199 protein-coding genes, 2 pseudogenes and 1 riboswitch (1 of these 202 only partly in view) are annotated in these 226,374 nt (G+C 72.0%); of the genes and pseudogenes, 114 read left to right on the top strand and 87 right to left on the bottom strand.

The window, feature by feature from the left end:
• Positions 1 to 154, top strand: the 3' end of a protein-coding gene (locus tag MQP27_RS29440) for a hypothetical protein (RefSeq protein WP_242769404.1). Its footprint begins 362 nt before the window's first position; only the last 154 of its 516 coding nucleotides appear in the window; the start codon falls outside the window, past its left edge; it ends in the stop codon at positions 152 to 154.
• Between the two features lie 9 nt (positions 155 to 163).
• Positions 164 to 853, top strand: a complete 690-nt coding sequence (locus MQP27_RS29435) for an HAD family hydrolase (protein ID WP_242768985.1) — start codon at positions 164 to 166, stop codon at positions 851 to 853.
• 14 nt (positions 854 to 867) lie between these two features.
• On the opposite strand, the gene MQP27_RS29430 is transcribed toward MQP27_RS29435, so the two are convergent.
• The gene (locus tag MQP27_RS29430; RefSeq protein ID WP_242768984.1) at positions 868 to 1,116 is read right to left on the bottom strand and encodes a DUF2630 family protein; all 249 of its coding nucleotides are present in this window, start codon (positions 1,114 to 1,116) and stop codon (positions 868 to 870) included.
• Between the two features lie 255 nt (positions 1,117 to 1,371).
• Between MQP27_RS29430 and MQP27_RS29425 the strand changes: the two genes are divergently transcribed.
• Positions 1,372 to 2,097: a TetR/AcrR family transcriptional regulator gene (locus MQP27_RS29425; RefSeq protein ID WP_242768983.1), complete on the top strand. Its 726-nt coding sequence runs from the start codon at positions 1,372 to 1,374 to the stop codon at positions 2,095 to 2,097.
• Here MQP27_RS29425 and MQP27_RS29420 read toward each other — a convergent pair.
• Positions 2,085 to 3,587, bottom strand: a complete 1,503-nt coding sequence (locus MQP27_RS29420) for an LVIVD repeat-containing protein (protein ID WP_242768982.1) — start codon at positions 3,585 to 3,587, stop codon at positions 2,085 to 2,087. The genes MQP27_RS29425 and MQP27_RS29420 overlap by 13 nt on opposite strands.
• A 97-nt stretch (positions 3,588 to 3,684) precedes the next feature.
• On the opposite strand from MQP27_RS29420, the gene MQP27_RS29415 reads away from it, so the two are divergent.
• Positions 3,685 to 4,338 carry a DUF305 domain-containing protein gene (locus MQP27_RS29415; RefSeq protein ID WP_242769402.1) on the top strand — a complete coding sequence of 218 codons (654 nt, stop codon included), beginning with the start codon at positions 3,685 to 3,687 and terminating at the stop codon, positions 4,336 to 4,338.
• A gap of 24 nt (positions 4,339 to 4,362) precedes the next feature.
• On the opposite strand, the gene MQP27_RS29410 is transcribed toward MQP27_RS29415, so the two are convergent.
• Positions 4,363 to 4,836 carry a DUF6214 family protein gene (locus MQP27_RS29410; protein ID WP_242768981.1) on the bottom strand — a complete coding sequence of 158 codons (474 nt, stop codon included), beginning with the start codon at positions 4,834 to 4,836 and terminating at the stop codon, positions 4,363 to 4,365.
• A 190-nt stretch (positions 4,837 to 5,026) separates the two neighbouring features.
• Between MQP27_RS29410 and MQP27_RS29405 the strand changes: the two genes are divergently transcribed.
• Together MQP27_RS29405 and MQP27_RS29400 are read left to right on the top strand one after the other, a co-directional pair.
• Complete coding sequence (locus MQP27_RS29405; RefSeq protein WP_242768980.1) at positions 5,027 to 6,370, top strand: FAD-dependent oxidoreductase; 1,344 nt, start codon at positions 5,027 to 5,029, stop codon at positions 6,368 to 6,370.
• A gap of 127 nt (positions 6,371 to 6,497) precedes the next feature.
• Complete coding sequence (locus tag MQP27_RS29400) at positions 6,498 to 7,886, top strand: nucleobase:cation symporter-2 family protein (RefSeq protein WP_242768979.1); 1,389 nt, start codon at positions 6,498 to 6,500, stop codon at positions 7,884 to 7,886.
• Here the strand turns inward: MQP27_RS29400 and MQP27_RS29395 are convergent.
• Positions 7,806 to 8,162 carry an ArsR/SmtB family transcription factor gene (locus MQP27_RS29395; RefSeq protein ID WP_242768978.1) on the bottom strand — a complete coding sequence of 119 codons (357 nt, stop codon included), beginning with the start codon at positions 8,160 to 8,162 and terminating at the stop codon, positions 7,806 to 7,808. The two genes, MQP27_RS29400 and MQP27_RS29395, sit on opposite strands and share 81 nt — an antisense overlap.
• A 100-nt stretch (positions 8,163 to 8,262) precedes the next feature.
• On the opposite strand from MQP27_RS29395, the gene MQP27_RS29390 reads away from it, so the two are divergent.
• On the top strand, positions 8,263 to 9,342 hold the full coding sequence (locus MQP27_RS29390; protein WP_242768977.1) for an NADH:flavin oxidoreductase/NADH oxidase: 1,080 nt from the start codon (positions 8,263 to 8,265) through the stop codon (positions 9,340 to 9,342).
• On the opposite strand, the gene MQP27_RS29385 is transcribed toward MQP27_RS29390, so the two are convergent.
• The 5 genes from MQP27_RS29385 to MQP27_RS29365 all read right to left on the bottom strand — a co-directional run bounded on the left by MQP27_RS29385 (position 9,339) and on the right by MQP27_RS29365 (position 16,454).
• Complete coding sequence (locus MQP27_RS29385) at positions 9,339 to 9,509, bottom strand: hypothetical protein (protein ID WP_242768976.1); 171 nt, start codon at positions 9,507 to 9,509, stop codon at positions 9,339 to 9,341. The two genes, MQP27_RS29390 and MQP27_RS29385, sit on opposite strands and share 4 nt — an antisense overlap.
• Positions 9,506 to 9,832: a hypothetical protein gene (locus MQP27_RS29380; RefSeq protein WP_242768975.1), complete on the bottom strand. Its 327-nt coding sequence runs from the start codon at positions 9,830 to 9,832 to the stop codon at positions 9,506 to 9,508. Before MQP27_RS29380 ends, MQP27_RS29385 begins: the two co-directional genes overlap by 4 nt.
• A gap of 106 nt (positions 9,833 to 9,938) precedes the next feature.
• Positions 9,939 to 14,270, bottom strand: coding sequence for a cation-translocating P-type ATPase (locus MQP27_RS29375; RefSeq protein ID WP_242768974.1), 4,332 nt, complete (start codon positions 14,268 to 14,270; stop codon positions 9,939 to 9,941).
• A gap of 7 nt (positions 14,271 to 14,277) precedes the next feature.
• Positions 14,278 to 15,006: a hypothetical protein gene (locus MQP27_RS51740; protein ID WP_372511342.1), complete on the bottom strand. Its 729-nt coding sequence runs from the start codon at positions 15,004 to 15,006 to the stop codon at positions 14,278 to 14,280.
• Positions 15,007 to 15,137: 131 nt separating this feature from the next.
• Positions 15,138 to 16,454: an extracellular catalytic domain type 1 short-chain-length polyhydroxyalkanoate depolymerase gene (locus MQP27_RS29365; protein WP_372511341.1), complete on the bottom strand. Its 1,317-nt coding sequence runs from the start codon at positions 16,452 to 16,454 to the stop codon at positions 15,138 to 15,140.
• 372 nt (positions 16,455 to 16,826) lie between these two features.
• On the opposite strand from MQP27_RS29365, the gene MQP27_RS29360 reads away from it, so the two are divergent.
• Both MQP27_RS29360 and MQP27_RS29355 read left to right on the top strand, forming a co-directional pair.
• The gene (locus tag MQP27_RS29360; protein ID WP_242768973.1) at positions 16,827 to 17,804 is read left to right on the top strand and encodes a pectate lyase family protein; all 978 of its coding nucleotides are present in this window, start codon (positions 16,827 to 16,829) and stop codon (positions 17,802 to 17,804) included.
• A 29-nt stretch (positions 17,805 to 17,833) separates the two neighbouring features.
• On the top strand, positions 17,834 to 18,631 hold the full coding sequence (locus MQP27_RS29355) for a pectate lyase (protein ID WP_242768972.1): 798 nt from the start codon (positions 17,834 to 17,836) through the stop codon (positions 18,629 to 18,631).
• A gap of 78 nt (positions 18,632 to 18,709) precedes the next feature.
• Here MQP27_RS29355 and MQP27_RS29350 read toward each other — a convergent pair whose 3' ends face one another.
• Positions 18,710 to 19,453 carry a PaaX family transcriptional regulator C-terminal domain-containing protein gene (locus MQP27_RS29350; RefSeq protein ID WP_242768971.1) on the bottom strand — a complete coding sequence of 248 codons (744 nt, stop codon included), beginning with the start codon at positions 19,451 to 19,453 and terminating at the stop codon, positions 18,710 to 18,712.
• A gap of 71 nt (positions 19,454 to 19,524) precedes the next feature.
• Between MQP27_RS29350 and MQP27_RS29345 the strand changes: the two genes are divergently transcribed.
• Both MQP27_RS29345 and MQP27_RS29340 read left to right on the top strand, forming a co-directional pair.
• On the top strand, positions 19,525 to 21,204 hold the full coding sequence (locus MQP27_RS29345) for an acyl-CoA dehydrogenase family protein (protein ID WP_242768970.1): 1,680 nt from the start codon (positions 19,525 to 19,527) through the stop codon (positions 21,202 to 21,204).
• Positions 21,205 to 21,307: 103 nt separating this feature from the next.
• The gene (locus MQP27_RS29340) at positions 21,308 to 23,308 is read left to right on the top strand and encodes a HEAT repeat domain-containing protein (protein WP_242768969.1); all 2,001 of its coding nucleotides are present in this window, start codon (positions 21,308 to 21,310) and stop codon (positions 23,306 to 23,308) included.
• An 81-nt stretch (positions 23,309 to 23,389) separates the two neighbouring features.
• On the opposite strand, the gene MQP27_RS29335 is transcribed toward MQP27_RS29340, so the two are convergent.
• Positions 23,390 to 23,974: an Rv1733c family protein gene (locus tag MQP27_RS29335; protein ID WP_242768968.1), complete on the bottom strand. Its 585-nt coding sequence runs from the start codon at positions 23,972 to 23,974 to the stop codon at positions 23,390 to 23,392.
• 214 nt (positions 23,975 to 24,188) lie between these two features.
• Between MQP27_RS29335 and MQP27_RS29330 the strand changes: the two genes are divergently transcribed.
• From MQP27_RS29330 to MQP27_RS29315, 4 genes are all read left to right on the top strand, one after another.
• Positions 24,189 to 25,340, top strand: a complete 1,152-nt coding sequence (locus MQP27_RS29330; protein WP_372511339.1) for a WD40/YVTN/BNR-like repeat-containing protein — start codon at positions 24,189 to 24,191, stop codon at positions 25,338 to 25,340.
• Between the two features lie 72 nt (positions 25,341 to 25,412).
• Positions 25,413 to 26,090, top strand: a complete 678-nt coding sequence (locus tag MQP27_RS29325) for a uracil-DNA glycosylase (protein ID WP_242768966.1) — start codon at positions 25,413 to 25,415, stop codon at positions 26,088 to 26,090.
• 389 nt (positions 26,091 to 26,479) lie between these two features.
• A complete protein-coding gene (locus MQP27_RS29320; RefSeq protein ID WP_308290017.1) occupies positions 26,480 to 27,448 on the top strand; it encodes an N-acetylglucosamine kinase in 969 nt (322 codons plus the stop codon).
• Between the two features lie 119 nt (positions 27,449 to 27,567).
• Positions 27,568 to 28,491 carry a sirohydrochlorin chelatase gene (locus MQP27_RS29315; RefSeq protein WP_242768964.1) on the top strand — a complete coding sequence of 308 codons (924 nt, stop codon included), beginning with the start codon at positions 27,568 to 27,570 and terminating at the stop codon, positions 28,489 to 28,491.
• An 83-nt stretch (positions 28,492 to 28,574) separates the two neighbouring features.
• Here MQP27_RS29315 and MQP27_RS29310 read toward each other — a convergent pair whose 3' ends face one another.
• Both MQP27_RS29310 and MQP27_RS29305 read right to left on the bottom strand, forming a co-directional pair.
• Positions 28,575 to 29,609, bottom strand: a complete 1,035-nt coding sequence (locus MQP27_RS29310; protein ID WP_242768963.1) for a lactonase family protein — start codon at positions 29,607 to 29,609, stop codon at positions 28,575 to 28,577.
• A gap of 94 nt (positions 29,610 to 29,703) precedes the next feature.
• Complete coding sequence (locus tag MQP27_RS29305; RefSeq protein WP_242768962.1) at positions 29,704 to 31,200, bottom strand: FUSC family protein; 1,497 nt, start codon at positions 31,198 to 31,200, stop codon at positions 29,704 to 29,706.
• 194 nt (positions 31,201 to 31,394) lie between these two features.
• On the opposite strand from MQP27_RS29305, the gene MQP27_RS29300 reads away from it, so the two are divergent.
• Together MQP27_RS29300 and MQP27_RS29295 are read left to right on the top strand one after the other, a co-directional pair.
• Positions 31,395 to 31,871, top strand: coding sequence for an Lrp/AsnC family transcriptional regulator (locus tag MQP27_RS29300; protein ID WP_242768961.1), 477 nt, complete (start codon positions 31,395 to 31,397; stop codon positions 31,869 to 31,871).
• A 19-nt stretch (positions 31,872 to 31,890) separates the two neighbouring features.
• Complete coding sequence (locus MQP27_RS29295; protein ID WP_242768960.1) at positions 31,891 to 32,586, top strand: HAD family hydrolase; 696 nt, start codon at positions 31,891 to 31,893, stop codon at positions 32,584 to 32,586.
• Between the two features lie 43 nt (positions 32,587 to 32,629).
• Here MQP27_RS29295 and MQP27_RS29290 read toward each other — a convergent pair whose 3' ends face one another.
• The 3 genes from MQP27_RS29290 to MQP27_RS29280 form a co-directional block, all read right to left on the bottom strand.
• A complete protein-coding gene (locus MQP27_RS29290; protein ID WP_242768959.1) occupies positions 32,630 to 33,895 on the bottom strand; it encodes an NADH:flavin oxidoreductase/NADH oxidase family protein in 1,266 nt (421 codons plus the stop codon).
• 149 nt (positions 33,896 to 34,044) lie between these two features.
• On the bottom strand, positions 34,045 to 35,433 hold the full coding sequence (locus tag MQP27_RS29285; RefSeq protein ID WP_242768958.1) for an FAD-binding oxidoreductase: 1,389 nt from the start codon (positions 35,431 to 35,433) through the stop codon (positions 34,045 to 34,047).
• Between the two features lie 105 nt (positions 35,434 to 35,538).
• On the bottom strand, positions 35,539 to 38,139 hold the full coding sequence (locus MQP27_RS29280; protein WP_242768957.1) for an ATP-binding protein: 2,601 nt from the start codon (positions 38,137 to 38,139) through the stop codon (positions 35,539 to 35,541).
• A gap of 152 nt (positions 38,140 to 38,291) precedes the next feature.
• Here MQP27_RS29280 and glnA point away from each other — a divergent pair, with 152 nt between their 5' ends.
• Together glnA and MQP27_RS29270 are read left to right on the top strand one after the other, a co-directional pair.
• Positions 38,292 to 39,701: a type I glutamate--ammonia ligase gene (gene glnA / locus MQP27_RS29275; protein WP_242768956.1), complete on the top strand. Its 1,410-nt coding sequence runs from the start codon at positions 38,292 to 38,294 to the stop codon at positions 39,699 to 39,701.
• Between the two features lie 102 nt (positions 39,702 to 39,803).
• A complete protein-coding gene (locus MQP27_RS29270; protein ID WP_242768955.1) occupies positions 39,804 to 40,913 on the top strand; it encodes a pentapeptide repeat-containing protein in 1,110 nt (369 codons plus the stop codon).
• Positions 40,914 to 40,917: 4 nt separating this feature from the next.
• Here MQP27_RS29270 and MQP27_RS29265 read toward each other — a convergent pair whose 3' ends face one another.
• Entirely contained in the window at positions 40,918 to 42,042 is a 1,125-nt protein-coding gene (locus MQP27_RS29265; RefSeq protein ID WP_443735757.1) for an IS630 family transposase, read from the bottom strand.
• 189 nt (positions 42,043 to 42,231) lie between these two features.
• On the opposite strand from MQP27_RS29265, the gene MQP27_RS29260 reads away from it, so the two are divergent.
• On the top strand, positions 42,232 to 45,033 hold the full coding sequence (locus tag MQP27_RS29260; RefSeq protein ID WP_242768953.1) for a beta-L-arabinofuranosidase domain-containing protein: 2,802 nt from the start codon (positions 42,232 to 42,234) through the stop codon (positions 45,031 to 45,033).
• Between the two features lie 44 nt (positions 45,034 to 45,077).
• On the opposite strand, the gene MQP27_RS29255 is transcribed toward MQP27_RS29260, so the two are convergent.
• Positions 45,078 to 45,809: a flavodoxin family protein gene (locus MQP27_RS29255; RefSeq protein WP_242768952.1), complete on the bottom strand. Its 732-nt coding sequence runs from the start codon at positions 45,807 to 45,809 to the stop codon at positions 45,078 to 45,080.
• A gap of 297 nt (positions 45,810 to 46,106) precedes the next feature.
• Between MQP27_RS29255 and MQP27_RS29250 the strand changes: the two genes are divergently transcribed.
• Complete coding sequence (locus tag MQP27_RS29250) at positions 46,107 to 46,436, top strand: TfoX/Sxy family protein (RefSeq protein ID WP_242768951.1); 330 nt, start codon at positions 46,107 to 46,109, stop codon at positions 46,434 to 46,436.
• A gap of 371 nt (positions 46,437 to 46,807) precedes the next feature.
• Here the strand turns inward: MQP27_RS29250 and MQP27_RS29245 are convergent, their stop codons facing one another.
• Positions 46,808 to 47,572 (bottom strand): LysR family substrate-binding domain-containing protein, encoded by a 765-nt coding sequence (locus MQP27_RS29245; protein ID WP_242768950.1) that lies wholly within the window; start codon positions 47,570 to 47,572, stop codon positions 46,808 to 46,810.
• Between the two features lie 58 nt (positions 47,573 to 47,630).
• Between MQP27_RS29245 and MQP27_RS29240 the strand changes: the two genes are divergently transcribed.
• From MQP27_RS29240 to MQP27_RS29225, 4 genes are all read left to right on the top strand, one after another.
• Positions 47,631 to 48,032 carry a DUF5997 family protein gene (locus MQP27_RS29240; protein WP_242768949.1) on the top strand — a complete coding sequence of 134 codons (402 nt, stop codon included), beginning with the start codon at positions 47,631 to 47,633 and terminating at the stop codon, positions 48,030 to 48,032.
• Positions 48,033 to 48,247: 215 nt separating this feature from the next.
• Positions 48,248 to 48,420: riboswitch (cyclic di-AMP (ydaO/yuaA leader) on the top strand.
• Positions 48,421 to 48,428: 8 nt separating this feature from the next.
• Complete coding sequence (locus MQP27_RS51445) at positions 48,429 to 50,420, top strand: C40 family peptidase (RefSeq protein WP_308290009.1); 1,992 nt, start codon at positions 48,429 to 48,431, stop codon at positions 50,418 to 50,420.
• 377 nt (positions 50,421 to 50,797) lie between these two features.
• Complete coding sequence (locus tag MQP27_RS29230) at positions 50,798 to 51,223, top strand: VOC family protein (protein WP_242768948.1); 426 nt, start codon at positions 50,798 to 50,800, stop codon at positions 51,221 to 51,223.
• 51 nt (positions 51,224 to 51,274) lie between these two features.
• Complete coding sequence (locus MQP27_RS29225) at positions 51,275 to 51,874, top strand: DinB family protein (RefSeq protein WP_242768947.1); 600 nt, start codon at positions 51,275 to 51,277, stop codon at positions 51,872 to 51,874.
• Positions 51,875 to 51,909: 35 nt separating this feature from the next.
• Here the strand turns inward: MQP27_RS29225 and MQP27_RS29220 are convergent, their stop codons facing one another.
• The 3 genes from MQP27_RS29220 to MQP27_RS29210 form a co-directional block, all read right to left on the bottom strand.
• On the bottom strand, positions 51,910 to 53,463 hold the full coding sequence (locus MQP27_RS29220; protein WP_242768946.1) for an MFS transporter: 1,554 nt from the start codon (positions 53,461 to 53,463) through the stop codon (positions 51,910 to 51,912).
• 91 nt (positions 53,464 to 53,554) lie between these two features.
• The gene (locus MQP27_RS29215) at positions 53,555 to 54,484 is read right to left on the bottom strand and encodes a carbohydrate kinase family protein (protein ID WP_242768945.1); all 930 of its coding nucleotides are present in this window, start codon (positions 54,482 to 54,484) and stop codon (positions 53,555 to 53,557) included.
• Positions 54,481 to 55,167 (bottom strand): class II aldolase/adducin family protein, encoded by a 687-nt coding sequence (locus MQP27_RS29210; protein ID WP_242768944.1) that lies wholly within the window; start codon positions 55,165 to 55,167, stop codon positions 54,481 to 54,483. The genes MQP27_RS29215 and MQP27_RS29210 overlap by 4 nt, the downstream gene beginning before the upstream one ends.
• 57 nt (positions 55,168 to 55,224) lie before the next feature.
• Here MQP27_RS29210 and MQP27_RS29205 point away from each other — a divergent pair, with 57 nt between their 5' ends.
• Positions 55,225 to 55,872 carry a TetR/AcrR family transcriptional regulator gene (locus MQP27_RS29205; protein WP_242768943.1) on the top strand — a complete coding sequence of 216 codons (648 nt, stop codon included), beginning with the start codon at positions 55,225 to 55,227 and terminating at the stop codon, positions 55,870 to 55,872.
• A gap of 109 nt (positions 55,873 to 55,981) precedes the next feature.
• Here MQP27_RS29205 and MQP27_RS29200 read toward each other — a convergent pair whose 3' ends face one another.
• A complete protein-coding gene (locus MQP27_RS29200; RefSeq protein WP_242768942.1) occupies positions 55,982 to 57,019 on the bottom strand; it encodes an aldo/keto reductase in 1,038 nt (345 codons plus the stop codon).
• 117 nt (positions 57,020 to 57,136) lie between these two features.
• On the opposite strand from MQP27_RS29200, the gene MQP27_RS29195 reads away from it, so the two are divergent.
• The 3 genes from MQP27_RS29195 to MQP27_RS29185 all read left to right on the top strand — a co-directional run bounded on the left by MQP27_RS29195 (position 57,137) and on the right by MQP27_RS29185 (position 59,514).
• Positions 57,137 to 57,721, top strand: a complete 585-nt coding sequence (locus MQP27_RS29195) for a TetR/AcrR family transcriptional regulator (protein WP_242768941.1) — start codon at positions 57,137 to 57,139, stop codon at positions 57,719 to 57,721.
• Positions 57,722 to 57,927: 206 nt separating this feature from the next.
• Positions 57,928 to 58,893, top strand: a complete 966-nt coding sequence (locus MQP27_RS29190) for a DMT family transporter (RefSeq protein WP_242768940.1) — start codon at positions 57,928 to 57,930, stop codon at positions 58,891 to 58,893.
• A 96-nt stretch (positions 58,894 to 58,989) separates the two neighbouring features.
• A complete protein-coding gene (locus MQP27_RS29185; protein WP_242768939.1) occupies positions 58,990 to 59,514 on the top strand; it encodes a GtrA family protein in 525 nt (174 codons plus the stop codon).
• A 3-nt stretch (positions 59,515 to 59,517) separates the two neighbouring features.
• Here MQP27_RS29185 and MQP27_RS29180 read toward each other — a convergent pair whose 3' ends face one another.
• Positions 59,518 to 60,402 carry a LysR family transcriptional regulator gene (locus MQP27_RS29180; RefSeq protein WP_242768938.1) on the bottom strand — a complete coding sequence of 295 codons (885 nt, stop codon included), beginning with the start codon at positions 60,400 to 60,402 and terminating at the stop codon, positions 59,518 to 59,520.
• Positions 60,403 to 60,470: 68 nt separating this feature from the next.
• Between MQP27_RS29180 and MQP27_RS29175 the strand changes: the two genes are divergently transcribed.
• Complete coding sequence (locus MQP27_RS29175) at positions 60,471 to 61,361, top strand: EamA family transporter (protein ID WP_372511337.1); 891 nt, start codon at positions 60,471 to 60,473, stop codon at positions 61,359 to 61,361.
• Positions 61,362 to 61,601: 240 nt separating this feature from the next.
• Here MQP27_RS29175 and MQP27_RS29170 read toward each other — a convergent pair whose 3' ends face one another.
• On the bottom strand, positions 61,602 to 62,453 hold the full coding sequence (locus MQP27_RS29170; RefSeq protein ID WP_242768937.1) for a helix-turn-helix transcriptional regulator: 852 nt from the start codon (positions 62,451 to 62,453) through the stop codon (positions 61,602 to 61,604).
• 87 nt (positions 62,454 to 62,540) lie between these two features.
• Here MQP27_RS29170 and MQP27_RS29165 point away from each other — a divergent pair, with 87 nt between their 5' ends.
• On the top strand, positions 62,541 to 63,326 hold the full coding sequence (locus MQP27_RS29165) for an SDR family NAD(P)-dependent oxidoreductase (RefSeq protein ID WP_242768936.1): 786 nt from the start codon (positions 62,541 to 62,543) through the stop codon (positions 63,324 to 63,326).
• A gap of 170 nt (positions 63,327 to 63,496) precedes the next feature.
• On the opposite strand, the gene MQP27_RS29160 is transcribed toward MQP27_RS29165, so the two are convergent.
• A complete protein-coding gene (locus MQP27_RS29160; RefSeq protein ID WP_242768935.1) occupies positions 63,497 to 64,744 on the bottom strand; it encodes an MFS transporter in 1,248 nt (415 codons plus the stop codon).
• A gap of 157 nt (positions 64,745 to 64,901) precedes the next feature.
• Positions 64,902 to 65,861: a LysR family transcriptional regulator gene (locus MQP27_RS29155; RefSeq protein WP_242768934.1), complete on the bottom strand. Its 960-nt coding sequence runs from the start codon at positions 65,859 to 65,861 to the stop codon at positions 64,902 to 64,904.
• 159 nt (positions 65,862 to 66,020) lie between these two features.
• On the opposite strand from MQP27_RS29155, the gene MQP27_RS29150 reads away from it, so the two are divergent.
• The 12 genes from MQP27_RS29150 (at position 66,021) to MQP27_RS29095 (ending at position 79,334) form a co-directional block, all read left to right on the top strand.
• Positions 66,021 to 67,022 (top strand): fumarylacetoacetate hydrolase family protein, encoded by a 1,002-nt coding sequence (locus MQP27_RS29150; protein ID WP_242768933.1) that lies wholly within the window; start codon positions 66,021 to 66,023, stop codon positions 67,020 to 67,022.
• Positions 67,019 to 67,981, top strand: coding sequence for a cyclase family protein (locus MQP27_RS29145; RefSeq protein ID WP_242768932.1), 963 nt, complete (start codon positions 67,019 to 67,021; stop codon positions 67,979 to 67,981). Before MQP27_RS29150 ends, MQP27_RS29145 begins: the two co-directional genes overlap by 4 nt.
• Positions 67,982 to 68,004: 23 nt before the next feature.
• Positions 68,005 to 69,135 (top strand): FAD-dependent oxidoreductase, encoded by a 1,131-nt coding sequence (locus MQP27_RS29140; protein WP_242768931.1) that lies wholly within the window; start codon positions 68,005 to 68,007, stop codon positions 69,133 to 69,135.
• Entirely contained in the window at positions 69,132 to 70,130 is a 999-nt protein-coding gene (locus tag MQP27_RS29135) for an amidohydrolase family protein (protein WP_242768930.1), read from the top strand. Before MQP27_RS29140 ends, MQP27_RS29135 begins: the two co-directional genes overlap by 4 nt.
• Before the next feature lie 4 nt (positions 70,131 to 70,134).
• A complete protein-coding gene (locus MQP27_RS29130; RefSeq protein ID WP_242768929.1) occupies positions 70,135 to 71,067 on the top strand; it encodes a VOC family protein in 933 nt (310 codons plus the stop codon).
• Positions 71,068 to 71,077: 10 nt separating this feature from the next.
• The gene (locus MQP27_RS29125; protein WP_242768928.1) at positions 71,078 to 72,049 is read left to right on the top strand and encodes a fumarylacetoacetate hydrolase family protein; all 972 of its coding nucleotides are present in this window, start codon (positions 71,078 to 71,080) and stop codon (positions 72,047 to 72,049) included.
• Positions 72,046 to 72,783: an SDR family NAD(P)-dependent oxidoreductase gene (locus tag MQP27_RS29120; RefSeq protein WP_242768926.1), complete on the top strand. Its 738-nt coding sequence runs from the start codon at positions 72,046 to 72,048 to the stop codon at positions 72,781 to 72,783. The genes MQP27_RS29125 and MQP27_RS29120 overlap by 4 nt, the downstream gene beginning before the upstream one ends.
• Positions 72,784 to 72,902: 119 nt before the next feature.
• Positions 72,903 to 74,030, top strand: coding sequence for a Nickel transporter NicT (gene nicT / locus MQP27_RS29115; protein WP_242768924.1), 1,128 nt, complete (start codon positions 72,903 to 72,905; stop codon positions 74,028 to 74,030).
• Positions 74,031 to 74,167: 137 nt separating this feature from the next.
• Positions 74,168 to 75,160 carry a hypothetical protein gene (locus MQP27_RS29110; protein ID WP_242768923.1) on the top strand — a complete coding sequence of 331 codons (993 nt, stop codon included), beginning with the start codon at positions 74,168 to 74,170 and terminating at the stop codon, positions 75,158 to 75,160.
• Between the two features lie 135 nt (positions 75,161 to 75,295).
• On the top strand, positions 75,296 to 76,750 hold the full coding sequence (locus MQP27_RS29105; RefSeq protein ID WP_242768922.1) for an amino acid adenylation domain-containing protein: 1,455 nt from the start codon (positions 75,296 to 75,298) through the stop codon (positions 76,748 to 76,750).
• A 68-nt stretch (positions 76,751 to 76,818) separates the two neighbouring features.
• Entirely contained in the window at positions 76,819 to 78,084 is a 1,266-nt protein-coding gene (locus MQP27_RS29100; protein ID WP_242768920.1) for an AAA family ATPase, read from the top strand.
• Complete coding sequence (locus MQP27_RS29095) at positions 78,081 to 79,334, top strand: vWA domain-containing protein (RefSeq protein WP_242768919.1); 1,254 nt, start codon at positions 78,081 to 78,083, stop codon at positions 79,332 to 79,334. The genes MQP27_RS29100 and MQP27_RS29095 overlap by 4 nt, the downstream gene beginning before the upstream one ends.
• 18 nt (positions 79,335 to 79,352) lie before the next feature.
• On the opposite strand, the gene MQP27_RS29090 is transcribed toward MQP27_RS29095, so the two are convergent.
• A complete protein-coding gene (locus tag MQP27_RS29090; protein ID WP_242768918.1) occupies positions 79,353 to 82,529 on the bottom strand; it encodes an amidohydrolase family protein in 3,177 nt (1,058 codons plus the stop codon).
• A 196-nt stretch (positions 82,530 to 82,725) separates the two neighbouring features.
• Between MQP27_RS29090 and MQP27_RS29085 the strand changes: the two genes are divergently transcribed.
• The 8 genes from MQP27_RS29085 to MQP27_RS29050 all read left to right on the top strand — a co-directional run bounded on the left by MQP27_RS29085 (position 82,726) and on the right by MQP27_RS29050 (position 91,005).
• On the top strand, positions 82,726 to 84,024 hold the full coding sequence (locus MQP27_RS29085; protein ID WP_242768917.1) for an extracellular solute-binding protein: 1,299 nt from the start codon (positions 82,726 to 82,728) through the stop codon (positions 84,022 to 84,024).
• Positions 84,021 to 84,893, top strand: coding sequence for a carbohydrate ABC transporter permease (locus MQP27_RS29080; protein WP_242768916.1), 873 nt, complete (start codon positions 84,021 to 84,023; stop codon positions 84,891 to 84,893). Before MQP27_RS29085 ends, MQP27_RS29080 begins: the two co-directional genes overlap by 4 nt.
• The gene (locus MQP27_RS29075; RefSeq protein WP_242768914.1) at positions 84,890 to 85,774 is read left to right on the top strand and encodes a carbohydrate ABC transporter permease; all 885 of its coding nucleotides are present in this window, start codon (positions 84,890 to 84,892) and stop codon (positions 85,772 to 85,774) included. The genes MQP27_RS29080 and MQP27_RS29075 overlap by 4 nt, the downstream gene beginning before the upstream one ends.
• Positions 85,775 to 85,800: 26 nt before the next feature.
• Complete coding sequence (locus MQP27_RS29070; RefSeq protein WP_242769393.1) at positions 85,801 to 86,931, top strand: ROK family transcriptional regulator; 1,131 nt, start codon at positions 85,801 to 85,803, stop codon at positions 86,929 to 86,931.
• A gap of 46 nt (positions 86,932 to 86,977) precedes the next feature.
• Entirely contained in the window at positions 86,978 to 88,522 is a 1,545-nt protein-coding gene (locus MQP27_RS29065) for a GMC oxidoreductase (protein ID WP_242768913.1), read from the top strand.
• On the top strand, positions 88,519 to 89,127 hold the full coding sequence (locus MQP27_RS29060; RefSeq protein WP_242768912.1) for a nucleoside deaminase: 609 nt from the start codon (positions 88,519 to 88,521) through the stop codon (positions 89,125 to 89,127). The genes MQP27_RS29065 and MQP27_RS29060 overlap by 4 nt, the downstream gene beginning before the upstream one ends.
• Positions 89,124 to 90,104, top strand: coding sequence for a sugar phosphate isomerase/epimerase family protein (locus MQP27_RS29055; protein WP_242768911.1), 981 nt, complete (start codon positions 89,124 to 89,126; stop codon positions 90,102 to 90,104). The genes MQP27_RS29060 and MQP27_RS29055 overlap by 4 nt, the downstream gene beginning before the upstream one ends.
• Before the next feature lie 79 nt (positions 90,105 to 90,183).
• The gene (locus MQP27_RS29050; protein ID WP_242768910.1) at positions 90,184 to 91,005 is read left to right on the top strand and encodes a DUF1684 domain-containing protein; all 822 of its coding nucleotides are present in this window, start codon (positions 90,184 to 90,186) and stop codon (positions 91,003 to 91,005) included.
• Positions 91,006 to 91,008: 3 nt separating this feature from the next.
• On the opposite strand, the gene MQP27_RS29045 is transcribed toward MQP27_RS29050, so the two are convergent.
• The 3 genes from MQP27_RS29045 to MQP27_RS29035 are packed head-to-tail and all read right to left on the bottom strand — an operon-like array spanning position 91,009 to position 93,471.
• Positions 91,009 to 91,824, bottom strand: a complete 816-nt coding sequence (locus MQP27_RS29045) for a DUF427 domain-containing protein (RefSeq protein WP_242768909.1) — start codon at positions 91,822 to 91,824, stop codon at positions 91,009 to 91,011.
• 26 nt (positions 91,825 to 91,850) lie between these two features.
• Complete coding sequence (locus tag MQP27_RS29040) at positions 91,851 to 93,059, bottom strand: cysteine desulfurase-like protein (RefSeq protein ID WP_242768908.1); 1,209 nt, start codon at positions 93,057 to 93,059, stop codon at positions 91,851 to 91,853.
• A 34-nt stretch (positions 93,060 to 93,093) separates the two neighbouring features.
• Positions 93,094 to 93,471: a MerR family transcriptional regulator gene (locus tag MQP27_RS29035; RefSeq protein ID WP_242768907.1), complete on the bottom strand. Its 378-nt coding sequence runs from the start codon at positions 93,469 to 93,471 to the stop codon at positions 93,094 to 93,096.
• 114 nt (positions 93,472 to 93,585) lie between these two features.
• Between MQP27_RS29035 and MQP27_RS29030 the strand changes: the two genes are divergently transcribed.
• On the top strand, positions 93,586 to 94,659 hold the full coding sequence (locus MQP27_RS29030; protein WP_242768906.1) for an alkene reductase: 1,074 nt from the start codon (positions 93,586 to 93,588) through the stop codon (positions 94,657 to 94,659).
• Here the strand turns inward: MQP27_RS29030 and MQP27_RS29025 are convergent.
• The 5 genes from MQP27_RS29025 to MQP27_RS29005 form a co-directional block, all read right to left on the bottom strand.
• A complete protein-coding gene (locus tag MQP27_RS29025) occupies positions 94,628 to 95,497 on the bottom strand; it encodes an isocitrate lyase/PEP mutase family protein (RefSeq protein ID WP_242768905.1) in 870 nt (289 codons plus the stop codon). The genes MQP27_RS29030 and MQP27_RS29025 overlap by 32 nt on opposite strands.
• Positions 95,498 to 95,536: 39 nt before the next feature.
• A complete protein-coding gene (locus MQP27_RS29020) occupies positions 95,537 to 96,721 on the bottom strand; it encodes a cytochrome P450 (RefSeq protein WP_242768904.1) in 1,185 nt (394 codons plus the stop codon).
• A 57-nt stretch (positions 96,722 to 96,778) separates the two neighbouring features.
• Positions 96,779 to 97,330 (bottom strand): hypothetical protein, encoded by a 552-nt coding sequence (locus MQP27_RS29015; protein WP_242768903.1) that lies wholly within the window; start codon positions 97,328 to 97,330, stop codon positions 96,779 to 96,781.
• Positions 97,327 to 98,751, bottom strand: coding sequence for a sensor histidine kinase (locus MQP27_RS29010; RefSeq protein ID WP_242769390.1), 1,425 nt, complete (start codon positions 98,749 to 98,751; stop codon positions 97,327 to 97,329). The genes MQP27_RS29015 and MQP27_RS29010 overlap by 4 nt, the downstream gene beginning before the upstream one ends.
• Before the next feature lie 62 nt (positions 98,752 to 98,813).
• Positions 98,814 to 99,506 carry a response regulator gene (locus MQP27_RS29005; protein WP_242768902.1) on the bottom strand — a complete coding sequence of 231 codons (693 nt, stop codon included), beginning with the start codon at positions 99,504 to 99,506 and terminating at the stop codon, positions 98,814 to 98,816.
• Between the two features lie 98 nt (positions 99,507 to 99,604).
• Between MQP27_RS29005 and MQP27_RS29000 the strand changes: the two genes are divergently transcribed.
• Both MQP27_RS29000 and MQP27_RS28995 read left to right on the top strand, forming a co-directional pair.
• Positions 99,605 to 100,441: a DUF3152 domain-containing protein gene (locus MQP27_RS29000; RefSeq protein ID WP_308290008.1), complete on the top strand. Its 837-nt coding sequence runs from the start codon at positions 99,605 to 99,607 to the stop codon at positions 100,439 to 100,441.
• 191 nt (positions 100,442 to 100,632) lie between these two features.
• Entirely contained in the window at positions 100,633 to 100,824 is a 192-nt protein-coding gene (locus tag MQP27_RS28995; RefSeq protein ID WP_242768901.1) for a hypothetical protein, read from the top strand.
• Between the two features lie 289 nt (positions 100,825 to 101,113).
• Here MQP27_RS28995 and MQP27_RS28990 read toward each other — a convergent pair whose 3' ends face one another.
• The 6 genes from MQP27_RS28990 to MQP27_RS28965 all read right to left on the bottom strand — a co-directional run bounded on the left by MQP27_RS28990 (position 101,114) and on the right by MQP27_RS28965 (position 107,958).
• Entirely contained in the window at positions 101,114 to 102,376 is a 1,263-nt protein-coding gene (locus tag MQP27_RS28990) for an MFS transporter (RefSeq protein WP_242768900.1), read from the bottom strand.
• A gap of 337 nt (positions 102,377 to 102,713) precedes the next feature.
• Positions 102,714 to 103,892: an MFS transporter gene (locus MQP27_RS28985; RefSeq protein ID WP_242768899.1), complete on the bottom strand. Its 1,179-nt coding sequence runs from the start codon at positions 103,890 to 103,892 to the stop codon at positions 102,714 to 102,716.
• Positions 103,870 to 104,400, bottom strand: a complete 531-nt coding sequence (locus tag MQP27_RS28980) for a GNAT family N-acetyltransferase (protein ID WP_242768898.1) — start codon at positions 104,398 to 104,400, stop codon at positions 103,870 to 103,872. The genes MQP27_RS28985 and MQP27_RS28980 overlap by 23 nt, the downstream gene beginning before the upstream one ends.
• Positions 104,397 to 105,587, bottom strand: coding sequence for a type III PLP-dependent enzyme (locus MQP27_RS28975; protein WP_242768897.1), 1,191 nt, complete (start codon positions 105,585 to 105,587; stop codon positions 104,397 to 104,399). Before MQP27_RS28975 ends, MQP27_RS28980 begins: the two co-directional genes overlap by 4 nt.
• The gene (locus MQP27_RS28970) at positions 105,584 to 106,903 is read right to left on the bottom strand and encodes a DUF6271 family protein (protein WP_242768896.1); all 1,320 of its coding nucleotides are present in this window, start codon (positions 106,901 to 106,903) and stop codon (positions 105,584 to 105,586) included. Before MQP27_RS28970 ends, MQP27_RS28975 begins: the two co-directional genes overlap by 4 nt.
• Positions 106,885 to 107,958, bottom strand: coding sequence for a phytanoyl-CoA dioxygenase family protein (locus MQP27_RS28965; protein ID WP_242768895.1), 1,074 nt, complete (start codon positions 107,956 to 107,958; stop codon positions 106,885 to 106,887). The genes MQP27_RS28970 and MQP27_RS28965 overlap by 19 nt, the downstream gene beginning before the upstream one ends.
• A 301-nt stretch (positions 107,959 to 108,259) precedes the next feature.
• On the opposite strand from MQP27_RS28965, the gene MQP27_RS28960 reads away from it, so the two are divergent.
• Together MQP27_RS28960 and MQP27_RS28955 are read left to right on the top strand one after the other, a co-directional pair.
• The gene (locus MQP27_RS28960) at positions 108,260 to 109,768 is read left to right on the top strand and encodes a glycoside hydrolase family 3 protein (RefSeq protein ID WP_242768894.1); all 1,509 of its coding nucleotides are present in this window, start codon (positions 108,260 to 108,262) and stop codon (positions 109,766 to 109,768) included.
• Between the two features lie 99 nt (positions 109,769 to 109,867).
• Positions 109,868 to 111,352 (top strand): glycoside hydrolase family 76 protein, encoded by a 1,485-nt coding sequence (locus MQP27_RS28955; RefSeq protein ID WP_242768893.1) that lies wholly within the window; start codon positions 109,868 to 109,870, stop codon positions 111,350 to 111,352.
• Positions 111,353 to 111,372: 20 nt separating this feature from the next.
• Here MQP27_RS28955 and MQP27_RS28950 read toward each other — a convergent pair whose 3' ends face one another.
• On the bottom strand, positions 111,373 to 111,801 hold the full coding sequence (locus MQP27_RS28950) for a YjbQ family protein (RefSeq protein ID WP_242768892.1): 429 nt from the start codon (positions 111,799 to 111,801) through the stop codon (positions 111,373 to 111,375).
• Between the two features lie 122 nt (positions 111,802 to 111,923).
• Between MQP27_RS28950 and MQP27_RS51735 the strand changes: the two genes are divergently transcribed.
• The 5 genes from MQP27_RS51735 to MQP27_RS28930 all read left to right on the top strand — a co-directional run bounded on the left by MQP27_RS51735 (position 111,924) and on the right by MQP27_RS28930 (position 115,950).
• The gene (locus tag MQP27_RS51735) at positions 111,924 to 112,007 is read left to right on the top strand and encodes a putative leader peptide (RefSeq protein WP_343234701.1); all 84 of its coding nucleotides are present in this window, start codon (positions 111,924 to 111,926) and stop codon (positions 112,005 to 112,007) included.
• A gap of 130 nt (positions 112,008 to 112,137) precedes the next feature.
• A complete protein-coding gene (locus MQP27_RS28945; protein WP_242768891.1) occupies positions 112,138 to 113,025 on the top strand; it encodes an ABC transporter permease in 888 nt (295 codons plus the stop codon).
• Positions 112,998 to 113,753 (top strand): ABC transporter ATP-binding protein, encoded by a 756-nt coding sequence (locus MQP27_RS28940; protein WP_242768890.1) that lies wholly within the window; start codon positions 112,998 to 113,000, stop codon positions 113,751 to 113,753. The genes MQP27_RS28945 and MQP27_RS28940 overlap by 28 nt, the downstream gene beginning before the upstream one ends.
• A 41-nt stretch (positions 113,754 to 113,794) precedes the next feature.
• A complete protein-coding gene (locus tag MQP27_RS28935; RefSeq protein WP_242768889.1) occupies positions 113,795 to 114,817 on the top strand; it encodes an ABC transporter substrate-binding protein in 1,023 nt (340 codons plus the stop codon).
• Between the two features lie 47 nt (positions 114,818 to 114,864).
• A complete protein-coding gene (locus MQP27_RS28930) occupies positions 114,865 to 115,950 on the top strand; it encodes an NAD(P)-binding domain-containing protein (protein ID WP_242768888.1) in 1,086 nt (361 codons plus the stop codon).
• A 12-nt stretch (positions 115,951 to 115,962) separates the two neighbouring features.
• Here MQP27_RS28930 and mltG read toward each other — a convergent pair whose 3' ends face one another.
• Positions 115,963 to 116,805 (bottom strand): endolytic transglycosylase MltG, encoded by an 843-nt coding sequence (mltG, locus tag MQP27_RS28925; protein WP_242768887.1) that lies wholly within the window; start codon positions 116,803 to 116,805, stop codon positions 115,963 to 115,965.
• Between the two features lie 43 nt (positions 116,806 to 116,848).
• A complete protein-coding gene (locus MQP27_RS28920; protein WP_242768886.1) occupies positions 116,849 to 118,651 on the bottom strand; it encodes an ABC transporter ATP-binding protein in 1,803 nt (600 codons plus the stop codon).
• A 105-nt stretch (positions 118,652 to 118,756) separates the two neighbouring features.
• On the opposite strand from MQP27_RS28920, the gene MQP27_RS28915 reads away from it, so the two are divergent.
• Positions 118,757 to 119,212 carry a MarR family winged helix-turn-helix transcriptional regulator gene (locus MQP27_RS28915; RefSeq protein WP_242768885.1) on the top strand — a complete coding sequence of 152 codons (456 nt, stop codon included), beginning with the start codon at positions 118,757 to 118,759 and terminating at the stop codon, positions 119,210 to 119,212.
• A gap of 442 nt (positions 119,213 to 119,654) precedes the next feature.
• On the opposite strand, the gene MQP27_RS28910 is transcribed toward MQP27_RS28915, so the two are convergent.
• Together MQP27_RS28910 and MQP27_RS28905 are read right to left on the bottom strand one after the other, a co-directional pair.
• Positions 119,655 to 121,034, bottom strand: coding sequence for a cation:dicarboxylate symporter family transporter (locus MQP27_RS28910; protein ID WP_242768884.1), 1,380 nt, complete (start codon positions 121,032 to 121,034; stop codon positions 119,655 to 119,657).
• Between the two features lie 163 nt (positions 121,035 to 121,197).
• Positions 121,198 to 121,923 carry a L,D-transpeptidase family protein gene (locus MQP27_RS28905; protein ID WP_242768883.1) on the bottom strand — a complete coding sequence of 242 codons (726 nt, stop codon included), beginning with the start codon at positions 121,921 to 121,923 and terminating at the stop codon, positions 121,198 to 121,200.
• 134 nt (positions 121,924 to 122,057) lie between these two features.
• On the opposite strand from MQP27_RS28905, the gene MQP27_RS28900 reads away from it, so the two are divergent.
• Together MQP27_RS28900 and MQP27_RS28895 are read left to right on the top strand one after the other, a co-directional pair.
• Positions 122,058 to 123,899, top strand: coding sequence for an ABC transporter transmembrane domain-containing protein (locus MQP27_RS28900; RefSeq protein ID WP_242768882.1), 1,842 nt, complete (start codon positions 122,058 to 122,060; stop codon positions 123,897 to 123,899).
• A complete protein-coding gene (locus tag MQP27_RS28895; protein ID WP_242768881.1) occupies positions 123,896 to 125,677 on the top strand; it encodes an ABC transporter ATP-binding protein in 1,782 nt (593 codons plus the stop codon). The genes MQP27_RS28900 and MQP27_RS28895 overlap by 4 nt, the downstream gene beginning before the upstream one ends.
• A gap of 145 nt (positions 125,678 to 125,822) precedes the next feature.
• Here the strand turns inward: MQP27_RS28895 and MQP27_RS28890 are convergent, their stop codons facing one another.
• Positions 125,823 to 127,496 carry an FAD-dependent monooxygenase gene (locus MQP27_RS28890; protein ID WP_242768880.1) on the bottom strand — a complete coding sequence of 558 codons (1,674 nt, stop codon included), beginning with the start codon at positions 127,494 to 127,496 and terminating at the stop codon, positions 125,823 to 125,825.
• A gap of 37 nt (positions 127,497 to 127,533) precedes the next feature.
• Positions 127,534 to 128,052, bottom strand: a complete 519-nt coding sequence (locus MQP27_RS28885; protein ID WP_242768879.1) for a COG4315 family predicted lipoprotein — start codon at positions 128,050 to 128,052, stop codon at positions 127,534 to 127,536.
• Positions 128,053 to 128,188: 136 nt separating this feature from the next.
• On the opposite strand from MQP27_RS28885, the gene MQP27_RS28880 reads away from it, so the two are divergent.
• The 4 genes from MQP27_RS28880 (at position 128,189) to MQP27_RS28865 (ending at position 130,610) form a co-directional block, all read left to right on the top strand.
• Positions 128,189 to 128,797: an RNA polymerase sigma factor gene (locus MQP27_RS28880; RefSeq protein WP_242768878.1), complete on the top strand. Its 609-nt coding sequence runs from the start codon at positions 128,189 to 128,191 to the stop codon at positions 128,795 to 128,797.
• Complete coding sequence (locus tag MQP27_RS28875; RefSeq protein WP_242768877.1) at positions 128,781 to 129,617, top strand: cupin domain-containing protein; 837 nt, start codon at positions 128,781 to 128,783, stop codon at positions 129,615 to 129,617. Before MQP27_RS28880 ends, MQP27_RS28875 begins: the two co-directional genes overlap by 17 nt.
• Positions 129,618 to 129,833: 216 nt before the next feature.
• The gene (locus MQP27_RS28870) at positions 129,834 to 130,304 is read left to right on the top strand and encodes a DUF5709 domain-containing protein (protein WP_242768876.1); all 471 of its coding nucleotides are present in this window, start codon (positions 129,834 to 129,836) and stop codon (positions 130,302 to 130,304) included.
• Positions 130,305 to 130,337: 33 nt separating this feature from the next.
• Entirely contained in the window at positions 130,338 to 130,610 is a 273-nt protein-coding gene (locus MQP27_RS28865) for a type B 50S ribosomal protein L31 (RefSeq protein ID WP_242768875.1), read from the top strand.
• A gap of 50 nt (positions 130,611 to 130,660) precedes the next feature.
• On the opposite strand, the gene MQP27_RS28860 is transcribed toward MQP27_RS28865, so the two are convergent.
• Positions 130,661 to 131,455: a metal-dependent hydrolase gene (locus MQP27_RS28860; RefSeq protein WP_242768874.1), complete on the bottom strand. Its 795-nt coding sequence runs from the start codon at positions 131,453 to 131,455 to the stop codon at positions 130,661 to 130,663.
• A 145-nt stretch (positions 131,456 to 131,600) separates the two neighbouring features.
• On the opposite strand from MQP27_RS28860, the gene MQP27_RS28855 reads away from it, so the two are divergent.
• Both MQP27_RS28855 and MQP27_RS28850 read left to right on the top strand, forming a co-directional pair.
• The gene (locus MQP27_RS28855) at positions 131,601 to 134,114 is read left to right on the top strand and encodes a DEAD/DEAH box helicase (protein WP_242768873.1); all 2,514 of its coding nucleotides are present in this window, start codon (positions 131,601 to 131,603) and stop codon (positions 134,112 to 134,114) included.
• A 19-nt stretch (positions 134,115 to 134,133) separates the two neighbouring features.
• Positions 134,134 to 135,000, top strand: coding sequence for an acyl-CoA thioesterase (locus tag MQP27_RS28850; protein ID WP_242768872.1), 867 nt, complete (start codon positions 134,134 to 134,136; stop codon positions 134,998 to 135,000).
• Between the two features lies 1 nt (position 135,001).
• Here MQP27_RS28850 and MQP27_RS28845 read toward each other — a convergent pair whose 3' ends face one another.
• Both MQP27_RS28845 and MQP27_RS28840 read right to left on the bottom strand, forming a co-directional pair.
• On the bottom strand, positions 135,002 to 135,883 hold the full coding sequence (locus tag MQP27_RS28845; protein WP_242768871.1) for a DUF6397 family protein: 882 nt from the start codon (positions 135,881 to 135,883) through the stop codon (positions 135,002 to 135,004).
• A 127-nt stretch (positions 135,884 to 136,010) separates the two neighbouring features.
• Entirely contained in the window at positions 136,011 to 136,424 is a 414-nt protein-coding gene (locus tag MQP27_RS28840; protein ID WP_242768870.1) for a roadblock/LC7 domain-containing protein, read from the bottom strand.
• A 93-nt stretch (positions 136,425 to 136,517) separates the two neighbouring features.
• Between MQP27_RS28840 and MQP27_RS28835 the strand changes: the two genes are divergently transcribed.
• Positions 136,518 to 136,946 (top strand): PPOX class F420-dependent oxidoreductase, encoded by a 429-nt coding sequence (locus MQP27_RS28835; protein WP_242768869.1) that lies wholly within the window; start codon positions 136,518 to 136,520, stop codon positions 136,944 to 136,946.
• A gap of 13 nt (positions 136,947 to 136,959) precedes the next feature.
• On the opposite strand, the gene MQP27_RS28830 is transcribed toward MQP27_RS28835, so the two are convergent.
• The 5 genes from MQP27_RS28830 to MQP27_RS28810 form a co-directional block, all read right to left on the bottom strand.
• Complete coding sequence (locus tag MQP27_RS28830; protein WP_242768868.1) at positions 136,960 to 137,565, bottom strand: GTP-binding protein; 606 nt, start codon at positions 137,563 to 137,565, stop codon at positions 136,960 to 136,962.
• Positions 137,566 to 137,744: 179 nt separating this feature from the next.
• Positions 137,745 to 138,158, bottom strand: coding sequence for a DUF742 domain-containing protein (locus tag MQP27_RS28825; protein WP_242768867.1), 414 nt, complete (start codon positions 138,156 to 138,158; stop codon positions 137,745 to 137,747).
• 22 nt (positions 138,159 to 138,180) lie between these two features.
• On the bottom strand, positions 138,181 to 138,618 hold the full coding sequence (locus MQP27_RS28820) for a roadblock/LC7 domain-containing protein (RefSeq protein WP_242768866.1): 438 nt from the start codon (positions 138,616 to 138,618) through the stop codon (positions 138,181 to 138,183).
• A complete protein-coding gene (locus tag MQP27_RS28815; RefSeq protein WP_242768865.1) occupies positions 138,615 to 141,134 on the bottom strand; it encodes a sensor histidine kinase in 2,520 nt (839 codons plus the stop codon). Before MQP27_RS28815 ends, MQP27_RS28820 begins: the two co-directional genes overlap by 4 nt.
• A gap of 57 nt (positions 141,135 to 141,191) precedes the next feature.
• Positions 141,192 to 141,965: an MHYT domain-containing protein gene (locus MQP27_RS28810; protein ID WP_242768864.1), complete on the bottom strand. Its 774-nt coding sequence runs from the start codon at positions 141,963 to 141,965 to the stop codon at positions 141,192 to 141,194.
• A 152-nt stretch (positions 141,966 to 142,117) separates the two neighbouring features.
• On the opposite strand from MQP27_RS28810, the gene MQP27_RS28805 reads away from it, so the two are divergent.
• Positions 142,118 to 142,717, top strand: coding sequence for a class I SAM-dependent methyltransferase (locus tag MQP27_RS28805; RefSeq protein WP_242768863.1), 600 nt, complete (start codon positions 142,118 to 142,120; stop codon positions 142,715 to 142,717).
• Between the two features lie 4 nt (positions 142,718 to 142,721).
• Here MQP27_RS28805 and MQP27_RS28800 read toward each other — a convergent pair whose 3' ends face one another.
• A complete protein-coding gene (locus MQP27_RS28800; protein WP_242768862.1) occupies positions 142,722 to 143,477 on the bottom strand; it encodes an alpha/beta fold hydrolase in 756 nt (251 codons plus the stop codon).
• A gap of 124 nt (positions 143,478 to 143,601) precedes the next feature.
• Here MQP27_RS28800 and MQP27_RS28795 point away from each other — a divergent pair, with 124 nt between their 5' ends.
• The 4 genes from MQP27_RS28795 to MQP27_RS28780 all read left to right on the top strand — a co-directional run bounded on the left by MQP27_RS28795 (position 143,602) and on the right by MQP27_RS28780 (position 147,152).
• Positions 143,602 to 144,126, top strand: a complete 525-nt coding sequence (locus MQP27_RS28795) for a PadR family transcriptional regulator (RefSeq protein WP_242768861.1) — start codon at positions 143,602 to 143,604, stop codon at positions 144,124 to 144,126.
• Positions 144,127 to 144,235: 109 nt separating this feature from the next.
• On the top strand, positions 144,236 to 144,532 hold the full coding sequence (locus tag MQP27_RS28790; protein WP_242768860.1) for a hypothetical protein: 297 nt from the start codon (positions 144,236 to 144,238) through the stop codon (positions 144,530 to 144,532).
• Positions 144,533 to 144,668: 136 nt separating this feature from the next.
• Positions 144,669 to 145,544, top strand: a complete 876-nt coding sequence (locus MQP27_RS28785; RefSeq protein WP_242768859.1) for a hypothetical protein — start codon at positions 144,669 to 144,671, stop codon at positions 145,542 to 145,544.
• Between the two features lie 216 nt (positions 145,545 to 145,760).
• The gene (locus MQP27_RS28780) at positions 145,761 to 147,152 is read left to right on the top strand and encodes a tannase/feruloyl esterase family alpha/beta hydrolase (RefSeq protein WP_242768858.1); all 1,392 of its coding nucleotides are present in this window, start codon (positions 145,761 to 145,763) and stop codon (positions 147,150 to 147,152) included.
• 4 nt (positions 147,153 to 147,156) lie between these two features.
• Here the strand turns inward: MQP27_RS28780 and MQP27_RS28775 are convergent, their stop codons facing one another.
• Together MQP27_RS28775 and MQP27_RS28770 are read right to left on the bottom strand one after the other, a co-directional pair.
• Positions 147,157 to 147,339, bottom strand: a complete 183-nt coding sequence (locus tag MQP27_RS28775) for a tail-anchor membrane protein (protein ID WP_242768857.1) — start codon at positions 147,337 to 147,339, stop codon at positions 147,157 to 147,159.
• A gap of 126 nt (positions 147,340 to 147,465) precedes the next feature.
• Positions 147,466 to 148,527, bottom strand: coding sequence for an acyl-CoA desaturase (locus MQP27_RS28770; RefSeq protein ID WP_242768856.1), 1,062 nt, complete (start codon positions 148,525 to 148,527; stop codon positions 147,466 to 147,468).
• Between the two features lie 190 nt (positions 148,528 to 148,717).
• Between MQP27_RS28770 and MQP27_RS28765 the strand changes: the two genes are divergently transcribed.
• The 3 genes from MQP27_RS28765 to MQP27_RS28755 all read left to right on the top strand — a co-directional run bounded on the left by MQP27_RS28765 (position 148,718) and on the right by MQP27_RS28755 (position 154,368).
• On the top strand, positions 148,718 to 151,636 hold the full coding sequence (locus MQP27_RS28765; RefSeq protein WP_242768855.1) for an SCO1167/SCO6262 family helicase: 2,919 nt from the start codon (positions 148,718 to 148,720) through the stop codon (positions 151,634 to 151,636).
• Positions 151,633 to 152,901: an SWIM zinc finger family protein gene (locus MQP27_RS28760; protein ID WP_242768854.1), complete on the top strand. Its 1,269-nt coding sequence runs from the start codon at positions 151,633 to 151,635 to the stop codon at positions 152,899 to 152,901. The genes MQP27_RS28765 and MQP27_RS28760 overlap by 4 nt, the downstream gene beginning before the upstream one ends.
• Positions 152,902 to 153,033: 132 nt before the next feature.
• Positions 153,034 to 154,368 carry an esterase-like activity of phytase family protein gene (locus MQP27_RS28755; protein WP_242768853.1) on the top strand — a complete coding sequence of 445 codons (1,335 nt, stop codon included), beginning with the start codon at positions 153,034 to 153,036 and terminating at the stop codon, positions 154,366 to 154,368.
• Between the two features lie 17 nt (positions 154,369 to 154,385).
• On the opposite strand, the gene MQP27_RS28750 is transcribed toward MQP27_RS28755, so the two are convergent.
• Together MQP27_RS28750 and xylA are read right to left on the bottom strand one after the other, a co-directional pair.
• Positions 154,386 to 154,883, bottom strand: a complete 498-nt coding sequence (locus tag MQP27_RS28750) for a hypothetical protein (RefSeq protein ID WP_242768852.1) — start codon at positions 154,881 to 154,883, stop codon at positions 154,386 to 154,388.
• Positions 154,884 to 155,040: 157 nt separating this feature from the next.
• On the bottom strand, positions 155,041 to 156,207 hold the full coding sequence (gene xylA, locus MQP27_RS28745) for a xylose isomerase (RefSeq protein WP_242768851.1): 1,167 nt from the start codon (positions 156,205 to 156,207) through the stop codon (positions 155,041 to 155,043).
• Between the two features lie 190 nt (positions 156,208 to 156,397).
• Here xylA and xylB point away from each other — a divergent pair, with 190 nt between their 5' ends.
• Both xylB and MQP27_RS28735 read left to right on the top strand, forming a co-directional pair.
• Positions 156,398 to 157,843, top strand: coding sequence for a xylulokinase (gene xylB, locus MQP27_RS28740; RefSeq protein WP_242768850.1), 1,446 nt, complete (start codon positions 156,398 to 156,400; stop codon positions 157,841 to 157,843).
• Positions 157,844 to 157,853: 10 nt separating this feature from the next.
• On the top strand, positions 157,854 to 159,062 hold the full coding sequence (locus MQP27_RS28735) for an ROK family transcriptional regulator (protein WP_242768849.1): 1,209 nt from the start codon (positions 157,854 to 157,856) through the stop codon (positions 159,060 to 159,062).
• A gap of 24 nt (positions 159,063 to 159,086) precedes the next feature.
• On the opposite strand, the gene MQP27_RS28730 is transcribed toward MQP27_RS28735, so the two are convergent.
• Positions 159,087 to 159,632, bottom strand: coding sequence for a heme-binding beta-barrel domain-containing protein (locus MQP27_RS28730; RefSeq protein ID WP_242768848.1), 546 nt, complete (start codon positions 159,630 to 159,632; stop codon positions 159,087 to 159,089).
• A 319-nt stretch (positions 159,633 to 159,951) separates the two neighbouring features.
• Here MQP27_RS28730 and MQP27_RS28725 point away from each other — a divergent pair, with 319 nt between their 5' ends.
• The 5 genes from MQP27_RS28725 (at position 159,952) to adh (ending at position 166,056) form a co-directional block, all read left to right on the top strand.
• Entirely contained in the window at positions 159,952 to 161,436 is a 1,485-nt protein-coding gene (locus MQP27_RS28725) for an APC family permease (RefSeq protein WP_242768847.1), read from the top strand.
• The gene (locus MQP27_RS28720) at positions 161,433 to 162,446 is read left to right on the top strand and encodes an acetamidase/formamidase family protein (RefSeq protein ID WP_242768846.1); all 1,014 of its coding nucleotides are present in this window, start codon (positions 161,433 to 161,435) and stop codon (positions 162,444 to 162,446) included. Before MQP27_RS28725 ends, MQP27_RS28720 begins: the two co-directional genes overlap by 4 nt.
• A 25-nt stretch (positions 162,447 to 162,471) precedes the next feature.
• Positions 162,472 to 163,071: an N-acetylmuramoyl-L-alanine amidase gene (locus tag MQP27_RS28715; RefSeq protein ID WP_242768845.1), complete on the top strand. Its 600-nt coding sequence runs from the start codon at positions 162,472 to 162,474 to the stop codon at positions 163,069 to 163,071.
• A gap of 107 nt (positions 163,072 to 163,178) precedes the next feature.
• Positions 163,179 to 164,477, top strand: coding sequence for a GAF domain-containing protein (locus MQP27_RS28710; protein WP_242769383.1), 1,299 nt, complete (start codon positions 163,179 to 163,181; stop codon positions 164,475 to 164,477).
• A gap of 55 nt (positions 164,478 to 164,532) precedes the next feature.
• A complete protein-coding gene (gene adh / locus MQP27_RS28705; RefSeq protein WP_242768844.1) occupies positions 164,533 to 166,056 on the top strand; it encodes an aldehyde dehydrogenase in 1,524 nt (507 codons plus the stop codon).
• Between the two features lie 119 nt (positions 166,057 to 166,175).
• On the opposite strand, the gene MQP27_RS28700 is transcribed toward adh, so the two are convergent.
• Both MQP27_RS28700 and MQP27_RS28695 read right to left on the bottom strand, forming a co-directional pair.
• Positions 166,176 to 166,550, bottom strand: coding sequence for a site-specific integrase (locus tag MQP27_RS28700; protein ID WP_242768843.1), 375 nt, complete (start codon positions 166,548 to 166,550; stop codon positions 166,176 to 166,178).
• Between the two features lie 860 nt (positions 166,551 to 167,410).
• A pseudogene (locus tag MQP27_RS28695) lies at positions 167,411 to 167,749 on the bottom strand (methyltransferase, FxLD system); the annotation flags it as partial.
• A 155-nt stretch (positions 167,750 to 167,904) separates the two neighbouring features.
• Here MQP27_RS28695 and MQP27_RS28690 point away from each other — a divergent pair.
• Positions 167,905 to 168,192 carry a hypothetical protein gene (locus MQP27_RS28690; protein WP_242768842.1) on the top strand — a complete coding sequence of 96 codons (288 nt, stop codon included), beginning with the start codon at positions 167,905 to 167,907 and terminating at the stop codon, positions 168,190 to 168,192.
• Positions 168,193 to 168,350: 158 nt separating this feature from the next.
• On the opposite strand, the gene MQP27_RS28685 is transcribed toward MQP27_RS28690, so the two are convergent.
• Complete coding sequence (locus MQP27_RS28685; protein ID WP_242768841.1) at positions 168,351 to 169,838, bottom strand: FAD-dependent monooxygenase; 1,488 nt, start codon at positions 169,836 to 169,838, stop codon at positions 168,351 to 168,353.
• 439 nt (positions 169,839 to 170,277) lie between these two features.
• Between MQP27_RS28685 and MQP27_RS28680 the strand changes: the two genes are divergently transcribed.
• The 5 genes from MQP27_RS28680 to MQP27_RS28660 are packed head-to-tail and all read left to right on the top strand — an operon-like array spanning position 170,278 to position 175,441.
• Positions 170,278 to 171,891 carry an FAD-dependent monooxygenase gene (locus MQP27_RS28680; RefSeq protein ID WP_242768840.1) on the top strand — a complete coding sequence of 538 codons (1,614 nt, stop codon included), beginning with the start codon at positions 170,278 to 170,280 and terminating at the stop codon, positions 171,889 to 171,891.
• A 13-nt stretch (positions 171,892 to 171,904) separates the two neighbouring features.
• The gene (locus MQP27_RS28675; RefSeq protein ID WP_242768839.1) at positions 171,905 to 172,660 is read left to right on the top strand and encodes an SDR family NAD(P)-dependent oxidoreductase; all 756 of its coding nucleotides are present in this window, start codon (positions 171,905 to 171,907) and stop codon (positions 172,658 to 172,660) included.
• A gap of 50 nt (positions 172,661 to 172,710) precedes the next feature.
• Positions 172,711 to 173,643, top strand: a complete 933-nt coding sequence (locus tag MQP27_RS28670; protein WP_242768838.1) for an SRPBCC family protein — start codon at positions 172,711 to 172,713, stop codon at positions 173,641 to 173,643.
• Complete coding sequence (locus tag MQP27_RS28665) at positions 173,636 to 175,117, top strand: class I adenylate-forming enzyme family protein (RefSeq protein WP_242768837.1); 1,482 nt, start codon at positions 173,636 to 173,638, stop codon at positions 175,115 to 175,117. Before MQP27_RS28670 ends, MQP27_RS28665 begins: the two co-directional genes overlap by 8 nt.
• A 33-nt stretch (positions 175,118 to 175,150) precedes the next feature.
• Positions 175,151 to 175,441, top strand: coding sequence for an antibiotic biosynthesis monooxygenase family protein (locus tag MQP27_RS28660; protein WP_242768836.1), 291 nt, complete (start codon positions 175,151 to 175,153; stop codon positions 175,439 to 175,441).
• 134 nt (positions 175,442 to 175,575) lie between these two features.
• On the opposite strand, the gene MQP27_RS28655 is transcribed toward MQP27_RS28660, so the two are convergent.
• The 7 genes from MQP27_RS28655 to MQP27_RS28625 form a co-directional block, all read right to left on the bottom strand.
• Entirely contained in the window at positions 175,576 to 176,220 is a 645-nt protein-coding gene (locus tag MQP27_RS28655) for a thermostable hemolysin (RefSeq protein WP_242768835.1), read from the bottom strand.
• 163 nt (positions 176,221 to 176,383) lie between these two features.
• Positions 176,384 to 177,103, bottom strand: coding sequence for a TetR/AcrR family transcriptional regulator (locus MQP27_RS28650; RefSeq protein WP_242768834.1), 720 nt, complete (start codon positions 177,101 to 177,103; stop codon positions 176,384 to 176,386).
• A 113-nt stretch (positions 177,104 to 177,216) separates the two neighbouring features.
• Complete coding sequence (locus MQP27_RS28645) at positions 177,217 to 177,684, bottom strand: nuclear transport factor 2 family protein (RefSeq protein WP_242768833.1); 468 nt, start codon at positions 177,682 to 177,684, stop codon at positions 177,217 to 177,219.
• Between the two features lie 57 nt (positions 177,685 to 177,741).
• A complete protein-coding gene (locus MQP27_RS28640) occupies positions 177,742 to 178,815 on the bottom strand; it encodes a methyltransferase (RefSeq protein WP_242768832.1) in 1,074 nt (357 codons plus the stop codon).
• Positions 178,812 to 179,618: a cyclase family protein gene (locus MQP27_RS28635; protein WP_242768831.1), complete on the bottom strand. Its 807-nt coding sequence runs from the start codon at positions 179,616 to 179,618 to the stop codon at positions 178,812 to 178,814. The genes MQP27_RS28640 and MQP27_RS28635 overlap by 4 nt, the downstream gene beginning before the upstream one ends.
• Positions 179,619 to 179,624: 6 nt before the next feature.
• Positions 179,625 to 180,848 carry an FAD-dependent monooxygenase gene (locus tag MQP27_RS28630; protein ID WP_242768830.1) on the bottom strand — a complete coding sequence of 408 codons (1,224 nt, stop codon included), beginning with the start codon at positions 180,846 to 180,848 and terminating at the stop codon, positions 179,625 to 179,627.
• Positions 180,849 to 180,860: 12 nt separating this feature from the next.
• Entirely contained in the window at positions 180,861 to 181,628 is a 768-nt protein-coding gene (locus tag MQP27_RS28625; protein ID WP_242768829.1) for an SDR family oxidoreductase, read from the bottom strand.
• Positions 181,629 to 181,805: 177 nt separating this feature from the next.
• On the opposite strand from MQP27_RS28625, the gene MQP27_RS28620 reads away from it, so the two are divergent.
• The 5 genes from MQP27_RS28620 to MQP27_RS28600 all read left to right on the top strand — a co-directional run bounded on the left by MQP27_RS28620 (position 181,806) and on the right by MQP27_RS28600 (position 186,585).
• Positions 181,806 to 182,834: a methyltransferase gene (locus tag MQP27_RS28620; RefSeq protein WP_242768828.1), complete on the top strand. Its 1,029-nt coding sequence runs from the start codon at positions 181,806 to 181,808 to the stop codon at positions 182,832 to 182,834.
• A gap of 3 nt (positions 182,835 to 182,837) precedes the next feature.
• Positions 182,838 to 184,379 carry an AMP-binding protein gene (locus tag MQP27_RS28615; protein ID WP_242768827.1) on the top strand — a complete coding sequence of 514 codons (1,542 nt, stop codon included), beginning with the start codon at positions 182,838 to 182,840 and terminating at the stop codon, positions 184,377 to 184,379.
• Positions 184,376 to 185,269 (top strand): TauD/TfdA family dioxygenase, encoded by an 894-nt coding sequence (locus MQP27_RS28610; protein WP_242768826.1) that lies wholly within the window; start codon positions 184,376 to 184,378, stop codon positions 185,267 to 185,269. The genes MQP27_RS28615 and MQP27_RS28610 overlap by 4 nt, the downstream gene beginning before the upstream one ends.
• A gap of 4 nt (positions 185,270 to 185,273) precedes the next feature.
• Entirely contained in the window at positions 185,274 to 185,876 is a 603-nt protein-coding gene (locus tag MQP27_RS28605) for a methyltransferase family protein (RefSeq protein ID WP_242768825.1), read from the top strand.
• Between the two features lie 169 nt (positions 185,877 to 186,045).
• Positions 186,046 to 186,585 carry a cupin domain-containing protein gene (locus tag MQP27_RS28600; RefSeq protein WP_242768824.1) on the top strand — a complete coding sequence of 180 codons (540 nt, stop codon included), beginning with the start codon at positions 186,046 to 186,048 and terminating at the stop codon, positions 186,583 to 186,585.
• 35 nt (positions 186,586 to 186,620) lie between these two features.
• Here the strand turns inward: MQP27_RS28600 and MQP27_RS28595 are convergent, their stop codons facing one another.
• The 6 genes from MQP27_RS28595 to MQP27_RS28570 all read right to left on the bottom strand — a co-directional run bounded on the left by MQP27_RS28595 (position 186,621) and on the right by MQP27_RS28570 (position 192,525).
• Positions 186,621 to 187,370: an AfsR/SARP family transcriptional regulator gene (locus tag MQP27_RS28595; RefSeq protein ID WP_242768823.1), complete on the bottom strand. Its 750-nt coding sequence runs from the start codon at positions 187,368 to 187,370 to the stop codon at positions 186,621 to 186,623.
• Between the two features lie 249 nt (positions 187,371 to 187,619).
• On the bottom strand, positions 187,620 to 188,585 hold the full coding sequence (rfbB, locus tag MQP27_RS28590; RefSeq protein ID WP_242768822.1) for a dTDP-glucose 4,6-dehydratase: 966 nt from the start codon (positions 188,583 to 188,585) through the stop codon (positions 187,620 to 187,622).
• Positions 188,582 to 189,646 (bottom strand): glucose-1-phosphate thymidylyltransferase, encoded by a 1,065-nt coding sequence (locus MQP27_RS28585; protein WP_242768821.1) that lies wholly within the window; start codon positions 189,644 to 189,646, stop codon positions 188,582 to 188,584. Before MQP27_RS28585 ends, rfbB begins: the two co-directional genes overlap by 4 nt.
• A gap of 82 nt (positions 189,647 to 189,728) precedes the next feature.
• On the bottom strand, positions 189,729 to 189,998 hold the full coding sequence (locus MQP27_RS28580; protein ID WP_242768820.1) for an acyl carrier protein: 270 nt from the start codon (positions 189,996 to 189,998) through the stop codon (positions 189,729 to 189,731).
• Between the two features lie 41 nt (positions 189,999 to 190,039).
• The gene (locus tag MQP27_RS28575; RefSeq protein WP_278196678.1) at positions 190,040 to 191,260 is read right to left on the bottom strand and encodes a ketosynthase chain-length factor; all 1,221 of its coding nucleotides are present in this window, start codon (positions 191,258 to 191,260) and stop codon (positions 190,040 to 190,042) included.
• Complete coding sequence (locus tag MQP27_RS28570; protein ID WP_242768819.1) at positions 191,257 to 192,525, bottom strand: beta-ketoacyl-[acyl-carrier-protein] synthase family protein; 1,269 nt, start codon at positions 192,523 to 192,525, stop codon at positions 191,257 to 191,259. The genes MQP27_RS28575 and MQP27_RS28570 overlap by 4 nt, the downstream gene beginning before the upstream one ends.
• Positions 192,526 to 192,756: 231 nt before the next feature.
• On the opposite strand from MQP27_RS28570, the gene MQP27_RS28565 reads away from it, so the two are divergent.
• From MQP27_RS28565 to MQP27_RS28550, 4 genes are read left to right on the top strand one after another with little or no spacing between them, the layout of a single operon-like run.
• A complete protein-coding gene (locus MQP27_RS28565) occupies positions 192,757 to 194,193 on the top strand; it encodes an NDP-hexose 2,3-dehydratase family protein (RefSeq protein ID WP_242768818.1) in 1,437 nt (478 codons plus the stop codon).
• Positions 194,172 to 195,242 (top strand): Gfo/Idh/MocA family protein, encoded by a 1,071-nt coding sequence (locus MQP27_RS28560; protein ID WP_242768817.1) that lies wholly within the window; start codon positions 194,172 to 194,174, stop codon positions 195,240 to 195,242. The genes MQP27_RS28565 and MQP27_RS28560 overlap by 22 nt, the downstream gene beginning before the upstream one ends.
• Complete coding sequence (locus MQP27_RS28555) at positions 195,239 to 195,826, top strand: flavin reductase family protein (RefSeq protein ID WP_242768816.1); 588 nt, start codon at positions 195,239 to 195,241, stop codon at positions 195,824 to 195,826. The genes MQP27_RS28560 and MQP27_RS28555 overlap by 4 nt, the downstream gene beginning before the upstream one ends.
• Positions 195,762 to 196,910, top strand: a complete 1,149-nt coding sequence (locus tag MQP27_RS28550; protein ID WP_242768815.1) for an acyl-CoA dehydrogenase family protein — start codon at positions 195,762 to 195,764, stop codon at positions 196,908 to 196,910. Before MQP27_RS28555 ends, MQP27_RS28550 begins: the two co-directional genes overlap by 65 nt.
• Before the next feature lie 66 nt (positions 196,911 to 196,976).
• On the opposite strand, the gene rfbH is transcribed toward MQP27_RS28550, so the two are convergent.
• The 5 genes from rfbH to MQP27_RS28525 form a co-directional block, all read right to left on the bottom strand.
• Positions 196,977 to 198,281 carry a lipopolysaccharide biosynthesis protein RfbH gene (rfbH, locus tag MQP27_RS28545; RefSeq protein WP_242768814.1) on the bottom strand — a complete coding sequence of 435 codons (1,305 nt, stop codon included), beginning with the start codon at positions 198,279 to 198,281 and terminating at the stop codon, positions 196,977 to 196,979.
• A gap of 7 nt (positions 198,282 to 198,288) precedes the next feature.
• Positions 198,289 to 199,236 carry an NAD-dependent epimerase/dehydratase family protein gene (locus MQP27_RS28540; protein ID WP_242768813.1) on the bottom strand — a complete coding sequence of 316 codons (948 nt, stop codon included), beginning with the start codon at positions 199,234 to 199,236 and terminating at the stop codon, positions 198,289 to 198,291.
• 4 nt (positions 199,237 to 199,240) lie between these two features.
• Entirely contained in the window at positions 199,241 to 200,479 is a 1,239-nt protein-coding gene (locus MQP27_RS28535; protein WP_242768812.1) for a nucleotide disphospho-sugar-binding domain-containing protein, read from the bottom strand.
• Entirely contained in the window at positions 200,476 to 206,943 is a 6,468-nt protein-coding gene (locus MQP27_RS28530; protein ID WP_242768811.1) for a type I polyketide synthase, read from the bottom strand. Before MQP27_RS28530 ends, MQP27_RS28535 begins: the two co-directional genes overlap by 4 nt.
• A 109-nt stretch (positions 206,944 to 207,052) precedes the next feature.
• The gene (locus tag MQP27_RS28525; RefSeq protein WP_242768810.1) at positions 207,053 to 208,102 is read right to left on the bottom strand and encodes a ketoacyl-ACP synthase III family protein; all 1,050 of its coding nucleotides are present in this window, start codon (positions 208,100 to 208,102) and stop codon (positions 207,053 to 207,055) included.
• 223 nt (positions 208,103 to 208,325) lie between these two features.
• Here MQP27_RS28525 and MQP27_RS28520 point away from each other — a divergent pair, with 223 nt between their 5' ends.
• From MQP27_RS28520 to MQP27_RS28510, 3 genes are read left to right on the top strand one after another with little or no spacing between them, the layout of a single operon-like run.
• Positions 208,326 to 209,279, top strand: a complete 954-nt coding sequence (locus MQP27_RS28520) for an ATP-binding cassette domain-containing protein (protein ID WP_242768809.1) — start codon at positions 208,326 to 208,328, stop codon at positions 209,277 to 209,279.
• Complete coding sequence (locus tag MQP27_RS28515; protein WP_242768808.1) at positions 209,276 to 210,091, top strand: ABC transporter permease; 816 nt, start codon at positions 209,276 to 209,278, stop codon at positions 210,089 to 210,091. The genes MQP27_RS28520 and MQP27_RS28515 overlap by 4 nt, the downstream gene beginning before the upstream one ends.
• 1 nt (position 210,092) lies before the next feature.
• The gene (locus MQP27_RS28510) at positions 210,093 to 211,337 is read left to right on the top strand and encodes a nucleotide disphospho-sugar-binding domain-containing protein (RefSeq protein ID WP_242768807.1); all 1,245 of its coding nucleotides are present in this window, start codon (positions 210,093 to 210,095) and stop codon (positions 211,335 to 211,337) included.
• Here the strand turns inward: MQP27_RS28510 and MQP27_RS28505 are convergent.
• Positions 211,282 to 214,626: an AfsR/SARP family transcriptional regulator gene (locus MQP27_RS28505; protein ID WP_242768806.1), complete on the bottom strand. Its 3,345-nt coding sequence runs from the start codon at positions 214,624 to 214,626 to the stop codon at positions 211,282 to 211,284. The genes MQP27_RS28510 and MQP27_RS28505 overlap by 56 nt on opposite strands.
• Positions 214,627 to 215,739: 1,113 nt before the next feature.
• On the opposite strand from MQP27_RS28505, the gene MQP27_RS28500 reads away from it, so the two are divergent.
• The 7 genes from MQP27_RS28500 (at position 215,740) to MQP27_RS28470 (ending at position 221,708) form a co-directional block, all read left to right on the top strand.
• Complete coding sequence (locus MQP27_RS28500) at positions 215,740 to 216,327, top strand: hypothetical protein (protein ID WP_242768805.1); 588 nt, start codon at positions 215,740 to 215,742, stop codon at positions 216,325 to 216,327.
• A gap of 72 nt (positions 216,328 to 216,399) precedes the next feature.
• Positions 216,400 to 217,098 (top strand): alpha/beta fold hydrolase, encoded by a 699-nt coding sequence (locus tag MQP27_RS28495; RefSeq protein WP_242768804.1) that lies wholly within the window; start codon positions 216,400 to 216,402, stop codon positions 217,096 to 217,098.
• Positions 217,095 to 217,253, top strand: coding sequence for a hypothetical protein (locus MQP27_RS28490; RefSeq protein WP_242768803.1), 159 nt, complete (start codon positions 217,095 to 217,097; stop codon positions 217,251 to 217,253). Before MQP27_RS28495 ends, MQP27_RS28490 begins: the two co-directional genes overlap by 4 nt.
• Entirely contained in the window at positions 217,250 to 218,611 is a 1,362-nt protein-coding gene (locus tag MQP27_RS28485) for a carotenoid oxygenase family protein (RefSeq protein ID WP_242768802.1), read from the top strand. Before MQP27_RS28490 ends, MQP27_RS28485 begins: the two co-directional genes overlap by 4 nt.
• Positions 218,612 to 218,751: 140 nt before the next feature.
• Complete coding sequence (locus MQP27_RS28480; RefSeq protein WP_242768801.1) at positions 218,752 to 219,690, top strand: RNA polymerase sigma factor; 939 nt, start codon at positions 218,752 to 218,754, stop codon at positions 219,688 to 219,690.
• Entirely contained in the window at positions 219,687 to 220,703 is a 1,017-nt protein-coding gene (locus MQP27_RS28475) for an RNA polymerase sigma factor (protein ID WP_242768800.1), read from the top strand. The genes MQP27_RS28480 and MQP27_RS28475 overlap by 4 nt, the downstream gene beginning before the upstream one ends.
• 84 nt (positions 220,704 to 220,787) lie before the next feature.
• The gene (locus MQP27_RS28470; protein WP_242768799.1) at positions 220,788 to 221,708 is read left to right on the top strand and encodes an alpha/beta fold hydrolase; all 921 of its coding nucleotides are present in this window, start codon (positions 220,788 to 220,790) and stop codon (positions 221,706 to 221,708) included.
• Here the strand turns inward: MQP27_RS28470 and MQP27_RS28465 are convergent.
• Complete coding sequence (locus tag MQP27_RS28465) at positions 221,665 to 222,711, bottom strand: LacI family DNA-binding transcriptional regulator (protein ID WP_242769377.1); 1,047 nt, start codon at positions 222,709 to 222,711, stop codon at positions 221,665 to 221,667. The two genes, MQP27_RS28470 and MQP27_RS28465, sit on opposite strands and share 44 nt — an antisense overlap.
• Before the next feature lie 108 nt (positions 222,712 to 222,819).
• Here MQP27_RS28465 and MQP27_RS28460 point away from each other — a divergent pair, with 108 nt between their 5' ends.
• The 3 genes from MQP27_RS28460 (at position 222,820) to MQP27_RS28450 (ending at position 226,142) form a co-directional block, all read left to right on the top strand.
• The gene (locus MQP27_RS28460) at positions 222,820 to 223,998 is read left to right on the top strand and encodes a phytanoyl-CoA dioxygenase family protein (protein WP_242768798.1); all 1,179 of its coding nucleotides are present in this window, start codon (positions 222,820 to 222,822) and stop codon (positions 223,996 to 223,998) included.
• A 123-nt stretch (positions 223,999 to 224,121) separates the two neighbouring features.
• Entirely contained in the window at positions 224,122 to 225,123 is a 1,002-nt protein-coding gene (locus MQP27_RS28455) for a Gfo/Idh/MocA family protein (protein WP_242768797.1), read from the top strand.
• The gene (locus MQP27_RS28450; protein WP_242768796.1) at positions 225,120 to 226,142 is read left to right on the top strand and encodes a Gfo/Idh/MocA family protein; all 1,023 of its coding nucleotides are present in this window, start codon (positions 225,120 to 225,122) and stop codon (positions 226,140 to 226,142) included. Before MQP27_RS28455 ends, MQP27_RS28450 begins: the two co-directional genes overlap by 4 nt.
• Before the next feature lie 73 nt (positions 226,143 to 226,215).
• Here the strand turns inward: MQP27_RS28450 and MQP27_RS28445 are convergent.
• Positions 226,216 to 226,374: pseudogene (locus MQP27_RS28445) on the bottom strand (sugar ABC transporter ATP-binding protein); the annotation flags it as partial.

Raw genomic sequence — 226,374 nt, 5'->3', positions numbered from 1 at the left:
TCGCGCTGGTGTACGGCATCCGGGACGGTTCACGCACGAAGTGGTGTTCCGGCGCTGTGAGCGTTGCGTCGAGTGCAACATCGTGCGCGAGGGTGATTTCGTCTGTGTCTTCTGCGGTGCGGATCTTCCCCTTCGCTGGAATGTCGCCCCGTAAGATCCACCCATGCGCGCCGTTCTCTTCGACTTCTCCGGCACCCTCTTCCGTATCGAGTCCACCGAGGCCTGGTTGCGGGCCGTGCTCGATGACGCCGGGATCGTGCTGGCGGAGCCGGAGTTGGGGCAGGTCGCGAAGGCGTTGGAGGTGGTGGGGGCGCAGCCGGGTGGAGTGTTTCCGGAGCGGTTGCCCGAGGGGCTCGTCGAGTTGTGGCGGGTGCGGGACGAGAGTGCCGAGGCGCATCGGGCCGCCTACACCGGTCTGTCGCGTCAAGTGCCGCTTCCCCGCGCCGACTTGCACGACGCGCTGTACGCGCGGCACATGACCCCCGCCGCCTGGGCGCCGTATCCCGACGCCGCCGACGTGCTGCGCGGGCTCAGCGAACGCGGTCTCGGGATCGGCGTGGTCAGCAACATCGGCTGGGATCCGCGCCCCGTCTTCGAGGCGCACGGCCTGGGCCGCTTCGTCGACGCGTACGTGCTGTCGTACGAGCACGGCATCCAGAAGCCCGACCCCCGGCTGTTCGCGGCGGCCTGCGCGGCGCTGGAGGTCGAGCCGCGCGACACCCTGATGGTCGGTGACAGCGCGGAGGCGGACGGCGGCGCGGTGGCGCTCGGGTGCCGGTTCCATCTCGTACGGCATCTGCCCGTGCCGGAACGCCCGGACGCGCTGCGGCCGGTGCTGGACCTGGTCGGCTGACCCGCCGCCGGCCTCTACTCCAGATACCCCTCCACCTGCGAGGACGGCCGTACCTGCGCCTCGTCCGGGTTCTCTCCGAACTCCGTCTTCGCGCGCCGCTGCCGCAGCAGGTCCCAGCACTGGTCGAGTTCGCGTTCCAGTTCGCCGAGCCGCTGGTGTTCCGTCGTACTGTCGATGTCACCGGCCGCCAGGGACTCCCGCAGCTTGCGCTCGTCCTCGACCATCGCCGTGATCCTGGCCAGGATCTGCTGGTCCTGCTCCATGTCCGCACGCTCCTCGGCTCGGCACCGTAGCCGTAGCCGTAGCCACTCTAGGGACGCCCGCGGCGTGGTGCGACGTGAGTGCGGTGATCCGGCAGTAGTCGCCTGAGGACACCTTCGGGGCGGGAAGACCGCCCGCCTGAGACGATCCCCCGCGTCGCCCCAGACGGACGGCAGCCCTCACCAGGCCCTTCGGGGCCTTGGCGCGACCCCGCCGAGTATAGTTGGCTGGCAGCCAGTCAACGACGGAGTTACAGCATGTCCCCGCGCAGCGCCTCGGTCAATGAAGAGTTGCGGAGACGTTCCCGCGAGCGGCTCCTGCAGGCGGCCGTCGAGCTGGTGAGCGAGCGCGGGTACGAGGCGACGACACTCGCCGACATCGCGGACCGGGCGGGCTCGGCGCGCGGTCTGGTGTCGTACTACTTCCCCGGGAAACGCCAGCTCGTGCAGTCCGCGGTGCACCGGCTGATGCACCGCTCGCTGGAGGAGGCGCTGGAGAGCGAGCCGCCGACGCAGGACGGGCGGGAGCGGATGGCCCGCGCGATAGACGCGATCCTGGGGCTGGCCCGGGACCGGCCCGTGCTGATGCGCCAGCACATGGCGGGGCTGCTGCAGGCGGAGGGCTTCGTGCAGTGCCCGGAGCAGAAGCGGCTGGCCGAGCTGCTGCGGGACACCGTCGCCCGGCACGGTTCGCGGGACGTCGACGGGGACTACCCGATGCTGCGCTCGCTGCTGATGGGCGCCGTCTACGCGATGGTGCTGCCGAACGTGCCGATGCCGATCGGGACTCTGCGCGCCGAGCTGTTCAAGCGGTACCGGCTGGACCCGGAGTTGGGTGTCCCGCCGGGCGCCGTGTCGGCGGCCGACGGGACACCACGGACGGATCTGTCACGCTTCTTCGCGACCGGCGACGAATCGGAACCCGCCACCCAGGCCGCCCGGCCGGTCACTGAACCGGCCGTAGAGCCCGGTCAGTCGAAGTAGTCCGGCTGCGTCTGGACGTTGAGCTCGCCCAGCCGTACCCGCTTCGCCGGATCCGTGCGCCGGTCGGTGAGCTTCAGGACGTCGAAGCCCTTGGCGATGTCGTTCGAGTAGATGTAGCCGTTGTAGTAGTACGCCGACCAGGAACCGCCGACCTGAAGGGTGTCGGTGGACAGCGGGCCGCGCTCGAAGTAGGCGATCTCCCTCGGCTTCGAGGAGTCGGTGAACTCCCAGACGGAGACGCCCCCTTGGTACCAGGCCTGGACCATGATGTCCTTGCCCTCGACCGGGATCAGCGAGCCGTTGTGGGCGACGCAGTTCTCGGTGTCGGCCTGGTGGCGCGGGATCTTGTAGTAGCTGCGGAAGACGAGCTTGCGCTTGTCGCCCTTGCCGACGATGTCGTAGATGCCGTCGGCACCCCGGTCGGGGCCGATCGCCGCGTTGCAGGTGGCCGCCCCGCCGCCGCCGAGCTCGTCGGTGAACACGACCTTGTCGGCCCTCTGGTTGAAGGTCGCCGAGTGCCAGAACGCGAAGTTCACGTTGTCCTGGACCTGGTCGATGACCTTCGGATGCTCGGGGTCCTTGATGGAGAGCAGGACGCCGTCGCCCATGCAGGCCCCTGCGGCCAGGTCCTTGGAGGGCAGCACGGTGATGTCGTGGCAGCCGGTGGTCTTGGAGACGCCCGGGTTGGTGGGCGAGCCCGGGTTGCCGCCGCCGTCGGGGCCCTCGCCCGGGAAGAGCACGGGGAAGTTCACCACGGCCGCCTTCTCCGGGTGGCTGCGCGGCACCTTGATGACGGAGATGCCGTCGTGCGGCGGTTGGCAGTCCGGGTAGGTGGCGCTGGGCGAGTAGGAGGAGACGTAGATGTAGACGTCACGGCGCTCCGGCACCAGCGAGTGGGTGTGCGAGCCGCAGGCGGTCTCGACGGCGGCGACGTACTTGGGGTTCTTCTTGTCGCTGATGTCGAAGACCTTCATGCCCTCCCAGGAGGACTTCTCGGTCGCGGGCTGCGTGGTGCTGTTGCAACTGCTGTCGCTGCGCGAGGAGTCGGTGGACAGGAAGAGCAGGTTCCCGGAGACGGAGACGTCGTTCTGCGAGCCGGGGCACAGGACTTGGGCGACCGTCTTCGGGGCCCTGGGGTTGCTGATGTCGAAGACGCGGAAGCCGTCGTAGTTGCCGGCGAAGGCGTACCTGCCCTGGAAGGCGAGGTCCGAATTGGTGCCGGCGAGGGCGTCCTTGGGGATGTTGACCAGGGGTTCGATGTTGGCGGAGTGGACGATCTGGTCCTGGCCGGGTATCTCGCCGCTCGCGATGGCCTCGGCCGCTTCGGCCCGAGCGCTCTTCGACACCTCCTTGCCGGTGGCCGGGGAGTCCCCGGGGTCAGGGGTGGCGGCCGCCGGTCCGGCGGTCAGCAGTGCGGCCAGGAGCCCGGCCGCGGCGGCGGCAACTCCCAGGCGTCTGCGTCGCGTTCGGAGCTGGTTCAACAGGGTCACTGTTTCCTCCCTTGTTCCGTTCGTGGCGGAACGGTTCACGCATCACCGAAGTATCGTCTTCACCATGCACAGATCAACAGAGGGCAACGAACTCGCAATGAAGGTTTTCGGCCGGTCATGGAGAGCCCTCGCCGCGGCGGCGCTGGCCACCACGGCGTTGGTCGCGCTGACGGGTTGCGACGCGGAGGCCGAGGCCAAGTCACCTGCGGCGAGCGGGCCTTCGGTGATCGCGCCGGGCCGGCCGGGCGAGGAGAACCGGACACTTTCCGCCGCCGACGCCACCGAGCAGCGCGCCGAGGACGACTCCCCCAATTCGGCGGACGTCTCCTACGCCCGCATGATGATCGAGCACCACTCCCAGGCCCTGGAGATGACCGAACTTGCCCCGGAACGCGCCGAGTCGGCGCGGGTGAAGCGGCTGGCCGAGCGGATCGCCGCCGCCCAGGGCCCCGAGATCAAGGCCATGCGGGGCTGGTTGAAGACCAACGGCAAGAGCGAGAAGGCCGATGGTCACGATCACACGGGCATGCCCGGCATGGCGAGCGACGCCCAGCTGAAGAAGTTGCGGGCGGCCGAGGGGAAGGCCTTCGACCGGCTCTTCCTCACCCTGATGATCGCTCATCACGAGGGTGCGATCACCATGGCGACCGAGGTGAAGGCGCAGGGCAACAACATCCTGATCGAGGAGATGGCCGACGACGTGGTCGCCCAGCAGACGAGCGAGATCAGCCGGATGCGCGACCTGCTGTGACGTCGGCCGTCCCAACGCCCTTTGTCAGCGGCGTGCGTGACGTGGCGTCAGGAACCCCGCGTCACGCGCCTGCGAGATCAGCCTGAGCGACTTGCGGCGGCTGTGCCCGGTCGCGCACATCACCGCGAGGACCGGGTCGACGCCCTCCTCCTGTGCGGCCCGGTACTCCTGCGCGACGAGCCATCGGCCCTCGATGCCCCGCGGCCAGGCGGGACGGGCGCGCCGCGAGCCCGTCGCCCCGTCGGCCTCCTCGGAGGCGTCCTCGCCGAGGCCGCACGCCTCGAAGAGCGGGTCCTCGATCCACTCCGCGAGCAGTCCCAGGTCGTCCAGGGACAGTGCGGGCTGGGCCCGGACGTCCTCCAGGGAGACGCTCCCCTCGCCGACCACCGCAAGGGCGTCGACCCGGGCGCCGTCGGGGAACGCCAGCCGGACGGTGAACCAGGCCGTCGTGACCGCGCCCGCGCCCTCCTGCACTTCCCACGCGGGCCACACGGACACCGTGCCGTCCGTCGGACAACGATCAGAAAGATTAAGAAAGGATGCTTCTAGCACACACGCAACGTAACCGCATGATCACATTCCATACGAACGGACACGCACAGGTGCGGCGCGCCGACACCCTGTCGGGCCAGCACCCGCAGTGCGATATTGGTGCCGTCAGCGATCTCCTGCCGTAAGGGGTTCCGCCGTGCTGCGTGTCGCCGTCGTCGGCTCCGGGCCGAGCGGGGTCTACACCGCCCAGAACCTCGTCCAGCTGGATCCAGGGGTGCACGTCGACGTCCTGGACCGGCTGCCGTGCCCGTACGGCCTGGTGCGCTACGGGGTCGCGCCGGACCACGAGAAGATCAAGTCCCTGCAGAACAACCTGCGTACGGTCCTGGAGCACGAGCGGGTGCGCTTCCTCGGCGGCGTCCAGGTGGGCCCCGGCGGCCTGCCGGCCGATCGGCTGCGGGAGCTGTACCACGCGGTCGTGTACTGCGTGGGCGCGGCCACCGACCGGCACCTCGGGATCCCCGGCGAGGACCTGCCGGGCAGTTGGTCGGCGACCCAGTTCGTGTCCTGGTACAGCGCCCATCCGGACGCCGTCGACGACGGTTTCGTCCGCGGCACGCGCTCTGCCGTGGTGATCGGCGCCGGGAACGTCGCGGTGGACGTCACCCGGATGCTGGCCCGCGGCGCGGCCGAGCTGAGCCCCACCGACATGCCGCAGGCGGCGCTGAGCGCGCTGGCCGCGAGCCCGGTGACGGACATCCACATGGTGGCCCGCCGCGGCCCGTCCCAGGCCCGCTTCACCACGAAGGAGCTGCGCGAGCTGGGCGGGCTGCCGGACACCGAACTCGTCGTGGACCCCGACGAGTTGGCCATCGACCCGGCCTACGCCGACCCGTCCGCCCTGCCCGCGGTCCAGCGGCGCAACGTGGAGGTGCTGCGCGGCTGGGGCGGGGCGGGCTTGCGGGGTGCCGCCCGCTCCATCTGGCTGCGCTTCTTCCTGCGGCCGGTCGAACTGCTCGCCGAGGACGGGCGGGTGGGTGCGGTGCTCTTCGAGCGGACGGAGCCCGACGGGCGTGGCGGGGTGCGCGGGACCGGGCAGTACGAGACCGTCGAGGCCCAGTTGGTGCTGCGATCGGTGGGCTATCGCGGAGTCCCGCTGGAGGGACTGCCGTTCGACGAGGACACCGGAACCGTGCCGCACGTGCGGGGCCGCGTCCTGCACGGCTGCTTCACCGTTCCGGGCGAGTACGTGGCCGGCTGGATCAAGCGCGGCCCGACGGGTGTGATCGGCACCAACCGGCCGGACGCCAAGGAGACGGTGACCTCCCTGCTGGAGGACGCCTCCATGCTCGTACGGAAGGAACTGCCGGAGGATCCGGTCACGGCGCTGCGGGCGGCAGGGATCGAGCCGGTGCGGTGGGCCGGATGGCAGGCCATCGAGCGGGCCGAGGCGGCGCTCGGGGCGTCGCTCGGGCGGAGCGTGGTCAAGCTCGCCGACTGGGAGTCGCTGCTGGCCGCGGCGCGGGCGACGGCCTCGTAGCAGAGTCGTTCGTCGTCGAGTGGGCAGTACACACAGCGGCAACAACCCGGAAATCAACAAACTGTTCAAGGCCCTTACGGTCTCGTTCTGTTCGGATGTCACCCCCCGCCGCCGCTCTGGAGTCCCCATGGCCACACCCGCCCCCGTCCATCCCGTCGACGAGGTCCCACCCGTACGACAGTTGGCCGCTTTCGGTCTGCAGCATGTGCTCGCGATGTACGCGGGCGCGGTGGCCGTGCCGCTGATCGTGGGCGGTGCGATGAAGCTGTCGCCCGCGGACCTGGCGTATCTGATCACCGCCGATCTGCTGGTGTGCGGCATCGCCACGCTCATCCAGTGCGTGGGCTTCTGGCGGTTCGGCGTGCGGCTGCCGATCATGCAGGGCTGTACGTTCGCGGCGGTGTCGCCGATGGTGCTGATCGGGACGACGGGCGGCGGACTGCCCGCGATCTACGGCTCGGTGATCGTCGCGGGGCTCGCGATCGTGCTGCTGGCGCCGGTGTTCGGGAGGCTGCTGCGCTTCTTCCCGCCGCTGGTCACCGGCACGGTGATCCTGATCATCGGGGTCTCGCTGCTGCCGGTCGCGGGCAACTGGGCGGCGGGCGGCGCCGGTTCGAAGGACTTCGGGGAGCCGAAGAACCTCGCGCTGGCCGGTTTCGTGCTGCTGGTGGTGCTGGGTGTGCAGCGGTTCGCGCCCGCGTTCCTGAGCCGGATCGCGGTGCTGATCGGCATCGTGGTGGGCCTGGCGGTGGCGGTGCCCTTCGGGTTCACGGACTTCGACGGGGTCGGCGACGCCGACTGGCTGGGCATCAGCACGCCGTTCCACTTCGGGGCGCCCACCTTCCACGCCTCGGCGATCATCTCGATGCTGGTGGTGGCGCTGGTGACGATGACCGAGACGACCGGTGACCTGATCGCGGTGGGCGAGATGACCGGCCGCAGGGTCGAGCCGCGCTCGCTCGCGGACGGTCTGCGCGCCGACGGGCTGTCGACCGTACTGGGCGGCGTCTTCAACACCTTCCCGTACACGGCGTACGCGCAGAACGTGGGCCTGGTCGGCATGACCCGGGTGCGCAGCCGCTGGGTGGTGGCCACGGCGGGCGGGATCCTGGTCCTGCTCGGCCTGCTGCCCAAGCTGGGCGCGGTGGTGGCGGCGATACCGGCGCCGGTGCTGGGCGGCGCGGGCCTGGTGATGTTCGGGACGGTGGCCGCGAGCGGCCTGCGCACGCTCGCCCAGGTGGACTTCAAGGACAACCACAACCTCACGGTGGTGGCGGTGTCGGTGGCGGTCGGCATGCTGCCGGTCGGGGTGCCGACGGTCTACGAGAAGTTCCCGGACTGGTTCCAGACGGTGATGAACAGCGGCATCAGCGCCGGCTGCCTGACCGCGATCGTGCTGAACCTGCTCTTCAACCACCTTCCGTCGAAGGCCGGTTCAGCCCTCCCCGAGGCGGACGGCCTGCCGGTCGGCGGCGGCGAGAAGGGCGTCGAGCAGTCCCGGGAAGAGGTCGTCTAGCTCCTGCCGGCGCAGGCCGTTCATCTTGGCCGTGCCCCGGTAGCACTGCCGGATCACCCCCGCCTCGCGCAGCACCCGGAAGTGGTGCGTGCTGGTGGACTTGGTCACCGGCAGGGCGAACTGCGAACACGTGAGCTCGTCGCGGCCGACGGCGAGCTCACGCACGATCTGCAGCCGCATCGGATCGGAGAGCGCGTGCAGCACGGCTTCCAGCCGGATGTCCTCGCTCGCGGGGTGCCGCAGGTCGCGGCTGCTGGGGGCGGGGGCGGTACTCACAGGGCCATTGTACGAGAGCCATCGTAGTTTGACATTCGACGTACTACGATGGCTATCGTACGAAGCGCCCTACGGTCCCGCGAGAACGGAGCAGCTCCTGATGAGCGCCCTCTTCCAGCCCTTCACCCTGCGCGGTGCGATCATCCCGAACCGGGTCTGGATGGCCCCGATGTGCCAGTACTCGGCCGAGGCCGAGGGGCCCGGTACCGGCGCCGCGAACGACTGGCACTTCGCGCACCTCGCGGCCCGCGCGGCCGGCGGCACGGGCCTGATCCTGACCGAGGCCACGGCCGTGTCGCCCGAGGGCCGCATCTCCCCGTACGACCTCGGGATCTGGAACGACACGCAGGTCGAGGCGTTCCGCCGGATCACGCGGTTCCTCGTCTCGCAGGGCACGGTGCCCGGCATCCAGCTGGCGCACGCGGGGCGCAAGGCGTCGACCGACCAGCCCTGGAAGGGTGGCGCGCCGCTCGGTCCGGAGGCCGGCGGATGGCAGGGGGTCGCGCCGAGCGCGCTCGCCTTCGACGCCGGGCACCAGGTGCCCGCCGAGTTGACGGTCGATCAGATCCAGGAGATCGTCGGCCAGTTCGCCGATGCCGCCCGCCGCGCGCTCGCCGCGGGCTTGGAGGTCGCCGAGATCCACGGCGCCCACGGCTACCTGATCAACGAGTTCCTGTCGCCGCACTCCAACCACCGCAGCGACGCCTACGGCGGCTCGTACGAGAACCGCGTGCGCTTCGCCCTCGAGGTCGTGGACGCCGTGCGGGAGGTGTGGCCGGACGACAAGCCGCTGTTCTTCCGGATCTCGGCGACCGACTGGCTGGAGGAGGGCGGCTGGACGGCCGACGACACCGTCCGCTTCGCCGCCGAGCTCCAGGCCCATGGCATCGACCTGCTCGACGTCTCCACCGGCGGCAACGCGGCCGGCGTGCGCATCCCCACCGGGCCCGGCTACCAGGTGCCGTTCGCGGCCCGGGTGAAGGCCGAGACCTCGCTGCCGGTCGCGGCGGTGGGTCTGATCACCGACGTCGAACAGGCCGAGAAGATCCTGGCCAACGGCGACGCGGACGCGGTGCTGCTCGGCCGCGAGCTGCTGCGCAGCCCGTCGTGGGCGCGGGCGGCGGCGCGGGAGCTCGGCGCGGACGTGCACGTGCCGGACCAGTACCACCGGTCAGTCTAGTTCGCCGGCGGGCGCGCCTCCCGCTCGGCCCAGTGGTGGCCGTCGAGCGCCTGGCGCGCCTGGTGCTGGGCCTGCTCGGCGACCTCCCTGGCCTCCGTCACGACGTCACCGCGTTCCCGCACCAGGCTGTCGTACACCGGCAGATTCTCGTTCTCGCTGGAATTCATACTCGCCCGATCCGTGCAGCTGTTCCATGGCCGATCGCCAAATAAATCACGGCGGGCAGACCATAATTGAGGAGGACGCGGAGGCTTTCTGTGTCCATGGTGAAAATATCCTGTGCCCATCCGGCCAGCCAGCCGGCGACGGCGTGCACGAACTCGACGAAGACATTGCCCTCGTTCGCGCCGAGCAGGTCGAGAAGGATCCACAGGACCAGGAAACCGGCCGCGACATCGGCGATGGTCTGCACGGTCAGGGCGGCCCGTCGGGCGGTGTCGCGGGGCGGGCGGTAGGCGTGGGGGTTGGGGAGCGGGTCGGTATTGCTCACGGGAATCCAATCTGGCTGAGCGTTTTCGGAGACAGTTCCGTATTGCTCAGCGCAATGCGCCTGTCGTCGCGTTACAGGCGCATCGCGATGTCCCAAATATCGGCAGCTATTCTGCAACTTGCCCAAATGTGCGAGCCCGGGATTCCTTTTCGTGACGGGCGTCGGCCAGGTGTTGGACCGTCTCCTCCAGTCGGGGCAGCGTCCGCTGGCCCGCCACGGCGAGGGCGATCGCCACGGCGACACCGGCCCAGGCGACCGGGCCCAGCGGGGTGCAGCCGAACAGGCGGCTGACGCCCGGTGTCTGGACCAGGCCGAAGAGGACGGCTGCCGAGCCGATCGACGTGACCTGTACGAGGGGGCTGTCGCGCCGGTCGAGCAGGGTCTGGGCGAGCTGGGTGCCGACCACCCCGCACAGCGCCATGGTGCCGGAGCGGCGGGCGGTGCCCGGGGTGAACCGGCCCAGCAGCCAGGCGGTGACGGCTCCCAGGCTGGTCGTCAGGGCGCGGTGCCGGATCTGGGTGACGAGGCGCTCGCCGAGGACGTCAGCGGTGTCCTCGGGTGTTCCGGCGGCCGCGCGTGCCTCTTCCTCGTCCGGCGTCACCGCCACCGCCATCGCCGGGAAGAGGTCGGTGAACAGGTTGACCAGCAGCATCTGGCGGGTGGACAACGGCGCGGCGCCGGACAGCAGCGTGCCGAGGATGCCGAAGCCCACCTCGCCCGCGTTGCCGCCGATCAGGATGGCGATGGCGTCGGCGACGCTGTGCCACAGCGCCCGGCCCTCACGGACGGCCTCGATCAGCACCGACAGGTCGTCCTCGGTCAGCACGAGGTCGGCGGCGTTGCGGGCGGCCGCGGAGCCGCGCGCGCTGATGCCCACGCCGATGTCGGCCGCGCGGATCGCGGCCGCGTCGTTGGCGCCGTCGCCGACCATGGCGACCACCCGCCCGGCCTCCCGCAACGCCTCGATGACCTGCAGCTTCTGCTCGGGCGCGACCCGGGCCACGACACCCACGTCGGCCAGCATCCGGGCGCGGGCCGTGCGGTCGGCGGCGGTCAGTTCGTCGCCGGTGACCACGGCCGTGTCGGCGGGCCAGCCGAGCTCGGCGGCGATCGCCCGGGCCGTCTGCGGGTGGTCGCCGGTGAGCATGACCGGCCGTACGCCCGCCTCGCTCAGCCCGCGCACCAGGGCCGGGGAGGTCTCGCGCGGTGCGTCCGAGAGCGCGAGGAGTCCTGTGAACTCCAGCTCCTTCAGCGGCTGTTCGAGTACGTCGGTCTCCTTCTCCTCGTCGCTCAGGCGCCGTTGCGCGACGGCCAGGACCCGCAGTCCGTCGCGGGCGAGTTCGTGGGCCGTGTCGGAGGCGGCGGAGGGCAGGTCGGCGCAGGTGGGCAGGACGGTCTCCGGCGCGCCCTTGGTCACCAGGACGCGGGTGCCGTCCCCGTCCCGGCCGACGGCGGCGGCGTAGCCGCGACCCGCCTCGAAGGGCAGCCCTTCGAGCTGTGTCCAGTCGGGGTCGGGGCGGGCCGCCTCCAGCACGGCCTCGTCGGTGGCGTGCACGGGCCGGTCCGAGCCGCCGTTGAGCTGCGGGCAGGCGCGTGCCGCGGCCCGCAGCGTGTGCGCGCCGGCCGGGTCGTCCGTCGTGTGGACGGTGCCGTCGGCGTCGCAGACCCGCGTCAGGCGCAGCCGGTTCTCGGTGAGGGTGCCGGTCTTGTCGAAGCAGATGGTGTCCATGCGGCCCAGCGCCTCCAGGGTGCGCGGGGTGCGCACCAGGACACCGCGCCCGCTCAGCCGCCGGGCCGCCGCCATCTGCGCCACGGTGGCCACCAGCGGCAGTCCTTCGGGTACGGCCGCCACGGCGACCGCCACTCCCCCGCTGACCGCCTGCCGGATCGGGGTCCCCCGCAGCAGCGCCAGGCCGGTCACCGCGGCGCCGCCCGCCATGGTCAACGGCAGTGCCCGGCGCGTCAGTTCCTGCAGTCGCGCCTGCACCCCGGCGGCCGGGGGCGTCCGGGCGGCGAGGTGGACGGCGCGGGCGGCCTCGGTGCGGTCGCCGGTGTCGACGACGACGGCCTTGGCCTGTCCGGCGACGACCGTGGTGCCCTCGAAGGCCATGCAGCTGCGTTCGGCGACCGTGGCCTCCGGGGTGGCGTCGGTCTGCTTCTCGACCGGAAGGGACTCCCCGGTCAGCGCGGACTCGTCGACCTCCAGGCCCTCCTGCCACAGCAGCCGGGCGTCGGCGGGCACCACGTCGTCCGCCTGGAGCTCGATCACGTCGCCGGGCCGCAGTTCGGCGGCGTCCACAGTGCGCGGGGCGTCGGACGCGTCCTCGTCGGCGGGCGCCACGCGGGCCTTCTGCTTCTGCCCCGCGAGCAGCTTGGCCAGCGCCTGCTCGGCCCGCAGCCGCTGGATCCCGCCGACCAGCGCGTTCAGGTCGAGCGCGCCGACGACCAGCAGGGCGTCCATGGCGGAGCCGAGGATCGCCTCGGCGGCCGAGCCGACCGCCAGGACCGGGGTGAGGGGGTCGTCCAGCTCTTCGCGCATGGCCCGGGCGAGCTGCAGGGTCCAGCGCACGGGCGCGAGCAGGGGATGCCCGTCGGCCGGGTCCGCATCGCCCGTCTCCTGTTCCCGCGGCTGGGAGGGTGTTTCGTCCGCCGTGCGTTCCAGCCTGGTGCGGACGTCCTCGGGTTCCAGCTCGTGCCAGGCCACGCGGGGGCGCGGATGCGGGGCGGGGGCCGCCGCCACCTGCCAGGCCGCCCGGGCTCCAGAGAACAGGGCCGTCGCCGCGCTCGCGTCGACGGGTGTGTGCCGCAGCCCCGGCCACGGGGTCCGGCTGGGCCCGCGCGCCTCGCCGACGGCCACGAGCAGCCCCGACAGTGCCGCGCCGGACCGGGCCAGCACCTGTGACCTGCGGCCGACCGCGCGGGCGGCGGGGATCGCGGTGAGCAGCCGCCATACGTCGGCCAGGCCGTGCAGGGCCAGGATGTCCGCGCCCCACACGAGGGCGCCGTCGTGGTCGGCGAGGGCGAGGGCCACGTCTCCGCCGAGCAGTCCGGCGAGGACGTCCGTGTCGTCGGCCGACCGGGGCCGGGCGACCGTGACGACGGTGCCGCCTTCGTCGCGCAACTCGCGCACCACCTCGCCCAGGGGCCGGTCGGCGGGCACCACGCGGTCGGCGAGGCCCGTGATGTCGGACAGCTCGGGGTCGTCCACCAGGACGACGCCCAGTCCCGCGCGCCGTGCCGCGTCCAGCACGGGCTCGGCCCAGGCGTCCGCCTCCGCGCCGGGGACCCGCAGGGCGCTGGGGTGCAGGACGACCGTGCCGACCATCTCCAGTTCTCGCAGGCGTTCCGAGTCGCGGACGAGGACGCCGGCCTGGGACAGCTTGGTGCTCAGTACGGCGTGGAAGACGGCGGGGCCGTAGCGCGCGGCCTTGGGGGAGCCCGCGAGGACCGCTTCGGCCGCCTCGTTCCCGTCACGCTTGACCAGCAGGGTGGCGGCGGCGCCGAGCAGGCTGCCGGCCGAGGCGTGGCCGGCGTACTCCTGCGCCGGGGAGGTGCGCAGGGGCGGGCGCGGGCAGTGGTCGGCGGGCACGCCCGCGCGTTCGGGGGTGCAGATCTCGTCGTGCAAGGTGTCGAAGGCGTTGACGCGGGCCACCGTCTCGGCGAGCTGGACGGCACGCAGCGTGCCGTCCAGCGCCAGGGCGGTCGGGGTCCGGCCGACGCCGTGGGCGGCGGCGTTCACGGCCGCCAGCAGCAGGTCCATGCGGGTGTGTCCGAGCCGGGCCCGCAGCCAGGCCCGGACGGTGGGGTTCTCCCGCAGCAGCGTCACCAGCGCGGTCACCTGCCGGGGCGAGGGCGGCAGGCGCAGCAGGTATCCGGCCACCGCCAGTCCGATCCCGGCGCCGTCGGCGGCGAGCGCCAGGGTGGCCGCGCGTACGCCGGCCGGGTCGGCGGGGTGCGCGAAGTCCTCCACGTCGTCGTCCGCGCCGGTGAGCCCGTGCCGGGCGGCGAGTTCGGTCGCCGCCTCCACGACCCGGTCGCTCACGGTCTCGTCCACGGCGGCGACCACGAGCCTTTGCAGCCCGCCGTCCCAGTAGGCGTACGCCACGTCCGGCCGCTCGGCCAGCGCCCGGGCCAGACGCCGCACCCGGTGCTCCCGTCCGCCGTCCGCCGACGCCGGGTCCGGTTCCGCGGAGCGCAGCGCCAGATGCATCCGCGTACCGGACCGCCACGGGCCAGTACCGCTCGGCAGGGCACGGCCGACGGTCCGTACGAGCTGTACCGCTCCGTCGGCGCCACGCACCCCGGCCCGTGCGGTACCGGCCGCCGCCCCGGCGGCCGCACCCACCGCGGGCACGGCCCCGCGCACGAGCAGCCGGGGCCCGGCCGCCACCAGACCGATCGCCGCGGCGGCGGGCCGCGCCAGCATTCCCAGCACCATCACGCCCTCAGTCGCCGGTAGGTTCGGCCGACGACCCGCCCCGCTGCGCGGCATCCTCGTCCGGCCCGGGAGCCCCGGGTTCCGGCGCGGCGGGTCCAGGAGGCACAGCCGCCTCACCGGGGCCGGACGCGTCTCCTCCGGAGGTCAGCGGCTCCGCGCCGACGGCTGCGGGTCCTGAGCCGTGGTCCCCGGACCCCCCGCCGTGGGCCGCCGGTTCTCCTCCGGCAGCGGCCGTCTCCCCGCCGTCGGTCATCGGCGCCGATCCGTGGGGTGCCGAGTCCCCGTCGCGGTCCTCCGAAGCCCCGCCGGGTGCAACCGGCTCCGAGCCGTGCGGCGTGGGCTCTCCGCCCACCGTCGGGGGTTCGCCGCCGATGGTCGGCGGCACCGCGACGGTGGTCGTCGGGTCCGCGCCGACGGGCGTGCCCATTCCCGCGCCGGCCGGGATCCCGCCCTCCAGCTCCTGCGGGTGCTCGGGCCGCGGCTGGGTCAGCCATGCCACCGCCGCGCCGGTGACGGCGACCGGCCACTCGACGATGCCTGCGACGCCCAGGACGCCCGCCCCCGCGTACACCGCGAGTCGCCGGCCCCGCGGGGACACCGCTCCGACCTTGTCCAGGGCGCCCTCGGCGACCCTGCTCACCATTCCCGCGCCGGGCACCCTGTGCAACGCCGAGGCCGCGTTCCGCAGCGGCCCCGGAAAGGTGGTCGACGACGGCCGTTCCTCCTGCCGAGCCATGACTGTCCTCGTTCCGTATGACATCGCTTGCCGGAATCGCCGGGTTCCCGTTCCGCGCTTCGTCATCCGGGCAGGAGGAGGGCAATACGGGGGCGGCGCGACGAGGGAGGCCGACGCGCCGCCGGTGGACGTCAACTCGTGGTGCAGGCCGTCCCGTTGAGCGTGAAGGCGGCCGGAGCCGCGCTGTTGCCGGTGTGGTTCGCCTGGTAGCCGATGCTGACGCTCGCGTTCGGGGCGATCGTCGCGTCGTACGAGGCGTTCGTGGCCGTCACCGCCCCGGAGGCCGGCGCGTAGCTCGCGCCCCAGCCGTTGGTGATGGCCTGGCCCGCCGGGAGCGTGAAGCCGAGCTGCCAGCCGTTGACCGTGGTCGTGCCGGTGTTGGTGATGGTCACGGAGGCGGTCAGGCCGGTGTTCCAGGCGTTGGTGGTGACGGTCACCCTGCAGGCGCCGGGCTGCGGCTGGGGTGCGGGGCCGGAGCTGTCGAGGCCGAAGAAGGTGAGCGCGCGGGAGGCCATGCCGTAGGTGTAGAGGTTGTGGCCGACGCCCTGGAGGCTGATGGCCTCGACGGGAGCACGCTCACCGGTGGACCCGTACCGTGTGCGGGTCCAGCCGGAGGCGGGCGAGTCGGTGGCGGCCGGGGTCTGGCCGACGCCGAGGACGTCGGTCCACTGCTTGATCTCCTCGCCGAAGTTCGGGTAGCGCAGCGTCGCGTCCTCCGTGCCGTGCCACAGCTGCATCCGGGGACGCGGGCCGGTATAGCCGGGGTAGGCGCCGCGCACCAGGTCGCCCCACTCCTTCGGGGTGTGGGTGATCGTCCCGTTCGCGCAGGCGCTGTTCCACTCGGAGCCGTCGCTGGTGGCGAAGCAGCCGAAGGGGACGCCGGAGAAGGCGGCGCCGGCCGCGAAGACGTCCGGGTAGTCGCCGAGCAGGACGTTGGTCATCATCGCGCCGGACGAGATCCCGGTGGCGTAGATCCTCGCGGTGTCCGCGCCGTACGTGCGGGTCACCCAGTCGATCATCGACTTGATGCCGACCGGGTCGCTGCCGCCGCCGCGCTTGAGGGCCTGCGGCGAGGAGACGTCGAAGCACTTGCTGGCCCGGGTGACCGACGGGTAGATCACCACGAAGCCGTAGGTGTCGGCGAGTTGGGCCCACTCGGTGCCGTTGTACATGGCCGGCCCGGAGCCGGTGCAGTAGTGCACGGCCACGACGACCGCGGGGTGCGCGGTGACGCTGTCCGGTACGTAGAGGTACATCTGGAGGTTGCTGGGATTGGTGCCGAAGTCCGTGACCTCGGTGAGGGTCGCGGTGGGGACGGCGGCGCGCGCGGCGGCGGCCGGGGGTGCGGTGAGGGTGACCGCGGCGAGCAGCGGCACCAGTGCGCCGACCAGTGCCAGGAGCACCGTGCGCAGCGGTCTCCTCGGGGTCGTACGGGTGCGGGTGGACACGTCCTTGCCCCTTTCTCGGCGGGGTTGTCGGCTTGCTCGGACGGCTCGCCCCTTTCGGAAGTCGTCCGGAATCTCTCGGGAATCTCCCGGAAAAGGGAAGCGTCCAGCCCGCATGGTGGCATGGACACGACCGTCATGGAAGCGCTCCCACACCACCGCCCCGCATGGATTCGGACAGCCCTTGCCGCACACCTGGACGGACGAAAAGCGTTCTGCGCAAAGCGTTGACCAGAAAGCGCTTACCCTCTACGTTCCGTTCAGCACCGTGACCGACAGGGCCCGATCGGTCACCGTGCTCGCGCGCGGAGTTCAATCTGGCGTACGTCGTTCACGTACATGACCATGCAAGACCTCCCGAAGGGACGCACCCGCATGCGTACTCGCCCCCCACGTACACACACGCAAAGAACCGCGACGGTGGCGGCCGTCGCGGCGGCACTGGCGACGGCGACCGTCCTCGCCCTTCCCGGGTCCGCCGGCGCGGCCGACTCCTCGCCGGTCGGGTTCGGCGCCGGGACGACCGGCGGCGGCAGCGCCTCGGCGACCACCGTCTCGACGCTCGCGGCCTTCAAGACGGCGGTCACCGGCAGCACCGCCAAGGTCGTCAAGGTGAGCGGTCTGATCTCGCTGAGCGGCCAGGTGGACATCGGCTCCAACACGACCGTCCTGGGCGTCGGTTCGTCGTCCGGGTTCACCGGCGGCGGGCTGCGGCTGAAGAACGCGACCAATGTGATCGTCCGCAATCTCAACATCAGCAAGGCGGTCGGCACGGACGCCATCACGGTGCAGAAGTCGACGAAGGTCTGGCTCGACCACAACACCCTGTCGTCCGACCGCGACCACGACAAGGACTACTACGACGGCCTGGTCGACATCACGCATGCCTCGGACTACGTCACGGTGTCCTGGAACGTCTTCAAGGACCACTACAAGGGCTCCCTTGTCGGACACAGCGACAACAACGCGAGCGAGGACACCGGGCATCTGCGGGTGACGTACCACCACAACTGGTTCGACAACGTCAACTCCCGCATCCCCAGCCTGCGGTTCGGCACCGGGCACTTCTACGACAACTACGTCGTCGGCGCCGAGACGGCCGTGCACTCGCGCATGGGCGCGCAGATGTTCGTCGAGAACAACGTGTTCCGCGACACCGAGGTCGCCGTCACGACCAACCGCGATAGCGACGTGGACGGCTACGCCAACCTGTCCGGAAACGACCTCGGTGGAGCCGCCACCGAGATCTCGCAGGTGGGCACCTTCACCAGCCCGCCCTACGGCTACACCGCCGAGCCCGCCTCGTCCGTGGTCGCCTCGGTGACCGCCGGCGCCGGCACCGGCAAGCTCTGACACCCCCCACCGGAAGAAGGCATCGGGACATGACTTCACCAGCACGCACGCGTGCGCGCGCACTGGCCGGAGGCCTGGCCGCACTCGGACTCACTTCTGTCATGATCATGACAGAAGGAGCGTCCCCGGCGAGCGCCGCCACCTGGCCCACCGCGAACGGCAGCCAGGCCGTCACCGCCACCATCTCGGTCTCCGGCACCAAGGACTACGGGATGAAGCGCCTCTACGGCAGCGGCGACCTCGGCACCGGCGGCCAGAACGAGGACCAGGACCCGATCCTGGACCTGGCCCCCGGCGCGGTCCTCAAGAACGTCATCATCGGGGCGCCCGCCGCCGACGGCATCCACTGCGAGGGCAGCTGCACGCTGCAGAACGTGTGGTGGGAGGACGTCGGCGAGGACGCGGCGACCTTCCGGGGCTCCTCGTCGTCCAACGTCTACACCGTCTCCGGCGGTGGCGCGAAGGAAGCCAGCGACAAGGTGTTCCAGTTCAACGGCGCCGGCACCCTGAACGTCTCCGGCTTCGCGGTGCAGAACTTCGGCAAGCTGGTCCGCTCCTGCGGCAACTGCAGCACGCAGTACAAGCGGACCATCAACCTCAACACCATCGAGGCGACCTACAAGGGCAGCGCGCTCGTCGGCATCAACACCAACTACGGCGACAGCGCGACTCTGAAGAACATCACCATCGTCGGGGACAGCGGCAAGAAGATCGTGCCCTGCCAGAAGTACATCGGGAACAACACGGGCGCGGAGCCGCCCAAGAACGGCTCGGACGCCGACGGCACGTACTGCAAGTACTCGTCGTCCGACATCACCTACAAGTAGGCCCCCCACGGTGAACCAGGCCGTACGAAGCGCCCCCGCACGGCGCTTCGTACGGCCGCCGTCGCGTCCCGCCCGGCCTCACGCCCCGATGGAGCCGGCGATCTCCCGCTGGTACTCGGCGTACTCGGCCCGCAGCGCCGTGCCCGGCCAGTCGGCGGGGAGGAGTTCCGGGGGCAGGACGGGATCGGCCAGCAGGTGCCGTACGACGGCCGCGAAGGCGGTGAGGCGGTCGGCGGGGAGGTCGGCCGCGGCGATGTGGGCCAGCAGGGAGCGGGCGCCTTCCGCCCACGCGTCCAACGGCCACAGGGAGGCGGCGAGTTCGGGCGCGGAGAGGCCGGGGCGGGCGGTGTAGGCCTGGGAAACCGGGGCCAGGTCGTCCGGGAGGGGGCGCAGGAGGTTGGCGGGGCGCAGCCAGACGCCCTCGCGCAGTTCGGCGAGCCGCAGGGCGGTCAGCCGGGCGCGGAGGTCGGCGCGTTCGGCGGGGCCGCGGCCCGTCGCCGTGATGACGACCATCTCCCAGTCGCCGTCCCACGCGCGCGTGCGGGCCTCCACGGCGTCGTCCTGGCGGCGCTGGCGGGCCAGCAGCCGGTCGCTGAGCCGGTAGACGGCGTCCGTGCGCCGCAGGTCACCGGCGGCGACCATGCGGCTGAGCGCCGCACGCAGCGTGGAGCCGCCGACACCGAAGGGCTCCACCGCGCGCACCAGGTCCTTCACCGGGAGCTCCGGCGGGTGCACGCCCAGCAGCAGGCTCAGCACGACCGACCGCGCGGACAGCGGCCGCAGGTCGACCTCTCCGGGCTGCACTGACACGTTCATCGGCATGGTCACGTACTGTACGGGCGTCTTCTTGTTGCATCATTGCTACAGCCGCAGGAAGGGTGCAACATGGCGCTATGGCCACGACACCCGCGCCCGCGCAGCCGCAGCAGTACGCCACGCACTCCGTCACCAACCAGCCGCCTCCGCTGACGCCCTACGACGCCTCCGAGGACACCGCCCTGATGGAGGGGCTGCGCCGGGAGGGCGCCGAGTGGGCGGAGGAGGACATCCGGCGGCTCGGGCTGCGGGCGGGCAGTGCCGAGGCGCAGGAGTGGGCCGAGCTGGCCAACGCCCACGAGCCGGTGCTGCGGACCCACGACCGGTACGGCAACCGCGTCGACGAGGTCGACTTCCACCCCAGCTGGCACCACCTGATGCGGGCCGCGGTGGCGGCGGGGCTGGCGGCGACGCCCTGGGCGGAGGACCGGCCGGGCGCCCATGTGGCGCGTACCGCGGGCGGGTTGGTGTGGGGGCACACCGAGGCGGGGCACGGCTGTCCCACGTCGATGACGTACGCGGCGGTCCCCGCGCTGCGTGCGCAGCCCGACCTCGCGAAGGTGTACGAGCCTCTGCTGACCAGCCGGGAGTACGACCCCGGGCTGCGGGTGCCGGCCGAGAAGCGGGGTCTGCTCGCCGGCATGGGGATGACCGAGAAGCAGGGCGGCTCCGACGTCCGTACGAACACCACCACGGCGTGGCCGACCTCCGAGCCCGGCGTCTACCAGCTGCGCGGGCACAAGTGGTTCACCTCGGCGCCGATGTGCGACGTGTTCCTGGTGCTGGCGCAGGCGGCCCCGCACAGGGACAAAGGAGGGCTGTCGTGCTTCCTGGTGCCGCGGATCCTGCCCGACGGGACCCGCAACACCTTCCGCATCCAGCGGCTCAAGGACAAGCTGGGCAACCGGTCCAACGCCTCCTCGGAGCCGGAGTTCGACGGGACCGTGGCCTGGCTGGTCGGGCCCGAGGGGCGGGGCGTCAAGACGATCATCGAGATGGTCAACTGCACGCGGCTGGACTGCGTGATGATGTCGGCGACCCTGATGCGCAAGACGCTCGTCGAGGCGGGGCACCACGTACGTCATCGCAGCGCGTTCGGGGCGCGGCTGGTCGACCAGCCGCTGATGCGCAACGTCCTGGCCGACCTCGCGCTGGAGTCCGAGGCCGCCACCACGCTCACGCTGCGGCTGGCGGGCGCCGCGGACCGTGCGGTGCGCGGGGACGCCGGTGAGGCCGCGTTCCGGCGGATCGCGACCGCCTTCGGCAAGTACTGGGTGACCAAGCGGGGGCCCGCCTTCGCCGCGGAGGCCCTGGAGTGCCTTGGCGGCAACGGGTACGTCGAGGAGTCGGGCATGCCCCGGCACTACCGCGAGGCCCCGCTGCTGTCGATCTGGGAGGGCTCGGGGAACGTCAACGCCCTCGACGTGCTGCGGGCGCTCAGGCGCGAGCCCGGTACCGCACAGGCCCTGTTCGACGAACTCGCCCTGGCGCGGGGCGCGGACGCCCGGCTGGACGCCGCGATCGTGCGGCTGGAGGGCCTGCTGACGTCCGGTTCCGAGGCCGGTGCCCGACGCCTGGTGGAGCACATGGCCCTCACCCTGCAGGCTTCTCTGCTGGTCCGGCACGCCCCGCCCGCCGTCGCCGACGCGTTCTGCGCGACCCGGCTCGGCGGGGACTGGGGGCACGCCTTCGGCACGCTGCCGGACTCCGCCGGCGTCGACGCGATCCTGACCCGCGCGCTGCCCGGCGGAGATTAGGGCTTCTTCGGCGATTGGCGCAGAGTCACCTCCCGATTCCGCTTCGTTGTCAGTGGCGTGGTGCAGACTCACGATCAGTTGGCACTTCGCCTCGGGAGGACACGTGTTGACGGGGATCGACGAGGTCGACTGGGCTTCGCTGCGGCATGCGTACGGCAGCGCGAAGGACGTGCCCGGACTGCTGCGGGGGCTCGCCTCCGCGGACCCGGCCGAGCGGGAGGTCGCGCTCGACGGGATGTACGGCGCGGTGCACCACCAGGGAGACGTGTACGACTCGACGCTGGCCTGCATCCCGTTCCTGTTCGTGCTGGCGGAGTCCGCCGCGGTGGCCGACCGGGGCGGGGTGGTCGAACTGCTGGTCAGCATCGGGCAGGAGGGCGAGGGCCGGGACGACGACATCTGTGCGCGGGCGGGCGCCGCGGTGCGGGCCGGTGCCGAGGCGTTCGTCCGGCTGGCCGGGGATCCGGACGCCGGGGTGCGCCGGGCGGCGGCGGGAGCGGTCGTGCGGTTCGTCGACCGGCCGGAGCGGGTGCTGGGCCTGTTGCGGGAGCGGATCACCGTGGAGCGGGACGACCGGGTGCTGCTCGCCCTGGCCGAGGGCCTCGGGATCTTCGTCCGCCGCCATCCCGGGCGGGCCGCCGGGGCGGTGGACCTCCTGACGGCGCAGAGCGCGCCGCCGTTCGGCCCCGGGCTTCGCCTGGCCGCGCTCGGCCAGCTCGCGGGCTGTGCGCCCGACCGGCTGCCGGCCGACCTGGTGCCCACCGTCGTACGGCTGTTGCGCGACCGGTCCGAGACGCGGCCGTGCCGGCCGGGGCGGTCCGCGCGCCCCGACACCGACACGCTCGTCGGTCGGCTGCGGCGGCTGCGGCCCTCGGACGAGGAGGGCTCCCAGCTGCTGCGGACCCTGCACAGCGCGCTCGGCGACCGGGTGGCCGACCGGATCGCCCTGCTGACGGGCCAGTTGACCAGCCCGTCCGCGACCGACCGGTGCAACGCCGTGTGGATGTCGGCGGGGCTGCTGCGCGAGTGGCGGGCCGACTACCGCGAGCCCGTGGCGCTGATCGGCGCCCAACTGTCCGCGGAGGAGGACCGGTTGCGCGATGCCGCGGCCTCCGTCCTGGGCGACCTGTTCGACCTGGCCGCCCCGGCCGCGGACGCCCTCCACGCCCTCGTGCTCTCCCGTCCCGACCTGTGGGTACGGCAGTGGGAGCGCGGGGCGCCGACGCTGGGCGGCCCGCTCAAGGCGCTGGCCAGGACCGGCGATCCGCGGGCGGTGCCGGAGCTGGCGGCGGTGCTCGCCGGGCCGGTCGTCCCGGACGACCTGGGCCAGGTGATCGTCCACCTGGGACCGGCCGCGGCCCCGCTCGCGCCGGCGCTGCGCGAAAGGCTCGCTGGCGTCCCCCTCGACTCCCCCGAGCTCTTCGAGCGGGCCACGCCCCTGCTGGCGGCACTCACGGCGCTCAAGGACGCGGAGTCGGCGCCGGAGGTGCTGCGGCTGGCTCAGGGCATACCGGACGGGGTCCGGTTGCGGGAGTCGGTCGTTGAGTCGGCGGTGCGGGCTCTCACGGCCTTCGGGGAACGCACGGCGGTTCCGGTGCTGCGAGGCCTGCTGGACACCGGGCTCGCCGTGACAGCCGCGGGGGCGCTGTGGTCGCTGGAGGACGACACGGACGTCGTACTGCCCGTGCTGATACGGGAGTTGACGAGCGAGCGTCGCCACCGCCGACGGGAGGCCGCCGACACGCTGGCGCGCATGGGTGCGGCGGCCCGGCCCGCGCTGCCCCGACTGCGCCGCATGGCAGACTCGGACGACCTGTGGGAGCGGGCGTCGGCCGCGGGTGCCGTGTGGCGGATCGACGGGGACGCCGACCTGGCCGCCCCGATACTGCGGGCCGCCTGGACGGCCAACCCGCACACCCGCCGCCCGATCACCGCGAGCCTCGCGGCCCTGGGCGCCTCGGGCACACCCCTGCACGACCTCCTGCGCGCCGAACTCGCCGCTCCACGCCGCCATCAGGCCCCGACCGGCGGACACGGCAGCCACGACGTCCTGCACGACGAGGAGCTGCTGCGCGCGTGCCGGGAGGTGGTGGGCAACGGTTAGGCCGGAAGGCCCCGACACGAACAGGGCCGCGCCGGAAGGCCCCGACATCGATGCCGGAAGCCCACCAGGCCTCCCCCGCCGTCACCCCGTCTTGCGGCCCCACAGCGGGTCGAAGCGGGCCCACTCCGTGTCCCACTGGTCGATGCGGCGGCGCTCCATGCGCCCGCACAGCACACGGCCGCCGACGAAAGGCACGGCCGCGGCGCTCACGCCGACCAGGCAGCCGATCAGCGAGGCCCGAAGGTGGGCCTGGGAGACGGTGGCCGGCCGGGTCACCAGGCGGCCCTGCGGATCCGTCCAGACCGAGACGGCGGTGCCTGCCGCGCTGCCGGGGTGGACGCGGACCTGGCCGGTGTGGCTGGAGCCGTTCGGGGCGATCCAGCGGACCTTGCCCCACACCCGGTCACCGCTGGAGGTTGCGGACTGCTTGGAGGCCGTTCCGGGAGCCTTCTCGGTGAGCCGTGCCTCGACGCGGCGCCATTCGACGCGCTCGCGGGCCAGCCCGTGCTCGACGGACTGGGTGGCGGCCAGGCCGGCCAGCACCCCCGCGAGGACGGTGACCACCCAGGCACCCAGCACCACCCAGGCCTCCACCGCGTCGGCGCGACGTTTGAGCGGGTTGCGCCGCCAGCGCCACAGCCACACCTTCGGACCACGGAACGCCATCTACGGCATCCTCCTCATGAGCACAGGACCATCCCCGACCTCCATCCCATACGGGCGAAGGTCCCCGGATGCTCAGGCCAGTCCCCGGACTCGACGTTCGCACGAGTACCCCCGTCCGCGCAGGCGACTCCGCAAAACTGCCGGGCGCACCGCCCCGTCAAGCCGACGCCTCGGCTCTGACCTGCGAAGACGTCCACTGAGGAGGTGACTGTCAGTGGTGGGGTGCAGACTGGCCGATGGCTGGGACAGAGCCATGAGAAACACCGCGGAGGTGATCGGCATGACCGAGGTACTGCTCGCCGTGGGCACGCGCAAAGGCCTGTTCATCGGGCGTCGGCGCGGGGGCGGCTGGGAGTTCGACGAGAGCCCGTACTTCAACGCGCAGGCCATGTACTCGGTGGCCATCGACACCCGCGGCGACCGGCCGCGGCTGCTGGCCGGGGGCGACAGTTCCCACTGGGGCCCGTCCGTGTTCCACTCCGACGACCTGGGCCGGACGTGGACCGAACCGCAACAGCCGGCCGTCAAGTTCCCCAAGGACACGGGCGCTTCGCTGGAGCGGGTGTGGCAGCTGCACCCGGCGGCCGCGGAACCGGACGTGGTGTACGCGGGCACGGAACCGGCCGCGCTGTACCGCTCGGAGGACCGCGGGGAGACCTTCGAGTTGGTCCGCCCGCTGTGGGAGCACCCCACCCGCTCCAAGTGGGTGCCGGGTGGCGGCGGTGAGGGGCTGCACACCGTGGTCACCGACAAGCGCGACCCGCAGGCCGTGACGGTCGCCGTCTCGACGGCCGGGGTGTTCAGGACCACGGACGGCGGCGCGAGCTGGGCGCCCTCCAACTCCGGTGTCTCCGCGGTGTTCCTGCCGGATCCGAACCCGGAGTTCGGGCAGTGCGTGCACAAGGTCGTCCAGGACGCCGCGACCCCCGACCGGCTGTATCTGCAGAACCACTGGGGCGTGTACAGAAGTGACGACGCGGGCGCGCACTGGACCGACATCGGCGAAGGCCTGCCGTCCACCTTCGGCTTCGCGGCGGCCACGCACCCTCACCGCGGCGAAACGGCGTACCTGTTCCCGATCAACGCCGACGCGGACCGGGTGCCCGCGGACCACCGCTGCCGGGTCTTCCGCACGGCGGACGCGGGCAAGAGCTGGGAGCCCCTGTCGGCGGGCCTGCCCTCCGAGGACCACTACGGCACGGTGCTGCGCGACGCGATGTGCACGGACGACGCCGACCCGGCGGGCGTGTACTTCGGCAACCGCAACGGCGAGGTGTTCGCCTCGGCCGACGACGGCGACAGCTGGCAGCAGTTGGCGTCGCATCTGCCGGACGTGCTGTGCGTGCGGGCCGCGGTGGTGGGATGAGCGCGACGGGGGGAGCGGGCGGCCTTGGCCACCGGTTGATCTCCGCTGCCTGTACGGCAGTAGGGTGACGCCGTGGCACCACGACCGTTGCATGAAATCGTCGAGGCGGGCTGGGCCGAGGCCCTGGAACCCGTAGCCGGACGGATCGCCGAGATGGGGGACTTCCTGCGCGCGGAGATCGCCGCGGGGCGCACTTATCTCCCGGCCGGACCGAATGTCCTGAGGGCCTTTCAGCAGCCCTTCGACGACGTACGGGTCCTGATCGTCGGCCAGGACCCGTATCCGACACCGGGACATGCGGTGGGGCTGTCGTTCTCGGTGGCGCCGGACGTACGGCCGCTGCCCGGCAGCCTCGTCAACATCTACCGGGAGCTGAGCTCCGACCTGGGCCTGCCCCCGCCGTCCAACGGCGACCTCACGCCCTGGACGCGGCAGGGCGTGCTGTTGCTCAACAGGGCGCTCACGACGGCTCCACGCAAGCCGGGCGCCCACCGGGACAAGGGCTGGGAGGCGGTCACCGAACAGGCGATACGCGCGCTGGCCGCCCGCGGCAAGCCCCTGGTGTCCATCCTGTGGGGCCGCGACGCCCGCAACGCGCGCCCGCTCCTCGGCAACCTCCCGTCGGTGGAGTCGGCCCATCCCTCCCCCATGTCGGCCGACCGCGGCTTCTTCGGCTCCCGCCCCTTCAGCCGCGCCAACGACCTCCTGATCGGCCAGGGCGGCCAGCCGGTGGACTGGAGCCTGCCGTGACAGACGGACCGCCGAGCGGGCCCACCGGGGGCGCGCCCGGAGGTGCCGGCCCGGGTGCACCCGGGCAACCGGCGGGCACCGCGGCCGACGGACCGGGCGCAGGTGGGCAGGGTGGACCGGGCGCCGGCGGGGCGGCCGGAGGACCGAGCGCGGGCGGGCCGGGCGCCGGCGAATCAGCCGGAGAACGGAGCACGGGCGGGGCAGGCGGACCGGGCGGGCCGAGCAGGAGCGGACCGGGCGCCGGCGGGGCGGCCGGAGCACCGAGCGCGGGCGGGCCGGGCAGGCCGGGCGCCGGTGGACCGGGCGTCGGTGAGGGCGCCGGAGGACGGGGCGTGGGTGGGGCAGGCGGGTCCGGTGCGCACGGGGTTCCCGGTGGGCGCGGCGCCGGTGTGCCGGGAGTCCTCGCCGTCGATTCCGGTGGTTCCGGGATGCGTGTGGTCGTCGCCACCGATCGCCGTGCCACGCTGGCCCGGCGTGATTCGTCGGAGCCGGTGCGGACCGGGGCCCGGGGCATCGACGCCGGGCATCTGATGGAGCAACTGGTGCCCATGGTGCGGGTGTTGCTGGCCGAGAGCGGGGTGACGGAGTTGCGGGCGGCGGCCGTCGGGGCCGCCGGGCTGGCCACGCTGGGGGACGTCCTGCGTGCCGAGCTTCCGGGCGCCCTGAGACGGGAGTTCGGGGTCCCGGCGGTGGCTCTCGCCGCCGACGCCGTCACCGCGTACACCGGCGCGCTCGGCGCGCACCCCGGTGCCGTGGTCGCCGCCGGCACCGGGCTCATCGCCGTCGGCACCGATCTCACCCGGTGGCGTCGTGCCGACGGCTGGGGTCATCTGCTCGGCGACTGCGGAGGCGGCGCGTGGATCGGGCGGGCCGGGCTGGAGGCCGCGCTGCGCGCCTTCGACGGACGGCCCGGCGGTTCGGCCGCCCTGCTGGCCCGCGCCGAGGAGGAGTTCGGCCCCATGGCCGGGCTGCCCGGCCGCCTGTACCCGCGCCCGGACCGGCCCGCCGTCCTCGCCTCCTTCGCGCCCCGGGTCGCCGCCTGCGCCGAGGACGATCCGGTCGCCGCGGGCATCCTGCGCGAGGCGGCCCGGCACATGGCCGAGTCCGCCGCCGCGGTGTGCCCCACGGAGGGCGAGCCCCAGGTCGCCTTCACCGGCGGCCTGTTCAGGATGGGCGAGCCTCTCCTCGTACCGCTGGAGGCGGAGTTGGCGAGAGTGCTGCCCCATGCCCGGCGGGTGCCGGCCGCGGGGGATCCGCTCGCCGGTGCGCTGCGGATCGCGGCGGACCTCGCCGCGGGCACGCTCACCCTGCCGGGTGACGCGGTGATGCTGTCCGTGGTGACCCCAAAGGGGGACTGATGCCTTCCCTGCGATCACTTCCGATCTGTACGTAACTCATCAGACAAAAGCGGACGGATACCGCTCACCTGCACCCTCCCCGAACAGGGGAGCCCAGGAAGCCAGTAACATGCGCTGCCATGAGCTCCCCCACTGGGCCCGCGTCCGGCCTGCCAGTACGAATGCCGCGACCTCGCCAGCCCGGGCGGCACCGCCGACCCGAGCCCCTGGCGGCTCCCGAGGGCGCGCCCGCGCTCGTCCTCGCGGTGCCGGGCACTCCCGCCGCCGCCACGCGCAGCCTCGCCGAGGAGGTCGTGAGCATCGCCCGCTCCGAGCTCCCCGGCCTCGACGCGCGCATCGGGTACCTGGACGGGGACGACGCGGAGTTCCCCACGCTCCAAGCCGTGCTCGCCCACGCCGCCGAGGAGCGCACGGCCCGCTTCGAGCAGGCCAAGGCCGCCGGCCTCGACGTCAAGGAGCCGGACGGCCCCGTCGCGGTCGTCGTTCCGCTGCTCGCCGGCCCCGACAGCGCGCTGCTGCGCCGTATCCGCCAGGCGGTCATGGAGAGCCGGGTCGCGGCCGACCTGACCGATGTGCTGGGCCCGCACCCGCTGCTCGCCGAGGCGCTGCACGTGCGGCTGTCGGAGGCCGGTCTGGCCCGCGCCGACCGTGCCCGGCTGTTCACCGTGGCGACCGCCGCGGACGGCATCATCCTGGCCTCCGTGGGTGGCGACGAGGCGGTGCAGGCGGCCGGGATCACCGGCATGCTGCTCGCCGCGCGGCTGGCCGTGCCGGTGATGGCGGCGGCCCTGGACCAGGACGGCTCGATCGCGTCCGTGGCCGAGCAGCTGCGCTCCTCGGGCTCGCAGCAGCTGGCGCTGGCGCCGTACCTGATAGGGCCGGAGATCGACCCGGGCCTGGTCGAGGAGGCGGCCAAGGAGGCGGGCTGCTCCGCCGCCGAGGCGCTCGGCCCCTACCCGGCGATCGGCAAGCTCGCCCTCGCCAAGTACACGACGGCGCTGGGCATCGCCCCGCAGCAGCCGCAGGGCGCGCCGGTCCGCTGACGCACGCGGCACAGCCGTAGCACCGCCGAAGGGCCCGCTCCGACGAACTCCGGAGCCGGGCCCTTCGGCGTACGCGCCGCAGGTCAGTCGAAGACGATGCAGGAGGCCGCCGGGACCTCGATCACGCCCTCGTAGCGCGGCAGGCCCGTGACCGGGTCGACGGCGAACCAGGTGACCTCGCCGGAGCGCTCGTTGGCGACGTACAGGAAGCCGTCGGACTCGGCGATCGCCCGGGGCCAGTGGCCGCCGCAGGGGACGGTGCCGAGAAGGTGGAGTTCCTCGCCCTCGACGGCGAAGGTGGACAGTACGTCCTCGCCGCGGGTGGCGGTCCACACGAAGCGGCCGTCGGGCGAGGCGACGATGCCCGAGGGGTAGGCGTCGCCGGCCGGGGCGCCGGGCAGCACCTGGGTCTCGGCGAGCGGCCTGAGGGTGCCGCTGTCGGCGTCCCAGCGGCAGACGGTGACGGTCGGGGTGAGTTCGTTGACAATGTACGCGCGTGTGCCGTCCGGGTGGAAGGCCAGGTGGCGGGGTCCGGAGCCGGGGCGCAGGGCGGTCTCCCGGTGCACGGCGAGCCCGCCGTCGGTCAGGGTGCACACGCGCACCGAGTCCGTGCCGAGGTCGACGCTGACCGCCCACCGCCCGCTCGGGTCCGGCTGCACCTGGTGGGCGTGCGGGCCCTGCTGGCGGGGCGTGTGCGGGCCCGAGCCGGTGTGCCGCAGCACCGCGGAGGCGGCGTTCGCGAGGCCGCCGTCGGGGCGGACGGGGACGGCGCTGACGCTTCCGGAGCCGTAGTTGGCGGTCAGGACGTGACCGGCGAAGAGGCTGAGGTGGGTGGGCTCCTGGCCGCCGACCGGCACGGACGCCCCGGCCCGCTCCAGCCGCTCCCCCGTGGCCCGGTAGGCGGCCACCGCGCCCTCGGCCGTCTCGCTCACCGCGTAGAGGGTGCCGCCGTCCGGCGCGAGCGCCAGGTACGACGGGTCGGGTACGCCGTCCACGCTGCTCAGGACGGTCAGCGCACCGCTGCCGCCGGCCACCGCCGCCGTCACGATGCCGGGTCCGCCGGCCGCCGTGAACGACCCGATGAAGGCCCGCCGTCGCCGCTCCCCGTCGTCCGTCACCGCTGTCCCCTCTCGATCAGTGCCGTCCGGGGTGACGGTAGCAGTCGATCATCTGAGGTCTAGACCAGGAGCGGTGAATTCACCCCCACCGGCCTCAGGCGCCCACCAACGGCGAGCCCGAAGGCGTTCGCAGCGGCGTGGCCAGTTCCGCCAGGGCCCGTTCCAGGCCGTGCAGGTGCGCCAGGGCCGGGGCTGTCGCGGGCGGTTCGGCGGTTACGGCGGCCGGCTCGTCAGGGCCGTCGCCCGTCAGCGCCTCCACCGCCGCCTCTACACGCCAACAGGCCGCGGCGAGGCGGGCGTCGTGCGAGGCCTCCGGGTCGGCAGCGACGGCGACCAGGCCGCGGATCTCGCGGGCGCAGTCGTCGAGCAGGGCCAGCACCCGGCGGGCCCGGCGCTTGCGGCCGAGCATGGGGTTGAGCGGGTGGACGAGGGGTGCGACGGAGAGCCGTACGCGGCCCAGGAGTTGCTCCAGCTCGGCGACTCGCGCCGCCGGGTCGGCGTCCGCGGCACCGGCGAGCCTGGCCGCCGCCTCCGCCGTGCACGCGTGCACACAGCGCAGGGCGCGCTGGATCCAGGCGTCAGTGGTGGTGTGCGTGGTGACCGGCAGGACGAAGAGCACGGCGAGGGCCGCGCCGAGCGCGCCGACGCCGGTCTCCGCCAGGCGCAGGGCGAGCAGGCCGGGGGTGAGCACACCCAGCAGCCCGTAGAGGAGCTCGGCGAGCAGGGTCACGCACAGCATCATCCAGGTGTACGAGACGGCGGCCGTGTAGAAGATCCCGAAGACGCAGGCGGCGAGGAGTACGGCGGTGGGCAGCCCCGCGCCGTCGACCGGGACGGCGACGAGCAGGCCGAGGCCGATCCCGATCACCGTGCCGAGCACCCGGCGGAAGCCGCGGACCAGGGTCTCGCCGCGCGAGGCGGTGTTGACGAAGATCCACCAGGTGGCGCCGACGGCCCAGTACCAGCGGTGGCCGGAGACCAGCTGGCCCACGACGAGGGCGAATCCGGCGCCGGCGGTCGCCTGGACGGCCTGGCGGGTGGTCACGCGGGCCAGCCCGCGACCCGTCGGCGGGGCGGGTACGGCGGCGGGCGGGAGGTGGGCCTCGTAGCACCAGGCGCCGAAGCGGACGGCCGCCGCGGTGAGCAGGGAGAGGATCACGGCGGCGTACAGCTCGGGCAGCCGCTCGGTCGTGGCGTGCAGGAACTGCGCGACGAAGAAGGTCATGAACGCGAACACGCCGAGGCTGTGGCCGCGCGGTCCCCAGCGGCGCGCGTACACGCCCGCGCCGGTGATCGCGAGGAAGGCCAGGTCGCGGGCGACCGGGTGGTCGTGCAGCCCGGCCGCGACGGCCAGGACCGGGAGGCCGACGGCGGGCAGCAGGGCGGTGGTGACGGCCTGCCCGCGGACCGTGGCGTCCGTGACGGTGAACAGCGCGAGCAGCGCGGCCAGCCCGCCGGTGACGGCGCCGACGAGGGACAGCCCGGCCAGTGCGCAGACGGCGACCGCGAGCCCGATGCCGAGGACCGCCCGGGCGGCGAAGCGCAACCGCAGTCGCCCCGGGTCCGGAGCCACGAACACCCTCTTCAGCACTGCTACCCGCCCCCTTGGACACCGGCACGAAAAAGGCGCCGCGGGATCCGCAGCGCCATCGACACTCACATTGCAGCATCAAGGGCGACACCGGCTCAAGCGACACCGAATATGCTGGACCATTGGCACAGACATATCGGTCTGCGGTCGGCCATGACCGGACCAACGGACCATGTACGAGGAGGCCGCGCACCATGGCCGTCGACGAGCTCGACACCCGCATCCTGCGACTGCTGCTGGAACAGCCCCGCACCAGCGTGCGCGAGTACGCCCGGATCCTCGGCGTCGCCCGCGGCACCCTGCAGGCCCGTCTGGACCGCCTTGAGCGGGACGGCGTGATCACCGGCACGGGTCCGACGCTCTCTCCGGCCGCGCTCGGCCACCCGGTGCTCGCGTTCGTGCACATCGAGGTCACCCAGGGCCATCTGGACGAGGTGGGGGACGCGCTGGCCGCCGTACCGGAGATTGTCGAGGCGTTCTCGATCACGGGCGGCGGGGATCTGCTGACCCGGGTGGTGGCGCGGGACAACGCCCACCTGGAGGACGTGATCCAGAAGCTGATCAGCCTGCCCGGGGTGGTCCGCACCCGCACCGAGGTGGCCCTGCGCGAGCGGGTGCCGCAGCGGCTGCTGCCCCTGGTCGAGTCGATCGGCCGCGCGGCCCGGAAATGACCTTTGCCATGCTGGGGACATGAACAGGCTCGGCAGCATCTCGGTCATCTTCGATCTCGACGGAACGCTCGTGGACAGTGAGCCGAACTACTACGCGGCGGGCCGCCAGACCCTGGCCGAGCACGGGGTGCCCGGCTTCACCTGGGCCGAGCACGAGCGGTTCGTCGGCGTGAGCACGCTGGAGACGGCCGCCCTGTGGAAGCAGGAGTACGGCCTGGCCGCCTCCGTCGACGAGCTCCTCGCCGACACCAACCGCCGCTACCTGGAGCTGGCCCGCACCGCCACGCGCGCGTACCCGGAGATGCGGAGGTTCGTGGAGCTGCTCGCGGCCGAGGGTGTGCCGATGGCCGTGGCGTCCGGTTCGTCGCCGGAGGCCATCGAGGCGATCCTCGCGGGCACGGGTCTCGACGCGTATCTGCGCACGGTCGTGTCCGCCGACGAGGTCCCACGCGGCAAGCCCGCGCCGGACGTCTTCCTGGAGGCGGCCCGCCGACTCGGCGCCGACCCCGCCGACTGCGTGGTGCTGGAGGACGCGGCACCCGGCGCCGCCGCCGCGCATGCCGCCGGGATGCGCTGCATCGCGATCCCGTACGTCGCCGCGCAGGCAGGCGCTCCGGAGTTCGCGACGGCGGGCCTGCTGCTGCGGGGCGGCCAGGCGGAGTTCACGGCGCGCGGGGCCCATGAGTGGCTGGTGCGGTCGGGCGCGCGTTCCTGAGCCGGCTCCCGTACGACGGTTCCCGCGCCCTCGGCCTGGCTCCCTAGGCGGCGTCCGAGCGCGCCCCTTCCGCCGCCCTCCGCTCGTTCAGCCATGCCCGATAGCGCCTCAACGCGCGCACATGGGCCAGTTGGTCGGTGACGAGCGCGTAGGCCGGGTGGGTGCCCAGGGCCGGTTCGGATCCGCGGGCCAGGCGGTGCAGCTGGCGGCGGACCAGGGCCAGGCCGGCCGCCGAGGCGAGGAGCTTGTCGGACCAGGTCGCCATCCTCAACCGGCCGTCCGCTTCCCGGCCTTGGCGCCAGCGGTCGGGGAGGTCGGGCGTGGCCGCGAGGGCGGTGCCGAGGCCGACCAGGGCGACCCCGCCGGCGAGGGCCCGCTCGGCCGTCTCCCGCCGGGAGATGCCACCGGTCAGCATCAGCGGGAGGGGGCTGGTCTCCACGAGCTCCGTGGCCAGGTCCAGGAAGTACGCCTCGCGCGCCTCGGTGCGCTCGTCGGCCCAGCGCTCGGCCATCACCGGGCTCTCGAAGCTGCCCCCGGACAGCTCCACCAGGTCGACGCCGAGCGGTTCGAGCAGGGTGATCACGCGCCGTGCCTCGTCGGCGTCGAAGCCGCCGCGCTGGAAGTCGGCGGAGTTCAGCTTCACGGCCACGGCGAACGTCGGCGACACCACCGCACGTACCGCCCGCACGACGTCCAGCAGCAGCCGGGCGCGGTTCTCCAGCGGCCCGCCCCAGCGGTCCGTGCGCCGGTTGGCCAGGGGGGAGAGGAACTGGGAGAGCAGGTAGCCGTGGGCGGCATGGACTTCCACACCGTCGAATCCGGCCTCCTCCGCGCGTGTCGCCGTCGTGGCGAACCGCTCGACCGTGGCGCCGATCTGCTCCTGGGTCATCGCGACCGGCCGCCCGAACCGCTTGCTGTGCCGGCCCGCCTCGACGCCCACCGCGGAGGGTCCCCACACGACGCCGGGCATCTCCGCCTGCATCTGCCGGCCGGGGTGGTTGATCTGCATCCACACCGCCGCGCCCCCGGCCTTGCCGGCCTCGGCCCAGCGCGCGAACGGCTCCAGGGGTGAGGTCCTGTCGAGCACGACGACGCCCGGCGCGGTCAGCGCCTCGGCGTGCACCATCACGTTGCCGGTGATCAGCAGGCCGGCGCCGCCGCGACCCCAGCGCCGGTAGAGCGCCGGGAGCCGTTCGTCGGGCAGCTGCCCGCGGCCGGCCAGGCCCTCCTCCATGGCGGCCTTGGCGATCCGGTTGTCCAGTACCTGCCCAGAGCGCAACTCCAGGGGTGAGAACAGGTCGTCGGACATGTCTCGGCGCCCTCCTGCCGACAGTCGAATGTGAGCGCCGCTCACCTTAGGCAGGTGGTGCGAGCCGCCTCAACATCCGTGTGCGGGCAGGGAGATGGCGGTGCCCCGTCCCCCGCCCGGGGCACCGCCAGTTCACGAAGGCGGGTCCGTCAGCTCGGCCTGATGTTCTGGTTGAGGCGGAACACGTTGTCCGGGTCGAGGTCCGCCTTGATGCGGGCCAGCCGCTCGTAGTTGCCGCGGTAGCTGGCGCGGACGCGCTCCTGTCCCTCGTCCATCATCATGTTCACGTAGGCGCCGCCCGCCGAGTACGGGTGCAGGGCGTCGGAGTAGTCGACCGCCCAGCGCTTGATCAGCTCGGCGTTGGCCGGGTCGGGGTCGACGCCCGCGTACACGGTCGACCAGGTGGCGCCCCGGTAGCCCCAAGGGGTCTCGTCGGGGCCCACGTCGTGGGCGGCGCCGTCGATCGGGTAGAGGTGCATGGTCGAATGGACGGTCGGCACCTCGGCGCCGAACTTGGCGTGGAGCTGGACGGCTTCGTCGGAGATCTCGTCGACGAAGTCGGCGCGCCAGTACCACTGGTGGCCGGGCGGGTAGAGCCCGTCGAACATGGACTGCAGGTCCGGGTGCGGCATCGGCCCTGCGGCGTGCAGCATCGGTTCCGGCAGTGCGTCGAGCAGCGGGGCCATCTCGCGTGCGGCGGCCGCGCTGTCGTCGCCGGTGTAGCACCACACCACGCCGGCCGTCTTGCGCAGTTGGATCTCCTCGGGGAACGGCGGGGCCGGCGGGACGGTGCCGTACAGGAAGAAGGCGTTGAGTTCGCGGGGCGCGTTCGGGAGGAAGTCCCGGTAGGCGGTGAGGACTTCGGCGCTGACGTCGACGGGCCAGAAGGTCGGCCCGGCGACGACCGTGTCGATCTTGTGCAGCCGGAACAGGAACGAGGTGACGACGCCGAAGTTGCCGCCGCCTCCGCGCAGCGCCCAGAACAGGTCGGCGTTCTCGTCGGCGCTCGCACGCACTTGGCTCCCGTCGGCGAGGACGACGTCGGCTTCCAGGATGTTGTCGATGGTCAGTCCGCACTTGCGGGTGAGGTGGCCGAGCCCGCCGCCGGTGGCGATGCCGCCGACGCCGGTGGTGGAGACGATGCCGCTGGGCGTGGCGAGGCCGTAGGTGTTGGTGGCGCGGTCCACCTCGCCCCAGACGCAGCCGCCGCCGACGCGGACGGTGCGGGCCTCCGGGTCGACGCGGACCTCCTTCAGGGGCGAGAGGTCGGCGACCACTCCCCCGTCGACGGTGCCCAGGCCGGCCCCGTGGTGGCCGCCGCCGCGGATCGCGAGCGGCAGGTCGTGGGCGCGGGCGAAGCCGATCACGCGGGCGACGGCGTCCGCGTCGGCGCAGCGCGCGACGAGGGCGGGACGCCGGTCGATCATCGCGTTGTACACGGCGCGGGCCTGCTCGTAGCCGGAGTCCTCCGGGGAGATCAACTCCCCGGTGAAGTCCGTCAGTTCCCGTCGTGCCGCCTGAGCGATAGTGCTGGACATGCGGTATCCCCCGTTTGTTCGGAGTTCGGGCCGATCCGCACGTTCTACTCGTGTTGCGCGAGCGCGGGCATCCGTGCGCGTCACCTAGCTCGGGCCCTCGGGTACCTACGTTTCACGGCCGGGCAGCAGTCCGAGCTGCGCGGCGCGGACGGCGGCGTGGCGCCGGGTGGGCGCGCCGAGTTTGTCCAGGACCGCTCGTACGTGGTTGTCGACGGTACGGACGGACACCACGAGCCGGGCGGCGATCTCGGCATTGGTCAAGCCTTCGGCGAGCAGCCGCATGACCTCCAGCTGGCGTTCGGTGAGGCCGGCGGGGTTGCCGCGGGTCGCCGCGAGCGGGCCGCGCGGGATGCGCCGTACACCCAGCCGGCGCAGTTCGGTGCGGACGAGACGGGCCAGCGGTTCGGCGCCGAGGGCGTCGAGTTCGGCGAGAGCGGTGAGCTTGTCGGCCGGGTGCGGGCTCTCGGCGAAGGCGGCGGCGTGCTCGTAAGGGCAGCCGGCGTCCTGCCAGAGCGCGGCGGCCTCCCGCCAGCAACCGCGGGCCTGGAGGGCGTACGGATGACCGGAGTCCTCGATGGGGACGGGCTGCCCGGCCTTCGCGAGCCAGTAGCCGAGCTCGGCGCGGTAGGGCACGCCCGTCAGATGCCGCGCCTCGGCGTACACCGAGGCCACGGCCTCGATCACGGCCGCGTGGTCGCCGCGCAGCCAGGCCGCCTCCGCGAGTGCGGCGGCGACGGGCCCGGTGCGCTGGAGTTCCCTCGTGCGTACGGCGATCTCCTGGGCCTCGGCGAGGAGTTCACCGGCGCCGGGGCGGCCGCAGCGGGTGCGGACGCGGGCGAGGACTGTCAGGGCGGGGCAGCGGGCGGGCAGGAAGTCGTGGATGCCGAACTCGGCGTGCCGCTCGGCGTCCTCCCAGTCGGCGGCGGCGAGCCGGCGTATCGCCAGTTCGACGTGGAGGTAGGTGAGGAAGCCGAGGTGTTCGGCGCGGTCGGCGAGGTCCATGGCCGGGGGCAGATAGCGGTCGGCCTCGGCGTACTGGAGGTTGTCGAGGAGGGTCCAGATGAGGTTGGCGTAGGCGCGGCAGGCGTGTTCGACCTCGCCGGCGCCGAGGGCGACGTCGAGGCTCTCCTCCAGCTGCTTGCGCCCGCTGGGGTCGCCGCCCCGCCAGCGGGCGTTGCCCTGGTTGTTGAGGGCGTGCGAGAGGATCGCCGCGTCCTCGGTCTTGCGGGCCAGCGCGATGGCTCGCTCGGCGTGTTCGACGGCCTCGGGGTAGCGGTCGGACAGCATGCGCAGCTGGGCGATGTTGCTGACGGCGAGGGCCAGCAGCCGGTCGTCGCCCGCGTGTTCAAGGACGGTGACGGCCTCGCGGGCGGCGTCCTGGGCCTCGTCGGCGTCGCCGGCCCACCAGTGGATGCGGGACAGCCAGCGCAGGTCGGCGCCGAGCGCGAGGGTGTCGCCGAGCGAGCGGCGCAGCGCGACCGCCTCGCGCTGGGCGGCGACGGCGGCGGCCGAGTCGGCGATGGTGTAGCTCTCCACGGCGTAGCGTTCGAGCAGGTCGGCGAGGTCGGGCGGCCCGTAGCGGTCCCGTTGCCGCAGGACGAGCCGCAGTTGGGCGGCGGCCTCGCGGTGGGCGCCGGCGGATGCGGCGTCCCGGGCGGCGTCGGGGCCGTAGCGGGCGATGGCGTCCTGGTCGCCGGCCTGGGCGGCGTGGTGGACGATGCGGGCGGCGTCGGAGCCGGGGCGGGCGACGAGTGCCGCGAGGACGTTGCGGTCGAGGTCGATGCGCCGGGCGGCGGGCACGGAGTCGGCGACGGCCCGGCGGATCAGCTCGTGCCGGAACGCCACCCGCTCCGGGGTCACCGTCAGCAGTCCGCGCTGCTCGGCCTCGACCAGCGGGGCGACACACCCCTTGAGCAGCTCGTCGACCAGCGGGCGCTCGACGGCCGAGGGGACGACGGCGAGTTGCTCCAGCGCGTCGACGGTGACGGGTTCGAGGCCGCGCAGCCGCGCGAGTACGGCGTCCACCACCGTCGGCGGCACGCCGCCGGTGCCGCCCGCGGCCAGCACTTCGGCGACGAAGAAGGGGTTGCCGGACGTCACCTCGTACACCTGCGCCGGGTCGAGCCGGCCGGCCCCGCTCAGTGTGCGTACCGCGTCCAGGGAGAGCCGGGCCAGGGGCATCCGGTGCACGCGGGGCGCGCGGGACACCTGGCCGAGGAGGTGGCGCAGGGGGTGGCCGCTGCTCAACTCGTCGTCGCGGTAGGTGAGGACGAGCAGCGCGGGCAGCCGCTCCATGCGGCGGACCAGGAAGCGCAGGGCGTCCAGGGAGGCCTCGTCGGCCCAGTGGACGTCCTCGACGACGAGTACAGCGGGATGCGGAGTCACCGCCAGCTCACCGTGCAGTGCCTCGTAGACGCGGTGACGGTCGCCGCCCTCGGTCACGGCGCGCGCCAGCTCGGCGCCGACGCTGCCGACGAGGTCGCGGAACGGCCCGAGGGGCCGTCGGGTGGCGAGATCGTCGCACTGGCCGACGAGCACCCGGGCCTGCTCGGGCAGCCGCTCCGGCATGGCTCTCACCAGGCTCGACTTGCCGATTCCCGCCTCGCCGAAGACGAGCACCACCGAACCGGCACCGGCCGCCGCCTCGCGTGCGGCCGTGGCCAGTCGTGTCAGTTCGGGCTCACGTTCGAGGATCCCCCGGTCCACGCGGCCGATTGTGCCACCCACAGCGGTGCGGACCACGCGAAAGCGACCACCCCTCGCCGACCGCCTTCCCGGGGCGCCGGTCGCCTTCCCGGGGCCTGGCCCGGTGCCTACAGTGCACAGCAGGGCGCCCCGCCACACGGACGGTGAGTCGGATGTTCCAGAACGCCGAGGAAGCCAGGAAGTTCATCACGGACGAGGACGTGAAGTTCGTGGACGTCCGGTTCTGTGACGTGCCGGGCATCATGCAGCACTTCACGGTGCCGGTGGGGGTCTTCGACCCGGACGGGGAACTCGCCTTCGACGGCTCGTCGATCCGCGGTTTCCAGGCCATCCACGAGTCCGACATGGCCCTGCGCGCCGATCTGCAGACGGCCCGGGTGGACCCCTTCCGCAAGGACACGACCCTGATCGTCAACTTCTTCATCCACGACCCGGTGACCGGCGAGCAGTACAGCCGCGACCCGCGCAACGTGGCGAAGAAGGCGGAGACGTACCTGGTGTCGACGGGGATCGCGGACGCGGCCTACTTCGGTCCGGAGGCGGAGTTCTACGTCTTCGACTCGGCCCGCTTCGAGACGAGGACCAACGAGGCCTTCTACCACATCGACTCCGAGGCGGGCGCCTGGAACACGGGGGCGTTGCAGGACAACCGCGGCTACAAGGTCCGTTACAAGGGCGGCTACTTCCCGGCCCCGCCGGTCGACCACTTCGCCGACCTGCGCGCGGAGATGACCCTCGAACTCATCAAGGCCCGCATCCTGGTGGAGAAGCAGCACCACGAGGTCGGTACGGCGGGGCAGGCGGAGATCAACTACCGGTTCAACACGCTGCTGCACGCGGCCGACGACCTGCAGCTGTACAAGTACGTCATCAAGAACGTCGCCTGGCGCAACGGCAGGACCGCGACCTTCATGCCCAAGCCGATCTTCGGCGACAACGGCTCCGGCATGCACACCCACCAGTCCCTGTGGCAGGGCGGCAGCCCGCTCTTCTACGACGAGGAGGGCTACGCGGGCCTGTCGGAGTCCGCCCGCCACTACATCGGCGGCCTCCTCAAGCACGCACCCTCCCTCCTCGCCTTCACCAACCCGACGGTGAACTCGTACCACCGCCTGGTTCCCGGCTTCGAAGCACCGGTCAACCTGGTCTACTCCCAGCGCAACCGCTCCGCCTGCATCCGCATCCCGATCACCGGCGCCGACCCGCGGGCGAAACGGCTCGAATTCCGCGCCCCGGACCCGTCCTGCAACCCGTACCTGGCGTTCTCGGCGATGCTCCTGGCGGGCCTGGACGGCATCAGGAACAAGACGGAACCGCCGGATCCGGTGGACAAGGACCTCTACGAACTCGCCCCCGAGGAACACGCGAGCGTCCCCCAGCTCCCCACCGACCTCCCGTCCGTCCTCCACGCCCTGGAGTCCGACCACGAATACCTCCTCCAGGGCGACGTCTTCACCTCGGACCTGGTCGAGACGTGGATCGACCTCAAACACACGAACGAGCTCGCACCGCTCCAACTGCGGCCGCATCCCCACGAGTTCGAGCTGTACTTCGACGTCTAGTGCTCTCACCGGGAAGGTTCGCCGGGTTCGGCCTTGTTCTAGGATTCTCTGGCTATGGGGAGATCTTTTCGTGACCGGTGGCGCCTAACTCGTGCCGTTGCTGTGGCGCTGGCCGTGATCGTGTTACTGGGCGTCGTGCTCCTGGTTCTTCCGGGGCTGATAGTCGACCATGACCTCGCAGGTGGCCACCTCGCTGCAGCGGACCGGTTGAACGCGGTGAACAATGTGCGCACCACGCTTCTGCAGACGGTCGGGGGTGCGGTCGTCCTGTTCGGCGCCTATGCCACATGGCGGCAGCTGCGTGTCAGTCAAGACGGGCTGAACGCAACCCGAGAGGGGAACATCACCGATCGCTTCAGCCGGGCCGTGGATCAGCTCGGTAGTGACAAGCTGGACGTGCGGATCGGAGGCATCTACGCACTGTGGCGGATTGCGGATCATTCCGACCGCGACCGCGAGGCGATCGTTTCAATCATGGCGGCGTATTTGCGGACACACCTTCCCTGGCCGCCGCAGGAACCCGCGGTTTCGGCGGCGGACGTGTCCATCAACGCGGTGCCTCCGTTGGAGACCCGCGCCGCGGACGCTCAGACGGCGCTGACCTGCCTCGGGGTCCTGTACCAAGAACGCCGTCCGGAGTGGCTCAACGTCAGTTTGACCGATCTGCGCCGGGCCGACTGTGACGGATTGTGGCTGCACGGAGTGAACTTCGACGGCGCATGCCTGGAAGCGGCGAGCGTCTACCAGGTCAACCTGAGCAAGGCGTCACTGATTGCCGCCAACCTGCGGCATGCCGAACTCGGCACTTCCATTCTTCACCAGGTCCGCTGTCTGCAAGCCGATCTGCGAGGTGCACGCCTGGTCAAAGCCGACTTGAGGTCGGCGGACTTCTCCGGTGCGGACCTGCGGGAGGCGAACCTGCGCAAGGCTCGTGCCCAGGGTGCCGTGTTCGCCGGCGCGGATCTGCGGTTGGCCGACCTCCGGGGCTGCGACCTCACCGAGACTGACCTGCGAGGGGCGAGGCTGGAAGGCGCGCTCGTGAGCGACCTTACGCTCTGGCCGACCGGCTTCGACGCTCAAGCAGCCGGCGTCGATGTCACGGCGGACCCTGGCATCGAACCGGACAATCTGCTTCCGGCTGCCGCGCTCACTAGGCGAGTCCCGCTGCTGCAGTCGGAGCCGATACATGGTCCGTCAGCTTCGGCGAATTGAGCAATCAGACAGCGCAGTCGATGGGCCGTCCGCCCCAGCGGATGCCCTTCTCGCTGCGGATGCGGGCGCGTTCCTTGCGCTGGGCGGCGAGCACGTCGGGGTAACGGGCGTTGGCGTTGCGCCAGCTCAGGTAGCGGTGCAGGGCCTGTGTCCGCGCGGGATGGCTGCGGTGGTTTGAGTTGGCCAGGGTGAACTGCCGCAGCGGGCCGAAGTGCGCCTCCATCGGGTTGGCCCGGGAGGCGTAGGTCGGGGTGAAGCACAGTTCGGCCCTGTTCTTCTTCGCCCAGCGGCGGATGCCCGCGCCGGTGTGGGCGGAAAGGTTGTCCAGGATGACGTAGATCGGGGCGCCGTCGGGTCGGGCGGCACGGATGGACTTCAACGCGGCGAGGCTGGGGGCGGTGCGTTTGCGGCGGCGGTTGACTCCCCACAGCCGGTCGTCGCCGACGGAGTAGCAGCCGTGGAAGTAGGTGACGCCGTGGGTGCGGTGGTAGGCGGCCGACAGGCGGTTGGGCTTGCCTTGTTCGGCGCAGCAGGAACCGCCGGTGGGTCGGATCCCGAGCGGGCCGAACTCGTCGAAGGCGAAAACCCGGTCCGGGAAGCGTTCCAACACCTGCTCGATACGGTCGAGCTCGGCGTCGCGGTCTGGGTCAGGGGACTCCTTCCATGTCTTGGTGCGCTGGAAGGTGATGCCACGGCACCGGAGCAGGCACCGTACGGCTTCACGGCCGATGCGGATGACGCGTCCATGCACGCGGCGCAGGTAGGTGGCGAGTTTACGGATCGACCAGCGGGTGAAGGGCTGGCCGAGCTTGGTGGGGCGGGTGGTGGCCGTCTGGACGACGAAGTCCTCGTCGTCAGGCTTGAGCAGGCGGGGACGGACTCCCGCCCATCGAGGGTTCAGACAGGCCAGGCCGTTCTCGTTGAACCGGTGGATCACCTCCCGCACCGTGTCTTCGTCGGCCTGGACCAGCTGGGCGATCACCGGGACGCGGTTTCCGCCGGCGGACGCCAGCAGCATCATCGCCCGGCGATAGCGCACCGAGCTGGTACTGCCCCGGCACACGATCTGCTGCAGCTTCTGCCCTTCCTGGTCGGTCAACCTGCGCACGCGGACAGGCTCGGCCCCCACACCCCCAACGGTCGGACGGACGTCACCGACATCCAACCGCCACAACAGCCAACCCGGCGAACCTTCCCCGTCAGAGCAATAGCCGGGCAAGGCACTCCGGCCCCGTTGACGCTCCCCCGCCTCCTCCCTATCGTCTGGTCGGCTATTCGAATGGCGTTCGTGATACCGAACAACGATGGAGGAGCACACATGGCACCGCCCCTCTCCAGACGAATCCTCCTGCAGGCCGCGGCAGTTGCCGCGGCCGTGCCTACGCTCTCGTACGCGGCGTCCGGGCGGGCGGCGGCAACGGCCGCGGCCCCGGCAGCCTGGAGCGTGCTTCCGTTCGCGCTCGATCAAGTGGCGCTCGAACCGGGCGTGTTCGCCGGCAAACGGGAGCTCATGCTCGACCATGCCCGCGGCTACGACGTGAACCGGCTGCTCCAGGTCTTCCGCGCCAACGCCGGGCTGCCCACCGGTGACGCAGTCGCGCCCGGTGGCTGGGAGGGGCTGGACGGGGAGGCCAACGGGAACCTGCGCGGGCACTACACCGGGCACTTTCTGACCATGCTGTCGCAGGCCTACGCCGGCACGGGCGAGCAGGTCTTCGCCGAGAAGATCGGCACCATGGTCGGAGCGCTGAGCGAGGTGCGGGCCGCGCTGCGCCGGGAGCCCGAAGTCCTGGCCGTGGAGGGGCGGTTCGGGACCGCCGCCTTCAACGAGCGCGGGTCCTATCAGTACGTCGACCTGCCGAGCAGCGTGCTCGGTGGCGCGACCGCGATCACCGTCTCCGCCTGGGTCAGGCCGACGCACGCCGACAACTGGGCCCGCGTCTTCGACTTCGGCGACGACACCACGCGGTACATGTACCTCGCCGCCCGCAACGGCAGCGGGGTCCCGCGCTTCGCGATCACGACCGGTGGCGCGGGCGGCGAGCAGGGCGTCAACGGCACCGCCGCGCTGCCCATCGGCCAGTGGAGCCACCTAGCGGTGACGATCGCGGACGGCACGGGGACGCTGTACGTCAACGGGACGGCCGTGGCACGCAATACGGAGATGACCCTCACCCCGGCCGCCCTCGGCACCCCCGCCCACAACTGGCTCGGCCGCTCCAACTACCCCGCCGACCCCGTCTTCGCCGGCGCCTACGACGAGTTCGACATCCACTCCCGTGCGCTGTCCGCCGCCGAGATCACGGAGTTGCAGGACAGCCGCGCCGCCGACAGCTCGGCCGGGCGGGGCGACCTGGTGTCGTACGCCTTCGACGAGACCTCGGGGTCGCGCTTCGCGGACGCCTCCGGGCGAGGGCTGGACGGCACCCTGCGCCGCACCTGGGGCGGGCCCAGTCACCCCGGGTTCCTGGCCGCGTACCCGGAGACGCAGTTCATCGCGCTGGAGTCGATGACCGGGAGCGACTACACGAAGGTGTGGGCGCCGTACTACACCGCGCACAAGATCCTCCGGGGGCTGCTGGACGCCCACAGCGCCACCGACGACGAACGGGCGCTCGATCTCGCGTCCGGGATGTGCGACTGGATGTACGCGCGGCTGTCCGTGCTGCCCGCCGCCACCCTCCAGCGGATGTGGGGGATCTTCTCCAGCGGCGAGTTCGGCGGCATCGTCGAGGCGATCTGCGATCTGCACGCGCTCACCGGAAAGCCCGAACACCTCGCGCTGGCCCGGCTGTTCGACCTCGACAAGCTGATCGACGCGTGCGCCGCGGGCACCGACACGCTCGACGGGCTCCATGCCAACCAGCACATCCCGATCTTCACCGGGCTCGTGCGGCTGTACGACGCGACGGGCGAGGAGCGCTACCTGAGCGCCGCGCGGAACTTCTGGGGCATGGTCGTACCGCATCGCATGTACGGCATCGGAGGCACCAGCACGGGCGAGTTCTGGAAGGCGCGGGACGTGATCGCCGGGACGATCGGCGCGACGACGGCCGAGACCTGCTGCGCGTACAACATGCTGAAGCTGAGCCGGACCCTGTTCCTCCACGAGCAGGATCCGAAGTACGCCGACTACTACGAACGGGCCCTCTACAACCAGGTGTTGGGCTCCAAGCAGGACAAGGCCGACGCGGAGAAGCCGCTCGTCACCTACTTCATCGGGCTGACGCCGGGGCATGTGCGGGACTACACGCCGAAGCAGGGGACGACCTGCTGCGAGGGCACGGGGATGGAGAGCGCCACCAAGTACCAGGACTCGGTGTACTTCCAGGCGGCCGACGGCAGCGCGCTGTACGTCAATCTCTACAGCCCGTCCCGGCTGACCTGGGTGGAGAAGGGCGTCACGGTCACACAGAGCACGGAGTATCCGCGGGAGCAGGGCAGCACGCTGACGATCGGCGGCGGCAGCGCGGACTTCGAGCTGCGGCTGCGGGTGCCGTCGTGGGCGACCGCGGGATTCCGGGTGGCCGTCAACGGACGGGCGGTGCAGGGGAGTTCGACACCCGGCGGCTACTTCTCCGTGTCCCGGAAGTGGCGGGCCGGCGACACCGTGCGCGTCGCCGTGCCCTTCCGGCTGCGGGTCGAGAAGGCCCTGGACGACCCCTTCCTCCAGACGCTCTTCCTCGGTCCGGTGAACCTGGTGGCCCGCGATCCGTCCACGGAGTACCTGGAGTTCGGTCTCTACGGCAACGCCGCCCTCTCCGGTGACCTGCTCCCGTCCCTCACGCCGGTCCCGGGCAAACCCCTCCACTTCGCCCTCAACGGAACCGAGTTGGCCCCGTTCGCCGAGGGCACGGAGGATCCGACGCACGCGTACTTCCGCCGCGCGGAACCCCGGATCGTCTTCGGGAACACCGACTCGGGGGTGGCCAACCCGGCGAAGGACGACGGGACTTCACTCCTCGACGAGGTGTGGGCGGCGGCGCCCTTCCACGGGAAGAGCGCGCTCGTCGAGCACGTCCGGTCGACCGTGGCGGCGTGGGTGACGGCGGGACTGCTCGACCGGGCCGACGGAGAGACGGTGGTGGCTACGGCACGGAAGGCGACCTTCGTGTCCTGAGCCGCCTGAGCCGCCTGAGCCGCCCGAGCCGGCCGAGCCGGCCGTCAGCGGTAGTCGGGGTTGGGGGCGTCGAAGCGGCAGCCGGCGTCCCACTCCGAGCGCTGGTTGCCGTGGGCGGGGATGCCCTTGGCCCGCTTGAGCATGGCCGCGAGATGCATCAGGTTCCAGGTCATGAACGTGGTGTTGCGGTTGGTGAAGTCGTTCTCCGGGCCGCCCGAGCCGGGGTCGAGGTAGGAGGGGCCGGGCCCTGCGGGGCCGATCCAGCCGGCGTCGGCCTGCGGCGGGATGGTGTAGCCGAGGTGCTGGAGGCTGTAGAGGACGTTCATGGCGCAGTGCTTCACGCCGTCCTCGTTGCCGGTGATCAGACAGCCGCCGACACGGCCGTAATAGGCGTACTGGCCCTGGGGGTTGAGCAGGCCCGAGCAGCTGTAGAGCCGCTCGACGACCCTCTTCGTCACGGAGCTGTTGTCCCCCAGCCAGATCGGCCCGGCCAGCACCAGGATGTCCGCGGCCATCACCTGCTCGTACAGCGCGGGCCACTCGTCCGCCGCGAAGCCGTGCTCGGTCATGTCCGGGTACACGCCGGGCGCGAGGTCGTGGTCGACGGCCCGGATCTCGGACGTGGTGACGCCGCGCGACATCATGATCGCCGCGCTCTTGTCGATGAGCCCCTGAGTGTGGCTGACCTGAGGTGACGGCTTGAGAGTGCAGTTGATGAACAGGGCCGTGAGGTCGTCGAAGCGGTAGGTGTCGTCGAGGGCGGGGCTCGTGGTCATGGGCGGCGCTCCTTCGTGCGGGACCGCGGGGCGGCTCCCCGGCCGGGTCCGAGCCGAGGCTCACCGGCAGGGTCTCTCCCGGGCGCCGGTTTGTCCCGCCTCGACCCACCGCCGTAAGGAACCCGTCACCGACTCGGCGGCGCGCGCCGGTGGTCGGACGGCGGGATGCTGGGGGGTGCGGCCCCCTCACGCCCGCGAATCTGCGCAGCCTGGAACGCGGGCTCACTCACGGGAACTCACGGAGCTTACGGACTTCAAGGAACTCACGGACTCACGGACTCACGGATCGAGGTCCTCATGGCGTACGACGAAGGACTCGCGGAGCGGATCCGGCAGCGGCTGGGCGCTGATCCGGACGTCGCCGAGAAGCGGATGTTCGGCGGGATCGCCTTCCTGCTGCGCGGCAACATGGCCGTCGGCGTGACCGGCGACGACCTGATGGTCCGGGTCGGCCCGGACGCGACGGACGCGGCGCTGGCCCGGCCCGGGGCGCGGCTGTTCGACATGACGGGTCGCCCCATGAAGGGCTGGGTGGTCGTCGCGGGCTCGGCCGTGACCGAGGACGAGCCACTCGGCGAGTGGATCGAGGAGGGGTACGCGTTCGCGAGCGGGCTGCCGGCGAAGTGAGCGGTTGCGAGGTGGGTGGGGCGGGATCGTCCGTCGGGGACGAGGAGGGGCGTCAGGGGCAGGGGCGCTTGTGGAAGCCAGGGACGCCTGAGGAGGTCAGGAGTGCCGGGCGGGGCCGAGGGGGATCGGCCGAGGCCAGGGCACCATGCCAAGCCAAGGACATCGGTCCAGGCCAAGGACACCGCTCAGGGCCAGGGGAGGCCGGTGGGGGTCGGGGCGGCGGTGGAGGGTGGGAGGGATCGGTCAGGGGCGAGGGGGTCGGCTGGGACGAGGGTTGGGGTCGGGATCGTCCCTTGGCCCGGGAACTTGCCTGGTCAGGATGGTCGGTCCGCGTCGGTTAGTCGGCCTGCGGCCTGCTCGTTGTCGCCTCGCTAGGAGCGGCGGCGCGGTTTTCCTCGCTTGGGGCTCTTCGGGGCGTTCGCTGCGCCCCGGCCGCCGCCTCGGGCCGGAGCCTTCCCGGGCGTCGGCTTGCGGCGGGGCGCGGCCTTGTCCGTCGGCTTTTCCTTCGGCTGGGCCTGTTCCGGCTTCCGGCCGCGGGAGCTGTTCACGGTGCGGCCGCGGACGATGCCGATGAAGTCCTCGACCATCTCCGTGGTCGCCTCTTCGGGCCACGAAAGGGCGACGGCGGACTGAGGGGCGTCCACGACCGGGCGGTAGGTGAGGTCCCTGCGGTGGTGCAGGCGGGCCAGGGACTGGGGGACGACGAGGAGGCCCACACCGGCCGCCACCAGCTCGATCGCGTCCTCCGTGGTCGCCGGACGCTCGAACGCGGGCTCGCCGGGCGGGGCGTCCCAGTCGAAGACGTCGTCCAGGGGGTGGAAGAGCACCTCGTCGGCGAGGTCGGCGACCGTGACCTCCTCCGCCGCCGTGATCACGTGGTCCTTGGGGACCACGACCACCGTCGTCTCCGTGTAGAGGGGGATCGCGCTGAAGAACGTACGGTCGACAGGGAGCCGCACCAGACCCGCGTCCGCCTCCCCACCGCGCAGCACGTCCGGCGCCTGCGACGCCGTCACGGCGACGAGCGTCAGCGGGATGTCGGGCAGGCGCTCGTTCCAGATCCGCACCCACTTGGCGGGAGTCGTCCCCGGAACGTACGCAAGCCGGAACGTCGGGGATGCTTCCGAGCCTGTCACCCCGCCAGGTTACCGTCCGTGGTCGGCGGTCCCCCACACGATCGATACCCTGGACCCCATGAAGTCGCACCAGACCGCCCAGACGATGAAGCCCGCGACCGCGGCCAAGAAGCTGGGTGTGTACCTCGAGGCCACCCCCGAAGAGTTCCGTGCGGGTGCCGTCTCGCGCGCCCGGCTCGACGAGTTGCAGGCGAACCCGCCCGAGTGGCTGCGCGAGCTGCGCGCCAAGGGCCCGCACCCGCGTCCGGTCGTCGCGGCGAAGCTGGGTGTCTCCATCGCCGGTCTCGCCCGCGGCGGCGTCACCGAGCCGCTGACCACCGAGCAGATCGAGGCTCTCAAGCAGGAGCAGCCCGAGTGGCTGCAGAAGGAGCGCGCGACGCAGGCGGAGGTCCGCAAGGAGGCGGCGCGGATCAAGAAGCGGAACGCCGAGCGGGCGGCCGACGACGACGAGCGCCACTGAGGTCGGTCCCGGGACGCGGCCTGCCGCCTCTCGCGACCACCGTCGGTGGCCGTGCGACGCCGTTGTGTGCACGGCACACGGTTCCGACACCGCGTCACGATGAATGTCACAAAAGCGTATCGGACATTTCACACCTCAACCTTCACACGGGGCGCACAAGTTGGCTAAGTTGACGCCCAGGCCGTTCGACTTCCTCCGACGAACCCCGTCGGGGCGCGCGGCCTCCGCCGAGTCCGGTGCGCCGTACGGCAGCCGGAGCCGGGGACCCAACCGAACGATGGGGTGAATCGGCCCAACTGCCCTCCGGGGCAAGGGCCGTAGGGCTAGCCTTCCGGATCGACCGCCCGAACCCGACAGCTAACTCGGTAGGCGGAGTACGGAAGGAGTACGGCTCCCATGGCGCCGGATCGAAGTCCGCGCGCGGGAGGCTTCGGCCTCCCCGGCATGCGCAATTCCGCCCTCGCGACGGCGGCACTCACCTCGGTGGCCGTGCTCTCGCAGACCGCCGACGCAGCGCCTGCGGCGGAAGTCGAGCGGCCGAGCCGCGAGGACGTCAGCCAGCGGGTGAGCAGCCTCTACGACCGGGCCGAGAGCGACACCGGCCAGTTCAACCTCACGCGTACGCAGTCGACTGGTGCGCGGGGACGCGGTGCCGCGGCGGGCGGAAGCGGAGGCGAGGGACGGTCACGGTCCTCGGATCCCGACCTGGACAACATCGCCCGGCAGTGGTTCGGCGCGGCACGCGCCTCGCTGGGCCCGACGATTCCGGCGATCCTGCCGGCCGATCGCACGCCCGACGCCGGGGCCCGACCTGCGCGTGCGGCCCGGCGACCGGCTGAGCGCGAGGGTGAACGGGCCCGTGGCGGGCGGGAGTTGGAGGCGGCGGGCCGCGCGTCCGCGCTGGAGCTTCCAGCCGGGGGCACCCGGCAGCCCGTTGCCGAGCTCACCGCGGGTCCCGTGGCCGAGCTCACCGCGGGCCCCGTCGCCGGACTCACCGCCGGTCCGGTGGCCGAGCTCACGGCAGGCTCCACGCCCGAGTCGGCCGCGAGCCCCACGGCCGTGCTTCCCGCCGTACCACAGCAGCGTCAGGGGTCTGTATCGGCCCTGACCATTCCGGCCGCCGAGCCGAAGCAGTCCACTCTGCGGCAGTCCAAGCAGCGGAGTCAGCGGAAGATCGCGGCGGCCAGCGACCTGCTGTACCGCTACACGGCCCGTCAGACCGCGGCTCCGCGAGCGGCCATCGCGCCGCAGCCGACCCAGACGGTCCCGCAACCGGCGGCGGCGCTGGAGGCCCCGCAGACCCAGGTCGACTGGATGCCCACCGTCGCGGCGCAGCCCGCGCAGCCCAGCTGGCAGACGCCCGCTGCCGGTATCCACTCGGACCAGGCCGCCTGGCAGACCCCTGCCAACGGAACCCCGTCGGCTCAGGCCTCTTGGCAGACCTCCGGCAACACAGCCCAGGCGACTGAGACCTCTTGGCAGCCTTCCGGCACCGCAGCCCAGGCGGCTCAGCCCTCGTGGCAGGCCCCCGGCGCCGAAGCCCAGACGCCACAGACCGGCTGGCAAACCCCCTCCGTCGGAGCCCAGTCGACACAGGCCGGCTGGCAGCCCGCCGGTGCCCTGGCGGCCCAGCCCTCCCAGACCCCCTGGCAAACGCCCGTCACGGAGAGTCAGCCGGCCCAGGCCTCCTGGCAAGCCGCTGCCGCTGCCGCTGTCTCCCAAGCGCAGCCCACGCAGGCCGGTTGGCAGACCGGGGCCGTGGAGGCCCAGCCGTCCCAGACCGGTTGGCAGACCGGCGCCACGGAAACCCAACCCTCCCAGACCGGTTGGCAGACCGGCGCCCTCGCCGCGCAGCCCGTCCAGCTCGGCTGGCAAGGCTCGGCCGAGGAGGCTCGGCGGGCGGCCGAGGAGGCGTGGCGGATGCAGCAGCCCAGCGTGCTCGACACCGGCGTGCCCGCGGTCGAGGACTGGCGGGCGCTGCAGCCGAGCGTGCTCGACACGGGCGTACCCGCCGTCGAGACGTCCACCGGCACCAAGGCCGACCGGGCCATCGCGTTCGCGCGGGCACAGATCGGGCGGCCGTGCCTGTGGGGTGCGGTCGGGCCGGAATCGTACGACAACGCCGGTCTCACACAGGCCGCCTGGAAGGCCGCCGGGGTGAGCCTGCCGCGCTCGACGCAGGACCAGGCGAGCGCCGGCACGGTGGTTCCGCTCGCGGAGAGCCGCCCCGGAGACCTGATCTTCTTCCACGACAACTTCAGCCACGTCGGCATCTACACCGGCAACGGCCTGATGATCCACGCGCCGGGCCCGGGCTCGGTCATCCGCGAGGAGTCGATCCACAACGCCGGGGAGGCGGCCATCCGTATCACGGTTCGCCCTGTGTGAGTCGTACTTCCACCCCCGAACACCAAGAACCGGCATGGCCTCGGCCACGCCGGTTCTTGGTGTGCTCCCAAGCTGAACGGAGGTGTCCATGGGCGATCGCCGACGATGTCGCCGCCTGGCCGACGGCGTCCTGCTGTTGCCGCCGTGCCTGGTCGACGCACGGCGGCGTCGAGTCCATCTCCGACGCGGTGCGGCCGGACCGGGCACGGCCGCGGTGACGGCAGCGGCACCGTTTGCGGCGCCGGTCCCCCGTTCCGCAGACTGGGATCGCGCGAACGGGTCAGTACCGTGCCGCGCGCACAGCAACCCGGCCCGGTCCCGGTGTCGTCCGCGCCGCCGGAGCGGGCCGGGGCACCGCCAGTCGTCGGGAGCAGGCCATGAAACCGAACCGCTCCATCCCCGCCGCCACGGTCATCCCCGTCCTGATCTACCCCGACGTGCGGGCCGCGGTCGCCTGGCTCGGCGCGGCCTTCGGGTTCGTCGAGCGGGTGCGGATCGGCGAGGCCCACCGCGCCCAACTCGCCTTCGGCGACGGAGCGGTGATCGTCGGGGACACCCGCAAGGACCGCCGCCCGCCACGCCCCGGCGAGGTCACGCACTCGGTGACGGTCCGCGTCGACGACGCCCGCGCCCACTGCGAGCGGGCGCGCCGGCAGGGCGCCCGCATCCTCATGGAACCGACCGACTTCGAGTACGGCGAACGCCAGTACACCGCGGAGGACCCGGCCGGCCACCAGTGGACGTTCTCGGAGACACTCGCGGACGTGGCTCCGGAGGAGTGGGGCGGGACGTCGGTGTCCTGACCGTCGCCGCCGCACGGGGCGTTGTCAGTGCCGGCTGCGAGACTGCGAACCATGACTGAACCGGACCCGAAGGCGGACCTCCACCGCTACCTGCAAGAAGGCCGCGAGGCCCTGCTCTGGAAGCTGGACGGACTGTCGGAGTACGACGTCCGCCGCCCGCTGACACCCACGGGCACCAACCTGCTGGGGCTGGTCAAGCACGTCGCCGGTGTGGAGCTGGGGTATCTCGGCGACACGTTCGGCCGGCCGTTCTTCGACGAGGCGCCGCCGCCGTGGTGGTACACGCAGGACGGGGAGCCCAACGCGGACATGTGGGCCACCGCGGACGAGTCGCGGGAGGACATCGTCGGGCTGTACCGGCAGGCGTGGGCGCACTCCGACGGCACGATCGCGGCACTGCCGCTCGAGGCGACGGGCCGTGTCCCGTGGTGGCCCGAGGAGCGCCAGGAGGCGACCTTGCACCACATCCTGGTCCGCGTGATCACCGACACCCAGCGGCACGCCGGTCACGCCGACATCGTCCGGGAGCTCCTCGACGGGAGCGCCGGGTACCTGAACGGCAAGGACAACCTGGCTCCGGGCGACCGTGCCTGGTGGGAGGAGTACCGGCAGCGGCTCGAACGTGCGGCGCGGGAGGCCTCCGGCGGCTGAGGCGGCGTGCTCGAAGGTCGGAGGTCGCAGTAGGGTCATGGTCCGCCCGGGACCGTTCCGCCCTTCAGGCGTTCCAGGTCGGACGGGCGGACCTGGATGGCCACCACCGCTATCAGGGCGGCCACGACCGTGAAGATCGCCGCCATGACGAACGCGGCCGAGATACCTGCCGTGAGGACCTCGTCGGACCAGGGCTTGGGCAGTTGGCCGGTCCTGTGGAAGCGGAGCCGTTCGGCGGGGGTCGCCTGGGCGAGGAAGCGGGGGATCTGTTTGTGGGCCTCGCTGGTGCTGGCCGTGCCGAACATGGTGACCAGGATCGACAGGCCCAGTGAACCGCCCACCTGCTGCGTGGCGTTGAGGAGGCCGGACGCAGCGCCCGTCTCCTGCGGGGTGACGTTGGAGAGCGCCATGAGGGTGAGCGAGACGAACTCCATGCCCATGCCCAGGCTGAAGACGAGCATCGGGCCGAGGATGCTGCCCGCGTACGTCGAGTCCACGTCGGTCAGGGTCAGCCAGGCCAGGCCCGCCGCGGCGAGGACCGCGCCCAGCACCATGAACGGCTTGGGGCCGAAGCGCGGGAGGAACTGCGAGGCCAGGCCCGCGCCGATCGCGATGACCGCGCTCACCGGCAGGAAGGCCAGCCCTGCCTCCAGCGGGCTGAAGTTCAGGACGTCCTGCACGAACAGCGTCAGGAAGAAGAACATGCCGAAGATCGCGGCGGCGAGGCTCAGCATGATGCCGTAGGTCCCCGCGCGGTTGCGGTCGGCGAACATGTGGAGCGGGGTGATCGGCTGCCGGGAGCGGCGCTCGATCAGGACGAACACCGCGAGCACGACGACGGCCGCGCCGAAGGAGGCCAGCGTCAGCGCGTCCCGCCACCCCTCCTGCGCGGCTCTGATGAAGCCGTACACCAGCAGCACCATGCCCACGGTGGACGTGAACGCGCCGGCCAGGTCGAAATGGCCCGGATGCCGCTCGGACTCCTTGATCCAGCGAGGCGTGGCGAGGGCGATGAGCACGCCGATCGGCACGTTGACGAAGAGCACCCAGCGCCAGTTCAGCCACTCGACGATCATCCCGCCCGCGAGCAGCCCGATCGCGCCGCCGCCCGAGGAGACCGCGGCGAAGACCCCGAAGGCCCGGTTGCGTTCGGGGCCTTCGCGGAAGGTCGTGCTGATCAACGCGAGCGAGGTCGGCGAGGCGATCGCGCCGCCGACGCCCTGGAGGGCACGGGCGGCGAGGAGTTGGCCGGAGCTCTGCGCCAGCCCGCCGAGCAGGGAGGCGAGCGCGAAGAGCAGCACCCCGGAGACGAACACCCGCCGCCTGCCGAGGATGTCACCGGTCCGCCCGCCGAGCAGCAGCAGCCCGCCGAAGGTGAGCGTGTAGGCGTTGACCACCCAGGACAGGCTGGTGGTGGAGAAGTCCAGGGCGCTCTGGATGTGCGGCAGCGCGATGTTCACGATGGTGATGTCCAGGACCACCATCAGCTGACAGGACGCGATCACCAGCAAGGCCATGCCGCTGCCGCCGCTGCCCGGTTCCCGGGCGGTGGCCTGCGCTGCGGAGGTCGGCTGCGGGTTGGTGCTCATGGCGGTGGCGCACTTTCAGTGAACGGCGTCGTCCACTGTTCGACCGTACGCCCCCGCCCGGACCCTCACCACTCGATCGGCCGAACGGCTCTCAGGACCGCGCCTTGTGGGTCATCGCGAACTCGTCCGCCTCGGGCAGGTCGAAGTCGCCGTGGTCGCTGCCGAGCCCCTGCGCCACCAGCGCCGCCGCCGCGCTGCCCAGTACGGCGGCCTCGCGCGGGGTGCGGCCGAGGCTCATGCCGCGCAGGAAGCCCGCCGAGAAGGCGTCGCCGCAGCCGGTGGTGTCGACGACGTCGACCTCGAACGCGGGGACGGTTTCCGTGCCCTCCGCCGTCACCAGTAGCGCGCCCTCGCCGCCGCGGGTGACCGCGACGAGACCGGCCCCGGCGGCGAGGAACTTCTTCGCGCCGGTGACGAGGTCGGTCTCCTCGCTGAAGCCGAGGACCTGGTCGTCGTTGGGGAGGAGGAAGTCGACGTACGGCAGCAGGGGTTCGATCTGGTCGAACGTGCCGAGCTCGCCGGGGGCCAGCAGGTCCACGGAGGTGACCACGTCGTGCTCCTTGGCGTGCGCCAGGATGCGCGCGGCGACCTCGGCGCCGATCAACTCCGGGCCGCCCAGGTGCAGATGAGTGGCCTCGGCGAGCGCGTCCCAGGGCACGTCGTCGAGGCCGTAGGTGATGTTGGCGCCGAGGAGGTGGAGGGAGGGGCGGTCGCCGTTGGGGCGGATGGGCAGGACGGTGGCCGAGGTGGAGGTGTCGATACGGCGGACCACCAACCCGGTGTCGATCCCCGCGGTCTCGAGCAGTCGCAGCAGCAGGTCGCCGGTCGGGTCGGTGCCGATCGCACCGGCGGTGCGGACCTCGGCGCCCAGCTTGGCCAGGGTGAGCGCGGTGCCCGCGGCCGTCCCGGCGGCGGTCATCCGGATGTCCTCGACGAGGGTCGCGCCCTGACCCTCGGGTATCTCCTCGACCGGCCGTACCAGTACGTCCAGTACGTGCACGCCCATCGTGACGACCTTCATCGGGTTCCCTCCTGCTCGGGTGGTACGGGGTGCGTGGTGCCGTAGTTGCGGGCGATCGCGGCCTCGATGACGGCGAGTTGCTGCCGTTCGTCGAGGGCGCGGGGCCGGCCGAGCGCGGCGGCGTGCTGGTAGACGCCGCAGGCCCACTCCAGGAGCAGGGCGTGCTCGACCGCCTTGTCGAGGGTCGGCGCGTGGGTGACGGCGCCGTGGTTGGCCATGATGGCCGCGCTGCGGCCCTCGAGCGCGTCGAGCACCGACTCGGCGAGTTCCGGGGTGCCGAAGGTGGCGTACGGCGCGACGCGCACGGTTCCGCCGAGGGTGAGCAACTGGTAGTGGATGCACGGCAGTTCGTCGAGGACCAGGGAGAGCGCGGTGGCCATCGGGGCGTGGGTGTGGACGATCGCGCCGGAGCCGTAACGCCGGTAGACGCCGAGGTGCAGGTCGAGTTCGGAGGTCGGCTGGAGGCTGCCGCCCACGACCTTGCCGTCCAGGTCGACCAACGTCACCTGGTCCGCGGTGAGTTCGGCGAGCACCGCACCGGTCGCCGTGATCGCGACGCGGTCCTCGACGCGTACGCTGACGTTCCCGGCCGTACCGATGAGCAGCCCTTCGGCCCCGAGCCGACGGCAGGCGTCCGCGACCGCGGCCCGCTCCGGCTCCAGTTCCGAACTTGAGTCGGTCATGGGCGCGACCGTAGTCTAAACGTGAAACAAAGTCACGTTCAGGTTCGGAGGTTGTCGGTGGCAGACCCGACCGTGGATCCCGGCGGGGCCACTCCCCTGCGCCGCACCCCCCAGCAGGCGCGCAGCAGGGCCCGGCTGGCGCGGGTGCTGGAGACCGCCGAGCAGGTGCTCATCGCGTACGGCGTGGAGGCGCTCACCACGACCCGGGTCGCCGCGGAGGCGAGGGTGTCGGTCGGCTCGCTGTACCAGTACCTGCCGGACCGGGACGCGATCATCGACGCCCTGGCGGCCGGGTACTTCGCCAAGCTCGAAGCCGCGATGGACGGTTTCGTGGAAGCGGCGACGAGTGAGCGCTGGGAGGATCCGGTCGGGCTGCTCGTCGACGCGTACGCCGGGATCTACCGCACCGAACACGGCTTCCGGGCGCTGTGGTTCGGGAGCGGGCTGACGGAGCGGACGCGGGCCGCGGACCGTGAGCACAAGCGGCGTATGGCGGACGGGGTTCGGCGGATTCTTCTCGCGCTCGGCCTTGCGGAGGACGGGGAGGCGCTCGTGCGTGTGTGCCACGCCGCGGTGCTGGCCGCCGACGCGCTCGCCCAGGAGGCGTTTCGTCGGGATCCTCGGGGGGACGAGGCGCTCCTGGACGAGGCGAAGGTGATGTTGCGGGGGTATTTGGCTGCGGTTGTCGAGCGCTATCGAGATTAGGGGCGTTGCGGGAGTCGTCTGCGGCGCCGTTGTGGCTGATCGCGCCCACGCGGCGGTAGCCGCAAATTCAACACAGCCCCGCGCCCCTGGACGGCGTTGTCCGCCACGCTTATCGACGGCGCGACCCGGGTTCCAGTGCCGTCGTGGCGCTGTTCCACATGTTGTCCGCCACATTCACCGTGTGACCCGGCGGCACGATCTCGTCGATGCGGTCCAGGACGTCGTCGGTCAGATGGACGTCTTCGGCCGTCAAGTACGAGTCGAGGTGGTCCATCGTGCGTGGGCCGACTATCGCCGAGGTGACCGCGGGGTGGCGGGTGGCGAAGGCGAGCGCCAGTTGGATCAGGGTCAGGCCCGCCTCCTCGGCCAGGGTCGCGAAGGCGTCGGCCGCCTCCAACTTGGCCGCGTTCGCCGTGGAGTTGGCGTCGTACATCGCGGCGAAGCGGCTCCGGCGGACCTCCGAACCCGGGCCCGCGACCTCCCGGCCCTTGCGGTAGGCGCCGGTGAGCCAGCCGCCGGCCAGGGGGCTGTACGTCAGCACGCCCATGCCGTGCCGCTCGCAGGTCGGCAGGACGTCGTACTCGACGGCCCGGGTGAGCAGGTTGTACGGCGGCTGCTCGGTGCGGAAGCGTTCGCGGCCGCGCCGGTCCGCGGTCCACTGCGCCTCCACGATTCCGGACGCGGGGACCGTGGAGGCGCCGAACATGCGGATCTTGCCGGCGTGGACGAGGTCGGACAGGGCGCCCAGGGTCTCGTCGATGTCGACGCCCGGGTCGAGGCGGTGGACCTGGAAGAGGTCGATCCGGTCGGTGCCGAGCCGGCGCAGGGAGCCCTCGACGGCCTCCGTGAGCCAACGCCTCGACGTGCCCCGCTGGTTGACGTCCTCACCGAACGGCAGGCCGGCCTTGGTGGCGAGCACGACCTTGTCGCGCCGCCCGCCCGCGAGGGCCTTGCCGACGATCACCTCCGACTCCCCCGCGGAGTAGAAGTCGGCGGTGTCGACGAAGTTGATCCCGGCGTCCAGGGCGCGATGGATGATCTTGACCGAGTCCTCGTGGTCGGTGTTGCCGAAAGCGCCGAGCATCATCGCGCCGAGGCACAGGCGACTCACGTGGACGCCGGTGCGGCCGAGCGGACGGTAGTCCATGGAGGCTCCTCGAAAGGGCCGCGAAACGGTCGCGGCACATGGGTAGAATCAGGCCGCACAGAGAAACGGACAGCCTGTCCAGTTACCGTACCGGATAACCTATCCACTTAGGAAGTCATGCCCTCTGCCCAGCAGCCCTCGCCGCCCAGACGCGCCGACGCCGAGCGCAATCGGGACAGGATCCTGGCGGCCGCGCGGGCCGCGTTCGCCGAGCCCAGCGGCGCCCAGGTGTCGATGGCCGAGATCTCGCGGCGCGCGGGGGTCGGCATGGCGACGCTGTACCGGAACTTCCCCGGCCGGCGGGAGCTCCTGGAGGCGCTCTACACCGACGAGGTCGACGCGCTGTGCGCCGCCGCGGAGACCGTCGGGGGCGAGACGCCGGGCGAGGTGTTCCTGGCCTGGCTGCACCGCTTCTTCGCCTACTTCACCGGCAAGCAGGACATCGCCTCCGAGCTGCTGGCACAGACCGACGGCGACAACCCCTTCTTCGGCGAGAACCGCGCCCGGGTACTGGCCGCCGGCGGTGCCCTCCTCGTCGCCGCACAGGAGGCGGAGGAGGTGCGCGACGACCTCACCGTGGAGCAGGTCTGCGACCTGGTCATCGCGGTCGCGAGCATCCACGGCGGGCCGGCCCATGTCGAGCCGATCCTGCGGGCCGCCCTCGACGGACTGCGTCCCGTCCACCAGGCGGACCGTGCATAACACCCCGTCCGGCCACTGGGTATTCTCGCGGCGTGGACACCTACTGGCACGTCGTTCTTCCGCCGCTCTGCGCCTGATCGGGCGCAGACACCGACGTAACCGATCTCCGGCTCCGACCGACCCGCAGGGTGGTCGGGGGCCCGTGTCGTGCGCCCGTTTCGGACCGAGTCCCTGACGCACGCATTCGACGACGGAAGATCACGACTGTGCCGAACCGCACTTCTCCCCGCACTCCCGCACGCCTGTCCCCGGCCGCTCCACGCCCCGCCCGCACCCGCCTGCTGAGCGGGCCCGCACCCATCCTGACCTCGGCCGTGATGTGGGGCACCACCGGAACCGCCTCCTCTCTCGCGCCGTCCGGCGCACCGGCTGCCGCCATCGGCTGCGCCGGGCTCGTGCTCGGCGGCATCCTGCTGTTCCTCACATCGCGCGGCGCCCGCGCGATGATCGCCGCCGGCACGGGCCGCGAGCGGTGGCTGCTCGCCCTCGGCGCGGCGGCCGTGGCCGGATATCCGGTCACCTTCTATCCGGCGGTGGCCAGGTCGGGTGTCGCCGTGGCCACGGTGATCGCCCTGGGCAGCGCGCCGGTCTTCGCCGGACTGCTGGCCTGGGCCACCGGGCGAGGCCGGCCGACCGCACGCTGGTCCTGCGCCACGACGGCCGCCGTCCTGGGCTGCACCCTGCTGGTGCTGGGCCCCGAACTCGCCGGTCGGAGCACGCCGTTGGACCTCACGGGCGTCGCGCTGGCCGCGGCCGGCGGACTGTCGTACGCCGTGTACTCGCTGATCGGCGGCAGGCTCATCGGCGACGGGCACCCGTCCGACGCCGTCATGGGCGTGCTCTTCGGTGCGGCCGGGCTGCTCGTCCTGCCGTTCGCGCCGTTCGTCGACCTGCACTGGCTCGGCAAGGCCCGCGGCGCGGGTGTGGCGATGTACCTCGCCGTGTTCACCGTCTTCCTGGCGTACCGGCTCTTCGGCTACGGGCTGCGCCGCACGTCCGCCGCCACGGCGACGACGCTGACACTGGCCGAGCCCGCCGTCGCGGCGGTGCTGGGGGTGACGGTCCTCGGTGAGCGCCTTCCGGCCGCTTCCTGGTGCGGGCTGGCGATCCTGGGCCTGGGGCTGGTCCTGCTGGCGGTGCCGGTCCGGGTCGGGGCGGCGCGGAGGCGCTGACCATCATCACGGAAACCGAAGCACTACTTGCGTAACTCAAGCAATGCTGATTATGATTGCGTAAGTCAAGCAATCTAGTGCGTCGGAAGGAACCCCATGAACGCGCCGCTCTCCTCCAAGCCGCAGGCGGCGCAGTTCATGGCGGTCGCCAACCCCGGCCCGGTCGCTTCGTTCGTCCGGTTCGTGGTCTTCGGCGGCGGGATCGGCGTGCTCTCCAGCCTCGCGGTGCCGCTGGTCGCCGTACTGATGCCGTGGGCCTTGGCGAACGCGGTGATCACCGTCGTCTCCACGCTCCTGTGCACCGAGCTGCACGCCCGCTTCACCTTCGGTACCGGGCGGCGGGCGGGCTGGCGGGAGCACTGGCAGTCGGCGGGGTCGGCCACGGCGGCCTACCTGGCGACCTGCGCGGCGATGTTCGTGCTGCACACCGTCCAGTCGTCGCCGTCGATGCTCACCGAGCAGATCGTCTACCTCGGCGCCTCCGCGCTCGCCGGCATCGGCCGCTTCGTGGTGCTGCGGCTGTACGTCTTCGCCGCCGGCCGCAAGCGGACCACCGCCGTCACCTGGTCCCTCCGCCCCGGCACCATCGGCACCGGCGACCTCGTGGCCGCCGTCGCCTGACGGTCAGCCCTCCCGGTACAGCTCGGTCAGCAGCTCTATCGCCGCGGCGGTGGCGGGGTGCGGGTCGTCGCGCCACCAGGCGAGTCGTACGGCGATGGGCTCGGCGTCCCGGACCGGGCGGTAGACGACACCGGGCCTCGGGTACTGATGGGCGGTCGACTCGGCCGTCATGCCGATGCAGCGGCCCCCTGCGATCACGTTGAGCCAGTCGTCGACGTCGTGGGTCTCCTCGGTCTCCGGCCGGGCGTCGGGCGGCCACAGGTCGGCGGTGGTGGTTCCGGTACGGCGGTCGACAAGGAGTGTACGGCCGCTGAGGTCGGCGAGCCGGACCGAGCGGCGCCTGGCCAGGGGATCGTCGGAGGCCAAAGCGCACAGCCGGCGTTCCAGGCCCACGATGGCGCAGTCGAAGCGGCGGTCCTCCCCCAGCGGCCGGCGCACCACGGAGAGGTCGCAGGCGCCCTCCGCCAGGCCCGCGGTCGATGAGTTGACCCGGATCAGGTGCAGGTCCGTGTCCGGATGGGCCCGGGCCCAACGCCGCTGGAAGGCGGGCGTGTGCCGGCCGAGGGCCGACCAGGCGTAGCCGATGCGCAGGGTGGTGTGGTCGGAGCCGGCCGCCTGGACCAGGTCGGCCACCTCGCCGAGGACCCGGCGGGCGTGTGCCACCACCCGCAGGCCGGTCGCGGTCGGGGTGACCACGCGGGAGGTGCGCCTCAACAGCCGTACCCCCAGGGCCTGTTCGAGGGAGGCCAGGGTGCGGGAGACGGCGGCCTGGGAGATGCCGAGGGCGATGGCCGCGTCCGTGAAAGTGCCCTCGTCGACGATCGCGACGAGACAGCGCAACTGCCTGAGCTCCACCTTGGCATCTTTGGCATCCCCTTTGGCATCCATGACTCGATCGTATGGATCGAAGTGCCGGCGCATTTTGCGTATGACCCGGGCCGTCCCACGATCGGGGCATGCGCTCCGCACCCGCACCTGCCGCGGTCGACCGACCGCAGGCCTCCCCCGCCCCCGAACGGCAGCGGTTCGCCGGCGTCGTCACGATGGTCGGCAGCGGTCTGTCCAACCAGACCGGCGCCGCGCTCGGCTCCCTCGCCTTCCCCGTGCTGGGCCCGCTCGGGGTCGTCGCGGTACGTCAGTACGTCGCCGCGCTCGTGCTGCTGGCCGTCGGACGGCCGCGGCTGCGCCGGTTCACCCGGCGGCAGTGGCGGCCCGTGCTGCTGCTGGCCGTGGTCTTCGGGACGATGAACCTGTCCCTGTACAGCGCAATCGACCGGATCGGTCTGGGGCTGGCGGTGACGCTGGAGTTCCTCGGGCCGCTCACGGTCGCGCTGGCCGCCGCGCGGCGCCGGGTGGACGCCTGCTGTGCGGTGATCGCCGCGGCCGGTGTCGTCACGCTGATGCGCCCGCAGCCCTCGACGGACTACGTCGGCATGGGCCTCGGTCTGCTCGCCGCTGTCTGCTGGGGCTCGTACATCCTGCTCAACCGCGCAGTCGGCCGGCAGATCCCCGGCGCCGGGGGTTCCGCGGCGGCGGCCGCCGTGTCCGCGCTGATGTTCCTGCCGGTCGGGATCGTCCTGGTGCTGCACCGGCCGCCGACCGTCGCGGCGGTGGGGTACGCCGTGGCGGCCGGGGTGCTCTCCTCGGCGGTGCCCTATCTCGCGGACCTGTTCACGCTGCGGCGGGTGCCGGCGCAGGCGTTCGGGTTGTTCATGAGCGTCAATCCGGTGCTCGCGGCGGTCGTCGGGCTGGTGGCGCTGGGACAGCGGCTGGGCTGGGCGGAGTGGGCGGGGATCGGGGCGGTCGTCGCCGCCAACGGTCTGAGCATCGCCGCGCGGCGGGGGTGACGCGGCGCGCTTCCGGGTGGCTCGCCACGCTTCCCGGGTGACGCGCCGCGCTTCCCGGGTGGCTCGCCGCGCTTGGCCGGTGAATCGGCGTGCTTGGCCGATGAGGCGCCATGCTTCGCCGGTGCATCGGCACGCTTGGCAGATGATTCGCCACGCCTGGCCGCTGATTCGCCACGCCTGGCCGATGATTCGCCCCGCTTCGTCGGTGAATCGCCGCGCTTCGTGGGTGACCCGCAGCCGTCAGCCGGGCACGCCCATCCGCTGGGTGCCGACGACCGACAGCAGGCGCAGCGCCTCGGCGGACGGGGTGCCGGGGGCCGCGGTGTAGATGACGACGCGCTGGTCCTGGTCGGTGATGTCGAGGACGTCGCAGTTGACGGTGACCGGGCCGACGAGCGGATGGTCGAAGGTCTTGCGGAGGGTGGGCACGGCGGTGACGTCGTGGCCGGCCCACAGACGGGCGAACTCCTCACTGCCGGCGAGGAGTTCGCCGACCAGCGCGGTCAGTTCGGGGTCGTCCGGGTAACGCGCGGCGGTGGCGCGCAGGTGCTGGGCCGAGGAGCGGGCGAACTCGTCCGCGTCCGAGACGCCGTACAGCCTTCGGCCGTGCGGGCGCGGGCCGAGGAAGGCACGCCGGACGAGGTTGCGGTCGCGGCGGGGCAGTGCGGAGAAGTCCTCCATGAGGGCTGCGGCCAGTTCGTTCCAGGCGATGACCTCGTACGACGCGGAGAGCACGATGGCAGCGGCCTGCGGCAGGCGGTGCAGCAGGTCGACGATGCTCTGCCGCACCTCCCGGCACGGGCCCGGGGGCGGTCCCTGCGGGGTGCCGGCGAGGTGGTGCAGATGGTCGCGTTCGGCGTCCGACAGGCGCAGGGCGCGGGCGAGTTGGCCCAGCACCTCGCGTGAGGGGTGCGGGGCGCGGGCCTGTTCCAGGCGCGTGTAGTACTCGGTCGACATGTACGCCAGCTGCGCCACCTCCTCGCGCCGCAGCCCCGGCGTACGGCGGCGGGGCCCGCCGGGCAGGCCCACGTCGGCGGGGGTGATGCGCTCGCGTCGGCTGCGCAGGAAGGCGGCCAGCTCTTGTCGGTCCACGTCTCCAGTGTGCGCGGACACGGAGACGCGCAGCCAGGTACCGCCGGTGCCTGGATGGGGACGCGGGCACGGCACAGGCTCGAAGGCATGAACAACACACCCACCACATCCCCCGTCGGCCTTCTCTCCGGGAAGGTCGCCTTCGTCACCGGCGCCGGGCGCGGCATCGGCGCCGCCGCGGCCCGGCTGTTCGCCCGGGAGGGTGCGCGAGTACTGCTCACGGCCCGTACCGAGGCCCAGCTCAAGGCGGTCGCGGAGGAGATCCGGGCGGACGGGGGCACCGCGGACCACGTGCGGTGCGACCTCGCCGACCCGGACAGTGTCCGTGCCGCCGTCGACCGGGCCGTGGAGCTGTACGGCCGTCTCGACGTCGCCTTCAACAACGGGGCGACGGGGCAGGACCCGGGGCCGCTGGACGAGCTGCCGGAGGCCGAGTTCGACCGCATCCTGGCCGTGAACCTCAAGGGCCCGTGGCTCGCCATGAGCGCCGAGATCGCCGCCATCCGCGCCACCGCCGGCCGCGGGGCCATCGTCAACAACTCCAGCATCGGCAGCCTGATGGCCAACCCCTGGCTGCCGGCGTACGGGGCGGCGAAGCGCGGGCTCAACAGCCTCACCGCGTCGGCCGCGGCGACGTACGGCCCCGAGGGCATCCGCGTCAACGCCGTCGCGCCCGGCACCACGCTCACGGAGATGATGGAGGACTGGGAGGCCCGCTCCCCCGGCATCATCGCCCAGTCCGCCGCCCAGACCCCCCTGGGCCGCGCGGCCGCCCCGGAGGAGATCGCCGAGGCGGCGGCATGGCTCCTGAGCGACCGCGCGTCGTTCGTCACCGGGACGGTGCTGCGGGTGGACGGCGGAATGCGGGCCTGATCGGCGAGGGCGGGCGCTGCCAAGGGGACCGTGTGAAGCCGACCGCGGTTCGGCAGCGCCGCCAAGGGGCGCGGGGCTGTACCGACTTGCGGCTCCGCCGCCTGGGCGCGGTCGGCCACGGCGATGCCGCAGCCGAGCGACGACACATCGCGGCACATCCAGCGGAGCGCTCAGTCCTCCCGAGCCGCCAAGGCCACCTCCGAGCCCCCGCGCCGGGCGAGGCGGAGGCCACCCGCCACCACCGCCGACGCGAGGCCCAGGATGCCGACTGCCGTGGACAGGGCGCCCGTTGCCGACTCCAAGCCGATCAGCACCAGCGGGCACACGAACTCGCCCCCGAAGAAGGCCGCCGTCCACAGGCCGGTGCCGCGCCCGCGGTCCACGTAGTCGAGCTTGGACATCGCCGTCGTGAGGAGGGACGGCAACAGGACGCCCGTACCGAGGCAGTTGAGGATCCCGCCGGCGACCAGCAGAACAGGGTTGCCTGCGAGGGCCATCATCACGAAGCCCGCCGCGCACAGGGCGAACACCGCGGGCAGCCGGCGCTCGGGACTGCCGGCGAGCTTTGTGAAGGTGATCGAGCCGGCCACCGTCGCGGCGCTGGCCAGCGCGGTCGCCAGGCCGATGACACTCGTGGCCCGCACGCCCAAGTCGTCGAGCAGGTACGACATTTCGACGGGCACGGTGTAGAAGACCAACGCCCCGAACACCGTCAGCGCGCAGATGCCGGCCAGGCGGCGGACCGGGAACGGCCGCCGCTCGTCGGCGTGTTCGGCGGTCACGGGCTTCGGCGCACCCGGCCGGGGCAGGGCGGCGGCCATCGCGGGCGCCAGCAGCAGGCCCACCGCGTAGATCCAGAAGGGCGCGCGCCAGCCCGCCGAACCGGCCGCGCCGCCCAGGACGAAGAACGCGGTCGCGGAAGCCGAGGCGCACATGGTCTGCAGGGCGAGGTAGCGGTCGCGCACCCGGCCCGTGTAGTAGTCGCCGATCAGCGTGGTGCAGCACGTCATGATCGCGGCCTCGGTGATGCCGACCAGGACGCGGCTGGCGACGATCGCGCCGAGCGAGTCCAGCCAGAGCGGGGCGGTGCCGAAGAGGGCGTAGAGCACGGTCGCGACGACCAGCAGGCGTTTGCGGCCGAGCCGGTCGACGATGACGCCCGCGAAGGGTGCCAGCAGGGCGAGCGCGAGTGCGGGGATCGTCAGGACCACGGGGACGAGCGTCCTGGCGCCGGGCACCGAGTCGAAGTGGTCCTGCATCTTCGGCAGCACAGGGGCGATCAGGACGGCGCCGAGGACCGGCAGACAGCTGCCGGCCATGAGGAGCGCGGCGCGCGGCGCGCCGCCGGGCTTCCGGTCGCCCGGAGCGTTGGCGGTGGCGGTGTCGGCGGGCGCGGGCAGGGAAGCGGATCCGGGCATGCGGGGACTCCACGAGCGGTGCCAGGGGGTGCCGTGCCGTACCGCCGCCGTGGCCTGCCACAGGAGGGGGAGCGCCGGTGCACCCGGGGGGACTGCGCCCGATCGAGCGGCGGGCGTCAGGAACTGACCCGACTATGGGTCACCCGCTGGCCCGCGCCTAGTACCCAGGCGATCGATCTGCCGGATCACCTTCATCCACCTCGTGGATGTCCTGTCCGAGCACCGAGGCCGCGACCCGTGCGGCGGTCTCGCGCAGCCAGATGTGCGCGGCGTCGTGCGTGTGCACCGGATGCCACCACAGGGCTTCCCGCAGGGGTACGGCCTCGTACGGCGCCCGCATGATCCGCACGGGGGCGAGTCCGCGCAGCCGGTCGGCGAGGTGCTCCTGGACCAGGGCGATCCGGCGGGTGCCGGCGACCAGGAAGGGCAGCAGGGTGAAGGCGTCGACGGACACCTCGGCCCGCGGCTCGATACCGATCATGCCGAGCTGGCGGACCGCCGGAGCATCGTAGGTGCGCTGGTACGTCACCCACGGCAGCCGCGCCAGGTCGTCCCGGGTGAGGCGCTCGCCCACCTCGGGGTTGTCGTCGGCGACGAGGAAGACCCACTGGTCCTCGTAGAGCTCGGTGGCGGGGAAGCCGCTGATGATGCCGTGCGGCATGAGCAGCCCGTCGGTGGTGCTCAGCAGGGTGCCGATCTGCTCGACGATGCCCGGCGGGGTCTGGACGAAGCGCAGCCGGATGCCCGGCGCCTCCTGGTGGACGGTGCGGGCGAGTTCGGTCCCGAAGACGGCCACCGCGTAGTCGGAGGAGACGATGGTGAACTCGCGCTCCTCGACCGCCGGGTCGAAGTCGGCCTGGCTGGTGAAGACGCGTTCCAGCAGGTCGCAGGCGGTGGAGGTGCGGTCGAGGAGGACCTGGCCGAGTGCGGTCAGTTCATAGTGGCCGCCGACGCGGGAGAGCAGTTCGTCGTCGAAGTGGCGGCGCAGCCGGGCCAGGGCGGCGCTCATCGCGGGCTGGCTGAGGCCGATCCGGCGGCCCGCGCGGGTCACGTTGCGCTCCTCCAGGAGGGCGCGCAGCGCGACGACGAGGTTGAGGTCGAGGCTGGCCAGGTTCACGGTGCGCTCCCGCTTGCGAGGACTGCGGCATCCAGAGGACTGCGGCATCAACAGGGTGGATGGTCCGGCATAGACGCGGTGGATGATCCTCATCCACAGAATCGATTTCCCAGATTACGAGACGGGGGGCCAGATTAGTCGCACCGCAATCAGGAGGACATGCCCGTGAAACCTGCTGCCCCTTCCGCCCCCTTCTCCGGCCCCTTCGCCCTGGGCACCCTCTCCGCGCCGCAGCGGCCCGCCTTCCCCGGTCTGGTGCTCGCCGACGGCCGGGTGCTGGACCTTCGGGTGGCGCTCGCCGAGCCCGCGCTCACGGTCCGCGGGCTCGTGGAGCGCTGGGACGAGGTGCTCCCGCGGCTGCACGAGCTGGCGGCGGACGACTCCGCCGACCGGCAGCCCCTGGACGGACTGCGCGTGCACGCCCCGATCGAGCCCCGGCAGGTCTTCCAGTCCGGCGCCAACTACCGGCAGCACGTCATCGACCTGGACGTCGCGCACCGCTCCCCCGACGACCCGCGCTCAGTCGAGGAGGCCCGCGCGGAGATCGCCGCGGTCATGGACCGGCGGGCGGCCGAGGACCTGCCGTACGTCTTCATCGGCCTGCCGAGCGCCATCACCGGTCCGTACGACGACGTCGTCCTGCCGGACTGGGCCGAAAAGCCCGACTGGGAGCTGGAGTTGGCGGCGGTCGTCTCCCGCCCCGCGCACCGGGTGCCCGTCGAGGAGGCCCTGGAGTACGTCGCCGGTTACACGATCGCCAACGACCTCACCGATCGCGCGACCGTCTTCCGCCGGGACATGGCGGCCATCGGCACCGACTGGCTGCGCTCCAAGAACGCGCCCGGCTTCACCCCGCTCGGCCCGTGGATCGTGCCCGCCGCCTCCATCGCCGACCCGGGCGACCTTCGGGTCACGCTGAGGCTCAACGGCGAGACCATGCAGGACGAGTCCACCAAGGACATGCTCTTCGGGGTCGCACGGCTGGTGTCGTACATCTCGCAGACCTCGCGACTGCTGCCGGGCGACCTGGTGCTGACCGGGTCGCCGGCCGGCAACGGCATGCACTGGGGCCGGCTGCTGCGGGGCGGCGACGTCATGGACGGCTCGATCACCGGGCTCGGCGCCCAGCGCACCCGATGCGTCACGGAGGTGCCTGCATGAGCCCGGACCGGACGGACCCCGAGGGCGCGATCGCCGAGGCCGCCAAGTCCTGCTCCAACTGGGGGCGTTGGGGCTCGGACGACGTGCTCGGCACGCTCAACTTCCTCGACGGGGCCAAGCGGCGCGAGGGCGCCGCCCTGGTGCGGCGCGGGGAGAGCTTCTCGCTCTCGCAGAGCTTCGACATGAACGGCCCGCAGAAGGGCTGGCGCCGGCGGACCAACCCCGTGCACACGATGCTGGACACCGGCACGGACGCCGCCCTCGGCAACCAGGGCTTCCCGCACGGCATCGGCGGCGCCGACGACGTGATCGCGATGCCGCTTCAGTGCTCGACCCAGTGGGACGGGCTGGGGCACATCTTCGACCACGGCAACGCCTGGAACGGACGGCGGGCGGAGAAGGTCGTCACCTCCGACGGCGACCTGGTCACCGGCATCGAGCACATGGCACCGCACGTCGCCGGACGCGGAGTGCTGCTGGACGTGGGCCGAGTGGCGGGCATGGACGGCGAGTTGCCCGCCGGTTTCGCCATCACCGAGGAGCACCTCACCGCGACCGCCGAGGCGCACGGTGTCCGCGTCGGCCGCGGCGACATCGTCGCCGTACGCACCGGGCGGCTCGCCCGGGCCCGGCGCGAGGGCTGGGGCGACTACGCGGGCGGCGACTCGCCCGGTCTGTCGTTCACCACGGCCGGCTGGCTGCACCGCACCGAGATCGCCGCGATCGCCACCGACACCTGGGGCTTCGAGGTGCGGCCGAACGAGTTCGACATCGCCTTCCAGCCGCTGCACCAGGTCGCCATCCCGCACATCGGCCTGCTGATCGGCGAGATGTGGGACCTCGACGCGCTCGCCGCGGACTGCGCGGCGGACGGCGTGTACGCGTTCTGGCTCACCGCCGCGCCCCTGCCCATCACCGGGGCCGTCGGCTCTCCGGTCAATCCGATCGCCGTCAAGTAACCGGCGGAACAAGGGAGTTCCCCATGAGCAACCCCAGCGGAGTCCTCGTCGTGGGCGGCGGCGCCGCCGGCAACGCCGTGACGGTCCTGCTGCGCCGCGCCGGCGTCGAGGTGGACCTGGTCGAGGTCAGGCCCGACTGGAACGCCACCGTCGGCTCCGGCATCACGCTGCAGGGCAACGCGCTGCGCGTGCTGCGCGAACTCGGCGTGTGGGAGCAGGTCGAGGCCTCCGGGTTCGCCTTCGGATCGCTCGGTGTGACCGCCCCGGACGGCACGCTGCTCTTCGCCCACGAGGACATCCGGACCGGCGGTGACGACCTGCCCGCCACGGTCGGCATGCAGCGCCCGCGGCTCCAGCAGATCCTCATCGACGCCGTCCGCGCCTCCGGCGCCGATGTGCGCCTGGGCACCACCGCCGAGGCCCTGGAACAGGACGCCGAGGGCGTCTCGGTACGGTTCAGCGACGGCACCGAGGGCCGCTACGGCCTGGTCATCGCCGCCGACGGCCTCAACTCCGCGACGCGCGCGGCGATCGGGATCTCCGAGAAACCCGAGCCCACCGGCATGGCGATCTGGCGCGCCCCCGCCCCGCGCCCCGAGGGTCTGGTCCGCACGGACCTCGCGTACGGCGGCCCGGCGTACATCGCGGGGTACTGCCCGACGAGCGAGACCACCATCTACGCGTACGTCGTCGAGGCCTGCCGCGACCGTGCCCTCATCGACCCGGCCTCCTACGCGGACGAGATGCGCCGGCTGGCGCGGAGCTACGGCGGCTTCTGGACCGAGATCACCGAGCACATCACGGACCCGGCGAAGGTCAACTACACCTGGTTCGACCGCCTGTTGGTGGAGGGCTCCTGGCACCGCGGCCGGGTCGTCCTGATCGGCGACGCCGCGCACTGCTGCCCGCCCACCCTGGCGCAGGGGGCGGCCCTGTCCCTGGAGGACGCCTCCGTGCTCGCCGAGCTGCTGACCGGCGGGCGGGAGTGGGACCAGGCGCTGCTCCAGGAGTTCTACGAGCGCCGCATCAGACGGGTCCGGCCGGTCGTCGAGGCGTCCGTCCAGCTCGGGCAGTGGCAGCTGGACGGCGTGCGCGACGCCGACGTACCCGGTCTGATCACCCGCACCCTCACCCCGCTCAGGGAGCTGCCGTGACCACACCGACCGTTGACGTCCACGCCCACCTCCTGGTCCCCGAGGTGGAGGCGGCCGTCGCCGATCATCCCGGCCTCGCGGCGGCCCGGGCGCTGGACGCCCGCCGCAACGGTCCGGCCGCCCTCGCCGTGAGCGGGCCGATGGTGCGCGAGCGCCTCCCGCGGCTCACCGACGTCGCCGTGCGGCTCGCCGCGATGGACGCGCAGGGCGTGGACGTGCAGTTGGTCAGCCCGTCGCCCTCGCACTACCACTACTGGGCGGACGAGGCGACGGCCGAGAAGGTGTACCGGCTCGCGGGCGAGGCGACGGCCGCGCACTGCGCACAGGCCCCGGACCGGCTGCACGGCCTCGGGCTCGTCCCGTTGCAGCATCCGGAGCAGGCCGTGCCCGCTCTCGAACACGCCCTGGAACTGGGCCTGTCCGGGGTGGAGATCTCCTCGCACGCTCCCGGTCGCGAGCTGTCGGACCCGGCGTACGAGCCCTTGTGGACGCGGGCCGAGGAGACGGGCGCGATCCTGTTCCTGCATCCCTTCGGCTGCACGCTCGACGAACGCCTCGACCAGTGGTACCTGTCCAACACCGTCGGCCAGCCCACGGAGAACGCGGTGGCGCTGTCCCACCTCATCTTCTCCGGCGTACTGGACCGCCACCCGGGCCTGAAGCTGATCGCCGCGCACGGCGGCGGCTACCTGCCCACCCACATCGGCCGCTCCGACCACGCCTGGTCGGCCCGCTCCGACGCGAGCGCGGGCTGCGCCCACCTGCCCAGCAGCTATCTGCGGCGTCTGTACTTCGACTCCCTGGTCCACGACCCCGCCGTACTACGGGAGTTGATCCGTGCGGCGGGCGCCGACCGGGTGCTGCTCGGTTCCGACTTCCCCTTCGACATGGGGACCGACGACCCCGTCGGCGCACTGCGCGCCGCCCGGCTGTCCGACTCCGACTTCCACGCCGTACGCGGCGGCAACGCGACCACCCTCCTCCGGAAGGACTGAACTCATGCGTCTGCTCACCCATCTGCGGCACGTCGACCTGGCGGTGCCCGACTACGACAGGCAGCTCGACTTCTACGCCGGCGTCTGGGGCCTGACCAAGGTCGCCGAGGACTCCGGGATCTCCTTCCTGGCCGCCGAGGGCTCGCCCGAGCAGTACGTCGTCCGGCTGCGCAAGGCCGACGAGAAGCGCCTGGACCTCGTGTCGTACGGGGCCGCGAGCGCCGCCGACGTGGACACGCTGGCCGAGCAACTCCTCGCTGGTGGCGTGCAGTTGATCTCGCGGCCGGGCAAGGTGGAGACCCCGGGCGGCGGTTACGGCTTCCGCTTCTTCGACGTCGACGGCCGCACCGTCGAGGTCTCCGCCGACGTCGAGGTCCGGCAGCACCGCAGGATCGAGGAGAAGGAGGCGATCCCGGTCAAGCTGTCGCACGTCGTCCTCAACTCCCCCGACCTGAACCGGACTCGGGAGTGGTACGAGCGCCACCTGGGCTTCCGGCTCTCCGACACGCTGAGCTCTCCGCACATGGGCGAGGTCATGCACTTCATGCGGATCAGCAACCAGCACCACTCCATGGCGATCGCGCAGGGCCCGCACACGGCGTTGCACCACGTCTCCTTCGAGATGCGCGGCCTGGACGAGTACATGCGGGGTTCGGGCCGGGTGATCCGGGCGGGCCACAGGAAGGTCTGGGGTCCGGGCCGGCACATGGCGGGCGACAACACGTTCACGTACTTCCTGGACCCGCACGGCAACACGGTCGAGTACACGACCGAGTTGGAGGTCCTCGACGAGGACACCTGGCATCCCCACGTGTACGACTTCTCGCAGCCCGAGGTCACCGACCAGTGGGGCACCGCCAACCCGATGAACGAGCTCGTCGCCAAGGAGTCCTTCAACGACGTCGACCGCGGCGTGTTCGTCGCCCCGCCGGTGTGAGGCCCGCCTGATGCGCTTCGCCACCTACGCACACGAGGGCCAACGCTGGGTCGCCGTCGTCGAGGAGGACGGCACCCTCCACCCGGTCCCCGGCGCACGCTCGCTCACGGAGCTGCTCGCGAGGACCGGCGGCCCGGACCCGCTGCTCGACACCGGCGCCACCGCCCTCGACGCCCCGGCCGGCCCGCATGTGTCCGAGGTACGGCTCCTTCCGCCGCTGGAGCCGCCCACCGTGCGGGACTTCGTCACCTTCGAGGAACACGTCGAGGGCGTACGGCGCTCGATCGACGGGACCGGCGGAGTACCGGAGGCCTGGTACGACGCACCGACCTTCTACTTCACCAACCCGTACGCGGTGATCGGCCCGTACGACGACGTCCCGGTGCCGCCCGGCTCGAAGGTCCTGGACTTCGAGCTGGAGGTCGCCGCCGTCATCGGCCGCGAGGGCCGCGACCTCACGCCGGAGCAGGCCCGCGACCACATCATCGGCTACACGATCTTCAATGACTGGTCCGCGCGCGACCTCCAGTCCCGTGAGATGCGGGTCAACCTCGGTCCCTGCAAGGGCAAGGACACGGCCACCACGCTCGGCCCGTACCTGGTCACCGCCGACGAGCTGGAGCCGTATCGCGACGCCGACGGTTTCCTGCGGCTGGGCCTCACGGCCTCGGTGAACGGCGAGGTGGTCGGCAAGGACCTGCTGTCCAACATGAGTTGGACCTTCGAGGAGATGGTCGCGCACGCCTCACGGGGCACCTTCGTGCGCCCCGGCGACGTGCTCGGCTCGGGCACCTGCGGCAACGGCGGCTGCCTGGCGGAGCTTTGGGGTGTACGTGGCCGTCAGGACCCGCCGCCCCTGCGTCCCGGTGACACCGTCACGCTCACGGTGGAGGGCATCGGCACGATCTCCAACACCGTGGTCCCGGGCGCCGATCCGGTACCGCTGCCGTCCGCCCGCCGCCGTACCCGGGAGCGGCCGTGAAGGGGCTGCTCGGCAAGGTCGTCGTGGTCACCGGCGCCGCCCGCGGCCAGGGCGCCGCCGAGGCCGAGGCCCTCATGCGCGCGGGCGCCCATGTCGTACCCACCGACGTGAAACCGGACGGAACCTGCCGCTACCTGGACGTCACGAGCGAGCAGGAGTGGGCCCGGCTGGCAGCCGAGCTGAAGGAGTTGTACGGGCGCGTCGACGGCCTGGTCAACAACGCGGGCATCACCTGGCGGGCCCGCCTAGGCGAGGTACGCCCGGCGGACCTCGCCCGCGTCCACGCCGTCAACGTCACCGGCCCGCTCCTCGGCATCCAGCACCTGGCACCGCTGATGCCGGCGGGCTCGTCGATCGTCAACGTCGGCTCCACGGCCGCGCTCACCGGCCACTATCCGGTCGCGTACACGTCCGGGAAGTGGGCGCTGCGGGGCCTGTCGAAGGCGGCCGCCACGGAGCTGGGCCCGCGCGGCATCCGCGTGAACACCGTGCACCCGGGTTTCATCGAGACCGACATGACCGCGTCGGCCGCGCCCGCCTTCCGGGAGGCGAACATCCGGGAGACGCCGCTCGGCCGCACCGGAACCCCCGACGAGGTCGCCTCGCTCGTCGTGTTCCTGCTGTCGGACGAGGCATCCTTCATCACCGGCGCGGACATCCCCGTCGACGGCGGCCTCACCGCGCACGGAGGGGCCAAGTCCATCTCCGACGCGATGCGGGAGGGCACCGTGTGAGACGGCTCGGGGGAAGAGCCCGCCTCGGCGAAGTTATTGCAATCCTTTTGCACCTGGGCAACGAATGCCATGAAGGATGGATCACGACGTCGAGCACCAGCGGGAACCGAGGACACACCATGACCGTTGCCACCCAGCCCCGGCCGGGCCTCGTCCGGCGTGTTCGCGGAGCCCTCACCCCGCGTGAATGGGCCAGGGCCGGCGGACTGGCTGCCGCGATCCTCGCGCTGCACGTCATCGGGTGGGGGACGCTCATCCTGATCGTGGTGCCGAAGCACTTCGAGCTGGGCGGCGGACAGGGGGCCTTCGGCATCGGGCTGGGTGTCACGGCGTACGTGCTCGGGATGCGGCACGCCTTCGACGCGGATCACATCGCGGCGATCGACAACACGACCCGCAAGCTGATCTCGGACGGGCAGCGCCCGCTCTCCGTCGGCTTCTTCTTCTCCCTCGGACACTCCTCCGTGGTGTTCCTGCTGGCCCTGCTCTTCGCCCTCGGCGTGCGCTCGCTCGCCGGCCCGGTGCAGGACGACGGCTCCTCGCTGCACGCGACGCTCGGCTTCATCGGTACGTCCGTGTCGGGTGTCTTCCTGTACGTCATCGCCGCCTTCAACCTGGTCGCGCTGGTCGGCATCCTCAAGGTGTTCCGCCGGATGCGCTCGGGCGGCCACAGCGAGGCGGACCTGGAGGCGCAGCTGGGCGCGTCGGGCGGTGTGATGACGCGGATCCTGGGCCGGGCGACCCGGGCCGTGGGCAAGCCGTGGCACATGTACCCGCTGGGCTTCCTGTTCGGCCTCGGCTTCGACACGGCCACCGAGGTCTCGCTGCTGTTCCTCGCGGCCGGGGCCGCCGGGGCCGGTATCCCCTGGTACGCGATCCTGTGCCTGCCGGTGCTGTTCGCGGCGGGCATGAGCCTGCTCGACACGATCGACGGCTCGTTCATGAACTTCGCGTACTCGTGGGCCTTCTCCAACCCGGTCCGCAAGGTCTTCTACAACATCACCATCACCGGTCTGTCGGTCGCCGCGGCCCTCGTCATCGGCACGGTCGAGCTGCTGTCGATCGCCGCGGAGAAGCTCTCGCTGCACGGGGTGTTCTGGGAGTGGGTCGGCGGGCTCGACCTCAACAGCGTCGGTTACGCCGTGGTCCTGCTGTTCGTCGTGACGTGGGCGGCGGCCCTGCTCATCTGGCGGTACGGCCGGATCGAGGAGAAGTGGGCGTTGCCCGCGCGGGCCACGGACGGCTGACGACCGGGGATCGATGGGCGGCGGCGCGGGAACCGATGAACGGCGGACCGGGAACCGATCGGCCGCGAGCGGTGTACACAGGACATGAAGCGATGTGACACAGCGCGGCCCGATCGGGAGCGGGGAGGGCCGGCCCGATGACCGAGGTGCTCAGCGGTGGCGGCCCGGACCGGCCGCCGTGGAAACCGCCGCGATGGCTGCTCGTGACCGCGGTGGTCTGCGTGGCCGTCGCGGCGGTCGTGGCGGGCCTCGTCACGGTGACCGGCGGGCACGCCGGGCGGTCGGCGGCGCCTCGGAGTTCACCGCGGGTGTCGGCCTCGCCGACCGACGGCTCTCCGCTGACGGATTCGGCTCTGTCCGTGGCCCGGGACCAAACGCCCGGACTGGTGATCACCGGGAAGGGGGCCACGGCCGGGAGGAACACGCTGAACCGGCACGACCGGACGGCGACCACCGGCCCGTGGACGGTGACGGTGCGCCGGTCGGACACCGGATCCCTGGGGCACGACGGGGCCGTGGTGACGTACCCGGTGCACAAGCCGCCGGCCGGCAGCCCGATACGTTTCGACAAGGCGGCGGGGTCGGGCCGTGACGGCGAGTTCATATGGCCGCTGGGCGACTCCTACGCACGGGTCCGCGGCGATCTGCCATGGGAGCAGTTGGCGAAGATAGCCGACGCGACGTCGGTCGTGTCGGGTCGCCCGGAAGTGAAGGCGCCTGCCGGGTTCTCGGTGGTGTCGACGGGCCCCGCCCGCCCGCACGTCGTGCGCGAGGCCCGGTACGGCTCCCAAGAGGTGGGTGAGGCACGGGAGTTGGGCAACGGGCTGCTCTTCACGGGAGTCGTCCGCTGCGGTGGCGTCGAGGACCGGCTGTACGCGGTGGGTGCCCGGGCGGCCGGCACGGTGCACGGCAGACCCGCGGTCGTGACGGACGCGGTCGTCGGCAACGCGATCCTCGCGTGGGAGCCCGAGCCCGGTGTCGTCGCCTACGTCGGCTACAGCGGTGCGGCCCTGGATCGCGGTGCGATCGAGGCGTTGCGCCGGACGGCCGAGCGGACCCGGCTGCTGAGCGCGCGACAGTGGCAGGGAACGCGGCCCATGACCGTCGACCAGCGCAACGACTTCCTTTGAACCCCGTGGCCACACACGGCCTACGCGCCCCGCGAAAATGTCTCGCGTCTCGACCCGGAAGGACGTTACGCTCCCCGCGATGACCACTCACTCTCATGTCAGATTGGGGGTCCCGTCCGCGCAAGGTGAGTGCTGATGCTCACCGAGACCGCGAACGGGGATTCCTCCCGACTCTCCCGCTGGCTGCGCGTGCGCGAGTTCGCCGTGCCGCCCTCCATGATCGAGACCGCGACGGCCCGGCGTCTTGCCGGGGACTGGGCGGGGGCGTGTGCCGCCGCACGGGTCGACGTCGATCTCGACCTGCGTTCCGTGGCCCGGACCCATGGCCGGGACCTCGCGGCCCGACTCCGGGACGATCTGCGGCACTTGGCGCCGGATCTGCTGCGCTGGCACATGCCGAGGGTCGCTCCCGACGGGTTGCTGCGGCCGGGGCTGACCGTGGCGCTGGCCCGGTACGACCGGACAGGGCCCGACGGCCAGAGACCCGACGGCCATGCATTCGATGGCCCGGGCTCCAGCGACCCGCGCCCTGTGCATCTCGTGGTTCGGACGCCGCCCGCCTGGGCCGATGCCGGTCAGCGGATGAGCCTCGGGGTGTGGGACGGGTCGTTGGCGGAGCGCGGCGCCTGCCGTCATCCGCATCCTCGTCCCAATGCGCGGTTCCGTCTCGACCTGCACCGTCACCTGTGGGACGTGCGCAGGACGGACGAGCTGCGGGCGCGGTCCGGGGCCGACCGGCCAACCGGCTCGGCAGGCCTCCCGGTCGAACTCGATGTGCCACGGGAACGGCCGTGTGCCGTGGACCGGTGGCCGGCCGAGGCGGAGATTCTGCTCCGCGCCGAAGGCAGAGCTGCCCGGCGGGTTCTGGTGCGGGTCGACGGCCGGAACCGTCTGGTCCTGGACCTGGCCGCCACCGGCGGGGGCGAAGCCGGGAACGGTCCCGGCGCCTCCGCCGTACGGATCGCGCGGGCGTCCGCGGACGCGGGTGCCCACGGCCTGCCCGTCCTCCCCGACGCCGCGACCTGGGTGCTGCCCGACCTGGAACTCCTCCGCAGCGGACTGATCGAGGCCGATCGACTGCACCCACTGGTCGCAACGGCCCTCGTGCCGGGGTGTTCGCCGACCGGGCCCGCCCGAAGCCCGGACCTGGCGGGGCAACCCCACTTCGTGGAGTGCCGGGGCGCCACGCATCGGATCGCCCTGGTCGGCGGGGTGCTGGCGCCGTTGGACCACGATCCGGCCGAGGTCCGTCGTGAGGAGTTGCTCGCCGCACTGAGCGGCACTCCCCTCCCCTGTCTCCAGGCCATCGACCAGGCACACCGCCGCCCCGACTGCCTGGCCGGCGTTCGTGAGCGCCTCGATCACGGCGACACCGAGGGCGCGCTGGCCGTGGTCGAGGGGCTGCTCGGTCCCGAAGCCATGCTCCGGGACGGCCCGTTGCGCGACGAACTGGAAGCGGCCGCCGAACGGCGGATCGCCTACGGGCTGTTCAGGGCCGGCCTGGTCGGCCCCGGACCGGATCGCATCCGCCCGGGCCTACGCCGCCCCGCCGGCCATCGCTCACACCCACGCCACACCGCCGGTCGCTGACCCACGCCGCTCACCGCCTGTCCAGGCACTCTCACGTCCGACTCGCCACAACCCAAAGGTGATCACATATGCCCACGTGCACTCCGTTCGTCACGTCCGTCATCCCCGACGACCCCGCCTCCACCTCCCAACTCGACGTCGCCGACCACCTGTTGACGCTGCTCGGCGACACCACCACCGAACCGCGCCCCGACACCCAGCTGGAGGCCCTGACGCTGGCCGTCGCCGCGGACCTGCCCGTGCTGCTGTGGGGCGAGCCGGGAATCGGCAAGACCGCCGCGCTGACCCAGCTCGCGGCGGCGCTGGACCTGCCGTTGACCACGGTGATCGCCAGCGTGCACGAGCCGTCGGACTTCTCCGGGCTGCCCGTGGTCGGGGACGACCCGGCAGAGCACGGCGTGCCGATGGCGCCGCCGGACTGGGCGGTGCGACTGGTGCGGGCCGGGCGTGGACTGCTGTTCCTCGACGAGCTGTCCACCGCGCCGCCTGCCGTGCAGGCCGCGTTGCTCCGGCTGGTGCTGGAGCGCCGCATCGGCGCGCTCCAACTGCCGCCCGGTGTGCGGATCGTGGCGGCCGCCAACCCGCGCTCCTCGGCGGCCGACGGCTGGGAGCTGAGCCCGCCGCTGGCCAACCGGTTCGTCCATCTGCAGTGGACCCACGACCACGAGGTCGTCGTACGCGGCCTCGGCGGGACCTGGCCCCGGGCGACGCTCCCCCGGCTCGATCCCGGGAGACTGCCGGAGGCGGTGGAGTTCGCCCGGCGGGCGGTGTGCGGGCTGCTGACGGGTCGTCCCGGACTGGTGCACCGGCTGCCGAACAGCGAGGCGCGCCGGGGCGGGCCCTGGCCGTCCCCGCGGAGCTGGGAGATGACCGTGCGGCTGATCGCCTTCGCGACCGCGGCCGGTTCCGCCCGGGACGTGCTGTCCCTCCTGGTCCGGGGAACCGTGGGCGACGGTCCGGGGCTCGAACTGCTCGCGAGCGTGGACCGGATGGACCTGCCGGACCCCGAGCTCCTGCTGGCCGATCCGGCGGGCGCCGAGCTGCCCGAGCGGGGCGATCTGCGTCAGGCCGTACTGGACGGGGTGGTCGCGGCGGTCCGGGCGCGTCCGGACCGGGCCCGCTGGGACGCGGCCTGGGCGCTGCTGGTGCGGGCGGTCGAGACCGGGGCGCCGGACCTGGTGGTCGTACCCGCGACGACGCTTGCCTCGCTGCGGCAGCAGGACTGGGATGTTCCGGCGTCGATCGAGCAGCTCGCCGGGGTGGTGTCGCTGTCCCGGCGGGCGGACCACGCGGCGGCCCGGACCGCGGCGGCGACCGGGAAGGCGGGCCGATGACGGAGGACGGCCGGGGCGGCCTGGACCTCGACAAGCTGTTCGCCGCCCGGCTGCACGCGGCCCGCGCCCGGCCCTACCTGGCCACGGCCCTGTTCGCCCTGCACACCGTCGAGTCGCGGCAGGTGCCGACGATGGCCGTGGACCGGTACTGGCGCTGCTATGTCTCGCCGGGGTTCGTGGACCGGACGCCGGTGGAGGAGCTGGCCGGCGTGTGGGTGCACGAGGTGTCGCATCTGCTGCGCGACCACCACGGGCGCAGTGAGCGGGTCGCACGGGAGCGCGGCCTGACCGGGCCGGGCGAGCGGCTGCGGATGAACATCGCGGCGGACTTCGAGATCAACGACGACGTGTACGGCGACGGGCTGGCCCGGCCCACGGGTGCCGCCATGCCGGGTGACCTGCGCCTCGATCCGGGGCAGCTGATGGAGGACTATCTGACCCGGTTCCGGCTCGGGCCGTGGTCGCAGGGCCTGGCCTGGCTGGACTGCGGCAGCGGCGCCGACGGCCTGGAACGGGAGTGGGAGCTGGGGCCGGACGGCGCGCACGGGCTCAGCGAGCAGGAGCGGGACGCGGTGCGCTTCCGGGTGGCGCAGGGCATCAAGGGCCGTCCGGGGAGTTCGCCGCAGGGGTGGCGGCGGTGGGCCGAGGAGGCGTTCCATCCGCCGCAGCCGTGGCGGGAGTTGCTCGGTGCGGCCGTCCGCTCGGCGGCTTCCGCTCCCGGCGTCGGCGAGGACTACTCGTACGGCCGTCCGTCGCGGCGCTCGGCCGGTTTCCCCGGGGTGGTGCTGCCCAGCCTGCGCCGCAGGCCGCCCCGGGTGTCGGTGGTCATCGACACGTCCGGCTCGGTCAGTGACGCCGAACTGGGCAGCGCGCTGCTGGAGGTGGCGGCCATCTCGCGGGCCGTGGGCGGCCGGCGCGACCTGGTGAGCGTGGTGCCGTGCGACGCGGCGGCCGGGATGGTGCACTCCCTGTGCCGCGGTGAGGGCATTCCGCTCATGGGCGGTGGTGGTACGGATCTGCGGACCGGCTTCGCCACGGCGCTGCGGGCGCGGCCCCGACCCGACGTCGTCGTGGTGCTCACCGACGGACAGACGCCCTGGCCGGAGGACCGGCCGGCGTGCCGGACGGTGGTGGGGCTGTTCCCTCGGCCGGACGACTCGTGGGACGAGGAGGACCCGGACTACGTACCGGACTCGCCGCCGGACTGGGCCCGTGTGGTGGAGATCGGGTCGTTCCCCACGGGCCGGTGAGCCCGCCCGGGTCCGCCTTCAGTGACCGTCGCAGCACCCTTCCCTGCGCATCAGCCGCCCCACCTCCAGCCAGTCGTCGTGGGCGGCCGTGGTGCGCCTGGCCGCGGGTTCGAAGGACGCCACCAACTCCTCGGTGGTGTACGGGACTCCGCCTCTCAGGACGGCCTCCGTACGGATGAGGGTGGCGAAGTCCGTGAAGGGGTCGCCGTCGACGATTGTCAGGTCCGCGAGCCTGCCCCCCTCGACGGTGCCGAGGTCCCGGTCGACGCCGAAGAGGCGGGCCGGTAGGACGGTCGCGGTGCGCAGGGCCTGGGCCGGGGAGAGGCCGCCCCGGTGCAGGGCGCGCAGGCCGAGGTGGAGGGAGAGGCCGACCGGGACGAGCGGCTGGTCCGTGCCGAGGGCGACCAGGCCGCCGGCGGCCAGGATGCGCCGGTAGATGTCGGTCTCCGTGCGGAGGGTGGCGAGTTGGGCGGCGGTGGGCGGAACGCCGGCCGACTGCCGGACCGCGGCCGTGTCCCACGGGGGCATGACGACGGTGACCCGGGGGTCGTCGGCGAGGGCCGGGTCCGCGCCGAGGAGGGGCGCCGATGTGAAGGGCGTGGCGATCATCGAGAAGCGCACGCCGCGCGCGGTGTAGATCTCCACGACGTCCTGGTAGGCACGCCCGGTCGCGGTGATCGCATGCCCGAACTCGGCTCGTTGCGTTGCCTGCAGATGGGTCGTCAGGTCCTGGCCGAGCTGGATGCCCGGCGAGAGCAGATGCCCGCCGGTGCGTACGCCGAGCCTGTGGTGGGCGAAGCGGGCGGCCTCCTCCATCACCCAACCGGGCGCCCGTACATACGTTTTGACGAAGTCCCAGTCCAGCGCGGCACCGCGCTCCAGTGAGCGGCGCAGGCCCTCCCGGGTCCGGTGGGCGCGGCCCATGCTGTAGGCGACCCGTGCCCCGTCGAGGAGTTCGCCGGTGGTCAGCAGCCGTGGACCGGCGAGCTGGCCGGTGGCCACGGCCTCACGGATGCGGGCCTGCTCGTAGGCGAATCCGCCGAGTGAGACGGCGGTGGTGATGCCGTAGGTGAGCTGGCCGACGGTCTGGCGTCCGCCGTAGGTGCTCTGCCAGGGGTGGGTGTGGGTGTCACAGAGGCCGGGGACGACGGTCCGCTCGGAGGCGTCGACACGGCGGACGGCGGCCCGGCCACCGGCACGGTGCGGCTCAACTGCCGTGATCCGTCCACCGCTTACGACGATGTCGACGTCGTCGCGGGTCGTCTCACCGATGCCGTCCCACAGGCGCCCGGCGTGCACCACCACGTCGGCGGGGGTGGGCCTGGGCGCGTCGAGGGGGACGCGGACCGTGCGGGCGGGCCCGCCGTCGACGCCGATGAGGCGCAGTCGGGTGCCGGAGAGGTAGAGGAGGGTCCTGGAGTCGGCGGACCAGGAGGGGTGGTCGGCCGGCTCGGTGGTGAGGGTGCGCAGCTCGCCGCGCGGGGTGCCGTCGGGGTCGACGGGCAGCAGGCACAGCGCGGACTCGACGATCACCGCCATCCAGCGGCCGTCCGGCGACCAGACGGGCCCGGAGTCGTAGCGGTCGGCGATCGAAGTGTGGGGCGCCACCGCGTGCAGGCGGGCCGTGCCGGTCGCGGTGTCGACGACCCGGACGAGGTTGTAGCCCTCCCGGAAGCGGGAGTTGAGCCGGTTGCGGTCGCAGAGGACGAGGTAGCGGCCGTCGGGCGACCAGCTGGGGCGGCCGGGCAGACCGCCCGCCCCCAGCGGCGCCGCCACCACCCGCTCCTCGCCGGACGCGAGGTCGCGGACGAGCAGCCTGCCCGTCATGTCGATGCAGGCGAGCCGCTGCCCGTCGGGAGACAGCGCCGGATGCACCCGGCCACCGGTCGCGAGAGCGGTCTCCTCGCCGGTGGCGAGGTCGTGCCGGTACACGCCGAGCAGCCCGTCGCGGTCGTCGGCGTACACGAGCGACCGCCCGTCGGGCGCCCAGGAGGGGCCGAGCAGATAGCGCGTGGCCGCCGACTTCCGCACTCTCCGCGGCGCACGTCCACCCGAACTCGCCGCCAGCCACAGCGAGTTGAGCGCCGCGAAGGCGATCTGCCGGCCGTCGGGCGAGAGCGCGGGCAGATGGATGCCGCGCACCGGACGGGTGCGGGCGTCCCCGAGGTCGTACTCCTTGGTCCGGTACCGCGGCCGCCGCACCGGGAGCGCTCCCTCGAAGGGGATGGTCTCCGGATGCTTCGGATCGTCCGGTCGTACGAGGGTGAAGGCACCGTCGAGCGTGAGGAGCAGCTCGCCCTGTGGCGTCCAGCGGGGCGGCACGGGGGCGATGTCGCCGGTGAGCGGGACGGCGGTGCCGTCGACGACGAGGGTGCTGGAGGCGTTCGGGGCGGCCGTGGTGCGGAGATGGGCCAGGCGGTCGTCGGCCGACACGGCCGGGGTCATGACCTGCGCGGCCTCGGCCTCGGTGTGCCGGACGGTGACCGGACCGGTGCCGTCGGCGGCCACGGCCGCGATCGTACGGGCCTCGACGGTCACGCCGAGGGAGGTGGTGACGGTCTTCGCGCGGACGAACAGGATGCGGGTGCTGTCCGGGGACCAGGTGGGGTCGAAGTCCTCCCACGGGGTGTCCTGGAGCGGGCCGTCCTGGCCGGTGAGGCCGGTGACGCGGGTGATGCGGCCGCTGCCCAGGTCGATGACGTGGATGCGGTAGGGGCTGCCGGTGACGGGGTCCCCGGCGCGTTCGGAGGCGAAGGCGAGCCGCTGCCCGTCGGGCGACCAGGCCGGGCCGCGGTCGTCCCAGGGGCCGTCGGTGCGGCGGCGCAGGTCGGAGCCGTCGGGGCGGACGGTCCACAGGTGGAAGCCGCCGTCCCGGTAGGCGCAGAAGGCGATGAGCTCGCCGTCCGGGGAGTGGGTGGGGCGGCCCGGTTCGAGGTCGGGCGGGGTGAGGGGGCGGGCGGTGCCGCCGGTGCGGGGCAGCGACCACAGGGTGCCCTGGACCTCGGCGATCAGCCGGTCGCCGGTGGGGGCGAGGGTGGCCGAGCCGTTGGTGGCCCGGGTGAAGGTCAGGGTGCCGGCGCCGGTGTCCGGTCTCGCCAGGGCCGCGGGAGCGACGCCCGCGAGGGGCACGGCGCTTGCGGCGGCGAGGAGTTGACGGCGGGTCGGACGGAAGGTGGGGCTCCAGTCACGGTCCATGACAGCACACACTGCTGCACCGACCGCCCCGGTTTCAACACACCGTACGGATCGAGCCACGGAAAGTGAGCGGCCGATTTTGCTACAAGTTCCGAAATTATTCGTGACGGGTGGGCCACGCCGGTGCAACACGGCGTTCGTAGCTTCGCAGTCAGCGATAACGCTGCTTTCCCGCGAAATCCCCCAGGAGGCCCCGGTGTCCAACCCCTCCAGACGCGGTGCCCTGAAACTGACCGCCGGCCTGGCGCTCGGCAGCGCCCTCGCCCTCACCGGTTGCGGCCGCGACGGCGCGGCCTCCGCCGCGAAGGCCTCCGCCACGCCCGTCGACGACACTCCGGCCACCGGCACCCTGAACGTGTGGGCCGCGCAGGGCGACGCGGACGTGCTGGACAAGGTCATCAAGCCGTTCAAGGCCGCGAACCCGAAGCTCACCGTGAAGTTCACGCTGATCCCGAACGCCGAGTACTACACCAAGCTCCAGTCGGCGATCGCGGCGGGCAAGGGCCCCGACGTCGCCCAGTTCTTCCCGGAGTCGCAGGCCCAGTTCCTCGACCCGTCGATCCTGCGGGCCGTGCCGGACGGCCTCGTCGACCCCAAGAGCTTCTTCACCAGCCTGTGGGACGCCGGCGTGGTCAAGGACGTCGCCTACACGGTGCCCTGGTACGCCTACACCTACGCCCTGGTCTACCGCTCCGACCTCGCCAGGAAGGCGGGTGTGAAGGCGCCGACCACCTGGAACGGCATGGTGCCGTTCCTCAAGGCGCTCCAGGGCGCCGGCGCCGGGCACGGGCTCGGCGCGGACATCGGCTGGGACATCTTCAACGGCCAGGACGTGGCGATGTACGCCTGGCAGGCGGGCGGCTCGCTGCTGAATGGCGGGAAGTGGACCCTCGACACCCCGCAGATGGCGGACGCGCTCAAGTACAACGCGTCGTTCTTCACCTCCAAGGTCGCCGACACCAGCGGGCCGACCTTCCTCGACGCGCAGCCGTACTTCGTGTCCGGCAGGACGGCCATGATGATCACCGGGCCGTGGGTGGTCGGGCAGCTCGACACCGCCGCCAAGAAGGACGGCTGGACCGCGGCGCATGTCGCCACGGCACCGCTCCCGGCGGGCCCCTCCGGCAGCGTCTCCTTCTCCGCGGGCGGCACCTGGGGGGTGCTCGCCGACAGCGGCAACGCGGAGTCCGCGTGGAAGTTCGTCCGCCATCTCGCCCGGCCGAGCACGCAGGTCGCGCAGTACAAGGCGTACAGCTCGCTGCCCGCCGTGGTCTCCGCCTGGGACGACCCGGCGATCAAGGGACAGCCGCTCCTGGACGCCTTCCTCACCCAGCTCAAGAACACCCGCGCCTTCCCGCAGGTGAGCACCTGGCAGCAGGTGGCGACCCGGCTGGGCAAGGAGATGGAGGCCGTGGCCAAGGGCACGGAGAGCGCGGCGAAGGCCGCCGCGAACGTCCAGGCCTACGCCGAGAGCCTCGGTACGGGAGCGAAGTGAGGGCCCGCCGTACGGCCGTCGGCTGGCTGTTCCTCGCGCCCTTCGCGGTGGTGTTCCTGCTCTACACGGCCGTCCCGACCGTGGCGGCGCTCGGCTTCAGCCTCACCGATCTGCGGGGCTCGGATCTGCGCCATCCGCTCGCGGTGGACTTCACCGGCCTGGAGAACTACGTCCGGCTGTTCCAGGACGACGCGTTCGTGCGGGACATCCTGAACACCGCGCTGTTCGTGGCCGTCGGCGTCCCGCTGACCATGGGCATCGGATTCGCGCTGGCGCTCGCGCTGAACTCCGGCGTCCGGCGGCTGCGCGGCGCCTTCCGCACCGTCTTCTTCGCGCCGGTCGTCACCAACGTCGTGGCGGTGGCCCTGATCTGGCAGTACGCCTTCCACGCCGACGGCACCGTCAACAGGGTCCTGTCCGCCGTGGGCCTCGCCGGGCCGAACTGGCTGGACGATCCGCACCTGGCCATGCCGGTGGTCATCGCCCTCGGCGTCTGGCGGAACTTCGGCACCGCGATGGTGCTGTTCCTCGCCGGGCTCCAGGCGATACCGCGGGACGTGTACGAGGCCGCGGCGCTCGACGGGGCGGGCAGATGGCGGCAGTTGAGGCACATCACCCTGCCCCTGCTGCTGCCGACCACCTTGATGGTCTCCGTACTCCTCACCGTCTTCTATCTCCAGGTGTTCGACGAGCCGTATCTGCTCACCGACGGCGGCCCGCTCGGCTCCACCGAGTCGGTGGCGCTGTACACCTACCACCAGTTCGGGGTCGGCGAGTTGGGCGTTTCCTCGGCCGCGTCCTTCGTGATGCTCGCCCTCGTCGCCCTGGTGAGTGTCGTCCAGTTCCGACTGCTGAGGCCCCGCTCATGACCACCGTCGCCGCGCTGCGCGAGGCAGCCGAACCCGCCACCGGACGGACCACCGTCCGCCGCCGATCCGTCTCCCAACCCCTGCTGTACGCGGCCCTGTTGATGTGCGCGCTGCTCACTCTGCTGCCGTTCGTCTGGGTACTCGGCGGCTCGCTGCGCAGTCTCGACGAGATCCGCTCCGACCCCGGAGCGTGGCTGCCGCACCACGTCACCCTCGGCAACTTCACACGGCTGTTCAGGACCCAGGGCTTCGGCCGGTTCCTGGTCAACAGCGTCGTCGTCGCGGCGATGGTGGTCGTCGGCAACGTCGTGGCGGCCTCGGCTGCCGGATACGCCCTCGCCAAGCTGGAGTTCGCGGGCAGGCGGCTCGCGTTCGGGGCGGTCATGGCGGCGCTGATGGTGCCGTTCACCACGGTCTTCGTCCCGCAGTTCGTGATCACCGTCGACCTGGGGCTCGCGGACAGCCTCACCGGCATCGCCCTGCCCGCCATGGCGCTGCCGCTGTCGGTCTTCATCATGCGCCAGTACGCGCTGTCGATCCCCGACGAACTGCTGGAGGCCGCCCGGATCGACGGGGCGGGCGAGTTCCGGATCTTCTTCCGGATCTTCCTGCCGCTGGCCGGTCCCGCGGTCGCGACGATCACGATCATGTCGTTCCTGACCTCGTGGAACAACTTCATCTGGCCGCTGGTCGTCGCCCAGAGCATGCAGAGCTACACGCTCCCGGTGGGCCTGGCCGCGACCAGCCAGGCGGCGGCCCACGTCACCGACTACGGCCTGCTGCTCGCCGGGGCGATCGTCGTGATGCTCCCGGTGCTGGTCCTCTTCCTGTTCCTGCAGCGGTACTTCGTGCAGGGCGTCGCGGGAACGGGGATGCGGTGATCGGCAACCGTGCCATGGCGTCCGGCATGAACCAGAGCGCGGTACGGCGGGTCAACACCTCGGTGATCCTGCGGGCGTTGGCGGTGTCGGCCGGGCCGACCACGCTGACCGCGCTCGCCGAGCGGACCAGCCTGTCGCGCCGTACCATCGAGCTGATCCTGGACTCACTGCTGGACGCCGGCTGGGTGGCCGAGCTCGACCGGGTGCCCGCCAAGGGGAGCGCCGGCCGCCCCGCCCGCCGCTACGAACTGCGCGCCGAACACGCCCTGTTGGCGGCCGCGCGGATCACCACCGCGGACGTGTTCGCGGTCGTCGCCGACGTACGCGGCCGTATCGTCGGCCGCGCGCACCGCCCGCTGCGCTCCTACCAGGACCCGCACTCCTCGCTCGACGACGTCGCGGAACTGGTCCGGGAGGCCCTCGCAGACGCGGGCGGCTCCCCGGAGCGGCTGCGGGCCGGCGCGGTGGCGAGCGGCGGTGCGATCGACGACGACGGAGTGGTACGGCGGCTGGTGCACACCACCCGCTGGGAGGGCGTCGACCTGCCGGGGGAGCTCGCGCGCCGGGTCCGGGTGCCGTGGTTCGCGGACAACGACTCCAACCTCGGTGCGCTGGCGGAGCGTTGGCGCGGTGTCGCGGGCGACCACGACAACGTGGTGTGGGCGGTGCTCGGCAACCGCGCCGGTCTCGGGATTCTGATACGGGGGGCCGTGCACCGCGGGCTCGACGGTGCCGCGGGCGAGATCATCGAGGCGGCGTCGATGCCGGTCGGCTCGGTGGAGGACCGCCCGGTCGCCTGGCTCACCTCGCCGGATCCGGACCGCCGGGCCGTCGCCCTCGACCGCTTCGAGGCCGCCCGGAGCGGGGAGGCGGCCGCGTCCGCCGAGGTCGACGAGTTCGTCGAGCACATGGCGTCGATCCTGACCACCCTGTCCTGGACGGTCGCGCCCTCGCTGATCGTGCTCGGCGGCGGCCTCGAAGCGGCGGCGGACGTCCTGCTCCCCCGGCTGCGGGAGGCCCTGCGCAGGGCGCGCACGCCCGCCGTCGAACTGCGGGCCACCGTCCTGGGCCGGGACGCCGCGCTGGTCGGCGCCGTGAAGCTGGCCCTCGACCGGATGGACACGGAGCTGTTCGGCCCGCTCGTCCCGAGTGCGTGAAACGCCCCAACATCCCCCCACGGCAACGGACTTACGGAGTCTCACTGTGACCGAAACCCCCCGCACCGGCGTCCTGATCGTCGGCAGCGGCATCATGGGTTCCGTCGTGGCCCGGCGGCTGCGCGAGAGCGACCCGGCGCTGGAGATCACCATGGTCGACGGCGGCACCCCGATCGGCGACATCCCGGGCCGGCATCTGCACGACCTCGACGACCCCGCGCTGTGGGCCCGCTACAACGAGCGGGTGGCCACCGGCATCCAGGGCATGTACACCGGCGCCGAGACGGTGCGCGAGGTCCCGGACCGGCTCGACGGGCTGTCACCGGGCATGTACCACGCGCTCGCGTTCGGCGAGGAGGCCGAGGCGATGCCTCAGGCGGCGCTGGCGTGGAACACGGGGGGCATGGGAGTGCACTGGACGGCCGCGACACCGTGGCCGGCCGGGGACGAGGTGTTCGACTTCGGCGACCCGGCCGGCTGGTCGGCGGACCTCGACACCGCGCAGCGGCTGCTCGCGGTGACCCCGGCGGCGATCGGGCCGACGGAGGCCGGACTCCTGGTCCTCGACGTCCTGCGCCGGCGTTACGCGGGCCTCGGACCGGCCGACCGGCGCCCGCAGCCCATGCCCATGGCGGTCACCGCGACCGCCACCGGCCCCATGCCGCGGACGGCCCCCGGCACGGTCTTCCCCGCGATCGCGACCGGCGGGGACCCGGCCTTCACCCTCCTGACCGGCACGCTCGCCACCCGGCTCCTCGTCACCGGCGGCCGGATCTCGGGCGCCCGACTGCGCCGCACGGCCGACGGCACCGAGTCGGAGATCCTGGCGGACGCCGTCGTGGTCTGCGCCGACGCCCTGCGCACCCCGCAGCTCCTGTTCGCCTCGGGTATCAGGCCCCCGGCGCTCGGCCGCCACCTCAACGAGCACGCGTTCATCACCGCCCGCGTACTGCTCGACACCGACCGCTTCGGCCTGGACGTGGCCGCGCTGCCCCTCCCCCGGGTCGGCGAGTTCAGCACCGACTCGCTGTGGCTGCCGCAGAACGGGACGGCACAACCCTTCCACGGCCAGATCATGAACCGGACGTACGTCGACGAGGCCGGCCGGCCCCTCGCCCACTCCGTGGGACTTGCCCTGTACGTGCCCGTCGAGTCCCGCCCCGAGAACCGGCTGGTGTTCTCCGAGACGGACACCGACCTCGCCGGACTGCCGCGGATCGCCGTCGAGTTCGACTACTCCGCGGCCGACCGTGCGCTCATCGCCCGCGCACTGGACGAAGTCCACTCGCTGGCCCGGGGGTTCGGCCCCTTCGACCCCGGGACCGAGAGCGCGCTGCTGCCGCCCGGGTCCTCGCTGCACCTCACCGGCACCGTCCGGGCCGGTGCGGCCGACGACGGCACCAGCGTGTGCGGCCCGGACGGCCGCGTCTGGGGCTACGACAACCTCTACCTCGCCGGGAACGGCGTGATCCCCACCGCGATGGCCGCCAACGTCACCCTCACCGGTGCCGTGACCGCCGTACGCGCCGCCCGGGCCGTCATCTCGCGCAAGACCGCACTCGCCGCTCGCCGACAGGAAGTTGGAACATGATCGACATCGTCAAGGAATACGGCGTCTCGCTGCCGGCGTGGATCGACGACGAGCTGGCCGACGTGCCCGCCGTCCTCCCCGGCCGCGAGGAGCGGATGCACCTGGTGCACCGTCTGGCCGACCGCAACTGGCGCGAGGGCAACGGCGGTCCGTTCGCGGCGCTCGTCGCCGAGCAGGACACCGGCCGGATCGTCTCGGTCGGCGTGAACGTCGTCCTCGCCTCCGGCATCTCCAGCGCGCACGCCGAGGTCCTCGCGCTCGGCCTCGCCCAGCGGGCCACCGGCGGCTGGGACCTCGGCGGCGAGGGGCTGCCCGCACACGAGCTGGTCGTCAACTGGCGTCCCTGCGTGCAGTGTTACGGCGCGACCCTGTGGTCCGGGGTGCGCGGCCTGGTGGTCGCCGGGGAGGGGCCCGAGCTGGAGGAGCTCACCACCTTCGACGAAGGCCCGCTGCGCGAGGACTGGGCCGAGCAGTTCGAGGCGCGTGGCATCAAGGTCACGGGGGACGTGCTGCGGGACGAGGCCCTGGCGGTGTTCCGCACCTACCGCCAGGCAGTGGACGCCGGCGAGATCACCGTCTACAACGCCCGCGGAGGCTCCGAGTGACGCCGCGTTTCGCAACCGACGTCATCACCTTCTACCACCCCCGCTTCTGGTCCCTCGACTCCGCAGAGGCCGTACGCGACTGGGCCCACGCCCAACCGGAGCGCTTCTGGGAGCGGATCATGGGGGCGCTGGCCGAATCCGGCGTCACCGGCGTCGAGTTGACCTTCGCGCCCGGTGACATCGCCTCGGTGCTGCGGGCGTTCGGGAGCGCGTCGGGGTTCCGCCGTGAACTCGCCGCCCGCGGACTGTCCTTGGTGAGCGCGTTCATCGCCGGGACCGACGCTCCCGACTGGCGCCGGGGCGGCAATCTCCCGGCGATCGTCGCCGACGCCGAGCGCCGTGCCGCCTTCCTCGCCGAGGCGGGCGCCGAACTCCTCGTCGCCGGGCTGCCGATGAGGACGACGTTCGGAACCCGCCCGGCCTTCTTCGTCGACGCCGCCTACATGACCCGGATGGCCGACATCGCGCACGCCGTGGGCGAGGCCGTCTCGCGGTACGGCGTGAAGCTCGCGTTCCACACCGAGTCCAACAGCACGCTCTGGTACGAGCGGGACATCGATCTGTTCATGGCCCTGACCGATCCGCAGTACGTGTGGCTGTGCCCCGACTCCTGCCACATCGCGCTCGGCGGCGGCGACCCGGTGGCGGTGGCCCGGCGTCACGCCGGGCGGATCGCGCTCGCGCACTGGAAGGACGCGGTCGGGCCGATCGACGTCCACCTCACCGTCGACGAGACGGTCTTCGCCCGGCAGCAGCCGTACATGACCGAACTGGGCACGGGCGTCGTCGACTGGCCGGCCTGGGCCGAGGCGATGGCGCGCACGCCCGGCGCGCACACGGTCCTCGTCGAGCTCGACGAGGCACCCGATCCGGTGGCCGCGCTGCGGGCGGGGACCGCGGTGGCGCGGGCGTCGCTGGGTTCCGGAGGACGTCCGGCGGGTGCGCGCGGCGGGCCCGAGCGACCCGCCGCCGTATGACAGTCGTGTGAAGCCGGAATGGTCCGCGGCGGCGGGGCGGTTGCACCGGGAAACGACCGTGCTGCGAGAGGGAGCCGAGATGACCGTCCAGGACGTCGACCGTGTGAGCTTCGCCGCCGAGTGGCAGGAGTGGCACCGGCAGAAGGAGGAGGTGCTCTCCGGACCGCACGGCTTCCTCGCGATCACCAGCCTGCGCTGGCTCACCGAGGAGCCCGCCCGCTTCGAGGACGCGCCGGGCGCGTGGTCGGCCACGGCCGACGGTGTGGTGGTGGAGCTGGCCGAGGACGAGGAGGTGACCGTCGAGGGCCAACGGGTGCGCGGACGCCATGACTTCGGCGTCCTGCCCGAGCGCGGCAGTGTGTACGTCGGCTGGGGCGACGCGGTGATCGAGGTCGCCAAGCGCGGCGGCCACGACATCGTGCGGCCCCGCCATCCCGGCAACGGGCTGCGTACGGCGTTCACCGGTACACCCGCCTACGAGCCGGACCCGCGCTGGGTCGTAACCGGCCGGTTCGTGCCTTTCGACGCGCCGCGCCCGGTGACTGTCGGGGCGGCCGTAGAGGGCCTGGAGCACGTGTACGACTCCCCCGGCCGGGTCGAGTTCGAGCTCGACGGCGGCACGCACCGGCTCACCGCGTTCAACGGGAGGTCACCGGGCGCCCTGATGGTGCTGTTCACGGACCGGACCTCGGGCGTGACCACGTACGCGGCCAACCGCTCCCTGCACATCGACGCCCCGGACGCCGACGGCCGGGTGACGATCGACTTCAACCGTGCCGCCAACCTGCCCTGCGCCTACACCGACCTGGCCACCTGCCCGCTCCCGCCCACGGAGAACCGGCTGCCGGTCGCGATCGAGGCGGGCGAGCGGATTCCGCTGGAGCGGGGCGGGCGGCCCTGAGCGTCAGGCGGGCGAACGGCGTGAGAGCGCCTCGGTGAACGGGGTCACCGGGCGCTCCATGCGTTCGCCGTCCACCGTGATGTCCACGGCCTCGTTGTAGAAGGCGAGCAGCCCCTTCACCGCGCCGACGGTGGGCAGCGGGTCCGGGTAGCTCCAGACCAGGTTCGGCGGCACGTCGTCCGTACCGCGCCAGGACCAGTACTCGGCGGTGCCCTTGTACGGGCAGCCGCTGTGGTGCTCGGTCGCTTCCAGCAGGTCGAGGCGGACGTCCTCGCGCGGGATGTAGTAGCGCGTGGGCAGGCCGGTCTCGAAGAGCAGGACCGGGCGGCGGGTGTCGGCGACGAGCGTGCCGGCGACCCGGACCTGGACGTGGCGGCTGCTGGGGATCGCGTCCACCCGTTTGTGCGGATCACGGGGGTGGACGAAGATCTCTTCCTCCTCCTCGTACCAGTGGTCGAGCCCGCGCCCGGCCCGCCGGAACCACTCGAAGGCGATGTGTCCGGCCAGGTCGGCGGCCGGGAAGGTCCAGGCGGCGTTCTCCAGCGACTCGCCGTCGATGTCGAGGTCGTAGAAGATCCGTGAGCCGGTGTGGCTGCCGGTGCGCGGGTTCTTCGCCGGGCGGAGCAGGTCCTCGCGCACGTCGGCACGCGGGAACGCGTACAGCGGTACGGGCACGCCCGGCTCCCACACCAGCAGGGGGCGCCGACTGTCGACGACGGTGACGTCGCCCTTGCGACCCCGCACCCAGCGCGCGCTGGGCTCCCACAGGAGGCCTTCCGGGGTGGTCCGCACGGCTTGCATGGTGGGCAGTGTGGTCATGAGAATCCTCCTTCGGGCCGGCGCCGTCAGTGCGCCAGGAAGTCCGCCAGTCCCGTCAGCAACCGGTCCACGTCCTCCATGTCGTTGTAGGGCGCGAGCCCCACGCGCAGGCCCCCGGTGTCGCCCAGGCCGAGGTGGCGGGAGGCCTCGACCGCGTAGAAGGAGCCGGACGGCGCCTGGACGCCACGCTCGGCGAGGAAGGCGTAGGCGTCGACCGTGCTGTGGTTCTCGAAGGTCAGCAGCACGGTCGGGGTGCGGTCGGCGGCCCTGGAGTGGACGATGACGCCGTCCAGCTCGGCGAGACCCTTGTCGATCCGGGTGCGCAGCACGTGTTCGTGGGCTTCGAGTGCGGCGAACCCGGCGGCCAGCCGCTCGCGCCGGGTACCGGTGGCCCGCGGGTCCAGGTGCTCGGCGAGGAAGTCGACCGCCGCCGTGGTCCCGGCGAGGAACTCGTAGGGCAGCGTGCCCAGTTCGAAGCGCTCGGGCACGGCATCGGTGGAGGGCAGCAGCTTGTCCGGGCGCAGGGTTTCGAGCAACTCCGGGCGAGCGGCGAGGACTCCGTGGTGCGGGCCGAGGAACTTGTACGGCGAGCAGACGAAGAAGTCCGCGCCGAGCGCTTCGAGGTCGACGAGGGTGTGGGCGGCGTAGTGGACGCCGTCGACGTGGACGAGCGCTCCCAACTCGTGTGCCGCGCGGGCGATCGCGGGGATGTCGGGGCGCGTGCCGATCAGGTTGGAGGCGGCGGTCACGGCGACGAGACGGGTGCGCTCCGACAGTACGGCCCGGATCGCGTCGACCGTCAACTCCCCTGTCTCCGGCTCGAATTCGGCCCAGCGCACGGTGGCGCCGACCGCGGCGGCCGCCTGCACCCAGGGCCGGATGTCGGCGTCGTGGTCGAGCCGGGTGACGACCACCTCGTCGCCGGGCGACCAGGCCTTGGCGAGGGTGCGCGAGAAGTCGTAGGTGAGCTGTGTGGCGCTGCGGCCGAAGACGATCCCCGCGGGGTCCGCGCCGAGCAGGTCGGCCATCGCCCCGCGGGCCCCGGTGACGGCCGCCTCCGCGTTGTGCTCCCCCAGCGTGACCTGACCGCGGTTCGACAGGGGCTGGGCCAGCGTGTCGGCGATGGCCCGGATGACGGGCTCGGGGGTCTGGGTGCCGCCGGGGCCGTCGAAGTGGGCGATGCCGGCGGCCAGGGCCGGGAACCGGGAGCGGAGGGCGGCGATGTCGTACGTCACGTGGGCTCCTTGTGGCCGACTCGGTCCGGACGCCTCAGCCTGCCACGGCGGACCGCAGGCGCTCGCGGTGGGCCCGGTTCCTGGCCATCAGCACATCGAGGGCGTCCCGGGTGCGGATCAGGTCGGCGATGTGCTCGTCGAGCCGGTCGCGTTCCTCCGCCATCCGCTCCAGCGCGGCGTCCGAGGTCTCCTCGCTGGGCGAGTCGACGCAGGGCAGGAGCTCGGCGATGGTCCGGCTGGACAGGCCCGCCGCGTACATCCGCTGAAGGAACAGGACCCGCTCGACGTGGGCCTCCGTGTAGTGCCGCTGCCCGCTCGCGCTGCGCACGCTGCTGAGGAGGCCCTGCTCCTCGTAGTAGCGCAGCGAGCGGACGCTGACACCGGCGCGTGTCGCGAGTTCCCCGATCCGCATGCCGCCTCCTGGTGTGATCCGAGCCACAACACTTGCCTCTGACGTCAATGTCAGGTTCTAGCGTAACCGTCGTGCCCGGGATCCGGGCACGACGGATCACGAAGGAGACTTGACGTGACGACCCTTTTCACGCGCTACCGGCTCGGCTCACTGGCGCTGCCCAACCGCGTGGTGATGGCTCCGATGACCCGCGTGCGGGCCGCGGCGGGCGGGCTGGCGACGCCGTCGATGGCGCGCTACTACGCCCAGCGGGCCACGGCCGGCCTGATCGTCACCGAGGGCGTGCAGCCGAGCCTGGTCGGGCAGTCCAACCCCGGCACTCCGGGGCTGTACACCGACGAGCAGGTGGCCTCCTGGCGTCCGGTGACCGATGCCGTGCACGCCAACGGCGGACGGATCTTCGCCCAGATCATGCACGGCGGCCGGGTCTCGCACCCCGAGACCACCGGGCTACGGCCCGTCGGCCCCTCGGCCGTGCCTGCCGTCGGCGAGGTGTTCACCCCGGGCGGGCGGCTGCCCGCGCCGGTCCCGCGCGCCCTGGAGACGGCGGAGGTGCCCGAACACGTCCAGTCGTACGCCGATGCGGCGCGCCGGGCGGTGGACGCCGGTTTCGACGGGGTGGAACTCCACGGCGCCAACGGCTACCTGATCTCGCAGTTCCTGTCGAGCAACGCCAACCTGCGCACCGACCGCTACGGCGGCCCGGTCGCGAACCGCATCCGGTTCGCCGTCGAGGCCGCCGCCGCGACCGCCGAGGCCGTCGGCGCCGAGCGGACCGGCATCCGGCTCTCCCCGGCCGGGCCCTTCTGGGGCGTGGAGGAGACCGACGTCCCAGAACTCTACGGCGCACTGCTGGCCGAGCTGTCGCGGATCGGACTGGCGTACGTGCACCTGGAGGCCACCACCGACGAGGAGACGCTGCTCGGTCTGCGCCGGGCCTGGCCGGGTGCCCTCGTCATGAACCCGGTGCTGCCGCTGGGCCCCAAGCAGACGGGCCGTGCCGACGCGGACCACTGGCTCGGGCTCGGCGCCGACCTCATCAGCTTCGGGCGTGCCTTCATCGCCAACCCGGACCTGGTGGAGCGGCTGCGCACCGGGCTGCCGATCGCGCCCGCCGATGAGGCGACCTACTTCGAGGGCGGCGACCGGGGCTATCTCACGTACCCGGCCTATCAGCACTCGGCGTGAAGAGCCGGTTGAGCTCGTCCTGCGGGATCTGCGCGTCGGCGTAGGAGAACGTTCCCTTGTCGGCCAACTCCCGTGCGGCCGTGACGAGATGGCCGTAGATGGCGCGGGCGATGCTGCCGCCGACGGTGACCCGCCGGACGCCGAGTTCGCGCAGGTCGTCCAGGGTGAGCGCGTTGCCGGTGAGGCCCATGACGACGTTGAGGGGGCCGTCGATCTCGCGGACGAGGGTGCCGATGGTGGCGGCGTCGGCGGCGCCCGGGACGAAGGCGCAGTCGGCGCCCGCCGCGAGGTAGGCGTTGGCGCGGGCGACACAGTCGTCGAGCGTGCCGCCGACCAGCAGTCCGTCGGTGCGGCCGACCAGGACGAACGGCTCGCCGCTCGCGTCCACCGCGGCCCGGGCGGCGCGGATGCGGTCGGCGGCCAACTCCGGTTCGTACAGCGGGCGTTCGCGGGAGCCGGTGAAGTCCTCGATGTTGCCGCCCGCGGCACCGGCAGCAAGGGTCATGGTGATCGTCTCGGCCACGGTCTTGGGGGTCTCGCCGTACCCGTCCTCCAGATCGGCGCTCAGCGGTACGCGGATCCCGTCGGCGATCTCCCGGACCCGCCGCAGCATGGTTGCCCGGTCGACGCGGTCCTCGGCTGCCTGCTCGGCGAAGAAGGCGTGGTCCGGGCGGCCGAGGGAGAAGGCGACGCCCGCGCTCGTGGTCGCCACCGCGGGGAACCCGGCCGCCTCCAGGACCCGGGCGCTGCCCACGTCCCAGGCGTTGGGCAGCAGGAAGCAGCCTTCCCGGTGCAGCCCGACGAACCGCCGGGCCCGTTCGCGTCGTGCGCTGTCCATGTGTTTCCCCTTGAGGACGACGGCTGTTCGGTGTCGAACCTATGCGCCGAGGCCGCCGCCGTCCCAGAGGACATGCAGGGTGGGCGGTTTGCGGAAGACCAGGCCGTACGGTGCGGTCGGGTGGGCCGGGTCGAGGCGGAGGGCGGGCAGGCGTTCGAGGAGCCGCTGGAGGGCGATGCGGGTCTCCAGGCGGGCCAGGTGGGCGGCGATGCAGTGGTGCGGGCCGTGCGCGAAGCCCAGCTGGAGGCGGGCGTTGGCGCGCCGGACGTCGAAGCGGTCGGGGTCCGGGAAGACGTCCGGGTCGCGGTTGGCGCCGGCCAGGGACACGGTGACGAGGTCGCCGCGGCGGATCGTGGCCGGGCCGAGGTCGGTGTCCCGGGTGGCGTAGCGGTCCACGACCGCGGCGCCGGGTTCGAGGCGCAGGGACTCCTCGATCGCCCCGTCGAGCAACTCGACGTCGGCCCGGACCAGGGCGAGTTGCTCGGGGTCCTGGAGAAGATGGAGCAACGCGTTGGTGATCATCGCCTCGGTGGTCTCGATGCCGCCGAACATCAGCACCGCCGCGTTGGACGCCACCTCGGGCACGGTCAGCCGTCCGGCGGCGGTCAGGAGCAGGGAGGTCGCGTCCTTGTCGGCGACGGTGGCCTCCACGGCGGCCCGCAGTTCGGCGTACGCGGCGTCGCCGGCCGGCCCCGCCGCCAGTCCGGCGGTGATGTCCGAGACGGCCCGCACGATGGCGTCGTACCAGGTCAGGACGGTTTCCGTGGTGGCGCCGGCCAGGCCCAGCGCCTCGGTGACGACGGCGACGGCGAGCGGTCCGGCGAAGGCGCGGCGCAGTTCGCAGGCGCCCTCCGGTTCGAGCGCCCCGATGAGCCGCTCGGTCTCCCGCTCGATGAACGACGCGAAGCCCTCGCGTACCGCGCGCGGCCGGAAGGGGGCGGCGAACGGCTCGCGGTGGCGGGCGTGTTCGGCGCCGTCGAGGGAGAGCATGCTCGGGCCGACGACCTGTGCGGTGGAGAAGCGCGGGTCGTCGACGGTGTAGGTCTCGCTGTCCCGCATCACGCTGAGCGCGAGGTCCCGGCGGGTGACCAGCCAGCCGCCCAGTTCGGGCAGCCAGGACACCGGCTCGTCGGCCCGTAGCCGGGCCAGTCGCGGGTGCGGGTCGTGGGCGAGTTCGGCGAGCGTGGTCGAGGCGCCGAGGGGGAACGTGTCGACGGGGCTCATCGCGCCTTCCGCCCGAGGAGTGGGAATCGGATCATGTACCAGGCTAACGCCCCCGGCCTACCCGACCTGCGGGCAGTCCTCGGCGGAGCCCTCGGTCCGCCGGCCCCGGCCGTCGGTCACGTAGGCCTCGGACAGGGTGGCGGACGGGTCGGAGATGCGCCGCACGGCTGCGGCCGTACAGATCAGCTGCTGGGTCGCGAGGCGGCTCAACCCGCCCATGCCGGCGGGCAGTTGGATCGACAGCCGGTCTCCGGTCACCTTCACGGTGGGCGTGTCCGGTGGGAGCGCGGACGGCTCGACGCTGTCCGTCGCCGCAGCGGGCGCCCTGGTCGGTCTCACGGGAATCTCGGTGGTGTAACCGGCCGACGCCTCCGCGCCGTTGGGGCCCTCCAGCAGCAGTGCCATCGCCGTCTCGGCGTTCCCGGGCCGGTCGGTGATGCGCGGGACCGCGACGAGGGCGCCGCGCTGGACGAAGTAGACCGTGGCGACCGGTGTCATCCCGCTCGCGGGACCGCCGGCCTCGACCACCCCGGTCGCGGGGATGTCGCAGGAGGCCAGCGCGAGCAGCGCGGGCGCCAGCAGCAGCGGGAGGCGGTGTCGGGCCTTCATGACCGGGGCTCCTCGGGCAACTCGTCCCGCCGCAGCGGGAGTTCGACGGTGAAGACGGCACCCCCGGCGGGGTGGTTCGCCGCGCGGACGGTGCCGCCGTGCATCCGGACGTTCTCGGCGGTGATGGACAGCCCGAGGCCGCTGCCCTCGGAGCGGGTGCGCGCGGAGTCCGACTTGTAGAACCGCTCGAAGACGTGCGGGAGTACGTCGTCGGGGATGCCGGGGCCGCTGTCCCACACCTGGATGACCGCCAGCGGTGCCGGGGCGCGCGCGGCGGCGAGTCGTACGCGCACCGGACGGGCGCCGTGCCTGAGCGCGTTGCCGACCAGGTTGGCGACGACGACGTCCAGGCGGCGCGGGTCGACCCTTGCGCGTACGGCGTCGGGCGGCGGCAGGTCCGTCTCCACGGTGTCGGTCCAGCCGCGGGAGGCGAGCGTGCGCCGGATGGACTCGGCGAGGTCGATCTCGTCGAGGTGCAGCACGGCGGCGCCCGCGTCGAAGCGGGAGATCTCCATCAAGTCGTCGACGAGCCGGGCGAGTTTGACGGTCTCCTCGCTGATCAGCCGGACCGCGGTGGCCGTGTCCGGGTCCAGCCGGGCGGCGTCCTCGTCCAGGACGTCGGTCACCGCCGACATCGCGGCGAGCGGGGTGCGCAGCTCGTGCGAGACGTCGGCCGCGAAGCGCCGGGCCCGCGCCTCCATCTCGCGCAGCTCCGCCACCGACGCCTCCAGCGCGGCGGCCGTCTCGTTGAACGTGTGGGAGAGATCGGCGAGTTCGTCGGACCCGTTGACCGCGAGCCGGGTGTCGAGGCGTCCCTCGGCGATGCGCCGGGTCGCCTGCCGCAGCGCCCGCACCGGCCGCAGGACCCCGCGGGCGGCGAGGAGGGCGAGCACGACCGCGAGCAGCAGGGCCGGGATCATGGCCCGTTCGACGGCGGTGACCAGGGCGTCGACGTACGCCTGTTCCGTGGTCTGCGGAACGACGAGGTACACCCGCACGCCGGACCGGGTCCGGGACTCGTCGGAGAAGGCGACGGACATGCCGACGACGAGGGAGGTACGGCCGTCCGCGCGCACCCGCTGGAAGACGGTCGCCGAGCTGGACGCCACGGCCTGGCGCACGGCGGGCGTCAGTTCGGTGAAGGTGTCACCGGTGGCGGACGTGGCGCTCAGGTCCCCGTAGGTGACCAGTACCCGCCAGCCGCCGGAGGCCTCGGTGTCCGCGATCTCGTCCGCGTAGTTCCGCAGCGCCGACTCGTCCGGGGGGAAGCCGAGTTGGGGGGCGTGCTGGGTGGCCTGGACGCGCAGTTGCCGGATGACGGAGTCCTGGCTCTGCTGGAGGACTCCGGTGCGCGCCTCGCGGAAGGTCAGAGCGCCGGTCGTGGCGGCGGCGACGGTGGCGACCAGTCCGAACGCCACCATCAGGCGGGCCCGCAGACCGCGCAGGCGTCTCCTGCGTGCGGCGCCGACGCGCCTGGGCACCCTCACGGGGCCGCGAAACGGTAGCCGAAGCCGCGCACGGTGTGGATGTACCGGGGAGCCCTGGGCGGTTCGTACATCTTGGTGCGCAGCCGTTTGACGCAGGCGTCCACCAGGCGGGCGTCACCGTGGTAGTCGTGCTCCCAGACCGCCTCAAGGAGCTGCTGCCGGCTGAACACCTGTCCCGGCGAGGCGGACAGGGTGAGCAGGAGCCGCAGTTCGGAGGGGGCTAGCGCGATCGGCTCGCCCTTCAGCGTGACGGTGAAACCGGGCCGGTCGACGGCCAGTTCGCCGTAGGTGTCGATCTTCGGCAGTACGGCGTCGCCGGCCGCCGCGCCCGTCCGGCGCAGGACGGCCCGTATCCGGGCGTCGAGCACCCTGGCCTGCACGGGCTTGACGACGTAGTCGTCGGCGCCCGCCTCCAGGCCGACAACGATGTCCACTTCGTCCCCCCGGGCGGTGGCCATGATGATCGGCAGTGTCTGGTCGACGGCGCGGATGCCCCGGCACACGTCGAGTCCCGTCATGCCGGGCAGCATCAGATCGAGGACCACGATGTCCGGCCGGAAGGACCGCAGCCGCTCCATGCCCTCCTCGCCGGTCGCGGTGGCGGCCACCTCGTGCCCCTGACGGCGCAGGGCGAGGTCGACGCCCTCACGCACGGCGCGGTCGTCTTCGATCAGTAGTACACGTGGCATGGGCACAGTATCCACATGGCATGAGCAGGGCGTGGCGTTATCGTCTCGTTATCTTCCGGGCCAGGTTCGATCACATTCCGGTCTCACTGTGAACTGCCGTGACAGCGCACAAGGAACAGCGACCGAGCCGCCGCCGGAGGGGATCCACCCACGCCGCCCGACGCGGCGGCGGCAGACAACTGGCCGTGGGACTGGCCGCGTTGGGCATGCTCGGCGTGGTCGGCTTCACGGTGGTGGCCTGGCTGCCGCCCGACGCGAGGCACTCCCCCACGGTGACCGACGCGGTCACCGGCGCCGCACACACCCCGTCGGCGAGCTCGACGTCCCGGGCGCCGAAGCCAAACGGAACGGAAGAGTCCCGCATCGCCATCCCCCGGCACGGTCCGGGCACCTACGTCACCGCCCCCGGCGTGAGCGCGGTGGTGGGCCGGGGAAAAGCCTTCCGGTACACGGTCGAGGTGGAAAACGGCATCGACGTGTCACCGGCGAAGGCCGCCGAGGAGGTTGAGCGCATCCTCGCCGACCCGCGCGGCTGGACGGCCGACGGCCACTCGGCGTTCCGGCGCGTGTCGAGCGGCCCGGCCGATCTTCACATCCGCATCGCCACGCCGGACACCGTCGACACGATCTGCCTGCGGCACGGCCTGGACACCGGCGGCGAGTACAACTGCAGCGCCGACGGCGACGTCATGGTCAACCTCAAGCGGTGGGTGCTGGCGACTCCCGTCTACGCCAAGGACGTCCCTTCCTACCGCGCCCTGATCATCAACCACGAGGTGGGCCACTTCCTCGGCCACGGCCATGTCACCTGCCCCGGCAAGGGCAAACCGGCCCCCGCGATGATGCAACAGATCAAGGGCATGCTCGGCTGCGTCCCCAATGTCTGGCCCTATGACGCCGAGGGCCGGCTCATCACCGGCCCCGCCGCGCCCTGACGGCGGGCCGGGATCCCCCGATCCCCCCTTATTTCCTTCTTGTTCCCAATCACCAGGAGCTGTAGTGGAGTTACGCGCAAGACACAGACGTGCGGCCGTCGCGGGCGGTGTCGCCGCCCTGGCCCTCGCGCTGTCCGGACTGCCGGCAACTCCTGTTGGCACAGAATAAGTTGGATGTACGGCTGGTCGACGTGACCCAGCCGGTGAAGGACGGGTACGACGACGCGGGCCGCTCCGACCTCCCGCTCATCGTCACCTTCCGCGGCGACAAGGCCCCCTCGACCGGCCCGTTCACCGAGGCCGGTGCTCACATGGGCCGCCCGTTGCCCGTCGTCAACGGCCGGGCGATGCGCTGCGCGAAGAAGCGCGGCACCGACTTCTGACGGGCTGTGACCCACAACTCCGGCAAGGGGACAGCGAGGTTCACCGCCGCGACCGGCGTGCGGAAGCTCTGGCTGGACGCCAGGCGGAAGGCCTCGCTGGACAAGAGCGTCCCGGTGCCTCGGCCAAGACCTCCGAGGACGGCTTCACCGCGGTGCCGCTGTCCGTCGTCCGCTACTCCCCTGAGCTGACCCTCGCGAGCACGGCCAAGGCGGGCCGGTGCTTCGAGGTACCGTTCTCCGTCGAGCCGTCCGGGCCGAGCCCGCGGCGTGCCGACCGGCCCTTCCCGGGCTACACGGTGTCGGCCGCCGCGGTGCTCGGCGCCTGGGTGCCCGCGCTGCCGAAGCGGATGCCCTTGGCCTCCCTGCCGACGGCACTCAGCACGATCACCGCGGTCAGGGCGGGTACGACGGTCCAGGTCATCGCCGCCGGATAGCCGTGGTGGTCGGCGATCGCCTCCTGGATGGGCAGGTTGAGCGCGGCGATCAGATTGCCGAGCTGGTAGGTGACGCCGGGGTAGAAGCCGCGGATGGCGTCCGGGCTCATCTCGGTGAGGTGGGCGGGGATGACGCCCCACGCTCCCTGGACGCACAGCTGCATCAGGAAGGAGGAGAGCATCAGCCAGCCGACGGTCGTGGACAGCACGAAGAAGGGGACGACCACCAGGCCCGCGGCCGCCGCGACCATGATCGTGCGACGCCGGCCGAGCCGCTCGGAGTAGGCGCCGAGCAGGGCGCCGCCGATGATGGCGCCGACGTTGTAGACGACCGCGATGGCGATGGCGGTGTCCGGCGACAGACCGAGGCCCTTCTTCACGAAGGTCGGGTAGACGTCCTGGGTGCCGTGCGACATCCAGTTGAAGGCGGTCATCAGCGCCACGAGGTACACGAAGCGCTTGAGCACGGCCGGGTTCCTGAACACCTGGTACGCGGGCGTGCGGTTGACGGCGACGCTCTTCTCCCACACCTCGCTCTCCTCCACCCGGGCCCGCACCCACAGGGCGACCAGGGCGGGTACGAGGCTGAAGGCGAACAATCCGCGCCAGCCGAAGGCGGGTTCGATGACGAAGAACGCGACGGCGGCGAGCAGATACCCGAGCGAGTAGCCGCTCTGCAGCAGCCCCGACCAGAACCCGCGCCGTTCCGCGGGGATCTTCTCCATCGCGAGAGCCGCCCCGAGTCCCCACTCGCCGCCCATGCCGATGCCGTACAGCAGACGCAGCACCAGCAGCACGGCGTAGTTGGGGGCGAAGGCACAGGCGAACCCGACGACCGAGTAGAAGACCACGTCCACCATGAGCGGTACGCGCCGGCCCTTCCGGTCCGCCCACATCCCGAAGACCAGGGCTCCGACCGGCCGCATCATGAGGGTGGCGGTGGTCAGGAAGGCCATGTCGGTGAGGGAGACATGGAAGTCGTCGGCGATCTCGCTGTAGACGAGGACGACGAGGAAGTAGTCGAAGGCGTCCATCGCCCAGCCCAGATAGGCGGCGACGAATGCGTTGCGCTGATCCTTGGTCAGACCACCGGCTTGCTCCCGCACAGTCTTCAACATGCCTGCCCTTCCCACGACTCCGCAGGTCACGCTAGGAGTACCCCGGGAACGGAACAACGCAACAAGCAGCAAAGCACACACCACAATTGAACAAAGCCGCCGCTCGGTTCTCTGCTGTGCCGGGACGGCTGTTGCGTGGAGGCGGAGCGTCCGGAGGTGCGCGTCCGCCCGGCCGGCGGGACACAGGCCGGGCCCCTCGTCGACGTCGAAAGTCAACGCGCCTTCGATCACGACGTGTTGGGCGGCTCCCCGGCGCGGGCGATCTCGTACTCGTGGTCCTCCGCGGACCTGCGTGCGGATCCAGGACCCCGTCGACAACCTCCGCGCCTGACCGTCGTCACGTGACGTCAGCGCTCACCGGCGTCCACCGGATCCGCGTACTGCACACGGACACCACGACCGCCGCCGCCGCGACGACCGCCAGCCCCCACACCAGGCTGCTCGCGTTCGCCACGAAGCCGATGACCGGTGGCCCGGCCAGCAGGCCCGTCGTGCCCATGGCGGCGACCAGGGCCAGTGCCTGCGAGCCCTGTTTCGCCGCCGCCACGTACACGCACGGTGTCACGGCCGCGCAGCCGAGGCCGACGCAGGCGAAACCGATGAGCGCCGGTGCCACTCCCCCGCTCACCAGGGCGAAGACCAGCCCGGCGGCGGCCAGCGCGCTGCCGGACAGGACGACCCGCCCGTCCCCCCAGCGGCTTCGCCAGCCGTCGGCGAAGAGGCGGGCGACGACCATCATGCCCGACACCACGGCGATGCCCATGGGCGCCAACTCCGCTGAGGCCTTGGCGACTTCGCGCAGGTAGAGGGCCGACCAGTCGTTCATGGCGCCCTCGGTCACCGTGCCGAACGCCATGGCGCAGCACATCCAGAGCGTCACCCGCGACGGCAGACTCCACGCACCGCGCGCCTTCTTCGCCTTCGGCTCCTCCTCGGCGGGTGCGTCTTCCTGGAGCAGGCCCGAGCGGGCCACCGCGGCCAGCAGTACGAGGAGTACGGCCGCCACGCCGAAGTGCGCGGCCACGGAGGAGGTCACCGCGTTCATGCCGGAGGCCAGCAGCGCCGCGAGCAGCGAGCCGGCGCTGAAGGTCGCGTGCAGTCTGGCCATGGTGTTGCGTTCGTACCGTGTCTCCAGGGCCGCGCCCTGCGCGTTCATGGCGACGTTCAGACAGCCCACGAACACCCCGTCGGCGACCATGACCAGCAGTGCGAGCGGGTAGTCCGGCGCCACGGCCAGGGCCAGGAGCAGCCCGGTCAGGCAGAGCGTCGACAGCAGTGCCAGCCGTGCCGAGCCCAGCCGTCTCATCACCACCGGCACCAGCGGAAACGACGCCACCGCGCCGATTCCGGCCGCCATCAGCAGCACGCCCACCTCCGCCGCGGTCAGCCCGAGGTCCGCCTTGATCGCGGGGATCCGAGCGGCCCAGGTGGCGTACTGGAAGCCGAGGGAGCAGAACAGCGCGGCGATCGCCAACTGCCCGCGGCGGAAGGGGTCATGGGGTGGGGACACACGCATCAGCGGCTCGCTTCGTCGATCTGGACATGTAGACGGCGTTCGCGCCGTAACCGCCCGGGGCGATCCCCGGATACGCGGTGAAGCCGCGCGCCGACCAGAACCGCTCACTGCGGCCGACGGCGATCAGCGAGATCCGCTCGAACCCGCGTGCACCGGCGGCCAGGGACAGGTGTTCGAGGAGGCACTGCCCGAGTCCCCGGCCGCGCAGCCGCTCCGTGACGACGAGGTCGTGCAGGTGCAGATTGCGCGTGGCGCGCGCACCGGCCGGCTCCGACCGCTCCAGGTCCGGGTACTTGAAGGGCGGATACGGCAGCGCCAGCAGGTACCCGGCCGGCTGACCGCCGACGTCCAGGACGAAACACGTCTCGGGCGACGCGTCCGCCCTGGACCGCAGCGCCGCGCGTCCCTCCGAGAGGCCCAGTGCCGCGTAGGCGTGGGACTCCAGCTCGACGACGGCGTCCCAGTCGGCGTCGGCGAGGTGGCGTATGCGCACGCCGTCGCCGCTCATGACCGTTCCTCGCGGGTGAAGGCGTACGGCAGCGGGTCGAAGCCGTTGAAGCCCTGGGTCGTGTAGCTGATCGCATAGGCGCCGCTGGACAGGACCCAGACAGGGTCGCCCGAGGCCAGGTCCTTCGGGACGTGGACGAGGCCGTGCTCCTGCGGGTAGGCGTCGTCGCTGTCGCAGGTGGGCCCGGCGACGACGGCGGGGACCAGCGCGGCCTCGGGGTGCGTGGGGAAGACGAGCCGGTACTGCAGCGCGTCCAGCTCGTACAGGCCGTTGAACTTGCCGCAGGCCAGGTAGAGCCAGTACTGGCGTTCGCCGTCCGGTCCCCGCCGCTTCGCGAGCCGCGCCACGTGCGTCCGGATGGCACCGTGGTCGGCGACGAGGTGACGCCCCGGCTCCAGCACGAACTGGAGGTCCTGGCCGTGCGCCTTCCTCAGGTGCCGCATGCCCTCGCGGATCACGGCGAAGATCTTGTCGAGGGGCGGGTCGAGGGGCGTGCCGAACCGGTCGAGGTAGCCGAGGGCGGGCAGACCGCCGCCCAGGTTGACATGGGACAGAACGATCCCGCGCCGCCGCAGCACGGCCAGTACGTCCGCCAGGCACTCGACCGCGCTGCGCCAGGCGTCCGCGGTCATCTGCTGCGAACCGACGTGCACGGACAGGCCGGAGGGTACGAGCCCCCGCTCCCGGGCCGCCTCCATGATCCGCACGGCGTCCTCCGGTGAGCAGCCGAACTTGTTGCTGAGCCCCCACAGCGCCCCTTCTCCGCTGGTCGCGAGCCTGCAGAAGACGCGGGCCCCGGGAGCGTGGGCGGCGATGGCGGCCACGTCCTCCAGGCTGTCGGTCGCGAAGTCCCTGACCCCCAGCCGGTGGGCGTCCGCGATGTCCCGGTCGGACTTCACGGTGTTGCCGTAGTGCGTCCTGCCGACCGGCACCCCCGCGCGCAGCGCCTGCTCCAGTTCGCGCGGACTCGCGCCGTCGACTCCGGCGCCCTTCCCGGCGAGGCACGCGAGCACCTCGTCGACCGGGCAGGCCTTCATCGCGAACCGGACGTCCACGCCGGGCAGTTCGCGCCGCAGCGCCTCGTAGCGCTCCTCGATCCCGGTCAGGTCGAAGACGATCCGGTCCTCGGCGGCGGCCGCCAGCGCGGCGAGCAGGCGAGCGGAATCCTGCGCCGTGCCCGCCGTCACGACTGCCGTCCGGGAGTCGGGGGTACGGCGGTCAGCCGGGCCGCGTCCACCAACGGCCCCCACGTTTCCACCAGCAGCGCGAAGTCCTCGATGTCACCGCGCGCTTCGTCGAGGAGCCGCTCACGGCGCTGCCCCAGCAGATCCGCGAACTCGGCGTATCTGCCGCCCAGTTGCCGGTACGCGGCATCGAGGGCGTCCAGCCGCCGGACGTTCTCTCCCGTGTCGAGCCCCGCGCTCTCTGCAGCGAGGCGAGCGACGGCCGAAGCGCGCACATGCCCCTCGTCGTCGAGCAACGCCCCGCCATCGCGGGCCATTCGGTCGTAGACGAAGTTGAAGTAGAGCATCGACAGCAGGAACTTGACGAACCGCAGCTGGTACGCGACGAACCCGGCGTCCGTCCTGCGCTCGCCCGTGTAGAAGTTCACGATGTTCCGGTTGTGCAGCACACCCGGCAGCGCGGCGTCGTGGACGAGGTGGATGAGGAAGTAGTCGCTGCCGATCGTGTCGGTGGCGGGCGGCAGCGGCACCCGCTCGTGCACTCCGTGGAAGGCGATGTTGCACATGTCCACGCGCATGGGGTCGACCAGGGCGAGTGTGGAGTGGTCCTCGGCGAAGGGGTCCGTGCCGGCGCCCCGGAAGGACTCCTCGACGAGTTGCCTCTTCTGTTCGGCGGACCAGTGGCCGGGTGCCCACAGGCTCACCATGTCGTGGTAGACGCCGGGGTCGATCCGGAGTATCTCGCCGATGTCGACGGACAGTTCACCGACGAAGGAGCCGCCGACCATGGCGACCCCCTTGCCGGCGTGCTCCGGGGCGAGGGCGTTCTCGGTGACGTCGTCGGCGGCGTCGGACGCGCGCCTGCCGAGCGAGAGGAGTTCGTGGTGGACGGGGAAGACGGTCTCGCCGTTCACGGTCTGGTACCGGCTGTCGGAGTCCCTGCGGTGGACGGACTCGCAGCCGAGCGCCGCGGCGATGAGGAACGCGCGGTTGGTGCAGGCGCCGTAGGAGAGCCGGTCCGGGAGCATCAGGTCGAGCAGCAGGTCGGGCTTGGTGGCCGCGGCCCGCTCGATCGCCCGCCGCAGGAAGTCCCGCTGCTGTGTCTCGTCGAGATGGTGGACGACGATCCGCGGGTCGTGGGGTAACCGCCGTACGGCGTCGGCGTGTTCGGCGTGGGCGGGTGTGTCGCAGGAGTCCAGGATCAAGAGGTGGACCTCGGCGTCGAAGTGCCGGGCGGCGTAGGCGGCTTCCTCGCCGATCGCCGAGATCGTCGCGGTGCAGGGCCTGTTGGTGGGCAGGGTCAGACAAATTCGGCGCATGACTCTTCTCCGACCGGCGCTGTCTCGTCGTGCGCGTCCGCACCGCTCCATGACGTCAACCCCAGCAGTCGGGCGCCGAGTTCATTGAGGTCGGCGCGTCCGTAGCGCAGGGACTCGTGGCGCGTGGCGTCGCCGAGGAGCGTCGCGTTCCAGTCCGGTGTGCCGAGCGTGCGCCAGGATTCGACCCGGGAACGCCGGAGGGCCTCGGCGGACTCCAGGGCCGGCATCATCGACAGGTACTGGACCGCCCGTACGCTGCTCTCGGAGGTGTTGGGCGCCACTCCGTGCGCCAGCAGACCGTTGAAGATCAGCAGGTCGCCGGCCTCCATCTCGGGCCGCACGACCGGGAATTCGTGCCGGTCGATCCTGGGGCGGATCGGGTCGCGGTCGTCCGGCTGGAGCGCCTTCCAGCGGTCGAACCGGCGGAACAGCTCGGGGCAGCACTGGAATCCGCCGAGTTCCGGCCTGGTGTCGGTGAGGGCGATGATGCCCTGGACCCGCTGCGGCAGCACGCCGAGGGTGGTGTCGACATCCCAGTGGAGCTCGATGTCGAACCCCTCCTCGGTGCGCGGGATCAGCGCCCGGTCACGGTTCTTGATGTTGGGCGGGTTCAGGTTGAGCCGGTCGAGCGTCACCCACAGCTCTTCGCAGTCCCACACGTCGACGAAGGCGTCGTGCACGCGCCGGGCCTGTCGGCTGTCCCAGAGCAGCTGGTGGTGGTAGGCCTCGACGAAACCGTAGATGTGCAGTTCCCGGTCGAGGTCGGAGCGGTACTCGCGCTCCTCGTACCAGGTCTCCGGGCGGTCGGGGTCGAGCCCCTGGAACTCCCAGGCGAAGTCGAGGAGTCGGCGGGCCGAGGCGGCGGGGATCACCTGCTTGACGACGACGTAGCCGTACGACTGCCAGAAGGCGAAGTCGTCCTCGCTCAGGACTCGCAGCGGGCGGCTCTTCTTCAGGTCCCGCAGGGGTGTCTGGGCGAGATAGGTCTCGCCGTCCGAACTGAAGTAGGGGATGTCCGACGGGGCTCGATGGAGATAGCGGGCAGGCGTGGGCATGCGGTGCTCCAGACCTCGATCTCAGGTACCGGCGACCCCGAACGGGTCGCCGACTGCGCGGAGTGAGGGGCGGTGGCCGTTCCCGCAGGGTCGCTGCACCACGTGCCACACCAGCCCCTGTTCGAACTCGCGTATCACCAACTTGGACTAGACCAACTCGCAATGTCAAACATGCAAGTTGTCGGCGCGTTGCTGCCAAGACGGCCCGGCCCGGCGCCAGTTGACGAGGTCAGCCCCCACTTGACACGTGCGGTTAGCCTGAGCGGAGACATATTGGTCTGTACCAACAGAAGGGCTGTCGATGGTCTCCAGCAAGCACAGCAGGGAGTTGCGGCGGCTGGCGCTCTCCGTCCTGCAGCCGGGGTTCGTGGGCACCGAGGCGCCGGACTGGGTGCTGCGCGAGATCGGTGACGGGCTGGCCTCGGTCGTGCTCTTCTCGCGCAACATCGTCTCGCCCGACCAGGTCGCCCGCCTGACCGGACAACTGCGCGCGGAGAACCCCGAGTTGATCGTCGCGATCGACGAGGAGGCCGGAGACGTCACCCGCATCGAGTCCGCGACCGGCTCGACCCGGCCGGGCAACTTCGCCCTAGGCACGGTCGACGACACCGAGCTGACCGAGGAGGTCGCCGCCGACCTGGGCCGCCAGCTGCGCACGGCCGGCGTGAGCCTCGACTACGCGCCCAGCGCGGACGTCAACTCCAACCCCGACAACCCGATCATCGGGGTCAGGTCCTTCGGCGTCGACGCGAAGGTGGTGTCCCGGCACACCGCCGCGTGGATCCGGGGACTCCAGTCGGCCGGCGTCGCCGCCTGCGCCAAGCACTTCCCCGGCCACGGCGACGTCGCCGTCGACTCCCACCACGGACTGCCCGTCTACGGCGCCGACCGCGAGCAGATCGCCGCCCAGGCCCTGCCGCCCTTCCGGGCCGCCGTCGAGGCCGGGGTGCGCGCCGTGATGACGGGCCACCTCCTGGTCCCCGCGTACGACCCCGACCTGCCGGCCACCCTCAGCCCGCGCATCCTCGACGGACTGCTGCGGCAGGAGCTGGGATTCGAGGGCATGATCGTCACCGACGCCATCGAGATGGGTGCGGTCGCCGGCCGCCACGGGATCGGCGGGGCCACCGTGCGCGCGGTCGCCGCCGGTGCCGACGCCGTGTGCGTGGGCGGCGAGAAAGCCGAGGAGGCGACCGTCGACCTGCTCGTGAACTCCCTTGTGGACGCTGTACGTTCGGGGAACCTCAGTGTGGAACGGCTCGGCGAGGCGGGCGAGCGCGTCCGGGAGTTCGCCACCTGGTCGGCGGCGCTGAGCCCGGCCGTCAACGGCGACCTGGGCGGCGGCATCGGCTTCGCGGCCGCCCGCCGGGCCATCCGGCTGACCGGAGCCGTACGGCGCGCCCTGCCCCTGGTCGTCGCGCCGCACGTGGTGGAGCTGGTGCCGACCACCAACCTGGCCATCGGCAAGGAGACCCCTTGGGGCGTCGCCGCCCCGCTGGGCGAGCGGCTGCCCGGCACGACCTCGGTCCGGGTGCGTCACGAGGACCTCAGGTCGGGGACCACCGCCCTGGAGTCGACCGCCCTGTCACCCGCCGCGGGACGCCCGCTGGTCGTGGTCGTCCGGGACGCCGCCCGGCACGCGTGGATGGCGCGGGCGCTCGCCGACCTGGTCAGGGCCCGCCCCGACGCGATCGTCGTGGAGATGGGCCTGCCCGGAGCCGCGCTTCCGGCGGCGGCCCAGATCTTCACCCACGGCGCCACCGCCGCCTCCGGAGTGGCCGCGGCGGAGGTGCTGGCCGGGGCCCGCTGAGGTTCAACTCACGTACTACCGAGCAACATTGACGCTCTCTCAGCTCTTGCCTACCTTTTGAGAGCGCTCTCACACCCGCTGCCGGAGCAGGGAGGTCCGATGACCCCCGTACAGAGTCCGAGACGTCACCCCCTCCGCCGATGGCTGGCAGCCCTTCCGCCGGGGCTGCTCGCCCTCCTCGTCCCCCTCGCACCACCGGCGTCCGCCGCCGACACCTCGGCGGCGGCCACCGTCTGCAACAAGTACTGCGACGCCCGGGACCCGGCACTCTCCCCGGGCGACCGCACACCGGTCACCGCGAGCGTCTACTCCCGTTCGATCGTCCTGCACTTCGACGACACCGACGCGATGGGCTGGGCGTCCATCGACAACGGCAGCCCGGGGGACGAGGTCTGGCTAGACCGCTCCTTCGACGGCGGCCGGACCTGGAGCTCGGGCAGCAAGCTCGGCGACACCACCGTCCCCTCGGGACAGCGGGGTTGGCGGACGCTGATGTACAACGTGGACGACTGGAACAACCTCGGCGTGGGCGCCCTGCGCGCGTGCGGCAAGGCCGGGGACCGCGCCGAGATCGCGTGCACCCCGTGGGCCCGCACCACGTGGAACGCCGGCGAGCGGCGCACCGCGGCGGCGACGGCGCTGATGACGTCGTACAACTACGGGACCGGCCTGTTCGACACCACCGGCTGGTGGAACTCGGCGAACGCCCTGACCGCGCTGATCGACAACATCCGGGTGACGGGCATGGGCAGCTACACCTACGCGATCGCCCGCACCTACGACCTCAACATCAACGCCCAGGGCGGGCAGTTCCGCAACGACTACATCGACGACACCGGGTGGTGGGGGCTGGCGTGGGTCGCCGCGTACGACCTGACCGGTGACAGCCGCTATCTGAGCACGGCCCGCGCGGACGCCGACCACATGGCCGCCTACTGGGACACGACCTGCGGCGGCGGAGTGTGGTGGAGCACGGCGAAGACGTACAAGAACGCGATCGCCAACTCCCTCTACATCCAGCTCAACGCGGCCCTGCACAACCGGATCTCCGGTGACACGGCGTATCTGGACCGGGCTCGGGCGGGCTGGTCCTGGTTCCAGGGCACCGGCATGGTCAACGGCTCGCACCTGGTCAACGACGGCATCGACCTGTCCACCTGCCGCAACAACGGCGCGGCCGTCTGGTCGTACAACCAGGGTGTGCTCCTCGGCGCGCTCACCGAGCTGTACCGGGCGACGGGCGACAGCGGACTCCTCACCAGCGCCCGGCAGATCGCCGACGCAGCCACCACGACCTCCCAGCTCCACACCGCCGACGGCATCCTGCGCGATCCGTGCGAGGACGGCGACTGCGGAGGCGACGGGCCGTCGTTCAAGGGCGCCCACGTCCGCGGCCTCGGCAGGCTCAACGCGGTGCTCGCCGACCACCCGTACACCGCCTATCTCAAACGCCAGGCGGACCGCGCCTACGCGAGCGACCGCAACGCCCTCGACCAGTACGGGCTGCGCTGGTACGGCCCGCTGGACAAGACGGACGCGGCACGCCAGCAGAGCGCCCTCGACCTGCTCGACGCGGCGCCCTGAGCGGGCTCGCGGCGCCGGGATCAGGAACCGGCGAGGAAGGAGAGGCGCACCTTGCGCCGCGGGTTGTCCCGGTTCGTGTCCACCAGGCAGACCGACTGCCACGTGCCCAGCTCCAGTCCCCCGCCCACGACCGGCAGCGTCGCGTGCGGGGGTACGAACGCCGGCAGGACGTGGTCGCGGCCGTGGCCGGGGCTGCCGTGGCGGTGCTGCCAGCGGTCGTCGGCGGGCAGGAGGGTGTGCAGGGCGGCGAGGAGGTCGTCGTCGCTGCCGGCGCCCGTTTCGATGATGGCGATGCCGGCCGTGGCGTGCGGCACGAAGATGTTGAGGAGGCCGTCGCGCCCGGCGGCCGCCTCGCTCAGGAAGCTCTCGCAGTCGCGGGTCAGGTCGAAGACCCGCTCGTTCGAGCCGGTGGCGATGTTCAGGACTCGGGTGGTGAAGGCATCTGACATGGGCCCATCCTGACCCATGTGCCGGGATTCGCACGTCAACGGCCGCCCGCGGATTGATACGCGGGGTCCATTCCGCGAGACACCATTGACCGTGCACCGACCAGCTGGCTACTTTCGGCCGCATGTTGCGTTCAGCCCTGCTCACCACGCGCGGTCACATCGACCTGCTGCGGGTGGCCTCCGCCGCGTGTTGTCGCGGCTGCTGACGCCTTCCTCCCCGCGCTTTCCTCTCTCGCCCTCGCCGCCGTCTGCCGGTAGGCGCGCCGTGCCGCGCCACGGCGCTGAGGCGCGTGCCCCCTCACCTCACCGGTCGCTCTCCCCACTCCGTGGAGCATCATGAGCATCAGCCATGCCCCGCCCAGCCCCCCCGAACCCGACATTTCGGATATATCCGAGACGCATGCCGAGCAGGGCGCCGCCCTCCACCTCACCCCCATCGTCCCCACCTCCGCCCGCCGCACCCGCGTCCCCCGCTGGCTGCGCCGCACCACCGGGCCCCTCCTGTTGCTCGTCCTGTGGCAACTCCTCAGCGCCACCGGAGTGTTGACCGCCGACGTGCTCGCCTCGCCGGGGCGGATCGCGCAGGTCGGCTGGGATCTGATCGCCGACGGTTCGCTGCCCGGCGCGATCGGGACCTCGCTCCAGCGCGTGGCCGGCGGGCTGCTGCTCGGCACGGTGATCGGCACCGGACTCGCCCTGGTCTCGGGCCTGTTCAGGATCGGCGAGGATCTCGTGGACGCGCCGGTGCAGATGCTGCGGACCGTGCCGTTCGTCGGTCTCATCCCGCTGTTCATCATCTGGTTCGGCATCGGCGAGGCCCCGAAGATCGCCATCATCACGCTCGGCGTGACCTTCCCGCTCTACCTCAACGTCTACGCCGGAATCCGGGGCGTGGACACCCAGTTGATCGAGGCCGGTGAGTCCCTCGGGCTCTCCCGCCGGGGGCTCGTGCGGCACGTCGTGTTGCCGGGTGCGCTGCCCGGCGCGCTCACCGGGCTGCGCTACTCGCTCGGCATCGCCTGGCTGGCGCTGGTCTTCGCCGAGCAGGTCAACGCGGACGCCGGCATCGGCTTCCTGATGGTGCAGGCGCGGGACTTCCTGCGCACGGACGTGATCGTGGTCTGCCTGATCGTCTACGCCTTCCTCGGCCTGCTGGCCGACCTCGTCGTCCGACTCCTCGAAAGGCTGCTGCTGCAATGGCGACCGACGTTCACGGGCCGGTGAGCCCGCAGGTGTCCCCGACCTCTCACGCGGTCCGCGTCGAGGGTCTGAGCCGGTCCTTCGACGGCCGTGCCGTCATCGACGACCTCCGACTGGACATCCGGCCGGGCGAGTTCGTGGCCCTGCTCGGCCGCAGCGGCTGCGGCAAGTCGACCCTGCTGCGCATCCTGGCCGGCCTCGACCGCGACATCCGGGGCACCGTCCTGGTGCCGCGCCGCAAGGCCGTCGCCTTCCAGGCGCCGCGCCTGATGCCGTGGAAGAAGGTGTGGCGCAACGTCCTGCTCGGCCTGCCCGGCAAGCCCGAGCGCGCCGTCGCCGAGAAGGCGCTCGAAGAGGTGGGCCTGGACCACCGCACCGACGCCTGGCCGAAGACGCTCTCCGGCGGCGAGGCCCAACGCGCCTCGCTGGCACGGGCGTTGGTCCGCGAGCCCGATCTGCTGCTGCTGGACGAGCCGTTCGGCGCCCTGGACGCGCTGACCCGGATCAAGGCCCAGCGGCTGGTGGGCGAGTTGTGGCTGCGGCGCGGCTGCGCGGTGCTGCTGGTCACGCACGACGTCGAGGAGGCGGTGCTGCTCGCCGACCGCGTCCTGGTGATGGACGACGGCGTCATCGCGCACGAGCAGACCGTCGACCTCGACCGCCCGCGCGACATCGCCGACCCGCGGTTCGCCGAGCTCCGCGCCGGCCTGCTGGAACGGCTCGGCGTCGACACCGCCGCCGAAGCCGCCTGAACTCCCCTTTCCCTCACGCCAGTTCACAGAACGGAATCCCCATGCGACGCCGCCTCGTCCCCGCCGCACTGCTCCTGCCCTTCGCCCTGCTGCTCACCGCCTGCGGCGGCAACTCCGCGGCCGACACGGGAGGTTCGGTCGACGGCAAGGGCTCCCTCACCCTGAACGTAGGTGACCAGAAGGGCGGTTCGGAGGCCATCCTGCGGGCCGCCGGGGAGCTGAAGAACCTCGACTACAAGATCAAGTGGTCCACCTTCACCTCCGGCCCGCCGCTCCTGGAGGCCGTCAACGCCAAAGCCGTCGACATCGGCGGCGTCGGCAACACCCCGCCCGTCTTCGCGGCCGGCGCGGGCTCGAAGATCACGGTGGTGGCGGCCTGGCACGGCACATCCAAGGGCGACGCCATCCTCGTCCCGAACAGCTCCAAGCTGACCAGGCCTCAGGACCTCAAGGGCAGGTCCGTCGCCGTGGCGCAGGGCTCCTCCGCCAACTACCAGCTGGTCGCCTCCCTCAAGGCGGCCGGGCTGAGCCTGAGCGACGTCAAGGTCAAGTACCTCCAGCCGGCCGACGCGCTGGCCGCGTTCACGTCCGGCAAGGTCGACGCGTGGGCGGTGTGGGACCCGTACACCTCCCAGATCCTCCAGGCCAAGCAGGGCCGCGTCCTGACGACCGGCGACAGCATCACCAACGGCCTCACCTTCCAGGTGGCGGCGCCGAGCGCGCTGCGGGACAAGAAGAAGGCCGCCGCGATCAAGGACTACCTGGAGCGGCTGCGCCGGGCCACCGACTGGGTCTACGGCCACAAGGAGGAGTGGGCCAAGGTCTGGGCGAAGGACACCGGGCTGCCGTACGAGGTGGCGCTGGCCTCGGTGAAGCGGACCAACGCCACCCGGATCTCGGTCGCCGTCGACAAGCCGCTGATCGCCTCCGAGCAGCAGATCGCCGACACCTTCACGCAGTTGAAGCTCATCCCGAACAAGGTCGACTTCGGCGACTTCGTGGACACGCGCTACAACGGCGACCTGCCCCCGTCGACCACCGCGGCCCGCGCCTCCGAGAGCTGAGCAAGCCGGCCGGGAAGATCCACGGCCCCGCCGCCGTTGGCAGAAGCGTGAACAGCATGCGCGAGGTCGAGGTGGTCGTCATAGGCGCCGGTCAGGCCGGTCTGTCCAGCGCCTATCACCTGCGCCGCACCGGGTTCGAGCCGGACCGCGACTTCGTGGTGCTGGACCACTCCCCCGGCCCGGGCGGCGCCTGGCGGTTCCGCTGGCCGTCGCTGACGTACGGCAAGGTCCACGGCATGCACGCGCTGCCGGGCATGGAGCTGACGGGTGCCGATCCCGCGCGGCCGTCGTCCGAGGTGATCACCGAGTACTTCGCGGAGTACGAGCGCGCCTTCGATCTGCGGGTACGGCGGCCCGTCGACGTCCGTGCCGTGCGCGAGGGCGAGGACGGGCGGCTGCTCGTGGAGACCTCGGACGGCACCTGGTCGACGCGGGCACTGATCAACGCGACCGGCACCTGGGACCGGCCGTTCTGGCCGCGCTATCCCGGCCAGGAGACCTTCCGGGGACGGCAGTTGCACACCGCGCAGTACCCGGGGCCCGAGGCGTTCGCGGGGCAGCGGGTCGTCGTGGTGGGCGGCGGCGCGTCCGGCACTCAGCATCTGCTGGAGATCGCCGAGCACGCGGCCGCCACCACCTGGGTCACCCGCCGCCCGCCCGTCTTCCGGGAGGGCCCCTTCACCGAGGAGTACGGCCGGGCCGCCGTCGCCCTCGTCGAGGAGCGGGTACGGCAGGGCCTGCCGCCGAAGAGCGTGGTCTCCGTCACCGGGCTGCCGCTCAACGACGCGATCCGGCAGGGCATCGAGGACGGGGTCCTCGACCGCCGGCCCATGTTCGACCGGATCACGCCCGACGGCGTGGCGTGGAACGACGGGCGACACAGTCGTCACATCGCCGCCGACGTGATCCTGTGGGCCACCGGCTTCCGGGCCGCCATCGACCACCTCGCCCCGCTGAAGCTGCGCGAGCCGGGCGGCGGGATCCGCGTCGAGGGCACCCGTTCGGTCGCCGACCCGCGCGTCCACCTCGTCGGCTACGGCCCCTCGGCCAGCACCATCGGCGCCAACCGGGCCGGACGCGCGGCCGTACGGGACATCAGGCGGCTGCTCGCCGAGGAGCCGGTCGCCGCGTGACGTCCCGCCCGGTCACTTCGCCGAGGGCTTCTGCCGGGCGTTGAACTCGGCGACATTGCGCTGGTGCTCGGCGAAGTCGGCGGTGAAGCGGGTGTCGCCCGGCTTGACGGTGACGAAGTACAGCCAGTCGCCCGGCGTCGGACTGATCGCCGCACGCATCGCGTCCTCGCCCGGATTGTCGATCGGCGTGGGCGGCAGGCCCATGCGCTGGTACGAGTTGTAGGGGCTGTCGATCCGCGTGTCGTCGCCGGTCGTCTTCAGCGTGGCGCGGTTCAGGGCGTAGTTGATGGTGGAGTCCATCTGCAACGGCATCCCGCGCTCCAGCCGGTTGAAGACGACCCGCGCCACCTTGCCCATGTCCGCCTTGGAGGCGGCCTCGGCCTGCACGATGCTCGCGATGGTGACCGCCTGATAGACGTTCATCGCGTTGCGCTGCGCGCCGGCCGCCATCGGGGCGCCGTTGAACTTCTTGTTCGCGGTGTCGACCATGTACGCCAGCAGCGACTCGGGCGTCGCCTTCCTGCCGTTCCGCTCCAGCGGATACGTCGCCGGGAAGAGGTAGCCCTCCGGGTTGCCCTCGGCGTCGCTCGGCAGCTTCAGGGCTGCCTTCGCGAGGGACTTGCGGGCGCTGCCGGCCGGCAGGGCGAGGGCCTTGTCGATCGCGTCGTAGACCTGCCCCGCGCGCCAGCCCTCGGGGATCACCAGCGCCGTGGGCTTGGCCTCCTGCTCGTTCTCCAGGCTCAGCAGCGGCACCGCCACGGCGGTGCCGGCCACGACGGCTCCGGTCGCGATGAGGACGAGCCGGCCCCTGCGCGTCAGTCGAATCGTTCTCCGTGGCGGAGTGTTCAGGTACATGAGCGCACGGTAACCCGCATACCGTCACAAACCCGGCATATTTTCAGCTTGTCGGTTCCAGTTGGGCATCCCGGCGTACGAGGGCCGCGTACCGTCCGTCCCGGTCGAGCAGTTCCTCGTGCGTGCCCCGCTCGGCCACCCGGCCGGAGTCCAGGACCACGATCTGGTCGGCGCCGCGGATCGTGGAGAGCCGGTGCGCGATGGTGAGCGTGGTGCGGTTGGCCGACAGGGCGTCGATGGCGTCCTGCACGGCCGCCTCGGTCCGGGTGTCCAGGGCGCTGGTCGCCTCGTCGAGGATCAGGACCGGCGGGTCGCGCAGGATGGTGCGGGCGATGGCGAGGCGCTGCTTCTCACCGCCGGAGAACCGGTGGCCGCGCTCGCCGACGACGGTGTCGTACCCGTCGGGCAGCGCCGCGATGTGCTCGTGGATCTGCGCCGCCCGTGCCGCCGCGTACAGCTCCTCGTCGGTGGCGTCCGGCTTGGCGAAGCGCAGGTTCTCGGCGACCGAGGCGTGGAAGAGGTACGTCTCCTGCGAGACCACGCCGACGGCCCGAGCGAGGGTGTCGAAGTCGAGGTCGCGGACGTCGACGCCGTCGAGGGTGACCCGGCCGCCGGTGACGTCGTACAGCCGCGGCACCAGGTAGCCGAGGGTCGACTTGCCGGCGCCGGTCGGGCCCACCACCGCGAGGCTGCTGCCCGCGGGGACGGTGACGTCGATGCCGTCGAGGACGGGCCCGCTCTTGTCGTCGTAACGGAACTCGACGTCCTCGAAGCAGACCTCGCCCTTGATGCGGTCGAGGTGGACCGGGTTGTCCCGCTCGGTGATGTCGATGGGCAGGTCGAGGTACTCGAAGATGCGCTGGAACAGCGCGAGGGAGGTCTGGATCTGGACGCCGGTCGACAGCAGGCTGACGGCCGGGCGGAACAGGCCCTGCTGGAGCGAGACGAAGGCGACGATCGTGCCGATGGAGATGTCGGGGCCGCCGGCCTGGAGGGCGATGCCCGCGGTCCAGTAGATGACGGCCGGCATGGCGGCCATGACGATCGTGATGACGGCCATGCGCCAGCGCCCGGCCATGCTGGATCGCACTTCGAGGTCGACGAGCCCCTCGGACTCCTCCTCGAAGGACCTGGTCAGCGAGTCGGAGCGGCCCATGGTGCGGCCGAGCAGGATGCCGGAGACGGAGAGCGACTCGGTGACCGTGGCGGCCATCGCGGCCATCTGCTTCTGGCGCTGGGTGGTGATCTTCTTGCGTTCGTTGCCGACGCGGCGGCTGATCCAGACGAAGAGCGGGAGCAGCAGCAGCGAGACGACGGTCAGGCGCCAGTCGAGGGCGATCATCGCGACGATGGTGGCGACCACGCTGGTCAGGTTGGAGACCAGGGAGGTGGCGGTGGAGGTGACGGTGGCCTGCATGCCGCCGATGTCGTTGGCGATGCGGGACTGGACCTCGCCGGTGCGGGTGCGGGTGAAGAAGGCGAGGGACATGCGCTGCAGGCGGCCGTAGACCGCGGTGCGCAGGTCGTGCATGACGCGCTGGCCGACGGTCGTCGAGATCAGGGTCTGCAGGACGCCGAAGACGCTGGTCAGGACGGCGCTCAGGATCATGCCGAGCGCGAGCAGGCTGAGCAGGCCGGTGCGGCCCTGCGGGATGGCGGTGTCGAGGGTGGCCTTCAGCAGGAAGGGCGTGGCCACCGAGACCAGCGAGGAGGCGCCGACCAGCAGGCCGACGATCGCGAGCCGGGCGCGGTAGGGGCGGAAGAGCTTCAGGATGCGGCGCACCTGCCGGGGCTGCTCCTTGGCGTCGGCCGGCGGTGTCCAGCGGGATTCTCGATCGGGGTGCATGGGCTCCTTCGGGAGGTGAGAGGGAGGCGGGGCGGTCGAGCCTGGCGGAGCTTAGCTCATTGTTACCTATGCTCACAATGAAATACCTCCTGATATTGTTCCCGCATGACCAGCCCCGATCCCGACGGCCTGCTCGCCGAGCAGTTGCTGCGGCTGACCCGCCGGGTGCACCGCATCCAGAAGCGGCACATCGAGCAGTGCGGCATGGGCGTCACCCCGGCTCAGTCCCGCCTCCTGCGCACACTGGCGCACTACGGCTCACCACCGCGCATGGCCGACCTCGCGGAGCGGCTGGAGGTGGTGCCGCGGGCGGTGACCTCGCTGGTCGACGGTCTGGAGGCGAGCGGCAAGGTACGACGGGTGCCGGACCCGACGAATCGCCGGGTGATCCGGATCGAGCTGACGGAGGACGGTCACAAGGCCCTGCGCGAACTGCGCGCCGCCCGCAGATCCGCCGCCGCGGAAATCCTCGCACCGCTGACGGAGGAGCAACGCGCGGTGCTGGGCGGCCTCCTGGACACCCTGGTGGACGGCGCACCGGAGTCCGGACGGCGCTGCTGAGCCCGGACTGAGCCAGAGTATGACCATGGCCGAGACTCCGAGGTGCGGCGGGCGCGGGAGTTGGACACGGGGGAGAGCCGGTTCGAGGACCGCGAACGGCACGCCGAGGAGCGGGCGCCAGCGGCGGAACGACGCGAGGCCCTCGTCTCTCTCACGCCTGCACGCCGGTTGGTTCACGGCCGAGCCGACGCGTCCGACAACCGCTGGCGACGGGAGCACGGAGGCAGCCTACGCAGGGGCAATCCGCTTGTGGGGGACGGGACTTGGGAGTGGGGCGGACGCAGGAGCCGATCGTGCGGTGCGGCTCTCATCGTGGCGGTGTCGGCCGCGCTGACCGTCTGGGCGAACTCCCGCTGACCCGGGCGGAAACAGGGGCGGGCCGCGGTCGCCGCTCCGTTCTTCCGGAGCTGCGGCGCGCGGCCCGTACCCGTCGGCGGTGGGGTCAACTGGCCTCGGTGGCGGGCTCCTTGGCGGTCTGGGCGGGGACCTCGGCCTGCGGAGCCGCGGTCTCCTCGGCCCCCTCCGGCGCCTTGCTCCCGCCGTCCAGAACCTTCTTCGCCCGCTCGATGTCCAGTGCCCCCTCCCAGCGGGAGACGGCGAAGACGGCGACGCAGTTGCCGAGCAGGTTCGTCACGACGCGCATCGAGTCCATGATGCGGTCCACACCGAGCAGCAGGGCGACCGCGCCGGCCGGGATGGCGCCCAGCGAGGACGCGGTCGCGGACAGCGCGAGGAACGCCGAGCCGGGGATGCCCGCCATGCCCTTGCTGGTCAGCATCAGCACCAGGACCACGGTGATCTGCTGCCCCACACTGAGGTCGACACCCACGGCCTGCGCGATGAACAGCGTGCCGATGGAGAGGTAGAGCGACGCGCCGTCGAGGTTGAAGGAGTACCCCGTCGGCAGGACGAGGCCCACCGCGTCGTCGCGCGCACCGGCCCCCCTCAGCTTCTGCATCACCCGCGGCATCACCGACTCCGTCGACGCCGTGCCGAGCGCCAGCAGCATCTCCTCGCGGATGTACCGCAGGAACTTCCACAGGCTCAGCCCCGTGACCATGCGCAGAGCGACCGCGAGCAGCACGACGAACAGCGCGGCGGCGACGTAGCACAGAACGATCAGCTTCGCGTACGTCTCGATGACGCCGAGCCCGTACTGGCCGATCAGGACGGCCATCGCGCCGAAGACCGCGATCGGCGCGAGCCGCATGACGAAGCCGACGATCGCGAAGATGATCTCCTGGGCCTGTTCGATGGCGGGCAGCACTTGCGGCACCTTGGTGTGGCCGAGATGCAGCAGGGCCGCGCCCACGAGGCAGGCCAGGACGAGGACTTGGAGCAGGGAGTTCTCGGCGAAGGCGCCGATGAAGCTCGTCGGCAGCGCGTTCAGGACGAATTCTGTCGTCGAGGGCAGCGAGCCGCCGCCCGTCTTCTCGTCGACCGCCTTGGTGCTCAGCGTGGCCGGGTCGACGTGCATCCCGGAACCGGGCTGGACGACGTTGGCGGCGAGCAGCCCGATGATCAGGGCGAGCGTGCTCGCCACCTCGAACCAGAGCAGCGCCTTGAGCCCGATCCGGCCGAACGCCTTCAGGTCGCCGGCCTTGGCGATCCCCACGACCACCACGCAGAAGACGAGCGGCGAGATGATCGTCTTGATCAGCCGGGTGAACCCGTCGCCGAGCGGCTGAAGGTCCGTGGCCACGTCAGGCCACAGCTTGCCGACGGCCATGCCGAGCACGAGCGCGACGAGGACCTGCGCGAACAGCGAGGTACGCAGTGTGTGTGCGACGCGTCGCGGGACAGAGGGGACGGACGGCGGCACAGGCACTCCTTGAGAGGGGACGTCAACATCGCAGCAGCCGGGGAGACTTCTGCGATACGGAAAGCGGCTTCCGTGGCGATCACTTTCGCTCGCAAGTTGATCGCAGCGGAAACCTGCGTGTTGCGTCCGTGTAAATCAGCCCGGGGGCCCTCCACCGTCCGCGCTAGGCCTTCAGGTCAGCCCTGTCCCCCATGACCACCACGGGATGCCGGTCCGGGTCGAGCGTGCGCAGCAGGTACTCCATCGCCGCCTTGGACAGGCTGACGCAGGCGGACGTACCGCTGCCGTGGTCCATGTGCAGCCAGATGCCGCCGCCCTTCGCGTCGCCCTCGGGGCGGGTCGGGTCGTTGGGCGGACGGCCCTTGACGCGGTTGTAGTCGATGGCGATGACGTAGTCGAAGTCGTGCCAGTGCGACCGGGCCCACCAGCGTGGGGCCGCGAAGGACGGGTCGCGGGTGTACGGGAGCCGGGCGCCGGGGTCGGCGAGGACACCGCCCGCGTCGGTGAGCGTGAACACGCCGACGGGGCTGCGCCGGTCGCCCTCGTGATGGTCGGCGGTCCAGCCCCGCTTGCCGTTGTGCGCCGGCCAACTGCGGGTGCGCTCCCAGGTGGAGCCGCGTTTCGTGTACAGCACGACCGTGGAGTCCGGGGAGTCCTTGCCGTCGCCGTAGACCGCGACGACCTGGCGGGAGTCGTCCGGGATCAGCCGGTGCAGACGGTCGCCGACGCCGGGGACGGCGGTACGGGCCCGTGCGGGTGACGCCTTGGCACCGGCTCCGCTCTCCCCCGCACCGCCGTGCCCGGCATCGCCGCACCCGGACAGTGCCGTGAGCAGGGTCCCCAGGGCCGCCACCGCGACCGCCGTACGTTGTGCACCGTTTCTCCGCATCGGCCCATTCTGTACGGCCGCTGAGAAAACCGGTTGCCTCCGACCACGCTGCGACGCGAACCTTGCACGGTTTGCAACCGCCGAACGCGGTTCCCTCCACCCCCCTGACACGAGCCACTGGGATGTCAGTCGTCATGCAGATTCAAGACCTTCCGTATCCCGATCCGGGCGTGCCGGACGCGCGTTCGGGTCCACGATTCCTGTGGTGGCTGGGCCGAAATCAGCTGGGCGGGCAGTTCAAGGCGCTGGCCTGGGGCCTGTTGCACTTCGTGGCGGTCTCCGCGCTGCCGTTCTGCGTGGGCCTCGCCGTACAGGCCGTGGTGGATCGCTCCGGCACCCGGCTGGCGCTGACCGGCGGGCTGCTCGCGCTGGCCGCCTTCTGCATCGCGCTGGGCGACACCTTCCTGCACCGCACCGCCGTCACCAACTGGATCACCGCCGCCGCCCGCGTCCAGCAACTGCTCGCCCGCAAGGCGGCCCAGCTGGGCTCGGCGCTCACGCGGCGCGTCGCGGCGGGCGAGGTGGTGGCCGTCTCCACGGGCGACGTCGAGAAGATCGGCTGGTTCGTGGAGGCCGTCTCCCGCTTCCTCGCGGCGGCCCTCACCGCCCTGCTGGTCTGCGTCGCCCTGCTGGTCTACCAGCCCGCGCTCGGCGTGGTCGTCGCCGTGGGTCTGCCCCTGGTGGCGCTCGCGGTGCTGCCGCTGCTGCCCAAGGCCACCCGGCGGGCCGACCTGCAGCGCGAGAAGGCGGGCCGGGCCACCGAACTGGCCTCGGACACCGTCGCCGGCCTGCGCGTGCTGCGCGGCATCGGCGGCGAGGAGCTCTTCCTCGACCGCTACCGCAGCGCCTCCCAGGAGGTCCGCCGCGCGGCCGTGCGCAGCGCCCGCATGTGGTCCCTCATCTCCGCGATGCAGGTCCTGCTGCCGGGCCTGCTGATGATCGTCGTGGTCTGGTACGGCGTCCATCTCGCCCGCGAGGGCCGCATCACCGTCGGCGAACTGGTCACCGTCTACAGCTCGGTGATGGTCCTGAACTACCCGCTCCAGCACTTCCACGAGATCGCGATGGCGTACTCCTTCTCGCGCCCCTCGGCCAAGCGGGCCGCGCGGGTGCTCTCACTGGAGCGCGCCACCGACATCGAGGGCGTGCGGGAGGCCGACGTGCCGAGCGGCGATCTGTACGACCCCGCGACCGGTCTGCTGGCCCCGGCCGGCCGGCTCACCGCGGTGGTGTGCGGCGACCCGGACGCGGCGGGTCTGCTCGCCGAGCGGCTGGGCGGACACCCCGCCGAGCAGGGCACGTCCGTGCGGCTGGGCGGCGTACCACTGGACGAGCTGCCGCTGGACACGGCCCGCACGGCCGTGCTCGTCCAGGACAAGGACCCGGTACTGCTGTCGGGTTCGCTGCGCGAGCTGCTCGACGTGCCCGCCTCGGGTGCCGTCACCGCCGAGGACGCGCTGGTCGCGGCCCAGTGCGGGGACGTGCTGGAGGCGCTCGCGCAGGGGTCGTTGGACGCCGAGGACCCGATGGACACGCGCATCACCGAGCGCGGGCGGTCGCTGTCCGGCGGTCAGCGGCAGCGGCTCGCGCTCGCCCGGTCGCTGATCACCGACCCCGAGGTGCTCGTCCTGGACGAGCCGACCTCCGCCGTCGACTCGCACACCGAGGCGCGGATCGCGGAGGGCGTGCGTGGACTGCGTCGGGGGCGCACGACGGTGGTGTTCACCTCGTCGCCGCTGCTCCTGGACCGCGCGGACCGGGTCGTGCTGGTGCACGAGGGCGAGGTCACGGCGGTTGGCGTGCACCGCGAACTGGTGCGCACCGACCCCCGGTACCGGGCCGTGGTGACCCGGGAGACGGAGGAGGAGTCGGCCATGAGCGCCGTACTCGAAGAAGACGTACTCGAAAACGCACTCGAAGAAGACGAAGCACTCACTGAACTGCAAGAACTGGAAGAGATCGAGGAGTCGGCATGATCGGCGTGGCGCCACCGGCCTACGACCCGGCGGCACCGACGACGGCGAACACCCTGCCCGTCGGCGCCCCCGCGACCGTACGCGCCTATGTGGCCGAGCTGTTCCGGCGGCACCGCCGCGCCTTCGTGGTCCTGATCGCCGTCAACACGGTGTCCGTGATGGCGTCGTTGGTCGGCCCGTGGCTCCTCGGCGACCTCGTCGAGCGGGTCTCGGACGGCGCGCGGGACCTCCATCTCCCGCTCACCGTCTCACTGTTCGCGCTCGCGCTGGTCGTCCAGGCGGTGTTCGTACGGCAGGTGCGGCTGCGCGGCGCGATGCTGGGCGAGCGGATGCTGGCCGACCTGCGCGAGGACTTCCTGGTGCGATCGGTGGGACTGCCGCCGGGAGTTCTGGAGAGAGCGGGGACCGGTGACCTCCTGTCCCGTATCACCACGGACATCGACCGGCTCGCCAACGCGATGCGCGAGGCCGTGCCGCAGCTGGCGATCGGTGTGGTGTGGGTACTGCTGCTGATGGGCGGCCTGGTCGTCACGGTGCCGCCGCTGGCGCCCGCCGTGCTGGTCGCCGTGCCGCTGCTGGTGGTCGGCTGCCGCTGGTACTTCAAGCGGGCGCCGTCCGCGTACCGTTCGGAGGCCGCGGGGTACGCCTCCGTCGCCGCCGCCCTCGCCGAGACCGTCGACGCCGGACGCACCGTCGAGGCCCACCGCCTCGGTGAGCGCCGGATCGAACTCTCCGAGCGCCGGGTGACCGAATGGACGGCGTGGGAACGGTACACGTTGTGGCTGCGGTCGGTGCTCTTCCCGGTCATCAACCTCACCCACGCGACGGTGCTCACGTCGGTGCTGATGATCGGCGGGGTGTTCGTCCTGCACGGCTGGATCGGGGTGGGTGAGCTGACGACGGGCGCGCTCATCGCACAGATGCTCGTCGACCCGGTCAACCTCATCCTGCGCTGGTACGACGAACTGCAGGTGGCGCAGGTGTCGTTGGCCCGGCTGGTCGGTGTGCGGGACATCGAGCCGGAGGCCGGGGAGGAGTCGCTGGCGCCGGACGGGCGGGACGTCCACGCGGACCGCGTGCACTTCGGCTATCGCGAGGGCGTGGACGTCCTGCGCAAGGTGTCCCTGCGCGTCGCACCCGGCACGCGGCTCGCGCTGGTCGGCCCCTCGGGCGCGGGCAAGTCCACGCTGGGCAGGCTGCTCGCGGGCATCTACGCGCCCCGGGACGGCCGGATCACCCTGGGCGGCGCGGAGCTGTCCCGGATGCCGGCGGAACGAGTCCGCTCGCACGTCGCCCTCGTCAACCAGGAGCACCACGTGTTCGTCGGCTCCCTGCGCGACAACCTCCTCCTGGCCCGAACGGACGCGGTGGACGCGGAGTTGTGGGCGGCGCTGGGTGCGGTCGACGCCGACGGCTGGGCGCGGGCGCTGGACGACGGCCTCGCCACGGAGGTCGGCTCGGGCGGGCTGGCGCTCACCCCGGCGCAGGCCCAGCAGATCGCGCTGGCCCGGCTGGTGCTCGCCGACCCGCATACGCTGGTGCTGGACGAGGCGACGTCCCTGCTGGACCCGCGCGCCGCCCGCCACCTGGAACGGTCGTTGGCCCGCGTCCTCGACGGCCGCACGGTGGTCGCCATCGCCCACCGCCTGCACACCGCGCACGACGCGGATGTCATCGCGGTGGTGGAGAACGGGCGGATCAGCGAGCTGGGCAGCCATGAGGAGTTGGTGTCGGCGGACGGGGCGTATGCGGCGTTGTGGCGGTCTTGGCACGGGTGAGATCGCATGGGCGGCGGCTCAGGACGGTGACCGGAGTGGCGGTCGGTCCTGGGCCGTCGGCCGTTTGGGGTAGGGGGATTCGGGGGCCTCGGGGCTTCATTCGGCGGCGGCCGCTGGGCGTTCGCTCGGTGGTGTTTGGGCGCTTTCAAAGGCCCGGCGCGTCCGTGATCTCGGTGAGGGTGGCCCGGACGGTGGCATCGCTCCGTGGGCGGTCGCGCCAGTGCGCGGCGATGTGGCCGTCGGGGCGGACCAGCAGCGCTCCGTGCGCGCCGAGGTCGTACGGGTCGGCGTGCTCGGTCTGCAGGGGTGCGATGCGCAAGGGCCATGGTGGGGTGGCCTGTTGCTGCCAGTGGGCGGGGGCCGGGGTGAGCAGGGTGAACCATTCGCCGAGGGTGTCGAGCGTGGAGCGGTCGGGGGCGAGCCAGCGGTGCGGGAGGCGGTGGCCGGGCGCTGTGGTGGGGATGTAGTCGGTGCTGGTGCCGGTGCCGGTGTGACCGTCGGGTGGGGCGGATGGGCCAGCCGCCGTGCCAGTGCGGGTATCGGTCTCCGTGCCGGTGCGGGTATCGGTGTCGGTGTCCGTGCCGGTCGATTCGGGTGCCGCGCCGTTGTCCGTGTGTACCGCGGTGGAGCGGTAGTTGGCGCCGAGCACCAGGCCGAGTTGGGCGAAGTACCTCTCGGACCAAGGGACTTCGATGGGCGCCGACGGTGCCTCGCCGTTCCGGAGCTGGTCGCGGCGGAGTTTCTGCGCCTTGGCCACCAGCTTGGCGTTGGCCACCGCCTGCCGAAGGGTCTCGTGGGCCACCGGCCGGCGTTCGGGCTCGTAGGTGTCCAACAGACCCGGCCCTGCCCAGCCTTGGAGGACACCCGCCAGCTTCCAGCAGAGGTTGTGCACATCACCCACGCCGGTGTTCATGCCCAGCCCACCGGTGATGGGGATCGCGTGGGCGGCATCACCGGCGAGAAGGATCCGGCCGTGACCGAAGCGTTCGGCGACGAAGGCATTCATGACCCAGTGCTGAACCCGCAGTACTTCGGCCGATACGGCGGTGCCGTCACCGAGCGCTTCCGAGACTAGGCCAACCCAGTCGGCACGCCGGGTGTCCTCCGGCGTCGCGCCGAACCAGGCCCAACCGCCCTCCGGATACAGCGGGATGAGCGAGCCGTGCGCGGTGACGTACACCCCGGCGGGCTGATCGGCGGCCCAGCGGCTGAGGTCGGCGTCGAACACCACGGTGGTGAAGCTTCCCAACGCGCCCGGCCCGACGGTGCCGATACCCAGCAGTTGCCGCACCGTGGAGTTCGCACCGTCGGCGGCAACCACGTAACGCGCGCGGACGACCGTCTTGTCCCCGCTCCCGTGGTCGACCAGCGAGGCCACGACCCCGTCCGCGTCCTCGGACAGCCCGACGAGTTCGACCCCGAACCGCGCCTCCGCCCCCGCGGCGGCCAGCAACTCCGGTTCCAGGCGGTCCTGCGAGGTGACCACACCGCTCACGGGGCTCTCCGGGACGGGCGCATGCACCCCGACCATCGCCGCCGAGGCGAAGTCACGGTCGTACAGGGTGTCCCGGAACCGGATCCGCCCGTACTTCGGCGCGAACGCCGCGTCCGCGATCCTCGCGGCGATTCCGAGCTGCCGAAACACCTCCATCGAGCGGACGTTGACCAGCCGCGACCGCGGAAAGGGCGACAGCTCACGGCGTTTCTCGACCAGCAGCACGCGTACGCCCCAGCGCTCCAGCAGTGCCCGGGCGGTGAGCCCGACGGGCCCTCCCCCGACGATCAGTACGTCCGGGTCTGTCGGCAACTCGACCATCATGGGATCAATGATCCCGGTCCGGGATCCGGCCGCAAGGTCAGTATCCGTAGCCGCCGCTGCCGTTCGAGGCCGGTACGGCCTTCTTGACCGCGGCGCCCTGGGCGTTCACCACGTACCAGATCTTGTCGATGCCCTGCCCCTTGAGATCACCGGCCGACCGGTCCTCGGCGTAGTAGTAGAGCGGGTGCCCGGCATACGTCACCTGCGGTTTCGCTCCGCCCTTGGTGCTGCCGACGAGGTTCGCGTCGATACCCGAGCCCGCCCTCGGCTTGCCTTCCATGTGCGGCCAGAGCTTGACGCAGGCCGCGTCGCAGTTCATCGAGTTGGTGTTCCTGCCGTCCTCCGTGAAGAGGTAGAGGGTGCGTCCACCGCCGTCGACGAGGATCTTGCCGAGCGGCGAGTCGGCGACCTTGATGCTGCTGGTGTCCATGGCTGCGGGGGCCTGGCTGCCGGATGCGGCACCGCCGCTCCCGCCGCCGCCCCCGCATCCGGCCAGCGACAGCGACAGCGCCGACGCGAGTGCGAACCCTGCCACCGTGATCCTGCTTGACCTCATGATCTTCTCCGTCCGCTTTCCGACGGAGGTTGTACGAGCGAGCGGCCTCGACGGATTGGGCTCGACTCCGCTTCGGGGCGGATTTCGCTTTTCGGGTCGATTTCGTTCAATCCCTTCGGCCCTCCCGTACGTACCTATGGGCGTGGAGCTGTTCCCGCGTGCCGACCGGGTGGACGACGCCTCGCTCGTCGCCGGCTTCGCGCTGGGCGACGAGCAGGCCTCGGTGGCCTTCGTCCGCCGCTTCCAGGACGCGGTGTACGGCCTGGCACTGTCGGTGACCCGGGAGCCGGCCCTGGCCGAGGACGTGAGCCAGGAGGTCTTCGTACGGGCCTGGCGGGCGGCCGGGAACTACGACCCGCGGCGCGCCTCGGCGCTCACCTGGCTGCTGACGATCACCCGCAACGCCGCCATCGACGCGGTCCGGGCCAGGCGCCCGGTGCCCGTGCTGGCCGAGAACCTGGAGCGCCTCCTGGACGTGACCCTCCGGTCCGAGGCCGACACGGAGGGCACGGAGGGGCAGGCCCTGGCCGCCCTGGAGAGCGAGCGCGCCCTGGAGCGGCTGCGGGACCTGCCCGTCGAGCAGGCCCGCGCGGTCGCCCTCGCCGTGCTCGGCGGCTGCACGGCCGCGGAGGTGGGCCGGCACGAGGACATCCCGCTCGGCACCGCCAAGACCCGCATCCGTACCGGGCTGCGCAGGCTGCGCGACGCGCTGAAGGAGGGGAGCCGCGATGGAACACCACCCTGACGAGGACGAACTCACCGCCCTGGCCCTCGGCACCCTCCCCGGCGGACCGGCGGAGCTCCTGCGCCACCTCACGACCTGCCCGTCCTGCCGCGCGGCCTACGACGACCTCTCGGCGGCCGTCGACGCCGTGCTCCCGGCGGCCCCCAGGGTCGCGGCACCGCCGGGCTTCGACGCCAGGGTCCTGGAGCGGCTGGAACAGCTGGAACTTCGGCGGCCCGGCGTGGCCCACGGGACTCCGGACGCAGTCCGTCCGACCACGCCCCTCGGCCGTCCGACACCGGAGGCAGCGGTCCAGCCGCCCACGCCCACCGGCCACGGGACACCGGACGCAGTCCTCGAATCGGCGTCTGCCGACACCCGGCGTGTGCCGGAGGCGAGCCGTGTACTGCCGTTCCTGCCGGTCCGTCGGTCGCGGCGGGTCCCCCTGCTCGTCGCGGCCGCCGCCCTCGCCGGGCTCGGCCTCGGTGGGGTCGTCGGGGCGGAGGTCCTCGGGCACCGCTCGACGCCGGCCCAGGTGACCGCGAGCGACCACGGGGCCGTGCTGACCACCCGCTCGGGCGCCCGCGTCGGAACCGTGGAACCGAGCCGCCTCGGCGCCGACCGGGTCATGGTCATGCAGATCGCGGCCGGCCGGCCCGGCACCCACTACACCTGTCGACTCCTCCTCAAGGACGGCTCCACCCGCGACGCCGGGCAGTGGTGGATGCCCGCCTCGGGCCGTGCCACCTGGATCGCCTACGGTTCGGCCGACGCCGTCTACCGGGTCGAGCTTGTCATGGACGACGGCCACGTCTGGTCCTCGGCCGATCTGGGCGGCTGACACCGGCGGTGGGGCCGTCGGCGCGGGAAGGTCGTGCCTCCTCGCCCCGTGCCGTTGCGCGGTCCCGAAAAGGGGTGGAAGGCTGGATATCGGCACCGGCTCGGGGAGTGCCCGGGGACCGTCGGTTCCTTCCGGGCGCAGCCTGTGCTCCGCACACCGGCGCCCCGCCGCACGGCGCGGTGAAGACGGGCCGGTCCGCACCACCAGGAGGTAGCCGTGAACAGCGCCGACGGATGGGGTGACGACGTCTACCAGCCCGACGGATCCGAGATCCAGGAGGACTCGGGGCTGCTCGACGTCGAGGACACCCTGGACAACGACGGTGTCGGCGACCCCCTCGACCGCGGCTGGTCCCCGCCGGAGCGACCGTGGGCGGTGGAGCGCGACGACGTGACGGCGGCGGAGCGGCACCGCGGGGAGACGCTGGACCAGCGCCTCGCCGAGGAGCTGCCGGATCTCGTCGTGCCCGACGGCGACGGCATCGGCGACTGCGACGGCACGGACGGGGAACTCCTGGACAACGAGGTCGGTTCCGTCCGGTCCGGCCGCCTGGTGGCTCCCGACGAGGGCGCGCACGAGGACGAGGAGAGCGCGCTGGTCGCCACGGACGTGGGCATCGACGGCGCGGCGGCCTCCGCGGAGGAGGCCGCGATGCACATCGTCGACGAGGACGCCCTGTCCGGCTGACCCGTCGTTCCGCCGACCCGCCGAGGAGCCCGCATGCAGCAGGACAAGCACCCCGACTACCACGCGGTCGTCTTCCGTGACCGTGCCGCCGGCTACGCCTTCCTGACCAGGTCCACCGCGACCAGCGACCAGACCATCGAGTGGGACGACGGCGAGACCTACCCGGTGGTGGACGTGGAGATCTCCTCGGAGAGCCATCCGTTCTACACCGGCAAGGCCCGGACGGTGGACTCCGAGGGCCGCATCGCCCAGTTCGAGCGGCGCTACGGGGGCGGCGCGGGACAGGGCCCGGGCGGCGCGGGCTGAGGCGGCCTCGCGGCGGCGCGCGGGGGCTGCGGCATCGGCGGCCCCTTGGGTCAGATGAAGTTCAGCGCCGCCGCGCAGCCCACCCCGCCGAGCAGCATGAACACCGGCATCAGCACCTTGAGCTCGACCCAGCTGCCGGCGCGGAACCGCATGGCCTTCGGCGGGCCGATCGGGTACCAGCGCTTGCGGCCCACGGGGATCGGCCACAGGATCGGGCAGCCGGAGACGGTCAGTGCGTCGCCGATGTCGTGCACTATGGCGCCCAGCACGATCGGCAGCCCCAGCCACAGGTACTGCTGACCGGGCTCGGTGAACAGCCAGTCCGAACCGTTGCCCGGCTTGTCCAGGACGCCGGCGAGGATCCAGGCACTGGTCGCGGCCAGCAGCCACACCAACACATCGCTGCTGGAACCCCGGGCCGCCCGCCACAGCAGGCCCTCGATGGCCAGCACCATGTGGACGAAGAGGATGGCGAGCACCGCCCAACGGCCACCGGTGATGGCGGCGACCGACGTACCCGCACCGATCAGGACCGCCCACAGCCAGGTGTGGGTGAGGGTGCGGTGGCCGCCGGAGCGGCGCGGGTCGCCCTGCTTCCTCGTCGCCTTGTAGACGGCGTAGGAGAGCTTGTCGACGATCTCGCACAGGCCGCGCGACAGCGGACCGAAGGCCCTGGAGATCGTGGCCGCCTTGTGGTCCAGGTCCGGGGCGAGGGCGGCTCCGGCGCAGATCAGGGCGCCGACCAGGAGGACCGGCCAGGGCATCGGGTGTCCGGCCGCGGCGGCCGCCGCACCGACGCCGAGCCAGGCCGCGGCTCCCGACAGTGAGTGTGCTGGTCCCATCATGGCCGTTGCCCGCCCCATTCCTCTTGTGCCGCTGTCCAGTTGACCGGGTGCGCTGACGCTCCGTCGGCGACACAGCGTACTGGTCGTGATCTTCGCTGCCGCATCCGATTCCCCTATGAGGGAGGACGACAGGCAAGATGGGTCCGTGACACTCATCGATCAGCTGCCGCCGACCGCCGACCCCGACGCTCTCTACGAGGCCTTCGAGTCGTGGGCCCAGGAGCGCGGTCTGACGCTCTACCCCCACCAGGAGGAGGCGCTGATCGAGGTGGTCTCCGGCGCGAACGTGATCGTGTCGACGCCCACCGGCTCCGGCAAGAGCATGATCGCGGCAGGCGCGCACTTCGCGGCGCTCGCCCGCGACGAGGTCACCTTCTACACCGCGCCGATCAAGGCGCTGGTCTCGGAGAAGTTCTTCGAGCTGTGCAAGCTCTTCGGCACCGAGAACGTGGGCATGCTGACCGGCGACGCGTCCGTGAACTCCGACGCGCCCGTCATCTGCTGCACCGCCGAGGTCCTCGCGTCGATCGCACTGCGCGACGGCAAGAACGCGGACGTCGGCCAGGTCGTCATGGACGAGTTCCACTTCTACGCGGAGGGCGACCGCGGCTGGGCCTGGCAGATCCCGATCCTGGAGCTGCCGCAGGCGCAGTTCGTCCTGATGTCGGCGACGCTGGGCGACGTCTCCTTCTTCGAGCAGGACCTCTCGCGCCGCACGGGCCGCCCCACCTCGGTGGTCCGCTCGGCGACCCGCCCGGTGCCGCTCTCCTACGAGTACCGCTTCACGCCGCTCACCGAGACCCTCACCGACCTGCTGGAGACCAAGCAGGCGCCGGTCTACATCGTGCACTTCACGCAGGCGCAGGCCGTGGAGCGGGCGCAGGCGCTGATGAGCATCAACATGTGCTCGAAGGAGGAGAAGGAGCAGATCGCCGAGCTGATCGGCAATTTCCGCTTCACCACCAAGTTCGGCCGCAACCTCTCCCGCTATGTCCGCCACGGCATCGGCGTGCACCACGCCGGCATGCTGCCCAAGTACCGGCGCCTGGTGGAGAAGCTCGCCCAGGCCGGCCTGCTGAAGGTCATCTGCGGCACGGACACCCTCGGCGTCGGTGTCAACGTGCCCATCCGCACCGTGCTGTTCACCGCCCTGACCAAGTACGACGGCAACCGTGTGCGCACCCTGCGGGCCCGTGAGTTCCACCAGATCGCGGGCCGGGCCGGGCGGGCCGGCTTCGACACGGCGGGCTTCGTCGTCGCGCAGGCGCCCGAGCACGTGATCGAGAACGAGAAGGCTCTCGCGAAGGCCGGCGACGATCCCAAGAAGCGCCGCAAGGTCGTCCGCAAGAAGGCCCCGGAGGGCTTCGTCGCCTGGACGGAGAACACCTTCGAGAAGCTCATCGCCTCCGAGCCCGAGCCGCTGTCGTCCCGCTTCCGGGTCACGCACACCATGCTGCTGTCGGTGATCGCCCGTCCCGGCAACGCCTTCGAGGCGATGCGGCATCTGCTGGAGGACAACCACGAGCCGCGCAAGCAGCAGCTGCGGCACATCCGCCGCGCGATCGCGATCTACCGCTCGCTCCTCGACGGCGGCATCGTCGAGAAGCTCGACGAGCCGGACCCCACGGGCCGGATCGTCCGTCTCACCGTGGACCTCCAGCAGGACTTCGCGCTCAACCAGCCGCTGTCCACCTTCGCGCTGGCCGCCTTCGAGCTCCTCGACCCCGAGTCGCCGTCCTACGCCCTGGACATGGTGTCCGTCGTCGAGTCGACCCTCGACGACCCGCGGCAGATCCTCGTCGCCCAGCTGAACAAGGCGAAGGGCGAGGCCGTCGCCGCGATGAAGGCGGACGGAATCGAGTACGAGGAGCGCATGGAGCGCCTCCAGGACGTCACCTACCCGAAGCCCCTGGAGGAGCTGCTCTTCCACGCGTACAACACGTACCGCAAGAGCCACCCCTGGGTCGGCGACCACCCGCTGTCCCCGAAGTCCGTCATCCGCGACATGTACGAACGGGCGCTGTCCTTCACGGAGTTGGTCTCCTTCTACGAGCTGGCCCGCACCGAGGGCATCGTGCTGCGCTACCTCGCCAGCGCCTACAAGGCCCTCGACCACAACATCCCCGACGACCTGAAGTCCGAGGACCTGCAGGACCTCATCGAGTGGCTCGGCGAGATGGTGCGCCAGGTCGACTCCAGCCTGCTGGACGAGTGGGAGCAGCTCGCCAACCCGGAGGAGATGACCGCCGAGGAGGCCCAGGAGAAGGCCGACGAGGTCAAGCCGGTCACCGCCAACGCGCGCGCCTTCCGCGTCCTGGTCCGCAACGCGATGTTCCGGCGGGTCGAGCTCGCCGCCCTCGACCAGGTCGAGGAGCTGGGCGAGATGGACGCCGAGGCCGGCTGGGACGCCGACGCGTGGGGCGAGGCGATGGACAAGTACTGGGACGAGTACGAGGACCTCGGCACCGGCCCGGACGCGCGCGGCCCCAAGCTGCTGGTGATCGAGGAGGCGCCCAAGGAGGGCCTCTGGCGTGTCCGGCAGATCTTCGACGACCCGAACGACGACCACGACTGGGGCATCAGCGCGGAGATCGACCTCGCCGCCTCCGACGCGGAGGGCCGTGCGGTCGTCCGGGTCACCGACGTCGGTCAGCTCTGAGCCAAGGAGAGATCCCCGCATGACGAACCCGGCCGAGAGACTCGTCGACCTGCTCGACCTGGAGCAGATCGAGGTCAACATCTTCCGTGGCCTGAGTCCGCACGAGTCCCTGCAACGGGTCTTCGGCGGCCAGGTGGCGGGCCAGGCGCTGGTCGCCGCCGCCCGCACCACGGAGGGCGACCGTCCGGTGCACTCGCTCCACGCGTACTTCCTGCGCCCGGGCCGTCCGGGCGTGCCGATCGTGTACCAGGTCGAACGGGTGCGGGACGGCAGGTCGTTCACGACCCGCCGGGTCACCGCCGTGCAGCAGGGCCGCACGATCTTCAATCTCACCGCCTCCTTTCACAAGCCTGAGGAAGGACCCTTCGAGCACCAGCTGCCGCCGGCCCGCGAGGTCCCGGACCCGGAGTCCCTGCCGACGGTCACCGAGGAGATCCGCGAGCACCTGGGCGCGCTGCCCGAGCGTTACGAGGGGATGGCGCGCCGCCAGCCCTTCGACATCCGCTACGTGGACCGGCTGCGCTGGACCCCGGAGGAGATCAAGGACGCCGAGCCGCGCAGCGCCGTGTGGATGCGCGCGGTCGGTCCGCTCGGCGACGACCCGGTCGTGCACACCTGCGCGCTGACCTACGCCAGCGACATGACCCTCCTGGACGCCGTCCGCATCCCGGTCGAACCCCTGTGGGGCGCGCGGAACTTCGACATCGCGTCGCTGGACCACGCCATGTGGTTCCACCGGCCCTTCCGTGCGGACGAGTGGTTCCTGTACGACCAGGAGGCGCCCATCGTGACGGGCGGGCGCGGTCTGGCCCGCGGACGGATCTACGACCGGGCCGGGCGGCTGCTCGTGTCCGTCGTCCAGGAAGGGCTGTTCCGGGCGCTGTAGTTCAGGGATTCCTGCGGCGCAGCCAGCCCAGCAGGCCTCGGGAGCGTCCGGGGTCCTCGGTGGCGGGTTCCCTGCCGTCCGCGACCGGCGGCGCTCCGGCCGGTCGCGGTGCGGGGTCGCGTCGGCGGGCGTCGCCCACCGCACGTACGAGTTCGGCGCTGAGCCAGCCGACCTCGTCGGGGTCGTCCGCGTGGGTGAGGCGCTCGGTCAGCTGCGCTCCGGGCGATCCGGGGGCGCCGTAGGTCACCGCTTTGGGCAGGAACCGGCTCAGGTGCAGGCGCTCGTAGGGGTCCTGGACGACCTCGGCGACCTGGAGCGGGTCGAGCACGGAGGCGACGGCCGCCGCCTGGGCCCAGGGATGGTCGCCGGCCCGGCGCCGCAGGAAGGTCAGCTGCCGCTGTCGCCAGTTGCGGGCGCGCAGGTCCACGCCCTCCTGCACGAGTTCCCGGAAGCCCGCCGGGATGCGGCCGGTCAGCAGGTCCGCCTTGCTCTCGTCGGCCGCGAACTCCCGTAGTTCCTCGGCCAGATAGAGCCAGACCACGGCCCGGTAGCGGTTCAGGTAGAAGTGCACCGGCACGACGATGCCGAGCCGGGCGAGGCGGGTGAACCTGCCGATCGACACCTTCAGCAGGTCCGCTCCCTCCCTGGTGCCCACGGTCGCCAGGCGTTTCGTCAGCGTCTCGGGGAAGCCGTCCTCGCCCCGCAGCCGCTCGATCTCGGTACGCGGGACCCGCGGGCCTCCGCCCCCTTCGTCGGGCACGGTCCGGATGTACCCGAGATTGACGGCGAGGTCGAACTGTCCTCGCTTGAGCTCCAGTTCGCGGGCCGCGCGGCTCGGCGTGCAGGAGGTGCTGGATGGTGTGGTGACGGTGTTGCCCGACATGCTCGTCTCCCCCGTGGAGTGGTCGGCCCCGCGCCGTCCGCGTGGCCTCGGAAAAAAACCGTAGCCGCTGCGGCGGATCTTGTGGGGGGCCTGTGGATAACTCCACGGGAGAGGAAGAAGTCGCAGGTCAGGAGTCCGTGGGCGAGGGCCGTTCGGGCTGCCGGGCCTCCACGCCGAGATGTTCGCCGACCCGGTTGACCAAGAGGGTCATCTCGTAGGCGATCTGGCCGATGTCCGCGTCGGCGGCGCTGAGCACGCACAGACAGCTGCCGGTGCCGGCCGCCGTGACGAACAGCACCGCGTCGTCGAACTCCACCATCGTCTGGCGTACTCTGCCCGCGCCGAAGTGGCGTCCCGATCCCTTGGCCAGGCTGTGCAGTCCGGAGGAGACGGCGGCGAGATGCTCGGCGTCCTCGCGCCGCAGCCCCGTACTCGCTCCCGCCACCAGCCCGTCGTTGGACAGGACCAGAGCGTGCCGCACCTGTTCGACACGCTCGGTCAGATCGTCCAGCAGCCAGTCAAGTCCCTGGTTCTGCGCCATGTTTCGGTCTCCCCGTGAAACGAATCCCCCTCGCCGGAGGATCTCTGCGCCAGCCTTCCCCACCACCGGCCCCCGGGCAAGGAGGATGGGTCCATGGCACAGAAGATGACCGATGAGGAATGGCGGGCGTTCGTCTCGCACGGCACCCGCACCGCGAAGCTCTCCACCGTCCGGGCCGACGGCAGCCCGCATGTGACGCCGATCTGGTTCCTGCTCGACGGGGACGACGTCGTGTTCAACACGGCCGGTACGAGTGTGAAAGGGCGGAATCTGGTCCGTGACGGGCGCGCCGCGCTGTGCGTGGACGACGACCGACCGCCCTTCGACTACGTCGTCCTGCAGGGCCGGGCCCGGATCTCGGAGGATCCGGACGAACTGCGGTACTGGGCCAGCCGTATCGGGGCCCGGTACATGGGCGAGGAGCGGGCCGAGGAGTTCGGGGCGCGCAACGGCGTACCCGGGGAACTCCTCGTGCGCATCGCCGTCGACAAGGTCCTGGCCGAGAAGGCCGTCGCGGACTGAGCGGGCCGCCCGCTCAGCCGACCGAGTCGAGCAACCGGGCGGTGTGCATCCGCCCGGCGTACTCGACGAGCCGGATCAGCACCTCCTTCCCGGAGTCGCGGTCCCGGGCGTCGCAGAGCACGACCGGAGTTCCCCGGTCCAGGTCCAGGGCGCGTGAGACGTCCTGGGCCCCGTACCTGCGGGCGCCCGAGAAGCAGTTGACGGCGACCACGAACGGGATGTGCCGGTGCTCGAAGTAGTCCACCGCGGGGAAGCAGTCCTCCAGCCGCCGGGTGTCGGCGAGGACCACGGCGCCGAGCGCGCCCTGCGACAGCTCGTCCCACAGGAACCAGAAGCGGTCCTGGCCGGGCGTGCCGAAGAGGTAGAGGGACAGACCGGACCGGATGGTGATGCGCCCGAAGTCCATGGCGACGGTCGTGGTGACCTTCTGGTCCACGCCGTCCGTGTCGTCCACCAACTGTCCGGCCTCGCTGAGCAGTTCCTCGGTGCGCAGCGGCCTGATCTCGCTGACCGCGCCCACCAGGGTGGTCTTGCCCACGCCGAACCCGCCGGCGACCAGTATCTTCAACGCGAGTGCGGCCGTGTCGCCGCCCTGGGCATCGGAGTGCTCGGAGACCATCGATCACTTCTCTCGGGAGTGCCGGCAACGGTCGACGTCCATACGCATCATCACAACTGCGGCCCCTCTTCGGAGGATTGGACCGCTATTTGACCGATGCGACCGACTCGTTCCCTTTCGGGGTCCGGTTGGGTGTACGAGTCGGGGCCGGACGGGACCGGGTGGTTGTGAACTTTCATCTACAGCGCTCGCAGTCCCTCGATCACCTCGCGCAGAATCCGTTCGTCAGGAAGCTGTGCGGGTGGAACGGGACGACTGACGGTCACGCAGCCGAGCTCCAGCAGGTCGCCCAGCAGCACCCTGACCACGCCCACGGGCAGGTCGGCGCCCGCGGCGAGCTCCGCGACCGACTGGGTCTCCAGGCGGCACAGGTCGATCAGCGCCCGGTGTTCCGGGCCGAGCGCCGTGTCGTCGTCGACGCCGGGTGCTCCGGTGTCCAGGGTGACCAGCGCGATCAGGTCGAAGCGGACGCCGGTGGGTCCGGGTCTGGTGCGCCCGCCGGTCATGGCGTACGGCCGCACGAGGGGGCCGGCCTCCCCGTCGTACCACTGGCTGCCCGGCTGCTGCCCGGCGCCCGTCCTGTCCTCGATCATCTGCGCGGACCGCCTTCTCGGCTCATCGGGCGGCCGGCGGCCGGGCGCCGACCCGGGGCGCCGTGTACAGGTGCTCGCCGACGCGTTTGACCAGTCGTGCCATCTCGTAGGCGACCAGGCCGATGTCGGCCGTCACGGCGGTGAGCACGGCCAGGCAGGAGCCGTCGCCGGCCGCGGCCACGAACAGGAAGCCGTCGTCCATCTCCACCATGGTCTGGCGCACCCCGCCCGCCCCGAAGTGCCGGCCCGCCCCCTTGGCGAGGCTGTGGAAGCCGGAGGCCACGGCGGCCAGGTGTTCGGCGTCCTCGCGGCGCAGATCGGTCGACGCGCCGACGGCGAGCCCGTCGTTGGACAGCACCACGGCATGCCGTACCTCGGTCACGCGCAGCACCAAGTCGTCCAGCAGCCAGTCGAGTTCGCCGCCCCGCTGGGCGGCCCTCATGCTCGGGTCCTGGATCATGCGCGATCTCCTTCGCTGCTGTCGCTGCGCGCTGTGGAATCCGGGGTGGCGCCACGGCCCGGCTGCCTGCCGCCGCCGCGCGCCCAGCCGTCCCGATACGCCGCCATGCGGTCCCGTACGGCCTCGGGGGTGCGCTCGTCGTCCCGCGCGGGGTCGGCCGGCTGCGCGGCCGCTTCCTCGGAGCGGTGCTCGCGCAACTGGGGGGCGAGGTGTGCCTGGCGTACGCGGCGGGGCAGGTCGTCGGAGTCTTCGGCGTCGTCCTCTGGGCGGTGCAGGCGCAAGGTGGTGACTCCGGGGGGTGGGGTGTCGGACGCCGCCTCCACCGCCGCCGGTGCGTGCGCCGCCAGCGCGGGCCGCTCGGCCATGGCCGGTACGGCTTCCTGGGGCGCCGCGGCGCGGGGCACGCGCGCGTAGTCGCGTTCTTCCGTCCGCTCGGCGTCCGCGGCCTTGCTGGGGGAACGTTCCGCCGCGCCGCCGTGCAGCAGCGCGGTGGGCAGCAGGACGACCGCGGTGGTGCCACCGTAGGGCGAGGTGCGCAGGTGCACCTTGATGCCGTGCCGGGCGGCGAGCCTGCTGACCACGAAGAGGCCGAGCCGGTCGCTGTCGAAGAGGTCGAGGGCCTCGGACTGCTCGATGCGGCGGTTGGCCTCGGTGAGGGTCTCCTTGCCCATGCCCAGGCCGCGGTCCTCGACCTCCACGGCGTAGCCGTTGCCGACGGGTTCGCCGGTGATGCGCACGCGCGTGTGCGGAGGTGAGAACTGGGCGGCGTTCTCGACGAGTTCGGCAAGGAGGTGGGTGAGGTCGGCGACGGCCGCGCCGACGACGGACGCCTCCGGGAGCTGCCGTACCTCCACGCGCGCGTAGTCCTCGACCTCGGAGACGGCCGCACGGACGACGTTGGTGAGCGAGACCGGCATGCGCCAGGCGCGGCCGGGTGCCGCTCCGGAGAGGATGATCAGGCTCTCGGCATGGCGCCGCATACGGGTGGTGAGGTGGTCGAGCCGGAAGAGGTCGCTCAGTTCGTTCGGGTCGTCGGAGCGCCGCTCCATGCTGTCGAGCAGGCTCAGCTGGCGGTGGACGAGGACCTGGCTGCGGCGGGCGAGGTTGACGAAGACGCCGGAGATGCCGCTGGCGAGTTCGGCGCGCTCGACGGCGGCGCGCAGGGCCGCGCGGTGCACGGTGCCCAGGGCCTCGGCGACCTGTCCGGCCTCGTCCTCGGCGGGCGGTCCGGGCGGGGCCTCGGCCTGGATGTCGATCTCCTCGCCGGCGCGCAGCCTGCGCATGGCCTCGGGAAGGTTGCGGCGGGCGATCTCCAGGGCGCTGTTGCGCAGGCTCACCAGCTCGACGACCAGTCCGCGGCCGATGCGTACGGAGATGACCAGCGAGGCGGCCACGGCGGCGAGGCCGAGGAGGACCGCGGCGCCGGCCGGGGTGAGCAGGCCGCGGGTGAAGGGGTCGGCCCGGTCGGCGACCTGGCTCCCGGCGTTCGCCTCGATCGTCCGCATGCCGTCCTGCACACGCGCGTGCGCCGTGCCCCAGTCGGCTTCGGGTGACGCCTTGGTCGGGCCGGGCGTGCCGGTGACGACCTTGTCCTCGACGTCGCCGAGGGCGACGTACGCACTGCTGCCGGCGAGGGTGCGCCAGGCCTGACGCTCTCGGCCGCTCAGGTCGGCGACGGCGGCCGCGGTGAGGGTGCGGCGGGTGTCGACGGCGCCGGTGAACAGCCGCAGCCGCTCGCCGGTGAGGCCTTCGACGAGGGGTGCGCCGGCGAGTACGGCGTCCTCCTGGGCCAACGCCTCGCCCGCACGGGAGAATTCGAGCAGTACGCGCGCGTCGGAGCCGAGGTCGGCGTCCTGGATGCCGGTGAGCGCGCCGCCGACTCCGAAGGCAGTGGCGATGGTCCTGGTGTACTGCCCGTAGGTCTCGTCCCAGCCGGCGCGGCCGTCGAGCACCTCGATACGCAGCGAGCGAAGTTGGCGGGTGCCGTCGACGAAGGTCTCCAGGCGCTGGGCGACTCCGGCGGGCAGCTCCTCGCTGTCGGCGACGGTGTTGTCGTCGCCGAGCCGTAGCTCGGCCACGGCACGGTCGGTGCGGTCCGCGAGCTTCTTGTAGTCGCCGCTCTGCCCGGCCCGCGGGTCGGTCGCGTAGCGGACGGCGGCGACGCGTTCGGCCTGCAGTGCGGCCACGGCCGCGGCGACGGGGGTACGGATCTCGGAGTCGACGCGCTGCAACTGCCGCAGCCGGGAGACGTCCTGGGCGGTGCTGACGGTGGCGTACGCCCACAGGGCGAGCAGGGAGACGACCGGCACCATCAGCAGGCAGACGATCTTGGCCCGTACGGTGCGCGGCCGTATCCGCCAGCGGCTCCCGCGCGCGGGCGGCTCGTCCGGTATCGCGCCCGCGGGCTCGTCCGGGGCCTCCTCGGCCGGGGGTCCGGCGTGGGCACGGCGGCCGCGCACGGGCGCTGGGGGTGGCGTCTCGGCGCCGGGGCTGGGGGTCCTACGGGGTGTTCGCATGGCCTCCTCGCTCGGGAGTGGTTCGGGGGCGTGCCTGCGGGTGCAAATCCGCCGCCGCTAGTGGGCCACGCTCTCCACCGGCCGCTGGGCGGAGGCGGACGCCTCGCGCTCGCCGGTCGTCGGCGACAGCGCGACGAAGGCCGAGGTCAGGAAGAGGTAGGAGCCGAGGCCGACGGCGAGGGGGAAGATGAACTGCATCGCCGTGGCCCCGGCCAGGGCCTCGCCGGAGGGCGTGACGCGGACGCTCACCGCGAACATCGCGGTGTAGTGCATGCTCGTGACGGCCGCCCCCATGATGAGCGAGGCGACGGTGACGGCGACCGGCGACTTGATGTTGAGCGCCGCCCACAGGGCGGCGGTCGCCGCCACGACGGCGATCAGGACGGAGAGCGCGACGAGTGCCGGGTCGTAGCTGACGTGCCCGTGCAGCCGTACCGCGGCCATGCCCAGGTAGTGCATGCTCGCGACACCCAGGCCCGTGGTGAGGCCGCCGAGGAAGAGCGCGCGGGCGCGGTCCTTGCTGTAGCCGACGGCGAAGACGCCGGCGCAGACGACGATCATGGCGACGAGCAGGCTCACGATCGTGAGCGGAACGTCGTAGCGGATGTCGGTGCCGCTCACGCCGAATCCGAGCATGGCCACGAAGTGCATGGTCCAGATGCCGGTGCCGATCGCCGAGGCCGCGGTGACGAGCCAGTTGCGGCGTGAGCGTCCGGTGGCGCCGAGGGCGCGGACGGTGCAGCGCAGCCCCAGGGCGGCGCCTATGCAGGCCATCACGTACGACAGCACGGGGGTCAGCCAGCCGAAGGTGGCGTGGTCCAGGTGTCCCATGGCCCCGGGACGCTAGTCGGAGCAGAGGCGCGCAAAGGGGGCGCATTTCGAAAGGTGTTGCAATATGACGCAGACGTGCACCGGAACGATCGCGTCACGCTCGAACGTGTGCACCGCGGCGTCATCCGTGTCGGTGAGGGATCATGCGGAGCATGAGCGACGACCACACACATGTCCAGGAGTTCTTCGGCGTCCGCGCGGCCGACTGGGACAGCCGCTTCCCGGACGACGGCCCCGCCTACGCGGCCGCGGTGGCCGAACTCGGGCTGCGCGAGGGCGGCCGGGTGCTGGACGCGGGCTGCGGGACGGGACGGGCCCTGCCGCCGCTCCGTGCCGCCGTGGGGCCCTCGGGAGTGGTGGTCGGGGCCGATCTCACCCCGGAGATGCTCCAGGCCGCCGTACGGGCCGGCAGGGGCCGTGACGGGCGGTTGCTGCTCGCCGACGTGGCCGCGCTGCCGCTGCGGTCCGGGTCGCTCGACGCCGTGTTCGCCGCCGGCCTGATCGCGCATCTGCCCCGGCCGGCCGAGAATCTGCGGGAGTTGGCGCGCGTGGTGCGTCCCGGCGGGGTGCTCGCGCTGTTCCACCCGATCGGGCGGGCGGCGCTCGCGGCGCGACAGGGCCGGCAGATCACACCGGACGATCTGCGGGCGGAGCCCAATCTCCGCCCCCTGCTGGCCGGTTCGGGCTGGCGGATGACCTCGTACGTCGACGAGGACGCCCGCTTCCTCGCCCTGGCCGTACAGGAAGGCTGACCCCTCAGAAGCGGCCTGCCACCGCGGCCGCGAAAGCGTCGGGGTTGTCGAACATGACGTTGTGCCCGGCCCCCGGCACGGTCGTCACCCGTACGCCCGCCGCCTCCAGGCCTTCCCTGCCGTCGAGTTCACCGCTCAGCTCGCCCTGCAGGTACACGCGGTCGATCGGCAGGCCCTCGAGGATGTCACGCATGACGGGATCCGATCCGCGCCTGAGGCCGACGGCCGACCGGTGGAGGGCGCGCGGGTCGGCCAGCCGCATGGTGGCCGCCCACAGCGGGCCGACCTCCTCCAGCACGCGCGCGTGGGCGCCGTCGACGAATTCGTCCTCCCCGTAGGAGGCGATACCGCTGCTGCCCACGGTGGGCGGCGGGTAGGCGTCGAGGTTGGCCTCGGTCAGCACCAGCCGTGAGACGAGCTCCGGCCGCCTGCGCGCGAGCACGATGGCGACGGCACCGCCCATGCTGTGCCCGACCAGTTCGGCACCGGCGGTCTCCGCCGCGTCCAGGGCGGCGGCCAGCGCGTCGGCGTGGTCCTCCAGCGTGTAACCGAAGTGTTCGGGGCGGTCGCTGATGCCGTGCCCGGGCAGGTCGACGAACAGGCTGCGTCGGCCCGCGAGTTCACGTCGGCCCGCGATGTGCGCGTGGTACACCGCCGACACCGAGCCCAGCCCGTGCACGTACACGCGCGCGGGTTCCTCGCCCGGGGTCTCCGTCCACCGGATGCAGCTCCCCTTGCCGTCGAACACGGCGTGTCTCATTTCATCCTCCCCATGACGTCCCGATCGGCGTCTCCGCGCCAAGAACAATACATCGATTACGAGGTATTACGGAAGCGATGCATTTCAGATCCGATGTACAGCGCACATGAGGGAGAATGCGCTCATGCTGGAGCTCGCCATCCTCGGTTTCCTGTACGACGCCCCGCTGCACGGCTACGAGCTGCGCAAACGCATCACCGCGCTGACGGGCCATGTGAAGCCCGTCGCGGAGAGCACGCTCTACCCGGCGATCAAGCGACTGGAGAAAGCGGGCCTGCTGGGCCGCGCGACCGAGCCCGGGGCCGTGGCCGCGCCCCGGCACGTCCTGACGCTCACCGAGGAGGGCAGGCGGGAACTGCGGCGCAGGCTCGCCGAGCCCGCCCAGCAGGACATCACGGACGAGAACCGCTGGTTCACCGTGCTCGCGTTCCTCCGCCACCTGGACGACGCCCCGGCACAGGCCGGCGTTCTGCGGCGCAGGCTGGCGTTCCTGGAGGAGCCGGCGAGCTTCTTCTACGACGGTGAGCGGCCGCTGCGCGCCGAGGAACTGGACGATCCGTTCCGGCGCGGGCTGCTCACCATCGCGCGTGCGACGTCGCGGGCCGAACTCGCCTGGCTGCGCGAGACGATCGCGTCACTCGACGACTGACGTGCTTCACCGCACCGTCCCCCTTCTGCCGCCGGGGCTCCAACTCTACGTTGAGTAGCAGGAGATGAGCGATCAGCGATGACAACCACGCAGGGGGAAGGTGGTCCGCATGTGGGGCAGGGTCCGCAAGTCCTGTTCGAGATTCCTCAACGCCGTGCGCGCGGAGGTGAACCACGGCCGGGACAAACGTACACACAATCTTTTCGAAGCGGCCGCCGCGTATGTCTCGGCCTGCGCGGAGGACGACCAGGACCGGATCGACGAGGCGGCGGGCTGGGTGTCGCCCGAGGCGCTGTCTTTCGGGGTCAACGAGCTGGCGTGCCGAGCTGTCATCGCTCTTGCGCGGGAGCGCGACGAGTCGCCGCGGACGGTGGCCCGTACGCTTCTCGGGCTACCTGCGGCCTGACGCGCCGGACCAGAGGCGGGCGATTCGCCCCGTCCAGCCGGAAAACTGCAGCTCCGGGTGCGCTTGGGAATCGTGACAAGGGCCTTCCGCTCGCATTAGGGTGCGCGCCGTTGGACGAACCGATGGGGAGGCTGGGATGGCCGGGACGGACGAGGACGCCGTCGCCGCCGCGGACGAAGCGCTCTATGTGCTCACGGCGGTACTGCTGACGCCGGCGAAGTTTCCGAGCGTGCTGGGCGACGACTATCCGGAGGCCTGCGCGGCGCTCGGCCTCGCGCCGCTCGCCGACGGATACGGCCTGGTGATCGGCCAGGACGGGGAGGGTGCCCGGTGGACGGTCGTCGTCGACGACGTCTCGCTGGTCGCCGTCGCCATCGCGTCGTGGGACTGCGGCATGGAGTACGACCTGTCGCCCGACGAGCGTTCGGTCGTCGCCGCCCTGCCGGGCTGGCCTCTCGCGGTCGCCGTCGCGGCTCCCGGGGTGCCCGCGCCGCACGACCCCGACCCCGAGGTCGCGGAGCGGCCTCCGCTGACCCCGCCGGACACGAGCACGTGGGGGCCGGCTCAGCGGCGCCTGGGTGCCGACGAGATCGCCCTGCAGTGGGCGCTGTGGCGCGAGCAGATCGACGACGCGGACTTCCCGACCCCGGACGGCTCCTCCGCCGCGGGAGAGGCCTCCGAGGGCGCTCAGCAGGCCGAGAAGGGCGATCGGGCGGGCAAGGACGACCAGGAGGGGCCCGTCGGCCGCAGCAAGGTCCGCCGGGTGCTCGCCGAGGCCCGCGCGTACGTCGACTCGCCGCCGCCGCTGGGCCGGGTGCGGTCGTCCTTCGCTCCGGGCGACGCGCGGACCCTGCGTGCCGACGGGCCCGGCTGGTCGCTGGTGGCCAGGACCGACGACATCGCTTTCGTGCTGCTCGACGCGGAGCCTGGCGAGGTCCTACCGGTGGGCCGGGGCCCCGAGCTGCCGGGTCTGCTGGAGGCACTGGACAAGATGGCCGTACGCCCCAGCTGAACCGGCCCGAGCCGCGCGGGGCGGCGCCGCTCTCCAACCTCCTTGCCCTGCGCGGAACTTCACCCATCCACCTGTTACAGGCCCCCACACGCAGGCCTCCCGCCATGTGGTCCCGGCCCATGGATGCCAGGGAGGCCGGGTCGCACCATGAGGCAGCCCCGGGCGCCCCGTTCATCACGGTCGCGCTCACCTTCCACGCTGCCCCTGGAGGCCGTCATGCGTCCGTCCCGAGGTGTTCCGCTCGCCGCCGCCGTACTGGTGGCGGCGGCCCTCACCTGGCCGACTCCCGCCGCGGGCACAGCGGCCGGTGACGGGCACTGCGACCGCCAGGAGCGGGCGCGCGTCCCCGGCGCGGCCTTCCAGCAGAGCGCGTGCCTGCCCGACCTGACGACGACCGGGCTGGCCGGTACGTCCTACACCGACATGGCGGACCAGGCCGGGCTGACGGCCAGGGCCACCCGCACTCCGTCCGGGGTGCCCGGCGTGCAGATCGACGGCTATTTCCCGGACTCCTCGCACTTCAACGCGACCCACGGCTGGCAGCACGACGCGCAGTTCGTGATCCGGCTGCCGGACCACTGGAACGGCGGCCTGGTCGTCACGGGCGCGCCGGGAACTCGTCGGCAGTACGCGACGGACACGGCGATCTCCGACCGGGTGCTCGCCCAGGGCTACGCCTACGCGGCCACCGACAAGGGCAACAGCGGCGCCGACTTCTACCGCGACGGATCCCGGCCCGGCGACGCGGTCGCCGAATGGAACACGCGCACCACCCAGCTGACCCGCGCGGCGAAGCGGGCCGTCGCCCTGCGGTACGGGCACGCACCGCGCCGTACCTACATGACCGGCATCTCCAACGGCGGTTATCTCACCCGCTGGCAGCTGGAGAACCACCCCGAGCTGTACGACGGCGGAGTCGACTGGGAGGGCGCGCTGTGGACCGCGGACGGCCCGAACCTGCTGACCTCCCTGCCGACCGCGGTGGCACGGACGCTGGGATCGGCGGGGGACGCGGACATGTACCGGGTGGGCTTCGCGCGTGGCTCGGAGTTCCTGTGGCCGTATCACGAGAAGGCCTACTGGGGTGTCACGCAGAAGATCTACCGCGCGGAGTTCGACCCGGGCTACGACCCCGAATGCCCCGGTCCGTCCGCCGGGAGCACAGCGGACGAGATCCTGGCGCCCTGTGCCTCCGACGCCGGGTACGACTACGCGTCGCGTCCCGCCGCCGTCCACCGCGCGGTGGCCCGTGTGGCGCTCACCGGGCGGGTCGGCAGGCCGCTGATCACGCTGCACGGCGACCTGGACACGCTGCTGCCCGAGGCCGCCGACTCCGATGTGTACGCGCGCATGGTCGACGCGGGCGGCCGGGCCGCGCTGCACCGCTATTACACGATCCAGGGCGGCACCCACGTCGACGGCCTGTACGACACCTATCCGGACCGGCTGCGGCCGATCCTGCCCTGCTACCGCTCGGCCTTCGACGCGCTCGTCTCCTGGGTGGAGAGGGGCGTGCGGCCGCCCGCGGACCGTACCGTCGCTCGGCCCGCGGGCGGCGATGTGGTCGACTCCTGTGCGCTTGCCGACCGGGCCGCTCCCGTCCGGTAGTGCCTCAGCGACCGAGCTCCTTGCGGGTGATGCGGCGCAGCCTGCGCCGCTGCGAGGGGTCCAGCGTGAGGTAGGCGGCGGTCGGGACTCCGACGACTATCAGGACCACTGCCCAGAAGGGCAGCCAGATCCACAGGAAGAGCCCGAGGGCCACTCCCCCTATGGCGATCTTCGCGTTGTTCGACATGTGTGTCGCCTCCTTCGCGGCCACTGCCGCTCTCTGCTTTGAAAACGGCCCCGCGCTTCGCGTGGTTCCGATCCGCGACCCTGAGACGACCCTGAGCCGTGACCCCGACTCGTCCCTGAGAACCGTTCAGGGCCACTCGGCCCTGAGGGGCTCTCCCACCTCGTGCAGATGACGCAGGGCCTGCCGGTAGGAGTCGACGAGCCCGGTCTCCGCGTAGGGAATACCCAACTCCTGACAGTGGGCCCGCACCAGGGGGCGGGCGAGACGCAGATGCGGGCGCGGCATGCTGGGGAAGAGGTGGTGCTCGATCTGGTAGTTGAGGCCGCCGAGGAACCAGTCGGTCAGGGCGCCGCCGCGGATGTTGCGCGAGGTGAGTACCTGCCGGCGCAGATGGCCCCATCGCTCGCCGTCCGGGTCGGGCATCTCCATGCCCTTGTGGTTGGGGGCGAAGGCCATTCCGAGGTGGAGGCCGAAGAGGGCGTGGTGGAGGGCGGCGAACGCGAGCGCCTTGCCCGGGGACATCGTGGTGAGCAGCAGCGTCGTGTACGCGGCGACGTGGGTGATCAGGAGGGCACCCTCCAGGGCGCGCTCGCGGGGCGGCTGCCGGCGCAGGTCCTGGAAGCCGTGGACCTTGAGGGCGACGCCTTCGAGGAGGGTGAGCGGGAAGAACAGCCAGGCCTGGTTACGGGTGAGCCAGCCCCGGAAGCCGGACCGCAGGCCGGCCTGTGCCGCGGTGAAGACGAGGACGTCGGCGACGACGTCCGGGTCCTTGTCGATGTGGTTGGGGTTGGCGTGGTGGCGGTTGTGCTTGTCGTTCCACCAGGCGTAGCTCATCCCCAGGAGCAGGTTGCCGTGAAGCAGGCCGATGGCGCGGGCGGCCTTCTTGTCGCCGCTGATCTGGCAGTGCCCGGCGTCGTGTCCTATGAAGGCCGCACGGGCGCAGAACACGGCCAGCGGCGGGGCCAGGAGCAGCGACCACCAGGAGTCGCCGACGAGGACGACTCCCGTGATCACGGCGGCCAGGGCGAGGGCGTTCACGGCGATCACGCGCGTGTACCAGCCGGTGCGCCGTTCCAGGAGACCCTGGCCCTTGACCGTGCGCAGGAGGGGCGCGAACTCGCTCCCGGCGGGCGGCGCGTCACGTGCTGCCGTGGTCGGTTCGGCGACGGCGGTGATGGGCTCGGGCATGTCCGGTCTCCGGCTCTCGCGGGCAACGTGCTGACCTGAGGAAACGTACGAATCCGCGCCCCTTTGCGACCATGGCGCCACCACCCGGGTGTGTGCGGGGGTAATCCCCGTACCGCGGAGGGGGGTTGACATCACCCCCCCGTGAGGCGAGTCGCCTTCCTTGCCGCGGGATGCCGGGTGGTGCGCCGGAATGCTGTACCCTCGGCGGCCCCGACCCTCGGTAGTCAAATTTGAGGAGCACGGCATCACTGTGCAGTCGCCCCCAGCGCCAACCCCCTCCGAGCTTGCCGGACTCGCGCGCTGCCGCGCCGTCTTCCTGCCCGGCGACCCGGCCGGCACCGGCACCGTCGCCTTCTGGCGGGCCGACGGCGCTACCCCTCCGCCCGTCGCGGCCGGATCCGCCACGACCTTGAACGTGGCACTTCCCGACGAGGTGGGGGTCGGGCTGGTCGAGGTGCCCGCCGTCCTGCTGCCTGTGCGTGCGGCGCTGCCGGTCCTCACGCGTGCGCGTACCGATGCGGACGCGCACCGGGCGACGGCGTTCTGGGGCGCGGCAGGTCTGCTGGCCTTGCAGTTCGTGGCGCGGGGACTGCTGCTGCCGGGCCTGTCGGCGGGCGACCACGACGCCTGGCGCGTCGGTCCGCTGTCCGTGGAGGACGTCGAGCGCGTCCGCGGGCTGGCCGCCGCGATGCCGCCCGAGGCGCACGCCGTGCCGGTGGCCTCCATCGAGCCGCCACGCCTGCCCGCGCCGGAGCCGCTGCTGCGCGCCTTCCTCGACGCGGTGGCCGACACCCTCCCCCGCTCCCCCGCCGCCCCGCTGGTGACCGGCACTCCCGCCTACGCGGCGCGGCAGCCCCGGCACATGCCCGAGCAGCGGGCCTGGGCCGCCGATGTCGCCGCGGGCCACGACGCGGGCGTACGGCTTTCGCTGCGGATCGAGGCGCCCGGCCTCGCCGACCTCGCGCAGGAGGAGGCGGTGACGGCGTTGCGGGGTGTGCTGCAGGTGCACAGTGTGAGCGATCCGGGGCTCGTGGCGGACGCCTCCGCCGTCTGGGCCGAGACGGGCACCGCCGCGGGTTTCGGTCCACGCGCGCGCATGGACACGCTGCTCGCCCTGCGCCGCGCGGCCCGCGCCTGGCCGCCGCTGACGCCGCTGCTGTCGGCGAGCGTGCCGGACGCGCTGGACCTCGCCGACGAGGAGATCGCCGAACTCCTCGGAGAGGGCGCCCGTAGCCTCGCCGCTGCCGGAGTCGAGGTGCACTGGCCGAAGGAACTGACCCGCGGCCTGACCGCCCGTGCCGTGATCGGCCCGCCGGACGACGAACCGGACGGCAGGACCTCCTCGGGCATGCCGTCGTTCCTGTCCGCCGACGCGCTGCTCGCGTTCAACTGGCGGTTCGCGCTGGGCGATCAGCGCCTCACCCGCGAGGAGCTGGACCGGCTCGCCGAGGCCGGCCGCCCGGTCGTGCGGCTGCGCGACCAGTGGGTCGTGGTGGACCCCGAGGAGGTGCGCCGCGCCCGGGCCGAGCAGGACCGCAAGATCGCGCCCATCGACGCGCTGGGCGCCGCGCTGACGGGCTCCACGGAGGTCTCCGGCCGCCGGGTCGACGTCCAGCCCACGGGATGGCTGGCGGCCCTGCGGGAGCGGCTGGCGGAGCCGGAGGGGCAGGAGCCGGTGGGGCAGCCCGCGGCGCTGCGGGCCACGTTGCGCGACTACCAGCGGCGAGGCCTGAGTTGGCTCGTGCGGATGACGTCGCTGGGCCTGGGCTGCTGTCTCGCCGACGACATGGGGCTCGGCAAGACGATCACCCTGATCGCGCTGCATCTGCACCGGCAGACCGAGGCGGCGACGGCCGGTCCGACGCTCGTGGTGTGTCCGACGTCCCTGATGGGCAATTGGCAGCGCGAGATCGAGAGGTTCGCGCCCGGCACGCGCGTGCGCCGTTTCCACGGGCCGCGGCGCGGCCTGGACGCCGTGGCCGACGGGGAGTTCGTGCTCACCACGTACGGTACGATGCGCCTGGACGCGCACCGGCTCGCCGACGTCCCCTGGGGCATGCTCGTGGCGGACGAGGCACAGCACGTGAAGAACCCGTACTCGGCGACCGCGCGTCAGCTGCGCTCCATCGGCGCACGCGCGCGCGTGGCGCTCACCGGCACCCCTGTGGAGAACAACCTGTCGGAGCTGTGGGCGATCCTCGACTGGACGACTCCGGGGCTGCTGGGCCGGCTCGGCACCTTCCGCGCCCGGTACGCGCGGGCCGTCGAGGGCGGTCAGGATCCGGCCGCCGCCGAGCGGCTCGCCCGGCTGGTGCGGCCGTTCCTGTTGCGCCGGCGCAAGTCGGATCCGGGGATCGCGCCCGAGCTGCCGCCGAAGACCGAGACCGACCGTGCCGTGTCGCTGACCGCGGAACAGGCCGGTCTGTACGAGGCGGTGGTGCGCGAGACCCTCGCGGAGATCTCCGCCGCCGACGGCATGGCCCGGCGCGGCCTGATCGTGAAGCTGCTGACGGGGCTGAAGCAGATCTGCAACCACCCGGCGCAGTACCTCAAGGAGGAGCGGCCGAGGATCGCCGGCCGCTCCGGGAAGCTCGAGCTGCTGGACGAGCTGCTCGACACGATCCTCTCCGAGGGGGCGAGCGTTCTGGTCTTCACCCAGTACGTGCGCATGGCGAGGCTCGTCGAACGGCACCTGACCGCCCGTGGCATCGCCTCGCAGTTCCTGCACGGCGGGACGCCGGTCGCCGAACGCGAGGCGATGGTGCAGCGCTTCCAGGACGGTGAAGTGCCCGTCTTCCTGCTGTCGTTGAAGGCCGCGGGGACGGGACTGAACCTGACCCGGGCCGAGCATGTGGTGCACTACGACCGCTGGTGGAACCCCGCCGTGGAGGCCCAGGCCACCGACCGCGCGTACCGCATCGGCCAGACCAGGCCCGTGCAGGTGCACCGGCTGATCGCCGAGGGCACGGTGGAGGACCGCATCGCCGACATGCTCACCCGCAAGAGGGAGCTCGCGGACGCGGTGCTGGGTGCCGGAGAGGCGGCGCTCTCGGAGCTGACGGACACGGAACTGGCCGATCTGGTGGAGCTGCGAGGGGGCGCACGATGAGCAGGTACGACGAGGGCACGGAACGTACGTTTGCCGCGCTGCCGCCCGCGCAGGGGCGGGGTTTCGCGCAGACCTGGTGGGGTCAGGCCTGGTTGAAGTCGCTGGAGGACGCGGCGCTGGACTCGCAGCAGCTGAAGGCGGGGCGCAGGCTCGCCCGCGCGGGTGCCGTGGGCGCGGTGACCGTGCGCCCGGGCCGCATCACGGCCGTCGTCCAGGACCGCGACCGCACCGCGCGCCGTGCCGACGTCCTGCTGGAGGAGCTGTCCGATGAGCAGTGGGACCGCTTTCTGGACATGGCCGTCGAGCGTGCCGGGCATGTGGCGGCGCTGCTCGATCGGGAGATGCCGCCGCACCTGGTCGAGGACGCGGCGGCAGCGGGCGTCGAACTGCTGCCGGGCATGGGCGATCTGGAACCCGAGTGCGACTGCGACGCCTGGGACCACTGCGGGCACACGGCGGCGCTGTGCTACCAGGTGGCGCGGCTGCTGGACCAGGATCCCCTCGTCCTGCTGCTGATGCGGGGCCGGGGCGAAAGGGCCCTGCTGGGCGCCCTCCAGGCCCGCAGCGCGCCGCGCGCCGAACCGGTTGCGGGGCCTGAGGGCGTGGACGCCGCCGAGGCGTACGCGACCGGCGACATCCTGCCCTCGCTGCCCACCCTGCCGGAGCTCCCCTCCGAGCCCGGAACACCGCCGTCCCTCGACACCGACGCCCCACCGGCCCCGGGCATCGACCCCGGCGCACTCCATCACTTGGCCGCCCGTACGGCCGTAGAGGCGCATCGACTGCTTGCCAGGGCTCTGCGAGCCGAGGCGGAACAGCAGGGCTCCGAGCCGGAATTGACGGCCGCTCAGGATGCGGTTCGGCTCGCTGTGGGCGCGCCCGAGGGGTCCGTTGCGGCTCGGCTGGCCGAGGGGTCGGGGAGAAGCCGGGAAGGGCTGACGCTAGCCACGCGCGCGTGGAGTCTCGGTGGCCCGGCCGCGCTCGCCGTGCTGGAGGAGGAGTGGACCGTCGAAGCCGAAACGCTCGTACGCGCGCGTGCCGCGCTGGAGGCGGCCTGGGACGAGGACGAACGGCCGGTGCTGCGGGCCGGATTCAACCGGTGGACGGTCGTCGGTGAGCCGGCCCAGCTGCGCCTGGGGCGGGACGGACGCTGGTGGCCGTACCGCAAGGAGCGGGGACGCTGGGTTCCCGCCGAAGGTGCGGCACTGGATCCGGCGACGGCGCTGTCGTCGGCGGAGGCGGATTCCGGGGACGGGGAGGCCTGAGCCGTGCGGGGCCGGAGCAGCTGCCCGTGTGCTCGGGTTACCGACGCACCGTGTTCATCTCACTGTCGGCACCCGTTCGCTGAGGGGTCCAAATCTGGCCGCTGTCAATGAAGTTGCCCTTCAGGAGGCCCCATGTCCCCGTACGCCGCCGGCCGGAACCGTGTCAGACGTGCCGTCGCAGTGGGTGTTCCGCTGGCCGTGGTCGGCGCTCTCGTGGCCGCTGCGCCGGCCGTCGCGGACGGGAGCGCTCAGGTCGTTCGTACGGCGACGCTGGGGGACATCCCGCTCGGTGCGTTCAGCAATGCGCTGCTGCCGGGAACGGTGGACAACGACCGCGGGATCGACCTGGGCGGCATCGGCAGCGACATCTACCCGGCGGGCCGCAAGGGCGAGTACTGGACCGTCACCGACCGTGGGCCCAACGGCCAGATCAAGGTGAGCGGCACCAAGCGGCGCACCTTCCCGGTGCCCGGTTTCGATCCGGCGATCGTGAAGATCCGGGTGTCCGGCGACACGGTGAAGGTGCTGGACGCCATCCCGATCACCACGCGCTCCGGCAAGGCCGTCACCGGACTGTCGAACCAGGCAGGCCGGGACGAGGCGCCGTACTCCTACGATGCGCAGACCGCGCTGTCGTACAACCCGAACGGGCTGGACACCGAGGGCATCGTGCGGGCCGCGGACGGGAGTTTCTGGCTCGTGGACGAGTACGGGCCGTCGCTCGTGCACGTCTCCGCGCGCGGGAAGGTGCTCACGCGCTACGTGCCCAAGGGACTGGATCTCACCGGCACCGACTACCCGGTGGTCGAAGCCTTGCCCTCGGTCCTGCTGCACCGGAAGATCAACCGCGGGTTCGAGGGTCTCGCCCAGCTGCCCGGCGGCGACCTGGTGATGGCCCTGCAGAGCCCGCTGTCCCTGCCGGACACGGACGCCGGGGAGGCGTCGCGGAACACCCGCCTGGTGCGCTTCTCGCCGAAGAGGCAGGCGGTCACGGCCGAGTACGCGTACCGCTTCGACGCGGTCGACGTCGTCGACCCGAGCGAGGACGACACCTCCGAACTCAAGATCTCCTCGGTGGTCGCCGTGGGCGGCGACCGGTTGCTGGTCGAGGAGCGCACCGACAAGGCGGCGCGGCTCCAGTTGGTGAGGCTGGACCGGAAGGCGAACATCCTCGGCGGCCCCTATGACGACGACACGACCTCGCCCTCCCTGGAACAGCTCGACGACCCGGCGGCCGCCGGCGTCCCGGTGCTCGGCAAGAGGCTCGTCGTCGACCTGGGCAAGGTCGCCGGGGTGCCCGGGAAGATCGAGGGCATCGCGCGCGTGGACCACGACACGCTCGCTCTCGTCAACGACAACGACTTCGGGATGACGGACGGCGCCGGTGCCTTCGACGCGCAGGGCCGGCTCATCGACAGCGGGATCGAGACGACGGTGACGTACGTGCGCTTGCCGAACGGCATCTGACGGATGCCCGGGGCGCGCTAAGGCAGGTCGATGCCGCCCAGGGACGGGATCAGCGACTCGATCTCGCTGGGCACCTCGCTCGGGAGTTCGCTGGGCAGCCGTGACGGCAGCTTGCTGGGCAGTCTGCTCGGCAGCTGCGTCGGGATGCTCAGCGACGGCGAGGGGCTCGCGCTCGGGCTGCTGGCGGCCGGCGGCTTCTTGTCGGGCGAGTCGTGGTTCCCGGAGTGGTCCATCATCATCACGACGGCGGCGGCCGCCGTCCCCGCGAACACGACCAGCAGGATGTGCAGCCGCTTCTTCCATGTGTTCCGGGGCGGTTCCGGGGGCAGCCAACCTCCTTGGGTGGGCTGCTCGTCGCTTCCCGGAGGCGGGCCGAAGCCTCCTGCGGGTCCATAGCCTTCTTGGGCCCCATGGGCGGGACCGAAGCGCTCGGTGGGCGGTCCGAAGCCGCCGCCCTGGGGCGGCGTGTCGTCCGGCGGCCCGGGCGGTCGAGGCGGTACGGGCGGCATGGCCATACCGTCCAGAGTCGCCGCACATCGGGCAACAGGCGACCCCCGTACGGAACCTGATACGGATCCATGCCGCGGACCGTACGATTCCGGAGCATTCCGTACGGGGATCGCGCGGGCACGCGCGCGTAGCGTGCAAAAAACACCTACGCGCGCGTGCTGTTCAGCCGCGGGCCGCCAGCAGGTGGTCCATGGCCAGCTGGTCGAGGTGTTCGAAGGCCATGCCGCGCGCGGCGGTCGCCTCGACGTCGAACTCCTCGAAGGCGCTGCGGTCCGCGAGCAGGGCCTGGAGCCCGTCCGCGGCGGTCGCCTGGGCGAGCTGGTCCAGGCGCGAGGCGCGCAGCGCCTCCTGCACCTCGGGGTCGGCGCGGAAGGCGGCCGCGCGCTCCTTGAGGATGAGGTAGTTGCGCATGCAGCCCGCGGCCGACGCCCATACTCCGTCGAGGTCCTCGGTCCGCGGCGGCTTGAAGTCGAAGTGGCGCGGGCCCTCGTAACCGGCGCTCTCCAGAAGGTCGACCAGCCAGAACGCGGCGCGCAGGTCACCGGCGCCGAAGCGCAGGTCCTGGTCGTACTTGATGCCGGACTGGCCGTTGAGGTCGATGTGGAAGAGCTTGCCCGCCCACAGGGCCTGCGCGATGCCGTGCGGGAAGTTCAGCCCGGCCATCTGCTCGTGGCCGACCTCCGGGTTGACGCCGTACATCTCGGGGCGCTCCAGGCGCTCGATGAACGCAAGGGCGTGGCCGACGGTGGGCAGCAGGATGTCGCCGCGGGGCTCGTTCGGCTTGGGCTCGATCGCGAACTTCAGGTCGTAGCCCTGGGAGACCACGTACTCGCCGAGGAGGTCGAAGGCCTCCTTCATGCGGTCGAGGGCGACGCGCACGTCCTTGGCGGCGCCGGACTCGGCGCCCTCGCGGCCGCCCCAGGCGACGTAGGTCTTCGCACCGAGCTCGACCGCGAGGTCGATGTTGCGGATCGTCTTGCGCAGGGCGTAGCGGCGCACCTCACGGTCGTTCGCGGTGAACGCGCCGTCCTTGAAGACCGGGTGCGTGAAGAGGTTCGTGGTGGCCATCGGCACGGTCATGCCGGTCGTGTCGAGAGCCTGGCGGAAGCGCTTGATGTGCGACTCGCGCTCGGTGTCGGAGGACCCGAAGGGGATCAGGTCGTCGTCGTGGAAGGTCACGCCGTAGGCGCCCAGCTCGCTCAGGCGCTGCACCGTCTCGACGGGGTCCAGGGCACGCCGCGTGGCGTCGCCGAACGGGTCCCTTCCCTGCCAGCCGACGGTCCACAGGCCGAAGGTGAACCTGTCCTCGGGGGTGGGCTGGTAGCTCATGCCGCGGCTCCTTGCTCGATTGCGACGCTTGTCTACGACTGTTGCGCGCTTGCTTACGACTGTCGCGCGCATGCTTGCGACTATTTCGTCATGGCGGTTTACAAATTAGTATGCGGACGCATCCCTGGGAAGAGAGTCAGGGTGTGTGTGAGGGAACATCCTGGTGAGCCGCGGAAAAAGGGAGAGCCCGATGTCAGCAGCCGAGGGTCCGCTCGTCGTCGGCGTGGACACGTCCACCCAGTCCACCAAGGCGCTCGTCGTCGACACGGCCACCGGTCAGGTCGTCGCGAGCGGCCAGGCGCCGCACACCGTGTCCTCCGGGGCAGGCCGCGAGAGCGACCCGCGCCAGTGGTGGGACGCCCTGTGCGAGGCGCTGCACCAGTGCGGCGACGCGGCGCACGAGGCTGCCGCGGTGTCGATCGGCGGACAGCAGCACGGCCTCGTCACGCTGGACGAGCGGGGCGAGCCGGTACGGCCGGCGCTGCTGTGGAACGACGTGCGCTCCGCGCCGCAGGCCCGCCGGCTGATCGAGGAGCTGGGCGGCGCGAAGGCCTGGGCGGAGCGCACCGGGAGCGTGCCCGGCGCGTCCTTCACGGTCACGAAGTGGGCCTGGCTGGTCGAGAGCGAGCCGGAGGCGGTGCGCGCGACCAGGGCGGTGCGGCTCCCCCACGACTACCTCACCGAGCGCCTGACCGGTCAGGGCACGACCGACCGCGGCGACGCCTCCGGTACGGGCTGGTGGGCGTCCGGGACGGAGTCGTACGACGAAGAGACCCTCGCGCACGTCGGCCTCGATCCCGCGCTGCTGCCCCGTGTGGTCCGGCCGGGCGAGATCGCGGGCACCGTGCGCGACAGCCACGACCTGCCGTTCTCCAAGGGCACGCTGGTCGCGCCCGGCACCGGTGACAACGCGGCCGCCGCGCTGGGGCTCGGGCTGCGTCCCGGCACACCGGTGCTCAGCCTCGGCACCTCGGGCACGGTGTACGCCGTCTCCAAGCGCCGCCCGGCCGACCCGACCGGCACGGTGGCCGGTTTCGCCGACGCGCACGGGGACTGGCTGCCGCTGGCCTGCACCCTCAACTGCACCCTTGCCGTCGACCGCGTCGCCGCCCTGCTGGGCCTGGACCGCGAGGCCGTGGAGCCCACCGGCGCCGTAACGCTCCTGCCGTACCTCGACGGCGAGCGCACCCCCAACCTCCCGGCCGCCTCGGGCCTGCTGCACGGCCTGCGCCACGACACGACCGCCGGACAGCTGCTCCAGGCGGCCTACGACGGCGCCGTGCACTCGCTGCTGGGCGCCCTGGACCTGGTCCTCGACGAGGACGCCGACCGCTCCGCCCCCCTGCTGCTGATCGGCGGCGGCGCCCGGGGCACGGCCTGGCAGCAGACGGTACGGCGCCTGTCGGGCCGCCCGGTCCAGATCCCGGAGGCCAGGGAGCTGGTCGCGCTCGGTGCCGCCGCCCAGGCGGCCGGCCTGCTGACCGGCGAGGATCCGGCGGCGGTCGCCCGGCGCTGGAACACGGCCGCGGGACCGGTGCTGGACCCGGTGCAGCGGGACGAGGCGACGCTGGCCAGGATCGCCGGGGTACTCTCCGACGCGGCCCCGCTGCTGGAGCGGAGCACGGACAGCCGTTGAGGACGGGGGCATGACCGCACCGCTGCACGAGGTACACCCGGCCGGTCCCGGCCGGGCGCTGCCCGACACCCAGCAGGGCATGCGCCGGCGCAATCTCGCCCGGGTGATGCACGCCGTGAACGCCGAGGGGCCACTCTCCCGCGCCGCGGTCGCCTCGCGCATCGGCCTGACGCGTGCCGCGGTCTCGACCCTCGTCGACGAGCTCATACGCACGGGTCTGCTGGAGGAACTCGGCCCCGAGCGGCCCGGCCGGGTGGGCCGCCCGGGCTCGGCGCTCGCCGTGAGCGGGCACGGTCCCGCCGGGATCGGCGCCGAGATCGGCGTCGATCACCTCGCCGTCTGCGCGGTCGACCTGCGCGGACAGGTACGCGCGCGTGCCGTGCGACACGGTGCGAACCGCGGCGGCTCCCCCGAGCCCGTCGTCGCGGAGCTCACCGAGCTGGTGCGCCGGGTCGTCGCCGAGGCGGAGGGCGAGGGGCTGTGGCCCGCGGGGCTCGCGGTGGCCGTGCCGGGCCTGGTGGCCCGCGACGCCCGTACCGTCGTCCGCGCCCCCAACCTGGACTGGCACGACACGGACCTCGGCGCCCTGCTGCCCGACGACATCCCGCTGACCGTCGACAACGAGGCCAACTTCGGCGCGCTCGCCGAACTCTGGCTCGGCGAGGGCACCCCGCTCGACTTCCTCCACGTCTCCGCGGAGATCGGCATCGGTGCCGCGGTCGTCGTGGCCGGTGGGCTGCTGCGCGGGACCCGCGGTTTCGCGGGCGAGCTGGGGCATGTGCCGGTGCGACCGGACGGGCCCGCCTGCCCCTGCGGCGGGCTCGGGTGTCTGGAGCAGTACGCCGGTGAGGAGGCCGTACTGCGGGCGGCGGGCCTGGAGCCGGGCGAGGACCGGGTCGGGCTGCTCGCGGGCCGGGCCGCGGAGGGCGACGCGGAGGTACGGCGTGCGCTGCGGGACGCCGGCGAGGCGCTCGGCATCGCGCTGACCGGGGCGGTCAATCTGCTGGACCCCGAGAGCGTGGTGCTGGGCGGCGCGCTGGCCGGGCTGGCGCCCTGGCTGCTGCCTTCGCTGGAAGCCGAGTTGGACCGCCGCACCGCGGGTCCCGCCTGCCCGGTGTCGGTGTCGCGGCTGGGACCGGAGGGACCGTTGCTGGGCGCGGCGCACTCGGTGGTGCGTGCGGTGCTGGACGACCCGGCCGTGGTGGGCGAGCGGGACTGAGCCGGCTCGCCGCGCGAACCGGACCTACCGCTCGCGCCGCAGCGTCGCCGAGAGATGGTGCTGCAACGGCCGGCCGACCGCCGCGAGGTCGTGGACGAACGTGAGGGTGTCGCCGCCGTCGGTCAGGGTGTAGCGGCGGCGGGTCGCGTCGACCTGCTTGGCGGTGGGGGTAAGCGCGACCTCGTGGGTCGAGAGGTCGACCGTGTCCTCCGTGGCGTGACCGACCATGATCTCCGCGATGCCGGTGGGCTGGGTGATCAGCGCCTCCACCCGGCCGTCGGGCTGCAGCCGCCACCAGCCGCTCTCCCGAGCCGCCGGACGCAGCGGCGTGCCGTCGGCGTCGAGCAGCCAGGCCCGGGCCTCGTAGCGGAGGAAGGGACGGCCGTCGTGACTGAAGCCGACCTGCTGCGCATACGCGAAGTCCCCGTCGAGCGTGGGATATCCGCCCCGGCCCGGGCCGTGCCACGTACCCAGCAGACCGAGCACCGGCGCGAGCAGCGGGTGCGGTGCGGGTGCCTCGTCGGGCCGGTGGCCGTCGGGGTACGGGAGTTCCGGTGCGGGGTCGAACACGTCTGCGCTCCAGAGTTGTGCCGGTGCCGGGAGAGAGCCTAGGGGTCCCCTCCCGTCGCTGGCGCGCAAGCCTCGCCGGGATCGCCTTCACGCTATGTCACGACCCGGCTTCACGCCATGCCACAGCCCTGCTTCACGCCATGTCACGACCCTGCTTCACCCGATCGAGTGGCGGAGTTTTCCACAATTCCGTCGTCGTCCACGGAACCTCGCCGCGCCCTTCTGCCCAACCGGCAAGCGCCGTACCGTGATTCACGCGAGGCACACCCGGCGGGACCTGGGGAGCCTGGCAAGTCGGCGTGAATTGAGGGGGATTCACATGGCGGGGGAAGCAGCGGCAGGGCTGAGGCGGGACGCGATCGGGCTGCGCGAGGTCCTGTTCCAGAGCATCACGGCCATGGCGCCGGCCGCCGCGGTGGCCGCGTCGATTCCGTCCGGTGCCGCCTTCGCCGGCGGAAGCCTGCCGCTGGCGGTGCTGGTCGCGCTGGTGGCCTGTCTGTTCACCGCGTCCTGCGTGGCGGAGCTGGCGCGCGAACTCCCGGCCGCGGGCTCGGTGTCCACGTACGCCGCGCGGGGGCTGCATCCCACTGTCGGTTTCCTCGTCGGCTGGGGCTATGTGTTCGTGGAGGCTCTCGTCCCTCCGCTGCTGCTCCTGCAGCTGGGCTTCACGACCGCGGGCACGCTGCACGACGAGTGGTCCTCCTACCCGGCCGACCTGTGGTGGCCGTGGGCGCTCGCGGGTGCGGCGGTCATCGCGGCGGCCGGGTACTTCGGGGTGCGTGCCTCCGCCCGCCTCGGCACGGTCCTCGGGGTCTTCGAGATCCTCGTCTTCCTGGTGTTCGCCGTCTGGCTGATCGCCGAGGCGGGAGGGGACAACACCCTCTCGGTGTTCGGGACTTCGCACACCGCCGAGGGTTACGAAGGTGTCAGCGGGGTCTTCGCCGGATCCGTGTACACGGTGCTGGCCTTCGCCGGATTCGAGGCCGCCGCACCGCTCGCGGAGGAGACCCGCGACCCGCGCCGCACGGTGCACCGCGCGGTCCTCGGCGCGGCCCTCGCGATCGGCCTCTTCTACGTGGTCACCACCTATGCCATGACGGTGTACTTCGGGCCGGACCGCTTCGCGACGTTCGGGGCGTCCGGCGAGGCGTCGTGGGAGGGCGTGGCCCGGGCGTCGTTCGGCCTGTTCTGGGTGCTGGTGTTCCTGGCCGTGGTCAACTCGACCATCGCCAACGCCAACGCGTGCGCCAACGTCTCGACGCGGACGGCCTTCGCGTTGGCCCGCATCCGGGTCCTGCCCGGCCTCTTCGCGTCGCTGCATCCCAGGTACCGCTCCCCCGTCGCCGGTATCGCCGTGCAGACGGTCGTGGCCGTCGGCGCGGTGCTCGGGCTGGGCCTCGGCTACGACCCGGTGACCGCGTTCCTGCTGCTCGCCACGATGATCGTGACGGTCGTGATCGGCGTCTACATCGTGGTGAACCTCGCGTGTGCCGGCTACTTCCTGCGCCGCAGACGGGAGTTGCTCAAGCCGGTACGGCACCTGCTGCTGCCCGTACTCGGGATCGTCACGTTCGTGCCCGCGCTGCTGACCGCGGCCGGACTGCCCGTCTTCGACTTCGTCACCGAACTGACCGCACCGGTGTCATACGCCGGACCCGTCGTCGGGATATGGATGGCGCTGGGACTCGTGGTGCTGTTCGTGCTGATGCGGCGGCACCCCGAGCGCATAGCCGAGACCGCCCGTGTCCATCTCGACGAACCCGCCCTCACCGGCCCCGCACAGAACGGAGCAGCGCAGCAATGAGCGACCCTCGGATCCTGACCGTCCGGCCCGAACCGGGCGAGTACGCCTGGACGTTCGGCGGCGCACCGCCCGTGGCGCGCATCGCGCCCGGCACGGTTCTCGACCTGTACACGGAGGACTGCTTCGCCGGGCGGGTGCGGTCGGAGAAGGACCTGGTGTCCGAGGTGTGCGAGTTCCCGTTCCTCAACCCGCAGACCGGGCCCTTCCACGTCGAGGGCGCCGAGCCCGGTGACACGGTCGCCGTGCACTTCGTGTCGATCGAGCCGGCCCGCGACTGGGCCGCGTCGACGACGGTGCCCCTGTTCGGCGCGCTCACCTCGACACACACCACCGCCACCCTGCAGCCGCCGTTGCCGGAGACGGTGTGGATCTGGCAGCTGGACCGGACCCGGCGCACGGCGCTGTTCCGGGCGCACGACAGCGACATCGAGGCCGAGCTGCCGATGGACCCGATGCACGGCACGGTCGGCGTGGCCCCCGCCAACCTGGAGGTCCGCTCGGCCCTGGTGCCCGACGCGCACGGCGGCAACATGGACACGCCCGAGATGCGGGCCGGCGTCACCTGCTACCTCGGGGTCAACGTGGAGGGCGCGCTGCTCAGCCTCGGCGACGGACATGCCCGGCAGGGCGAGGGCGAGACCTGCGGGGTCGCCGTGGAGTGCGCGATGAACACCGTGGTGATCGTGGAGCTGCTCAAGGGCGTCGCCACTCCCTGGCCGCGCATCGAGTCGGACACGCACATCATCTCGACGGGGTCGGCCCGCCCGCTGGAGGACGCCTTCCGGATATCCCAGCTGGACCTGGTCCAGTGGCTGGTGCGCGACTACGGGTTCAGCGAACTGGACGCCTACCAGTTCGCGACCCAGGCGGTCGAGTCGCCGTTGGCCAACGTGTGCGACACCAACTACACGTGCGTGGCGAAGATCCGCAAACAGTGGCTGCCCGCGCGGGAGACTCACCGCGGCGTGCACGCGCAGTTGCGCGAGACCGCGGCGCTGCTGCGGCGCTGACGATCGACAGAAGGGCGACGTTTCCATGGAGCGGGCAAGACCCGGCACCACCCGGCGGCTGTTCCTCAAGGGCGCCGCACTCGCCGCCGTACCGTACGCGCTCCTCCCCGACGCGCGGGCCGGTGCGCTGGCCCAGTCCGACGACTATCCGAGCGCCGAGTGGCAGCCGGCGAGCGCCTCGAACTACACGGTGTCGAGCCGCCCCTCGACGTATCCGATCGACCACGTGATCATCCATGTCACCCAGGAGACGTACACCGACACGCTCGCGATCTTCCAGAACCCGCAGAAGAAGGTGTCCGCGCACTACGTGGTGCGCTCGAGCGACGGACACATCGCGCAGTGCGTCCGCGAGGCGAGCATCGCCTGGCACGCGGGGAACTGGGACTACAACACCCGCAGCATCGGCATCGAGCACGAGGGCTGGGTGGACAAGCCCGCCTACTTCACCGACGCCCTGTACGAGCAGTCGGCGAGGCTCACCGCGGCCGTCTGCACCAAGTACGGCATCCCCAAGGACCGGGCGCACATCCTGGGGCACTACGAGGTGCCGGGCACCGATCACACCGATCCCGGGCCCAACTGGGACTGGACGCGGTACATCAGACTGGTCAACTTCGCCTGACGGGAGCGGCGGGGACCTCGTTCGGGTGAGCGTGGTCGAAACGGTTGTCGGAGCGCGTACCCGGAGTGACGATGTCCCCAGTCGCATCACCGTTCGGGGAGGCCCAGTTGACCGATCCGTGGGTGGCCCTGGAGCCGGGGGCCGACCCCGCAGAGCACGCGCGGATGCTGCGTCGCGCGCACGAGACGTTCACCGAGGTGGGCACGGTGCCCCGGCCGGTGCGTTCGGTGGTGGCCGAGTCGTGGCGGCGTTCCGCGCGGGCCGGCGTGGGGCCCGACGGCACGGCGGACGTGGAGCTCATGGACGGTGACCTGGGTTCCTATCGGGCGGAGCATCCGCTGGCGCGGGTGATGCCGCTGTTCCGGGAGCTGATGGGGACCTTCGCCGCCGACGGGGAGCATTTGCTCGCGGTCTGCGACGCGCACGGCAGGCTGCTGTGGGTCGAGGGACATCCGACGACCCGGCGGGACGCGGGGCGGATGAACTTCGTGCCGGGTGCCCGATGGGCGGAGAGCGCGGTGGGGACGAACGCGCCGGGGACGGCGGTCGCCGTGGACCGGCCCGTGCAGGTCTTCGCGGCCGAGCACTTCATCCGGCGGGTGCAGCCCTGGACGTGCGCGGCGGCCCCGGTGCACGATCCGCGCACCGGGCGGGTGCTCGGTGCCGTGGACATCACCGGCGGGAACGGGCTCGCGCATCCGCACAGCCTGGGCTTCGTGCAGGCGGTCGCGCGCGCCGCCGAGTCGCAGCTGGCGCTGCTCGTCCCCGAGCTGCCCGCCGTCGACGCACCCGAGCTGACGGCGCTGGGCCGTGACGAGGCGCACCTGCTGCTCGGCGGCCGCAGGATCAGGCTCAGCCGCCGGCACAGCGAGATCCTGGTGCTGCTGGCCCGGCATCCGGAGGGGCTGACCGGGGACGAGTTGCTGTGCGCGCTGTACGAGGACGAGTCGGTGACGCCGGTGACCCTGCGGGCCGAACTGGCCCGGCTGCGCCGGGTGCTGGGGCCGGGTCTGCTGGAGTCGCGGCCGTACCGGCTGACCGTGCCGGTCGAGTCGGACGTGGACGTGGTCGAGCGGCGGCTGGAGACCGGTGCGGTGACGGCGGCCGCCACCGGTTACGCCGGGCCGCTGCTGCCGGGCTCGCAGGCACCGGCGGTGGTGCGGCTCAGGCGGCGCATCGCCGACGGCCTGCGCACGGCGCTGATCGCCCGCCGCGATCCCGATCTGCTCGCGGACTGGGCGCACGCGCCGTGGGGAGAGGACGACCTGGACGTGTGGCGCGCGCTCGCCGCCGTACGTCCGACGGCACCCGTCCGAGCGCGGCTCGCGGCGCTGGAGTCGGAGCTGCGGGTGCCGGCCGGCCGGCGCGGGCGAGCGGCAACGTGGTTGCAACGTCCGCGTTCCTAGCCTCGCGTCGAGAGCTGCCCAACGGCGGGCAGCGCTGCGAAGGAGGCAGAGCAGTATGACCCGTTACGCGGCGCCCGGTACCGAGGGCGCGATCGTCTCCTACCAGGCGCGCTACGACCACTTCATCGGCGGTGAGTACGTGCCGCCCGCCCGTGGGCAGTACTTCGAGAACCCGTCGCCGGTGAACGGGCAGCCGTTCACCGAGATCGCGCGCGGCACGGCGGAGGACGTCGAGCGGGCGCTGGACGCGGCGCACGCGGCCGCCCCCGGATGGGGCCGTACGTCGGTGTCCGAGCGCTCGGACATCCTGCTGAAGATCGCCGACCGGATGGAGGCGAACCTCGAGTCGCTGGCGGTCGCCGAGAGCTGGGAGAACGGCAAGCCGGTGCGCGAGACGCTCGCGGCCGACATCCCCCTCGCCATCGACCACTTCCGGTACTTCGCGGGCGCGATCCGCGCGCAGGAGGGTTCCCTCGGCGAGGTCGACGACGACACGGTGGCGTACCACTTCCACGAGCCGCTCGGCGTGGTCGCGCAGATCATCCCGTGGAACTTCCCGATCCTGATGGCGACCTGGAAGCTGGCGCCAGCGCTCGCCGGGGGCAACGCGGTCGTGCTCAAGCCGGCCGAGCAGACCCCCGCCTCCATCCACTACTGGCTCAGTCTGGTCGCCGACCTGCTGCCGCCGGGTGTCCTCAACATCGTCAACGGCTTCGGGGTGGAGGCCGGCAAGCCGCTGGCGTCCAGCCCGCGCGTGGCGAAGGTGGCCTTCACCGGCGAGACCACGACCGGGCGGCTGATCATGCAGTACGCCTCGGAGAACATCACCCCGGTCACTCTCGAACTCGGCGGCAAGTCCCCGAACATCTTCTTCGAGGACGTCTGGGGCGCGGACGACGAGTTCCGCGACAAGGCGCTCGAAGGCTTCACCATGTTCGCGCTCAACCAAGGCGAGGTGTGCACCTGCCCGTCCCGTGCGCTGGTCCAGCGCGGCCACTACGCCGAGTTCATGGAGGCGGCGGTCGCCCGCACCGAGCAGATCAAGACCGGTCACCCGCTGGACACGGACACGATGATCGGTGCGCAGGCCTCCAACGACCAGCTGGAGAAGATCCTCTCCTACCTGGACATCGGGCGGCAGGAGGGCGCAAGGCTCCTCACCGGCGGTGAACGCATCGAGCACGACGGCGAGTTGAAGGGCGGCTACTACGTCCAGCCGACGATCTTCGAGGGCGACAACCGGATGCGGATCTTCCAGGAGGAGATCTTCGGACCGGTCGTGTCGGTGACGTCGTTCGACGACTTCGACGACGCGATGAAGATCGCCAACGACACGCTGTACGGGCTCGGCGCGGGTGTGTGGACGCGGGACATCAACACCGCCTACCGCGCGGGCCGCGGCATCCAGGCGGGCCGCGTGTGGACGAACTGCTACCACGCCTACCCCGCGCACGCGGCGTTCGGCGGCTACAAGGGCTCGGGCATCGGCCGCGAGACGCACAAGATGATGCTGGAGCACTACCAGCAGACGAAGAACCTGCTGGTGTCGTACTCGCCGAAGAAGCTGGGCTTCTTCTAACCCCACCCGGAAAGGCGCCTGACCTGGGCTTATACCCGTCAGGCGCCTACCCGTTGACCTCACTCGGGGCGAGCCCGGTTTGTGCGGTAACTCCCAGTTCCTACCGCTGCTGTCTTCGATCAGCAGAAGCCGCGCCCTGGCTCACACGGTCCCACTCCTGCATGGACTGCTCGATGAGGCGGTTGGCTCGAAATCCCGGCGTGCCGGAGGTCGTAAGGCCGCTTGGCCAAACCAGAGGACAACTCCGTTCGTGTCAGCACGTACTGCCGCGCCCGCGCCCACACCATTCCGTACGCCGCTGGGTCCACGTAGTTGCCGGCCTGATTCCGGAACAGCCGACTATCAGGCGCCACACCGAAGCGTTCGATGTGCGCGCGGAGGATCCGCACGAACTGCGGCGGGATGGGCACGGGCCGCCTTGCCGTGGCCGCACGGCGCTTGAGCGAGTGCACCTCGTGCACCGTGCCGTCGTCCGTCCAGTCCTTGCCTGCCATGACGGCTCCGCCCGACAAGTTGAGCAGCCCCAGCCGGTCTCGGGAAGGTGGTACTGCTCGTGACGCAGGTGGATCACCTCGGCCGGCCGCATCGCCGCGAGTACATGCAGCCGAAGAACTCCTCCAAGTGAGGGCCTCGCCCGCGCTGCTGAGCAACGGCCTCAAACAACCGAGTGACTTGCTCCGGATTGGGAACGGACGCCGGGTCAACCTCCTCGTTGATTTCCGGAGCACGCCACCTGAGACCGACGAGCGGATTGGCAGCGAAATACCCCTTCTCCACCGCAGTGTTGATGACCCTCGTTGAACGCAGCCCTTTTGCGACGTACCGTCTTTGCCGCAGCCGCTTTCCCATCCAACCTGCGACCCAGCGCGTCTAGCGTCCGTCGCAACACATCAATTTCCGCGAGTGAGCTGACGGGCAGAGAGTTCCGTTGTATCCGCGGCTCCGATGCGTCGGCCAAAGCGCGACGAGTGTTCCCTGGCGTGCCATCCCACCGCTGGTCAAGGTATTCGTGAGCATAGACACGGGCAGACCCGTATGTTCATCGAAGGGTTCACCGTCGCGCGCGGCTGTCATCAGCTTTGCGCGCCTGCTCTCGGCGAAACCGACGGTCATAGGCCGAGGTCGCTCCCTGACGCTGCTCTTTCCGCGATCTCGGAGAGGGAGCGTACGCGGTCGGGGAGAGGCAGGCGGGCCGGGCGGAAGCGGGCGCCCAGCGGGAAGCGTTTGGCCATCGGGCCGTTTGGATCCATGGTTTCCCCCGGCGGTGTTGGCGAGAGGGCGTGAACATGCGGGGCGACACCGGGCCGGGGAGGTGCCGCCCCTGACTCATGGGCGGTTGCCTGCGGGGACGCTCTTACTGCCAGTCGATGACGATGCGGTTGAGCAGGGTGTCGACGACGAAGAGCCCGGGGTGTTGCTCGGTGGCAGGGGCGCCGAGGGGGTGGATCTCGAAGGTGGCCTCGCGGCCGCGGTACTCGCGGTCCCAGGTGCGGATCGCGTCGGCGACCTTCGCGGTCAGCTTGTCGCTGCCGGGGCAGTGGCCGATGACGCCGAACTCCCAGAGCTTGCCGCCGTCGGGCGTCTTCTTGTCCGCCAGGCCTCGGGCGAGGTAGGCGATGGCGCCCTGGTCGACGGCCGCAGTGGACGAGGCGTAGGGGTCCTCGGCCAGGACGGTCCCCTTGGCTTCCTTCGGGGAACGGGGGAACGCTGCGTGTGCGGGTCTCGCGCGCGTTCCGTGTCGGGCGCGTGTCAGGGCGGTGTCAGGCCGTCCCCGCACACTCCTTGCGAGCGATCCAAGTGATCCGAACGATCCGAGGGATCCATCCGACACGAAGGGAACAACCTGCCATGGCAGTGGACGGCACCTGGACCATCACGTTCGACACCCCCGCCGGCGAGCAGCAGGCCGAGCTGGTGCTCGACACGGCGTCGGGCGCCCTCACCGGCGAGCTGAACGGCACGCCGATAGAGGACGGTCAACTCAACGGCGACGAGATCAAGTTCGTCGCCAGGATCACCGAACCGATCAAGCTGAAGGTCAAGTGCGGCGCGACGGTCGCCGGCGACACGATGACGGGCAAGGCCAAGGCCACGCTGATGTCGATCGCCTTCACCGGCACGCGCGCGGCCGACTGAGCCGAGCCGGGAGGACTGGGGTGGCCGCCCCCAGCCCTTGCGCTCCGCTCCCTGCGCCCCGCCCTTTCACCCCGCCCGGTCGGCCGGCCCCATCGCTCTGCCCTCTCCCCCGGCCTCAGCGCCCAGCCCTCTCACCCAGCCCTCTCGCCCGGCACGGGTCACCGCTGGGCCGAGGTCTCAGCCCCGAACCAGCGCGCCAGCGCGTCGGCGAGCTCAAGGACCGCGTCTCCCTCGGGAACGCCCGGCCCCGGCGTCGTCCACACCACGTGCCCGTCCGGCCGCAGCAGCAGCCCCGGGCCCTTGGCCTCGACCACGCCCACCCGGTGCCGCCATCCCGCCGCGGCCGTCGCCGCCCGCTCCAGGCCGTCCGGCAGGATCAGGACGCCGCGACCTGCCCGCAGCAACGCGTTGGTCTCGTCGCGGACCGACCCGGTGAGCGGCGGGCAGGGGCGGCCGAGGACCTCGTGGGTGTAGCGGCCGGGCGGCAGCTCGTAGCGCACGTCCAGGCCCGTCGTCTCGTGCGCGAGACGGCTGTTGACGGCGGGCAGGGCGAGCAGTTCGGAGAAGGTCTCGCGCAGCGGGTCGACCTTGGGGTCGCTGTCCATGAGGGCGAGTTGCACCCGCGTCTCGCGCAGCACCCGCTGCGCGACGGGGCGGCGTTCCGCCTCGTAGGTGGCCAGCAGACCCGGTGGTGCCCAGCCCGCGATCACGGCGGCGAGCTTCCAGCCGAGGTTCACGGCGTCGCCCAGCCCCAGGTTCAGGCCTTGCGCGCCGATGGGGAAATGCACATGGGCCGCGTCGCCCGCGAGCAGCACCCGGCCCGAGCGGTACCGATCGGCAAGCCGGGTGGTGTCGGTGAACCGCGACAGCCACTGCGGCCGGTCGAGGCCGATGCTGCGGCCGGTGATCCGGCGCACGGTGGAGCGCAGTTCGTCCAGGGTCACCGGCTGCCGCTCGGACCCCGGCTCCGGCGCCACGAACTCGGTGGTGAGCACCCGGGTCACGCCGGGCTGCACCGAGATCGCCATGAGCAGCCCGGCGGGCGTGCGCATGGTTCCCGGTACGCCGTTGGGCAGTTGACCGGGGTCGGCGAGTTCCACGTCGCCCAGCAGCGCACGGACCGTGGGCGTGGACCCGGTGAAGCCGACGCCGCCGAGCTTCCTGACGGTGCTGCGGCCGCCGTCGCACCCCACGACGTACGAGCAGTCGAGCCGGTACTCCCCTGCCGGTGACTCGACCGTGCACACCGCCGCGTCGGGCGCGTCGTCGAGGCCGGTCAGCCGGTGGCCCCGCCGGATCTCCACCCCGAGGGCCAGCGCGTGCTTCTCCAGCAGTTCCTCCGTACGTGCCTGGGGGATCAGCAGGGCGTACGGGTGCTCGTTGCCGAGGTGTGCGAAGTCCAGGAGGGGTTCCAGGCCCGCGAAATGGGCCTTGGGCCAGGTCCGGTTGCCGTCGGTGAACTGTTCGAGCAGACCGCGCTGGGAGAGCACGTCCAGCATCCGGGCCTGCATGCGGAAGGCGCGGGAGTGTCTGCTCGGCTCGGAGAGCCGTTCCAGGAGGACCACCCCGGCGCCGCCCAGCCGCAGTTCGGCGGCGAGCATGAGCCCCACCGGGCCACCGCCCACCACCACGACATCGGTGCTCATCGAACCTCCTCATTCCCGCTCTCGACCGCTCCGGTCCAGGTGCAGAGGTCCGGGGGCATCAGCCCGGCGGTCAGCCCCAGCGCGATCAGCCCGTCCCCGAGGACACGTCCCAGCCGGCGTACCGACCGGCGGAGGAATCCATTCCTGGTCATTCGCATGACCAACACGTTTCCCGGCCCGGCTCAAGAGGCGCTGGAGGGGGCGTGGACCGAAGCGGCCACGGTCTTCGGGCACATGGCCAACGCGCCCGTCCACCAGGCGTCGAGACCGACTCAAGGCGGGCCGATCAAGCTGACGGCGGACGGCCCGGCGGCACCACGACCGAGCCTGACGAGCACCGTCGCCACCGGAAAGCCGTCAGCAGACACACCGGCCGCCGCCCTCGGGAGGGGAACAGATGTCACGGACGCCAGAAGCGCGACCTCCGCAGGTACTCGTGGTGGGCGCCGGACCGGTCGGGCTCGCCGCAGCGCACGAACTCGTCCGCCGCGGTGTCGCCGTACGGCTGATCGAGGCGCGCGGCGAACCCGTCGCCACCAGCCGCGCCATCGCCACCCACCCGCGGACGCTCGAACTGTACGACCAGATGGGCCTGGTGCAGGCGATGATCAAGCGCGGCCAGGAGATCCGGGCGTTCACCCTGTTCCAGGACGGCCGCCGGCTGGCGCGGCTGGACGCCGACTACTCGACGATGCCGACCCGTTTCCCCTTCACCCTGGCGATCGAGCAGACCGCCACCGAGGACGTCTTCCGGGGGGCCCTGGCCGACCTCGGGGTGCCCGTCGAGTGGGGCACGCGCCTGGAGCACCTGGAGCAGGACGACGAGCACGTCGCCGTCACCCTCGGCCGCCCGGACGGCAGCACCGAAACCCTGTCCGTGCCGTGGCTGGTCGGCTGCGACGGCGGGCACAGCACTGTACGCAAGATCCTGGACCTGCCGCTGACCGGCGAGGCCCAGCAGACCTGGCTGCTCGCCGACGCGCCGATGACCACCGACCTGCCGCCCAACAGCATCTACTGGGTGCGCACCCGGGGCGGCACCCTGATGGCGGTCCCGCTCGCCGACGGCCGCTGGCGGCTGCTCGACACCGCGGACGTCGACTACGACGGCGACCCCGACCGCCTCGCCGACCGTTTCGCGCGCAAACTGAGCTACGGCATCGGCGCGGCGGTACGGATCGGGACGCCGACCTGGGTGTCGCGGTTCACCGCGCAGCAGCGGATGGTCCCGGCCATGCGCGTGGGGCGATGCCTGGTCGCGGGGGACGCGGCGCACGTGCACAGTCCGGCCTCGGGCCAGGGCATGAACACCGGGATCCAGGAGGCCGTGAACCTGAGCTGGAAGCTCGCGATGGTGGTCGACGGCCACGCCCGCCCCGAGTTGCTCGACAGCTACAGCGCCGAACGGGTTCCGGTCGGCCGGGCGCTGCTCGACTCCGCCCGGCAGGCCACGCGGATGATCGAACTGCGCAGCCGATTCACCGACCTGGCGCTGCCGGTGATCTTCGGTGTGGTGAGCCGGGTGGCGCCGGTCCGCCGACGGATGCAGCGGGAGATGCTCGGCGGGATGTCCGGCCTGCTGCTGTCGTACGCGACCGGGTCCCTGTCGCCGTCCGGGGATCACGGCGGTACGGGCCCCAGGCCGGGTGCCCGGGTCTGCGAGGTCACCGAGGCGGACCTGGTGGACGGGGGCTGGCCCGCGCTCCTCGCGGCGCTGCGCACACCGCGCTGGCTGCTGCTCGTGGCCCCGGACACCGCCGATCCGGGCGTCGGGGAGACCGCGCGGCACGCCGAACGCGCCCACGGGGCCTGGTTGTCGGTGCTGCGGGTCACCCCCGACGCCGCCTCTGCGGACCCCGCGGTGATCCCCGACGCCGGCGGCCGGGTCGGGCGCCGGCTCGGGCTGGCCGCGGGCGGCTGGCTGCTGGTGCGGCCGGACGGCTACGTACTCGCCCGCGGCCGGTCGCTGACCCGGGAGGCACTCACCGGAGCACTGGCGCCACTGCGGCTGACCGACACGGCTGACGTGACCGAACCGGCATCGCTGACCTGACTGAGGAGCGGTCGTGGATCTCCAACTGAAGGACCAGGTCGTCGTGGTCACCGGCGGCACCCGCGGCATCGGGGCGGCCACCGTGCGCGCCTTCGCCGCCGAGGGCGCGCGGGTCGCGCTGACCTTCGCCGCCGCCCAGGACGACGCGGACGGCCTCGTGGCGGAGCTGGGCGGGCCCGAGCGGGCGCTCGCGGTGCGCTACGACCTGGCCGACCCCGGCTCGGTCGAGGACCTGGTCCCGGCCGTGGAGCGGCACTTCGGCCAGGTCGACGTCCTGGTGGCGAACGCGGTACGGCGGCCCGCGCGGCGACCGGAACCCGGGTTCGAACACCTCGACCCGGCGGACTGGAGCGCGGTCCTGCGCGACAACCTGACCGCCACCCTCCGCACTGTGCAGACGGCGCTCGCCGGTATGCGCGACCGGGGCCACGGCCGGATCGCTCTGATCTCCTCGCACCTGGCCACGCGCGGGCAGGCCGGCCAGGAGATCTACACGGCGGCGAAGGCGGCGCTGCACGGTTTCGCGCTCAGCCTCGCCCGCGACGCGGGGCCCGACGACGTCCTCGTGAACGTCGTCAGTCCCGGGCTCACCACCACCGAGGACGCCTTGCGGGCGCTGCCCTCGGCCGTCCTGGAACGGGCCGCCGCGGCGATGCCCACCGGGCGGCTCGGGACGCCCGAGGAGGTCGCCCGGCTCATCGTCTTCTACTGCTCACCGGCCAACCGCAACATCACCGGCGAGCTGGTCTCTCTGGTCGGGCGCGGCTGACCCAGCCGTACGCCCCAGCCGGTCCGTCGCTCCCACTCGGAAGGAACACTGTGGTCAACACCGAAATCACCCGTGCCGGTGAGACGGTCGCCGTCGACGCCCCCGCCGACCTCGTCTTCGACCTGATCGCCGACCCCGATCCGCTCTCCTACCTGTCGCCCACGGTCGTGCACGCCGAACGCACCGCGCGCGGCACGGGCGAGGACTCCGTGACGATCTGGAGCATCACCGGCGCGGAGGAGGTGTGGTCGCGGACCCAGCACCGGTCGCTGGATCCGGGCGGGCTGCGGATCGAGTTCGAGGACGCCCCCGGCTCGACCCTCGCCGGGGTGAGCGGCGCGTGGGTGCTGCACCCGGTATCCGAGGACCGCACCGAGGTCGAACTGCGCCAGGACGCCTCCGCCCTGGCCGACCCGAAGGCCGCCGCCCGCGCCGAGGGCGCCCGGCTCGACCTGCTGCGCACCGTCACGCAGGCCGCCGCAAACCGCCACCAACTGGCCGACCTGGTCGTTGACTTCCGGGACCCGCTGTTCGCCGCGGGCTCGGCCGAAGACGCGTACCGGATCCTGTACGAGGCCGACCGCTGGCCGGAGCGGCTCACGCACGTGTCGCGGATCGACATGACCGAGGACGTGCCGAACATCCAGTTCTTCGACATGGACACCACCACCTCGGACGGCGCCCCGCACACCACGCGGTCGGTACGGATCTGCTTCCCGCACACGAAGATCGTCTACAAGCAGATCGGCCTGCCCGCCCTGCTCGACGCGCACACCGGCCACTGGCTGTTCACCGAGACCCGGGAGGGGGTCGTCGTCGAGTCCCGCCATGTCGCGGTGATCAAGCCGGCGGCGCTGCCGGTGCTGGGCGAGGGCACCACGGTCGAGGACGCCCGCCGCTACCTGCGCCGGGTGCTCAGCACCAACAGCATGACCAACCTGCGCCTGTCCAAGGAGTACGCGGAGGAGCGTGCGCGTGCTTGACAGCGTGGCGCGCCTGGACGACCTGCCGCGCCGGGCGGCGGCGGCCGACCCGGGCGGTACGGCGATCCGCACGGACCGCGGCGAACTGCTCGACTTCGCGGAGCTGGACCGCCGGGTGGACCGGTGCGCCGAGCGCGTCCGGTCCCTGGTCGGCGGCCCCGGCCGGATCGTGGCGATCGCCTCCGTGCTGAGCCCGGCCTTCGCCGTCGCCTACTACGGGACGCTGCGCGCGGGCAACGTCGTCGTCCCCGTCATCCCCCTGCTGCGCGAGGAGGGGATCGCGCATCTGCTCGCCGCGAGCGGTGCCGAGTTGGTGATCGCCCCGGCCGCGCTCGCGGGCCGGCTGCCCGCCGGGGTGCCCGTACTGGGCCTGGACGGGGAGGAGCTGTGGGACGCGCCGCCGCTGCGGTCGGCTCCGCCCGTGCAGCCCGACGACGTGGCCACCATCCACTTCACCAGCGGAACGACCGGCGCCCCGAAGGGAGTTCGGCAGACCCACGACAACCTGGCCGTCAACGCCGCACAGACGGTGTGGGCTCACGGCCTGGTCTCCGGCTCGGTCACGGTCAACCACCTGCCGACCTACCATCCGATGCACCTCAACTCCGCGCTGCACGCGGGCGCCACCCAGGTGCTGTGCACGGACCCCGACCTGGCGGCCTCGGTGCATACCGCCAACGCCGTCCGCGCGAACGTCTACTACAGCCTGCCGATGCGGCTGAGCCGGCTGGCCGCCGATCCGGTCCTGCCCGGACTGCGCCTGAAGACCGTGCGGGCGGTGTTCTCCGGCGGCTCCGCGCTGCCGGTGTCCGCGACGCGGGCGCTGAGCGACCAGTTCGGGATCCCCGTCCTGCAGGGGTACGGCCTGGCCGAGACCTCCCCCATGACCCACTGCGACCGGCCGCACCGGCCGAAGCCGGGGTCGTGCGGGCCGACGGTGCCCGGCGCCGAGTGCCGGATCGTGGACCTGGTCACGCGCAAGCTGCTGGAGCCGGGCACGCGGGGCGAGATCCAGGTGCGCGGCCCCCAGCTCATGCGGGGCTACCTCGGCGAGAGCGACGGCTCGGCCCTGGACGACGAGGGGTGGTTCAACACCGGTGACGTCGGCTACCTGGACAGCGACGGCTACCTGTTCGTCGTCGACCGGCTCAAGGACGTCTTCAAGTGCGACAACTGGCTGGTGTCGCCCAACGAGGTCGAGCGGGTCCTGCTCGGGCATCCCGCCGTGGCGGACTGCGTGGTCGTCGACTGCCCGGACCGGTTCAGCGGCGCCGTGGCGGGGGCCCTGGTCGTACCGAAGGGGGTGACGGGCCAGAGCGCGCTGGAGGCGATCGCGGCGCAGGTGAACGAGGAGCTGCCGTACTTCCAGCGCATCCGGCACATCCGGGAGGTCACGGAGATCACCCGGACTGGCAGCGGGAAGGTCCGGCGCACCGAGTTGCGGGAGTTCCTCCAGGACCTGCTCACGCAGTAGAGCGGAACAGGCGAACAGACAGGGAGCACAACCATGGTGACTCTGATCAACAAGTTCACGGTGACGGGCGACGTGGCCGACTTCCGGCGCGCGATCGCCGGGGTCAGCGAGTTCATGCGGGCCCAGCCGGGTTTCCTCGGGCATGAGATGTTCCGGTCGCTGAGCAAGCCGGATGTGTTCGTGGAGACCGCCCGGTGGGATGCCGCCGAATCGCACAAGAAGGCGGTGCAGAGCGAGGAGTTCAGGACTCGGGTGCGCGCCCTCGCGGGCCTCGCGACCCCGGACGCCGACCTGTACGACCTGGTCGAGGAGCACGCCCACTGACGCGACGCGCGGTCAGGCGGTATTGAAGGACCCGGCTGCGGCAGTATCGCGGGAGCGGCCACCCGTGGCACTGCCGCAGCCGTCTGCCGTGATCCCCGCCGTGACCTCGGCGGCCGTCGCGACGGGGACCGCGGTCACCGCGCACCCGCCGGGGCGGTCGCCCCCTGGCCCCAGGTCACGGCGAGGTGATAGCCCATCTCCGCCCGCTGGGAGATCTCCGCGCCGAAGCGGCGCAGGTCGACGTAACCGGCCTGGGGGGCCGTGTCGTAGTACGTCCCCCAGTGGCCCCGCTGCTCCTCGGGCAGCAGGTCCTCGCGGGCATCGGCCAGCGGGACGAAGTCGACACCGATCCGGGCCAGCATGACGGACAGCGGGCGCGTGATCGTGCACAGCGCGAACTCCGCGCCGTTGCACCAGCAGAGCGCGGGGAGCATCCGCAGCAGTTCGAGGCCGGAGCCCTCGTTGGCGGCGGCCAGCGGTCCGACCTCGACGATGCTGGTCGGCTCACAGCTCACGCCGGTGCGCCGGCCGATGACGTCGGCGGCGGTGTCCCCGAGGTAGTTCTCGATGAGGAGCCGCCGCTTCCCGCCGTAGGTGAGCCCCGCGCAGGCCGACGGCGTCACGTCCGCACCCCCGCCCATACCGCTCGCGCACAGCGCGATGAAGAGGTCGGGGGACGGTGCTATACGGGCCTGGTAGTCGCGTTCATAACGGTCACGGGCAAGATCCGCACACGCTTGCCACAGGGCACTGCCACGACGGCCGATGGTGATGGGCACGATCCCGGTCCCCTCCGCTCGCTACGCGCACACTCCTGTCGGAGCGTTCGCGAACCATATTATGACTACCAGTCGTTTTTTGACAAGTAGTCATTCCACTGGCGGCAACGGGGAGATCGGTAAAGAGGCGCCCCCCGCGGGAGGGCGCCTCTCGTCATGCCCGCTACCCGACGTAGACGTCGGAGGGGGACCCGTCGACCACCCCGACGACGGTCCGCTGGAGCGCGCGCAGCTCGTCGAGCCCGAGGTAGGGCCAGCCGAGCCCGTGCACCATGGCGGCCAGCGTCAGCAGCTGGCTCTCGGCGTCGCGCTCCGTGGACCACAGGAACCGCTCGGACAGCAGGTGGGTCGCGGCGTAGCCGAGGATGCTGGACCGCAGCGCGTCCACCGCGACGTCGGGCGTCAGGTGCGCGTTGTCGAACGCGCGCTCCGTCACCGTGCGGTCCACCACCGAGCTGACGACCTGCGCCATCTGGCTCTCGACCAGGTCGCGCCGCCGCATCCGCTCCTCGGAGGCCAGCGCACAGACGGCTTCGGTACGGGCGGTGATGCTGCTCTCGAACAGCACCGGGGAGACCTCCGCGTGGCGCAGGTAGGCGAGTGCCAGGGCGTACAGCGCCGACACCCCGCCGAGCGGCAGGTCGGCGACGGCCTGGTAGTACCGCAGCTGCTGCCGTGCGTTCTCCGTGGACAGCTCGATCAGGAGGTCCTCGCGGCAGGTGAAGTGGTTGTAGACCGTCCCCTTGGAGTAGCCGGCCTCGGTGGCCAGCTTGCCCAGGGTCAGGTTGTGGAACCCCACCCGCTTGACCATCTCCAGGGCCAGACCGACGAACATCCGCTCGCGCGCAGCTACTTCCTGCGCTTTCCGTTGCACAGTACGCATGGGAAAAGTATGGCTGACAAAGGATCGAAAATCGACGCTGAGTCAAAAAAGGCCGAGAGTCATACGTCAGAGGGGGCCCACCGAGGTGGGCGCCCTCTCTGCCGCGGGGAGTCTCAACGGGGAGCGGCGACACCGTCCTTGGTGACCCGGCGCTCGCGCACCTTCAGTTCGCCGTCCTGCCCGCGCACCAGGACGTCCTCGCACACGCAGCTCATCTTGAGCACCGGGTCGGCACCCACCGTCGTACCGACGATGAGGGCGTAGCACCGCACGTGCAGTGAACCGTCCTGCTGCGGCTCGACCGCGACCATCCCGTGCCAGTGCCGTCGCACCTCCGCCGCGGCCACCAGTCCCTCGTACGCGGCACGTACGGCGGCGGTCAGGGCGGCCCGCCCGACGACGGGTTCGGGCCGGTGCTCGGGGGCGAACACGGCGTCCTCGGTGAAGGTCCGCGCCCACTCCTCGGCCCGGCCGCTGTCGAGGAGATGCATGTGGCGGGCGTAGAACTGCTGGACCTCGGCGTTCAGGGACTCGATCGTGCGGGGCGTTTCGAGGGCGGCGTCGAGGGTGGTGTCGGTCATGTGTCCTCCGTAGTTGTCAGGGGGCGTGCCCCGTGCGAGGCACGCGGGTCGAGGCGATCACCGTGGGCGCCCCTCCAGGACCGCCCACCCGACGGCGTCGTCGTCGCACTCCAGCTCGAACCCCCCGGCCCACAGCAACTCCCGCCATTCGTCGAGGTTGCGTTCCCGTCCGCCCATCACCACGAGCATGTCGATGTCCAGGAACTTGGCGGTGTCCCAGGTGTTGCCGGGCGCGACGACCTGTTCGAGCACGAGGAGCCGGCCGCTCCCGTCGCCGATGGCCTCCCGCACCCGGCGCAGGATCGCTACCGCCTTGTCGTCGGGCCAGTCGTGCAGCACGGTCTTGAGCACGTACCCGTCGCACCCGGTGGGCAGCGCGTCGGCGAAGAAGTCGCCGCCGACGACCTCCACCCGGTCGGCCACCCCGCGCTCGGCGAGCAGGTCCGGTGCCGTGGCCACGACCTGGGGGCGGTCGAAGAGGACACCGCGGTTGCCGGGGTTGCGGCGCAGTGCCTCGGCGAGGAAGTAGCCCCGGCCGCCGCCCACGTCCGCGAGGCGGGGGAAGCGGGTGAAGTCGAGCCGGTCCAGGAAGAGTCCGCCGAGGCGGCGGCTGATGGTGGTCATCGCGTCGTCGAAGACCGCGCCGGCCGCCGGGTCGTCGTTCAGGTGGGTCCAGAACGAGGTGCCGTACCGCTCGTCGAAGGCGGGCCGGCCGGTGCGGGCCGAGTGCAGGATCATGCCGAAGGAGTTCCAGAAGAAGTCGGAGCCGTCGAGCAGGACGGCGTCGCGCACCCCGTCGGGCAGGTCGGTGCGCAGCCCCTCGGCGATCGGGGTGAGCGCGAAGCGGCGCCCGTCGAGTTCGGTGAACACGCCCAGCAGCGCCGCGCAGCGCAGCAGCCGGTAGAGCGCGCCTTCGTCGGCGCCGACCGCGGCGGCGAGTTCGGCGACCGGGCGGGGGCCCTTGGCCAGCTGGTCGGCCACGTTCAGCTCCGCCAGCGCGTACACGACGGCGGAGAAACGCTGACCGTTGGCGAGCAGCATGAGCCGCTGGCGGGTGGACACGTCCGGCTGCTGGACGAGGTCGTAGCCCGCCACGGTGGCGGAGGCGGCCGTAGAGGAGTCAGTCGTCATGAGGTGATGGCCTCGCTGTCGTCACGGTCGTCGTCGAGGAAGGCGACGGCCCGGGTCCACCCGGCCCCCGCTCCGGCGATCTTGATGGGGAAGCACGAGAGGGTGAAGCCGTGCCGGGGCAGCAGGTCCAGCCCGGCCAGCCGCTCGATCTGGCAGAACTCCCGGTCGCGCCCGGCGAAGTGGGCGGGCCAGAGCACCGAGCGGTCCTGGGTCTCCCGGTAGCGCCGCAGGATGTCGCCGAAGGGGGCGTCGAGGCTGAACGCGTCGGTGCCGATGACCCGGACGCCCAGGTCGAGCAGGAGGTGGACGGCGGGGCCGTCGAGTCCGGTGAAGTCGGTGAAGTACTTCTCGGTGCCCACCCACCGGTCGGCGCCGGTGCGCAGCAGCACGATGTCGAAGGGGGCCACCGGGACGCCCAGTCGGTCGAGTTCGGCCTGGACGCGGTCCGCGCCGACCGCGCCGGGGGGCGCGTCGGTGAGGTCGAGCACGACCGCCGGGCGGTGGAACCACTCCAGGGGCAGTTCGTCGATGGTGCGGGGCGGACCGTCGCGGTACGAGGCGCGGGTGCCGTAGTGGGAGGGCGCGTCGATGTGCGTGCCGGTGTGCGAGGTGAGGCTCAGGGTGTCGATGGACAGGAGTTCGCCGTCGTCGAGGACGGCGGGGTCGAAGTCGATGCCGAAGTGCTCGCGCATCTCCTCGGCCATGTGCCGGGCGCCCTCGGCGGGGGTGGTCACCTGGTGGGTCACCGGTTCGGGTTCCCAGCCTGCGGCGTCCACGGGCGACGACAGGTCGATCAGTCTCATCGGCACTCAGTCCTTCTGGTCGGCGGTGAACAACTCGCTGGCCACGCGGATGCCGGGGTGGCCGAAGGCGACACGGTTGGTGAGCTTGGCGCCCACCGGGGTCCGCATGACCAGGCGGGCGATCCTGGGCCGCAGGAAGGTGGCCAGGCCGTCGGCGGAGAGCATCATCCGGCTCTGCACCGCCTGGAACTTCAGGACGGCCTCGACCTGTGGCCGCCGCGTCCGCTCGAACCGCCCGAGCCGGGCGGCCGAGGTGTCTCCGTCGCGGACGGCGGACGCCAGCACCGGGTGGAGGAGGGCGGCGTCCTGCACGGCGAGGTTGATGCCCTGCGCGCCGAGCGGTCCGTGCGTGTGCGCCGCGTCCCCGATGAGGACGAGGCCGTCGGCGGTCCACACGGGCGCGTTGGCGCCGAACACGTCGAGCAGCGACACGTCGGCGAAGCCGCGGAGCGAGGCGGTCACGAGGTCCGCGAACTGCGGGACGGCCGCGACGATACGGTCCCGGATCGCGGCGATGCCCCGCGGTGCCAGCTCCTGCCAGGCGCCCTTGGGCAGCGTCCAGCCGACCTGGAGGGCGTCCGGGTAGGAGTCGTAGACGAGGACGGGGTTGCCGCCCGCCCGGTTGACCATGACCTCGCCGAGCCGGTGGGCGCCCGGCAGCCGGAACCACGCCACGTCCTGGTCGAAGATCTCCATCCTGCCGCTGTCCAGACCGGCGAGCCGACGCACCTGCGAGTGCCGCCCGTCGGCCCCGACCACACAGGCGGCCCGGATGGTGTACGCGGCTTCCCGGCCCTTGACGTGCACCCCGCGCACCGCCCCGCCCTCGCGCACCAGCCCGCCCGCCCGCGCCACGGCGTACCGGAACTTCGGCCACTGCGCGCAGCTGTCCAGGAGTTCGGCGAGCAGATGCGCCTGCGGCAGGCTGAGCAGGTAGTTGTACGGCGGCCGCAGGCGGTCGTACGCGAAGTTCATCAGGACGCGGCCGTGCTCGACGAGCCGGAACCGCTCCAGGGGGTAGGAGCCGCGCGCGGCGGCCCCCTTGAGCACACCGATCTCGTCCAGGACGGCGAGGCCGCCGGGCTGGAGGATCTCGCCCCGGTACTCCCGCCGCAGGGTGGCGCTGCGCTCTACGACGGTGACGGCGAGGCCCGAGCGCAGCAGCAGGAGGGCCAGGGTCAGCCCGGCGGGGCCGCCGCCGACCACGCAGACGTCGGTTCGCTGTTCCATGACGTGGGCTCCTTACGCCAGTAGGCCGAGGCCGCCGTCGGCCGAGAGCACCTGGCCGGTGATCCACTGGGCCTCGGGCAGGCAGAGCAGCGCGACGGCGTCGGCCACGTCCCGCGGGGTGGCGAGCCGCCCCGCGGGGGTGCGGGCGCCAAGAGCCCGCAGTGCCTCGGGCCGAACGGTCCCGGGCCCCTTGTCGAGCTTCGAGGCGGACACGGCGTTGACGGTGATGCCCCGGCCGGCCAGCTCGACGGCGAGGAACCGCACCAGGGCCTCAAGCCCAGCCTTGGCCACGCCGAGACTCACCAGTTGGGGCGCCACGGCCCGGGCGACACTCGCCGACACGACCACGATGCGCCCGCCCTCGGGCATCAACCGGGCGGCGATCCCGGCCGAGACGGCCAGCGGCACCACGGCGGCGGCGGTGTCCTCGAACAACGCCTCGAGGCGGATGTCCAGCGGCGGCATCGTGTGCGCCGAGGAAACCGCGTGCACGAGCAGGTCGAGCCGCCCGTGCTCACGCCGGACGCCCTCCAGCAGCCCGACCAGTTCCGGCCGCTGCCGGGCGTCGGCCCGCACCACGGACAGGTTGCCGGGCAACGAGGCCACATCGGCGGCGAGTTGAGCGGCCGACGCGTCGGAGTGGGCGTAGTTCGCGATGACGTCGCAGCCCGAGGCGAGCAACTTCTCGGTGACGGCTCGCCCCACGCCCCGTGTGGCGCCCACGATCAGAGCAACCCGCCCCTTGAGGCCGGGCAAAACGTCCTGGTCGGTGTTGGTCACGTACAGTCCCCTCGGCATCCAGGGCGGCCGGCCGCTGGTGGAGCGCGGGACCGGCACTGAGTGGTGCCACGGTGGCGCACGGCTCTCGACCGGGCCTTGACTCGCGGCGGAGCAGTTCAGGGCCGGTCTCCACCTGGGTTCCAGTGCCCGTAGAGCGGGGGTGCGGATGCTCGGGCCATGACTGTCGCACCCGTTCACGAAGCCGTGACCACCCTCCGCAAACTCGCTCTGGCAGCCGGTCAGGCCGCCGCCCTGCGCGCCGCCGCCCAGTTGGGTGTCGCCGACGCGCTCGGCGACGAGCCCGCCACCGCGGCCCAGCTCGCCACCGCGGTCAACGCCGAACCCGGCACCCTCGACCGGCTCCTGCGGGCCCTGACCACCCACGGGGTGTTCGCGGCGCAGGGCGAGCGGTACGTGCACACCGCCACCTCGCGGCTGCTGCGCACCGACACCCCGCGCAGCCTGCGCGACATGGTCCTGTGGGCGACCGAGCCCTGGACCTGGTCGGTGTGGCCGCAGCTCGCCGATGCCGTACGCACCGGCAAGGGCGTCTTCGCCGAGGTGCACGGCAAGGACTTCTTCACCTACCTGTACGAGGACGCGCCCGACTCCGCCGAGGTGTTCAACCGGGCGATGACGCAGGCCAGCCGGCTGTCGTCGCAGTCGATCGCCGAGGCCCTGGACATACGCGGCCCGGTGACCGTGGTGGATGTCGCGGGCGGCCACGGCGATCTCCTCACCACAATCCTCGGTGAGGACTCCGAGGTCCGCGGCGTGCTGTTCGACCTGCCCGGCGCTCTCGACGACGTGGACCCCCGGCTGCGCGAGGGCGGCCTGTTCGGCGATCGGGCGAGCCTGGTCACGGGCGACTGCCGGGAGGCGGTGCCGGTGGCGGCGGACGTCTTCATCCTGAAGAACGTCCTGGAGTGGGACGACGAGTCCACGGTGGCGACCCTGCGCAACGTCGCCGGGGCGGCCGGGCCGGGCGGCCGGGTCGTCGTGATCGAGAACCTGGTCGACGGCAGCCCCGAGACCGGCTTCACCACCACGATGGACCTCCTGCTGCTCCTCAACGTCAACGGCCGCAAGCACCTGCGGCAGTCGCTGCTGCGCCTGGTGGCCGAGGCGGGCCTGGTCGTCACGGACGTCCACCCCGTGGGCCCCTACCTACACATGATCGACTGCGCGGTCCCCGAACGGCCCTGATGCATGGACCTGCTGACCGAACTCCAGGCCCGGTACGAGGACGACACGCCCCTGATCGAGGTCCTGGCAGCCGACGGCGGCCCCCCGACCGTATGGACGGGCCGCCAGATCATGAGCGGGGCCCAGCTTCTGGCCCAGGAGATCCGGGCCCTCTCGGCCGAGCTCGGCCGACCGGCCCGGGTGGGCCTGCTGGCGGAGAACTCGGCGGAATGGATCGTGGCCGACCTGGCGCTGCTGTTCGCGGGGGCGGTGGAGATCCCGGTCCCGACGGCGTTCACCGCGCAGCAGGCGGCAGCACTGCTGGCCGAAGCGGACACATGCCTGACCGACGCCCCGGGAACCCGCAGACTCGCGGAATGGGGCCAGGCGCTGCCGGTCAGAGAACTGGCGGCGGCGCCCCTGGTGGAGGCGGCGCGAGAAACCCCCTTCGCCCGGACGGCGCCCCCGGCCACGGACGCGGTGATAAAGACGATCCACACATCGGGAACCACGTCGGCGCCGAAGGGCGTGCTGATCCGCCGCAAGGGCCTTGAGGCGCTCCTCACGTCCCTCCGGGAACGCATAGACGCACCCGCGTTCCGCCGCTACCTCTCGATCGTCCCCCTCAGCCTGCTGATCGAGCAGGTGGCGGGGGTCTACCTGCCGCTCCTGCTGGGCGGCCGGGTGGTCTTCCTCCCCCCGGGCACGGCCCTGGTGGGAACGGCGGCGGACGCCGCGGCCCGCATGTCACCCCTCCTGCGAGCGGCGAGACCAACGGCGATGGTGGTGCCCCCCACCATGGCGGCCCTGCTGCTGGCCCGCTGCGACGAGGAGCCGAACGAGGACGTAGAGGCAAGGTACAGACGGCTGTTCGGACACGAGGACCCGGTCTTCGTGGCGTGCGGCGGAGCCCCGGTGCCGGCCGACATCCTGCACCGGCTGCACACGTACGGCATCACGGTCCACGAGGGCTACGGGCTCAGCGAGAACAGCTCGGTGGTCTCCTGGAACGTCCCGGGCCAGGTCCGCTTCGGCACGGTGGGCAGACCGCTGGGCCACGTGGAGGTACGCCTGACGACCGACCACGAACTGCTGGTGCGCTCGCCCTCCCTGTTCGCGGGATACACGGGCACCGACCCGTCGAGCCTCGTGGTCGACGACGAGGGCTGGCTGCACACGGGGGACCTGGCGGAGATCGACGCGGACGGCTATCTGCGCATCACCGGCCGCCGCAAGAACATCGTGATCACCGCGGCGGGCCGCAACATCTCCCCGGAGTGGGTGGAGGCCCAGTACCGCCGGCTGCCGTTCGTCCGCGAGGTCGTGATCGTCGCGGACGGCCTGGACACGGCCCGCGCCCTGGTCGTCATAGACCGAACCGTCGACCGAGAAGAAGCCCGCGACCAGCTCAAGGAGTTCGGCAGACAGCGGCTCTCCGAGGTCGAACGCCCCACGGTCATCCATCTCATGGCGGACGACGACGACGACTACAGCACCTGCTTCACCGTCACCGGCCGCCCCCGTCGCGACCGCGTACGCGCCCTGCTGACAGAGGAGGCCCCATGAGGATCACCGCGTACGGCACCGGGACAGGACTCCTGGTGGAACCGGACACAACCGTCCCGCTCCACGACGTGACCCCGGCAACGATCAAGAACCTGCTGCCCACCGCGGGCGTCCTGCTGCTGCGCGGCTTCACGCACACGGACCTGGCGGCCTTCACGTCCCTGGTCCAGCGCACCAGCACGTCCACCACACTCGACCCGGCGCGCGAGTTCTACTCCGAGGTGGCACAGAAGGTGGACTCGGGCACGGACGCGCTCGGGCTGCACACCGAGAACGGCAACAACCCCTTCCGCCCGCACCTGGTCTGGTTCTACTGCGCGAAGGCGGCACGGACGGGCTCCCAGACGACGGTCTGCGACGGCCACCGGGTCTGGGACGCCCTCTCGGCTGCGGCCCGAGAGGCCTTCACCGCCCAGGACATCGTCTACGCCCGCTATGTGGCGGAACACCAGTGGAAGACGATGACCCACCACCTCCTCGACAAGACCCGCCCCCTGGAGGACATCACGATCGAGGACCTCCAGAACCTGCTGTCGACGACACCGGACACCGACATAGCGGCGCAGCCGGACGGCGGCATCACGTACGCCTTCCGCACCCCGGCCGCCGGCCCGACCCTCTTCGGCTCCCGGACCGCCTTCGCCAACAGCTTGCTGGGCCCGTCGTACAACTACGAGAAGCCGACGATCACGTTCGCCGACGGCAGCCCGCTGCCCGACGCGCTCCTGGCCGAGGTCGAGTCGGTCACCGCCGGCCTGACCGAGGAGATCGACTGGCGGGACGGCGACGTGGTGGTCATCGACAACACCCGGGTGATGCACGGCCGCAGAGCCATCACGGACCCGAACCGCACGATCTTCAACGCCCTCAGCTACATAGAGAAGAAGTGAGCGCATGGCCCTCACCGCACTCGCCCTCTTCGTCCTCTGGGTCCTGCTGGCCCCGGTACTCCGCGTCCTGGTCCAGTCCCGCCGCACGGGCGACACGGGCCTGCGCCTGACCACGAAGGGCAGCGGCCCCCTCCAGCTCTGGGTGGGCGTAGCCAGCACAACGGGAATCTGCGCGCAGGGAGCGGCAGCGGCAGCCGCTCTGCTGGGCCTGTCCCCCATCGCCGCGCTGGACCACCGGCCCCTGCAGTGGACCGGCGCGGCCCTTGCCCTCCTGGGCACCCTGGGCACAGCCATGGCCCAGACCTCGATGGGCCCGTCCTGGCGTCTGGGCCTGGACCAGAGTGAACGAACCGCCCTGGTCATGGGCGGTCCGTTCCGCTGGGTCCGCAACCCGATCTACACCACGATGTTCGTGACGATGCTGGGCATAGCCCTGGTGGTCCCGAACCCGGTTTCGGCCGCCGGCCTGATACTCCTCTGGCTCTCCATGGAGATGGAGGTAAGGGCGGTGGAGGAGCCGTACCTCCTGCACACCCACGGCCAGGCGTACCGGGCCTACGCGTCCACCGTGGGCCGCTTCCTCCCCCGCGTGGGCCGCCTGCGCTGACAGTACGGGGGTGTCGACCCGCAGCGTCTGCCCGGCACAAGAGAACACAGGCAACCCCACCAGGGCAGACCGAGTACGGGCACCCCCGTGGCGGCCCCGCCCCAAGGAAAACGCGAGGCGGCGGAACCCCCATGAACCCACGCCCAAGACAACACCCCCGGGAGCCCCCGTGGCACGCGCAGGCGACACCCTCCACCTGGGCAACGACACCCTCACCTTCCACCGCACCGCCGCGGACACCAACGGCGAATACCTGGAGGTGGAGGTCGACTTCGCCCCCGCTGCCTTCCGCCCGCCCATCCACTACCATCCCGGCCAACACGAGCGCCTGGACATCCTCGACGGCGCCCTCGCCGTCCGGATGGCCGACACGGAGCAGCTCTACAGCGCCGGCGAGACCGTTTTCACCCCACCTCGCTGCCCCCATACGCTGTGGAACCCGGGCCCCGCCCACGCCCGGGTCATGTGGCGCACCACCCCCGCCCTCCGGACGGAGCGCCTGTTCGAAACCCTCTGGGGCCTGGCCGCGGACCACCGCATAGGCCCGGACGGCCCGTTGCTGCAGATCGCCCTGCTGACATTCGCGTTCCGCAACGAGTACCGCATCGTGTCACCCCGCCCCCCGGCGGTCGACCTCTGTCTGTCGGCGCTCCTGGCTCCCCTGGCTCTGGCCCGCGGTTACCGCCCTTATCACCGGTCACCGCGCTGAAAAAAGGCCGAGCCGCCAAGAATTAACCGAATGTTTCACACACGATCGAGAATGGCCAGCGAATCCGCCATCGGATCGAAGGATAACATGGCCTGCTGTAACCCTCGTATACGAGGCGAGGGTTCGAGACCCAATTCCGTGGCCACGTGATGCCGATACTGATGGAATGACTCCAGCGCCGCTGACAACCGCCCCGACTGGAAAAGCGCGAGCATATGCATGACGCGGATCCCTTCGTGGAACGGGTGACTCCCCACGAGCACCGCGAGTTCCCGCTGAACGGCGTGGTGATGCCCCAGGCGCAACTCCGCCTCGATACGCATTTCGGTCACCGTCAGCCGGCTCTCCTCCAGACCGCAGATCTGCGGATACAGGAGGGGGCCGGGTCTCACGTCGCTCAGCGGTGCACCTCTCCATAATCCGAGAGCGCGGGACAGGAGGTCCCGAGACCGCTCGTAGTCACCCTGGGCGAGCAAGGCCTGCCCCTGCGCGACCAGGCTTTCGTAAGCGCTCAGATCGTGCGCGGCGGAGTCCACTTGCAGGAGATAGCCCGGGACCCGGGTGACCAGGACTTCCCGGGGCGGCAGATTGTTTGCTTGCGCTATCCCACGGAACATTCGCCGGAGTTTCAGAATGTAAGTTTGCAGAGTGGTCGCGGCACTCCGCGGCGGGGACTCGTCCCACAGTTCCTGAATGAGCGACGCGGTGGAGACCGCACGACCGGGCTGCAGCATGAGCATGGCCAGGACACTGCGCGGCTTGGGAGCCGTCAAGATGTCGGCCACTTCGACGTCTTCTACCGTCAATGTACCCAGAACGCCAAGCCTCATTGCCCACCCCTGGTGATCTACTGCCAACCTATCCTGACCCGGCGACTCCTCAATTACACAGGACCGCCGACAAATGCACCGTTCCTTCGAACTATTGAGCCCGCATATTAGCAGCGACAGAAGAACAATCCCGGCGCCGAATGCAATGAAACATTCAACTAAAGCTACCGGCAAGAAACATCAGAGAGGCGGCCGCACTCCGGCTCATGCCGGACGATCGGTGTGCAGGTGGAGATTGTCGGCATACCAGCGGACCGTGTCCGCGAGGCCTTCGGAGAATGATGTGCGCGGCGCATACCCGAGCGCCCGGAGTTTGCTGTCATCGAGGCTGTAGCGCCGGTCGTGGCCTTTGCGATCCGTCACGAACTCCACCATGTCCCAACCACGGCCGCAAGCGTCCAGGAGTCGCTGGGCGAGTTCCCTGTTGGTGAGCTCGGCGGTGCCCGCAATGTGGTAGACCTGCCCGGGTTGCCCGCGTTCGACAATGGTCTGCACGCCCCGGCAATGGTCGTCGACATGCACCCAGTCCCGAGTATTTCCACCGTCGCCGTACAGCGGGACTTTCCGGCCCTGCAGCAGGTTGCTCACGAACAGCGGGATGATCTTCTCCGGGAACTGGCGGGGCCCGTAGTTGTTGCCGCACCGGCTCACGCACACCGGCAGCCCGTGGGTGACGGCGTAGGCGCGGGCGATCAGGTCCCCGCCGGCCTTGGACGCCGCGTACGGCGAGCGGGGTGCGAGCGGGGCGTCCTCCGTCCACGAACCGGTCTCGATCGAGCCGTAGACCTCGTCGGTGGAGACCTGGACGACGCGCCCGGTCCCCGCCTCCAGGCACGCCTGCAAAAGCGTCTGGACGCCGAGCACGTTGGTGCGGACGAACTCGGCGGCGTCGACGATCGAACGGTCGACGTGCGACTCGGCCGCGAAGTTGATCACCACGTCGTGGCCGGGCACGACCTTGGCGAGCAGTTCGGGGTCACAGATGTCGCCCCACACCAGGTCGCAGGAGAAGCCGTCCAGGTTCGCGGGGTTGCCGGCGTAGGTGAGCCGGTCCAGGACGGTCACGCGGGCGTCGGCGAACTCCGGATAGCCGCCGGACAGCAGGGTCCTGACGTAGTGCGAACCGATGAATCCGGCACCGCCCGTGACGAGGATCCGCGGTCGCGTCATGAGGAGATCTCCACCTTGCAGTGATCGCCGAGGACCAGGCGGTGCCCTCGGGGCGGGTCGGGCGTGGGGGTGACCACTACGTCCTGTCCGATGAGGGAGGACTCGATGCGCCGCACTCCGGTGATCGACGCACGCGGCAGCACGATCGAGTCCTCGATCCAGCTGTCGGTGATCCGGCAGTCGGCGGCGATCGACGTGAAGGGGCCGATGGCGGATTCTGTGACCACCGCGCCGGGGCCGATGATCGCGGGCCCCACCACCCGGGAGCCGGTCACCAGCGCGCCGGGCTCCACGACGACCCTACCGACGAGTTCGCTGCCGAGCACCACCCCGTCCGTGGCGGGGGCGAGCTGCTGCAGGACCACGCGGTTGACCGCGAGCAGATCTGGCACGTTCCCGGTGTCCTTCCAGAAGCCGGTGGTGATGGTGGAGGCGACCCGCAGACCGTGGTCGACGAGCCACTGGATCGCGTCGGTGATCTCCAGTTCGCCCCGCGCCGACGGTGTGATCTCGGCGACCGCCTTGTGAATCACGGAGTTGAAGAGATAGACGCCGATCACGGCCAGATCGCTCCGTGGTTCGCGAGGTTTTTCCTGGAGCGCGACGACCCGGCCGTCGGCGGAGAGTTCGGCGACCCCGAACTGCCGCGGGTCGGGGACCCTGGCCAGCATGATCCGGGCCGCGGGCCGCTCTACGCGGAATCGTTCCACCAGCGTGGTGACCCCGTCGGCGACGATGTTGTCCCCCAGATACATGAGGAAGTCGTCGTCCCCGAGGTAGTCCCGGGCGATCTTCACCGCGTGCGCCAGGCCCTTGGGCTCCGGCTGCCACAGGTAGGTGACGTCGAGGCCGAAGCGCGACCCGTCGCCGACCGCGGCCTCGATCTCGGCCCGGGTCCCGCCCACCACGATGCCGGTCTCCCGCACCCCCGCGGCAGCGATGGCCTCCAGGCCATGGAACAGCACCGGTTTGTTGCCCACCGGCACGAGTTGTTTGGCCGAGGTGTGGGTGATCGGCCTGAGCCGGGTGCCCGACCCTCCCGACAGCACCAGTGCCTTCATCAGCTGTCCCTTCCCTCGGGGGGTGTCGCACACCGCGCTGGAGGCCGCACGCACCCGGCAGCGCGCAGGCGAGACGGCGCGGTCACGAGGCGGCGGGGATCTGGCGCCGGGCCAGCGCCAACAGTTCCGCGAGGGACTCCACGCCGAAGATCTCGTCGTCGGTCAAGTGCACGCCGTACTCGTTCTGCAGGCGCACGGCCGTCTCCATGACGGCGAGCGAGTCGTAGCCCAGTTCGGCGAGCGGCACGTGCGCGATGTCACCGTCGAAAGCGGCGGCTTCGTCCTCCCCCGCGCATTCGCGCATGACGCGGGCGAGCCGGTCGATGGTCAGCTCTGGCATGTGCTCCGACATATGACTGTGCTCCTTCGTGGGATCGTGGGAGGGGCTCCGGATCAGTCCGCGGCCCCTACGACCATGGCCGAGTTGAACCCGTGGAAACCTCGGGCGACGATCAGGGCCGTACGGGCGGCCAGGGTGAGCGGACGGCCGACGACCAGATTGAGTCCGTAGTGCGCGGCCGGGCTGGTGTGCACCGCGGGCGGGATCTGCCCGGATTCGATGGCCAGCAGCGCCGTGACGACGTCGAGCGGTCCGGCGCCCGCGCACATCCGCCCGGTCATCGTCTTGGGCACGGACACCGGCACCGGACGGTCGCCGAAGACCGCGGTGAGCGCGGCGGCCTCGGCCCGGTCGAGCGCGGGGGTGCCGGCCGCGTCGGCGAAGACGACATCGATGTCGTCGGGCCGCAACCCGGAGTCGTCCAGCGCGAGTTCGACGGCGCGGCGCAGCCCGCGCCCGGTATCGGGGGCCGCGCTGTCCGGCCGCCGGTCGAAGGTGGCCGCGTGGCCGAGGACGTACCCGCGGACCCGTTCGGCGCCGCGGGCGCGGGCCCCGTCCGCCTCCTCCAGGACCAGGATCGCCCCGCCCTCGCCGGGCACGTAACCGTCCGCCTCCGCGTCGAACGGCCGGTACGCCAGCGCCGGGTCGGCCGCGCCGCTGAGCCGGCCGCCGCTGCTCTGGGCGATCCACCCCCACGGGCACAGGGAACCGTCGACGGCCCCGGTGAGCACGGCGGAAACCCCGCGCCGCACCAGGCGGCGGGCCTGGGCGATCGCGTCGAGCCCGCCGGCCTGGTCGGCGACGAGCACCCCGCTGGGTCCGCGCAGCCCGTGCCGGATGGAGATCTGGCCGGTGTTGACGGCGTAGAACCAGGCGAACGACTGGTAGGCGCTGACGTATTCGGGACCCTTGCGCCACAGCTTGTCCAGCTCGCGGTGACCGAACTCGAAGCCCCCGGCGCTGCTGGCGGTGACCACGCCCACCTGGTCGTCCGGCAGCTCCCCGGCATCGATCCCGGCGTCGCGGATCGCCTCCTCGGCGGCGAGCAGGGACAGCCGGGTGGAGTGGTCGGTCTGCGGGATCAGACGGCCCGGCAGCCGGTCGGTGGGGTCGAGGTCGACCTCCCCGGCCAGCGTCGCCGGATACCGCTCGGGGTCGAACCGGGTGATCCGGCCGATCCCGGAGACAGCCGCGAGGGTGGCCTTCCAGTACGCCTCGGTGCCCAGGCCGTTGGGTGCCACCACGCCCATGCCGGTGACGGCGACGGCGCTCAACGGCCCACCCGACCGGGCCGGGTGAGCACCATCGCGCTCTGGAAGCCGCCGAAGCCGCTGCCGACGGTGAGCACGGTGTCCAGCGCCGCCTCCCGCGCGACGAGCGGCACGTAGTCGAGGTCGCACTCGGGATCGGGATCATGCAGGTTGGCCGTCGGCGGGATGGCGCCGTTCTCCATCGCCAGCGCGCAGGCCGCGATCTCCAGCGAGCCGATGGCGCCGAGCGAGTGGCCGATCATGGACTTGATCGAGCTGACGGGCGTACGCCGGGCGTGGTCGCCCAGGGCCCGTTTGAACGCGGCGGTCTCGTGCCGGTCGTTCTGTTTGGTGCCGGAGCCGTGGGCGTTGACGTAGTCGACCGCGTCCGGGGCGACACCCGCCTCGTCGAGGGCCGCCGCGATGGCGGCGGCCATCTCCTTGCCGTCGGGCCGCAGTCCGGTCATGTGGTAGGCGTTGCAGCGGGAGGCGAACCCGCCGACGGCGGCGTAGACATGCGCGTCGCGGGCACGAGCGTGTTCGCGTTCCTCCAGGACGAAGACCGCGCAGCCCTCGCCGAGGACGAAGCCGTTGCGGGTCCGGTCGAAGGGCCGGGAGGCGGTGGTCGGTTCGTCGTTGCGGGGCGTGGTGGCCCGGATGGCGTCGAAGCAGGCCAGGGTGATCGGCGAGATGGGCGCGTCGGTGGCGCCCGCGATCATGACGTCGCTGACGCCCTCCTCGATCAGCCGGACCGCGTGCCCGACGGAGTCCAGACCCGAGGTGCAGCCCGTGGAGACGACCTGGACCGGGCCCTCGGCGCCGCTGGCCCAGGCGACCTCGGCGGCCATCGAACTGGGCACGTAGTAGTCGTAGAGGTGGGGCACGGCCCGGTCCGGGTCGACCAGCCAGTCGCGGCCCGCGTGGCTGACCGCCACGTACTCGCGCTCCAGGCTGGTGGTGCAGCCCACCGCGCTGCCGATGGTGACACCAGTGCGGCAGGGGTCGAGTTCTTCGGGCGCGAGCCCACTGTCCTTGAGTGCCTGGCGCGCCGCGACCAGCGCGAACTGGGTGGCCCGGTCCAGCCGGGAGACGTCCTCCGGGTCGAGCCCCTCGGCCGCCGCGTCGAAGTCGCATTCGGCAGCCACCGTGGAACGGAACGGCGACGCGTCGAAACGGGTGATGGTACGGGTCGCCGTGCGACCGGAGACGAGCAGGTCCCAGAAAGGCTTGACACCGATGCCGCCCGGGGAGACGACACCGATGCCGCTGATCACTACGTCGCGATGCATGCAGCCACGGCTCCTCAAATATTATTCAAGCCGAAACTTCTCCAGGGCGTCGCCGAGCATTCTGCGGGCCGCTTGAGTCGGTCTGGAACGAGGGTCGAAGCCACCCGTCGGCGGCCCGATGCCGTACCCAACAGCGCGGCGGGGTACGGCTGTTCGAGTTCGCGTCGAGCTGGGCACCAGATGCGCTTGCCACGGTGTGCGGGCGTATCCGCCACCCGTGAGAGGTGCCCCGTGACCCGTGATCATCCGCTGACGACGCGAGGACCGGAGCCGGCCGCCCGGTTCACCGAGTCGGGGTCGGTGGCCGACGCCGACGCCGCGGCCAAGGAATCGCTCGACTGGCTCATCGCCCGCCGGGACGCCCACCGGTTCGAGGTGACCCGGGTGCCCTTCGCCGAGTTGGGCGACTGGTCCGTCCAGCCCGGCACCGGCAACCTGACGCACCGCAGCGGGAAGTTCTTCACGGTCGAGGGGCTGCGCGTGCACGCGGACGCCGGCCCGGTCGGCACCTGGGACCAGCCCATCATCGTCCAGCCCGAGATCGGCCTGCTCGGCTTCGTCGTCAAGGAGATCGACGGCGTCCTGCACTGCCTGACGCAGGCCAAGATGGAACCGGGCAACCCCAACCTGGTCCAGGTGTCGCCCACCGTGCAGGCCACCCGCAGCAACTTCACCCGCGTGCACCGCGGTTCGGCCACGCGCTACCTGGAGTACTTCACGGATCCCGGCCGGGCCCGGGTGCTCGTGGACGTGCTGCAGTCGGAACAGGGCTCCTGGTTCCTCGGCAAGCGCAACCGCAACATCGTGGTCGAGGTCCCGCCCGACGAGGACGTCCCCGCACACCCCGACTTCCGCTGGATGACCGTCGCGGAACTGCGCGAACTCCTGCACCGGGACAACACGGTGAACATGGACGCCCGCACGGTCCTGTCCTGCATCCCCTTCGCCCGCCCGACCAGCGCGCCGCGACCGGGTCCGGGACAGGAGTTCCGTACGGCGCTGCGCCGCTCGATGACGGCGGCGGAGGGCGCGCTGCACCCGCTGCCCGAGGTGCTGAGCTGGTTCACCGAGCGCACCGCCCGGCACGAACTGCGCACCGAGCGGATCCCGTTGGCGCGCGTCGAGGGCTGGCACCGCGACGCGTGGGAGGTCCGGCACGAGCAGGGGCGGCACTTCACGGTCTTCGGCGCGCGGGTGAGCGCGGCCAGCCGCGAGGTGAGCGGCTGGACCCAGCCGCTGCTGGCGCCCTGCGGCACCGGGATCGCCGCGCTGCTGGTGAAGAACCTCGGCGGCGTGCTGCACGCCCTCGTCCACGCCCGGCCCGAGGCCGGACATGTGCGCGGGGTCGAACTCGCCCCGACCGTCCAGTGCACTCCCGACAACTACCGCTCCCTGCCCGCCGCTTCGCGCCCGCGGTTTTTGGACGTGGTCCTCGACGCCCCCGCGGGGCGGGTGCGGTTCGACGCGATCCAGTCCGAGGAGGGCGGCCGGTTCCACCACGCCGAATGCCGCTACACGATCATCGAGGCCGGGGACGACTTCCCCGTCGCCGTGCCGGAGGACTACCGATGGCTGACACTCCATCAACTCGCGTCCCTGCTCCAGCACAGCCACTATCTCAACGTCCAGGCCCGCAGCCTCGTCGCGTGCCTGCACTGCCTGTGGTGAGGCCCCCCGCGCGGCCGGCCCCGCTGCGCGTCGGCGTGCTCGGCTGCGGCGGGATCGCGATGCGCCGGATGCTGCCGGCCATGGCCCGTACGCCGCTGGTCGAGATCGCGGCGGTGGCCAGCCGGGACCGCGACCGGGCCAAGGCGGCGGCCACGCGCTTCGACGCCGTCGCGCTGCACGGCCCCGACGGCTACCGGCACCTCCTCGACCGCGACGACGTCGATGCCGTGTACGTACCGCTGCCGCCCGCCCTGCACGCGCCGTGGACCGCGCGTGCCCTGGAGAGCGGCAAGCACGCGCTGGTCGAGAAGCCGATGACCACCGATGCCCGGCAGGCGCACGACCTGGCGGACCTGGCCAAGAGCCGCTCCCTGGTGCTGATGGAGAGCTTCATGTTCCTCCACCACTCCCAGCACCGGGCTGTCGGCCGCCTGGTCGACACCGGCCGGATCGGCGAACTCCGGTGTCTTACAGCCGAGTTCGGCTTTCCCCCGCTGCCACCCGAGGACATCCGCTACCGGCCGGACCTCGGCGGCGGCGCGCTCCTGGACGCCGGCGTCTACACCGTGCGGGCGGCCGGGCTCCTGCTCGGCGACGCCCTGTCCGTCGTCGGCTCCACCCTGGTGAGCGACCCCGCGACCGGCGTCGACATCCGCGGCGACGCGCTCCTGCGCGCGCCGGGACCGGCCACCGCCCACCTCTCCTTCGGCTTCACCCACGCCTACCGGTCGGCGTACACACTGTGGGGCAGCACCGGCCGGATCGTCGTAGGCCGCGCCTTCACCCCGCCGCCGGACCACAGCCCGGTGCTACGGGTGGAACGGCAGGACCACGTCGAGGAGGTGACCCTGCCGCCCGACGACCAGTTCGCCAACCTGGCCGCGCGGTTCGCGGCCATGGTCCTCGGCCAGGAGGACCCGGCCCCCGAACGCGAGGCGGCGGTACGGCAGGCGGAACTGGTGGACGCCGTACGGGAGATGGCCGTACGGGACAGCTCGGTGGGAGACGGCGGCCCCGTGGTACCGATGGCAGCGGACGGCGGCGCATGACCACCGTGCCGCCCCTCGCCGTCGGCGGGGAGCGGTTGCGCGCGTGTCTGTCCCAGTGGCCCAGCGGCGTGGCCGTGGTGACCACCGTGGACTCCGCGGGCGTGCGGCGCGGATTCACCGCGACCTCCTTCTCCGCCCTGTCCATGGACCCGCCGCTGGTCCTCGTCTGCCTCGACCGCGGGGCCGACTGCAAGCCCGCCTTCGACACCGCCACCGCGATGGCCATCCACGTCCTGCGCGACGACCAGTCCCCGCTCGCCCGGCTGTTCGCCACCAAGGGCCACGACAAGTACGACGGCCTGCGCACCTCCCCCGGCCTGGACGGCGTGCCGTTGCTGGCCGGGACGCTCGCCCGGATCGAGTGCGCACTCGACCGGCGGATCCCCGCGGGCGACCACGTGATCCTCGTCGGCCTCGTCCGCCGGGCCCGGGTCTTCCCCGGCCGGCCGCTGGTCCACCACGCCCGCGCCTTCCACACCCTGACCGGCAGGCCACCTCGAGAGGCAAGGAACCGGCCCGATGACGAACACGACGGATACGACCGACACGACGAACCTGGTGACGGCGGCGAGCAAGGCGGGTGAGCAGGCCGCCGAGGCCGCGCTCGCCGGTGAGGACAGCAACCGCCTCGATCCCGCCGTCGCCGAATCCCTGGTGACCGCGGGGTTCGCGCGGCACTTCGTACCCGAACGCTGGGGCGGCTCGGCCGCCGCCCCCGGCGCGATCGGTCACCTCGGCGAGGCGCTCGCCGCGGTGGGCGCCGGCTGCATGTCGGCAGCGTGGTGCGCCGGGGTCCTCGCCGCCCTCGGCCGCATGTGCGCCCACCTTCCCCCCGAGGGGCAGTACGACCTGTGGGGCGACGGCCCGGACGTACCGCTGGCCGGGTCCCTGGTGCCCTCGGGCACCGTCCGCGCGGTCGACGGCGGCTGGCGGCTGACCGGGCAGTGGAGCTTCGCCAGCGGGGTCGACCACGCGCGGTGGACGACCGTGGGCGGCGTGGCCCCGGGCACCGACGGACCGCCCGTGCTGCGCCACTTCCTGCTGCCGCGCAGCGACTACCGGGTGCTCGATACCTGGCGCAACGTCGGGCTGCGCGCCACCGGCAGCAACACGGTCGTCGTCGACGACGTCTTCGTGCCCGCGCACCGCACCTTCGACCACCGGACACTGCTCGCGGGCGACCCCGACCCGGCGGCGGCCCGCCCGCACCGCATCCCACTCAAACTGCTCAACGGGCTGTACTTCCTCTGCCCCGGGATCGGTGCCGTGGAGGGGGCCCTGCAGACCTGGACCCAGTGGACGGCCCGGCGCACCGAGGCCAACCGGACCAGGACCAGCGACCGTCCCGGCGTCCGCCTCGCGCTGGCTGGGGCGGCCGGCCACCTGGACGCGGCCAAGGCGCTGGTCGGCCGGGTCGTCGAGGAGGCCGAGTCGGCCACCGTCACCACGGAACTCCCGCTGCGCGCCACCCGCGACTACACCGTGGCGGCCGACCTGCTGCTCGGCGCGGTCAACAGCCTGCTGCGGATGAGCGGCAGCCGCGGCCAGTCCCTGGACAACCCCGTCCAACGGGTGTGGCGCGACGTGCACTGCATGGCCGGGCACGGCGCGCTGCAGCCGGACGTGAACGCGGACGGATGGGCACGGTACGCACTCGGGGAGGCGTGAGCGGGCGCGCTGCGTACGACGGGAGGGGGCGGCCTTCGGCCGCCCCCTCCCTTTCGCGACAGCTCGTCAGGAACCCGAAGCCGCCACGAACTCCCGGATCGACGCGATCATGTAGTCGGTCATCTCGGGGGTGATGCCCGGGTAGACCCCGATCCAGAAGGTCTGCTCGGTGGTGATGTCACTGTTGGTCAGGTCGCCGACCACGCGGAACTCCCGCCCTTGGTAGGCGGGGTGGCGCGTGAGGTTGCCGCCGAAGAGCCTGCGGGTGGCGATCTTGCGGTCCTCCAGGAACGCGACGAGGTCGCGCCGGGTGAACGTCGCCTCCGGCAGGACCGTGAGCACGAACCCGAACCAGCTCGGGTCGCTACCGGGTGTCGCCTCCGGCAGCAGCAGACCGGGCACGTCCCGCAACCCGTCCCGCAGCCGCTGCCAGTTGCGCCGCCGGGCGGCGCCGAAGTCGTCGAGGCGGCGCAGCTGGCTCAGCCCGAGCGCGGCCTGCACTTCGGTCGCCTTCAGGTTGTAACCGACGTGCGAGAACACGTACTTGTGGTCGTACCCGGCCGGCAGCGTGCCGAAGTCGTAGTCGAAGCGCTTCAGGCAGCGGTTGTCCTCGCCGGGCTCGCACCAGCAGTCCCGGCCCCAGTCGCGCATCGACTCGACGATCCGGGCGAGTTGGAGGTTCTTGGTCAGCACACAGCCGCCCTCGCCCATCGTGATGTGGTGCGCCGGGTAGAAGCTCACCGTCGCGAAGTCGCCGAAGGTGCCCGTGAGTTGCCCCTGATAGAGCGAGCCGACGGCGTCGCAGTTGTCCTCGATCAGGAACAGGTCGTGGTCGATGGCGAGTCGGGCGATCTCGGCGGCCTGGAAGGGGTTGCCCAGGGTGTGGGCCATCATGATGGCCCGGGTGCGCGGGCCGATCGCCTGCTCGATCCGCTCCAAGGTGGCGTTGTAGGTGCCGAGTTCGATGTCGACGAAGACCGGGACCAGACCGTTCTGGAGCACCGGGTTGACGGTGGTGGGAAAGCCGGTCGCCGCCGTGATCACCTCGTCGCCCGGGACCAGGCGGGCCTCCCCGAGCTGCGGCGAGGTGAGCGCGCTGAGCGCGAGCAGGTTGGCCGACGAGCCGGAGTTCGCCAGGTGCGCCTTGCGCACCTTCATCCACCGGGCGAACCGGCTCTCGAACTTCCTGGCCCGCGCGCCGGCCGCGATGCGCAGGTCCAGGGCCGCCTCGACGTAGGCGACCCGGTCCTCCTCGTCGAGGACCGCGCCCGAGGTGAGGACCGGGGTCACGCCGGGCAGGAAGGCGCCGTCGCCCGCCTGCTCCTGGTCGTACTTCCGGGTGAGTTCCAGCAGTTGGCTTCGAAGGTCCATCGGTCCGTCACGCCCTTCCGTGGCGTTGATCGGGGATTCCCGCCCATACGGCCTCCGCCGTGGAGGTCAGGTCGTGTCGTGGCCGCCAGCCGAGCAGCCGTTCGGCCGCCCGGATACCGACGGCCAGCCAGTCGACGCCCGCGCTGCGGCCGGTCGCGGTCTCCTCCTCGACGATCGTCGCCGGGACACCGCTCACGGCGACGACGAGGTCCACCAGCTCCCGCACCGCGACGGCCCGGCCGCCGCCGATGTTGAGCGCCCGGCCGACGACCGGGGCCCGGGCCGCGGCAGCCACCGCGTCCGCGAGGTCGCGGCAGTCGACGACGTCGCGCCGCGCGGTCAGCGGCGCCAGCCGCACCACCGCGGGGCCGCCGCGGGCGGCGGCCTCCCGCAGCACCCTGGTCACCCGGCCGAGCAAGCTCGGCTCCGGCATACCCGGTCCCAGGCAGGTCGTCGTCCGCAGCACCACCCCGTCGAGCAGGCCGGCCCGGGTGGCGTCGAGCACGATCTCGCTGCCGCGCAGCTTGGTTCGGCCGTAGGGGGTCGACGGGCGCAGCGGGGCGTTCTCGTCCAGGTACTCCCCCTCGGCCGGGCGCGCGTACTCGAAGACCGTGCCGAGCTGCACCAGCCGGACCCGCCAGGGCACCTTCGCGAGAGCGTCGCGCACCTTCTCCACGAGGACGACGTTGGACTCCTCCAGGCCGCGCCCGGTGTGGTCCCACACCGCGCCGGCCGCGTTCACCACGACCGTCGCGCGGTGCTCGACGAGCACGTCGGCGAGTTCCGCGGGGGGTGCGGCGCAGACGTCCAGCGCGACGGACGGGCCGTCGGACGCGGCCCGCCGGGCGACCGACAGGACCTGCCCGCCACCGTCGCCGAGGCGGGCGCGGATGTGACGCCCGAGGAAACCGGTGCCACCGATGACTGCGACGTGCGAGGCGTCCGCGGCGGTCATCGCGTCACCGCCCGCCGAGGCAGGTGAACCGGCTCACGAGATGGTCCGCCACCGCGTGGGCGGACGGCAGGGCCCGCGTCTCGTCCCGCAGCCGACTGGCGGCCGCTTGCTGCGGGCCGGGGTCGCGCAGCACGTCCCCGACGGTCTTCGCCAGCAGGTCCGGGTCGTCGAGCCGGTCGAGCATGACGCCCACGCCCGCCCGTTCGACGGCGTACCCGATCTCCGCGCAGATCGGCGACGGCGGTGCCACGATCTGCGGCACGCCCAGGACGGCCGAGGTCAGGACCGTCCCGGCACCGCCGTGGTGGACCATGAGGTCGCAGGTCGGCAGCAGCATCCGGAAGGGCACCCCGCGCACCACCCGGACCCGGTCCGGCCGGTCCGGGAACTCCGGGAGGCTGTCGGCGGGGCCGCCCGCCGCCAGGACGATCTCGGCGTCCGTCGCCGCCAGCGCCTCCAGCGTGAGCGAGACCACGTCGGGGCCGTCCGGGTCGCGGTAGCGGGCTCCGGCGACTCCGGCCGTCAGGCATACCCGGGGCCGTTCGCGCGGCGCGGCGAGCCACTCGGGGTGGTGCCCGGGGCCGTTGTAGGGCACGCACTCCATCGGCAGCCGCCGGACCTCGGGGTGGTCCGGCGGGCGCAGGGCGGGCGGGCACGGGTCGATCCAGGCGAGCGGGGCCGCCGGAGCGACGCCCCGCCGTTCGAACAGCCGCAGGTAGGCGGGAAGCGGCTCGTCGTTGCGGTCGGCGGTCGGCTCGTGCAGGGTGGCGCCGACCTCCCAGCCGTGCCCGACGGCCGGGACCCCCAGTACGGCAGCGAGCACCGGCCCGGCCATGGCGAGCGCGTCGTGGACGACCAGGTCGGGGCGCCACCAACGGCCGTACGCCACGAGGTCGTCGAGCATCAGATCGCCGACCTCGCACTGCTTCTCGTAGAGGGCGCGCACCACCCGGCGCCGGTCCGCGTCGAGCAGGTCCAGATCCGCCGACCAGCCCTCCGGCCACCGGGCCGGCCGCCCCCAGGCGGCCAGTTCGGGCCGTTTCGGCAGCCGGGCCAGGGCCGCGGCGGCACCGACCTGGACGGCATGCAGCCCGGCGCCGGTGATGGCCTCCTGGCAGGACGGCAGCCCCGCGACCGCTACGTCGTGCCCGGCCGCCTGCAGCGCCCAGGCGAGCGGCACCATCGGGAAGAGGTGTCCGGGCGCGGCCCAGGTCACGAACAGCACCCGCGCCGCCCGCGTCATGAGCGCGCCCCCGCCAGGGAGTCCTGGTCCACGGCGGCTTCCAGTTCGGCGGCGAGTTCGGTGATGGTCCGGCCGCCGAGCATCTTCGCCATCGACAGCGTCACCCCCGTCTCCTCCTGCACGCGCGTCCGCACCGCCACCGCCATCAACGAGTCCATCCCCTGCCGATTCAACGGCCGGCTCCGACTCACCTGCTCCAACGGCAACCCCAACACCTCCGCCACCCGCCCCGCCAAATACCCACCCAGATCACCGGAGACAGGAACAGAGGCAGGAACAGAGGCAGGAACGGGGACGGGAGCGGGAGCCGGAGCCGGAGCCGGAACAGGCTCCGGACGGGCGGCCGGTACGAGCAGCTCCCTCAGCAGCGACGAGGTCGCCGCCTCCGGGTACATCGCCCCCCACCGCTCCCAGTCCGCGGGCATCACCATCGCCTGGGTCGCGTCCTCCACGAGCAGCCGCTCCAGGATCCGGATCCCCTCCGCCGGGCTGAAGGTGCCGATCCCGGCCGGTGCCATGGACCGGCCCTGCCGCCTGCCGAACTCGGCCGCCAGGCCCGCCTCGGCCCAGAAGCCCCAGTTGACCGACAACGCGTGCAGCCCCGCCTGCCTGCGCCAGTGGGCGAAGCCGTCGAGCGCGGCGTTCCCGGCGGCGTAGGCACCGAGCATCGGCGAGGCGAAGATCGCCGAACCGGACGAGAACAGGACGAAGAAGTCCAGCGGTTCGGCCGCGGCGGCCCCGGACCCGGCCCCTGCACCATCCAGCGCGTTGTGCAACGCCATCGCCCCGTCCAGCTTCGGGCGCAGCGCGGCCGACAGTTCGTCGTCCGTGGTCTCGTCGAGGCTGGTGAAGGCGACCACCCCGGCGGCGTGCACCACGCCCCGCACCGGCGGCCGTCCGGCGGCCGCCCGGTCGGCGAGAACGCGGCGCAGAGCGCTCTCGTCGGCGATGTCGAGCGCGGCGTACTCGGCCCGCACCCCGCGGCGGCGGAGCGCCTGAAGGCGCGGGTCCGGGCTGCCGTCCGACGGCGGCGCCGACCTGCCGAGCAGCAGCAGTTCGTCCGCGCCCCGGTCGACCAGCCAGTGCGCGGTCACCAGGCCGAGGCCGCCGAGACCACCGCTGACGACGTAGGTCGCCCCGGCCCGCACGGGCACGTCCACCCCGGCGCCCGGCTGCCTCCCGCTCTCCTCCTCGACCGGCGCGCCCAGCGCCACGACGACCTTCCCGACATGGCGCGCCCGGGCCATCTCCCGGCAGGCGTCGGCCATCCGCTCGGCCGGGAAGACCCGGTACGGCAACGGGCTGAGGTCGCCCGACCCGATGAGCCGGAGGATGTCCCGCAGCAGCCTGCCGACGACCTCGGGCTCCTTGCGGAACATCTCCAGGACGTCCACGACGGAGAAGGACAGGTTGTTGATCAGCGGGCGCAGGTCGATCGGCGAGCGCTCGTTGAGGTCCCGCTTCGTCAGTTCCAGGTAGGTGCCGTGCGGGGCGAGCAGGGAGAGGTTCGCCGAGATGGCGTCCGCCCCGGTGAGCGTGTTGAGGACGGCGTGCACCCCTTCGCCGTTCGTGGCCTCGCGCACCATGTCCACGAAGTCGAGCGAGCGCGAGTCGGCGACGTGCCGGATGCCGAACGTCCGCAGCAGCGCCCGGCGTTCGGGACTGCCCGCGGTGGCGTGGATCTCCAGCTTCTTCCACCGGGCGACCTGGACGGCGGCGAGCCCGACCCCGCCGGTGGCGGAGTGGATCAGCACCCGGTCGCCCTCGCGCAGGGAGGCGACGTGGCACAGCGAGTAGTAGGCGGTGACGAAGGCCGCGGGCAGGGTGACGGCCTCCTCGGTGGACAGCCCCGCCGGGATACGGTGCACCAGCGGCGCCGGCACGCGGTGATACGTGGACATCGCGCCCTCGGTCAGCGCGAGCACCCGGTCCCCGACGGCGACAGAGGTCACCCCGTCGCCGACCGCGGAGACCGTACCGGTGCTCTCCAGGCCGAGCCGGGCCCCGGCCGAGTCGGGCAGAACACCGAGCGACCACAGGACGTCCCGGTAGTTCAGCGCCACATGGCCGACCTCGATCTCCACCTCGCCGGGCGCGGGCGCCGGCCGGGACACCGGGGTGAACCGCAGCCCGTCGAGGGCACCGGGCGTGTCGACGAACATCTGCACCGGCCGCGGGTCCGTTCTCGGCCGTACGCCGGGAGCCGGGGCCGACCAGGGCCGTCGTACGAGCCGGGCCGCCAGTCGGATGCCGCCGCCCCGCAGGGCGACCTGTTCCTCCGCCCCCGCGTCGGTCAGTTCGCCGAGGAGCGCTCCGGCGGCCTCGGGGCCGTCCCCGGTGGCCAGGTCCACGAGCACGCACCGCCACCCGGGCTGTTCCCGGGCCACCGTGCGGCCCATCGCCCAGACCGCGGCGGCTGCCGGAGCCTGCACGCGGTCGCTCGCCGTGGCCTTCTGCGCGCCCCGGGTGACCAGCCAGAGTCCAGCGGTGGACGGCCGCAGCGCGGTCAGCGCCCGGATCAGGTGCAACGCGCCGCGCGCCGGATCAGGCCGGTCCTCGTCCAGGCTCCACAGGTGGACCACCCGCCACGGCTCGGCGCCGCCGAGTGCGGCGAGGAGTCTGCGGTGGTCGTCCGCCGAGCCCGGATCCATGACGTACGTATCGGGTCCCGGCTGTAGGTAGCCGCCTCCGGGGTTGACCAGTACGCACCGGTGGCCCGCCGCGCGCAGCCCGCGGGCCAGTTCGGCGCCGATGCCCGCGCGGTCGGCGAAGACCAGCCACGGTCCGCCGGTCGCCGCCGCGCCGGGCCGGGCGGGCACGGGCCGCCAGTCCAGCTCGTACATCCAGTCGGAGTCGTCCCGGATCTCGGCCGTGTCGGCCGGGCCGGTCGTGGCGGCCGGTCGGGCGTCCTCGGGCTCCAGGTAGTGCAGCCGCACCCCACGCAGCGCCGCGAGGACGGTGCCGTCGTCGTCGGTGACGGTGAGGTCCCCGCAGTACGAGTCGCCGTCCGGGGGCGAGGTGCGTACGGCATGGCTCCACAGCGTGCCGCGCGGGCTGCCGAACACCCGGACCTCGTCCATGCCCTCCAGGACGAACACCTTGGCGGCCGAGACACTGCCGGTACCGTGCGCGGTGGCCGAGACGAGCTGGGCGGTGGCGTCGAGGAGGGCGGGGTGGAAGGCGTGCGGATCCGCCGTCACGTCCAGCCCGGCGGGGGTCTCGACCCGGGCCAGTGCCTCGCCGTCCCCGCGCCAGAGTTCGGCGATGCCCTGGAACCTCGGGCCCCAGGCGTTGCCGGTCAGTTCGGACTGGTCGTAGAAGTCCCGGCCGCTCCAGTGCTCGGGGCACCGGGCACGGATCACGGTGGCGCTCTCCGGCGCCGGGGCGTCGGCGGCACCGGTGAGTACACGTGCCGTGGCGTGCACGATCATCGGTTCACCGGGCGCCGCGCTGGCCACCTCGATGCCGTACCCCGCCGAGCCGTCGTCGGTGATCCGTACCCGGACGGTCAACTCGTCGCCGGGGCGCAGGAACATGGCCCGGTGGCAGGTCAGTCCGGTGAGCGCGGGCCGCGCGGGCGCGAACGCCTCGCGGGCGGCGACGGTCATCAGCTCGACGTAGGCGGTGCCGGGCAGCAGGGCGGTGCCCTGGACCTGGTGGTCGAGGAGGTAGTCGTTCGCGGCGAGGTCCAGCGGCCCCTCCCAGACGAGGTCCGAGCCGCCGCCGGGCCGTCGCGGGCCGAGCAGCGGATGCCGGCGCGCGGCCACGGGTACGGGCCGGTCCTGCGGCCGGTACCAGTGGCTGCTCCCCTGCCAGGGGTACGTCGGCAGCCGTACGAACCGGTCGGCCGCGCTGCCGTACACGCGCCGCCAGTCGATGGGCACGCCCGCGAGGTGTGCGGTGGCGACCGCGTCGAGCAGGGTCGCGCGCTCGGGTTCGTCGCGGCGCAGCGACGGGACGACGAGCCCGGCGTCCGCCCCGGCCGCGGCCAAGCACTGCCGGACGGCGGGCACCAGGATCGGGTGCGGGCTCATCTCGATGAACAGCGTGCGGCCCAGGGCCAGTCGGCCGCCGACCGCGGCCCCGAAGCGCACGGGCTCGCGGAGGTTGAGCGCCCAGTAATGTGCGTCGAGCTGGCTGCCGTCGACGACCTCGTCGAGGACCGTGGAGTGCAGCGTGACGGCGCCCGGCCGGGGGGCGAGGTCGGACAGCGCCTCGATCAGGGGGTCGTTCAGCGGGTCCATCTGGGGGCTGTGCGAGGCGACGTCCACCTTGACCGGCTGGCCGAAGACGTCCCGCGCCTTCAGTGTGGCCAGGATCTCCTCCAGGGCCTGCGGATCCCCGGCGATGACGGTCGAGTTGGGCGCGTTGACCACCGCGACCGAGACCCGGTCCGCGTAGTCGGCGAGTTCCCGCTCGGCCTCTTCGGCGGTGAGTTCGACGTAGGCCATCGCGCCCTGCCCGGAGACCTGCTTCAGGAGTCTGCTGCGACGGCAGATGACCGCGGCGGCGTCGGCCACCGACAGCGCGCCCGCCACGCACGCCGCGGCGGCCTCGCCCATGCTGTGGCCGATCACCGCGTCCGGCTCCACGCCCCAGGACCGCCACAGCGCGGCGAGCGCGACCTCCATGGCCCACAACATCGGCTGTACGACGTCGATGTCGGCCAGCGGCGCGTCGTCGGCGATGCGGTCGAGGACCGACCAGCCGGTCTCGGCCCGGACGGCCGCGTCGCACTCGGTCAGGGCGGCCCGGAAGACCTCGGAGGTGGCCAGCAGTTCCCGGCCCATGCCCACCCACTGCGAGCCCTGGCCGGGGAAGACGAAGACCGTCCGCACGGGGCGGTCCACCACGTCGTCGGCGACCCGCAGGTCCCCGACGGTCTCCTCGTCTTCGGCGAACGCGCGCAGGGCGACGGCGAGTTCGTCGTGCGAGGTGCCGACGACGGTGAGCCGGGAGTAAAGGTGCCGGCGCCGGACGGCAGCCGTCGCCGCGATGTCCCGAAGCGGCAGCGCGCGGCCGGGGCCCCCGTCCGCCAGGAATTCCGCCATGTCGGCGGCGGCCTCGCGCAGGGCGGTGGTCCCCATGGCGGACAGCGGCAGCAGTACGGGGGCGTCGTCCGTGCCGTCGGCACCGGTCACCGCGTCGACGGGCACGTATTCGGCCAGGACGATGTGCGCGTTCGTGCCCGAGATGCCGAAAGAGCTGACGCCCGCGACGCGCGGGCCCGCCGCCTCGTCCTGGTCCCAGTCGGTCAGCTCGCGCGGAACGACGAAAGGCATCTCGTCCCAGGGGACGCTGGTGGTCAGCTCCTCGGCGTGCAGACTGGCCGGGATCAGCCGGTGCTTGAGGCACAGCGCGGCCTTGATGAGCCCGGCGAGCCCGGCGGTGGCCTCCGTGTGCCCGATGTTGGTCTTCACCGAGCCCACCAGGCAGGGTGTGTCCCGGCCCGGCCCCAACACCGCGTTGAGAGCGGTCAGTTCGACCCGGTCGCCGACGGGGGTGCCGGTGCCGTGGGCCTCGACGTAACCGACGGTCGCCGGGTCGACGCCCGCGTCGTCGTACGCCAGTCGCAGCGCGCGCTCCTGCCCGTCGACGGACGGGGTGAGCAGGAAGCCGCTGCCCTGTCCGTCGCTGGTCACCGCCGAGCCGAGGATGATCGAGTAGATCTCGTCGCCGTCCGCCTCGGCCCGCTCCAGGGTCTTCAGGACGACGGCGGCCACGCCGTCGCTGCGGATGAACCCGTCGGCGGCGGGCGAGGCGAACTTGCAGCGCCCGTCCGGCGCGAGCATGTCGGCCTGGCAGAAGGTGATGGCCGGCCAGGGTTCGAGCACCAGGTTGGTGGCACCGGCCAGCGCGATGTCCGACTCCCCGGCGCGCAGGCTCTGCACGGCGAGGTGGACGGCGGTCAGCGACGACGAACAGGCGGTGTCCACCGTCATGCTCGGCCCGTGCAGGTCGAACACGTACGACAGGCGCCCGGAGGTGATGGAGCGGGTGGTGCCCGCGTTGGCGTAGATGTCGAGGTCGCCGTCGCGGTTGAGCAGGTCCCAGTACTCCGCGGTGAGCTGGCCGACGAACACCCCGGTCCGGGTCCCGGCCAGGGTGTCCACCGCGATGCCGGCGTCCTCGAACGCCTCGTGGGTGGTTTCCAGGAGCAGCCGTTGCTGCGGGTCCATCTGGGCCGCCTCCTTCGGGGAGATCCCGAAGAAGCCCGCGTCGAACGTGTCGATCCGGTCGAGGAAGCCGCCGTAGCGCGTGTTGATGCGGCCTGGCCGGTGTGGTCCGGGGACGTAGTAGGCGTCCACGTCGAACCGTTCGGGCGGCACCTCGGAGATGGCGTCGCGCCCCGCGGTGAGGGACGACCAGAACTGGGCGGTGCCGTGGCCGCCCGGGAAGCGGCAGCCGATGCCGACCACGGCGATCGGCACGGCGGCGGGACGGTCAGCGGGCGAGTCGGGCATCGCGGGGCCTTTCTGGTAGCCGAACCGTTTGCTCGTGGATCCGCTGGTGGTCGGATCCTTTGGTGGTCGGGACTGCCGGTGGTCTGAAAGGTTGAGAGGCCGGGGGCTGTCAGTCGTCGGAGCCGTCGAGCCACCGCGGGCGTTCGAGGATCTCCACGACGGCGCTGCCGATGGTCATCCCCGGCCCCAGGCCGACGAGCAGCAGATGGTCGCCGGGGCCCAGTTCACCGGCGGTGAGCAGGTGGTCCCACGCGGCGATCTGGTCGGTGGGGCCGATGTGACCGACGCCGCGGCCAAACTCCCAGGTCGACTTCTCCAGGGGCAGGTCCAGCGGGTCGAGCAGCCACATCTGCAGGGGCTGGCGGGCGTAGTGGACGTAGGCGACCCGGGTGACGTCGGCGATGGTGATGCCGGCCTGGTCGAGGCTGCGGTCGACGAGTTCCAGCTGGACCTTGGCGGCCAGCACCATCGCCTCGAAACTGTCCGGGGTGTTCTCCTTGTAGGCCGTCGCGAGCTGCCGCATGTCGGGCACCGGGCGCAGCCGTACGTCGCCGGGGTACAGGGGCTCGTTGCCGCGGTACATGCCCTCCAGGTCGGGCACGCCGCCGTTGTTGACCGACAGCAGCCGCGCGAACCCGGGCCGCTTGGTGAGCGTCACGGCGCTGGCCCCGTCGCCGAGGATGACCCCGGGGACCGACCCCCAGCGGTCCAGTTCCGGCTGCGACCAGTTGTCGCCCGAGGTGAACAGGACGGTCTGCCGCTCCGGTTCGGCCCGCAGGTGCGAGACCGCCATCTCGAAGGCGGTCAGCCCGCCGAGGCAGCCCATGGACAGATGCCAGCAGGGACCGGTACCGCCGAAGGTACGGCGCTGGATGTACGGCGCCGGGTTCCAGCCCTCGGGCCCCTGCCACGAGGAACTGGCGTGCACCAGCAGCCCCACGTCCGACAGTTCGCTCTGCCGTCGCTCCTGCAGCTGCCGCACCGCGCGGACGGTCATCTCGGTCGGCGCGACGTCACTCCCGGCAACCCGGGCCCCGGTCAGGCCGGACTCCTCGAAGTCGACGGCGTCGTACAGACCGTCGCGCACCGCCTGTTCCGCGCTGTAGGGCTCGGGCAGCCATACGCCCAGAGCATCGATAAAGACGTCACCGACTCTCACGTTCCAGCCTCCCGGAGTACACCGTCGCCGTGTCGCGGTCAGCTTCGGGCGGGGAGCTGGAGTCCGGCTTGAACGTGGGTCCAGGGCAAGGGCGCGGCACGCGTCACCGACGTGTCAGGCCCGTGTCAGCGCGCGCTCCTACGGTTCGGTGGTGCCCGGGGTCTGCCCTGGATCCGGGGCCCGCCACGGCACGAGAACCCGCAATGACGAGGAGTCCGGTCCTGTGACATACGCGATTCAGGCGACAGGTCTGAGCAAACGCTACGGAGAAACGGTCGCCCTCCACTCCGTCGACCTCGAAGTCCCGGCGGGCACGGTCCTGGGGCTGCTCGGCCCGAACGGCGCGGGCAAGACCACCGCGGTCCGCATTCTCGCCACGCTGGCCGGACCGGACGGAGGTGAGGCCCGTGTGCTCGGCCACGACGTCGTCAAGGAGGCCGGCCGGGTACGCGAACTGATCGGTCTCACCGGCCAGTTCGCGGCGATCGACGAACTGCTCAGCGGCGTGGAGAACCTGATGTTCATCGGCCGGCTGCTCGGCCTGTCCCGCGCCGAGTCCCGGCGGGTCGCCGTCGACCTGCTCGAGCGGTTCGGTCTCGCGGAGGCGGCGGACCGCTCGGCCAAGACCTACTCCGGCGGTATGCGCAGACGGCTGGACCTCGCGGCCTGCCTGGTCGGCGCGCCGAAGGTGATCTTCCTGGACGAGCCCACCACCGGCCTCGACCCCAACGCCCGCGACCAGCTGTGGGAGATCATCCGCGGCGAGGTGGCCCGCGGCGTGACCATCCTGTTGACCACGCAGTACCTGGAGGAGGCCGACCAACTGGCCGACGACATCGTCGTCATCGACCGGGGCTCCGTCGTGGCTCAAGGCACGCCGCAGACGCTGAAGCAGGAGGTCGGGCGGCCCACGCTGCTGGTCCGCCCGGTGGACTCGGCGCGGCTGGACCGGGTCGCCGACATCGTCACCGAGGTGGCCGGCGAGCACACCCGCGACGAGCGGTTCGTCAAGACCCGGGTGAACGACACCGGAATCCTGCCCGCCGTCGTACGGCGCCTGGACGACGCGGGCATCGAGGTGGCCGAGCTGTCCATCAGGGAACCGAGCCTCGACGAGGTGTTCAAGCAGCTCACCACGGAGAACCCGGAATCCACGAAGAAGGTGACCACGCCATGACGACCGTCGCCCCCGCGGACGCGCCCGCTGACGCCCCCGCCGCGCGCCCCCGTCGCACCGGAGTCCTCCGGCAGAGCGGCACGGTCGCCTGGCGGCAGCTGGTGCAGATCAAGCACAGCCCGGAGACCCTGCTCGAAGTCGGCATCCAGCCCGTGATGTTCGTATTCATGTTCGCCTTCGTCCTGGCCGGCGCGATGGCCGGCTCGCGCCACGCCTATCTGCAGTTCGCGGTGCCCGGCCTCATCGTGCAGAGCACGGTGCTGATCACCGCGCGCACCGCCATCGGGCTGAACACCGATGTCACCAAGGGCCTGTTCGACCGGCTGCGCAGCCTGCCGATCTCCCGGACGGCGCCGCTGATAGGCCGGATCGCCGCGGACTTCGTGATGCTGTTGTGGTCGATCGCCCTGCTGCTCGGCTTCAGCATCCTGCTCAGCTTCCGGGTCACCACGCACTGGTACCAGCTGGCCCCGATGCTCCTGCTGGTCTGGGTCTTCTCCTTCTCGCTGTCCTGGGCCGCCATCCTGGCCGGACTGAAGGCGTCCTCACCGGAGAACGTCCAGGCGCTGGCCTTCGGGATCATGCTGCCGCTGACGTTCCTGAGCGACTCGTTCGTGGTGGCGAAGACCATGCCGGGCTGGCTGCAGGCGATCGTCAAGGTCAACCCGGTGACGATGCTGGCCGATTCCATCCGGGGCATGCTGGTGGGCGGTCCGGTGGCGGAGCCGGTGACCAAGACGCTGATCGCGTGCGCCGTACTGCTGGTGGCCTTCGTCCCGCTGACGCTGCGCGCCTACCACCGGGAGCGGTGACGTGCGGGTCCTGATCGTGGGGCTCGTGCCCACCCATGTGATGACGATGGTGCCGCTCGCCTGGGCTCTGCGGGCCGCCGGCCACGAGGTTCTGGTGAGCGCACCGGCACCGGTCGTCGAGCGGGCGGCGGGCGCGGGCGTCTCCGGCGCGGCGGTGAACCCGCCGCCGGGCCGGAAGCTGGGCCGCTCCGCGCCCCCGTCAGGCCCGGCGGCCACCGGGCAGGCCGGGGCGGGGCCCGACTGGGCACTCATGGAGGAACGCTGGCGGCAACGGGTCGACGGCGTCCTCGACGAGCACCTGGCCACCGCACGCGCCTGGCGGCCCGACCTGGTGCTGTGCGACCCGATCGAGTTCAGCGGCCTGATCGTGGCCGCCGCGCTCGGCGTCCCCGCCGTCGTGCACCGCTGGGGCCCGGACGAGGTCGGTTCGCGGACCGTTCCCCGGGCCGTCGCGGCCCTCGCCGAGACCGCGGCGCGCCACGGCGTCCCCGACGGTCCGGTCCACCCGGCGCTGATCCTCGACCCGTGCCCACCGAGCCTCCAGTGCGCGGACGCCGCCCCGGCCCAGCCCGTGCGGTACGTGCCCTTCAACGGCGCGGGCCCGCTGCCGAGTTGGGTAAAGCGGCTGGGCCCGGCGGCCCGGCGGGTGTGCGTGAGCTTCGGCAGCGACTCGCCCCTGCTGACCGCCCCGGGGGTGTGGGACGACCTGATGCACGGGCTCACATCCGTACCGGACCTGGAGGCTATCGTGACGGCCGCCCCCGGGGACGGCGTCACCGTGCCACCGGGCGTCCTTACCCCCGGCCCGGTACCGCTGGACCTCTTCCTCGGTTCCTGCACCGCCCTGATGCACCACGGCGGCGCCGGAACGGCCCTGACCGGGCTGGCCTTCGGCCTCCCCCAGCTCGTCCCCCTGCCGTCGGAACCGAACCCGACATGGACGGTCGTCGGCCGCCGGCTCACCGAGCGGGGCGCGGGCCTGATGCCCGACCTGCACGGACGGGGCGCACCGCAGCCCCCAGCCGGGGGCTACGACCCGAAGGCGGTCCGGACCGCCCTGGAGGAACTCCTGACCACCCCGAGTTACGGGGAGACGGCCCAGGAACTGGCCCAGGAGATACGAGAACAGCCAACCCCCACGGCCCTCGTCCCCCTCCTCACCGAACTGGCGGCGAACCCACCCGCCCCCGTCACCGGACCGGCGGCACCACCGGCCACCGCCCCGACTCCGCCAACAACCCACTGAGCCGGTCCCCCTCCACCGCCCGCACCGATGCGTACCCCTCCTCGCCGAGGGCACCCCGCACGGCGGCCTCGGTCCGTCGGACGTCCGGGTCCGCGGTGAACGGCTGGCCGCGTACGGACTCCGCGGTGCGCAGCAGGACCGCCGCGCGCTGGTGGCCGGACTGGGCCAGGGCGATGTCCGCGGCCAGGACCAGGACCCGCGCGGTCACCTGGGCCTCGCCGGTCCGTCCCGCCAGCTCGGACGCGGCCCGGAACGCCTCGACCGCGGCGGGCAGGCGGCCCTCGGCCACGGCGAGGTGTCCCTGGCTGATCAGCACCAGCGGTCGGTAGCCCACCCCCCGGCCGTGCGCGGTGACCTGGGCGAGCGCGCTCTCCAGCAGGTCCCGGGCCCGGGCCAGGTGCCCCTGCCGCCGGAGGATGTCGCCCAGCGCGTGCTGCGCCACGCCCACGGCCTCGCCCAGACCGAGCCGGGCGGCGTCCGCCGCGGCCTCCTCCAGGACGGTCTCGGCCTCGGCGTACTCACCGACGTACGCGCGTTCGCGCCCCAGCCGGACCATCAGGATGGGCCGGTCCTCCGCCACGCCCAGCTCGGTCATGGCCCGCAGCGCCTCCGTCAGGGCGCCGATCGCCCCGACGTGGTTACCGCGGGCGCTGTCGGAGTCGGCGATGCCGGAGAGGGTGTAGGCGAGACCGAGCCGCTCACCGACGCGTCGGAAGCCCCGCAGCGCTGTCTCGAACTCCTCGCGCGCGGCCTGCGGTTGGCCCGCGTTGGCCAGCAGGTGCGCGGCGAGCATGGGGGCGATGGCCCGCAGCCACGGGTCCCGGTGGTCGGCGAACTCCCGCAGCAGTTCCCGGATGACGTCGGGCGAGCCCATCGCCATGGACCCCAGCAGCCCCGCCACGACCAGGATCGGATGCTCGGCGGCCTGCCCCGTCTCCTCCAGCTCGTTGGCGAGGGCGAGTGCCTCGAACAGGTACGGCAGCCCCTCCGACTCCCCTTGCAGGGCCCCGCGTTGGAGCGCGGCGACCGTGCACAGCAGCGCCCGCGCGGCGGGCACACCGCTCGCGTCCAGCGCCAGCACCCGGTCCGTCCACTCCACCCCTTCCGCGCGCCGCCCGCTGAGCGCCCAGAACCACACCATGGACGCGACGAGCCGGATCGGGACCTCGGGCGGGGCGGCGTCGACCGACCAGCGCAGCGCCGCGTCGATGTCGTCGAGGCGCGCGCCGAGCAGGGCGAGCGCGGCGAGTTGGTCGTCCCGGCGCAGCCGTGGTTCGGTCTCTTCGACGATCTCCAGGATTACGTCGGCATGGCGCCCGCGCACCCGGTCCGCCTCCCCGGCCTCGACGAGCCGCTCGGCCGCGTAGAGCCGTACGGTCTCGGCCATCCGGACCCAGATCCGCTCGTCGCGCTCCTCCGTCTGCACGATGGACTTGTTGACGAGGGAGGCAAGGAGGAGGTCGGTATCGCCGGTGGTGAAGCCGCTGGCGGGCGCACCGCCGGGGTCACCCGTGGCGGCGGCACCCCGCACGCACACCCGCTCGACGAGCGCGAGATCGGCCCACCCTGCGAACACCGACAACCGCCGGGCAAGGGCACGCTCGTCGTCGTCGAGCAGCTCCCAGCTCCAGTCCATCACCGCCTGGAGGGTCCGCTGCTGCCGCCCGGCGGAACGCCGGTCACCGGACAACAGCCGGAAGCGGTCGTGCAGCCGGGCCTCGATCTGACCGGCGGTGAGGGACAGCAGCCGCGCGGCGGCCAGCTCGATCGCCAGCGGATTCCCGTCCAGCGCCCGGCAGATCGCCACCACGGGCGCCACCGTGCGCTCGTCGAGCACGAACTCGGGCCGCACCGCCGTACCCCGGTCGACGAACAGCCGTACGGCGGGACTGGCACCGGCGTCCGCGGCGTCCGAGCGCGGCGGCAGGGCGAGCCCGGCCAGCGCGTGCAGCCGCTCCCCGCCCACCCCCAGGGACTGCCGCCCGGCGGCGAGGATCCGCAGCCGCGGACAGCGGGTCAGCAGTACGTCGGCGCTCTCGGCGACGGCCGCGACGACGTGCTCGCAGTTGTCCAGGACGAGCAGGGCGGGTTGGTCGGAGATCAGGTTGAGCAGCCGGTCCACGATGTCCGCCCGGGTGGCTTCGAGCCCGGTCGCGGTGAGCAGACCGCCCTCACCCGCACCGGTGGCGTCGAGGATGGCCCGGGGCACGTTCACTGGATCGGCGACGGCCCCCAGCTCGACCAGCCACACCCGCCCCTCACCCCGTTCGACGACCCGCCGGGCGACTTCGACGGCGACCCGTGTCTTGCCGACACCACCGGGCCCAACGAGGGTCACCAGCCGGGTACGGGTGAGGAGTTCCTCGATCGTACGAAGGTCGTCGTCACGCCCGAGGAGAGCGGTGAGGGGGGAGGGGAGGTGGGGTGATCGGACGGAGGATGGGGCGGAGGGCGAGGCGGGGGACGAGGCCGGGAGGACCGCAGGGCCGTCCGGGACGACGGAGGAGGCACCCGCAGCGGTCCCCGAAGACGTGGCAGACGTACCCGAAGGCCCCCCTTCTCCCCGCAACAACTCCAAGTAGGCGTCGTGTAGTTCGGCCGAGGGGTCGATGCCGAGCTCTTCGGCGAACGCGGCGCGGGCGTCCCTGTACACGGCGAGCGCGTCGCTCTGCCGCCCCGCGGCCCGCAGGGCGCTCATCAGCTGGATGCGCGGCTTCTCGCGCAGCGGCTGCTCGGAGACCAGCCCCATCAGTTCGGCCACGAGTTCGGCACCGTGCCCGAGCGCGATGTCGGCGTCGACGCGGTCCTCCAGGGCACGGCGGCGCAGCTCTTCGAGCCGTACGGCGTGGGCGCGCAGGAAGGGCAGGTCGAGCAGCCCGGCCAACGCGGGCCCCCGCCACAACCCCAGGGCGGTGCGCAGCAGTTCGGCCCGCCGGACGTGGTCACCGCGGGCGGAGTCGGCGGTGGCGAGCAGCGAGTGGAACCGCAGGGCGTCGACCTCGGCGCGGTCGACGACGAGGCGGTAGCCGGTGGGCCCGGCTTCGACGACGATCCCGGGCACGGTCCGCCGTAGCCGGGACACGAGCGCTTGGAGGGCGTTGTCGGGAGCGGCGGGCGGCTGGTCGTCCCACACCGCTTCCACCAGGTCCGTCCGGGCCACTTCCCGCCCGGCGGCCAGGGCGAGCATCGCGACGAGGGCTCGCAGCCGGGTCCCCTTGACGTTCACGCCGACGCCGTCGACGGCCAGCCGTAACGGCCCGAGGACCCCGATCGTGATACCAGCCGCCATGGCCGCCATTGTGCCGCACGCCCCTCGCCCGACCGCACGGCCACCTGCCCCGCCGGCCGCTGCAACTGCTCGGCGATCACCTCGCCCTCGAAATCAACGAGGAACGCCGGTTGCCGATCCACTCAACGCCCGGCCGGCCATACCCGACCACCCGTCAGAACGTGCGTCACGCATGCGCCGCGTGCGTCAGACATGCGTCAGGACATCGCAGGTAACGGCCCACGGCGCACACAACGCACGCTCGATAAAGCGGCAGGTCAGGAGCCATTTCCAACAGGCTCTATACAGCTCACCTCCAACGCGGAACCAAGCAGAATATCCGCCATTGGCCGGTCACCGAAGTCGGTGAATCCACGGACTATTGGCAATCCACCACACCCAGCAAGAGCAGCGCAACGCCGCCCGGGCATTGGGCCTGTCGAGACCGAGGAGCTACGACCTCGTTCACCGCGGACAATTCCGATGCCGCGTGCTCCCGACAGGCCGCACCGCCCGCGTCATCACCGCCTCGCTCCTCCGCGTACTCGAAAGCGGCGAGCCGGCGGGGCGTCGTCGTATCAGGTCCACGTCTACGCATGACGCCGGAGCGAGCCGACGGAGATTCATGTGTCACGAGCTATCACAGACGTATCACCCACCCCGTGGACGGTTTCACGAAGCAGGGCCCCGACCTGCACATATTTGCTCGCCCAGGACTGGCTGGACACAGCTCACGCACCAAGATCCGGACCAGGTGCGGACCAACTTGGCTCAGCGACAGACGATTCCACTCTTTGCCCCAGGTCGGAGGCGACGGAGCGCGTGTACTACCAGCAGACGAAGAACCTGCTGGTGTCGTACTCGCCGAAGAAGCTGGGCTTCTTCCAGAGCCTGAAGCCGGTTGCCTGGAGGCTTGTCGCGCTCCAGGCAACCCTCGCACGACAACACCTGGTCGGACCTGGCGTGGCCCCTTAGCTCGCGCGGCCCGACGGCAGCGGCGGAATGTGACGAGCGCCACACGTCGGACTTCGAACTTCGGCGCGCGCCCTGCATCTAGTCGGCGTCATGTCACCGAGCGGCTTCGGAGCAACACCCCTCCGCGGCCGTCCGTCTCATTTCACCGAGGAACATGTAATGGGCATTGTGGGTTATATGCGGGGCTTCGTCCCCTGGATCGTCGCCGGCGTCATCTCGTCCTTCGACTGGCGCTGGGGCGCGCTGGCGGGTCTGGTCTCGGCGGTGCTGCTCCTGGCGCAGGACCTCCGTCGCGGGGTCGGCCTCGACGCTCTGATCCTGGAGATCAGCACGATCGCGTACTTCGTCGTGTTCGGCGCCATCTCCGTCGCCCGGCCGGACTCGTCGCTCAAGGAGCACACCGACGTCATCTCCTTCGTCTGGCTGGGCGCCACCGCCTGGGGTTCCATGGCGGTCCGCCGCCCCTTCACCCTCGGCATCGCCAAGCGCCAGACACCGCGCGAGTACTGGGACATGCCGGAATTCGTCCAGGTCAACAACCACATCACCGCCGCCTGGGGCGCCGGCTTCACCTTCATCGCCGTGAGCCTCGCCGTCGCGGGCGCGGTGGACGCCCCGGCCTGGATCGGGATCACCGCCCATGTCATCGGACTCGTCGGCCCCGCGATCTTCACCAAGGTCCACCCCGAACGGGCCCAGGCACGGCTGCTGGCCCAGCAGGGGTCGGTCACGGCCGTTCCCCGCTAGGCCGTCACTCCCCGAAGTCCTCGAAGGTCCCGAAGTCCACAGACTCCACGAAGTCCACGAAGGAGCAGGCACATGAGCACTGTCCCGGAAGCAAAGAACGTCGTACTCGTCCACGGCGGATTCGTCGACGGATCGGGCTGGAAGGGGGTCTACGACCTCCTGCGCGCGGACGGCTACGCCGTGAGCATCGTCCAGAACCCCACGATCTCCCTCCAAGGCGACGCCGCCACCGCCAAGCAGGTGCTCGACGCCCAGGACGGACCGACCGTACTGGTCGGGCACTCCTACGGCGGCGCGGTGATCTCCGAAGCGGGCAACCACGAGAACGTGAGCGCACTCGTGTACGTCGCGGCGTTCGCGCCCGACAAGGGCGAGTCCGTGAACACCCTCATCGCCGACCCGCCGCCCGGCGCCCCCGTGCCGCCGATCCTGCCTCCGCAGGACGGGTTCCTCTTCCTGGACCGGGAGAAGTTCGCCGCGTCCTTCGCCGGGGACCTGCCCGCCGACGAGGCGCGCTTCCTGGCCGACTCCCAGGTGCCCTGGGGCCTGGACGCCTTGGGCGGGACGGTCGGACAGCCCGCCTGGCGCACGAAGCCGAGCTTCTACCTGGTCGCCACCGACGACCGTATGATCCCGCCCCCGGCCCAGCGGGCCATGGCCGAGCGGGCCGGCGCGACGGTGACCGAGACCGGCGGCAGCCACGCCGTGTACGTGTCCAGGCCCGCCGAGGTCGCGGCGCTCATCAAGAAGGCGGCGGGAGCCACCGTATGAAAGCCCTCCACGGGCGGCTGCGCGCCCTGGTCGCCATGGGCGCCGCGGCCGACCCAGGCGGCCGGGGCGACGCGATGATCTGCCACCCGGGCATCGTCACCGACACGATCGAGGACGCCGCCCGCACCACGGCGGGGCAAAGGACAGCACAATGACCGACCAGACAACCCTTCCCCTCTATCTCCGGGGCCGCTTCGCCCCGGTCCCCGAGGAGTACGACACCGCCGATCTCACCGTACGGGGCTCCCTGCCGCCCGATCTGGACGGCCGCTATCTGCGCAACGGCCCCAACCCCCTGCCCGGCGAGGACAAGGGGCACTGGTTCACCGGCCCGGGCATGCTGCACGGCATCCGGCTGCGCGGCGGACGCGCCGAGTGGTACCGCAACCGGTGGATCCGCACACGGGAGTTGGAGGGGCACCCCTTCGTCCGCCGGGACGGCTCCGTCGACCTGGCCGCGACGCCCGCCAACACCCATGTGATCCGGCACGCGGACACCGTGCTGGCTCTGTGCGAGGTCGGCCTCCCCTACTGGGTCACTCCGGAGCTGGAGACCGTCGGCCCGTACGACTTCGGCGGGCGGCTGCGCACCGCGATGACCGCCCACCCCAAGGAGGACCCGGTCACCGGCGAACTGCACCTGTTCGGGACCGGGTTCGCCCCGCCGTATCTCACCTACCACCGGGTCACCGCGGAGGGAGAACTGCTCGACAGCCGGCCCATCGACGTGCCGGGCCCGACGATGATGCACGACTTCGCCATCACCGAGCACCACATCGTCTGGATGGACCTGCCCGTCGTCTTCGACCCGAGCCTCGCCGGGCGCGGCGGCATGCCCTACCAGTGGGACGAGGGGTACGGCGCCCGGCTCGGCGTCATGTCCCGCACGCCCGGCAGCACCGACGTGCGGTGGTACGACATCGATCCCTGCTACGTCTTCCACGTGGGCAACGCCCACGAGGACGCGCAGGGGCGCATCGTGCTCGACGCGGTGCGCTACGACCCCGTCGGCTTCCAGCACGCCTGGGGGGACATCGGCGGCCCCACGGGCCTCGGCGGCCTGGCCGTCGTGCCCGAACCGGGTCATTCCCAGGCACCCTCCGTCCTGCACCGCTGGACCCTGGACCCGGCCACCGGACGTGTCGCCGAGTCCGAACTGGACGACCGCGCGGCGGAGTTCCCCACGCACAACGAGACACTCACCGGGCGCCCCAACCGCTACCTGTACACCGTCTCCGGTGACGGCATCGTCAAGCACGACCTGACCCGTCACACCGGTCAGATCCACGAAACGCCCGGCAGCCGCTTCGCGGGCGAGGCGGTCTTCGTACCGGCGGCGGACGGCACCGGCGAGGACGAGGGCTGGCTGCTGTCGCTCATCTCGAACGACGACGGCGAGGCCGGTGAACTGCTCGTTCTCGACGCCGCGGAGCTCTCCGTCCAAGCGGTGGTGGAACTCCCCCACCCCGTCCCCGCCGGCTTCCACGGAAGCTGGCTTCCGGAACGGCCATGACCACGGCATAGTTCATCACCAGCACGTCCAGGGGCTCCGGCCGAAGCGGGCCGGAGCCCCTCCCCCACAGCAGACGGTTCATGATCCATCGCCAGACATCGCCATACACCGCCAGACATCGCCACGGAGGCGTTCAGTTCATGGTGCCCCCCAGCCCTCCCACGGACGAGGAACTCACCATCAGGGCCCAGGCCGGCGAGACCGGAGCCCTCGGCCTGCTGCTGGCCCGCCACCAGGCGCCGATGCGCGCCGTCGCGATGAGCCTGCTCGGTTACGGCCCCGACGCTGAGGACGCGGTGCAGGACGCCGCGCTGACCGCGCTGCGCCGCATCGGCGACGTACGGGACCCGGCGGCCGTAGGGGCGTGGCTGCGGGCGGTCGTACGCAACTCCTCCCGTATGCGTCTGCGCGCCGCCAAGGAGACTCCGGGCCTGGACGGCCTCGACCAACTGCGGCTCAGTGACCACGAGCCGTCACGGCCGGAGCAGGTCATCGAACAGCACGCGATGCGTGACTGGATCTGGGACGCGATGGAGGAACTGCCGCAGCAGCTACGGCTGGTGCTGATGCTGCGCCACTTCAGCGGCATCACCTCCTACCAGGAGATCGCCGACGCCTGCGAGGTGCCGGTCGGCACGGTGCGCAGCCGGCTCAGCCAGGCCCGGGAGAAACTGGCCAAGGTTCTGCTGACGACCGCCACCGAGGCCCATGACGACGTCTCCCGTCTCACCGAGAACAGCCGCCAGGAGGCCGAGGTCACGCTGGAGGGCGCCATGCGCGGCCAACAGCCCAAGGAGATCCTGGAGTTGTGGCCCAAGGAGACCGAACTGGTCGGCGTGCTCAGCACCCCCGGAGAACGCTGCCACCCCTTCCCGGCCATGCGCCGGACCCGGGACAAGGGCGTCACCCAGCATCTGCGCCATGTGGTGGCCAGCCGGGACATCACCATCTGGGAAATGGAAGCCGTCAACCCGGCCGGCATCTCGAACCCCTGCCCGCAGAACCTCGCCTGGCTCATGTTCCGCCGCGCAGGACGAGTCCAAAGGCTCCGGGTGGTCTTCCCCGGGCCGGCGCAATGAGCCGAGGAAGGCCGGGACACCCGGCAGGGTCTCGCGCGAGTGGTCACCTGCGGGACCCGGCCGAGGCCGAACGCGTCGAGGACGCGGTGCTGGTGCGTGCCGCCCAGGCCGGTGAGGTCACCGCCCTGGGTCTGCTGCTTGAGCGGCATCGTGCCGGCATGCGCGCCGTGGCGCTGAGCATCCTGGGGCCGGGTGCCGATGCCGACGACGTGATGCAGGACGCGGCCCTGACCGCACTGCGCCGGATCGGCGACGTCCGCGATCCCGGGGCCGTCGGCGCATGGCTGAGGATGATCGTGCGCAACGCCGGCCGCTCCCTGCTGCGGGACACGCTCGCCACCCGGCCGGTGGACGACCTGCACCTGCCTTCCCTGGATGGCGCTCCGGAGCAGTGGCTGGAGCGGAACGCGCTGCGGGACTGGATCTGGGCGGCTCTGGAGGAGCTCTCCCCCACATTGCGCATGCCTTTGGTGCTGCGCCACTTCACCACCGGAGTCACCTCGTACGAGCAGATAGCCGGCGCGTGCGGGATCCCGGTCGGTACCGTCCGCAGCCGGCTCAGCCAGGGCCGGGCCAAGCTCGCCGCCTCCCTCGCCGCCACGACGGACGCTGCGCACGGGGATGTCGAGCGGCGCGTCCGGGCCAGCCGGATCGAGGCCCGTGAGACGCTGTCCGCCGCCGAGAGCGGGCACTTCGGAAAGCTGCTGGCGGAGCGCTGGTCTCCCGAGATCGGCCTCCTGAGGGGAAACGACCGGGTGGGGGGCCGGGACCTTCTCGTGCGCTCCATGGACGGCGACATCGAGGCCGGTGTGCGCCAGCGCCTTGTCCATGCCGTGGCCGGACGGTCCCTGGTCGTCTGGGAGATGGACATCCTCAACCCGGCCGACGACCCCGAGCACTGCCCGCCCACCGTGGCCTGGCTCATGTCCCTGGACGGTGCCGGCCGGGTGCACCGGCTGCGACTGTTCCATCCACGGCCGGTGCAGGCCATCAACCTGCTCCCGGTCATGTGACAGGCGCCACACGAACGAAGTCGAACTCTGTCTCCCGTCCCGCGTCTTGTCGGCGTCATCGCCCCCGCCGGATACGGAGTCCCCATGGCCGCCTCCACCACCGACCCTCTGACGGCCGGTACGCACACGGTCGACATCGACGGAATCACGCAGCGGTATCACGTCCACGGCACGGGCCCGGTGTGCGTCGCGCATTCCGGCGGACCCGGCATTTCCTGGGAGTACCTGCGCATGCCCGCCCTGGAGCGGCATCTCACGGTCGTCTACCCCGAGCCCGTCGGCACGGGAGGCTCCGGCCGCCTCCCCTCCCACCCCCACGGCTACACCCGCCCCCGCTACAGTCGCTTCCTCGGCGGCCTGATCGACCATCTCGGTGTTCCCGAGGTGCATCTGCTGGGCCATTCCCACGGCGGCTTCGTCGTCCAGTACCACGCTCTGCACCGGCCCGAAAAGGTCGCCGGGGTGATCCTCTACGACAGCGCGCCGCTCACCGGCCCCGAACACGTCGCCGAAGCCGTGCGGCTGTTCCAGCAGTTCGCCGCGCGCCATGCCGACCACCCCGAACTCCCCGCGGTCCTGGCGGCGTTCGAGGCCATGCCCGCCATCTCCGACGACACACAGATGACGGCCGTGGTCAAGGGGCTGCTGCCCGCCTACTTCGCCGACTACTGGGGCCGGGAGAAGGAGTTCGCGTCGTTGCGCGCCACCGTGAGCGCCACGCACATATCGGCGCTGGACGAGAACCTCGTCCCGCAGGGCTTCGACGACAGCACGGACCTGGGCTCGCTCACCGCGCCGACCCTGGTCGTCGTCGGCCGCCACGACTTCATCTGCGGGGTCGGGTGGGCAGAGGAGCTGCACAGGCTGATCCCGCGAAGCGAACTACTCATCATGGAGAACAGCGGGCACTTCGGCCACATCGAGGAGCCGGAGGAATTCGCCCGCGCCGTCGCAGGATTCGTCATCCCGTGTACGGCGCCGGGGAGACGTCCGGCGGCAGGTTGAACGGCGTGACGACCTGGATCGCCGACGGCAGGGTCGGGCCGTCGTCGGGCAGCGCCTTGTGTGCCCGCATGACGGTCTGGCAGGCCCGGCGTACGTCCTGGCGCAGGTCGTGGTGGAGCACCGCGGAGAGCCTTCTTTCGCGCAACAGGCGCGTGTTGTCGTGGTCGAGGTCATGCGCGACGAAGACGGCACAGGGCCGGTTCAGGGCGCGGAAGGCGTCCAGGGTGGCGAGGTTGCCGCCGCCCATCGAGTAGACCGCGACGATGTCCTCGTCACTCCTGAGGGCCTGGAGCACCAGCTCGTGCTGGGTGGCGTCCAGTCCGTCGCTGTCGGTGACCTCCACCAGGGGACGCCGGGAGTCGGCGAGGCGCATCGCACTGCGGAAGCCCATCTCGCGCTCCTCCTCGCCGCGGAAGGAGCCCCGGCTCATCGTGGTGAGCACACTGCCGGGCCGGTCGCCGAGCCACTGCTGAAGGAGGTAGGCGGCGGTGGCGCCGGCAGCGCGGTTGTCGATGCCGACGTAGGCCAGCCGTGCGCTGTGGGGCAGGTCGGTGACCAGGGTGACGACGGGAATGCCGGCCGCGGTCAGCCGGCCGACGGCGGCCCCGATCTCCGGCAGGTCGGGAGCCTTGAGGATCACTCCCTGCGTACCACGCTTGGCGATCTTGTCCAGGGTGCCGACCAGTTCCTCGGACGGGCAGGTCTCACGGAAGTGGAAGCGGGAGCGGACCACGGCGGGGTGCAGGGAGGGAAGCTCGGCCTCCAGCGCCTCGCGCACGGCGGTGGAGAACCGCTCCGGTGTCTGCATCACGATGTCGATCATGAAGGTGCGGCCCGCGATCCGGACCTGGGTCTGCTGGCGGTCCAGATCCTTGATGGCCTCGTGCACCTCCCGGACGGTGCTCTCGCGCACATTGCCCCGGTCGTTGAGCACACGGTCGACCGTGGCCGTGCTCAGTCCGGCCTGACGGGCGATTTCCCTGATCGGATAGGGGTGACGCATGACGGATCCCAAGGGGCGATGATGGATATTTGATGCACTGCTGAGGATTGAATGATGGGTTCGGGTTCTCAAGACTGGCAGAAAAGCAAGAACTGCGAAAGGACCCGGATGCCCTCCACAGCCGTGGAACAGCGGACCTGGCTGACCGAAGCCGACTGCGACCTCGCCGCCCTGCGCTCACTCGTGGAGCAGAAGACGGACGCCGAGGACTATCCCGTGGCCGAGGGCGTGGAACAGAACGTGCTGCTCTACGACAGCGAACGGCTCCGCAAGCTCGCCGCCACCGCCGCCGACCGACGGGAGGTGCAGGGCGAGCTGATCCGGGCGCTGATGGACGGACCCGGCATCGTGGTCCTCAAGGGTGCGTTCGCCGACGAGGCCGTCGTGGACCGGGCGTCCGCCGCCTTCGACGCGCTGATCGAGGAGGAGCGGGCGAGTGATGGCGCCCGCGGGGACCACTTCGCCGCCCCGGGTGACAACGACCGGGTGTGGAACGCGCTGGACAAGATGGCGGTGCGCGTGCCGGAGGTCTTCGCCGACTACTACGCCAACGACATGGTGGAGCTGATCACCGAAGCCTGGCTGGGCCCCGCCTACCAGGTGACCTCGCAGGTCAACGTGGTCAACCCCGGCGGGGCGGCGCAGACCGTGCACCGCGACTACCACCTCGGCTTCCTCACCCAGGAGCGCGCCGCCGCCTACCCGGCGCACGTGCACCGCCTCTCCCCCGCGCTGACCCTGCAGGGTGCGGTGGCCCACTGCGACATGCCGGTCGAGTCCGGCCCGACCCTGTACCTGCCGCACTCACAGAAGTACGAGCCCGGCTATCTCGCCTGGCGGCTCCCGCGGTTCGTCGAGTACTTCGACGCCCACCACGTCCAGCTCCCCCTGGAGAAGGGCGATGCGGTCTTCTTCAACCCCGCGCTCTTCCACGCCGCCGGACACAACCGCTCTGCCGGAATCCGCCGTATGGCCAACCTGCTGCAGATCTCCTCCGCCTTCGGCCGCGCCATGGAGACGGTGGACCGTACGGCGATGGCGAGCGCCCTGTTCCCGGTGCTGCTGCGCCGCAAGGCCGAGGGCGTCTCGCGGGACTGGCTGCGCCGCGTGGTCGCCGCCACCGCCGAGGGCTACCCCTTCCCCACCAACCTGGACCTCGACCCGCCGGTCGACGGTCTCGCCCCGCCCTCCCAGGCGGACACCCTCTGGCAGGCCGTCACGGAGGGCTGGACTCCCGGGCGACTGCGCGACGAACTGCGGGCGAGCGCCGAGCGCCGCCTGAGCTGAAAGGACGACTTCCTCCTCTCCGACCGCAGCGGTGTCATCACCGGCTCGGTCGTCGACCACGACGAGAACCTCCTCGGCGGCCAGGACTGAGCCGCCCTGTCGGGCTGAAGGAGCACGATTTTCATGCGTATAGGCATCATGGGGCTGGGCCGGATCGGCGCGTTCCATGCGGCGACCCTCTCCGGGCTCGACGCGGTGGACTCCCTGGTGGTCACCGATCCGGTGGCCGCTGCCACCACCTCGGTCGCCGAGCGGTTCGGGGCCAAGGCCGTGGACTCTCCCGAGGCGGTGTTCGCCGCGGGCGTGGACGGTGTCGTGATCGCCGCCGCGACCGACGCGCACCCGGAGCTGATCCTCGCCGCGGTCAAGGCGGGCGTCCCGGTCTTCTGCGAGAAGCCCGTCGCCCGCACCGTCGAGGAGAGCCTGGAGCTGCTGCGGGCGGTGGAAGGCAGCGGTGTCGAGGTGCAGATCGGCTACAACCGTCGCTTCGACGCGGGCTGTGTGGCCGCGCGCCGGGCCGTGCTGAGCGGTGAGCTCGGCAAGCTGCACACCGTACGGTCGACCACCTTGGACCCCGCGCCGCCGCCGGCCGCCTACATCGCCGTCTCGGGCGGCATCTTCCGCGACTGCAGCGTGCACGACTTCGACATCGTGCGCTGGGTGACGGGACGCGAGGTGGTCGAGGTGTACGCGACCGGCGGCAACCGGGGCGCCGACCACATCCGTGAAGCCGGTGACGTCGACACCGCGTCCTCGCTGCTCACCCTTGACGACGGCACCATCGCCGTCATCTCCAACTCCCGGCACAACGCCCGCGGTCACGACGTACGCCTGGAACTGCACGGCATGAAGGACAGCATCGCCGTCGGCCTGGAGGACGGGCTGCCGCTGCGCTCCGTAGAGCCGGGAGCCACGTTCCCCGCAGGCACCCCGCACGACTTCTTCATGGACCGCTTCGCCGACGCCTACCGAGCCGAACTCACCGCCTTCACCGAGGTCGTCGCCGGCTCCGCCCCCTCCCCCTGCACTGTGGCGGACGGCATCGAAGCCAGCCGGATCGCCGACGCGTGCACGCTGTCGCTGCACGAGCACCGGCCCGTACGACTCGACGAGGTGCGCAAGTGACGACGTACGAACCCCTGCGGATCGGCGTGCTGGGCGCGGCCCGGATCGCCGAACTCTCCATCGTGAAGCCGGCCCGGACGTGCGGCCACCGCCTCGTCGCGGTGGCGGCGCGCGACCGCGACCGCGCCGAGGCGTTCGCCGCCGCGCACGGTGTCGAGCGGGTGGCCGACTCCTACGCCGACCTGATCGCCGACCCCGAGGTCGAGGTCGTCTACAACCCGTTGGCCAACAGCCTGCACGGGCCGTGGAACCTGGCCGCCCTCGCCGCCGGCAAGCACGTCCTCACGGAGAAGCCGTCCGCGAGCAACACCGAGGAGGCGACCGAGGTCTCCGAGGCCGTCGCCAAGGCCGGCACCGTGTTCATGGAGGGCTTCCACTACCTGTTCCACCCGGTCACCCGGCGCCTGCACGAGCTGCTCGACAGCGGGGAGCTGGGCGAACTCCGGCACATCGAGGCCATGGTCGCCATGCCCGCACCGCCGGACGACGACCTGCGGTGGTCGTTCCCGCTGGCCGGCGGCGCGCTCATGGACCTCGGGTGTTACAGCCTGCACGCGCTGCGGATGCTGGCGCCCTGGGCCGGCGGCGCACCCCGGCTCGTCGCCGCGCGCGGCGGGGAGAAGGCCGGGGCGGCGGGCGTCGACGAGTGGCTGTACGCCGACCTGGAGTTCCCGGGCGGGGTCACCGGCAGCGCCAACTGCCATATGGCGTACGACAAGTGGCAGATGAGCTGCCGCGTCGTGGGCACCCGTGGTGAGGCCACCGCGATGAACTTCGTGCAGCCGCACCTGGACGACCGGGTGGTGGTCCGCACGGCCGCCGGCGAGCGCACCGAGGAACTCGGCCGCCGGTCGTCGTACACCTTCCAGCTGGAGGCCTTCGCGGCCCACCTGCGGGAGGACGCGCCCCTGGCTCTCGACGCGGACGACGCGCTGACCACCATGCGGCTCATCGACGACTGCTACCGCGCGGCCGGGTTCCCGGTCCGGCCGCGGACGGTGCTTCCGGCCACCGGCTGAGCGCACACAGAGGGGGAGGGCGGCACCGGTCCGGTGCCGCCCTCCCCCTCTGTGTGCCGCCTACATGTGAGGGTCAGTTGGGCTGAGGGACGCCGACCTGAAGCTCGTCCTCTTCGGGGAGCTCCTCGACATCGACGCCGCGGACCTGGGCCAACTCGTGCTTGAGGGCCGCGAGTTCGGCGCCGCCGGCCATGTGGTTGGTCAGCTCCTCCAGCGTGATCTCGCTGCGGGG

Origin of the sequence: Streptomyces cylindrosporus, assembly GCF_022698165.1 — a bacterium.
Taxonomy (GTDB): Bacteria; Actinomycetota; Actinomycetes; order Streptomycetales; family Streptomycetaceae; genus Streptomyces; species Streptomyces cylindrosporus.
Note: the sequence above shows the minus strand (reverse complement) of the source record. Positions and strands in the feature narration are given on the sequence as shown.

Excerpts from the sequence above, each read along its gene's own strand:
- MQP27_RS29435 (WP_242768985.1), top strand. The coding sequence starts at position 164 with ATGCGCGCCGTTCTCTTCGACTTCTCCGGCACCCTCTTCCGTATCGAG.
- MQP27_RS29430 (WP_242768984.1), bottom strand. The coding sequence starts at position 1,116 with ATGGAGCAGGACCAGCAGATCCTGGCCAGGATCACGGCGATGGTCGAG.
- MQP27_RS29425 (WP_242768983.1), top strand. The coding sequence starts at position 1,372 with ATGTCCCCGCGCAGCGCCTCGGTCAATGAAGAGTTGCGGAGACGTTCC.
- MQP27_RS29415 (WP_242769402.1), top strand. The coding sequence starts at position 3,685 with ATGAAGGTTTTCGGCCGGTCATGGAGAGCCCTCGCCGCGGCGGCGCTG.
- MQP27_RS29400 (WP_242768979.1), top strand. The coding sequence starts at position 6,498 with ATGGCCACACCCGCCCCCGTCCATCCCGTCGACGAGGTCCCACCCGTA.
- MQP27_RS29390 (WP_242768977.1), top strand. The coding sequence starts at position 8,263 with ATGAGCGCCCTCTTCCAGCCCTTCACCCTGCGCGGTGCGATCATCCCG.
- MQP27_RS29385 (WP_242768976.1), bottom strand. The coding sequence starts at position 9,509 with ATGAATTCCAGCGAGAACGAGAATCTGCCGGTGTACGACAGCCTGGTG.
- MQP27_RS29375 (WP_242768974.1), bottom strand. The coding sequence starts at position 14,270 with ATGGTGCTGGGAATGCTGGCGCGGCCCGCCGCCGCGGCGATCGGTCTG.
- MQP27_RS51740 (WP_372511342.1), bottom strand. The coding sequence starts at position 15,006 with ATGGCTCGGCAGGAGGAACGGCCGTCGTCGACCACCTTTCCGGGGCCG.
- MQP27_RS29360 (WP_242768973.1), top strand. The coding sequence starts at position 16,827 with ATGCGTACTCGCCCCCCACGTACACACACGCAAAGAACCGCGACGGTG.
- MQP27_RS29355 (WP_242768972.1), top strand. The coding sequence starts at position 17,834 with ATGACTTCACCAGCACGCACGCGTGCGCGCGCACTGGCCGGAGGCCTG.
- MQP27_RS29350 (WP_242768971.1), bottom strand. The coding sequence starts at position 19,453 with ATGCCGATGAACGTGTCAGTGCAGCCCGGAGAGGTCGACCTGCGGCCG.
- MQP27_RS29345 (WP_242768970.1), top strand. The coding sequence starts at position 19,525 with ATGGCCACGACACCCGCGCCCGCGCAGCCGCAGCAGTACGCCACGCAC.
- MQP27_RS29335 (WP_242768968.1), bottom strand. The coding sequence starts at position 23,974 with ATGGCGTTCCGTGGTCCGAAGGTGTGGCTGTGGCGCTGGCGGCGCAAC.
- MQP27_RS29315 (WP_242768964.1), top strand. The coding sequence starts at position 27,568 with ATGAGCTCCCCCACTGGGCCCGCGTCCGGCCTGCCAGTACGAATGCCG.
- MQP27_RS29300 (WP_242768961.1), top strand. The coding sequence starts at position 31,395 with ATGGCCGTCGACGAGCTCGACACCCGCATCCTGCGACTGCTGCTGGAA.
- MQP27_RS29295 (WP_242768960.1), top strand. The coding sequence starts at position 31,891 with ATGAACAGGCTCGGCAGCATCTCGGTCATCTTCGATCTCGACGGAACG.
- MQP27_RS29290 (WP_242768959.1), bottom strand. The coding sequence starts at position 33,895 with ATGTCCGACGACCTGTTCTCACCCCTGGAGTTGCGCTCTGGGCAGGTA.
- MQP27_RS29285 (WP_242768958.1), bottom strand. The coding sequence starts at position 35,433 with ATGTCCAGCACTATCGCTCAGGCGGCACGACGGGAACTGACGGACTTC.
- glnA (WP_242768956.1), top strand. The coding sequence starts at position 38,292 with ATGTTCCAGAACGCCGAGGAAGCCAGGAAGTTCATCACGGACGAGGAC.
- MQP27_RS29260 (WP_242768953.1), top strand. The coding sequence starts at position 42,232 with ATGGCACCGCCCCTCTCCAGACGAATCCTCCTGCAGGCCGCGGCAGTT.
- MQP27_RS29255 (WP_242768952.1), bottom strand. The coding sequence starts at position 45,809 with ATGACCACGAGCCCCGCCCTCGACGACACCTACCGCTTCGACGACCTC.
- MQP27_RS29250 (WP_242768951.1), top strand. The coding sequence starts at position 46,107 with ATGGCGTACGACGAAGGACTCGCGGAGCGGATCCGGCAGCGGCTGGGC.
- MQP27_RS29240 (WP_242768949.1), top strand. The coding sequence starts at position 47,631 with ATGAAGTCGCACCAGACCGCCCAGACGATGAAGCCCGCGACCGCGGCC.
- MQP27_RS51445 (WP_308290009.1), top strand. The coding sequence starts at position 48,429 with ATGGCGCCGGATCGAAGTCCGCGCGCGGGAGGCTTCGGCCTCCCCGGC.
- MQP27_RS29230 (WP_242768948.1), top strand. The coding sequence starts at position 50,798 with ATGAAACCGAACCGCTCCATCCCCGCCGCCACGGTCATCCCCGTCCTG.
- MQP27_RS29225 (WP_242768947.1), top strand. The coding sequence starts at position 51,275 with ATGACTGAACCGGACCCGAAGGCGGACCTCCACCGCTACCTGCAAGAA.
- MQP27_RS29220 (WP_242768946.1), bottom strand. The coding sequence starts at position 53,463 with ATGAGCACCAACCCGCAGCCGACCTCCGCAGCGCAGGCCACCGCCCGG.
- MQP27_RS29215 (WP_242768945.1), bottom strand. The coding sequence starts at position 54,484 with ATGAAGGTCGTCACGATGGGCGTGCACGTACTGGACGTACTGGTACGG.
- MQP27_RS29210 (WP_242768944.1), bottom strand. The coding sequence starts at position 55,167 with ATGACCGACTCAAGTTCGGAACTGGAGCCGGAGCGGGCCGCGGTCGCG.
- MQP27_RS29200 (WP_242768942.1), bottom strand. The coding sequence starts at position 57,019 with ATGGACTACCGTCCGCTCGGCCGCACCGGCGTCCACGTGAGTCGCCTG.
- MQP27_RS29195 (WP_242768941.1), top strand. The coding sequence starts at position 57,137 with ATGCCCTCTGCCCAGCAGCCCTCGCCGCCCAGACGCGCCGACGCCGAG.
- MQP27_RS29185 (WP_242768939.1), top strand. The coding sequence starts at position 58,990 with ATGAACGCGCCGCTCTCCTCCAAGCCGCAGGCGGCGCAGTTCATGGCG.
- MQP27_RS29180 (WP_242768938.1), bottom strand. The coding sequence starts at position 60,402 with ATGGATGCCAAAGGGGATGCCAAAGATGCCAAGGTGGAGCTCAGGCAG.
- MQP27_RS29175 (WP_372511337.1), top strand. The coding sequence starts at position 60,471 with ATGCGCTCCGCACCCGCACCTGCCGCGGTCGACCGACCGCAGGCCTCC.
- MQP27_RS29165 (WP_242768936.1), top strand. The coding sequence starts at position 62,541 with ATGAACAACACACCCACCACATCCCCCGTCGGCCTTCTCTCCGGGAAG.
- MQP27_RS29160 (WP_242768935.1), bottom strand. The coding sequence starts at position 64,744 with ATGCCCGGATCCGCTTCCCTGCCCGCGCCCGCCGACACCGCCACCGCC.
- MQP27_RS29150 (WP_242768933.1), top strand. The coding sequence starts at position 66,021 with ATGCCCGTGAAACCTGCTGCCCCTTCCGCCCCCTTCTCCGGCCCCTTC.
- MQP27_RS29145 (WP_242768932.1), top strand. The coding sequence starts at position 67,019 with ATGAGCCCGGACCGGACGGACCCCGAGGGCGCGATCGCCGAGGCCGCC.
- MQP27_RS29140 (WP_242768931.1), top strand. The coding sequence starts at position 68,005 with ATGAGCAACCCCAGCGGAGTCCTCGTCGTGGGCGGCGGCGCCGCCGGC.
- MQP27_RS29130 (WP_242768929.1), top strand. The coding sequence starts at position 70,135 with ATGCGTCTGCTCACCCATCTGCGGCACGTCGACCTGGCGGTGCCCGAC.
- MQP27_RS29125 (WP_242768928.1), top strand. The coding sequence starts at position 71,078 with ATGCGCTTCGCCACCTACGCACACGAGGGCCAACGCTGGGTCGCCGTC.
- nicT (WP_242768924.1), top strand. The coding sequence starts at position 72,903 with ATGACCGTTGCCACCCAGCCCCGGCCGGGCCTCGTCCGGCGTGTTCGC.
- MQP27_RS29110 (WP_242768923.1), top strand. The coding sequence starts at position 74,168 with ATGACCGAGGTGCTCAGCGGTGGCGGCCCGGACCGGCCGCCGTGGAAA.
- MQP27_RS29105 (WP_242768922.1), top strand. The coding sequence starts at position 75,296 with ATGCTCACCGAGACCGCGAACGGGGATTCCTCCCGACTCTCCCGCTGG.
- MQP27_RS29100 (WP_242768920.1), top strand. The coding sequence starts at position 76,819 with ATGCCCACGTGCACTCCGTTCGTCACGTCCGTCATCCCCGACGACCCC.
- MQP27_RS29095 (WP_242768919.1), top strand. The coding sequence starts at position 78,081 with ATGACGGAGGACGGCCGGGGCGGCCTGGACCTCGACAAGCTGTTCGCC.
- MQP27_RS29090 (WP_242768918.1), bottom strand. The coding sequence starts at position 82,529 with ATGGACCGTGACTGGAGCCCCACCTTCCGTCCGACCCGCCGTCAACTC.
- MQP27_RS29075 (WP_242768914.1), top strand. The coding sequence starts at position 84,890 with ATGACCACCGTCGCCGCGCTGCGCGAGGCAGCCGAACCCGCCACCGGA.
- MQP27_RS29070 (WP_242769393.1), top strand. The coding sequence starts at position 85,801 with ATGAACCAGAGCGCGGTACGGCGGGTCAACACCTCGGTGATCCTGCGG.
- MQP27_RS29060 (WP_242768912.1), top strand. The coding sequence starts at position 88,519 with ATGATCGACATCGTCAAGGAATACGGCGTCTCGCTGCCGGCGTGGATC.
- MQP27_RS29050 (WP_242768910.1), top strand. The coding sequence starts at position 90,184 with ATGACCGTCCAGGACGTCGACCGTGTGAGCTTCGCCGCCGAGTGGCAG.
- MQP27_RS29045 (WP_242768909.1), bottom strand. The coding sequence starts at position 91,824 with ATGACCACACTGCCCACCATGCAAGCCGTGCGGACCACCCCGGAAGGC.
- MQP27_RS29035 (WP_242768907.1), bottom strand. The coding sequence starts at position 93,471 with ATGCGGATCGGGGAACTCGCGACACGCGCCGGTGTCAGCGTCCGCTCG.
- MQP27_RS29025 (WP_242768905.1), bottom strand. The coding sequence starts at position 95,497 with ATGGACAGCGCACGACGCGAACGGGCCCGGCGGTTCGTCGGGCTGCAC.
- MQP27_RS29020 (WP_242768904.1), bottom strand. The coding sequence starts at position 96,721 with ATGAGCCCCGTCGACACGTTCCCCCTCGGCGCCTCGACCACGCTCGCC.
- MQP27_RS29015 (WP_242768903.1), bottom strand. The coding sequence starts at position 97,330 with ATGAAGGCCCGACACCGCCTCCCGCTGCTGCTGGCGCCCGCGCTGCTC.
- MQP27_RS29010 (WP_242769390.1), bottom strand. The coding sequence starts at position 98,751 with ATGGTGGCGTTCGGACTGGTCGCCACCGTCGCCGCCGCCACGACCGGC.
- MQP27_RS29005 (WP_242768902.1), bottom strand. The coding sequence starts at position 99,506 with ATGCCACGTGTACTACTGATCGAAGACGACCGCGCCGTGCGTGAGGGC.
- MQP27_RS28990 (WP_242768900.1), bottom strand. The coding sequence starts at position 102,376 with ATGTTGAAGACTGTGCGGGAGCAAGCCGGTGGTCTGACCAAGGATCAG.
- MQP27_RS28985 (WP_242768899.1), bottom strand. The coding sequence starts at position 103,892 with ATGCGTGTGTCCCCACCCCATGACCCCTTCCGCCGCGGGCAGTTGGCG.
- MQP27_RS28980 (WP_242768898.1), bottom strand. The coding sequence starts at position 104,400 with ATGAGCGGCGACGGCGTGCGCATACGCCACCTCGCCGACGCCGACTGG.
- MQP27_RS28970 (WP_242768896.1), bottom strand. The coding sequence starts at position 106,903 with ATGCGCCGAATTTGTCTGACCCTGCCCACCAACAGGCCCTGCACCGCG.
- MQP27_RS28965 (WP_242768895.1), bottom strand. The coding sequence starts at position 107,958 with ATGCCCACGCCTGCCCGCTATCTCCATCGAGCCCCGTCGGACATCCCC.
- MQP27_RS28960 (WP_242768894.1), top strand. The coding sequence starts at position 108,260 with ATGGTCTCCAGCAAGCACAGCAGGGAGTTGCGGCGGCTGGCGCTCTCC.
- MQP27_RS28955 (WP_242768893.1), top strand. The coding sequence starts at position 109,868 with ATGACCCCCGTACAGAGTCCGAGACGTCACCCCCTCCGCCGATGGCTG.
- MQP27_RS28950 (WP_242768892.1), bottom strand. The coding sequence starts at position 111,801 with ATGTCAGATGCCTTCACCACCCGAGTCCTGAACATCGCCACCGGCTCG.
- MQP27_RS51735 (WP_343234701.1), top strand. The coding sequence starts at position 111,924 with ATGTTGCGTTCAGCCCTGCTCACCACGCGCGGTCACATCGACCTGCTG.
- MQP27_RS28945 (WP_242768891.1), top strand. The coding sequence starts at position 112,138 with ATGAGCATCAGCCATGCCCCGCCCAGCCCCCCCGAACCCGACATTTCG.
- MQP27_RS28940 (WP_242768890.1), top strand. The coding sequence starts at position 112,998 with ATGGCGACCGACGTTCACGGGCCGGTGAGCCCGCAGGTGTCCCCGACC.
- MQP27_RS28935 (WP_242768889.1), top strand. The coding sequence starts at position 113,795 with ATGCGACGCCGCCTCGTCCCCGCCGCACTGCTCCTGCCCTTCGCCCTG.
- mltG (WP_242768887.1), bottom strand. The coding sequence starts at position 116,805 with ATGTACCTGAACACTCCGCCACGGAGAACGATTCGACTGACGCGCAGG.
- MQP27_RS28920 (WP_242768886.1), bottom strand. The coding sequence starts at position 118,651 with ATGCACCCCGATCGAGAATCCCGCTGGACACCGCCGGCCGACGCCAAG.
- MQP27_RS28915 (WP_242768885.1), top strand. The coding sequence starts at position 118,757 with ATGACCAGCCCCGATCCCGACGGCCTGCTCGCCGAGCAGTTGCTGCGG.
- MQP27_RS28905 (WP_242768883.1), bottom strand. The coding sequence starts at position 121,923 with ATGCGGAGAAACGGTGCACAACGTACGGCGGTCGCGGTGGCGGCCCTG.
- MQP27_RS28900 (WP_242768882.1), top strand. The coding sequence starts at position 122,058 with ATGCAGATTCAAGACCTTCCGTATCCCGATCCGGGCGTGCCGGACGCG.
- MQP27_RS28895 (WP_242768881.1), top strand. The coding sequence starts at position 123,896 with ATGATCGGCGTGGCGCCACCGGCCTACGACCCGGCGGCACCGACGACG.
- MQP27_RS28890 (WP_242768880.1), bottom strand. The coding sequence starts at position 127,496 with ATGATGGTCGAGTTGCCGACAGACCCGGACGTACTGATCGTCGGGGGA.
- MQP27_RS28885 (WP_242768879.1), bottom strand. The coding sequence starts at position 128,052 with ATGAGGTCAAGCAGGATCACGGTGGCAGGGTTCGCACTCGCGTCGGCG.
- MQP27_RS28880 (WP_242768878.1), top strand. The coding sequence starts at position 128,189 with ATGGGCGTGGAGCTGTTCCCGCGTGCCGACCGGGTGGACGACGCCTCG.
- MQP27_RS28875 (WP_242768877.1), top strand. The coding sequence starts at position 128,781 with ATGGAACACCACCCTGACGAGGACGAACTCACCGCCCTGGCCCTCGGC.
- MQP27_RS28865 (WP_242768875.1), top strand. The coding sequence starts at position 130,338 with ATGCAGCAGGACAAGCACCCCGACTACCACGCGGTCGTCTTCCGTGAC.
- MQP27_RS28860 (WP_242768874.1), bottom strand. The coding sequence starts at position 131,455 with ATGATGGGACCAGCACACTCACTGTCGGGAGCCGCGGCCTGGCTCGGC.
- MQP27_RS28850 (WP_242768872.1), top strand. The coding sequence starts at position 134,134 with ATGACGAACCCGGCCGAGAGACTCGTCGACCTGCTCGACCTGGAGCAG.
- MQP27_RS28845 (WP_242768871.1), bottom strand. The coding sequence starts at position 135,883 with ATGTCGGGCAACACCGTCACCACACCATCCAGCACCTCCTGCACGCCG.
- MQP27_RS28840 (WP_242768870.1), bottom strand. The coding sequence starts at position 136,424 with ATGGCGCAGAACCAGGGACTTGACTGGCTGCTGGACGATCTGACCGAG.
- MQP27_RS28835 (WP_242768869.1), top strand. The coding sequence starts at position 136,518 with ATGGCACAGAAGATGACCGATGAGGAATGGCGGGCGTTCGTCTCGCAC.
- MQP27_RS28830 (WP_242768868.1), bottom strand. The coding sequence starts at position 137,565 with ATGGTCTCCGAGCACTCCGATGCCCAGGGCGGCGACACGGCCGCACTC.
- MQP27_RS28825 (WP_242768867.1), bottom strand. The coding sequence starts at position 138,158 with ATGATCGAGGACAGGACGGGCGCCGGGCAGCAGCCGGGCAGCCAGTGG.
- MQP27_RS28820 (WP_242768866.1), bottom strand. The coding sequence starts at position 138,618 with ATGATCCAGGACCCGAGCATGAGGGCCGCCCAGCGGGGCGGCGAACTC.
- MQP27_RS28815 (WP_242768865.1), bottom strand. The coding sequence starts at position 141,134 with ATGCGAACACCCCGTAGGACCCCCAGCCCCGGCGCCGAGACGCCACCC.
- MQP27_RS28810 (WP_242768864.1), bottom strand. The coding sequence starts at position 141,965 with ATGGGACACCTGGACCACGCCACCTTCGGCTGGCTGACCCCCGTGCTG.
- MQP27_RS28805 (WP_242768863.1), top strand. The coding sequence starts at position 142,118 with ATGAGCGACGACCACACACATGTCCAGGAGTTCTTCGGCGTCCGCGCG.
- MQP27_RS28800 (WP_242768862.1), bottom strand. The coding sequence starts at position 143,477 with ATGAGACACGCCGTGTTCGACGGCAAGGGGAGCTGCATCCGGTGGACG.
- MQP27_RS28795 (WP_242768861.1), top strand. The coding sequence starts at position 143,602 with ATGCTGGAGCTCGCCATCCTCGGTTTCCTGTACGACGCCCCGCTGCAC.
- MQP27_RS28790 (WP_242768860.1), top strand. The coding sequence starts at position 144,236 with ATGTGGGGCAGGGTCCGCAAGTCCTGTTCGAGATTCCTCAACGCCGTG.
- MQP27_RS28785 (WP_242768859.1), top strand. The coding sequence starts at position 144,669 with ATGGCCGGGACGGACGAGGACGCCGTCGCCGCCGCGGACGAAGCGCTC.
- MQP27_RS28780 (WP_242768858.1), top strand. The coding sequence starts at position 145,761 with ATGCGTCCGTCCCGAGGTGTTCCGCTCGCCGCCGCCGTACTGGTGGCG.
- MQP27_RS28775 (WP_242768857.1), bottom strand. The coding sequence starts at position 147,339 with ATGTCGAACAACGCGAAGATCGCCATAGGGGGAGTGGCCCTCGGGCTC.
- MQP27_RS28770 (WP_242768856.1), bottom strand. The coding sequence starts at position 148,527 with ATGCCCGAGCCCATCACCGCCGTCGCCGAACCGACCACGGCAGCACGT.
- MQP27_RS28765 (WP_242768855.1), top strand. The coding sequence starts at position 148,718 with ATGCTGTACCCTCGGCGGCCCCGACCCTCGGTAGTCAAATTTGAGGAG.
- MQP27_RS28760 (WP_242768854.1), top strand. The coding sequence starts at position 151,633 with ATGAGCAGGTACGACGAGGGCACGGAACGTACGTTTGCCGCGCTGCCG.
- MQP27_RS28755 (WP_242768853.1), top strand. The coding sequence starts at position 153,034 with ATGTCCCCGTACGCCGCCGGCCGGAACCGTGTCAGACGTGCCGTCGCA.
- MQP27_RS28750 (WP_242768852.1), bottom strand. The coding sequence starts at position 154,883 with ATGGCCATGCCGCCCGTACCGCCTCGACCGCCCGGGCCGCCGGACGAC.
- xylA (WP_242768851.1), bottom strand. The coding sequence starts at position 156,207 with ATGAGCTACCAGCCCACCCCCGAGGACAGGTTCACCTTCGGCCTGTGG.
- xylB (WP_242768850.1), top strand. The coding sequence starts at position 156,398 with ATGTCAGCAGCCGAGGGTCCGCTCGTCGTCGGCGTGGACACGTCCACC.
- MQP27_RS28735 (WP_242768849.1), top strand. The coding sequence starts at position 157,854 with ATGACCGCACCGCTGCACGAGGTACACCCGGCCGGTCCCGGCCGGGCG.
- MQP27_RS28725 (WP_242768847.1), top strand. The coding sequence starts at position 159,952 with ATGGCGGGGGAAGCAGCGGCAGGGCTGAGGCGGGACGCGATCGGGCTG.
- MQP27_RS28720 (WP_242768846.1), top strand. The coding sequence starts at position 161,433 with ATGAGCGACCCTCGGATCCTGACCGTCCGGCCCGAACCGGGCGAGTAC.
- MQP27_RS28715 (WP_242768845.1), top strand. The coding sequence starts at position 162,472 with ATGGAGCGGGCAAGACCCGGCACCACCCGGCGGCTGTTCCTCAAGGGC.
- adh (WP_242768844.1), top strand. The coding sequence starts at position 164,533 with ATGACCCGTTACGCGGCGCCCGGTACCGAGGGCGCGATCGTCTCCTAC.
- MQP27_RS28700 (WP_242768843.1), bottom strand. The coding sequence starts at position 166,550 with ATGGCAGGCAAGGACTGGACGGACGACGGCACGGTGCACGAGGTGCAC.
- MQP27_RS28690 (WP_242768842.1), top strand. The coding sequence starts at position 167,905 with ATGGCAGTGGACGGCACCTGGACCATCACGTTCGACACCCCCGCCGGC.
- MQP27_RS28685 (WP_242768841.1), bottom strand. The coding sequence starts at position 169,838 with ATGAGCACCGATGTCGTGGTGGTGGGCGGTGGCCCGGTGGGGCTCATG.
- MQP27_RS28660 (WP_242768836.1), top strand. The coding sequence starts at position 175,151 with ATGGTGACTCTGATCAACAAGTTCACGGTGACGGGCGACGTGGCCGAC.
- MQP27_RS28650 (WP_242768834.1), bottom strand. The coding sequence starts at position 177,103 with ATGCGTACTGTGCAACGGAAAGCGCAGGAAGTAGCTGCGCGCGAGCGG.
- MQP27_RS28645 (WP_242768833.1), bottom strand. The coding sequence starts at position 177,684 with ATGACCGACACCACCCTCGACGCCGCCCTCGAAACGCCCCGCACGATC.
- MQP27_RS28640 (WP_242768832.1), bottom strand. The coding sequence starts at position 178,815 with ATGACGACTGACTCCTCTACGGCCGCCTCCGCCACCGTGGCGGGCTAC.
- MQP27_RS28635 (WP_242768831.1), bottom strand. The coding sequence starts at position 179,618 with ATGAGACTGATCGACCTGTCGTCGCCCGTGGACGCCGCAGGCTGGGAA.
- MQP27_RS28630 (WP_242768830.1), bottom strand. The coding sequence starts at position 180,848 with ATGGAACAGCGAACCGACGTCTGCGTGGTCGGCGGCGGCCCCGCCGGG.
- MQP27_RS28620 (WP_242768828.1), top strand. The coding sequence starts at position 181,806 with ATGACTGTCGCACCCGTTCACGAAGCCGTGACCACCCTCCGCAAACTC.
- MQP27_RS28615 (WP_242768827.1), top strand. The coding sequence starts at position 182,838 with ATGGACCTGCTGACCGAACTCCAGGCCCGGTACGAGGACGACACGCCC.
- MQP27_RS28610 (WP_242768826.1), top strand. The coding sequence starts at position 184,376 with ATGAGGATCACCGCGTACGGCACCGGGACAGGACTCCTGGTGGAACCG.
- MQP27_RS28605 (WP_242768825.1), top strand. The coding sequence starts at position 185,274 with ATGGCCCTCACCGCACTCGCCCTCTTCGTCCTCTGGGTCCTGCTGGCC.
- rfbB (WP_242768822.1), bottom strand. The coding sequence starts at position 188,585 with ATGACGCGACCGCGGATCCTCGTCACGGGCGGTGCCGGATTCATCGGT.
- MQP27_RS28585 (WP_242768821.1), bottom strand. The coding sequence starts at position 189,646 with ATGAAGGCACTGGTGCTGTCGGGAGGGTCGGGCACCCGGCTCAGGCCG.
- MQP27_RS28580 (WP_242768820.1), bottom strand. The coding sequence starts at position 189,998 with ATGTCGGAGCACATGCCAGAGCTGACCATCGACCGGCTCGCCCGCGTC.
- MQP27_RS28570 (WP_242768819.1), bottom strand. The coding sequence starts at position 192,525 with ATGCATCGCGACGTAGTGATCAGCGGCATCGGTGTCGTCTCCCCGGGC.
- MQP27_RS28555 (WP_242768816.1), top strand. The coding sequence starts at position 195,239 with ATGACCACCGTGCCGCCCCTCGCCGTCGGCGGGGAGCGGTTGCGCGCG.
- MQP27_RS28550 (WP_242768815.1), top strand. The coding sequence starts at position 195,762 with ATGACGAACACGACGGATACGACCGACACGACGAACCTGGTGACGGCG.
- rfbH (WP_242768814.1), bottom strand. The coding sequence starts at position 198,281 with ATGGACCTTCGAAGCCAACTGCTGGAACTCACCCGGAAGTACGACCAG.
- MQP27_RS28540 (WP_242768813.1), bottom strand. The coding sequence starts at position 199,236 with ATGACCGCCGCGGACGCCTCGCACGTCGCAGTCATCGGTGGCACCGGT.
- MQP27_RS28535 (WP_242768812.1), bottom strand. The coding sequence starts at position 200,479 with ATGACGCGGGCGGCGCGGGTGCTGTTCGTGACCTGGGCCGCGCCCGGA.
- MQP27_RS28530 (WP_242768811.1), bottom strand. The coding sequence starts at position 206,943 with ATGCCCGACTCGCCCGCTGACCGTCCCGCCGCCGTGCCGATCGCCGTG.
- MQP27_RS28515 (WP_242768808.1), top strand. The coding sequence starts at position 209,276 with ATGACGACCGTCGCCCCCGCGGACGCGCCCGCTGACGCCCCCGCCGCG.
- MQP27_RS28505 (WP_242768806.1), bottom strand. The coding sequence starts at position 214,626 with ATGGCGGCTGGTATCACGATCGGGGTCCTCGGGCCGTTACGGCTGGCC.
- MQP27_RS28500 (WP_242768805.1), top strand. The coding sequence starts at position 215,740 with ATGGGCATTGTGGGTTATATGCGGGGCTTCGTCCCCTGGATCGTCGCC.
- MQP27_RS28495 (WP_242768804.1), top strand. The coding sequence starts at position 216,400 with ATGAGCACTGTCCCGGAAGCAAAGAACGTCGTACTCGTCCACGGCGGA.
- MQP27_RS28490 (WP_242768803.1), top strand. The coding sequence starts at position 217,095 with ATGAAAGCCCTCCACGGGCGGCTGCGCGCCCTGGTCGCCATGGGCGCC.
- MQP27_RS28485 (WP_242768802.1), top strand. The coding sequence starts at position 217,250 with ATGACCGACCAGACAACCCTTCCCCTCTATCTCCGGGGCCGCTTCGCC.
- MQP27_RS28480 (WP_242768801.1), top strand. The coding sequence starts at position 218,752 with ATGGTGCCCCCCAGCCCTCCCACGGACGAGGAACTCACCATCAGGGCC.
- MQP27_RS28475 (WP_242768800.1), top strand. The coding sequence starts at position 219,687 with ATGAGCCGAGGAAGGCCGGGACACCCGGCAGGGTCTCGCGCGAGTGGT.
- MQP27_RS28470 (WP_242768799.1), top strand. The coding sequence starts at position 220,788 with ATGGCCGCCTCCACCACCGACCCTCTGACGGCCGGTACGCACACGGTC.
- MQP27_RS28465 (WP_242769377.1), bottom strand. The coding sequence starts at position 222,711 with ATGCGTCACCCCTATCCGATCAGGGAAATCGCCCGTCAGGCCGGACTG.
- MQP27_RS28460 (WP_242768798.1), top strand. The coding sequence starts at position 222,820 with ATGCCCTCCACAGCCGTGGAACAGCGGACCTGGCTGACCGAAGCCGAC.
- MQP27_RS28455 (WP_242768797.1), top strand. The coding sequence starts at position 224,122 with ATGCGTATAGGCATCATGGGGCTGGGCCGGATCGGCGCGTTCCATGCG.